This is a genomic window from Bradyrhizobium sp. B117 (assembly GCF_038969555.1).
Classification (GTDB): Bacteria; Pseudomonadota; Alphaproteobacteria; order Rhizobiales; family Xanthobacteraceae; genus Bradyrhizobium.
On the sequence record NZ_CP152414.1, the window covers coordinates 6020025 to 6250710 of the forward strand.

The following is a 230686-nucleotide window of genomic DNA, read 5'->3' on the forward strand; positions in this document are numbered from 1 at the left end:
CAGCTGCCATATGACAGCTATTTCGTCGCCATGCTCGATTGCTGCCATTCCGGCGGCATGACGCGCGACGGCGGCCCGCGCATCCGTGGCCTCACGCCGCCCGACGATATCCGTCACCGGGCGCTGCGATGGGAGGCGAGCGAAGGCATGTGGGTGCCGCGCGACTTCAAGCCGCTGAACGAGAGCCTGAGCAAGCGCAGGAACGGCGCCGACTATGTCGGCCGCAACGGGGCGACGCAGCGGCTCGGGCGCGGCATGGCGCTCCGCACCAAACCCGACAAGGACTACAACAAGATAAGAGCCGAGCTCGGACATCACGGCCCTTATCTGCCGATCCTGCTCGAGGCCTGCCAGGAGGAGCAGCTCTCCTACGAATATCGCGACGGCGTGACGTCGTACGGCGCCTATACGTTCTGCATGGCAAAGGTGTTGCGGGAGCAGCGCGATGGCGGCACCAATCCGTCGTTCCAGGAATTGAGCGATCTGGTTGCGGCCAAGCTCCGCCGCCTCAAATACAGCCAGACCCCCAACCTCGTCGGCGCCAGGGAACAGCTCAAGGCGAAAATTCCATGGAGCGTAGCCGAGGCAGGTCGAGGCGAGCGGCGCGCGCCGAGAAAGCGCGCCGTCAAGCGCGGCCGGAAGCGGCGCGGCTGATCGCCCCGCGCCAGCCAGTCGAGGCATTGTGCCAATCGGGATCGCGAGGTTCGTCGGGCAAAGCCTGCCCGACAGCCGCCTCAACCGGCCGCCTTGCGCTACGGCGAGTGCGCCTGAAGCAGCGTCGTGAAGCCGCCATAGATCATGCGCTTGCCGTCGAACGGCATGTCGCCGCCCTTCAGCCGCGCATCCGCCATCACCTTCTTGTTGACGGCATCGCGGGTCTCGCGATCGCGGTAGATGATCCAGGAGAACACGACCACCTCGTCCTCCTTCGCCATCACCGCGCGCGGAAACGAGGTCAGCTCGCCATAGGGCACGTCGTCGCCGATGCACTCGATATAATCGAGTGCGCCGTGCTCCATCCAGACCGCGCAGGCCGTTCGCGCCAGCGCCTTGTAGGCCTCGATCTTGTCCTTGGGCACGGCTAGCACGAAACCATCGACATAGCGCATTTCGGATCTCCTTGGGTTGTGTGTCCCAAGGACGATGGAGCCGGCGGCGATCCGACCGGGCTCAGATGAGGCAAACCGTCGCGAGCGGCGGTGCGCGGAGCGAATTTCGCAACCGGGGAGCGGGGTCAAACAGAAGCTGGGAATGCGCCCGGAACTGGCTGGGGAACCTGGATTCGAACCAAGACAAACAGAGTCAGAGTCTGTTGTGCTACCGTTACACCATTCCCCAACGGAATAGTCGAACAAATTCAATGTCTTACTGATTTGTCCGACTGTGGCCGGAAGCGCGTTTGGCGCAAATCACGGCTCAGGCGTGGAAGCGTTCTAACCGCTCGCCTCTAGACTGGCAAGCGCTACGGTGCACCGGTCTGTTGACCTTCGGGTGGACCGGAAACGCCCTAGTCCGGCGCGAGGGTGGCGAGGCCGGCCTCGATGATCGTGATCTCCTCGCTGACCTGCGCGATGGCCTGCTTCGGATCGACGCCGGTGACCGAGACCAGCTGCCGCAGGAGATCCTGCCGGTGCGCCAGGATGTCGTGAAGCGCATCGCGGTCGTTCAGCCGCACATAGCCTTCGACGATCAATTCAAGGGAACGGGACATCGTACTCTCAAGACGCGGGTTACTGTTTAGGCCCTGAAAATATAGCGATCGGGCGCCTGCGATGTGAGCGCGATGTCGCGTCAACCTTGACCGGTAAGGCTAATGGCCCAGGCGCGAGGCCGCAGCGCGCCCGGATGGAGGCCTAGTTCGGGCGTCCGATGTTGACGACGATCTCGCCCCTGCCGTGCGCGATCATAACCTGGCCGTATTCGTCCTGCGGCGGGCTTTCCTCGTAGCGCAGCGGGATCGTGGTGATCCCCTCCAGCGCTTCGCCGCTCGGCTGCTGCGCGCTCACGTCGAGGATCAGGATCTTCGGATTGATGCCCTGCGGCGAGCGCTTGGTCAGGCGGGCCTGCCAGCCGTTGGTCGGCACCCTGACGTCGCCGACCATGACCAGCTTGGGCGGTGCACCCGGCGCACGGTCGATCCAGGCCTTGAAGGTGTTTCTCAGCAGGACAGTCATGACGCGTCCCTCCTATGCCAAGTTGCGCGATCCTTCGGTCAAGGGCGCAACATAGGCGGGCGAGGCGAAGCGGAACGTGAACGGCCCGTGAATTGAATATGACCCCCTGATACCGCGACGGTGGAGCTGCCTGCCGACCGTGCTCGCACCTCCCCACGGCACATCCGACCGACGGATCGCGGCTCGTCGCTCCCGAACAGGATCAATTCACGCTGGAATCACGTTGAAGGGATTGGGATTTCCGCCCCGCCCGATCTCCCTCGCCCCTAGTCCATCTTGATGTTCGCGGCCTCGATCACCTTCTTCCAACGCTCGGTCTCGGAGGCGATGTAGGCCTTGAAGGGCTCGGAATCGACCGCGACGGCGGTCGCGCCGAGCTCGGCCATCTTCTGCACCGTCTCCGGCTGCTGCATGAAGGCGCGGATCTCGGCGGAGAGCTTTTCGACGATCGGCTTCGGCGTGCCGGCCGGAACGAAGAAGCCATGCCAGGCGACGGCCTCGAAGCCGGGCAGGAATTCGGCGACCGCCGGCACTTGCGGATCGAAATCGGCGCGCTTGGGCGTTGCGGTCGCCAGCATCGCGAGCTGCCCGGTCTTCACCTGCGGCAGCAGCAGCGGCACGTTATCGAAGGCAAGATCGATCTGGCCGCTGAGCAGGTCCGTCAGCATCTGGCTCGAGCCCTTGTAGGGCACGTGCACCATCTTGGTGCCGGTCATCTGCTGAAACAGCTCGGCGGCGAGATGCTGCGATGTACCGACGCCGGCCGAGCCGAACGAGACCTTGTCCGGATTCGCCTTGAGATAGGCAATCAGCTCCGGCACGGTGCGCGCCTTGATCTTGTTGGGATTGACCACGAGGACGTTGGGCACGACGCTGATCTGCGCGACCGGCGTCAGATCCTTGTCCGGCTGGTAGCTCAGCTTCGGCCCGTACAGCGAGGGATTGATCGCGAGCGCGGAGGTGCTGGCAAGGCCGAGCGTGATGCCGTCGGGCGCCGATTTCGCCAGCCGCGTCACGCCGAGGATCGAGCCGGCGCCGCCGATATTCTCGACCACGAACGGCTTGCCGAGCTTCACTTGCAGATGGTTGGACACCATGCGCGCGAAGATGTCGGCGGTGCCGCCGGCGGCGAAGGGGACGATCACCGTCACCTGCTTGGACGGATAGCCGTCCTGCGCCTTCGCCGGTGACGTCGCCAGCAGCACTGCCGACACAAGACCAAGCCACATCGATCGCATCGAAGTTTCCTCTACTTTCACTGTGTTGTTGATTGGGTGCCGCGCGCCGCGAGCGTGTTAGAACGCGGCCTCGTACATGTTCAGGATCGCGTCCCGGCTGAGATCACGCGGGTTGTTGTCGAGCAGGCGGCGGATGGCGTGCGCCTCGTCGGCCATCACGCCGAGATCGCTCTTGGGCACGCCGAGCGCGGACAGCCGCATCTCGATGCCGAGATTCTTGCAGAACTGGTAGGTCGCATCGAAGGCGTGCTTTGCATCCCGCTGCTGCGGCAAGCCAAGCGCGGCCAGCACCGCGACCGTCTTCTCTTCCACCGCGGGCATGTTGAAAGCCAGCGTGTGCGGGAAGATCACGGCGCAGGCGAGGCCATGCGCCACATGATGACGCGTGCCGAGCGGATAGGCCACGGCGTGGCCCGCTGTCGTGTTCACCGGCCCGAGGCAATAGCCGCCATAGAGCGAGGCCAGGGACAGGCCCGCGCGCGCCTCGCGATCGCCACCATCGGCCACCGCGCGCTCGAGATAGCGTCCGACCAGCCGCGCGCCTTCGAGCGCGTAAAGGTCGATCGTGGGATGCGCCTTGCGGCTGGTATAGGCCTCGACGCAATGCGCCAGCGCATCGACGCCGGTCGCCGCGGTCACCTCCTTCGGCACGGTCATCGTCAGGTCCGGATCGACGATGGCGATGTCGGCCAGCATGAAGCGGCTCTGCACCGCCTGCTTGTTCTGGCTGACGGGATCGGTGACGAGCGCGCGGGTGCCGGCTTCGCTGCCGGTGCCCGAGGTGGTCGGGATCTGCATCAGCGCGACGCTGCGGCCGGCCACCTTCTCCGGCCCGACGATGTCGGCGAAGGCCACGTCTGACGTGCACATCACCGCGACCAGCTTGGCGAGATCCATCGCGCTGCCGCCGCCGAAGCCGACGACGAGATCCGGCTTCGCCTCCTTCGCCATCGCCACCGCCTTCTCGAGATTGGGCAGATCGGGCTCGGGCTTGACGTCGCCGAACACTTTGACGGCGCCGGGCAGCGCCAGCGTGTCGACGCGGCGCGCATTGAACGGATCGGAGATCACCAGCGGGCGCTTGGCGCCAATCCGCTCGGCAAAGCGCGCGGCAGCGGTGATCGTGCCGTTGCCGAACTCCAGGGTGGTGGGACGCTGGATTTCGATGGGCGTGAAGGCGTTGGTCATCGTGGGCTCGATCTCGTTACTTGGAAGCGCCGGCGGCCAGCCGTTCGGCATAGTCGATGGCCTCGATCAGGCTGTGCTCGTTGGCGATGCCTTTGCCGGCGATGTCGAAGGCAGTGCCGTGATCGACGGAGGTGCGGATGATCGGCAGGCCGAGCGTGATGTTGACGCCGGAGAGCTCCTGCCAGCGGCCGGTGGCGGGATCGACCTGGAAGCCGAGCAGCTTGACCGGGATGTGCCCCTGGTCGTGATACATCGCGACCGCCGCGTCGAACTGGCCGGCGCGCAGCTTGACGAAGATGGTATCGCCGGGCACGGGGCCGACGACGTCGAGCCCGTCGGCGACGGCTTTAGCGATCGTTGGTGCCGACACGTCGATATCCTGCCGGCCGAACAGGCCGCCCTCGCCCGCATGCGGATTGAGCGCGGCAATCGCGATCTTCGGCCTGGCAAAGCCGAGCCGGCGCAGCGCATCGTTGGTGAGGTCGATGACCATGCGCAGCCGCTCCGGCGTCAGGCGCTTCGGCACGTCCTCCAGCGCCACATGGGTCGAGACGTGGCTGACGCGCATGTTGCCATGGGCGAGCAGCATCACCGAGCCGCGCACGCCGGTGAGATGCGCCAGCATCTCGGTATGGCCGGGGAAGTGATAGCCGGCCTTGTTGAGCGCTTCCTTGTTCAGAGGCGCCGTGACGATCGCAGCGGTGCGGCCCGCCTGGGTCAGGCGCACGCCCTGCTCGATCGCCTTGTAGGCGAAGCGGCCGCCATCGGCGCTGAGTACGCCCGGCTTGATCGGGTCGCCTTCGGCGTCAGCCTGGAGATAGCAAAGGTTCGGCCAATCGCGATCGTCGGCCGTCACTTCCGGGATCGCGACGTCGGCACCGAGCGCGGCCTTCGCACCATCAAGCGCGGCGCCGCTGCCTATGACGAGCAGGCGCAGATCACCCTTGGCGATGCGGTCCTTCAGCCCGACGCAGGCCTTGACGATGATCTCCGGTCCGATCCCGGCGGGATCGCCCATGGTGATGGCAAGATGGCGAGAGGTCATGTCGGACTCCCCATGTTCAGCAGATGATTATCCCGGAGCAGATCGCGCCACAGCTCGCTGGGGCCGAATGCACCGGATTTCGATATGATGTCGACGCCGGCCCAGCGTCCGCCTTGCAGCACCGAGCGCGGCAATCCCGGCACGATGCGCCCGGTCACCTCAAGCGCATGCGCGCCGAGGGCAAGGCATGCGGCCTTCAAGGTCTCTCCGCCGGCAACGATCAGCGTGCCCGGCGGCTCGAGCGCCGCGATCAGCGCCGTCATTTCGCGGGCGATCCGCCGCGCCGCCTCGCCACGCGTCAAACCTTCGGCGAGCGCGAACTTGACCAGCACAACGCCGTCTTCAGTCAGCTTGCGCTGAACGGGGGCCGCGCCCTCGCCCTCCGCAAGCGCGATCGTCGCCTCGCCGCAGGCCGCCAGCTGGGATGCGGTGGTGGGCTGATCGGAGCCGAACAGTCCCAGCACCGGCCGCTTCAACTGGCTCGGCGCATCGGCACGATGGCTGCGGGCGAGCGCGCCGGCCAATCCGCCGCTTCCGCACCACAGCACCGGCCCCGGCATGTGCCGCGCCATCTCGACGATACGATCGAGATCGAGGTCGCTTTCGGCATCGAACACCTGAACGCCGCCCAGCGACAGCGTCTCGGGACCGCCCTGCCGCGCCTCGATACCCTCGAGCTGGAGTTGGTTCAGCAGATTGTCACCGACGCGATGCCACTCGCCCTGCACCGTGCGCGCAAATTGCTGGCCCTCGACGGTGCGGCGCCCCTGATAATCGAAGGCGGGCGCGACCACGCAGGAGGCCCAATGGCCGCTGCGCAGGCAGGCGCCAAGCTCGGCGGCCCACACCCCGCGCAGGAGGCTGTCGACCTTCTTGTAGGCGATCGTGGCGCCCTGAAGCAGCGGCGCCAGGCGGGCGACGATCTCGACGCTCTCCGCCTTCGAGCGCTCGCGGGTGCCGCTGTCGATGGCGAGGCTCCGGGAGCCGTGTGTCGCAAGTGCTTCCGGCCAGGTGACGTCGAATGGTCCGCACAGGCCGACGAACTCCGCCGCGGTGTCGAGCGCACCGGTGAGATCGTCGGCAAGCAGGCGGACGCTGGTCATCCCTGTACGCCTCCCACGGCGAAAATCTTGCCCGGATTCATCAGGCCGTTCGGATCGAGCAGCTTCTTGATATCGCGCATCAGCGCGATATCAAGGGGATCGGTGACGCGGGCGAGCCGGCCGCGATTGGTGATGCCGATGCCGTGCTCAGCGCTGATCGCCCCGCCTTGCGCCGCGGTCTCGTCGTCGACGATCTCGTTGATCTCGGCCACCAGCGCGGCCGTGGCGGCCGGATCCTGGCAATGCGCGCGATCGATCAAGGCCACGACGTGGATGTTGCCGTCGCCGATATGGCCGTGCATCACGACGTTCGCGTGCGGCACCGCCGCCTTGATCCGGGCCTCGACATTGTTGACAAAGACGGCCTGCCGCTCCAGCGGTACCACACTGTCGTGCGAAACTACATAGCCGCTGCGCTTGTTGCCCTCGGACACGCTATGCCTGACAGCCCAGATCGCCTTCGCTTGGGCCAGATTGGAAGCCAATATGACGTCCTCTGCAAGCCCGGCGTCCATCGCGTCCGCCAGCACCGTAGCCAGCGGCTCATTGAGGTCGACGTCTGCGAGCGTGTCCGTCAGCTCGACGATCAGATACCACGGCGTCGTCAGCGCGAAAGGAACGGTCACGTGCGGCACCGTTGCGGCGATCGCCTCGATCTGCGAGCGTGACATGATCTCGAGGCTGCCGAGCCGGTCGCCGACGGCGCCGCGCAGGCGCTGCATGATCTCGAGCGCCTGCTCGACGCCCTGCAATTTCAACAGCGCCAAGGCCGAGCTGCGCGGCGGCGCGAACAGTTTCAGCACCGCCGCCGTGACGATGCCGAGCGTGCCCTCCGCGCCGATGAAGAGCTGCTTGAGCGCATAGCCCGTGTTGTCCTTGCGCAGCGCCCGCAGGCCGTTGAAGATTCGCCCGTCGGGCAGCACCACCTCGAGCCCGAGCACGAGATCGCGCGTCGGTCCGTAGCGCAGCACGGCCGTGCCGCCGGCATTGGTCGAGATGTTGCCGCCGATTTGGCAGGAGCCCTCCGCGCCGAGGCTCAGGGGGAAATAGCGATCGACGGCCTTCGCCGCGCTCTGCACCTCGGCGAGGATGCAGCCGGCCTCGACCGTGATCGTGTTGGCGAGCGGACTGACGTCGCGCACGGCTCGCATGCGGTCGAGCCGGATCACGACATTGCCGGCGCGATCATCGGGCGTCGCCGCCCCGCACATGCCGGTGTTGCCGCCCTGCGGCACGATCGCAAGCCGCCTGTCCGCACAGAACTTGACGACGGCGGCGACCTCGGCGGTCGAGCCGGGCTTCACCACCGCAACGGCGCGGCCGTGATAGCGCCCGCGCCAGTCCACGACGTAAGGCTCCTGGTCGACTCCGGACGCAATGACGTGCTTGCCGCCAACGAGTGCGGCAAGACCCGAAAGCGCATCCCGGAAAGAGTCCGACATTGGATCGCCTCGTTGCTCGTGCTCGTGTTAGCCGGCGGCGGCGAATGTCGCGGCATTCGCAAGCAGCTCTTTCTCCTGCTCCGGCGGCAGGGACTGCAGCGGCGGCCGCAAGCGCTTCCATCCGGCATGGCCGGTCCGGTCGGCAGCCAACGCCTTCAGCGAGGCCATCTGCGGGAAGCGCGAGACCAGCTCCCGCGCCTTCACGATGCGCGCCTGCGCCGCCTTGAGCGCGGGATCGTCCTCGCTGTCGCCAAAGTGCTTAAAGACATAGGCGAGACTGCGCGCGACGATGTTGGAGGTCGCCGTAATGCAGCCTCCACCGCCCTTGCGCAGCAGCGGCAGCATCAACGGATCGGCGCCACCCAGGACCGAGAACCCGGGGAAGCGCTCGACCATCGCGGTCATGTTGGCGAAGTCGCCGGACGAATCCTTGATCCCGGTGAACGTCGCCGGATAAGCCTTGCGCAACCGCTCGATCAGCGCATGCGAGATCGGTTGCGCCGACATCTGCGGGTAGTGATAGAGGACGACTTTCAGGCGAGCATCGCCGATACGCTGCACCACTTCGCTATAGGCGGCATAGACGCCGTCATCGCTCACGTTCTTGTAGTAGAACGGCGGCAGCATCACCACAGTGTCGACCCCGACCGAAAGCGCGTGACGCGTCAGGACGACGGTGTCGGTGAACGCGGCAACGCCGGTGCCGGGCAGCAACTGGCTCGGCCTGATGCCGCCGGCGATCGCGGCTTCGAGCAACGCCGTGCGCTCGGCGATGGAGAAGGAGTTCGCCTCCCCCGTGGTGCCGAGCAGCGCGATGCCGTCGCAGCCTTCATCGAGGAGATAGCGGCAATGCGCGACGAACCGCGCATGATCCGGCGCAAGCTCGGCGTCAAGCGGTGTCAGCGCGGCGGAGAACACGCCATGGGGGTGCAGCGATGATGTCGACAAAACTTCCTCCGATCGCCAAATCGATGTTGTTCGGAATGCGAACATTTGTTATTAGATTGACCTGTCGTAAAATCAGCTGATCCTCGCGTCAAGGGCGATGGCTGTCATGGCGGGCATTCAGGCATGGCCAAGGTCGACAAGAAGACCATCAAGCGCGCATCGGAAACGAGCGCGAAAAATCCCAAGAACAATCCCAAGAACTACGTCGCCTCCGTCGGCAAGGCGTTTGCCGTGCTCAAGAGTTTCACGAGCGAGGCGTTCGAGCTCACCCTGAGCGAGATTGCCGCACGCGCCGATCTCGATCGCGGAACCGCGTTCCGGCTGATCCAGACCCTGGTCGAGCTCGGCTATCTCCAGGCCGTACCTCAGAGCCGACGGTTCCGCCTCGGCGTCGCCTGTCTCGACCTCGGCTACACCGTGCTGTCGCACGGATCCTTGCGCACCATCGTCGAGCCGCTGCTGCGCGACCTCGTGCCTGAGGTTGGCGATGCCGCCTCGCTCGGCATCCTCGACGGCGGCGACGTGGTCTATCTCGCCCGCGTCGGCGCCGGCCTCGACCGCCACAAGATGGACCGGCGGCCGGGCACGCGCATTCCCGCCTACAGCGCCGCGCTCGGCCACGTCATGCTGGCCCATCTGGCCCGCGACGAGCAGATCGCCCGGCTGGAATCGCGCCCTCGCCTCAAGCTGTCGGAGCGAACGCTGACCGATCTCGATGCCCTGCTCGCCCGGCTCGATCAGGTGAAGAAGAAGGGCCATGCCGTCTCCGATGGCGAGAACGCCTATGGCTTGCGCACGCTGGCGACGCCGATCTTCGATGCACAGGGCTTCGTGATCGGCGGATTGAGCGTCACGGTCGATGCCATGCGCATGGACATGGCCGCGTTTCGCGACCAGGCCCTGCCGCGACTGATGCAGGCGACGATCAAGGTTCAGGATCTCGCGATCAAGTCAGGGCTGTCGAGCTGAGCGCGATCGTTAGATCACAATGTGATCGAAATCGGCGGCGATCCGGCTGCTCGGGAAGATCCTTGCCGCTTCGGCCAGGATCTCGTCGTCCTCGTAGCGTCCCGACATATGGGTCAGCATGAGCTGGCCGACCTTGTTCGCGGCCGCGAAGGAAGCTGCCTCCGCCGCGGTGAGATGGCCGTAGTCGCGCGCGGTCGATGCATCGCGATCGAGGAACGTCGCCTCGATCACCAGCATGTCGGCATCTGCAACGTATTGCGACAGCCCCTCGGTGGTCTCGGTGTCGCCGATCACGACGAGCTTTTTGCCGCCGCTTGGAGGCCCCAGCACGTCTTCCGGATTGATCGTGCGGTCGTCGATCACGACCGACCGTCCCGCGGCGAGCTCGCCGCGCATGGGACCGTCGGGAACACCAAACGCTGCGAGGCGGTCGGACAAGAGATGGCGGCGTGCGGGGCTCTGGAAGCAAAAACCAAAACTGTCGGTGTCGCGGTGGCGGACCGGAAAACAGCTGATCGTAAAGTCGCCAGCGTCGAGCACCTCTCCTTCGGTGAGCGGCGCGAATTTGACCGGGATCGGCGCCCTGCCCGCGCCCCATAGCCCTGCGAGCATGCGGATGACAAGGTCGAGCGTGCCTTCCCCGCCGTGGATGGTCATCAGGTCGGAGGTCTGCCGCAAGCCCAACGTCGAGAACAGGCCCGGGATGCCGAGCACGTGATCGAGGTGAGCGTGCGTCAGCAGGATGCGATCGAGCCGCCGAAAGCCGGCACCGCTGCGCAGCAGCTGGCGCTGCGTGCCCTCACCACAATCGACCAGGATGCGCTTGCCGGCGGCTTCCACGAGGAGCGCGGGATGGTTGCGTTCTGCGGAGGGAACGCTGGCGGAAGTGCCGAGGAACGTCAGGGCGAACATGGGCGTGAATTGTCCAGCGGTCTGGAAGCCGCCTTCAATCGACCGGCGGCCTCACCGTCCCCAATGCCACGCGAGCAGCAGCGCGTACAGGCCCATCGAGCCGGCATAGAGCGCGGCGAGCAGCGCATAGCCTGCGATCTGGCGACTGATCGCGGCCTTCGGCGTGATCCACCAGTCCAGTGCCTTGAAGGCGGCGGGCACCAACCACCAGCCGAGCAGCTGGGTGCTGACGAGGTTGCCAATGAAAAGCGACAGCCAGACCGGCACGCCGTGGCTGTCGATCAGAGGCCTGCTGATGAAGTAGCCCCAGAGATACACCACGGGATAGAGCACCAGCAGCACGATGAGATTGCTCTTCCAGATGAAGCCCGGTCCCTGCGCCGGCGCCTCAACCTTGCCGGACGGGAACCAGAAATTGAAGCCGTAGCTCGCCCGCTTCACGTTCATGCCGGCGTTGAAGCGCTCGCCGTCCTTCAGCAGCGTCTGCCGCAACGGCGAGTCGAGCCAGGCATTGAGGTTGGCATCGCTGTCGAACGACAGGATGATGATCCACTCATCATGCAGGCCCGGAATCGGCTGCTCGATCTTGTGGCGCAGGAACCCTTTGAACTCGGCTTCCGCGGCCTGGATGCGCTGCTGCCACTTGAGGAACGCATCCTCGAGCCCGTCAGGCACCTTGAAGGAGATCACGGCTGAGACCGCGCTATCGCGCTGGACGCCGGTGTCGGGCAGGATATGGACATCCTCCGAACCGACGAAGAAGCGCTGCACCTCTGCAATCAGCTTCGCCCGCACCTCGCTCTGAAGCCAGGCGCGCGCCGCGGCCGGGCTTGCGAAACGCAGGATCGTCACCCAGTCCACATGCGCGGGCGGCTGCGGCGGCACCACCTCCTGGCTGAGGAAGCCGGGCCAGGTCTTGAGCACCTCGCCGACCTCGCCGTTCCAGCGCACGAACGCGGCAAAGCCGTCGTCCGCGATGCGGCGCTGGATGACGAGAGCGACCGGCTGGCCGGCTGTATCAGAAGATGCGCTCATCGCGGCGGCTTCAGCTCTTCTTGTAGAGACGCTTGCCCATCACCCAGGTCTCGTCGACGCAGCGATCGTCGCCGACCATCATGACGGCGAACAGCATGTTCGCGGCTTCATCGACCGTGCGCGGACCGGCTCCGTCGGCAACCAGCGACTGGTGCCAGGGCTGCGCCAGCTGGCCGGCATTCGGATCGAGCGCGACGAAATCGGCCTCCTTGCCGGGCTCGAAATTGCCGAGCTTGTCGTCGACATAGAGGCCTTCGGCGCCGCCGAGCGTGACCGACCAGAAGCCGCGATAGGGCGAGAGCTTGTTGCGCTCGGCTTCCGCGAGATCCTTGCGCGCCGGATCGATGCTGCCGTCGAGCATCGTGTTGTTGCACATGCCGACCTTGTAGGCATCGTCGAGCACGGCGATCATCGAGAAGCGATTGCCGCCGCCGACGTCGGTGCCGAACGACATCCTGACGCGATGCTCCGGATCGGTGGCACGGCCGAGACGGAACAGGCCGCTGCCGAGGAACAGGTTCGAGCACGGGCAGAACACCACCGCCGCGCCCTTCTTCGACATGCGTCGGAACTCGTTGTTGGAGAGATAGACGCCATGACCGCCGGAGAATTTCGGTCCGACCAGATCGAACTTCTCGTAGACGCCGAGATAGTCCTGGCAGTCCGGATGCTCGACCAGCACGCCGGTGCATTCGGCCGGGTTCTCGGAGATGTGGGTGTTGACCCAGCAGTCCGGATGCTCGTGCTTGAGGCGCTGGCACGCCTTGAGCAGCTCAGGCGAAGCGCCGAAGGCAAAGCGCGGCGTGATGGCGTAGAGGTTGCGGCCCTTGTTGTGGTACTCCGCGATCAGCCGCTTGCTGTCGCGATAGAAATTCTCGGGCGTGTCGATGAAATCGGCCGGCGCGTTGCGGTCGATCCCTGTGAGGCCCGCGATCACGCGCATGTTGCGTCGTGCCGCTTCCTCGAACAGCTCTTCGGTCGAGACCGGCGAGGAGCTGGTGAAGGCTTGGCAGGTCGTGGTGCCGGCGGCGAGCAGTGCGTCGAGAAAACGCTTCACGCCCTCGCGCGCATAGTTGCGATCCTTGTACTTGATTTCCTCGGGATAGATCGACTTCTGCAGCCACGGCAGCAGCTGCTCGCCATAGGCCCCTAGCACGCGGGTCTGCGGCAGATGGATGTGGCCGTCGATGAAGCCCGGCAGAATGATGCGGTCCTTGATGTGGGTGACCTCGACGCTCCGATGCGCGGCGGCGATCTTGTCATAGGGACCGAACGCCTTGATGACGCCGTCCGTGACGATCATGAGGCCGTCCTGATGAAAGCGCGCGGCGGCCTGCTCGTTGCCGATGTGCTTCCAGGGATCATCGACGAAGTCGAAGAACGTGCCGCGAATACCGACGGTGGTCATGAGGAGGTTCCTTCCTTAAGTCTGTGTGGCGTTGCGCGCCGAGGGCAGCGAGATCGCAAGCAGCGCGCCCGCGATGGCGCAGAGGCCGAGATAGAGCCAGCCGATCGGCGCCTGCGTCGTTTCGGGCAGCACCGCTGCGATCGCCATGGCGCCGCTGACGGCGAGATAGCAGAGCGCGCTGATGAGGCCGCCGATCAGGCCGTGGTCGCGCTCGAACAGGCCGAGCGCCATGCCGTACATCATCGGGCACAGCACGCCGCAGCCGCCGAGCACCAGCGCACCACCGATCGTGATCGACGTAAAATCGAGGCCCACGGTCATGCCGGTCGCAGTGAGGACCGCGGCGCCGGCAAGGAACAGCGCGAAGGCGCCAAACCCCATGACTCGGGCCGGCATGAGCTGCGCGAAATGCGCGCAGCCGAGCTCGCCGGCGAGATTGACGCCGCCAAGGCCGAGCGCGACGAGGCCGTAGATGGCCGCCGAATAACCGAGGCCGGTCTGGTAGAAGAACGGCGCAACGACGCCGAAGGCGAGCTGCGCGCTCGCGGCAGCCGCAAACACCAGCACGAAGGCGAGGAAGCCCGGACGGACAAGCGCGTCGCGCAAGATGCCGGCAGTGCGGCGTGGATCGAACGGCGCGCGGCGATCTGCCGGCAGCGTTTCGGGCAGAAGAAACACGACGATGGTAGCGACGATGGCCGCGGCGATCGCGATGACGATGAAGACGCCGCGCCAGGAGGTCAGCTCGACGATGAAGCCGCCGGCGGCGGGCGCAAGCACGGGCGCAAGGCCCCAGGCCGCCCCGAGCAGGCCGGAGATCGCGGTGAGCTCACGGCCGCGAAAGCAATCGGCGGCGACCGCATAGGCGACGACGAGGCAGGTGCAGCCGCCGATGCCTTGCAGGAAGCGCAAGCCCAGCAGCAGCGAGGCGCTGGTGGCGAGCGCGCAGGCGATGCTCATCGCGATCAGCACCGACAGCCCTGCGAGCAGGACGTTGCGGCGACCGAGCGTATCGGAGGCGATGCCAACAGGCACCAGCGCCAGACTCATGCCGAGCATGTAGGCGGTGACGGTGTTCTGCATCGCGGCGGAATCGGTTGCGAGGTCCACCACCATCTGCGGCAGGCCGGGCGTATAGGCATCGAGCGGAATCTGACTGAACGGCACGACGCACAGCAGGATCGGCACGATCCCACTTCTCGCGCGACCGGCGTCCGAAGCAAGTGCAGTCATGGCTTACGCCCCCTCGATGCCCGCGGGCCCCGTCTTTTCGTGCGCGCAATGAGACGCGACGATGCAGGTTGCGGATATTGACGCGCGGGAAGCTGCCAGAACTGTGTGTAAAAACTCTTAGGAGGTCCGCTTCAATGCGGACGGCAGCGAGGGCTCAAACTGAAAACGCGAAAACAACCCCATGCACAGTACAAATCATTGAGGAATTTCGCCTCGAACGGCGCCAGCCGAGCCGGCGCCGACATTCGACACGTCGGGCAAAACAGGAGCGTCATGCAACGCTCCCGATTTCGAAGTCGCCGCCGGGCCGAACCATTAACCGTTCGGAAGGCATGGGCGTTTCGAGCACCGGCCGGCTTTCTGCGAGGCGCCGGTCAGACCAGGAAACCCTCGAGTGCTTCGAGAAACTGTCGCGGCGATTGAAGCTGCGGCACATGCGCGCAACCCGGAATGATCTTGAGCTCGGCGCGCGGCAATCCGGCGGCGAGCTCCCGCGACATTGGCGGCGGTGTCGCTTGGTCGTGCTCACCGACCATCACGAGCACCGGGACCTTCACCGCGGCAAGTTCTCCGCGGAGATCGAGGCTTGCCAATGCAGTGCATGCGGCGCGAAACACATCAGGGTCCGTGCGCAAGAAGGCTGCGCGACGATCCTGCATCAGCTCCGGATGCTGCGCCTGAAACTCGGGCGCGAACAGGCGCCGCATCGCGACGTCGGTGATGGCTTCCAACCCTTTTTCCCGCGACACCTTCGCCATGTTGCGAAACGCCTCGCGGCCGGGTTCCGAAAACGCCGCGCCGCTGTCGGCGAGAACGAGCCTGCTGGCGATCGCCGGATGCCGGATCGCCATCTGCAGCGCGACGAACCCGCCATAGCCGTTGCCGAGCACGATCGCCGGCGCGCCGCCGGCGGCATCGCGCACAGCTTCGGCCATCCGGTCGGCAACCGCAGCAAGTCCGCCTTCCACTGCGCGTGAGCGGCCGAAGCCCGGCAGCTCCGGCACGATGGTGCGAAACGATGTCTCGAGCTCAGGCACGATCGCGTCAAAGCTCGCGCGGTCCGACAACAGCGAGTGGAAGAGGAACAGCGGCGGTCCTTCGCCCGAATGCGCGGCATTGACGGTTGCGTTGGCAAGAAGCCTGTCCATATCCGGTCTTTCCTTCACTTCGTCGGCAGTTCGCGTGCCTTTTTCGCGCACTTGGAGGCTCCGACTGATAATTCAACTGACAGGGAATTCAAGTATTTGGGCCTTGACGTGAAATATCACGACTGAGATATTAACGCCAAGGAGATCATAAAAATCATGCTTTTGCGCGAAAATATCTACGATCGGCTTAGGTCTGATATTTTAGCTTGCCGCTTAGCGCCAGGCGATGAAATGCGCGAGCAGGATTTGGCCGAGCGCTATGACGTGAGCCGGCAACCGGTCCGGGATGCGCTGCTGCGGCTGCAGCGCGAGCACCTCGTGACGGTGCAGCCGCGCCAGGGCTATCGGGTCACGCCGATCTCGCTGTCCGATGCCCGCGACCTCCTGCGCTTCCGTCTTGCGCTGGAGCCAGCCTGCGTCGCCGAGGCGATCGAAAGCGCGCCCGACAGCGTCTTGAAGTCGCTCGACCAATTCCGCCGCTTCTCCGGCAATCACGAGGACTTCATCGCCTACAATCGCGGCTTCCACACCGCGCTGGCGCATGCCTCCGGCAATCGCCGCATGGCCACGGCGCTCTGCGACCTGATCGGCCAGGCCGACCGGCTGGTCCGTGTCAGCATCTCCAATCTGAAAGGCCACGACCCGGCGAAGCTCGTTGCCGAGCATGTCGCCCTCATCAACGCCATGCAACGGCGCGAGACGCGAACCGCCGCGCGCATCATCAAGGCCCATATCGGGGCCACCGAAAAACGCGTTCTGCCGGCGCTCAAGCGTAACGCCGTCATCGTCGAAGAGAGGTCGTCATGAACATCCCGTCAAAACCCGCGTCGATCGACGTTGAAATCCACGGCAATTTCATCGATGGGCGTGAAGTCGAGGCCGGCGCCGGCGCGATGCTGGACATCCGCAATCCCGCGACCGGCGACGTCATCGCCCGCATTCCCAACTCCACCGCCGAAGACATCGACCGCGCCATGAAAAGCGCGCGCGCCGCGTTCGAAGGCAAGGCCTGGGGCGGCATGGACACGCGCGCGCGGGCGAGGCTCGTCAACAAGCTCGCCGACGCGTTCGAAGCCAATCTCGATAGCCTGTACCGGCTGGAGACCCTCAACAACGGCCGCCCGGTCAACGAGACCCGCGCCCAGCTCTCCCGCCTGCCCGACTTCTTTCGCTACTTTGCAGGCCTTGCGCTGTCGCGCCGCGACTCCGTGATCCCCGTCGAAGGCGCGTATCTGAACTACACGCTCCGCACGCCCATCGGCATCGTCGCCAACTGCACGCCGTTCAATCATCCGCTGATGATCCTGTGCAAGTCGCTCGCCGTGGTGCTGGCGACCGGCTGCGTCACCGTGGTCAAGCCGTCGGAATACACGCCGCTGACGACCTTGAAGCTCGCGCAGATCTTCACCGAAGCGGGCCTGCCGCCCGGCGTCTTCAATATCGTTCTCGGCCTCGGCCAGAGCGCCGGCAAGATGCTGGCCGAACACGGCGACATCGACAAGCTTGTCCTGACCGGCGGCACCGAGGCCGGCCGCATCGCCGGCAGCGCAGCCGCAAAGGTGTTTGCGCATCAGACCATGGAGCTCGGCGGCAAGACGCCGGTGATGGTGTTCGACGATTTCGACGTCGACCGCGCCGTCAACTACGCCGCGTTCGGCGCGTTCATCGGTGCAGGCCAGACCTGCGTCTGCGCCTCGCGCCATATCGTCCAGGCCTCGATCTACGACGAGTTCGTCGAGAAGCTGCAGGCCAAGACCCGCACGATCCGCGTCGGCGATCCCTTCGATCCCAGCACCCAGATGGGTCCCGTGATCTCGGCCAGGCAGCGCGACCGCGTTCTCAGCTATGTGGGCTATGGTCACGCCGACGGCGCGCGTCTCGTCACCGGCGGCGTTGCCGCCAAGGTGCCGGGCCACGACAACGGCTATTTCGTCGAGCCGACCGTGTTCGCCGACGTCAAATCCGACATGCGGATCTTCCAGGAGGAAGTGTTCGGTCCATTCACCTCGGTGACGCCGTTCAAGGACGAGGCCGATGCGCTGCGGCTCGCCAACGACTCGCCGTTTGGCCTGGCCGCCGCGATCCGCACCCGCGACGTTGCCCGCGCTCACCGCGTTGCCGCCTCCGTCAAGGCCGGCATCGTCTGGATCAACGATCATCACCGCCTCGACCCGGCCTCGCCCTGGGGCGGCGTCGACGATTCCGGCATCGGCCGCGAGTGCGGCACCGAGAGCTTCAACGACCATTTCAACACCAAGAGCGTGATGGTCGCGACCCACGAGCAGCCGTTCGACTGGTACCGCGACACGGCCAACCAGAAGCGATTGAACTAGCAGAGACCAGAACCGGCAGACCGCCCACAGAAGGCGGGCCGCATCAACCAGAACAACAGTCAAGGGAGAGCGTAAATGTCGACATCGGTGAACGCAGGCAGCCGTCTTGATCGGCTGCCGATCGGGCCATTCCACCGTCGCATCATGCTGCTGATCGGCATCGGCATGTTTTTCGACGGTTTCGACATCTACATTGCCGGAACCGTGCTCAGCGTGACGCTGAAGACCGGCTTTTCGACGCTCGGCCAGAACGCGGCGTTCATCTCGGCGACCTTCGTCGGCATGATGCTGGGATCGTTCGGCACCGGCTTCCTCGGCGATCGCTACGGACGCCGCTTCACCTATCAGTTCAATTTGCTCCTCTTCGGCCTTGCCTCCCTCGCCGCGGCGTTCTCGCCGAACATGGCCTTCCTGATCGCCTGCCGCTTCGTGATGGGCGTTGGCCTAGGTGCGGAGAACGTCGTCGGCTATTCGACGATGACGGAATTCGTGCCCGCGCGCACCCGCGGCAAATGGCTCGGTTTCACCACCGTGTGCGTCGTCACCGGCCTGCCCGTGGCATTGCTCGTCGCGTCCGTGCTGGTCCCGCAATTCGGCTGGCGCTCGATGTTCGTGCTCGGCGGTGTCGGTGCGCTCGTCGTCTGGTACATGCGCAAGTCGTTGCCGGAATCGCCGCGCTGGCTGGAAGCCGTCGGGCGCACCACCGAGGCGGAAGCGCTGATGCAGGCCATCGAGAAGGAGGCGGCGCAAGGCCAGCCTCTGCCTGCTCCCGCGCCCGTCACGTCAGCCCCGGTTGCAGCCGATCTCGGCACGTTGTTCACCGCGCCCCTGCTGTCGCGGATGATCGTCGGCTCGGTGTGCCTGATCACGATCAACACCCTGCTCTACGGCTTCGTGACCTGGCTGCCCGTCTTCTTCGTCAAGCAGGGCCTCTCGATTGCGACCTCGTTCGGCTATTCGCTGCTGATGGCGCTCGGCGCGCCCATCGGCTCGGCCATCGGCGCATTGACCGCCGACCGCTGGGGCCGCAAGCCGACCATCATCGGGGCCTCGCTGGTCTCGGTGGCGCTCGGCATCCTCTACCCCATGATCTCGGATCCGATCCTGCTGCCGGCCGTGGGCTTCGCGCTGACCGTGCCGATCTACGTCCTGGTCGCCCTTCTGTTCGGCATCTACATCCCCGAACTGTTTCCGACCGAGGTCCGCCTGCGCGCCTCCGGCATCGTCAACACGCTGGGGCGCGGCGCCACCATCGTCACGCCGTTCCTCGTGGTCTCGCTGTTCGAGACGCGCGGCGTTGCCGGCGTGATGGCGCTGATGATCGGCCTCCTGGTGGTGCAGATCATCACGGTCTGGTCGCTCGGCATCGAGCCCCGGCATCGCAGCCTCGAGGAGCTGAAGGCGGAGGACACGGCTTCGCCGGTGCTGAAGGAAGCGTCCTGACTTCATGGCTCGGCGTCCTGGTGGCGCTGCGCCTTCCCACATGAGGTCGTCATGCCCGGGCTTGTCCCGGGCATCCACGTCCTCCATGCGCGCGTCGCAAGACGTGGATGGCCGGGACAAGCCCGGCCATGACGCTATGGAGGTCGCCGGTGCCCCTTCGCGGCCCCGACCGGCGGACAGATCTGGTTCCCATTGTGCCGCCTCCTCATCTCCCTGCCAACATTGCATGTTCGATTCCCGGATCGGTTCGCCGAGACGACGAGATACAAGGGAGCGCGCGATGACCGCAGATGCCGCTAACCTCAACTACGGCTCGATCGGCGCGCTCCTCGGCGCCCTGCACGCGCGCAAGATCTCCGCATCGGAGCTGCTCGAACACACGATCGCGCGCATCGAGGCGCTGGACGGGCCGATCAACGCGATCATCGTCCGCGATTTCGATCGCGCAAGGGAGGCCGCGCGCGCAGCCGATGCCGCACTTGGGCGCGGCGAGCGGCTGCCGCTGCTCGGCATACCCGTGACTCTCAAAGAACCGTTCAACGTCGCCGGCCTGCCGACGACATGGGGCTTTCCGCATTTCAGGGATTTTAAGCCGGCCGAGGACGCTCTCGTCGTCTCGCGATTGAAGGCGGCGGGCGCCATCATCATCGGCAAGACCAACATCCCGATCGGTCTGCGGGACTTCCAGAGCTACAATGAGATCTACGGCGCGACCAACAATCCGTGGGACCTCGGCCGGTCGCCCGGCGGCTCCTCGGGCGGATGCGGCGCCGCGCTGGCCGCAGGGTTCGGTCCGCTCTCGATCGGCTCGGATATCGGCGGCTCGATCCGGGTGCCCTCGCATTTCTGCGGCGTGTTCGGACACAAGCCGAGCCTCGGCCTGGTGCCGCTGCGCGGATACAGCCTGCCGCCGGCGCGGCCCGTCCCCGGCCAGGGCGATCTCGCCGTCGTCGGGCCTATGGCGCGCACCGCCGCGGATCTCGCATTGTCGCTCGACGTGATTGCCGGCCCTGACGAGACCCGCGACGGGGTCGGCTACCGCCTTGCGCTGCCCGCCCCGCGCCACACCCAGCTCAGGGATTTCAGGATCCTCGTGATCGACACCCATCCGCTGATGCCGACGGGCGATGCCGTGCGCTCGGCCATCGGACGATTGGCCGAGCGGCTCGAACGATCAGGCGCGCATGTCGCGCGTGCGGGCGCATCGCTGCCCGATCTCGCCGAGTCCGCACGGCTCTACATGAAGCTGCTCAACGGCGCCCGAAGCCCGCGCCTGACACCGGCCGCCCTCGCCGAGGCCCAAGAAGCTGCCGCAGCACTTGCGCCCGACGACCGCAGCCTTCAGGCCGAGCGCGCCCGCGGCTGGGGCATGATCCATCGCGATTGGCTGGCGATTGATGCGGCTCGCCTGCAGCTCCAGGAAAAGTGGTACCAGCTCTTCCGCGAGTTCGATGCGGTGATCTATCCCGTCGCCGCCGTGCCGGCCTTTCCGCACGATCATTCCGAGCCGTTCGACGCGCGAAAGCTCGACATCGATGGCAAGCTCTACAACTATTCCGATGCATGCTTCATCTGGGCCGATCCCGCCTCGACCTGCGGACTGCCGGCGACCGCCGTTCCGATCGAGCGTACGCCGTCGGGCCTGCCGGTCGGCGTGCAGATCATCGGGCCTTATCTGGAGGACCGCACGACGATTGCGCTGGCCGGGCTGATCGAGCGCGAGTTCGGCGGCTTCGTCCCGCCGCCGGCGTTGCCGAGCTGAATCAGGTTCGGTCGGCCGACTGCGCCTCGACCGCCTGCACCGCGACATCAGCGACTTGCCGCAGCGCCTCGCGATCCGCGCCTGATGACGCCATCACGCCCATGCCGACGGAGACGGCCGAAACGTAGCGCGCGAGCGCGGCGGGATCTGACGTGTCCTTGAGATCGCCCTCAGCCTTGGCGCGGACAAAACGCTCGCGGAGCTGGTCTTCGTTCTGGGCGCGGCGGGCGGCGAGCTCGAAGGGGACGCTCTCGGAGCCGGTGCCGCAGGCGATGCCGCCCTGGACGAGCAGGCAGCCGGGCGGATTGGCGGGATCGGTCTGCTTGTCGGCGATGCCCATCAGCATCCGCTCGGCGACCGCGCGGGCGGTGGGCGCTGCGACGACCTCGTCCATCCAGACGCCGCGCAGTTTTGTGTAGCGGTCGAGCGCGGCCTTCAGCAGGCCTTCCTTGTTGCCGAAGCAGGCATAGAGGCTGGGGGGATTGATGCCCATGGCCTCTGTGAGCTGGGCAATGGTCGCGCCCTCATAACCATGGCGCCAAAACACTTCCATCGCCCGGTCCAACGCCGTCTCGGCGTCGAATTCGCGGGGGCGTCCCATGCCCATGTGCCTGTCTCCTCGGATTTCACGTTCTGCCTGAGGCTTAACGCCAAGTCCTATCTATTTGTTCTAGCTGTCTTTTCTCAGCGTCTTCCAATTGTCGCGGTATGCGGCTACAATTTTCTTAGTGAATGGTACATAAGTATCTTGCACTGCGACATCCAGCTCCACATTTGTAGTGAACACTACATATCTGGAGCGCGCAAATGCATCCCCCGCAAAGTTCTCCCCGCACCGGCCGTTTCCGCCGCCTTCTTGGCGGCGTCGCCGTCGTGGGCGCCCTCGCCGTAGCCGGCTCGATCGCGACCGGCCACTACTTCCACGCTGCGCAAGCAACCGCAACCGCGGCCGCGGCTGAGCAGGCCGTTTCCGTCACCGTCGCGATGATCGAACCGAAGCAGACCGTGCTTTGGGACGATTTCTCCGGCCGGCTCGAGGCCATCCAGCGCGTCGAGCTTCGCCCGCGCGTGGCCGGCGCGATCCTGTCGACCAACTTCACCGAGGGCGCGCTGGTGAAGGCCGGCGACCTGCTGTTCAAGATCGATCCGGCGCCCTACGCCGCCGAGGTCGACAAGGCCGCCGCCCAGCTCGAGGCCGCCAAGGCCCGCGTGGTGTTCACCCAGAGCGAGCTCGAACGCGGCGCCCAGCTGGTTGGGAACGCTGTGGTCACCCGGCGCGACTACGACCAGCGCGACAACGCCCATCGCGAAGCCATCGCCAATGTGAAGGCGGCCGAGGCGACCCTCCAGACCGCAAAGCTCAATCTCGACTACACCGAGGTGCGCGCGCCGGTGGACGGCCGCGTCGGCAAGATCGAGGTCACCGTCGGCAATCTCGTCGCCGCCGGCACCGCCTCGCCGGTGCTGACCTCGCTGGTCTCGGTCAATCCGATCTACGCCTCGTTCGATGCGGATGAAGAAGTGGTGCTGCGCGCACTGAACTCGATCGCGGACGGCTCGGGCCAGCGCGGCAAGCTCGACCAGATCCCGGTGGAGATGGCGACGTCAGGCGACCTCTCGGCGAAAGGCCACATCCAGCTGATCGACAACCAGGTCAACGGCCAGAGCGGCACCATCCGCGTCCGTGCGGTGTTCCCCAACGACGACGGGCGTCTGATCCCCGGCCAGTTCGCCCGCGTGCGCATGGGCCAGCCCAAGCAGCAGACGCTGGTGATGATCGACGAGCGGGCGATCGGCACCGACCAGGACAAGAAGTTCGTGATGGCGGTCGGTGACGACAGCCGCGCGGTCTACCGGCCGGTTACGCTTGGCGGCGCCGTCGATGGACTTCGCATCGTCACCGGGGGCCTGAAGCCCGGCGACCGCATCGTCGTCAATGGCTTGCAGCGCGTGCGTCCCGGCGCCCTCCTCAAGACGGAGATCGCGGCGATGGGGGCGCGGGGGCAGCAGGCTTCCAACCACAGCAACCAGGACGTGGTGCAACGCTAATTATCTGAGTCGTTCCGGGGCGCGACGAAGTCGCGAACTACGGTGCGCAATTGCGCACCTGAGAATCTCGAAGTTACGAAATTCCGATCACTTCACCTCTGGATTCCGGGTTCGCGGGCTTCGCCCACGCCCCGGAATGACGGGGGGAGCTGTCGGAGAACCGCAGGATATTGCCCAGGGGCAAAGCCATGAATCTCTCAAAGTTCTTCATTGATCGTCCGATTTTCGCCGGCGTGCTGTCGGTCCTGATCTTCCTCGCAGGGCTGATCTCGCTGTTCGCGATGCCGATCTCGGAATACCCCGACGTGGTGCCGCCCTCGGTTGTGGTGCGCGCGACCTATCCCGGCGCCAATCCCAAGGTGATCGCGGAGACGGTGGCTACTCCCATCGAGGAGCAGATCAACGGCGTCGAGAACATGCTGTACATGTCGAGCCAGGCGACCACCGATGGCGCAATGACGCTGACGGTGACGTTCCGCCTCGGCACCGACCCCGACAAGGCCACGCAGCTGGTGCAGAACCGCGTGCAGCAGGCCGAGCCGCGCCTGCCTGCCGTGGTGCGCCAGCTCGGCATCATCACCAAGAAGTCGTCGCCCGACCTCACCATGGTGGTGCATCTGTTGTCGCCGAACGGCCGCTACGACATGACGTATCTGCGCAACTACGCCGTGCTCAACGTCAAGGACCGCCTGGCGCGCATCGACGGCGTCGGCGACGTCCAGCTCTACGGTGCCGGCGACTATTCGATGCGGGTCTGGGTCGATCCGCAGAAGGCGGCCGAGCACGGGCTGACTGCCAGCGATATCGTGAAAGCGATCCAGGCGCAGAACGTCGAGGCTGCCGCCGGCGTGGTCGGCTCGTCCCCCAACGTTAGGGGTATCGACCTGCAATTGTCGGTCAATGCGGAAGGACGTCTCGCCAACGAGGAGCAGTTCGGCGACATCGTGGTCAAGACCGGCTCGCGCGGCGAAGTGGTTCGTCTTCGTGATGTCGCGCGCATCGAGCTTGGCGCCTCCGAATACGGCCTGCGCTCGCTGCTCGACAACAAGCAGGCGGTCGCAATCCCGATCTTCCAGGCGCCGGGCTCCAACGCGCTGCAGATCTCCGACAACGTCCGCGCCACCATGGCCGAGATCAAGAAGAACATGCCGGAGGGCGTGTCGTACCAGATCGTCTACGATCCCACCCAGTTCGTACGCTCCTCGATCGAGGCCGTCATCCACACGCTGCTTGAAGCGATCGCGCTGGTGGTTCTGGTCGTGATCCTGTTCCTGCAGACCTGGCGTGCTTCCATCATCCCCCTGCTCGCCGTGCCGGTCTCGATCGTCGGCACGTTCGCGGTGATGCATGTGTTCGGCTTCTCGATCAACGCGCTCAGCCTGTTCGGCCTCGTGCTGGCGATCGGCATCGTCGTCGACGACGCCATCGTCGTGGTCGAGAACGTCGAGCGCAACATCGAGGCCGGGCTGTCGCCGCGCGATGCCACCTACCAGGCGATGCGCGAGGTGTCGGGTCCGATCATCGCCATCGCGATGGTGCTGATCGCGGTGTTCGTGCCGCTGGCCTTCATCTCCGGCCTCACCGGGCAGTTCTACAAGCAGTTCGCGCTGACGATCGCGATCTCGACCGTGATCTCCGCCGTCAACTCGCTGACGCTGTCTCCGGCGCTCTCGGCGCTGCTGCTCAAAGGGCACAACGAGCCGAAGGACAAGCTGACGATCATCATGGAGAAGAGCCTTGGCTGGTTCTTCCGCCGCTTCAATCGGGCGTTCACCTACTCGTCGGAGAGCTACAGCGGCACCGTCACCAAGGTCATCTCCGGCAAGGCCGCGGTGATGGGGCTCTATGTGGTGCTGGTTGGCCTCACCGCCCTGCTCTTCCAGCAGGTGCCGAGCGGCTTCGTGCCGGGCCAGGACAAGCAGTACCTCGTCGGCTTCGCCCGCCTGCCCGACGGCGCCACGCTCGACCGCAGCGAAGAGGTGATCCGCAAGATGAGCGACATCGCGCTGACCCAGCCCGGTGTCGAGAGCTCCGTGGCCTTCCCCGGCCTGTCGATCTCCGGCTTCACCAACTCCTCCAACGCCGGCATCGTGTTCTCGACGTTGAAACCGTTCGACGAGCGCAAGGATCCCTCGCTCAGCGGACCCGCGATCGCGGCCGAGCTGAACAAGAAATATGCGGGCATCCAGGAAGCCTTCATCGCCATGTTCCCGCCCCCGCCGGTCAACGGCCTCGGCACCATCGGCGGCTTCAAGCTGCAGATCGAGGACCGTGCTGGTTTGGGCTATGAGGCGCTGAACGAGGCGACCAAGGCGTTCATGGCGGCGATGCAGAAGGCGCCGGAGATCGCCGGCGTGTTCTCGAGCTTCCAGGTCAACGTGCCCCAGCTGTTCGCGGACATCGACCGCACCAAGGCGCTGCAGCTCGGCGTGCCCGTGACCGAGGTGTTCAACACGCTGCAGATCTACCTGGGGTCCTACTACGTCAACGACTTCAACAAGTTTGGCCGCACCTATTCGGTCCGGGTCCAGGCCGACGCGCCGTTCCGCGCCCGCGCCGACGACATCAGGCAGTTGAAGGTGCGCTCGTCCTCGGGCGACATGGTGCCGCTGTCGGCGCTGCTCAAGATCCGCCAAAGCGCGGGGCCGGAGCGCGCGATCCGCTACAACGGCTTCCTGTCGTCCGACATCAACGCGGCGGCCGCGCCCGGCTTCTCCTCGGGCCAGGCGCAGGAGGCGGCGACGCGGATCGCGGCAGAGACGCTGCCGCCGGGCTTTGCCTTCGAATGGACCGACCTGACCTATCAGGAGTTCATCGCCGGCAATTCCGGCATCTGGGTGTTCCCGCTGGCGATCCTGCTGGTTTTCCTGGTGCTGGCTGCGCTCTATGAGAGCCTGACCCTGCCGCTCTCGATCATCATGATCGTGCCGATGGGCCTCTTGGCGGCGATGTTCGGCGTCTGGATCTCCAAGGGCGACAACAACGTCTTCACCCAGATCGGCTTGATCGTGCTGGTCGGCCTGTCCGCCAAGAACGCGATCCTGATCGTCGAATTCGCGCGCGAGCTCGAATTCGCAGGACGCACGCCGATCCGGGCCGCGATCGAGGCGAGCCGCTTGCGGCTTCGTCCGATCCTGATGACGTCGATGGCGTTCATCATGGGCGTCTTGCCGCTGGTGCTCTCGACCGGCGCGGGCTCAGAGATGCGGCGGGCGATGGGCGTTGCGGTGTTCTCCGGCATGATCGGCGTCACCGTGTTCGGCCTGTTCCTGACGCCGGTGTTTTATGTGCTGCTCAGAACCATCACCGGCGACAAGCCGCTGGTGCATCACAGCAGCGACATCAGTGCGGCGCCTGTGCAGGGCATGAGCCACGAGGTCGGTCACTAGATCAGGGAAATCCCTGAGACGAGCAACAGAACGAGCACGGTCTTGCGAAAGACCGTCTCGTTGACCCGGTGGAAGGCGATCACGCCCAGCGCCGAGCCGGCGAACAGCGCCGGCAGGCTGATCGCGAGATCGACGAAGACCTTTGACGACAGATCCTGGTGCCCGACCAGCAGCGCGATCGCGAACAGCTGCATCGCCGCGATGAAGGGCTGCACCAGGCCCCGCTGCTCGCTCTTGGGCATGCCGCGCATGTCGCACCAGATCGTCGGGATCGCGCCGGGCATCGCGGTGAGCCCGCCGACCAGCCCTCCCCCAAATCCGATCAGCGCGACCCAGTGGCGGCCGACCGCCTCGCCGGCCGTGACCAGCGTCGGCCGCAGCAGCATGTAGGCGGCATAGAGCGCGACGATGATGCCGAAACCGCGCCGGAGAAGGTGCGTGTCCGCGGTCTGCAACAGCGACACCGCAATGGGAACGCCGATCAGCCCGCCGACGATCAGCAGCAGACTGCCCTCCCAGCGGATGCTGCGCCGGAGCGCCCACAGATTGGTGGCCTGCACGCCGATACTGCACGCCATCATCAGCGGCACGGCTTCGAGCGGCTGAAATACCCGAAGCAGGATCGCACCCGCCACCGCCGAGAACGCGAAGCCCGAGAGACCCGAGACGAAGGCGCCGGCGAAGACGGCAACGCTGAGCAGCATCAAGGTCGTGACGTCAGGCACAAGCCGTCCTCCGGTCAATCGTAGTGAATCTGCGAAATAGGAATCTCGGCGCTCTCGGAACAAACGGCCTGTTCACGAGGCAACGACACTTGCATCGCGTGAGCGTGGGACCGCTCCAGCATTGCGAGCCCGATCAGCTGCAGCGTGACGAGTGCCGCGGTCAGGGCGATCGCGACGATATTGGCGTTACGCGCGCTCGAACGCGGGGGCGCGGGCGGCGTGCTCGCACGCATCAGATCCGTTGGCATTATCTGAGATATCCTCTTGATTGCTGACTGGAATGAATTGGTTCAAAGGCAATGTTTCGTGCACCGGCTCCAAGAGGCGGCGATAGCGCCGCAACGCGCGCCGCGCCTCGATCTCGCGCTGCTCGCGGAATGCTGCGCCGATGCGGGCGACGATGTCGCGGAACCTGCCGACCGAAAGCGGTGACGCCGTTCGCATGACAATCCCTCTCGACCAGCGCGACGTGAGTTGCTTCACACCGAGATCGCAGTGTCGAACAACAGATCGCGTGACATCTCGTAAGAGAGCGCGCGGAAAATCGCGTCACCCGAACGAATGAGGCACGATAACTTTCTCATGATGGTTGGGCTTTGAACCTGATGCGAGCTGCAGCGACTCGCGTTACGCACGGCTCATGTTTTGCGCGTCAGCGCACGAGCGGATTGGAGAATCCCGCCGCGAGCTTGACGAGATCGGCCTGACGCGAAACGCCGGTCTTGGCAAAGACACGATGCAGATGCGTCTTCACGGTGGTCTCGGCGATACCGAGCGCGGCCGCCGTCTCCGGCACGCCGCCGACCTGGACGATCGACTGCAGCACCCTGAGTTCCGCCGGCGTCAGATCGAACGTGCGGTCGATCAGGCCGGCAGACGAGCGGCCGTCGAGTTCCGCCTTCCAGACGAACAAGGCACCGATCGCCGTCGTGCGCCCCGTCACGCCCTCGCGCAGCAGCGACGGCAGCGCGATCACGTGCGCGACGTAGTACGATCCGTCATCCGACGTCAGGGGAATCTTTCGATCGGCCGCCGCCGCGACGGCAACCTCCCCGGCGTCGCGGAAGATGTTGCACAGGGCCCGATTGGCCTCGGACGATCTGGTCACGAGCCGGCCCGAGACGGTACGCAGGACATCGTCGGCGGCCAGGATCGTCTCGGCGGCCGGATTGCAGTGGACGATATTGCAGGCCGCATCCAGCAGGATCACGCCGGCATTGAGGCGGTCGACGACGTCGGCGAGCGCGGTCGCGTGCTGCTGCTTGCGCTCGATCGCGCGGTTGATCAGCAGCGCCCGGCTCGTGTGAGGGACGAGGAACTGCATGCGCGCGCGCTGCGCGGCATCGAGCATGTCCCTGCCCGGGATCACGGTCAGCAACATCGGACACGGAGATTTCGACTGCTCCAGCACCACGTTGGCGACGTCAACGCAGCCCTGCGGGCGCAGCCATTCCTGATAGAATCGTCCGCGGCGATATTTGTCGAAATTCACGAGATCGGGGATGTTGCGCACTTCGCCGAATTGTGGGAGCCGCGCAAGCGGATCGTATTGGGCGTAGGTCTCGGCATAGAGCTGGATGTAGTGCGGATCGACCCCGCAGTAATAATGCGTCGCGCCGGATTTGCTGACCGGGTCCTTGGAGATCAGACCGCAGGCCTGGCTGCCGATATATCCATTGAGCATGACCACGACATCGTTCCACAACTCCGGGTTGAGGCCGGCGTCATAGATGCTCTCGATCAGCTCGGATTGTTTCGGAAGTCGGGACATCGGAACAGCCAATGGTCATGAACTGAGAGAGCGGAATGTTCGGGATGCCCGGCGGCTTCTGTGAGTCCTGCGCGAGAGCAAAAGGTTCAACGCCGAGCCGCGATTGACTGGTCGGCTGACGAGCGGATTGAGACTGCCGCGGCGAGCCTGACGAGACCGGCCGATCGCGGCACGCGTTCATGGGCTGAAATGGCCCGGGTGATCAATATCCCCAGGCATAGCACAACCACAACATGCGGCATCCACCGATCGTAGGAGGCGCCGGCCGGGCGGATGGAGCCCGGCCGGCAGGGCGCCGCGTTCAGACCGCCAGGGCTGATGCCGGCTCAGAACGCGACGCGAACGCCACCCTTCGCCGTGCCGGTGCGGCTCTGGTCGGACATCATCATGCCCTCGACGGCGCCGAACACGGAGACGTTGCGCGTGGTGCGGTAGTCGAAGCCGAAGCCCGCGACTGCACCGACCGTAGAGCGGCTGCCGGGCGTGACGAAAGAGAGGTTTTGCCCGAGCAGCACCGTGTTGATGTTGGTGTCGCCGACGCGCTGGAGCGCGATCACGCCGCCATGGACATTGGCCTTGAGCTCGCCGCCGGCAAAGTCCGTCACGCGCGACAAATCCACCTCGCCCCGCTCCTCAAAGTCCTGCAGCGTTCGGCTGCCGACCGACAGCCCCTGCGTCGAGCCGGTCTCGCTATAGCCGTCGAAGCGGCCGGCGACGTAACGCAGCCGCGCCGTCGGCGTCAGCAGATAGCCGTTGCCGATCTCGAGCTTATAGCCGTAGGCGACCTCTGGACTGACGTACCAACCGCTGTAGTTTGCAGTGGCCGTCTCCATGCCGCCCACTGTGGCATTGTTCAGGACCAGGCGGCGTGATTTGTTGTCGGCATTGCCGCCCTGGATGGTGAAGTCGAAGAACTGCGCAGCCCATTCGAACCGGCTGTAGACACCACCGAAGACGTAGTTGGTATCGACCGATTGCGAGTTGAGATCGACCGAGAGGCCGCCCTGCCCGCCGCCGAGGAAGCCGCCGACCAGCCAGTTCGGCTGCACCCTGCGGTCGATGCCGATCGCACCACCCCACGCCGTCGAGGTCGCGCGCAAGGTCGAGACCGTCTCGTCCTGGATGCGCTGGCCACCGAAGGAGTTGGCCCAGACCGTGATCGGCGCCGAATCGGTCCAGAGGCTGCGCGGCGCCTTGGTGAAGGGACTGGCCTGCGCCGTCTCGGGCGCATAAGCCATCGCCATCATGTTGCTGCCGGCCGGCCCCGTGCCACCGTTCAGGCGCCCTTGCACCAGCGAGGATACGCCGCCGGTGAAATCCATCAGCGTGCGGTCGGTCTGCGCCAGCGCGGTGGGATCGAGCGTTGCCAGCGTGGTGCCGGACACGACTGACGGACCGTTGAAGGCGCCTGCCGACGTGACGGTATTGATGGTGCCTTCGAAATTGATGAAGGTCGGCAGACTGATCGTCGTTAGCGACGACACTCTGCTGCTGATCGGCGACAGATTGATGTTGATCACATCGGCGCCAAAGCCGAAATCGACCACGCCGTTGATCTTCGAGCCCGGCAGCAGTGTCAGCGTGTCAGCCCTGTTGGAAAGCTGAATCGCCTTCCCGGCGGCACCGGTGATCGTGCCAGAGTTCGTGATATTCGATCCATCGCTCGACTGAATGCCGATCCTGCCGATGATGGTGCCGGAATTGTTGACAGTCGCCTGGGTCGTCAGGATCCCGATGCCGTTGGTGGCCGAGGCCTGAAGCAAACCGGTGTTGGTCACGTTGGCGATGTTGGCGTTGACCGCCGTCTCCCTCCCGGTAATCGTGCCGGAATTGTTGACGTTACCGACGATCGCATTGATGCCGCGGTCACCTCCGTTGAGGGTTCCGGCATTGTCGAGATTGACCCTGCTACCGGACAAGCCGAAACCATTCGCCGAGATCTGTCCCGTGTTCGTCACGTTGACGGTTTCGGCAAATACGGCCGACGATCCGCCGGAGATGGTGCCGCTGTTGATCACGGTTGCCGTCTTGGCTGCGTGGATGGCGAACCCTGTGCCGGTGATCGTTCCGCTGTTGCGAACGGTCGCGTCTGCGGTATTCGCGACGATGGCATTGCCGCTCGACTGGATCAGCCCCGCATTGCCGACCATCACGGACTGGTCCGCGATCACCGCGTTGGCGCCGGTGATGGTACCAGAGGCGAGATTCGACAGGTTGACGTCCTGGCCGGATACGCCGAACGCGTGACCGGCGATATTGCCTGCGTTCACCACCGTCGCCAGACCGGAGGCCTGGATGGCGCCTCCGGTTGCCGCGATCTGGGTGATGACGCCGGAGCTGTCGTTGGTCAGGTTCAGGGTAATGCCGGTGACCCCGGCCGCATCGCCGGAGATCATTCCGGTGTTCGAGATCAGGTTCACCGTGTCGCCGTTGATGCCGACCGTGTCGGGCCCGACGCCGGAAATCGTGCCGGAATTTCTGATATTGGCGACAAACGCTTCGACGCCGCTGCCGCGTCCGCCCGCCTCGCTCGCGATGGTGCCTGCGTTGGTGAGGTTGAGGGTTGAAGCGGTGATTGCGTGAAAGCCGATGATCGTGGCTCCGCTGAGGTTCGAGATGGTCATGTCGCCACCTGTAATACCAGCCGAGAACGTTCCCTCGATCTTCCCGGCGTTGACAATGACAGCGCCCTCACCGGTCTGGAGGCCAAAGAACCTTCCATGGACGGTCACCCCCGATCGGACGTCATAGATATTGTTGTTGTCGCCGCGCGCGCCATAGCCCGTGCCGCCGCCCTGCTGGGTGTCGGTGTCAGTTGCGCACACCACCGTCGCATTGCTGACCGGCGCGGTCGGCGTACAGGCCGCTCTCGCGGGCTCGCTGATGAACACCGGCGCAGCCGGCAGCAAAAGCAGCAGCGATCGCCGCGCCAAACGCCATCGCGCAACACCGTCCCCACCCGTCTCAATCATTTTCAGTCCCTCAGCTCACAGGCACGTTGCCAGCGACCTCCTCCGATCGGACGAGGCCGCTCTTGCGAATTTGGATTCGCTGAACGCCAACGTAGAAAGGGACGCCGGTTTCGACTTGGACGGTGACGACCGGGTTTCGGGCCAGGACGAACTGAGGGCGTTTCGCGCCCCACTGGTGCAGCGTTGCTACACCGTCGCCCGCCTGCTCACGCCTGGTCCCATCCCGCTTTCTCCGCACTCTCGGCCCAGACCGCGGCGCGATAGATCTCGCGGCCGCCTTTGTCTCTGACACGGATCCAGGCGTCGCGGCCACGCAAATCATCACGCCAGACGAAGAGATGGCTTGCCATCTCGTCGGCCACCACGAATGTCGCCTCGGCGCATTCGAACACCATGCCGCCCGGGTCGATCTTCACGATATTGCCGACCAGAAGGTCGAAGAAGAAACGGCGCATCGACTTACTCCAGCGGGTCGCGCGAGCGTTGCCAGGTCATGACCCAGTCGGCGCGCAGAGGGCGGTCACGGCACTTCGCCGCTCCTGACGTCACTCGGCGTCGCGCCATAAGTCCGCCGGAAGCAGCGGTTGAAATAAGAGAGATCGCCGAAGCCGACATCGTAGGCGATCGAGCTCACCGTGCGTTCGGCGTATTCGGGCTCGCGCAGCATGCGATGGGCGCGCTTGACGCGCTGCTCGGTCAGGAAGGAGGAGAACGTCTTGCCGTCGGCCTCGAACAGGCGCTGGAGATAACGCGGCGTCACGCCGAGCTCCTGCGCCACCGCCGTTACCGACAGGTCCTGCCGCCAGCAATTGTTGGCGATCGAGACCTTCGCCTTCTGGAGCCTGGCCGCCTTGACGCCGCGCCGTCCGGCGAGCTCGCGCGTCTCGCCGGTGGCTCCGAGGACGAGCGCGAGAAGATCGTGCAGATGCCCGACCGCGAGCTGCCGTAGCGCGGGCGTGTCGAACGCCTTCTCCCGCACCAAGGTCACCGCGTAATCGACCAGCAAACGAAGCCCGGTGGAGCTTTCCGGCATGACACGCATCACGGCGTCATCGACGTCCACGATCATCGGTGCCAGCACGCGTCGCGGCACACGCAACGAGAAGCAGCTCCCGAGCGACAACCGCTCGAACGTCGTGACGTCCTCCGCGCTGGTCAGGACGGCTTGTCCGGCGCGAAGCGCCAGATCGTGTCCGCGCTCGGATATCCCGAGAACGCCCGACCTGTTCACGATCAAAGCGAGGCTGTCGTCGCCATCGGCAACCAGCTGCCTGGTGCGAATGACCCGGGCTCCGCACAATCCGCCCATCAGCAACTGGGCTTCCGACAAGATGTGCGAGGTGAAGCTCGCCGCGGCCGGCTTGCCGTTCCTTGCCTCGACCTCCGCCTTCAACACCCCGCGGCAGTAGAAATCGCGAAGCAGCGGGATTCGCTCGCCTTCAGGAATTTCGATTGTTGAAACATTGAGAACCGAAAAATCAATCTTGCTGCTCACTGCAATCTCTCCAACGACGGGCAGGCCCGGCCGCATGCCGTCATTTCCTCACCCGCGTTCCATGCCGTCGCGGCACGTTCGCGACGCTCGCTGCCCTTCATTCACGAGCGCGATATACGAAAGGCTTAGATGATACGCGTCCTGCAATCGGAGGACCCGCGGGCTTTGCTCATCACAATGGATTGAGATTGCGCCACGTCGGGGCCAATGATGTGAAATGGCTCACACGTCACCGCCGTTGGTGCGCCGACCGAACGGCACGGCAAAGCCGGCGGCGATCTTCACGAGATCGGCCTGCCTGCCGGCGCCGGTCTTCTCGAACAGGCGGCCGAGATGCGTCTTCACCGTCGTCTCGGCGATGCCGAGCTTGGCCGCGATGTCGGGCACGCCTCCGATCTCGATGATGGCCATCAACACGCGCAATTCGGACGGCGTCAGCCTGAAGGCCGCCGCGATCGCCTCGGTTGCGAGCAAAGGCACCATCGAGGCCTTTTGCACGAAGAGCACGGTGGCCGCGATATCGCGCGGCTGGTTGCGCTCGCGCTTCAGCGGAAAGGCATGGATCAGGTGATGCTGGCCATCGGCCGAAGTCACGAGCTCGATCTGGCGACGTCCGCTCGGTTCAGTTCCGCCATTGGTTGCGACGTCGAACAGACCGCGGAATATTTTGTCGGTCTGGGTGTTACGCGCGACGATCCGGTCGCCGACAATCGCCAGCAGATTGCCATCGGCGACCAGCTGCCGGCACGCGGCGTTGGCGTGGACGACACGCGCGTCGGCGTCGAGCAGGCAGATGGCGGTGCCAAGGCCGTCGAGGACATCGGCGAGGTCGTCCACGGTATGCAAGCGGGCCCCGATCTGCCGGCCCATGAGCCTGGAACGGTGGAGGTGCGGCGCAAGCAGCCGCATGCGCTCGCGCATGGTGTCGTCGACGGGTCCGCGGGATCGATGGCGCAGCACCTGCAAGATCGTGGTGCGCGTGCCCGACGTGTCGAGCGCGACTGCCGCGAGATCGATCGCATCCTGAGGCTCGAGCCATTCCCGGTAGAAGCTGGTCGCCACGAAATCCGAATGAGGCATGATGTCGGTCACGCCGGCGGTCTGCCCGACAGCGAGACCGGGATGGCGATCGAGCAGCGGGTCGAGTTCCACGTAGCGGTCACGATAGAGCTCACGGAACCGAAACTCCGTGCCGAAATGCTGATGGATCTCGATCGAGAGCCCGGCCACATCGCGCGACAGGATCGTCGCCGCGAACCCTCCGACGAATTCAGCAACCTGCTCCAGCACAGCGCTTCGCAGCGCAGGATCAATTGCCGCATCGTAGATGTCGCCGACCAGCGACGAGAACCGGCTCGCATGGACGACGGTCATCTGCCGGACGATGCGATCAGGGCACAGCCCCGGTGACGAAGGGGGCTCGCAATTCGGGAACCGGAGGAGCGAACGGGACGGTCAAGCGCCGCTCTCGACGAGGAAAAAGGATTGCAGCGAAATGCTGGAATATCGAACATCGTCCTTGCGTAACGTCAACCGCAGGATGCGGCTTGGACGTTTTCGCCAAAGACTAGGATTAATGCGAACAGCGATCGGGCTGTGTGCGATGAGTCACGCGCACGCTGCGCGCAGGCTTTGTATGCGATCAGGCCTCGACGCAATTTGCGTCACCATCGGCTCTCTTAGGGTGGGCAAAGGCGCGTGGCGCCGTGCCCACGATCTCGTGCCGAATGCAAAAATTGGTGGGCACGCTCGCGCTTTGCCCACCCTACGAGAGCGGTGCCTGACGCAATCTACTTCCGGTTCTCCTCACAGAATTTCAGCGCGGCGAGCGCTTCGCCGGCGCGTGGGATCTGCATCTCGATGCTGTCGTCGTCATCGTCCTCGAAATCGAGCGTGAGGCGCTTGGCTTTCGAGAGCCGGTCCATGATCGACTGGTCGTATTCGAAGATGCCGCGCACGGTGGTCTTGTCCATGACCTCCCACTTCGCCTTCTTCATGATGTCGGCATCATCGGTGCCGACATCGGCCCGCAGGATCTCGCCGACCTTGTCCCATTCCCAGCCGTCGTAGATCATCACCATCACGATGGCCTTGTCGGAATAGGTGATGACGATGACGTAGTCGCGGTTATCGTCGTCCTTGTCCTTGTAGCCGCGGCTCGCATTGCAATGCGTGTCCTGCGTGCGCTTCTCGATGGTCCAGTCGCCGACCTTGGATTGTTGTGCGAGCGCCGGGCTTGTGTTCAAGGCGGCTGCGCTCAGAACCCCTGCGAGCATTCCGGCCGCGAAAAGTAATCGTTTCATGTCAGCCTCCCAGCGTGTTCCCCGCAGGGAGATGACCATCTCTCCCGGCGGCCCGCAAGGGTCTGACGAGGCCCAACGGCGTTGGGGGCGGCCCTTACGCCCGCCGCGGCACGATCGCGATCGGGGTGAAGGTGTAAACCTCCTCGCCGTCCTGGTTGAACATCGTCCATTTCACCAGTGCGATGCCCTGCGGCTTCGACTTCGACGGCGTCAGGCTCATGACCTCGCCGACCAGATGCAGGCGGTCGTTGGGCCGCACCGGCATGGTCCAGCGCAGGCCGTCGACCCCTGCGCCGATCAGCGGATGCGGGCCGAAAGGGCGGATCTGAACCGCGAGGTTCATGGCGATCGCGGCGGTGTGCCACCCTGATGCAGCGAGGCCCTTGAACAGGGTGGCCTTGGCGGCCTCGTGGTCGAGGTGCATCGGCTGCGGATCGAACTCCGCCGCAAAACGCTTGATGTCGGCCTCGGTGACCTGAACTTCCGGCGATTTGAACCGCATTCCGATGGTGAGATCGTCGAACCACTCGACCTGCGCCATGATTTTGCCTCGCAATATGATGTGCCCGCCCGCTGGAGGCGCGCGATTGAAGGGATTGACCAGAAACGGGAAATAGCGGCTCCGCGCCGCACAAGCCAGCCCCGAGGTTCCCCGCGAAACCCGTTTCCCAAAACGACGAAACACCCCTGAAACAGATGGCCGGTTAAGTGGTTGTCAAAATAAATACAGGGACGGCCACCATGCAGTTCATCCTCGACCTGATCTACGATTACGCCTGCTGCCAGCACCTCGTCGCCCAGCCGCTGCGGGAGGACGAGCTATGATCGAGCTGATCTCCGCCCTCCTCGCCCTTTGCAGCATCGGCGTCTTTACGGCACATGCGGTGGATGCCTATCGCACCACGCATTACTGACCGCCGCGCCCTCGCGGCGCTGGAGCCGACGTCACCTAGACAACAACCTCAAGCGCGATGACGATCTATCCTGATCTCATCGCGCTTTAGAACGGCCGCCGGTAGAAGTGCTCCGAATGGGTCGCCGGCGGAAACCGGTTGGCGAGCGCCAGCGCGCCCCTCTCGTCCGTTTCAAGCGCGATCTTCTGTGCCAGCATCACGTCGCCCGGCACCAGGAAGCCTGACGGGACGAAGCACCATCCCATCGTCGCGTGCCCGTCGCCGTCGATCTCATGGACATTGGCGGCGGTGCCGTAATGGATGCGATAGGTCTTGCCGGTATCGCCGCCGATCACATCGAAATACCGGTGCTCCTCGAACTGCGCACGCTGCTCCGGCGACAGCCATTCGGCCAGCAGCCGGCGGCCGCGCGCATCCGGCGTGTTCTCGCCGAAGAAGCGCCGATAGAGCTCGCGCAGCGCATGCAAACGCGCACGCGCCGGCGCGCGAAGCCAAACTGCCGCGAACATGAGCAGCTCAGATCAACCGCCGACCAGGCGGGGATAGAACAGCGTTTCCTGCGCGGTCGGGTCGAACGATCGGATCCGGGTGACTTCGCCCGGCCCGGTGCGGAGGGCGGCGGTGAAGCCGGCTCCGGTCAGCTCCCGAAAGCGCCGTTCGGCTCGCGCCAGCGCTTCGGCATTGCCAGGATCAAACTCGTGGCGCGTATCGCCAGTCTGGTCCATCACGATCTGGGTTGCCATCGTTGAGTCTCCTCATGCCCAGCCCCGAACCTGATCAAAGCAAACGTCGTGCCGTCAGTTCCTGATGGCAACAACTTTCTCGCGCCGACACATCACGCCTTGCTGAGCAAGAGCGTCTTCGCGCGAAGCTTGACGCCGGTTCGCGTCAAGAAAACGCGTCAAAACAAGAATCTAGAGCCCCGTTCGAAACGACGGCTCTGGTCAGCGGGAGGCGGCCGCCCCGCCCTCGTCGATCTGCCGGCCCATCAGCGCGATCGCCTTCTGATAGACGCCCGCCGCATTCCAGGCCTCGATGGCGGCGAAATTCGGCTCGCCCGGCTGGTAACCGGCTCCCGCCCGCCAGCCATGGGCCCGGAGGAAATTCGCCGTCGAGTTCAGCGCGTTGGCGGCAACGTCGAGATTGCCGGTGCCATAGGCCAGGATGTTCTTGGGCATGAACTGGGTCTGGCCGACCTCACCATGCATGGAGCCGCGGGTTGCCCCCGACAGCGTGCCGCGGTCGATCAGCTTCAGCGCGGCATAGAGCTGGTCGGTGAAGAATTCGGGACGGCGGCAGTCATAGGCCAGGGTCGCGATCGACGACAGCATGTTCTGGTTACCGCGCTGGCTGCCGAAGCCGGTCTCCATGCCCCAGATCGCGATCAAGGGTCCCGGCGGGACGCCATAGCGCTGCTGGATCGAGGCGAACAAGGCGGCCTGCGATTGCTTGAGCTGCCGCCCCCTGGCGACGATGGTGGTGGCGCCGCGCTTGGCGAGGAACTGGTCGAGCGACAGCGAGAAGCTGCGTTGGCCGCGGTCGGCCGCGATGGTGGCGCTGGCGTAATTGGCCTGCATCAGCGCCGAGATCGCGGTCTGGCCGATGCCCTTGCCTTGGGCCTCGGCGCTGAACTCGCGCTTCCAGGCCTCGAAGCCCGCGGCAGAGCTACCGCATTGCGCGGCCTCGGCCACAGGCAGAGAGAGCAGCAGCGCGGTCGCGCCAATCACCGCCGTCGCGACTGTCCTGCCCTTGATCATTGCGCGTTCCTCTTGCTGCTGCGCGACCGGCTCGCGCAAGCGCATGATCCTACGTCAGTTGCAATCGCTCAAGTCCCGATGGCTACAATCAATCCAGGCAAAGCCCTTGACACCAGCGGTCACGCCTCGTCCGTTCCCAGCAGGAAATCCACCATGATGCCCTGGTGCTGCTGGTACATGTCCGTGCCGGTCCCGGTCACGCAGCCGATCCGGCGGGCCGCCGCGATGAAGGGCGAGACCTCGGGCTTGGTGATGACGCAGCCGCAATAGGACGTCGGCGCTAGCCGCGCGACATCGACCGGCAGCGGATCGCCGTCGTTCATCCCCGCCGGTGTCGCATTGGCGACAAAATCGAAGCCCGCCGGATCGGTGCTGCCGACCCGCACCGGCGCCTTGCCGAGGGCATTGAGCCGGCCGATCAGCGCGTCGCGGCGTTCGGCCGCGCTGTCGTGAATGGCAAGCTCGCGCACGCCGGCCTCGACCAGCGCGAGCGCGATCGCCGATCCCGCGCCGCCGGCGCCGACGAGCAGCGCCCGCATGCCCGCAGGGTTGATCCCCTTCGCCCGCGCCGCACCGACGAAGCCGAGACCGTCCACCATGTCGCCATGCCACGCACCGTCGGCGCGCCGGCGCATCAGGTTGACGGTGCGCAGGAAATGCGCGCGCTCGGTCGCGCCGGCGCAGGCCTGGTAGCAGGCGAATTTGTGCGGGATGGTCACCACGATGCCGTCGAGATTCTTCAGCCGCGCTGCGACCGAAAGGAAGTCGGGCAGATCGCTCGGGGTGACCTGAATGGGCATCAGGATGCCGTCGTGGCCGCGTGCGGCGAAGGCGGCGCTCACGCCTTCGGGCGAGCGCACCTGCGCGATGGGATCGCCGACGATGACGTAGAGCCGCGTGGCGCCTGTCGGGGCCGGGATCGTGTTGCTCAAGCCGCAACCTCGGATGTCAATTCCAGCCCGTCCAGATTGCCCTCCTTGCGCCACTTGTCGAGCAGCCGCAGGAAGGCCACCGGCCCGCGCCAATATTGGCTGTTTCGCGCCGCGATCGGATCGAACACGCCCTCGTTGTTGTAATAGCCGGGCGTGCATTCGGCGAGATAAGTCTGGCGGCCGAGCGCGGCCTTGACGACCTCCTCGACCCAGGCGTTCTCGGCCGCCAGCGTCGGCTCCAGCGTGCGCGCCTTGCGCTTGCGCGCTTCGGCGATGACATAGGCGATATGCTGCGACTGCTCGTCGATGATGTGCGGGAAATTGGCGCTCTGGCCGGCCTGCACCGTGACGATCAGGAAACAGTTCGGGAAGCCGCGGCTGTAGAAGCCGTGCAGCGTCTTGACGCCGCCCTGCCAGCGCTCTGACAGGCTGGTGCCGTCGCGGCCGTAAACTTCAAAACCCATGCGGCGGGCGTAATCGGTGCCGACCTCAAAACCGCTGGCATAGATCAGGCAATCGAGCTCATAGGCCTTGCCGCCAGCCACGACGGCATTCTCGGTGATGCGCTCGACGCCCCGCCCTTTGGTGTCGACGAGATGCACATTGAGACGATTAAAAGTGTCGAGATATTCGTCATGAAAGCACGGCCGCTTGCAGAACGCCTTGTACCAGGGCTTTAGCGCCGCCGCGGCCGCCTCGTCCTTCACGATCGCATCGACGCGGGCGCGGATCTCCTCCATCTTGCGATAGTCGGCCTGCTCGATGACCTTCAGCGCCTCCTCCATCGAGGTCACCGGCTGCGGCTGGCGGCGCGGCGCCAGCAGGATCTCGCCGAGCAGGCCGGTCCAGCCGTCCTGCACCAGATCGCGCTCGACCGGCAGGCCTGAGATCACCGCGGTGAAATTGTCCATGCGCTCACGCTGCCAGCCGGGCTCGAGGCTCTCCGCCCAGTCCTGATCCGTCGGCCGGTCGTCGCGCACGCCGATCGCCGATGGCGTACGCTGGAAGACGTAGAGCGCCTTTGCCGCGCGGCCGAGATGCGGCACGCATTGCACGGCGGTAGCGCCGGTGCCGATGATGCCGACGCGCTTGTCGGCAAGGCCGGTCAGGTCACCTTCGGCGGTGCCGCCGGTATATCCATAATCCCAGCGGCTGGTGTGGAAGCTGTGGCCCCTGAAGCTTTCGATGCCGGGAATGCCCGGCAGCTTGGGGCGGCTCAGCGGGCCGCCGGCGAGGATGACGAAGCGGGCGCGGATACGGTCACCACGATCGGTCTCGACCAGCCAGCGCGCCTCCTGCTCCTGCCATTCCATCCGCGAGATCACGGTCTGAAACAATGCCCGCTCGTAGAGCGAGAAGTGACGGCCGATGCGGCGGGAGTGCTCGTAGATCTCGGGCGCCCGCGCATATTTGCGGACCGGCATGTAGCCGGTCTGCTCCAGCAGCGGCAGATAGATGTAGCTCTCGGTGTCGCAGGCAGCTCCAGGGTAGCGATTCCAGTACCAGGTACCGCCGAAATCGGCGGCCTTTTCCACGATGCGAAAATCGTCGATGCCGGCCGAGCGCAAACGCGCGCCGCACAAGAGACCGCCGAAGCCGCCGCCGACGATCAGAACTTCGGTTTGTTCGCTGACAGGCGCGCGCGCAAAGCCGGGATCGGCCCAGGGATCGTCGAGGTAACGGCCGAACTCGCCGGTCACCTCGACATATTGCGCCTTGCCCTCGCTGCGCAGACGGCGGTCGCGCTCGTCGCGATAGCGGGCACGAAGTGCGGAAATGTCGACCGTAGACTCGCCGGCTGTACCGGTCTTGTGTCTTTCCGCTGACATTCATTTCCTCCACGGCGAGCGCTGCTTCGCAGGCACTCACAGCAGGTTAGCCCTGAAAAAGTGACGCATGCAATCACATCAGCGGTTTTTTGCGTGAACGCCGCGTGACGTTCCGCTAACTTTGCAGCGCCAATCACAAGCCTATGCCGTGCAACGACATGGCGCTCCGGAGGGAAACGATGCAGGGATTGATGATGGACATGCCGCTGCTGATCAGCGGCCTGATCCAGTACGCCGCCGACTATCACGGCGAAGCGGAGATCGTCGCGCGCGAGATCGAGGGCGACATCCATCGCTACACTTATGCAGACGCCCATCCGCGCATCAAGCGCATGGCGCTGGCGCTCAAGCGGCTCGGCATGCAGCGTGGCGACCGCGTCGGGACGCTGGCCTGGAATACCCACCGGCATTTCGAGATGTTCTATGCCGCGCCGGGCATGGGCTATGTGCTGCACACCGTCAACCCGCGCCTGTTTCCCGAGCAGCTGATCTACATCATCAACCACGCCGAAGACCGGCTGCTGTTCATCGACCGCGCCACGCTGCCGATCGTCGAGGCGATCGCGCCGCAGCTGAAGACGATCGAGGCCTTTGTCGTGATGTCCTCGCGCGAGCGCATGCCGGAGACGAAGCTCGCCAACGTGCATTGCTACGAGGAGCTGCTGGACAAGGAGAGCGATGCCGGCTTCACCTGGCCGGAGTTCGACGAAAAATCCGCCTCCACCATCTGCTATACCTCGGGCACGACCGGCAACCCCAAGGGCGTGATCTACTCGCACCGCGCCGCGATCCTGCAGACCATGACCTGCTGCAATTTCGACTTCCTGCCCGGCCATGTCGAGGGCGTGCGCGAGGTGATGATGCCGATGGCGCCGCTGTTCCATGGCAACGGCTGGAACATGCCGTTCACTGCGCCCTATACCGGATCGAAGCTGGTGCTGCCCGGCCGCAATTACGAGCCCGACAAGCTCTATGAATTGCTCGAGGGCGAGAAGGTGACACTGTCGGCGGGCGTGCCGAGCTTCTGGCTGATCCTGCTCGACTGGCTTGGGCGCACCGGCAACAAGTTCTCCACCTTGCGCGCGACGCTGTCGTCCGGCTCGGCACCGCCGCGCGCGATGGTCGAGAAGCTCAAGCGCGACTACAACGTCGACTATATCCAGGCCTGGGGCATGACCGAGGCGCTGGGCTGCTCGATGCCGGGCTTGCGACCGGGCTCGGAGTATCTCGGCGACAAGGAGAAGTTCGATCGCCGTCAGGTCTCCGGCCGCGCCTGCTTCGGCACGCATTTGCGCATCGTCGACGATGCCGGCAATGAGCTGCCGCGCGACGGCAAGACCGTCGGCCATTTGCGCGCCCGCGGTCCCTGGGTCGCTTCCGGCTACATGAAGCTCGACGAAGGCCTCGACCGCGACGGCTGGCTGATCACCGGCGACATGGCAGTGATCGACAGCCAGGGTCACGTCACCCTCACCGACCGCTCCAAGGACGTGATCAAGTCCGGCGGTGAGTGGATCTCCTCGATCCAGCTCGAGGACATCGCGCTGTCGCACCCCGACGTTCTGCAAGCTGCCGTCGTCGCCATCGCGCACGAGAAATGGCAGGAGCGTCCCCTGCTCCTTGTCGTCCGCAAGAAAGGCGCCACCGTCGACGGCAAGGCGCTGCTCGATCACATGCGCCCGAAGATCGCGAGCTGGTGGCTGCCCGACGCCGTCGAATTCCTCGACGAATTCCCGATGACGGGCACCGGCAAGGTGCTGAAATCGGCGCTGCGCGAGAAGTTCAAAGAGTATCGCGTCGCCTGACGCGACGTACAATTGCGCCGCACGCTGCGCCGTTCATCGATCAAGGAGACCTAAAATGCTCTACCCGATGTCGCCCAAAGTCGTCGAGCTCAAGCGCAAGCTGGAAAGCTTCATGGACCGACACATCTATCCGAACGAGGAACGCTTCTATCGCGAGGCGGAAGAGCTCGGGCCGTGGAAGGTCTATCCCGTCGTCGAGGAGCTGAAGCCGCTCGCACGCGCCGAAGGGCTGTGGAATCTGTTCCTGCCGGAGTCGCGCCACGGCGCCGGCCTCACCAATCTCGAATATGCTCCGCTCTGCGAAGTCATGGGCCGCTCGCATCTCGCGCCCGAAGTGTTCAACTGCTCCGCGCCCGACACCGGCAACATGGAGGTTCTGGAGCGCTACGGCAGCGAGAAGGACAAGGAGCGCTGGTTGAAGCCGCTGCTATCAGGCGAGATCCGCTCCTGCTTCGCCATGACCGAGCCGGCGGTCGCCTCGTCCGATGCGACCAACATCGAGAGCTCGATCGTGCGCGACGGCGACCATTACGTCATCAACGGCCGCAAATGGTACACCACGAACGCGACCGACCCGCGCTGCAAGATCTGCATCTTCATGGGCAAGACCGATCCCGACAATCCGGACCGCCACAAGCAGCAATCGATGATCCTGGTGCCGATGGACACGCCCGGCATCGAGGTCAAGCGTCCCCTGCCCGTGTTCGGCTTCTACGGCGTGCCCGATCGGGCCTCCGAGGTCGTCTTCACCAACGTGCGCGTGCCCAAGGAAAACATGCTGCTCGGCGAAGGCCGCGGTTTTGAGATCGCGCAGGGCCGCCTCGGCCCGGGCCGCATCCACCACTGCATGCGGCTGATCGGCCTTGCCGAGCGCACGCTGGAGAAGATGTGCCGCCGCGTGCGCAGCCGTATCGCCTTCGGCAAGCCGGTCTCCGAGCAGACCGTGACGCAGGAGCGTATCGCCGAAGCCCGCATCATGATCGAGCAGGCCCGGCTGCTGACGCTCAACGCCGCCTACGCCATGGACACCGTCGGCAACAAGGTCGCGAAAAGCGAGATCGCGATGATCAAGGTCGCGGTGCCCAACATGGCCTGTCAGATCATCGACTGGGCGATCCAGGCCCATGGCGGCGGCGGCACGTCGAACGATTTCGGCCTGACGCAGGCTTACGCGACGGCGCGTCTGCTGCGGCTTGCGGATGGGCCGGACGAGGTGCACCGCAACCAGATCGCACGGTTCGAACTGAAGAAATATTCGAACGCGTAAGCCGACGCTGGCGCGTCGGTACCAGAGAGTGCGCTAGAGGATCGTCGTCTAGTCGACTCTTGGCGGCTCCTGGATGGGCGAAGATACATTCTGATTCGAAATCGCTTCGAGGATCGCTCCGAAAATGATGATCGGCAAATAGAACGCAAGCATGATTTTATTCCTCCTGCTGTGACAACTTGGCCTGTAAGGCCAGGTTCCTTAAATTGACGCTCGCCCGCCTCGGAACATTGTCGGTGCTTACCAAGCTACCGACGAACCCGTGTCGCAGGCCGGATCAAGAGCGCATCGCGTCAATCGCATGGGCGATCAGAACGACTGCGCTTGCGGCAATGAGAAACACAAACAACCAGCTCACGTCCGCCTCCGATCCCGGAAGTGAACGCGTTCATCCGTGCACAGTCAAAAACCATCGGTCTGGAACCGTTATTCTGCTGCTCGCTGATGCTTCGCCGCAACAATTGCATCTGCTATCGGCGCTATCGGCAGAACGCCAAAAGGAGCAACGTGCCGACGACGCAGGCCGCTAGGATTAAAAACCAAACGCCCATGCAGTCCCCCGACTCAACACGCGAGTCAGGATTAGCCTTACGACTTGGCATTGAAATGCTTGTTGCCGGTTTTCCCCAGGGCCAAGCGCGATCATCTGCTCGCGCCGTTAGTCCAATACCTCCACCGTCGCCGAGCGGCCGGCCACCAGTGACAGGGCTTCAGGCACCGGGTCCAGCGCGATGCGCACCGGCACGCGCTGGGCGAGGCGCACCCAGCTGAAGGTGGGGTTCACGTTCGCAAGCAGATTTGCGCCCTCGGCGCGGTCGCGGTCCTCGATGCCGGCGGCGATGCTCTCGACGTGGCCGGTCAGCGTGGCCTTCTCGCCCATCAGGCGGACCTGGACCTTGTCGCCGACGCGGATGCGCGCGAGCTTTGTCTCCTCGAAATAACCCTCGACATGCAGCGTGTCGGTATCGACCAGGGCCATCACGCCCTTCCCGGCCGTGACGTAAGCGCCGGGGCGCAGATCCATGTTGGTGATCACGCCGTTGACGGAGGCGCGGACCTCGCTGCGGTCGAGGTTGAGCTGGGCGACGGCACGATCGGCGACGGCCTGATCGAACGCCGCCTTGGCCTGGAGCTGGGTCGCCAGCACCTGCTCCTGCTTCTGCTGCGAGACGGCATCGGTCGTCAGCGTGCTGTAGCGCTTCAGATCGGCATTGGCCTGGTCGAGCGTCGCCTGATGACCAGCGACCGACGCATCGGCCTGCCGCAGCGCCAATGCGAAGCGCTCGCGGTCGATCCGGAACAGCACGTCGCCGCGACGGACCTTCTGGTTGTCCTTGACCAGCACCTCGGTCACGAAGCCTGAGACATCAGGGGCAACCTGCACCACGTCGGCGCGCACGCGGCCGTCGCGGGTCCAGGGCGACTCCATGTAATAGACCCAGAGTTCGCGGCCGACGGCGAGCGCGGCGACAACGACGATGATCGTCAGCGCGAGGCGACCAAGCCCGGCAAGATTTCCTTTCATGAGAGATACTCCGAGAGATAGACGACGCCGCCGAGAAGGCAGACGAAAATCGCGAAATCGAACAGCGCGCGGTGCCAGACCAGCCGGTAGAGGTCGAAGCGTTGCATGAAGCGGCGCTGCATCGCGCTCAGCGCATAGGCGATGATGATCCACAGCAGCAACGCCGGCACCAGCACGCCGTAGATGTCGATCACATACCTCATGCCGCAACACTCTCGCCTGCGCGCGGCCGATAGGCCGGCGCGTCCGGAAACAGGCCGCGGCGGATACCGACGAGGCCGATCAAGGCGTCTTCGCGCGCTTTCTCATTGGGATCTTTCACCGCCTGTGCGAGCGCCCGATCGACGCTCGCCAGAAGCTCGAGCGGCATCCCCCCGCCGGCATAGCTGCGGCAGGCGGCGGCAAGCTGGTCGAGCATGTCGTCGATGACGGAGATGGTCGATATCGCGAGGCCATAGCGCGCGCGGCGAAGGTCGATGATGTTCAGCCCGATGCGGAGCTGAACCAGGCTGTCGGTGTCGCGGCGATCGCTTTCGGAGAGGAAGGCGATGCGCTGCACCAGCAATCCAAGGCGGTGCAGCATCAGGCCGGCGAACTCGGCACGGTCGCGCTTGCCGCGGCGCTCGGCGGCAAGCGCGATCGTCTTCCAGCTCGACAACACCAGGCGGTTGGCGATCCACTCCGCGCCGACCCCGCGCGCAATCCGCGTCACGATCTCTGCGATGACGACGCCAATGAAAAAGGCGACGGCCGAGTTGGCGTAGGAGGCGAAATCGGCGCTGTAGGTCGACTGGATCGCAAGCAGGGTCGCGGTGTTGGCCGCGAGCGCCATGCCGGCCCCCGCGGTGGCGGGACGGCCGATCAGGAAGCCATAGAGCAGGAACGTCGGCGCCAGCGCGACGATCAGGACCTCGAGATGGGAGATCGCCGGCACGATCGCAAACAGATAGACCGCGACGACGACGATGGCGACCAGCGACCACAGACCGAAGCTGCGGATGAAGCGCGCCGGCTCGTCCTGTGCGGCAAAGAACGAGCAGGCGACCGCCGCCATCATCGGCGCCGATGCGCCGTCCGGCCAGCCGGTGCCGATCCAGAACGCGCAGCAGATCAGGATCGCCGTCGCAGCACCTGCCGCCGACCACAGCGCGAGGCCGCGGTCCCTGTGGCGCACGGGCGCTGCGCCCGCCTCCGAATGGAAGGCGAGATCGAGCGTCGAGACATTGCGGCCATCGGCAATCGCCTCGGTCAGCGCGCGGCAGTCGCGCGAGAGGTCGACCAGCTCGCGCAGCCGCAACAACAGGCTGGTGGTGATGATCCGCTCCCAGGAGGCGCTGCCATCGAGCGCCGCCTGCCGCTCCGCGATCATGGCGCGGATGCGTTCCGCCGGCTGGCGCGCGCCGACGTCGCTCGTGATCCATTGCGCGAGATCCTCCAGCAGGCGCTTCAGCTCGGGCTGCCGGCGCAACGCCTCCTCGCCCAGCGCCGCGAGCCGATCCTCCAGCGAGGCGATCACGGGCAGCAGCATCAGCATGCGCAGCCGGATTTCACCAAGGCCGGTCACGGCATTGCGATCGGTCAGCCGGTCATAGGCGAGATGCGTGGAGAGCGTGTCGATCTCGACGATGTCGGTCGCGAGCTTGAGGCGTCTGCCGCGACGCGTTTCGCTCGTTCCCTGACGCAACAGCACCGCCTCGCTCAGGCCCTGCGCATCCGACAGCCAGGTGTCGACCCGATGGGCGACGGCCGGCGCGACGCTGCGCGGGAAGACGATGGTGGAGACGAGGCTGGCGCAGATGATGCCGAGCGAAATCTCCTCGACCCGCGCCACGGCGATGTCGAAGATGGCACCGGGCTCGGAGACCGAGGGAAAGCCGATCAAGGCGACCGTATATCCGGCCAGCATGAAGACGTAGCTGCGCGGCGTGCCGTCGAGCAGAGACAAATAGAGGCAGAGTCCCACCCAGAGCGCGATCGCAAGGCTCAGCAGTTCCGGCGCGTCGATCAGGTGCGGCACCAGCGCCACCGTCATGGTCGCGCCGACCAGCGTGCCGATCACGCGGAAGAAGGCCTTCGAGCTGGTCGCGCCCGCGAGCGGCTGCGAGGTGATGTAGACGGTTGCCATCGCCCAATAGGGCCGCGGCAGGTCCATGGCCAGCGCGATGACGAGCGCCAGCATCGACGCGGCGAACGTCTTCAAAGCAAAAATCAGGTCCGCGTGGCGGACCAGGAACGGCTCATCGGCGCGCATGGCTACTTCGCCTCTGGGCCTGTCTTAACGTCCTGCAGACGGCTGGCCCGCTGTTCGATGCGCTGAAGAGTCTCGAAGGTTATCGCAAGTTCCTCGGGCTCGATATCCCTCAGCAGGCTCGCGCGCACCCGGCGCAGCACCCGGTTGGTCTCCTCGACCTTGGCCGCGCCCGCTTTCGTGAGGTGGAGCGTTTTGGCACGGCGGTCGGTCGGGTCCTCCCGGCGTTCGACCAGGCCCTCGGCCTGAAGCAGATCGATCAGGCGCACCAGCGACGGCCCTTCGATGCCGAGTTCGTCCGCGAGAACACCCTGGCGGACGTTCTCGCCCTGGCGCGACAGCAACAGCAGCGGGATAGCGGTCGCATAGGACAAGCCGTGCTCGGACAGCGCAGAATCCGACTCGCGCCGCCACATCCGCCCCAAGCGCGTGATCAGCCGGCCGATCTCGGCATAGATGAAGCCTTGCGAGGGTGCCATGCAAATTAGATAGGACGCGAACTATTAGTTTGCAACTATATACTCCCCATCGCGGCGGCGATCACGCAGAAGCGAACGAGGACAGACGCCATGGGACCGGGTTCCCCGGCACATGCAGCCGAGACGATGGCCGGTCACAGCGCGCTGACGCTGGTCCCGACCTTCATCGTCGTGGCCGTGGACGCCACCGGCATGGGCATCATCCTGCCATTGCTGCCGTTCTATTCGCAGCGGCTCGGCGCTACGCCCTTCGTGCTCGGCGCGCTGATCTCGGTCTATGCGGTGTGCCAGCTCATTGCAGGGCCCGCGGTCGGGATACTCTCGGACCGTTACGGCCGGCGGAAGGTGCTCGTGGTGAGCCAGATCGGGACACTGATCGGATTCGTCCTGCTCGCGCTCGCCGGCAATCTGACGCTGGTGTTCCTGGCCCGCATCATCGACGGCCTGACATCAGGCAACATCTCGGTCGCCCACGCCTATGCCGCCGAGCACAGCGCGCCGGCGACGCGCAAACAGGCGCTCGGCATGACCAGCGGTGCGATCGGCACCGGGCTGCTCCTCGGCCCGGCGCTGTCGAGCTTCCTCGTGCACTACGGCCAGACCGCGCCCGTGTGGGCCGCGGCTGCGCTCTCGCTGATCAGCATCTTTGCGACCATCGCCCTGCTCCCGCCTGACCATCCCGCCGTCGAACCACTCTACCAGCACCGCGTGCCCGAGCCCACGCTGACCCGCAGCCTGCTCGGCATGCGCTACGCCTGGCGCCTGCTCGGCCTCCTCATCGTGTTCTTCTTCGTCAACTCGATGTTCCTGTCGCAGATCGGCCTGTTCCTGTCGGCGCGGTTCTCCTGGGAGGGACATGCCTTCGGCGCGCGCGAACTTGGATGGATCTTTGCCTATGCCGGCTTCATCAACATGGTGGTCCAGGGCCTCTTGATCACCCGCGCCAACATCATCGCCTCCGATCGCTCGATCGTCATGGCGGCGTTCGCCTGCATGGGGCTTGGCTTTGCAGGCCTTGGGGCCGAGAACAATGTCGGCCTGCTCGCGGTCAACCTGACGCTGATCATCGTCGGCACGATGTTCGCGCGGAGCACGCTGACAGCGGAGCTGTCGCGCTCGACCGCGATCAACCGCCAGGGCATGATCATGGGCCTCAATCAGTCGCTGATGTCAGGCGCGAACATCAGCGCCCCGCTGGTCAGCGGCGCGCTGATCGGTCACCGGCTGTTCGTGGCGTGGGCGCTTGTCATGGCCGCGATCGCGGCGATTGGCGCAGCGCTGGCTGGTCAGCTGCTCGAGACGCCGCGGACGCGATAGGATAGATCAAGCTAAGCGCGCGATGCTCACCTCTCCCTTCGGGAGAGGTGAAAGCAGCGCTCACCTCACTTCACCACGTAGACGTCCGGATCGGCGCTCGAGCTCGGGTTCTTGAAGGCATTGCGCAGGGCCGACGACATCGGGACGTTGTAGTTGATGCCGTTCGGCGGCGTCGGCGATTCCAGCCAGCGCTTATAGAGCGCTTCGATCTCCGGGCTGGCGTAGAGCTCCGCCGTGGCGCGATCGGCGAGCGCCTTGAACGGTGCATCCTCCCTCCGCAGCATGATCCCGAAGGGCTCGGCCTTCGCAAACGTCTCCTCGCTGATCATGAACAGGGCCGGCTCCTTCGAGCGCGCGATCGCGACCGCGAGCTGGACGTCGTCGAGCGCATAAGCCTGGGCGCGATCGGTTTCCAGCAGCAGGAACGCCTCGGCCTGGTCCACGGCCGGCATGATCTTGATGCCGAGATTGCGCTCGGTGTTGACCTTGGCGAGCTGGTTCAGGTTGACCGAGCCCGCCACCGCCGTGACCGCCTTGCCCTTGAGATCGTCGATGGTGTTGATCTTGGCGGCCTTCTTGGCCGCGAACCGCGTCGCGCTGAGGAAGTGCGTGTTGGTGAAGGCGACCTGCTTCTGGCGGTCGGCGTTGTTGGTGGTCGCCGAGCAGTGCAGGTCGAGCGTGCCGTTGACCATCAGCGGAATGCGGTTCGACGACGTCACGGCGACATAGTCGACGGCGATGTCGGGCATGGCGAGCTGCTTCTTCACCGCGTCGACGATCTTGAGGCAGATATCCATGGCGAAGCCGACCGGCTTCTGGTTGCCGTCGAGATAGCTGAACGGGACCGAGGCCTCCTGATAGCCCAGCGCGATCTTCTTGGTCTCCTTGATCTTCTGGAGCGTGCCGGTGAGGTCCTCGGCTGAGGCTGCGCCTGCAAGGCATGTCAGGGCGAGGACAAGGGTAGGAAGACGCATCGGGGGCTCCTCAAGGGGGTCATCGGCCGCGTCGGCGCGCAGCCGCGCGTGTGATAGCCCAGAGCCAGACCGATCACCAGACGAGGTTCCGCCTATCAGCTATCGCGGTTTTGTATCGGCCCGGCCGCGCGGAGCGCCCCCGCCCTAGTCGCAGGTGAGCTGCTGCTCGAACCAGCCGGATAGGCGCTCCGACAGCGGCGGCCACATCCGCTGGAAATTCGTGTAGCGGCCGACATTGGCGCGATACATCGCCCGCAACTCGTGCTCGATCGCGGGCAAGTCTACACCCGTGCAGACGCCATCCCTCACGATCGTTTGGCCGCCGACGACGACCTCGTTGACCAGCGATGCATTGCCGCGTGCAAACAGCAGCGCCATGGGATCGACGGGCATGATCCGGTCGCGATCGAGCCGGTCGAGATCGATCACGACATAGTCGGCGGGGTGACCGGCGACGAGCTCGCCGCTTCCGGGCGCACCGGTGGCGCGGCGACCATTGCGGATGGCGAGCGCAAACATCTCGGCTGGCGTCCAGGTCTGTTTGAAACCGACGCCGCCATGGACCAGCTGCACCAGCCGCATCTCGCGCAGGATGTCGTCGTCCTCGTCCAGCGCCAGCCCGTCCACGCCAACGGCGATGGCGCAGCCGCATGTGTGCGCGGCGGCGATCGGAGCGAGCCCCGAGCGCAGATGCATGTTCGAGCTGAAATTGGTGACGATGCGCGCACCTGACGCCGCGATCATCTCGATCTCGTCCGGGCGGGCGTGGATGCAGTGCGCCAGCGTCAGCCGGTCGGAGAGGAAGCCGATGTCACGCAGCCACCGCACCATGTCCGGAAAATTCTGGTCGGCCCAGGCGCGCTGGTACACGGTCTCCAAGAGATGCATGTGAATGCGGCGGCCGGTCAGTGCCGAATTCTCCGCCACCGCCTCCAGCAGCGGCTTCGAGCACCATTGCACGCCGGCGGGACCGAGCTGCACGTCCACCATCGGGCCCGCGATGGCGGCGGCGATGGCGTCGGTCAACTCGATATAGGCCTTCGGCGACATCGGCGCGCGGACGAAGAGGTCTTCGATGGTCTTGCGGTCGTCGCCGGGAAGAGACGAGAGCACCGGCCCGGCATCACCGTACACGATCGGATTCTGGTCGCGCACTGCGATCGCAAAGGCCATGCGGATGCCGACGTCCGATGCCGCTCTCGCAACTGCCCTGGCTTCATCGAGCAAAGGCATCGTCCCGCTCGGTCTCGTATAATGCACCATCATGGCGGCGCAGCCGGCCTTGGCCGAACGCGCCAGCGCGGACGCCGCGGTCAGATACGGATCGACCGGCGTGCCGAGTACCGTCCGCAATATCCAGCTTTCGAGGGGCATGCCGACCGCACCGAAGGACGACGCGGTGGCACGAGCGTGGTCGTGCGCGTTGACGAAGGCCGGAATGACGAAGGATCGTGGGCCGCTGGCAGGCCCCGCTCCTTCCGAGATGCCGGTGATGACGCCGCCGTCGTGCCGCAGCACGACATTGTCGCTGATAGCTTGGTCGGGGCCACGAAACAGGCTGGTTGCCGAAATCTCCGTGGCCATGACCGTCCCTCCGAAATTCAGTTGGCAGTATACACCAACTCCCGCTCCGCGCGCGGCGGCAGGAATTCGCGCGAGAAGACTTCCGCCGGGGTCGGGGCACGGGCGAGCTGATAGCCCTCGACCACGATGCCGATGGCGCGCGTCATGCGGTCGTCCTTGATATCGCCGATGCCGATCTCCTTCATCTCCGGCGAGACGATCAGCTTGTCGAAGGAATATTGCAGCCGGCGCTTCTCGACGGCGACGTCGATCAGATTGTCGTAGTTCAGCGCCGCCTTCATGCCGGCATTCTGGTCCTTGGCGACCGCGATCGCGCCCTTGTTGATAGCGCGCACGAGGCCGGCCACCGCCTTCGGGTTCGACGCGATCAGCTTCTTGGAGACCATGACGCCGTTGGAGTAGAGATCGAGGCCATACTCACCGAACGAGAACCATTTGAAGTCCTTGTCCGGGTCCTGGCGGTTGAGCACGAGGTTGAAGTAGCTGGTGATGTTGAACACGAGGGCGGCATCGATGTCGCCCTTGATCAGCATCGGCTCCTGCAGGTTCGGGGCCATGTTGGAGATCTTGATCTTCTCGCCGTCGAGCCCGTTCTTGCGGGTGAACACGGGCAAGAGCCGCGTGGTCGGCGTGCCCTGCGCGCCGCCGAGGGTGTGGCCCTCGAAATCCTTGATGGTGTTGATGCCGCTGGTCTTCTTGGCGACGATCGCGAATGGCGGCTGGTTCCACATCATGTAGACCATGACGGGCGCCTCCTGCGGCTTGGTCGAGGCGTTCTGGATGATGGCGTTGACGTCGCCGAAGCCGGCGTCGTAGGCGCCCGACATCACGCGCGTGACGGTGGCGCCGGAGCCCTCGCCCTGGTCGATGATGACGTTGAGGCCTTCCTCCTTGAAGAAGCCGTTGTCCTTGGCGTAGAAGAACGCGGCGTCGCTGCCTTGCGTCTTCCAGCCCAGCGTGAACTTGATGGTGGTTTCCTCGGCCGTGGCGGCGCCTGCGGACAGGGCCAATCCCAGCAGCGCGACAGTTACTTTTCTCAACATCGAGACCTCCTCAGCTTCGTTGCGTGACGGTTCGGGATTTCAGGTGGCGATGACGTCGTTCTTGCGCGTGGCCCAGCCGGTGACCTGCCCCTCGATCAGCGAGAACACCACGTAGAGCGCGACGCCGAGACCGGCGAGCACGAACAGGCCGGCGAACACCAGCGGCACGTTGAAATTCGAGGACGCGGTCATCATGACGTTGCCGATGCCGCGGTTGGAGGCGACGGTCTCCGACAGCACCGCGCCGACGAAGGCATAGGAGATCGCGACCTTCAGCGAAGCGAAGAAGAACGGCATGGTTCTGGGCAGACCGACATTCCAGAGAATGTCGAACTTGCTGGCGCCGAGGGCCTTCAAGACGTCCTCGAGCTCGGGCTCGGTGGTCGCAAGGCCCGTGGCGATGTTGACCACGATCGGGAAGAAGCAGATCGACAGCGCGGTCAGCACCGCCGGCACGGTGCCGGAGCCGAACCACAGCACGAAGATCGGCACCACCGCGACCTTGGGGATCGAGGAGAAACCGATCAGCAGCGGATAGCAGGTGTCATAGGCCATCTTCGAGACGCCGATGATGGCGCCGAGGGCGACACCGAGAGCGACGCCAAGGACGAAGCCGAACATGGTGGTGGCGAGCGTCTGCACGATGTGCGGCCACAGCACCGGGAAGCGCTGCACCAGCGTCACGAACACCTGCGAGGGCCGTGGCAGTACCAGGTCCGACATACCCGTCATCAGGCAGAACAATTCCCAGGCGACGAAGAACAGCACGATCAGTCCCGCCGACCACGCCTTCTGCCTGACATCGATCCCGAACATCAGCCTGCCCCCTGCTCAGCCGCGCTGCGCGCATCCTCGATGAAGGCGCGCAGCTTCTGGTTCAGCGCGACGAAATCCGGCTCGAACGTCATGGCGACGGTGCGCGGCCGCGCGAACTCGACGCGGCTGTCGTCGAGAATGCGGCCGGGACGCGCGCTCATCACGCAGATGCGGCTGGCAAGGAAGCCGGCCTCGCGCAAATCGTGCGTCACCAGCAGCACGGTCGGCTTGTGCGTCATCCAGAGGTTCTGGAGGATCGCCCACAGCTCCTCGCGTGTGAACTGATCGAGCGCGCCGAAAGGCTCATCGAGCAGCAGCATACGCGGCTCGTGGATCAGCGCGCGGCAGAGATTGGCGCGCTGGAGCATGCCGCCGGAGAGCTGCCAGGGATAACGGTTGCCGAAGCCCTTGAGGCCGACCTGCTCCAGCAGTGCGTTGGCCTTGTCGCGAAACTCGGTCTTGCGCAGCTTGCGGAAGTTCGAGCGGAACGGCTCGACGATCTTCAGCGGCAGCATGATGTTCCGCTCGATCGTCATCCACGGCAGCATGGTCGGGTTCTGGAAGGCCATGCCGACCCGCATCGCCCGCGCCGCCACCTCGCGGCCGCCAACGATGACGACGCCGCTGGTCGGCTGCACCAGGCCGCTGACGAGACGCAAAATGGTCGATTTGCCGCATCCGGACGGGCCGACCAGTGCGACAAACTCGCCATCGGCGATCCGCAAGCTGGTCTTCGACAGAGCGGGCACGGCGCGATCGCCGCGCCCGAAGGTCACGGAGGCCTCGGACAGCTCGATCGCGGTGACGGCGGTGCCTTCGGGAACGGGCCGGCCGTCAAACTGGTCGTTAGGTTGCATGCGCATCACAGCCAAAGTGCATGCAAGCTGGATGCCAGCCGTCCATTCCACCAAAATCAATGATTTGACCAATCGACGCGCCGATCGGCCGGATTCGGTTTGGGCAATCCAGGCACCAAACTGCATGCAATTGGTGCGCTGGATTGGCGCAGGTCTATGCTAAAGAGAGCCTTCGACCCTTCCCCTCAAGGATTCGCCGATGGCGGCGCGCCCCACCAGCAAGACTTCTGAATCGTCCGACAAGGTCAGCATGATCTGCCGCGCGCTCCGGCGTGCGATCATCGAGCAGGCACTCGAGCCTGGCGCCAAGCTGCCGGAGGATTCGCTCGGCGAGCGTTTCGGCGTCAGCCGCACCATTGCCCGCCATGCACTGGGGCAGCTCGCCGCCGAAGGCCTGGTCGAGCTGCGCCGCAACCGCATCGCGGTGGTGGCAACGCCGAGCTGGCAGGAGGCCCGCGATGCCTTCGACATCCGCATCGAGCTCGAGCGCCTTGTCGTCCGCCAGCTCGCGGGCAAGCTGACCAAGCCCCAGATCGCCGAGCTGAACGCCCATGTCGATGCCGAGGACCGCGCGCGCGGCGGCACGGATGCGGTCTCGATCCGACTTGCCACCGAATTCCACATCCTGCTCGCGCAGATGACGAACAGCCCGATCCTGGTGCGCTATGTCAGCGAGGTCGCCTATCGCTGCTGCCTGACGCTGTCGCTCTACAGCCGGCCGCATTCGACCGAATGCGCCATCAACGAGCACCGCGCCATCATCGCGGCGCTCGCCAAGGGCGACGAGGCCAAGGTGATGGACTTGATGCATCATCACCTGGATTCCGTGGCCAATCGCGCGCTGGTCGCCCCCACTCCGCAGCGCGGCCGCGACCTGCTCGATATTCTCGCGCCCTATGCCGACGAGGTGACGAGCGACCGCGTCGTCAAGCTGCCGAAAGTCGCGCGAAGAGGTTAAGCTTCGATGCCGCGCTGGACGAGGATGCGCTCGGCGCTGTCGTTCCAGACATCCATCTTCACGATCTGCCCGCCCCTCACGACGAAGCGATCGACATAGCGATTGCCCTCGAACGGCGTGCCGTCCATCCACTCGCCATAGAGCGTGCCGACGCTGTAGACGACCGTTTCGTCGGCGCCGGGGCAGACGTCGAACCGGTCCATCTTCTTCTTGACCCAGCGATAGCGCTTCGCATTGAAGCCGGTCGGCCCGCGCGGATGATCGAACTCGCGCCCGCCGGTGAACGTGATCACCGTCCCCGGCTTCATATAGGCTGCCGCTGCGTCGGGATCGGGTATCATGGAGGCCGTCAGATAGGCCTCCACGATCTCGGCGTCGGTCATCGGGCGTTCGGCTTTGGCGGGGGTGGACATGACGGGTTCTCCGTGGTGCCGGTACTCTACAATTCAGACCTCAAAGTGCATGCATATTTTTTGGACAGTTTGATGCCTCCACTGCACACAATCTAGAGCTGCCCGCTCCTCCAGCTTCCGCTAGGCTATCACAGCTGAATCCGCCGCCATGACCACCCAAGCCGCCTTCGACCTGATCTTCCGCAACGCGCTGTTGCGCTCATCCGCCGCACCCGTCGATATCGGTGTGAAGAGCGGCCACATTGCCGCGATCGAGCCAAAGCTCGCCTGTGAGACCGTCGAAATCGATCTCGGCGGGCACCTGGCCCTGCCCGGCTTCGTCGACACCCACATTCATCTCGACAAGGCCTGCCTGCTCGGCCGCTGCGGGCACGATCACGGTAGCGTCTCGGAGGCGATCCGTGCCGTGGCCGGCATGAAGAAGGATTTTACCATCGAGGACGTCTACACGCGCGGGGCAAAAGTGCTCGAGCGAGCGATCGTGCACGGCACGACGCGGATGCGCACGCATGTCGAGATCGACCCGCGCATTGGCCTCCGCGGCTTTGAAGCGGTCAAGGCGCTGAAGCGCGACTATGCCTGGGCGATTGACCTGGAGCTCTGCGTCTTCCCGCAGGAAGGCCTGACCAACGATCCCGGGGCCGAGGAGCTGCTGGTCCAGGCGCTGCGCGATGGCGGCGAAGCGGTCGGCGGCTGCCCCTACATGGACACCGACCCGAACGCCCATCTCGCGCGCATCTTCGATCTTGCGCAGGAATTCGACGTCGACGTCGACCTCCATCTCGACTTCGACCTCGATCCCTCCTGGTGGCATCTCGACGAAGTCTGCCGACAAACCGAGCGGCGCAACTATGGCGGACGCGTCGCGATCGGCCATGCGACAAAGCTCTCGGCATTGCCGCCGGAGCGGCTGAAGGCCGCCACAGCGCAACTGGCGAAAGCGGGCGTTGCCGTCACCGTGTTGCCAGCGACCGATCTCTACCTCATGGGCCGCGAAGCCACCCACAACGCGCCGCGCGGGTTGACGCTGGCGCACAAGCTCGCCGGCGACGGCGTGCTGTGCTCGGTCGCGACCAACAACGTGCTCAATCCCTTCACGCCGTTCGGCGACGCCTCGCTGCTGCGCATGGCGAATTTCTACGCCAATGTCGCGCACGCCGCGGTCAGCGATTTCGACACCTGCCTCGATCTCGTGACCGAGCTGCCGGCCCGGCTGATGAATCTTGGCGACTACGGCATCAAGGTCGGCAACCCTGCCGATCTCGTCGTGCTCGACACCCAAGACAGCCGTTTTGCCATCGCCGAGCTGCCGGATCTCGTGATGGGGTTCAAGCGCGGCCGGCAGACGTTTGAACGGCAGCGCCCGGCACTGTTCCGGCCCGCGCACTGAACCACCGCCGCGCGGTTCCGACGGTAAGATGGTCGGGAGTCGCGCATCCTCATTGCGCTGCATCCATCCGCTTTCGGCTGCAATCGCTCACAAAATCCGAACCCGGTAGAATTCCGGACCGTAGCCGTGCGCATTGCACATTGGGCCTGCAGGATCATACTACAGGGCGCTCTGATCAGCGTTCTCTGAGGAAGTTATGGATTTGTTCAGCGCATTCGGCAGCATCGACTATCAGTCGATTCGGGCCAGCACGCCCGCCGAGACGGCCATCAAGCGATTGAACGGCATCGGCGAAGTACTGTCGGGCCTCGATGTCTCGGCGATCCGGACGGAGGGCGACATGGCTCACGCGCTCTTGGCGCTCGATACGGCCGACAAGTGCATTCGCGTGATCCTGACCGAGTTCCGCGCCGAGCACAGCACCGAGGTCGTCCGCAAGGCCAAGAGCCTGATCGGCTTGATCGAGCAAGCGCGCGACGAAATTTCCGGCTATGGCGACGGCGGCAACACCCTGAGCCGAACGCGCGCGGTCAGCGCCTGATCTTCGCGAGGATGCGGTCCGCCTCGGTGCGCCAATCGGCGCTGCGGGCGAACTCCTTCGTTCCCTTCGTGCCAAACAGCCCTTCATCGGCGAGATCGGCAACCCACGCCTGGCGCTCGGCCGTGCCCTGCGCCGACCACGGCGTCAGCCCCGCCTCGCGCACGGTCTCGGCGACCTCGCGCACCTCCTCGGCACGGCGGCGGCCGTGCTCGATCACGCGCTGGAAGAAATAGGCGCCCTGCTTCTCCCAATTGATGGCGGGAAACGTTTCCGCCAGCGAAGCCAGCACCGCATCCTCGACGCCATAGGCGCGTGCGGTCGTGAAGCTTTCGATGACCATGGCCTCGAGGCCCTTGATCATGATGCTGCGGCACATCTTGACGGCGGAGGACACGCCAAGCTTGTCGCTCGCGACCTTCGCCGCAAAGCCGATCGCATTCAGCAGCGGCTCCAGCTCCTTCGCGCCGGGACCGCCGAGCAGCAGCGGGACCTTGATGCGATAAGGCGGCACCGAGGTCATCACTGCGCCCTCGACATAGCGCCCGGCCGCGCCGTCGATCAGCGCAGCGGCGCGCTGCTTGGCGCCGGGCGAAGCCGAATTGAAATCGAGAAACCAGGTGCCCCGGTTGATCGCGGCCGCGCAAGCTTTTGCAACGGGTACGGCCTGGCTCGCCGTGACCGCAGAGATGATGAAATTGGACTTTGCGGTCAGCTCGGCGTGAGACGCCGCGAGCGTCACGCCGAACTTCGCCGCATGCTCCGTCAGCGGCGCGCCCTGCTCGCCTCCGAGCTTGATGTCATAGGCTGCGACCTTGATGTCCTGCTGGCGCAAATCCTCGGCCAAAATCCTGCCGACCTCGCCATAGCCGACCAGCCCGATCTGCCACCGTCTCGGATCCGCCATCAGTTCAATCCTCGTGTCGTCTCGTCGAACAGCTCCTCGACCGCATAGCGGCGCGGGATCAGCGCCTGCTGGAATGCGTAGTCGACGATCAGCTCCAACGGCTTTCGGTTCGCCTCGATCCCGAACGGTACGAGGTCGGGTGTCGTCGCAACGCCCATCTGCAGCTTGTTCCGCTTGAGCAGATCATAGACGCCCACGACCACATCGGGACGCGATTTCGCGAGGCTGGCGGTCACGACCACGAGATGATTGACCGGGACGACACCGCGCCGCGCGTACCATTTGGCGGCCTCCGCAGAGGGATCGGGGAAGAGCGGCTTCAGCTTGGGATTATCAGACGTCTCACCAAGGACGGCATCGAGCTCGCCGTCGATGAGCATCTGCAAGACCTTCTTGTCCTTTGACGCGCGCTCGGTGGTATCGACATATTCGGCGACGTGCGGATCCTCGAACGTCACCCATTTGATCTTGTCGAGGTTGACGCCGTAGTCGTTGGCGAGGATGCCCCTGATCCAAGCGCCGGTCGTCGTCGTGAAGGAGCGGATGCCGACGCGCTTGCCTTCGAGATCGGACGGCCCGAGCGGCCCCTTCGCGGGATTGTAGAGGGCGTAGGCATGCTGGAAGCGGCCGAGCATGGTCGCCGGCAGCAGCACCAGCGGCTTGCCGTGCGCCTTTGCCATCAGATAGGTGACGATCGCCATCTCGCAGACGTCGAAGGCCTGCTCGCGCACCATCGGCTTGAATGCCGTGTTGGTCGGCGTGTACTCGACAAAGTCGAGATCGAAAAGGTCGGAGCGGAGCGCGCCGCTCTTCACCGCCTGGACATGGGGGTGACTGCCGAGCACGGCCTTCAGCTTGAGACGATCCATCCGCCCGCTCCGCTTGCCTTACATGTCCTCGGGTTTGTCGACGTAGATCAGCCCGGCCTTCGCCAAGGCCTCGCGCATGCTGTACATGTCGAGCCCCAGCTCGCCCGAGGCGAGCCGCTTGCGCTTGCCGCCTTCGTCCGCGTTGCGCTTCCTGGCCTTCTCGGCGACCTCCGCGGCGTAACGCTTCGGCACGACGACGACGCCGTCGTCATCGGCGACAATGATGTCGCCGGGATCGACATTGACGCCGGCGCAAACCACGGGAACGTTGACCGAGCCGAGCGTCGCCTTGACCGTACCCTTGGCCGAAACCGCGCGCGACCACACCGGAAAGTTCATCTCGTGCAGCGCTTTGACGTCGCGGCAGCCGGCGTCGATGATCAATCCCTGCACGCCCCGCGCCTGGAGCGAGGTCGCCAGCAGCTCGCCGAACATGCCGTCGGTATTGTCGGTGGTGCAGCCGACGACGAGGATGTCGCCCTTTTTGCACTGCTCGACCGCGACATGGATCATCCAATTGTCGCCGGGCTGCGCCAGCACGGTGACCGCGGGGCCGGCAATCGACGCCCCCGCCCAGATCGGACGCAGATAGGGCTTCATCAGCCCGATACGGCCATAGGCCTCGTGCACAGTCGAGACGCCGTATTCCGCCATGCCGGCGGGATCGGCGCGCTCGATGTTGCGAACGACGACGGGCTTCATACGAGCTCCTCAGCAACGGTTGGGAACAGCCGCTGATAGGCTTCGCCATAGGTCATGGGCACGCCGGTATTGCGGCTGCCCTGGATGCCGCGGTTGAGCGCGACGCGCTCGTAATAGCCCCAGAGATGCTTCTGCGCCGCGAGGATCTGGAACGCCTCGTACTTCTGCGTCCAGACGTCGTCGATCTTGAGCAGCAGGTCCGGCTTGTAGTTGCACTGCTCGGGCTGGTGCGGCTCGAACAGGAACACGGGCGGCGCCGAATATTTGTACTGCGCGCCGGGCTTGTGGCCCATGGCCTGCGCGACCACGCGCGTCTCCTGGGCGAAATGCGCCGCGTTCGGATGGTCGAAATTATAGGGGTCTTCCAGTGCGTGAGTCAGCACGAAGCTCGGATTGAGCTCGCGGTAGATATCGACCATGCGGTCGAAATGCGCTTCGGTCAGCTTGAGCGGATAGTCGCCGCAATCGAAGAACTCGATCTCGGCACCTAACAGCTTGGCCGCCCGCTCCGCCTCGTCCTTGCGGCCGGCCTTGACCGATTCCAGCGTCGCACCCTTCTCCTTCCAGGCGAACTGGCTCTCGCCGCGCTCGCCGAAGGACATGCACACGATCTTCATGCGATAGCCCTTCTTCGCATGCAGCGCGATGGCGCCGCCGGCGCGCCAGACGAAATCGCCAGGATGGGCGGTGACGACAAGACCTGTTTTCATGGGACAAACTCCCCTCTTTCGTTCGTAGGCATTTCGGCTGCCTGCGTCATGCAGGAAGCCGGTTCATTCAAGTCGCGGCGGCAGGTTGCTCGCCGTCGAGCACGCGCTTCAACCGCTCGCCGTCGAGCGCGCCTTCCCATTTGGCAATCGCGATGGTCGCAACCGCGTTCCCGATCAGATTGGTCGGCGTCAGCCCCTGCGACATCAGGCGGTGAATGCCGAGCACCAGCGCGACGCTCGTCACCGGAATGGAGCCTGTCGCCGACAGCGTCGCCGCCAGCACGACGAAGGCGGCCCCTGCGATCCCGGCCGCACCCTTGGAGGTCACGAGCAGGATCAGCAAAAGCTCGATCTGCTCGGCGAGCCCGAACGGCGTGTTGGTCGCCTGCGCCAGGAACACCGAGGCGGCGGCAAGATAAAGACAGGTGCCGTCGAGATTGAAGGAATAGCCGGTCGGGATCACCAGCCCGACCACGCTCCGCTCGCAGCCGGCCTTCTCCAGCTTGGTCAGCATGCGCGGCAGCACCGTCTCGGACGACGTCGTGGCGATGCAGATCAGCAGCTCTTCCCAGATGTAGCGGATCAGCTTGAGCAGCGAGAAGCCGCAAAGCCGCGCGACGGGGCCGAGCGCCACGATGAAAAAGACCACGCAGGTGAGATAGAAGCCGCCGAGGAGCTTGCCGAGCGAGGCCAGCGAGCCAACGCCGAACTTGCCGACCGTAAAGGCGATGGCGCCGAACGCGCCGATCGGCGCCGCCCACATCACGAAGCCGACGACGGCGAACACCATTTTCGCCGCGATGTCGATCAAATGGACCAGCGGCGCGGCCCGCTCGCCGAGCTGCACCAGCGCGAAGCCGCACAGCACGGAGATGAACAGCACCTGGAGAATGTTTCCTTCCGCAAAGGCGCCCATGAAAGTCGCGGGCACGATGTTGAGGAGAAACGGCACGAAGCCGATCGCGCCGGTCTGCTTGACATAAGGCTCGATCGCGCTGGCATTGATGCTGGCGGGATCGATGTTCATGCCGACGCCGGGCCTCAGCAGATTCACCGCGACGAGACCGATGATCAGCGCAATCGTGGTCATGATCTCGAAATAGATGATCGCCTTCACCGCGACGCGCCCGACCCGCGCCATGTCGGCCATATGGGCAATGCCGTGCACGACGGTGCAGAAGATGATCGGCGCGATCAGCATCCGGATCGCTTTGATGAAGGCATCCCCCAGCGGCTGCATCTTCGCGCCCGCCTCGGGGCTGACGATCCCAAGCGCGATGCCGGCCGCCATGGCGATGAGCACCTGGATCCAGAGCTCCTTCCACCAGGCCCGGCCACGCGGCTTGTCGATCGCCATCGCGGTCATTGATCGAACTCGAACAGGCGCGCGGGATTGTCGACGAGGATTTTTTGCTGGAGCTCCGGCTCCGGCGCGAACAGCGGGATCAGATCGACGAGGTCGCCGTCATTCGGCATCACCTTGACGTTGGGATGCGGCCAGTCGGTGCCCCAGATGACGCGGTCCGGCGCGGTCTCGACGATTTTTCGCGCGAATCGCACCGCGTCGGTGAAGGGTGGACCGGCCGATGAGACCCGCTCCGAGCCGCAGATTTTGACCCAGCACTTCTCGTCGCGCTGCATCAGCTCGATCAAAATCCTGAACGGTAGTTGGTCGAGCCCTTCGGAAGCCTTCACCCGGCCCATATGGTCGATGGTGTAGCTCAGCGGCAGCCTGGTCAGCATGTCGGCATATTCAGGCAGATCGATCGCATCGAAGTGCAGGTCGATGTGCCAGCCGAGCGGCGCGACCATCGCGATGATGCGGTTGAACACGTTCTTGTCGGGAACGCCACCGAGATGGCGGACGAAATTGAAACGGCAACCGCGGAAGCCGCCCTCGTGCAGCACGCGAAGCCCGCGCTCGGTGAGCGTGTCGTCGATGTTGGCGACCGCCCGATAGGCGCCGTTGCTTTGCGCAATGGCATCGAGCGCCACCGTATTGTCGGTGCCGTGCACGCTGGCATTGACGATGACGGCCCGCTCGACACCGAGCTTGGCATGCAGTGCACGAAAATCCTCCAGCGGCGCATCCGGCGGCGTGTAGGACCGATCGGGCGCGTAAGGATATTTCGCGCCGGGCCCGAAGATGTGGCAATGCGCATCACAAGACAGCTTCGGCAGCTTGAACTTCGGCGTGCGCGTGTTTGGATCGGGCGGCGGAATGGTCGGCGTGTACATCATGGTCATCAGGTAAGCCGCCGAACGTGAGCGCTGCTTTCAAGTCTTGCTGCTGACGACCGCTCGCCGCCGTGCCGGCGCGGCCTGATCGAGCGCCGGCGCCTGGAACGCGGCAACGGTCGCCTGCACCAGTTGCTCGATCGCGCCCGCGGCATCGCTGCCGTCGGCCTCGCCGCGCGACAGGCGCGAGACGCGGTCCGGCGTCACCAGCGAATAATAGAGTGCGCCGAGCAGGAAGTGGCTGCGCCAGACGATGTCGGTGCGCGGAACGTGCGGCAGGCTCTCGTGGATCGCGTCGATGAAGGCATGGCTGGTGTCGTCGAAGGTCTGCGCGATGATTTTTCGCGCGACTTCGTTGCCCTCGGCGGACATCACGGCGCGCAGGCGCGTGAAGCGTGCGCCCCCGCCGGCGAGATCGCTGCCGGAGGTGAAGGCCGGCACAATATAGGCGCGAACGATCGCTTCCAGCCGGTCCTGGAGATCGCGCACGCGTTTTGCTGCGGCCAGCAGCTCGGAGCGGCGCAAATTCATCGGCCCGCAATGCCGCCGGTAGATCTCCAGCAACAGGCCGTCCTTGGTCTTGAAATGATAGGTGACGCTGCCCGGATTGGCTCCGGCGGCCTGCGCGATATCGCGCACCGAAACGGCGTTGAAGCCGTTGGTGGCGAACAGCTCTTCCGCCGCGGCGAGGATCGCCTCGCGCATGTTCGGCTTGCGGGCCGTTTCCTTGCTGGTGGGCTTGCGTACCATGTGATTTGTACTATCGTACAAAAGATCAGGTCTCGTCAACAAAAACCATGGGCGGCGTCCGGACGGCTCGGAGACCGCCGTTAGGCGCAAAGGCCCGTAAGGAGTGCTGGGAATGCTGGGTTTGAACAAGACAATCGGCGGTCTAATGCTGGGTGCCGGTCTGCTGCTGGCGGGCGCCGCCGCGCAGGGTGCCGACACTTATCCGAGCAAGCCCGTTCATATCCTGGTGCCATACGCCGCCGGCGGCGCGGTCGACGTCCTCGCCCGCACGTTGGGACAGGCGCTCGCAAAAACCTGGGGCCAGCAGCCCGTCATCGACAACCGTCCCGGCGCCGGCGGCATCGTCGCCTCGCAGGCGCTGACGCAGGCCGCGCCGGACGGCTACACGCTGATCCTGGTGGCCAGCGGCCATCCGCTCAACCAGTTCATCTATCCGAGCGTGCCCTACGACACGTTCAAGGATTTTACCGCGATCACCGAAGTCGCCTCCTCGCCGCTCGCGATCGTGGTGGCCAAGGACAGCCCCTACAAGACGCTCGGCGATCTCCTCACTGCTGCGAAGAAGGAGCCGGACAAGCTTTCCTACGGCATGTCCGGCAACGGCACTTCGGCGCATCTCGCCGGCGAGCTGCTCAAATACATGTCCGGCACCAGGATCGTCGCGATCCCCTACAAGGGCGGCGCGCCGGCGCTGACGGCCGTGATCGCCGGCGAGATCCCGCTCAGCATCAATCCTCTCGCGGAGGCGATCGGCCAGCTCGAAGGCGGCCCGGTGCGCGCGCTGGCGGTGACCTCGGCCGAGCGCTCCAAGGCGCTGCCGAACGTCCCGACCGTCGCGGAATCCGGCGTCCCCGGCTACGACGTCTCGGTTTGGTGGGGCGTGCTCGGCCCGGCCAAGATGCCGCCGGAGATCGTCGCAAAGCTCGAGACCGATCTGAAGGCAGCGCTGCAGGATGCGAACGTACTGTCGACGCTCGGCAAAATCGGTGCGGCCCCGGTCGGCTCCTCCGCCAAGGATTTTGACGCCTACATGCATGCCGAAGCGACCAAGTGGGAGCCGGTGCTGAAGGCCGCCGACATTCGCGCACAGTGAGGCACTTCCCATGAGGGCCTCTTCCGCTCACGTTGCGCGTATCGCTCTCCTAGCGGCGGCGATCATCGGCTTCATCGGCGCGCCCGCGCGCGCCGATGGCGAGGCAAAGCTGCTGGCGCCGAGCGGCACCTTGCGCGTCGGCATCTATCCGGGCAGCCCGACCTCGATGGTGACGGATGCCACCGGCAAGCCGCACGGCCTCGCCTACGATCTCGGCGGCGAGCTGGCCAAACGGCTCGGAGTTGGCGTCGACTATGTCCGCTTCCAGCGTGTCGCCGACATCGTCACTGCGATCCATGACGGCAAGGTCGATTTCACCGTGACCAACGCCACGCCGGCCCGCGCCAATGAGGTCAGCTTCAGCCAGCCGGTGCTCTCGATCGAGCTCGGCTATCTCGTTCCCGCGAATTCGCCGATCGGCAGCATCGAGGACATCGACAAGCCAGGCGTGAAGGTCGGCGTCACCAAGGGCTCGACCTCCGAGCGCACCCTGCCCGCCAGGTTCAGGAACGCCACCATCGTCCCCGCCGAAAGCGTCAAGGTCGCCATCGGCATGTTCGGTAGCGGTGAGATCGATCTCTACGCCACCAACAAGCCGACGCTGTTCGAGATGTCCGACCAGATGCCGGGCGCAAAGATCCTCGAGGGCAATTGGGGCGCCGAGCATATGGCGATCGCGATCCCCAAGGGGCGCGAAGATGCCCTCCCCCTGCTCAACCGCTTCGTGGCCGAAAAGCAGTCATCCGGCGCGCTCGACACGATCCAGCAACTGGCCGGCCTCCGCGGCGCGACCAAGGCTCAATAAGGAAGCCGCGCCAATCAATTGTGGGCGCTCGCCCGCATCTTTTCCGGCGCGGTGGGGTGCTTGACCAGTTCGATGTCGTCGCCACCGCTCTGCGGGATCAGGATCGCGCGTTCGCGCGGCAGGGCTTCCGGCATCTCGTCGCGGATGAAGGCGATCAGCTTCTCCCGCATCTCGCAGCGCAGGTCCCAGGATTGCGGCGCATTCCGCGCGCTGACCAGCGCGCGCAGCTCGATGGTGCGCGAATCCGCGTCGATCACCTGGAGATTGACCACCGCGCCATCCCACAGCTTGGATTCCTTTACCGCGCCCTCCAGCCAGCGCCGGATCCGCGGCACGTCGGCGCGATAGTCGACATGGAGCGCGATCACGCCGATCAGGGAGGCGGTGTCGCGGGTCCAGTTCTGGAACGGCTTTTCGATGAAATAGGACAGCGGCACCACCATGCGGCGCCAGTCCCACAGCCGGATCACCACATAGGTCGCGGCGATGTCCTCGACCCAGCCCCACTCGTTCTCGATGATGACGGCATCCTCGATGCGGATCGGCTGGGTGATGGCGATCTGAAGGCCCGCGATCAGATTGCTGAGCAGCGGCCGTGCGGCAAGGCCGACGATGATACCGGCGGCACCGGCGGAGGCGAACAGGCTGACGCCATATTGCCTGACCGAGTCGAACGTCATCAGCGCGGTCGAGACCGTGATGATGACGATGATGATGTCGGTGACGCGTTTGAAGACGCGCACCTGGGTGACGTGCTTGCGTGCGACGAAGTTTTCGGTGACGTCGCGATAGTTCTGCAAGTAGCGCGCCGCGCTCATGTCGACGATCCGGATCGAGATCCAGCCGATCAGCGCGATGAAGGCGACCACGAACAGCCGGGTCAACGGCGTGCGGAACGCGTCGTCGAGCGGCGCGAGCGGCAGGACCAATGCGACTGCGGCAAGGCAAAGGGCCAGTTGGGCGGGACCCGACGTGCGCTCGATGAAGACGCTGATGAGAGGCAGGCGAGTTCCGAAAGCGCGGTTGAGCAGCCAGGCCGCGAATCGATGGAGCGACAGCGCAAGCAGGATTGCCCCGGCAACCAGCCCGAGACCGACGATCCACGAGGGAATCCACCCGAACATCTTGTCGATGTCGGCCATGAGGGCCTGCCAATTCATTCGCGTCCCCGGATTTGCATTCGCTGCTCGGCAACGCGTTCCGCCGGGCTTCGCTCCCCTGCCTCACGCAACGCAGCATTCTCCTGGTGCAACCGTGCCGAATTGCGCTAATTTGAAGCGTACATGACCAGACGCACCGGCAGCGCCGATCTTCCTCTCCACACCGGGCGGGTTCCGCCTTGGCTTGCGAGTCGCATGGCCTCGCTCGGCGCGATCGTCACGCAGGCGATCGTGCTTCATTACGGACGCGATGCATTCCTCCAGCGGCTGTCGCACCCGTTCTGGTTCCAGTCGTTCGGCGCCGTGATGGGGATGGACTGGCACTCCTCCGGCATCACCACCTCGGTGATCGGTGCGCTGAAGCGCGGGCTCGGACCGCTCCAGGACGAGCTTGGCATCTATGTCTGCGGCGGCCGCGGCCAGCATTCGCGCAAGACGCCGGACGAGCTGTTGCAGCTCGGCGACCGCGTCGGCTTCGACGGCGCCAAGCTGACGCGCGCCAGCCGTCTGGTGGCGAAAGTCGACAGTGCCGCCGTCCAGGACGGCTTCGATCTCTATCTCCACGGCTTCTTCGTCACAGCCGACGGCAAGTGGACCGTCGTGCAGCAGGGCATGAACGGCGACAAGCGGCAGGCCCGCCGCTATCACTGGCATTCCGAGGCGCTGAAGAGTTTTGTCGATGCGCCACACAGCGCGATCGACGGCCCACAGCAGGGCGAGATCGTCAACCTGACCGACCATCGCGCCGATGTCTCGCGCACCGCTCAGCTCGAGCTGCTCTCCGATCTCGGCCCGGATCGCATCCTCACCGAATTCGAGCGGCTCAGCGGAACGGCGGCAGAACCTGCGCAGGCCATGCTGCCGCACCTCATCATGCCAGCGCATCACGATGTCCGGCCGAAGGACGTGTTCGCGCGACGCCTGCACGGCACCCTCGCCGCAGCCGCCGAGCGCGGCCCGGTCGATTTCCCGGAACTGTTGCTGACGCCCGGCGTCGGCGCGCGCACGGTGCGCTCGCTGGCGATGGTCGCCGAGGTCGTGCATGGCGCGCCCTATCGGTTCATCGATCCCGCGCGCTTCTCGCTCGCCCATGGCGGCAAGGACCGGCATCCCTATCCCGTCCCGATCAAGGTCTATGACGAGACCATCCGTGTGTTGAAGGGTGCGATCCAGAACGCAAAGCTCGGACGCGAGGAAGAGATGCAGGCGATCAAGCGCCTCGACGACCAGGCGCGGCGGCTCGAGCGCACCGCGCGCGGGCCGTCGGTCGAATCGTTCATCGCAGGTGAACGGGCCGCGTCGCCGGAACTCGACGGCCGCTCCGTGTTCGGATGGGAACGCGATCTCGTCGCGTCGCGTAAATCGACGGGATCCTGAGCGCGCCTAGTCTTCGGCCTCCTCGTCGTCGGTGAGCCGGTTGGCCGAATGATCCTGATATTGTTCGGTCTGGATGAATTTGCTGTCCATACCTCTGATGTCGGAGTGCTGCGCCTTGTCGCGGTTCGACAGGATCATGTTGTCGCCGATCTTGTCCTTGGGGATGTCCGTCAGCGCGCCGTTGCCCGCGCCCTTGCCATGCGCGCCTGAACCGATATGCGTCTTGCCGCCGTGGGGCATGGATTGCTCCATCATTGTTTCCACACCTGGCCAACGCCGACGCCGCGGAGTTTGTTTCGCGGTTGCATGCGGGAACGACGGTTCCCTCAGCTTGCGAGCAATGACTCGGCCTTGGCCGGGTCCGGATTGGCGCGGTGGCTCGCTCCGGCATCGGCGACGACGGGCAATTTTGCAATCGCGCGGATGCCCGGCCGCTTGCGCCAGTGAATCTGCGAAGCATCGACCGCGAGGCCGAGCCGCGGCCAGCGGGTGAACAGCGCCTGGAGCGCGCACGCGCCCTCGATCCGCGCGAGCTGATGTCCCAGGCAGAAATGGATTCCCGTGCCAAAGGAGATGTGCCGGTTTGGCTTGCGTTCGAGATCGAGCCGTTCGGGCTGCTCGTGTACCGCCGGATCCATGTTCGCCGCCGCGAGCATGACCATGACGCGATCGCCTTTCCTCAGCCGCACGCCTTCGAGCTCGACATCCCGCCGCACATAGCGCGGTTTTGAAAACTGCACCGGCGAGACGAAACGCAAGAACTCCTCGACCGCGAGCCCAGCGCGGCTCCAGTCCTGTTCCAGCCAGTCACGCAGGCGCGGATTTCTGAGCAGCTCGTAAACCGAGCCGCTAATCAGATGCGTGGTGGTCTCGGAGCCCGCCGCGAGCAGCAGGAACACCATCGAGACCATTTCGTCCGGCGTGATCTCGCCGCCTTCGCGTTCGACCTGAACCAACTCGGCAATCAGGCCCTCACCGCCCCGCTCGCGCGCGATCTGCAATTGCTGTTCGAGATAGAAGCGCATCTTGCGGAATGCGAACATGAGCCGAAAGAAGCTGAACACGTTCGTCAGCGAGGACATCGCATTGGCCCAGGCGATGAAGCGCGGGCGATCGGCCATGGGCAGGCCGAGTAGCTCCGAGATCACCGAGAGCGGCAGGATGCGCGCATAGCTCTGGACGAGATCAGCCGGGCTCCCCTTCGCAAACAGCTCATCGGCCAGGCCGTCCGCGATGGCGCGGATGCGCGGCTCCATCGCGACGATAGCGCGGCGGCGGAAGGCTTCGTCGACGATGCTGCGCAGCCTGGTGTGATCCGGCTCGTCCATCGTCAGCATGTTGTTGGCGATGGTCCTGACCAGCGCAGGCATCCACCAGCGCAGGCCCGCAACGTCGCCGTCTTCCTTGCGCAGCGTGAAGATCGTGCTGTCCTTCAGCACCTGCGCGGTCGCATCGTGGGTCGTGGTGATCCAGACGTCGCCGACAAGAGGGAAACGTGTTGCGATGACGGGGCCGGCCGTCCGCAGAGCCGCGATGGCCTTGGCCGGATCGCGAAAGAAGGTCTCGCTGGTGAAATCGAGGCGCGGTGCCATAGGATCACCGGAGTGGTTGGTGGCGCCTCAACCAGATGGTGAGTGGGGTCGCCGGCGCAAGGGCCGGAACCAGCGCTTCGCTATCCCCGCCCCGACGAGCGCTGGCCGGTCTTGCGCTGCTGCTGGTTGGTGTAGGAGTCCCAATGGCTCCAGCTGCCACTGCTCAGGCTTTGGAGGTCGGTGCCGAGCGGACGGCGCGTGCGCTTGTCGTGATCGGCGATGGCGCGCTCGGACTGCGCGATCTTGCGCTTGAGTTCCGCGATCGCCTTCTGGGTCTGCCCGTTCCGCTTCGAGGACGCGATCTCGCCCATCGTGAAGCGCGCGGTCTCGAGCGCCTTCAACTCGGCGCGGTTCTTCTTCAACTGAACCCGGTGCCAGGCGATGTTGCTGTCGCTGTCCGCAACCATGTGGGAACTCCGCTGATTCGTTCCCACAGTGTATCAAGCGCCGAATCGGCGGGGCAACGGGCGCCCCGCGGCAAAAATGCGGTGTTATTGTGCGGGAATTCCGGGCCCATAGCATTTTCAAGCGAAGTGGATACCGGTTCGCGTGAGGAAAACGCGCCAAATAAGACTCTAGAGCCTGTTCCGCTTCAGCGGAATTGGCTCTAGCGCTCGGCAAAGGCCTTTTCGACGACGAACTGGGCCGGCTCGCCGTGATTGCCCTCGACGAAGCCGCGCTCGCCGAGCAGCACGCGGGTGTCCGCCACCAGCGCCGGGCTGCCGCAGATCATGACGCGGTCATGCGCGGCTTCCAGCACCGGCAGGCCGATATCGCTGAACAGCTTGCCCGACGTGATGAGGTCGGTGATGCGGCCGCGGTTGCGGAAGGGGTCGCGCGTCACGGTCGGGTAGTAGATCAGCTGCTCGCGGATGTATTCGCCGAGCAGCTCGTCCTGCGGCAGGTGCTCGGTGATCATCTCGCCATAGGCGAGCTCCTTCACGTGCCGGCAGCCGTGCAGGAGCACCACCTTCTCGAACCGCTCGTAGGTCTCGGGGTCCTTGATCACGCTCAGGAACGGCGCGAGGCCGGTGCCGGTGCCGATGAGGTAGAGGTTGCGGCCCTCTTCCAGGTTATCGATCACAAGCGTGCCGGTGGCCTTGCGGCTGACGATGATCTCGTCGCCTTCCTTGAGGTGCTGAAGGCGCGAGGTCAGCGGACCGTCCGGCACCTTGATCGAGAAGAACTCCAGCGTGTCCTCGTAATTGGCGCTGGCGACGCTGTAGGCCCGCAGCAACGGCTTCTCGCCGACCTTGAGCCCGATCATGGTGAACTCGCCGTTGCGGAAACGGAAGGTCGGGCTGCGGGTGGTCTTGAAGGAGAACAGCGTGTCGGTCCAGTGGTGGACGCTCAAAACGCTTTCCTGATTGAAATTGCTCATCTCACCTTCCCTGTCGCGTCAATTGCGGTTCTCGAGGCGGGCAGCTATGCGTCGTTTGTACACGATCATTCGTATACTAATGAATAATCCTGCTTGATCCCGCGGTCAAGCCTGCCCAAGATCGAAAGCGTTGCAGTTAGGAATAAGGAGCCCTTCCATGGCGCATGACGCACCCCAGGCCACCGGACCCTCGAAGCTCGTGATCCGCAATATCGGCCTGATCCTGTCCGGCGCCCTGGAAAAGCCGATCCTGGACGGCGACACCATCGTCGCCGAGAACGGCAAGATCACCGCGATCGGCCGCTTCAAGGACTGCAACGTCGAGGGCGCGACCACCATCGTCGACGCCCAGGGCACCACGGTCGCGCCCGGCCTGATCGACAGCCATGTCCACCCCGTCGCGGGCGACTGGACGCCGCGGCAGAACCAGATCAACTGGATCGACAGCTACCTCCATGGCGGCGTCACCACCATGATCTCCGCCGGCGAAGTGCACATGCCCGGCCGGCCCCGCGACGTCGTCGGCCTCAAGGCCATGGCCGTGTTCGCCCAGCGCGCGTTCTGGACCCTGCGGCCGGGCGGAGTGAAGGTTCACGCCGGCGCGCCGGTAATCGAATGCGAGATGGTCGAGGAAGACTTCAAGGAAATGGCCGCCAACGGCGTCAAGCTGCTCGGCGAAGTGGGCCTCGGCGGCGTCAAGGACGGCCCGACCGCGCGCAAGATGGTCGGCTGGGCCCGCAAATACGGCATCCAGAGCACGATCCATACCGGCGGCCCCTCGATCCCCGGCTCCGGCCTGATCGACAAGGACGTGGTGCTGGAGGCCGACACCGACGTGGTCGGCCACATCAATGGCGGCCACACCGCCCTTCCCGACGACCAGATCCGTTGCATCTGCGAGGGCTGCAAGCGCGGCCTCGAGCTCGTTCACAACGGCAATGAGCGCTCGGCCCTGTTCACCCTGCGCACCGCGCGCGAGATGGGCGATCTGCACCGGGTGATCCTCGGCACCGACGCGCCCGCCGGCTCCGGCGTGCAGCCGCTCGGCATTTTGCGCATGGTCTCGATGCTGTCCTCGCTCGGCGAGTTGCCGGCCGAGATCGCGTTCTGCCTTGCCACGGGCAACACCGCGCGGATGCGACAGCTCGATTGCGGCCTCATTGAAGTGGGCCGCTCCGCCGATTTCGTCATCATGGACAAGGCGCAGCACTCGCCCGGCAAGAACATCCTGGAGAGCGTCCAACTCGGCGACCTCCCCGGCATCGGCATGACCATCATCGACGGCATCGTGCGCACCCAGCGCAGCCGTAATACGCCGCCGGCCGGCAAGGTGCCGGAGGTGGTGGCGAAGTAGCCAAGGAAATAGTGCCGTAGGGTGGGCAAAGCGACAGCGTGCCCACCAATACGTCGGCAAAGCAGTGAGAGATCGTGGGCACGGCGCAAGCGCGCCTTTGCCCACCCTACGAGACCTTCACCGCAGCTTGTTCAACAGCGCCATCAGCGTCTCACGCTCCTTGGCATCGAGCGGCGCCAGCGTCTCGCGCGTGATCGCGAGCGCGTTCGGCGCGAGCTTTTCCGCGAGCTGCTGGCCGGCGCGCGTGAGACTCACCAGCAGCCGCCGGCCGTCCTCGGGGTCCTGACTGGTCTCGGTCAGGCCGCGCGCGGTCAGGCGGTCGATCACGCCCTTGATGGTCGCGACGTCCATCGCCGTGAGCCGTCCAAGCTGGTTCTGCGAGCACGCGCCGGTCTCGGCGAGCTTCGACAACGCCGCCCATTGCGTCGGCGTCAGGTTGGTGCCGATGTCGCGGGAGAAGATCGCGCTGTGGCGCTGCCAGACCTGGCGCAGGATGAAGCCGACCTGCTCGTCGAGCACGTAAGGCGACCTGAAAGGCGATTTGGCCGGCTTGACGCCCTTCTTCACCGCGACGCTTCTCGCCATGCCTTCCCCACCCCTCACAACGACAGATGCGCGTCGCGGATATCCGGACGCGCATCGAGCTCGGCCATGGTGCCGCCGAAGCAGATGCGGCCGCGCTCGATGATGTAGGCGCGATCGGAGATCAACCGCGCGAAATGCAAATTCTGCTCGGAGACGACGATGCTGACGCCCTCCTTCTTCATGGTCAGGATGGCATCGACCATCTGCTCCACGATCTTCGGCGACAGGCCTTCCGAGGGCTCGTCCAGCAGCACCAGCGACGGATTGCCCATCAATGTGCGCGCAATCGTCAACATCTGCTGCTCGCCACCGCTCATGCGGCCGCCCGGGCGGTTCTTCATCTCGCCGAGATTGGGAAACAGCGCGAACAGCTTTTCGCGCGTCCAGTGCGGCGCATTCGGCCGCTTCGGCTGCCGGCCGACTTCGAGATTTTCCTCCACCGTCAAATCAGTGAAGATGCGCCGCTCCTCCGGCACATAGCCGAGGCCCTCGCGCACGATCTCGTGGGTCGGCTTCGCCGAAACGTCCTTGCCCTCGAACGTGATGCGGCCCGTTCGCTGCGCCACGAGCCCGACGATCGAGCGGAACGTCGTCGACTTGCCGGCGCCGTTGCGACCGAGCAGCGCGACGACTTCGCCCTCGCCGACCTCGAACCCGATGTCGAACAGGATATGCGCGGGGCCGTAATGGCTGTTGAGGTCCTGCACCGAGAGCTTCATGCCGAGGTCCCCTCGCGATGGCGGGCATCGTAGACGAGGCCTTCGCCGAGATAGACCGCCTGCACCTGCGGATTGCCGCGCACTTCGGCCGGCGAGCCCTCGGCGATCAGCGTGCCGCGGTTGAGCACGATGATGCGGTCGGCGTGCTCGAACACCACGTCCATGTCGTGCTCGGTGAAGAGCACACCGATCGATTTCTCCCTCGCGATTTGCGCGGTGAGCCGCATGAGGTCGACGCGCTCGCGCGGCGCCATGCCGGCGGTCGGCTCGTCCATCAACAAGAGCTTCGGCTGGTTGGCGAGCGCCACTGCAAGCTCGAGCCGCTTGAGGTCGCCATAGGCGAGCTCGCCGCAGGGCCGATCGGCATAGCCGCCCATGCCGACCAGCTCCAGCAGCCGGCCGGCCTCGCCGCGATCGAAATTCGGCGCCGAGCCGAACAGATTGAACAGTTGCTTGCCATGCGAGATCAGCGCGACCTGCACGTTCTCGCGCACGGTCATGGTGGCGAAGGTCGCCGTGATCTGGAAAGTGCGCCCGACGCCCATACGCCAGATATCGCGCGGCTTCTTGCCGGTGGTCTCCTCGCCGAGCAGCCGGACATGGCCGCTATCCGGCCTGTTCTGGCCGTTGAGCATGTCGAAGCAGGTGCTCTTGCCCGCGCCGTTCGGGCCGATCAGCGCAAGTATCTCACCGGCGCGCAGCGAGAACGAGACGCCGCGTACGGCGTGGATGCCGCCGTAGGATTTGGTCAGGCCTTCGACCGCGAGAAGTGGGGGTGCGACGCTCATTCGGCGGACTCGATCGGCTTGGCAAGCAAGGAGGATCCCGGCGGGGATGACTTCCGGCGGCGCTGCGCCAGCATCTCCAGCATGCCGACGATGCCCTTGGGGAAGACGACCACGATCAGCACGATGAAGCCGCCGAGCACGAGTTTTGACAGATCGGTCTGGCTCACCAGCCAGATGTTCAACGCCTTGTAGACGATCGCGCCGATCACCGCGCCCGACACGGTCTCGACGCCGCCGAGCAGCACCATGACCAGCGCATCGACCGACAGCGAGATGCCGAGATTGTCAGGGAAGACGCTGCCCTTCAGGTACGCGAACAGCGCGCCGCCAATGCCGGCGGTGGTGCCCGCGATCACGAAGGCGGTCCACTGGATGCGCTTGGCGTTGATGCCGACGGCTTCGCTGCGCAGCAGCGAGTCGCGGGTTGCACGTAGCGCGTAGCCGAACGGCGAGAACACCATGATCCGCAGCGCGATGGTGACGAGCGCGGCGACGCCGAGCGCCAGCCAGTAGAAATGCGACGGGCTCGCCGCCCACTTCTCGGGCCAGACGCCCAGAATGCCGTTGTCACCGCCCGTGACGCTCACCCATTGGAACGCGATCGACCAGACGATCTGGGCGAAGGCGAGCGTCAGCATGGCAAAATAGACGCCGGAGAGCTGCACGGCGAAGAAGCCGAACACGGCGGCACCCATGCAGCCGAGCAGCGGCCCGAGCAAGAGGCACACGATCATCGGCAGCCCCGCCATCTTGGCGAGGAAGGCGATGCCGTAGGCGCCGAGGCCAAAATAGGCGGCGTGGCCGAACGATGCGAGCCCGCCGACCGACATCAGGAAGTGCAAGGAGACGGCGAAGATCACGAAGATCGCGATCTCCGAGCCGACGGTGAGGAGATAATTGCCGGCAAACAGCGGCAGCATCGCCGCGAACACGACCGCGGCCAGCGCGGCCAGCCGCTCGTTCGAGGTCAGCGGCCGCCAGGGATTGACGGTGAGGCCCGGCGTCTTGCGCGCGGCCGCCTCCGGCTTGCCGAACAGGCCCCAGGGCCGGACGATCAGCACCACCGCCATCACCAGGAAGACAAGGATGATGGAGATTTTCGGAAAGATCAGGATGCCGAAGGCATTGAGCTCCGACACCAGCACGGCGGCGACGAACGCACCGACGATGCTGCCGAGGCCGCCAATCACGACCACCACGAAGACCTCGACGATGATGCGCAGGTCCATGGCGTGATGCACGGCATCGCGCGGGATCTGGAGCGCGCCGCCGAGGGCGGCGAGAAAGACGCCGACCGCGAACACTGACGTGAACAGCCATTTTTGGTTCACGCCAAGCGCGGCCACCATGTCGCGGTCCTGCGTCGCGGCGCGTACCAGCACACCCCAGCGCGTGCGCTGGAACAACAGCCAGAGAATGCCGAGCACGACCGGGCCGAGCACGATCAGGAACAGGTCATAGCTCGGGATGTTCTGGCCGAAGAAATCGATCGCACCCTTGAAGCCCGGCGCGCGGCGGCCGACGAGGTCGTCGGGGCCCCAGATCAGCACGACGAGATCCTCGACCATCAGGGTCAGGCCAAAGGTCGCGAGCAGCTGGAACAGTTCGGGCGCATGATAGATGCGGCGGAGCAAGACCATCTCGACCAGCACACCGATTAGCGCAACGGCCATCGCCGCCAGCACGATGCTGCCCCAGAAGCCGAACGCGCCCGACAGCCGCTCGGTCAGCGTGAAGGCGATATAGGCGCCGATCATGTAGAAGGCGCCATGCGCGAAATTCACGATCCGCGTCACGCCAAAGATGATCGACAGGCCCGAGGCCACCAGGAACAGCGACGCTGCGCTGGCAAGACCTGTCAGAAACTGTACGACGTAAAAGGCCATCGGCGGTCCGGGTTAGTTAAGTCTGAGAAGTCGTAGGGTGGGTTAGCGCAGCGTAACCCACCACTTTTTCTCGTATGGTACCGAAAGCGGTGGGTTACGCCTTCGGCTAACCCACCCTACGGCAGTGGAGATCAATCCTTCGGCCGCAGCTTCTCGACTTCGGCATCACCAGGCAGATAGTCCGAGCCCTTCTTGTAGGACGAATCCACCATCACGCCCTTGCCATCCTTCAGCGCGGTCTTGCCGACATAGGCGCCGAGCGTCGACTGATGGTCGATCTTGCGGAACGTGATCTCGCCGAACGGCGACGGCATCGACAGCCCTTCCGCCGCGGCAATCAGCTTCTCCGGATCGGTCGAGCCGGCCTTGGCCAGGATCGCCGCCGCCGCCTTGATGGTCTGGTAGCCGACGATCGAGCCGAGGCGCGGATAGTCGTTGTACTTGGCCTGGTACGCCTTCAGGAACGCGTCGTGCTCGGGCGTCTTGATCGAGTACCAGGGATAGCCGGTGACGATCCAGCCCTCGGGCGTCTCGTCCTTGAGCGGGTCGAGATATTCGGGCTCGCCGGTCAGGAACGACACGACCTCGCGGCCCTTGAACAGACCGCGGGTGTTGCCTTCACGCACGAGCTTGACGAGGTCGGCGCCGAAGGTGACGTTGAGGATGGCTTCGGGGTTGGCGGCGGCAACTGCCTGCACCACCGGGCCCGCGTCGATCTTGCCCTGCGGCGGCCACTGCTCGTCGACCCATTGGATGTCAGGGCGCTTCTCCGACATCAGCTTCTTGAACACCGATACCGCCGACTGGCCGTATTCATAGTTCGGTGCGATCGTCGCCCAGCGCTTGGCCGGCAGCTTGGCTGCGGCTTCCACCAGCATCGCGGCCTGCATGTAGTTGGAGGGGCGCAGGCGGAAGGTGTACTTGTTGCCCTTCGCCCAGGTCACGGCGTCCGTCAGCGGCTCGGCGGCGAGGAAGAACACCTTCTTCTGGTTGGCGAAGTCGCTGACCGCGAGGCCAATGTTCGACAGGAACGTACCCGTCAGCATCGCCACGCCTTCGCTGGAGACGAGCTCGTTGGCCGCGGTCTGCGCGTCGGCCGGCTTGCCGCCGTCGTCCTTGGAGATGACGACGAGCTTCTTGCCGTTGATGCCGCCGGCCGCGTTGATCTCCTCGACCGCGAGCTGCCAGCCCTTGCGATAGGGCTCGGTGAACGCCGGCAGCAGCGAATAGCTGTTGATCTCGCCGATCTTGATGTCCTGCGCCATGGCCGAATGGGCCATGCCGCCGGCCAGAAGCGCGAAGGCCGCGCCGACGAAGTAATTTCTTGCTCGCATCCCAACCTCCAGTTTTGAACTTTTTCGCCTCGAACATGTCCCGAGAGCTGTGCCCGCCCCCCGGATCATGCCTCATCTCAAACCGTCTTCGCCCTTCACTTCCGCAACCGTCAGCCCGCCGACGCGCGGCAGCGGACGGCCGCTGTCTGTGACGGCGACCGCGACCATGATCTCGTTGGCGCGCGGGGCGTCGTTGATCTGCACTTCCATGCCATCGAAATGACTGCGGACGAAGGCCGCGTCCTTGTGCCCGAGCGGGATGTCCAGCGTCGTGCCGGGACCGCTGCGCTTTTTCGACGACGGGATCAGCGCCGCGCCCTTGCTCAAAACTTTCCGCACCGGCGCGCCCATCTTCGGATGAAGGATCGCGGCGGCGTGCTCCAGCTCACCATTCTCGCCGACGGCCGCGGCCTTGCCGTAGCTCTGCGCCTTCGCGCCATCGATACCCAGCGCGGCCACCGCGCGCTTCGACAAGAGCTCACCGAGCTCCTCGCCGATCGCGATCAAGGGCGAGAGATCCTCGACATATTTTCCGGCAAAGGGATTTTCGATCACGGCGATCGCGGCGGCGCGCCGCGTCGGCGGCGAGACCTGGCGGCCCATCTCCATCTGCGTCTCTTCGACGACGGTGACGATCTTGCGAATGATCGCGCTCATGTCTCACTTCCCTGTTCAGGCACTGACCGCGTTCTCCAGCACAAGCGGGCGCGGCCGTTGCTCTTCTATATCCTTGGTTCCGATGACAAGCATATCACCACAAAGCCTGAGCATGGCACCTTCAATCAGTCCACGATCGAATAATTGCCGTGCACATTCCGCGCCAGATTCCAGCGCAGCCGTGATCTCGTCTTGCGACAATTCACCGACGTCGCGGGTGACGAGATGTGGGCCGAGATCGCTGTCGGGCTGAAGCTCGTTCGCAGGCGTGCGCGTGATGGCGGGATGCCCGGGCAGATCGACAGCATTGGCGATGATCGTCGCCGCCGCATCGGCCTGCGACGCCGTCGCCGCCAGCACCGTCACCGCATCGGCAATGCCGAGCGAGAAGCTGCGGCCGTGGCGTCCGCTGGTCGCAATGCCCCGCACGGGATCATCCGAATCGATCCGCATCGCCCGCATCACGCCGTTCCGGTCAGGCCGGTCCATCAGGCCGACCGAGAAATGTTCGCCCGCGCCGAGGTGCAGCGCGATGTCGCCACCATTGTTGACATAGGCCTGGTCGAGCGTCGCGACGTGAAGCATCGCGCCCAGAATTTCCTCGGCCACGCTGCCCGCCACCGCGGCCATCGGCGTGATGAAGCGATCCCAGGCGTAGGGAGTGACGGCAGCAAACATGCGCCGAGCCACCGTGCCTTCCAGCGAACACGCCGCCGGCAGCGCCGCCCGCCGTAATTCCGGCAGCTCCGCGCAGAGTTCGTCGAGAAGGCCCGTGAACCTTCGCGCCGCAGCTTCATAAGCTGCGCGCACCTCGTCCGCGCGCCCCCTCGCCTCGACGATCAGATCAATCGGTCCATCCTGCAAATGCAGCCGCCGGCCATCAGACAGCAATGCGATTTGCGGGAGCCGTGTCATGCCCGCGGTCCTGGAATCGGGTTCTGCCAGGGCAACTGACGGACGTCGTCACCGTTCTGCACCTCGGCGAGCGGCTTGACGTAATCCATGTGCCCGCCGAGCGCGGCATAGTCGGTCAGCTTCATCGTGAACTCGATCGGCGCGACCAGCGCCGGCGTCGGCACATAGCCGAACGCCCCCGCCGGCATCTGCGTGACGTCGACCATGTAGGTGATACCGCCGCCGGGCCAGACATAAACCGGTGCACCGCCGCTGGTGACACGCGTGAGTGCATCCTTCACCGAGCGCGTCAGCCGCACCGGATTGTCGGTGACACCGGCGCGCAACGAGCCGCCGGCCCCCGCCATGAACAGCACCGTGCACAGCGCCGGCTCGCAATTCTCCTGGATCCGCTCGACCGAGAATTTCAGGTCGGCCGGCATCTCGCTCTCGACCGGGTTCAAGGTCTCGTCGAGCACGTAATAGGACGAATGCTCGCCGGTCGTGGAGACCATCAGCATGGTCAACCCGGCCTTCGCCTCCTTCTTGTCGAACGGCCCGAGAATCGCCAGGGGATCGGAGATGTTGGTACCGCCCCAGCCCGTGCCGGGATCGGCGACCTGGAAATAGCGGCCGGGTGTCGAGCGGCGGCCCTTCATCTTGATGCCGGTGTCGGCGATGTCGAGCAGTTTGCCGGCCTGGTGCTCGCTGAGCACGCCGGTGATGTGGTCGTCGACCACGACGACCTCGTCAACTTTGCCATGCCACTGCTTGGCGAACATGCCGATCGTCGCCGAACCGCAGCCGACGCGCATGCGCTCTTCCCTGACGCCATTGACGATCGGCGGCTGGCCGGCCTGCACCACGACCGTGGCGCCGCCGTCGATGGTGAGCTCGACCGCCTTGCAATTGGCGAGGTCCATCAACGTGTCGCAGGTGACGCGGCCCTCCTTCTTGGAGCCGCCGGTGAGATGATGCACGCCGCCGAGCGACAGCATCTGCGAGCCGTATTCACTGGTGGTGACATGGCCGACCGCCTCGCCCTGTGCGCGCACGGTCGCGGTTTCAGGGCCTAAATAGCGGTCGGTGTCGATCTTCACCTTGATGCCGCAATAGGAGAAGATGCCCTCGGTGACGACGGTCACCATGTCGACGCCGTCGACCTCCGCGGAGACGATGAACGGCGCCGGCTTGTAGTCGGGATAGGTCGTGCCCGCGCCGATCGCGGTGACGAAAGTCGAGGGCTCGTGGACGATCTTGCCGTCCCAGTCTTCGGTGCGGCTGAACGGCACCAGCTTGCCGCCGTGCTCGACGGTGCGCTCCAGGATCACATGCGGATCGACGCGGACGAGCTTGCCATCATGGTTGGCATAGCGGTCGCAGGCGCCCGCCGCGCCCGGCTTGATATAGCACATCACCGGACAGGCATCGCAGCGGATCTTGTCGGTGGCAGCGCTCGTTGTTTCCATCACCATATGGGGCCAGGAGACGTTATCATTCGTATACGAACGATGTTGCGCGCGGTCCCCCGGCGCTGTCAAGCACCGGTGCAGCGCAAAAGATGCCGCTGCCGCATAAAACCTCATTTGCCTAGCCGCGCTGTCCACAAACAAGGCAACCGCGCTGCAGTGCGGCATGCACGGCTTGCACGTTTGTGTACAAACGGTATCGTCGCGACATAGATTTGGCAGCACTTCGCCGAGCGCTTGGAAACGAGGATGACGCAGACACCGATCCGCCTCACCGTGAACGGAGGGATCCACGAGGTCACTACGGCGCGGGACACGCCGCTGCTCTATGTGCTGCGCAACGATCTCGCGCTCAACGGTCCGAAGTACGGTTGCGGCCTCGGTGAATGCGGCACCTGTACTGTCCTGATCGACGGCGCCGCCGCGCGCTCCTGCGTGATTCCGGTCGGCGGCTGCACCGGGCGCGACATCGTGACGCTCGAAGGTCTCGGCACCCGCGACAAGCCTGACGTGGTGCAGCAGGCCTTCCTCGACGAGCAGGCCGCGCAATGCGGTTACTGCCTCAACGGCATGATCATGACCACCAAGGCGCTGCTCGCGATCAATCCGCGGCCGACCGAGCAGGAGGCGCTTGCCGCGCTGCGCTACAATCTCTGCCGTTGCGGCACCCATGTCGAAATTCTGCGCGCCGTGATGCGCGCCTCGGGCCAGCTCACCGAGGCCGCAGATTGATGGCCTTCCCTGCCTCGAACGGAGCTGAGCGGCCATCGGGTTCGCTCGTCGTCGTCCGCACCGTGGACGAGATCACATCCGAGACGTTCGTCCGGATCACCGCGGACGGCTCGGTCAGCGCCTATAACGGCCATGTCGATCTCGGCACCGGCATTCGCACCGCGCTCGGCCAGATCGTCGCCGAAGAGTTAGATGTGTCCTTTGCGCGCGTCGTCGTCGTGCTCGGCGACACCGCCGTGGTGCCGAACCAGGGCGCGACGATTGCCAGCGAAACCATCCAGATCACCGCCGTGCCTCTGCGCAAGGCCGCAGCCCAGGCGCGGCAGTTCCTGATCGCGCGCGCGGCCGAGCGGCTGGAACTGCCGGCGGCTGAGCTGAAGATCGAGGACGGTCTCGTCCGCGGGCATAATCGCAGCGTCAGCTACGGGGAGTTGATCGGCGGCGAAGAGATCCGGCTCGAGCTTGCCGACGACGTTGAGGTCAAGCCTGTCGGTGATTACGCCATCGTCGGCCAATCCGTCCCGCGCGTCGACCTGCCCGCCAAGGCCACGGGCGAATTGACCTTCGTGCACGACATCCGCGTGCCCGGCATGCTGCACGGCCGTGTGGTGCGCCCGCCCTATGCCGGCGTCGATGCCGGCCCGTTCGTCGGCACCAGCCTGATCGCCGTCGATGAATCGTCCGTCCGAGATACTCCCGGCATCGTGGCCGTGGTGCACATCGGAGATTTCGTCGGCGTCGTTGCCGAGCGCGAGGAAAATGCGATCCGCGCAGCCGAGCAGCTCAAGGTGAGCTGGAGGCCGACGCCTGCCCTCACCGACCTTGCCGACGTCGAGACCGCGCTGCGGGCCAATCCGTCGACGCCCCGGACGCTGATCGACAAGGGCGACGTCGACAAGGCGCTATCAGGCGCGGCGAAGCCGATGCAGCGCACCTACGTCTGGCCGTATCAGATGCACGCCTCGATCGGCCCGTCCTGCGCGGTCGCCGATGTCCAGGACGGCAATATCCGGGTCTGGTCGGGCACGCAGAACCCGCACCTCCTCCGCGCCGATCTCGCGCTGCTGATCGAGCGTCCCGAGAGCGAGATCGAGGTCATCCGCCTCGAGGCCGCGGGCTGCTACGGCCGCAACTGCGCCGACGATGTCACCGCCGACGCGCTGCTGCTCTCGCGCGCGGTCGGCCGTCCCGTCCGTGTCCAGCTGACACGCGAGCAGGAGCACACCTGGGAGCCCAAGGGCACCGCGCAACTCATCGACGTCAATGGCGGCCTCGATGCCGGCGGCGGCATTGCCGGTTACGATCTCGCCACGCGCTATCCGTCGAATGCCGCACCGACGCTCGCACTCCTGCTGACCGGTCGCATTCCATCCGAGCCCGCCGTGCTCCAGATGGGCGACCGCACCGCGATCCCGCCTTACGACTACGACAATATGCGCGTCGTCGCCCACGACATGCCGCCGATCGTGCGCGCCTCGTGGTTTCGTGGAGTCTCGGCGCTGCCGAACACCTTTGCGCATGAATCCTATATCGACGAGGCCGCGACCGAGGCCGGCGTCGATCCCATCGAATACCGCCTGCGCTATCTGAAGGACCCGCGCGCGGTCGATCTCGTCAATGCGGTCGCCGAACGCGCGGGCTGGACGCCGCGCCCAATGCGCGAGGAGAAGGACGGCGAGATCGTGCACGGGCGCGGTTTTGCTTACGCGCTCTACGTCCACAGCAAGTTTCCCGGCTATGGCGCGGCGTGGTCGGCCTGGATCGCCGACGTCGCGGTGAACAAGACCACCGGCGATGTCAGCGTGACGCGCGTCGTCGCGGGACAGGACTCCGGACTGATGATCAATCCGGACGGCGTGCGCCACCAGATCCACGGCAACGTCATCCAGTCCACCAGCCGCGCGCTGATGGAGGAGGTCTCGTTCGAGCGCGGCGCGGTGGCGGCGCGCGAATGGGGCGCCTATCCGATCATCCCCTTCCCCGATGTTCCCAAGATCGACGTGTTGATGCTGCCGCGGCCGGACCAGCCGCCACTCGGCGTCGGCGAGTCCGCATCGGTGCCCAGCGCAGCCGCGATTGCGAACGCCATCTTCGATGCCACCGGCGTTCGCTTTCGCGAGCCGCCATTCACGCCGGAGCGCATCCTGAAGGGCTTGCACGGCGAGACATCGCCCGTGCCGCAGGCCCTGCCCGCGCCCGCTGCGCCGAAGCCGTCGCGCATCTGGGAAAATCCCTTCGCCAAAAGTGCCGGCATTGTCGCAACGATTGCGGCCGTCTGCACCGCCGCGATCGGCATCGGCGCGGCGCTGCTACCCGGCCGCGCCATCGCGCCGATCGCGCGGCCCGATGCATCGGTTTACTCCGCCGCGACCATCGCGCGCGGCCAGCAGCTTGCCGCGCTCGGCAATTGCGCGGAGTGCCACACCAGCCTCAATGGCGTGCTCAACGCCGGTGGCCGCGCGCTGGAAACGCCGTTCGGCACGATCTATTCGACCAACATCACACCCGACGTCGAGACCGGCATCGGCGCCTGGTCCTATCCCGCCTTCGAGCGCGCGATGCGCGACGGACTGCATCGCGACGGACGGCAGCTCTACCCCGCCTTCCCCTACACGCATTTTGCCAGGACCAACGATGCCGACATGCAGGCGCTCTACGCCTATCTGATGGCCCAGCCCGCAGTGCGCGCGACGCGGCCTGCGAACACGCTCGCCTTCCCATTCAATCTCCGCCCGCTGCTGGCCGGATGGAACGCGCTGTTCCATCAAGCAAATGAGTTCAAGCCTGATCCCGCCAAATCGGAGGCATGGAATCGCGGCGCCTATCTCGTCGAGAGCCTCGGCCATTGCAGCGGCTGCCATTCACCGCGCAATGCGCTCGGCGCCGAGCAGCGTGGTGCCTATCTCGCCGGCGGTTTTGCCGAGGGCTGGGAGGCGCCGCCGCTGACCTCGCTCTCGCACGCGCCGATCCCCTGGAGCGAGGACGAGCTGTTCGCTTATTTGCGCACCGGCCATTCGCGCTATCACGGCGTCGCGGCCGGCCCGATGGCGCCGATCGTGAAGGACCTCAAGGCCCTGCCCGACCAGGATATCCGCGCGATGGCGGTCTATCTCAACTCGTTCAACGACACCGCGGACGAAGTGCCCGCACTGGCGGCGAAGCTCGAGAGCGCGACACAAGTCACCGTCACCTCGTCCCCCGGCGCACGGCTTTACCAGGGCGCCTGCGCCGTCTGCCACGAGGTCGGCGGCCTGCCGCTGTTCGGCAGCCGGCCCTCGCTCGCGCTCAACAGCAACCTTCACAGTGCGAAGCCGGACAATCTCGTGCAGGTGATCCTGCACGGCATCATTGATCCCGTGTCGAGCGATCTCGGCTACATGCCCGCGTTCAGAAACAGCATGAGCGACACGCAGGTCGAGGAGCTCGTCAGCTTCCTGCGCGGGCAGTTTGCACCGGACAAACCGGCGTGGACGGGCGTGCGCGAGACGATCGCGCGGGTGCGGGCGTCGGTGCACTAGCGCCTGACTGGGATCAGCCCCGATGCCGCCTCAGCGGAGGTGTGTTCCCTCCCCCCCTTGTGTAGGGCAATCGCATGTGAATCTCACGAGGATTGTCTGCGGGCTTGCTCCGCCTCTCCCGCTTGCGGGAGAGGCCGACGCGCTCGCAGAGCGCGGCGGGTGAGGGCTCTTTCCTCTTGGGGATTATCCCGTTGCGGAGGCACCCTCTCCCCAACCCTCTCCCGCAAGCGGGAGAGGGAGCCCAGTGCCGATGCCGCCGCATCGTGCAACTCATATGCGATTGCCCTCCCCCCTTGTGGGGGAGGGCTAGGGAGAGGGGTGGCCCAGGAAAAGGCGCCAGTTGTTGACGATGCACCAAGTGCGGGTGCGCGACGGATAGAGTCCCCGTATGGTACCCCCCTCCCTGCCCCTCCCCCACAAGGGGGGAGGGAACGGATAGAGCGCCGCTGTCGGTCCGACTGAATTCGACATCAATCCGGTACGCTCAAATGCTCACCTGTGCTTCTTCATCTCCACCGGCGGGGTGCCGTGGGTGTGGAAGGACTCGATCGTCTTCAAGCCCCAGGCCTGGCCCTTCTTGCGCTCCTCTTCCGTCCACACGATCGGCTTCCAGTCGGGCGCAAGGATGAGGCGGGCGCCGGCGTTGGCGACCTCGACGCGGTTGCCGCCGGGCTCGTAGACATAGAGGAAGAAGGTCTGCTGGATCGCGTGCTTGTGCGGTCCGGTCTCGATATGCACGCCATTCTCCAGGAAGATGTCGGCGGCGCGAAGTATCTCCTCGCGGCTGTCGAGCGCGTAGGTGACGTGGTGAAAGCGGCCGGGCGTGCCGGAATGGTCGAGCGAATAGGCGAAGTCGTAGCTTTTGTTCGACATCGTCAGCCACATCGCGGCCTCGCGGCCATCATTGAGCACGATCTGCTCGGTCAGGCGGCAGCCGAGATAATTCTCGAAGAACTCGCGGTTGGCCTTGATGTCGACGGCGAGGCAGTTGAGATGATCGAGCCGGCGGACATTGACGCCGCGCGCGGGAAAACGTTGCGCCTGGTTCTTCAGCGCAGGCTTCAGCTCGGGCGGCGCCTGATACCATTCGGTCTCGTAATAGAGCTCGACGATGTGGCCGTCGGGGTCGCGGCAGCGGAAGGTCGGCCCCTGCCCCATGTCGCCGTCGATCCAGCCGATGTCGAAGCCAGAGCCCTTCAGCGCGGCGACGCGGCGCTCCAGCGCCTGCTGGCTGCGCGCGCGCAGCGCCATATGCTCCATGCCTGAGGTCTTCGATGCCGTGAGCTTGAGCGAGTAGCGCTCGTAATCGTCCCAGCCGCGCAAGTACACCGACTCGCCCTTTTGCCCGCTCACCGTCATGCCCATGACGTCGACGAAGAACTTCAGGCTCTCGTCGGGCTTCGGCGTCAGCAGTTCCATGTGGCCGAGATGGGCGAGATCGAGGATCGGTTCGGGCTGCATCTTGTCCTCCAGGTCAGCTGCGATCAGGTCAGCTGCGATCAGGTCAGCTGCGATCCGCGGCACCGGATCGCGCCATCGGGCGCGGCGCTGCAAGCGGCTCGCGCCGGGGCGGCACCGAGGCCGCGGGCTCATTTGTACTAATGTACAAATGATTAGGTCCCGTCAACAAATCAAACCGCGGAGCTTTTGATCGAGGGCCGCCCGTCCCCGATGACAACAATCCGTCAAACGACGGACCGACTGGCCGAATGGTAAAATCTTCCTTAAGCGTTTTCGGCCGCGCCGGCCCAGAAAAGCAGCATTTTCCAGCCGATTCCGCCGGCAAGTATGCATTGGGAACAAAGCGACGGGCCGAATTGTCGCGGATTTAACGAAGCGGGCGCGCCTGCCGTTTAACCGTTTGTCCAGCGACAGCCACGCATAGTTCGGACCAACCCCCTTGCTCTTGCCAGGTTCATTCATCGTGACATCCTTTGGACGCGTGATTTCGGTTCGCGGATCGCTCGCCCGGGTCGGGCTTCTGGCGGAAAGCCGGATGCCGATCTCGGAAGTTCGGGCGACAGTCGGCCGCTTCGTCAGCATTCGTTGCGCCAGCTCGGTCATCGTCGCCATGATCACCGAGGTCTCCTGCGAGAATTTGTCGAGCGCCGACAATTACATCGCCATCGCCTCGGTCGACCTGCTCGGCGAGATCCTCAACGCCGCCGACAAGGCCAAATTCCAGCGCGGCGTCACCAATTATCCGACCATCGGCGATGCCGTCGACCTGATCACCAGCCAGGAGCTGCGCACGATCTACGCGCCGACCGGCTCGGACCAGATCAATGTCGGCTTCCTCCAGCAGGACCGCTCCGTCGTCGCCTATGTCGACGTCGAGGAAATGCTGTCCAAGCATTTTGCCGTGCTGGGATCAACCGGCGTCGGTAAGTCCACCGGCGTGTCGCTGCTGCTCAACGAGATCCTCAAGGCGCGCCCGAACCTGCGCATCTTCCTGCTCGACGTCCACAACGAATATGGCCGCTGCTTCGGCGATCGCGCGCTGGTGCTGAACCCGCGGAACCTGAAGCTGCCGTTCTGGCTGTTCAATTTCGAGGAGATCGTCGACGTGCTGTTCGGCGGCCGCGCCGGCGTGCCCGACGAGCTCGACATCCTCGCCGAGGTGATCCCGCTCGCCAAAGGCGTCTACACTCAGTACCAGAACGCCGATCGCATCGGCCTCAAGCGCATCGATCCCAAGCAGATCGGCTACACCGTCGACACGCCGGTGCCGTACCGTCTCGTCGACCTGCTGTCGCTGATCGACGAGCGCATGGGCAAGCTGGAGAACCGCTCCTCGCGCATCATCTATCACAAGCTGATCTCGCGCATCGAAGCCGTACGCAATGATCCGCGCTACGCCTTCATGTTCGACAACGCCAATGTCGGCGGCGACACCATGGCCGAAGTGATCAGCCATCTGTTCCGCCTGCCGGCCAACGGCAAGCCGATGACGGTGATGCAGCTCGCCGGCTTCCCGGCCGAGGTCATCGATTCCGTCGTGTCCGTGCTCTGCCGCATGGCCTTCGACTTCGGCCTGTGGAGCGACGGCGTCTCGCCGCTGCTGTTCGTCTGCGAGGAGGCGCACCGCTACGCCTCCGCCGACCGCAACGTCGGCTTCGGCCCGACTCGCAAGGCGGTGTCGCGCATCGCCAAGGAAGGCCGCAAATACGGCGTCTATCTCGGCCTCATCACCCAGCGTCCGGCCGAGCTCGACGCCACCATCATCTCCCAGTGCAACACGCTGTTCACGATGCGTCTTGCCAACGACCGCGACCAGGCGCTGCTGCGCGCCGCGGTGTCGGATGCGGCCGCGAACCTGCTGTCCTTCGTGCCCTCGCTCGGCACCCGTGAGGTGCTGGCGTTCGGCGAAGGTGTCGCGCTGCCGACCCGCCTGCGTTTCAAGGAGGTGCCGCCGCACCAGCTGCCGCGCGGCGAAGCCACCATCTCGAGCGTGCCGTCGATGACCTCCGGTCACGACATGCATTTCGTCAGCGCCGTGCTCGAGCGCTGGCGCGGCGCCACCTCACAGCGCGACGTGCCGAACGACCCGGTGTTCTCGGCCCCGCCGGCCAAGACGATGTCGAGCCTCGAAGCGCCGATGCTGCAACCGTCGATGGGCCTCGACCCCGATCGCTTCTCGCTGCTGAAGAAGCCACTGCGGTAAGGACGCGCTTTTCCCACACCGTCATTGCGAGCGCAGCGAAGCAATCCAGAGTCTTTCCGCGGAGGGATTCTGGATTGCTTCGCTGCGCTCGCAATGACGGCGGACGGAGCGTGGCTCATAACTCGCACGTTCGTCGCGGCCAGTTCGGAAGGCCAGATTGAGCCCGCCGCCCGCATCGACTATGGTTGCCGGCCCCAAGCCGGAACCATGCCAATGACAAAGCCCGCCGCGCAACGCTTCCCCGCACCCGCGCTCGACACGCTGCCCGAGGACATCCGCACGCGCCTCCTCGCCGTGCAGGAGAAGAGCGGCTTCGTGCCGAACGTGTTCCTGACGCTGGCCTACCGTCCGGACGAGTTCCGCGCCTTCTTCGCCTATCACGACGCGCTGATGGAGAAGGACAGCGGGCTGACCAAGGCCGAGCGCGAGATGATCGTGGTCGCGACCTCCGCGGCCAACCAGTGCCAGTATTGCGTGATCGCGCATGGCGCGATCCTGCGCATCCGCGCCAAGAATCCGCTGATTGCCGACCAGGTCGCGGTGAACTACCGCAAGGCCGACATCACGCCCCGCCAGAAGGCGATGCTCGATTTTGCGATGAAGGTGTCTGCCGACGCACAGCGCGTCTCCGAGGATGATTTTGCCGCGCTTCAACCCCACGGCTTCAGCGACGACGACATCTGGGACATCGCCGCGATCTCCGCCTTCTTCGCGCTCTCGAACCGCCTCGCGAACTTCACCGGCATGCGTCCGAACGAGGAGTTCTACCTGATGGGACGGCTGCCGAAGACGTGACCGACAAGACATGACCGAGCTGGACTGGCCCGAAATCCTGCTGCGCCTCGGCACGGCGACGCTCGCCGCCGGCGCGATCGGCCTCGACCGCGACCTGCACGACAAGCCGATCGGGCTGAAGACGCTCGGCATCGTCGGGCTCTCCACCGCCACTGTCGTGCTGCTCGCCGTGCAGTTCGCCGAGCCCGGCAAGATCACCGATGCGGCCAGCCGCGTGATCCAGGGCATCCTCACCGGCATCGGCTTTCTCGGCGCCGGCGTCATCGTGCGCGAGGGCCATCGCTTCCGCGTCCATGGCTTGACCAGCGCAGCCTGCGCCTTCCTCGCCGCCTGCCTCGGCATCGCCTGCGGCGCCGGCGAATGGAAGATCGTCCTGGTCGCGGTGGTGATCGCAATTGTACTGCTCACGGTCGGCCGGCCCGTCGAACGCTGGCTGCACCGCCTGCTTGGCGGCAATGACAGTCACACCTAGGCCGGAAGCGACGCCATAAGTCTGATGCGTGCGCGCAGATGCAGATCGAGATTGCAGGGTTCCATTCGTCGTTCACGTCCAGGCACGATTATGTTCGAAATCGCCATCATCGCGCTTTAGACCGTTGTTCGCGCGTGGTCTTTTCGACAAGCGATTGCGTCATCGTCCGCGTCATGCGCGGACGCTCGCGCGCCGACATCCTGTTGGCGTAATCGCTTCGACGTGCACGTGTCACATGCGCGTCGTCGGCCGCACTCGATAATCGCTCCCCGTTGCAGACAACATCCGCGCAGATCGCGCAGTCAGCCTGGGGGCGATCACATGAACAAGAAGATTCTTCTTTCCCTGATTGCGGCGATGTCGCTCGCCACATCGCTGGCCGGTGTTGCGACGCCTGTGCGTGCGGGCGATGACGACCAGGACCGCGACTTCGGCAATTTCCGCAATCGCGATCACGGTGGCGGCCATCATGGCCACAAGTCGAAGCAGGTCGTGCTGATCTCGCTCGACGGCGCCAAGCCCAATTTCATCCAGCAATTCATCGAGGAAGGCGTGTTGCCGCGTGACGGCGGCCTGGCGCGGCTGAGCCGCCACGGCGCAGTGGCGCTGCAGAACGTGACGGCCTCGCCATCGCTCACGGCAGTGTCGCATATCGAGATCGCCACCGGCTCGAACGCGGTTCACAACGACATCCCCTCGAACACGTTCCAGGCCGCCGTCGCGCCGATCTCCTCGAGCATCAGCGGCTTCGCGGCCCCGATTGGCGGTTATCAGGAGAGCCCGCTCGGGCCTTCGCCGCACCCGACGGCCGAACCGCTGTGGGTGCAGCTCCGCCAGCAGGGCAAGAAAGTCGCCACCGCGACCTGGCCCGGCGGCGACGGCGCCGACATCTCCATTAACGGCACCGTGGTGCAACCGGCGCAGCCGACCCGTGTGACCAACTACACCGTGCCGTTCGGTGCGTTCGGCGGCCTCTCCGCCCAGGGCTTCTCGCTGACCCAATCCGACTTCGCGCCCGATGCCGGCGTCGTCGCAGGACTCCAGGCAGCCGGCCATTTCTCCTTCAGCCCGGTGCTGGTGACGACCAACCCGATCGAGTCGTTCTCGTGCTCCTCGGCGCAGACCTCGACCTGCTCCAGCAACGCGGCGACGTTCGACGTCAAATATTCGATCCGCGTCGCGGCGATCGACACCACCAACGACAACAAGGTGAACTACGACACGCTGGTGTTCTTCGATACCACGCAGGGCATCAAGCGAGGACCGTTCCACGCTCCCTCGACCGGACCTGCCTATGCCAAGTTCGGCGACGAGAACGCGCCGTTCTTCTTCGAGGGCAGCGGCGCCAAGGTCGGTGCCGCCTATTACGTCTCGCAGCTGTCGCCCGATCTCTCCGTGGTGCGCTTCGCCCGCTACGGTGCCAACTACATCCCGCGCAACACGCCGGTGCTGGCCGATGTCGACGACATCAACAACAACATCGGCTTCTGGCGTCCGCAGGCCGATTTCCGCATTCCGGAGCGGCTGAGCCCCGGCTTCACCAATTTCCCCGACATCGAGATCGAGGCGATGTTCGAGGACATGGTCAAGACCTTCGTGCGCTACCAGGCCGAGATCGGTGAGCGCGCGATCCAGAATCATCCCGACGCCGACCTCGTCATGGTCTATATCGAGCAGCCGGACGGCTCCGAGCATCAGTTCCTGCTCACCGATCCGCGCCAGGGCACCAACCCGAAGGATCCGAACTCGATCGGCGCCGGCCAGGATCCTGCCAAGGTCAAGCGCTACGCCTCCTACATCCGCTTCGCCTATCAGGTCGCCGACAAGGCGGTGAAGAAGATCGCCGATGCGGCGGGCTCCGACAGCAACGTCATCGTGGTCTCCGACCACGGCTTCGCCCCGTTCCACACCTCGGTCAGCATGACCAACATCCTGAAGAACGCCGGCATCGACACCACGAAGCTCGCGATCCGCACCTCGGGTCCGGCGGTCAACATCTACGTCAACCTCCAGAACCGCGAACAGGGCGGCACCGTCGATCTTTCGACCTATAAGGCGCTGGTCGCGCAGATCGCTGACGCAGTGAAGAACGCGGTCGATCCCAATCCGAAGTTGAACTACTCGCTCGACAGTGGACGCATCTTCAACGTAGTGGAGACCCGGCCGCTGCAATGCAACGCCGGAACCGGGCTGTGCACCAGCAAGACCATCGGCCAGGATTTCGGCGATGTGTTCGCGCTGATGGCGCCGGGTTACAATTTCGACGGCATCCAGAACCCCGGCGTCGCGCGCCTCGGCGACCCCGCGTTCAACGCGGCAACGACCATGCTGTCGATGCCGAACTTCTACGGCGCGCACGGCCATGATCCCGAGCTGCCGGTGATGAGCGCGACCTTCATCGCCGCAGGTCCCGATATCCGCAAGACCACGATCCGGCGCATGCGCAACCTCGACGTCGCGCCGACGATCATGCAGATCCTCGGCGTCAGGCCGCACCAGGTCGACGGCGAGGTGCTGCGCGAGATCCTGCGCTGAAGCAGGCCGCAGTGAAGACTCAGCCGATGGACGCCCAGCAGCGCCCATCGGCTTCTTGCGGCCGCGGGTTCCACTCCTGGATGCCGTCCTGTCTCGAATGGTCTTATCCGATCAACTAGAACCGAAGCCGGCGCGCCCAGAGCGGCTTCAGAAATTCCAGCGCTGTCAGCACCAGCAGTCCCGCACCAAGCGGGACCATCAGATCGTTCAGATGCAACGGTCCGAATCGAAACAGCGCGGTGACCGGAGGCCAGAACAGCGTGGTGGCGAGGATGAGGGCGATCGACAGGAATATCCAGAGCAGTGCGCGATTGGGACGGAAGAATGCCGACAGGAATGATGCGCTGAAAGACCGGTTGACCAGAACCAGTGCGACGACACAGACGACCAGCGCAACGAAGGCGAGCGCCCGCGCCTCGTCCGGGGGCACCCCGGAGCGAAGCGCGACGACGAAGATGACGGCAATCAGCGCAAGGGACAGCGCACCCTGCAGAACGCTCCAGCCGACCAATGGCCACGAGAACAGCTCGGAATCGGCCCGCCGCGGCGGACGCGACATCACATCGCGCTCTTCGCGCTCGGCCTCGAACACGAGTGAGCAGACCGGATCGATGATCAATTCCAGAAACGCGATGTGAACGGGCCCAAGAATCAGGGGAAGCCCTAGCACCAGTGGGAGCAGCGCAAGCCCCGCTATCGGGACGTGAACGGCGAAGATGAAGGCCATCGCCTTGCGCAGATTGTCGTAGATTCTGCGGCCCAGGCGAATGGCCGACACGATCGAGTCGAAATCGTCGTCGAGCAGGACGATCGAAGACGCCTCCCGCGCAACGTCAGTCCCGCGCCCTCCCATCGCGATGCCGATGTGGGCCGCTTTCAGCGAGGGAGCGTCGTTGACGCCGTCACCGGTCATCGCCACGATCTCGCCGTTGCGCTTCATGGCTTCGACGATGCGCAACTTCTGTTCCGGCAGCACCCGCGCGAACACGTTCACATGCCGGACGCGCTCCGCAAGCTCCAGATCGTCCGCCAGCTTGATCTGATCGCCAGTCATGACGTCCCGGACGTCGATCCCTGCCTGGCTCGCGATGGCAACAGCCGTCGCCGGATAGTCGCCCGTGATCATGACGACGCGAATCCCCGCCGCACGGCATTCACGAACCGCCTCGGGCACATGGGGGCGCAGCGGATCGGCAAGCCCGACCAGGCCGACAAAGCGAAACGCGAAAGCCTCCTGGGACGGCGGGAGTTCCGCGTCATCGCAGATGGCAATGGCCATTCCGAGCACGCGAAGTCCGTCCTTTGCCATTGCGCCGACGGCATCTCTCACCGTCTCTTGATCCGCGTCGCTGAGCCTGCACAGGCGCGCAATCGCCTCAGGCGCGCCTTTGGCGCAGACGAGGAGGTCCGCCCGGCCGGACGTCCGCCAGACCTGCGTCATGGCGAGCAGTTCAGGGCGCAGACCATAGGTGCGCACGAGCGCCCTCTCGCGATCCGGCGCCTCGTCGTGCCGCAACGCGTCGCGCGCAAACAGGTGCAGCGCCTTCTCCATCGGATCGAACGGGTCCAGCGAACTCGCCAGGGCGCCGCAGCGCGCCAACTCGACAAATTCGGGCCTGACGCGATCTGGTCGGGCTGCCGCCGGGCGCATGCGTGCTCCATCGAGCAGTCGTAGTTCTGCGACAGACATCCGATTTTGCGTCAGTGTTCCGGTCTTGTCGGTGCAGAGGACGCTCGCAGAACCGAGGACCTCGATGGCTGCGCCTCGCCGCGTCAGAACGCGGGCTTGCGAAATCCGCCATGCTCCCATCGCCATGAAGACCGTGAGCACGACGCCAAACTCTTCCGGAAGCATCGACATGCCGATGGCGACGCCCGCAAGCAATGCTTGCAGCCAATCCCCCCGCAAGACGCCGTAGAGCGCAATGGCGGCCAGACTGACCGCAAGCCCGCCGAGGAAGCAAAGCCGCACCAGTCTTGCGGTCTGCTGCTGAAGCCGGGGCGGCTCGGCCTGTAAGCCACGCAGCGACAGACCGATCTTCCCAATCTCGCTGCGCGGTCCGGTGGCCTCGACCAACGCCCGTCCCTCGCCGCGCACGACAAGCGAGCCGGAATACGCGAAGGGCTGATCCTCCCCGCCTGGCCGGTGCTCGACCACAGCGCCCTTGTCGAAGACCAGCTTGCTGACCGGCACCGACTCGCCCGTCAGCAGGGACTCGTCGATTTGCAAATCGCGCGCGTCAACAAGGACAGCGTCGGCTGGAATCCGGTCGCCTTCACCAAGGACGAGGAGGTCGCCGCGTACGACCTCACGGCCCGGGATTCGCTGAGCCGTGCCGTCCCGCACCACGAGCGCGCGCGGGCTGGTCAGGTCACGCAAGGCGTCGAGCACGCGCTCGGTCCGGGTCTCCTGCACCACCGTGATCACGATGGACATCGCACCGAATGCGAGGAGGATCAGCGCCTCCTTGAGGTCGCCGAGCACGAGGTAGATCAGCCCGCCGCAAAGGAGCAGCAAGAGCATCGGCTCGCGGAGCACTTCCACGACGATGCGCAAGGGGTTGCGTCGTTCGGGCCGAGGCAGCTCGTTGTAGCCGTCCTTTTCCAGCCGCGCCTGGGCCTCGGCCTGGCTCAGCCCGGATGGTCGCGTGCTCGCCGTGCCGCTCACGTCTTCCGCCGCAGGCTCCAAAGCGTTCCGGCGCCCAGAGCGGCGGTCACGAGCAGGATGGCGACGAAGGTCTGGATGATGGTGAAGTTGAGCGCGTCGCGCGCGACGAACAGCGCGGTAATGGCGCCGGCCGCGACAAAGAGAATGCGAAAGATCAGACTCATGGCCACGCCTCCAGGTTGGCATGACCTGGAGCCCGCGCCCTCGATATCGGGGCGCAGCGCGCCGTAGCCGATCGTGCGGGGCGTACCTTAACTGGACGCCACGGCCCGGATTTTGCGGCAGATCAAGCCTGCCCTGAAGCGGATACCGCTACTGCTTCGCCATCAGATCGAGCGCCGGAGCAAAGCGCTCGGCAAACGTCAAGGTCTTGGCGTGGTGTACCGCGGCGAACGACGCCGATATTCCTGCCGAGGCAACTGCGAGCAAGGCAACGGCGAAAACCAGACGGCGCATTACGGCCTCCTGTGTGAGCTCGACTACCCCCAACACATGGGGCGGCTCTGTTTCAGGACGGTTTCGTCGCTGCGGAAAATGATGTCGCTCAAGCGGCTGTGATGAGAGCCACCTTATCGGGCCGCGCGCCGTGACCAACTAACAAAGTATCGCGATTGTCTTGCGCGGACGCGGGCCGCATCGGGAATTTCGCACGCGCGATGACGATCGCGATTAGCAGGACCGCCGCGACAGGCGGCGTTTGCTGGAGTGCGGAGGTATCGAGGAATTACGCAGATGAAAATCGTCATCCGGAAGCTCAATGGCCTGTGGCACCTCTTCGTCGGATCGAGCCAGATCCGAACGCCCTTCCTGGACACCCAGGACCGCGCGCTGGTCGTCACTTACGCCCGTCGCGCCTATCCCGGCGCCAAGATCTTCCAACGCGATTGATATGGGCGCTGACGCCTAATCATCGTCCGCCGGCCCGCACCAGCCGGGCAGATAGATTGCATCCTTGCTCTTGGCCGATGACAATGCCTTTTCCAGCGCCTTGTCGAAATTGGCGTCCACCGCCTTGCGCGTCAGCTTCCGGCGCAGAAAGTCGGCCCACAGGAATTCCGAGAACGGCGTGGTGTCCTTGGCAAAGCCGCCCATGCGGCGGAGCTCGCCGGCAAGGCTGCGGAACGGGTCGTCCTTGAGATCGGCGACCGATTTCGGCAGATCGCGGAACGGACGCCGCTCGCCCTTGGCGTCGTAGGGATAGACCCAGCGCTTGTTGTCCATCACGCCCCAGAACGCCTCGCGCTCGACCATCCGGAGGTCGCCGACGACGGTCACCAGCACCTCCTTGATGCCCTCGTCATGCAGCGCGCGGCCGAGATGATGATGGTCGATCACGTAGTAGCGCAGGTCCGGCCCGTAGACGACGGGGATCATGTGCGTGCCGAGCAGATCGGACTGCTTCTTCTTGCCATGCTCGCGCCAGCGCTTGCGCTTCTCCTTGACCTCCCGCATGCCGACCGTCATCTGCGTCGGCCGCAACGACAGGATCGGCACCGGATGCACTCTCGGCTCGCGCGCGTTGGTGGTGGTCATGGTCGAAGATCCCTCGCATCGTTTCGCAACCGGTGGTCCCGGTTCCCGGATTATGACACGGGCCCGTTAGCGGGAAAATGCATTCGGTTCCGGCAGCGGGGTCACAAGCCGATGTATACGCGATAACGCCGTGGCCGTTGCTGCAGCGCAAACCGCACCTTCCTGACTCAGAGATGACAACCGGCTCCGCGCTCGTCCACAGGGTCCCGCCGAAATAGTGCGAACGCATAATGCACGCGTGCATTGAGAAGATTTTCTGCAACGCCTTCACCACGTGTGCTATCTAAAAATCGCTGCTTCGGAGTTGATCCTCACACATGAAGACCCAGCGGCCCATAAGCTCTGATGACGAGCACCGGGTGCTCCAGTTCAGGCCGCGCAATTCGCCCTCCCCGACGGTCCACCGGGGCAGCGGTACCGTGCAGCCGCTGCGCGTTACGCCCGAGCAGCTCGACCTGTCGCGCTACGAGCAGCCCCGCACCGAGCCGGACGATTTCCGCCACCGTATGCTCGCCAACATCGCCGCCCTCGCCTTCACCGTCGCGCTGACCGCGATCGGTATCTGGCTCGCGGTGAGCATCGCCGACCTCAGGCGGACCCAGGATTGCGTGCTGATGGGCCGCCGCGACTGCGTCAAGATCACGACGCCGCACATCTAGGCCCATCCCCCCGCCGGTCCCGGCCCGAAACGGCTCCGGCAAGCATCCCCAGCCCTGTCCGAGGGGCCCGTCCGGCTCCATTGAACTCGGGGCGGCGCTCCGATATACGGGCTTTCGACCCGGCCAGAGGGGGGTTTGAGGGCGTCATCTGGGGCGCGATGCCCGCCCACCGTGCCACTCTGGAAATCTGACAAATATCCGCAATATATCAAAGGCTTAGTGATGTCTTCCACATTCGATCAGGTCGCCACGATCATCGCTGAAACCTGCGACATCCCGCGCGACACGATCACGCCGGATAGCCATGCCATCGACGATCTCGGCATCGACAGCCTCGATTTTCTCGACATCGCGTTTGCGATCGACAAGCAGTTCGGCATCAAGCTGCCGCTGGAAAAGTGGACCCAGGAGGTCAACGACGGCAAGGCGACCACCGAGCAGTATTTCGTGCTGAAGAATCTGTGCGCCCGCATCGACGAACTGGTTGCGGCCAAGGGCGCGAGCGCCTAAGGGCGCAGTCATGCAACTCGAATACTTCCACATGATCGATCGCATCGTCGACCTCAAGGTCGACGAGAAGACGATCGTCGTCGAGGCCCAGGTTCCGAAGGAGAGCACCATCTTCGAGGGGCACTTCCCGGGCTATCCCCTGATGCCCGGCGTGCTCCTGATCGAATCGATGGCGCAGGCCTCGGGCTGGCTTCAACTCGGCGTGTTCAAGTTCGAGCGCATGCCGATCCTGGCCGCCGTCAAGGAGGCCAAGGTCCGCGGCTCGGTGTTCCCAGGCGACCTCATGAGCATCGAGGCCACGCTGGCCCATGAGGGTTCCGGCTACGCCATGACCGAGGCCAAGATCAGGGTTGGCGGCAAGCTGCGCGCGAATTCGACGCTCACTTTTACGCTGATCCCCTTCCCCAATGCGGATATGCGCGGATACATGGCGCAGGTCGCCCAGCGCGTCGGATTTCCGCAACAGGCCGTATCGCCATGACTGAGACTGCTTCGAAGCCCGGCCAGACGGAAGTCTGGATCACCGGCATTGGGCTTGCCACCTCGCTCGGCGAGGGCCTGGACGCCAACTGGGCCGCGCTTGAAGAGAAGCGCGTCAATGTCGACGAGAAGGGCTTTGCGCCAAACGTCGTGCATCCCTTGATGCCCGTCTCCTTCGACAGCCAGATCCCGAAGAAGGGCGACCAGCGCCAGATGGAAGCCTGGCAGCGCATCGGCACCTACGCTGCCGGCCTGGCGCTCGACTCCGCGGGAATCAAGGGCAACAAGGACATCCTGGCGAAGATCGACATGGTGGTCGCCGCCGGCGGCGGCGAGCGCGATCTCAACGTCGACAGCGGCGTGCTCTCGGCCGAGGCCAAGGGGGCGAACGCGCCCGGTTTCCTCAATGAGCGGCTGATGAGCGACCTCAGGCCGACGCTGTTCCTGGCGCAGCTCTCCAATTTGCTCGCCGGCAACATCGCCATCGTGCACGGCTTGGGCGGCACCTCGCGCACCTTCATGGGCGAAGAGGTCGCGGGCGCAGATGCGGCCCGCATTGCGCTTGCGCGCATCGCCTCGGGCGAGAGCGACATTGCGCTGGTCGGCGGCTCGCATAATGGCGAGCGCAAGGACCTGATGGTCCTCTACGAATTCGGCGACTTCAATTTGAAGGACAAGTTCGCCCCCGTCTGGGCGCGCAAGGACCACGCCGGCTTCGCGCTCGGCTCGGCCGGCGCCTTCCTGGTGCTGGAATCGAAGGCGCATGCACAAGCGCGCGGCGCAAAGCCGTTCGCAAAGCTGACGAGCGTCGTTGCCGACCTCGCCCGGCGCAAGCAGCCGGGCGACATGGCCGCGACCTTGGAGAAGCTTTGGGAAAAGCTGCCGAAGCGCGAGGGCAAGGGCGCGATCATCTCGGGCGCGACCGGCACCGAGCCAGCGACCAGCGAGGAGCGCAGCTTCCTGAAGAACCATACCGACTTCCCGGTCCGCGCGACCGGCACGATGTTCGGCCACACCATGGAAACGCAGTTCCCGCTCGGCATCGCGCTCGCCGCGCTGTCGATCTCGCGCGGCGCGCTGTTCCCGCCGAACGATTCGACCGGGACCGAGATTGAAATGCTGGGGGCGCCCACCCAGATTGTTGTCGTGGGAGCCGGACACTGGCGCGGTGAAGGCATGGCGCTGGTCGAGGCGGTGAGCTGAAGCGCGTTCGCGCTTTGGCTGGATGACGCTGTAGCTCTATCGGGGGAACGACATGACTGCACCACGCGACAAACTCGGGCGTCCCGTCGTCGTCGTCACCGGCATGGGCATCATGACCTCGCTCGGCGCCGGCAAGGCCGACAATTGGGCCAAGCTCGTGGCCGGCGAATCCGGCATCCGCACCATCACGCGCTTTCCGATCGAGGGCCTGAAGACCACGATGGCCGGTACCGTCGATTTTGTCAGCGTCGATCCGTTCTCCTCCACCGCCCTGTCCGAACGGATGGCCGAGATCGTGACGGAGGAAGCGCTCGAGCAGGCCGGCATCGGCGCCAAGGCCGATTTCCCGGGCCCCCTCTTCCTGGCGGTTGCGCCTGTCGAAGTCGAATGGCCGCAGCGCCGCGAGCTCGGCCGCGCCGTCGGCGCGCTCGACATCAACTATGACGATTTGCTGCGCATCTCCGGCGGCGGCAAGTACACAGCCTATCACCACCGCTTCATGTTCGGCTCGGTCGCAGCCCACCTCGCCGAGACCTTCGGCACCAAGGGCTCGCCGATCTCGCTGTCGACGGCGTGTGCGTCCGGAGCCACCTCGATCCAGCTCGGCGTCGAGGCGATTCGCCGCGGCGAGACCGATGCTGCACTGTGCGTTGCGACCGACGGCACCGTGAATCCGGAAGCGCTGGTGCGCTTCTCGCTGCTCTCGGCGCTGTCGACCCAGAACGATCCGCCGCAGGCGGCCTCCCGTCCCTTCTCCAAGAACCGCGACGGCTTCGTCATGGCCGAAGGCGCCGGCGCGCTCGTGCTGGAAAGCTATGAGGCGGCCACCGCGCGTGGCGCGAAGATCCTCGGCGTGATCGCCGGCTGCGGCGAGCTCACCGATTCCTTCCATCGCACCCGCTCCTCGCCCGACGGCAAGCCGATCATCGGCTGCATGAACAAGACGCTGGCCGATGCCGGCATGACGCCGGACCAGATCGACCACATCAACGCGCACGGCACCGCGACGCCCGAAAACGACAAGATGGAGTTCAACACGACATCGGCCGTGTTCGGCGATCTCGCGCAGAAGATTCCGGTCACCTCCAACAAGTCGATGGTCGGCCACACCATCTCGGCCGCAGGTGCAGTGGAGGCGATCTTCTCGCTGCTCACGCTCGAGCATCAGCGTATCCCGCCGACGATCAACTACGACAATCCGGATCCCACGATCCTGTTCGACGTCGTCGGCAACAAGGCGCGCGATGCCCGCGTCACCGCGGTGATGTCGAACTCGTTCGGCTTCGGCGGCCAGAACGCCTCGCTGATCCTCACGCGCGAACCGGCCTGAACCGGACGCATGGCGCTGATTTCTCTCGGCACGAAGATCCGCGCACGCAATGCTGCCAAATCGATCAGCGGAAGCCTGATCGGCGCTGCCACCGTCGGCATGCTGCGCACCACGCGCTATTTCGATCCGGTCAAGACCTCGAACTTTTTCGCGCGGATGACCAAGCTGATCGGCCCGCGTCTGCGCGAGCACCGCATCGGCCGCGCCAACCTCACCGCGGCCTTTCCGGAGAAGTCGCCCGAAGAGATCGAAAACATCCTGATGGGCGTGTGGGACAATCTCGGCCGCGTCGGCGCCGAATTCGCCCATATGGACCACGTCTGGGACTACGACCGCGACCATCCGGAGAAAAGCCGGATCGAAATCCCGGCGCGCAGCATCGAGCTGTTCAACCAGATCCGCGACGACGGCAAGCCAGCGCTGATCTTCGCCGCGCATCTGGCCAATTGGGAATTGCCGGCGCTCGCCGGCGTCGCGCACGGGCTGGACGCCGCGATCCTCTATCGCCGCCCGAACATCGCCTCCGCCGACCGCATCATCCAGGAGATGCGCCAGGTCAACATGGGCACGCTGATCCCGGCGGGCCGCGACGCCCCGTTCCGGCTCGGTCAGGCGCTGAAAGAGGGCAAGCACGTCGCGATGCTGATCGACCAGTATCTGACTGGCGGCGTCGAGGTCACCTTCTTCGGCCGCAAGACCCGCGCCAACCCGACGCTGGCCCGCCTGCTCCGCCAGGTCGAATGCCCCATCCACGGCGTCCGCATCATCCGCCTGCCCGACGGCCGCTTCACCGGCGAGCTGACCGAGGAAATTCCGCCGGTGCGCGATGCCGACGGCAAGATCGACATCCAGGGCACGATGCAGGCCGTGACAAGCGTGGTGGAGAGCTGGGTGCGCGAGCATCCCGAACAGTGGCTGTGGCTGCACAGAAGGTGGCGGTAGCCAGCACTGCTTTCTCCGTCATGGCCGGGCTTGTCCCGGCCATCCACGCGCTTCCAGAGGCGAGATCAAGGACGTGGATGCCCGGGACAAGCCCGAGCATGACGACTGAACGCGCCGCCTGCGCCGACCCTCACTGTTCCGGCAATCCTGCATCCACCTCGGCCTGCACGACACGCTCCCAGGCCGCGATACAAACCGGACTTGCGTTCTTCATCGGCGGCCAGACGCTTTGCCGCGTCGTGCCGGGCCGCAAGCGCAATCCCTCCGCAATCGCGGCCTTCGCCTCCTCGGCCCGGCCCGTTCTCTGATAGGCAGCAGCGAGCAGGAAATGCGAGCGGCCGGTTCCCGGCGTGATGGCGATCGAGCGCTGCAGCCACGGCAGCGCCTCCTCGTAGCGGCCCATCAAGGCATGCGCCGTGCCTGCGCCGAGCAACCAGGTCCAGCGCGAGGCCGGTGGCGTGTCGTAACGATCGGCTTGCTGGAATGTCGCGAGCGCATCGTCGAAGCGGCCGAGATAGATCTGGCCCAACCCGATCAGATAGAGCGCAGACCCGTTCCACGGATCGAAGCTCAAGGCCCTGGCGCAGGTGACGAGGCTTTCGACGAAATGGTTGGTCGCGCTGAGGAAGCGGCAATAGGCCTCGAGCACCGGAATCGAATTCGGCTTCGACCGCAATGCCTGTTCGAGCGTCGCATTGGCCCTCCCCTCGACCGCAGCAGCCTCCTCCGGGCCGAACCAGACCATCTGGATGCCGCGCATCTGCAGCGAGGCGAGCGCGACCGCGATGTCGAGATTGTCAGGATCGTCAGCGAGCGCCTTTTGCAGCATGGCCTGCGCCGCGCCAAAACGCTCGCGCGTGGTCTGGTTGATCGAGGCGAGCGCCTGCTCGACCGCCACCTTGTCGCCGCCGACCGAGGATTTGCGGCTCGCAGATGACGATACGCGCGGCTCCAGAATCTCGTTGAGACGGCGCGCGAGCACATGACCGACGCCGGCGACGAGCCGTGACTGCGCGAGTTGCGCGTCCGCATCGTCCGCGGCGACCGAAGCTGCAACGACCGACTGAACCTCGCCAGTCGCAGCCTTGATGATACGCGCGCGCAGCGTCCAGGATCGATCGCCATGCTGCAACTCACCATGCAGCTCGTAATCGGATGATCCGGCGGAGGAAGCTTTGCTCTCGCCGCCGGCGACCGTCAATCGTGGCGCAACCACGCTGATGTTCTGGATCTTGGCGAAACCATCCGTGAGGCGGGCGGTGACGTCTGCCGCCATCGCCGCGCCACGCGGGTCGTTGCTGTCATCAGCGATCGGCATCACGGCGAGCCGCGGCGGCGCTCGCCTGAACAGAAGGTCCGGCTTCAGCACGGGCGCGGCAACCGCAAGCCCCATGACGATCACGCAGAGCCCGGCCACGGCGGCGACCGTGGCCTGCCGGCTCAAGCCGAACATCGCGCGCCGCGGCCTCACGGGCGGCACAGCAACCTCGGCCGGCGGCAGGGGCGCGACCTCGTCGCCGGGGTCCGGCCGGGTCTCCTCGGCCTGCACCGGGCCGGATTCGGGCGCAGCCTCAACCTCCGCCGCCAGCAGATAGCCGCCGCCGGAGGCGAGCTTGATCAGCTGCCGCCGGTCGTCGCCGAGCGCGTTCCGAAGCTCTCGGATGCATTGAAACAGGCTGTCCTCGCCGACATGGACGTTCGGCCAGACCGCCTCCATCAGCTCCTGCTTGCTCAGCACGCGGCCGCCGCTGGTGGCAAAGAGCCGGAGCATCTCGAACGTCTTGGGCCGGAGCTTGATCGGAGCGCCATCGGCCCCGCGCAGCTCCGCGCGCTGCAGGTCCAGCTCGAAGCCGGCGAAACGAAGCAAGCTATCCCCCAACACGTCTCTCAAGGTGGCCCATATAGCGGAAGTCTGCCGAAAATGCCCGGAAATCGGGTCTGAAACTGAAATATCAGAAACTTTCAGAAACTAGCCAACCCCTTATCAGGACACCACTCCCGCCCGGTGCGAAGAATCCTGTCGAGGACTCGGGACGTGCGTGTTGGGGGAAGTGGTGAGGACGGGGAAACATTATTTCAAAGCGACGCGCCACCTGCGGGCCGCCCTGCTGACGTCGTCGGCGCTGGCCCTGGCCTGGACGCTGCCGGCCGGGCCGGCGCGCGCCGCGTTGAATGGCACCTGGCTCGCCTCGCCCGGCAGCAACGACTATGGCACCGGATCCAATTGGGACGGCCGCTTCGTGCCGGTCGGCACGGCCTCCTTCGGCACCTCCTTTACCACCAGCCTGGTGATCTCGAGCGCCAGCGTCGGCGGCTGGACGTTCAACGCCGGCGCCTCGAACTACACGTTTGACGTCAGCGGTCCATTGAATTTCACCGGCACCGGCATCACGGTCAACGGCGGCCGCGTTACGATCAACTACGCCAACAGCGGGGCCCTCAACACGTTCAGTGGTTCAAGCACCGCCGGCAGCGCCACCATCACCAACAACGGCACTCTGGAATTCCACGACACGAGCACGGCGGGCAGCGCCGCCATCACCAACAACGGCGGCGGCGCGCTGAATTTCTACCTGACCAGCACGGCTGGCAATGCCAGCATCACCAACAACGGCAGCGTGACTTTCTTCGAGGCCAGCACGGCTGGCAATGCCGCCATCACCAACAACAGCAACGGCACCCTGCAATTCTACGGCAGCAGCACGGCGGGTAGCGCCACCATCACCAACAACCACGTCGTGGATTTCCTTGGCACCAGCACGGCGGGCAACGCCACCATCACCAACAACAGCAACGGCACCCTGATTTTCTACAACTCCAGCACGGCGGGCAATGCCGCCCTCATCAACAATGCCGGAGGAGTGGTAGACTTCACCTATACTGCCGGGTTGAACAACGACAGCAAGGTGAGCGCGGGATCGATCGCGGGCGCCGGCTCCTACAACCTCGGCGCCAACGAACTGACGGTCGGCAGCAACAATTCCACGACCGAGGTCAGCGGCGTCATCTCCGGCAGCGGCTCGCTGGTCAAGACCGGCATGGGCATCTTGTACCTGACCGGCGCCAACACCTATACCGGCGGCACCACCGTCAATGGCCCCGGTAGCGAACTATGGCTTGGCAATAACACCGGTGGGGTTGGCTCCATTCTGGGGGCGGTCACCGTCGGTGGTGGAGGCATGTTCAGGATCCTCAACGCCGACACAAGCGGCATCACGACGATCACGAACAATGCCACCACGGCTTTCTACAAGACCAGCACGGCGGGCAGCGCCACCATCACCAACAACGGCGAGCTGCTTTTCCTTGGCACCAGCACGGCGGGCAGCGCCACCATCACCAACACCAACACCATGGAGTTCGTTGACACCAGCACGGCGGGCCACGCCGCCATCACCAACAACGGCACGCTGTATTTCTACGCCTCCAGCACGGCAGGCAGCGCGAGCATCACCAACAACAGCGGCCTGCAATTCTTAAACACCAGTACTGCCGGCAGCGCAAACATCACCAACACCAGTGGCGGCTCCACGACGTTCTACGGCACCAGCACCGCCGGCAACGCGACGATCAACAACGATGGCACAATCAATTTCAGCCAAACAAGCACGGCGGGAAGCGCCGGCATCACCAACAACGACACCTTGAACTTCAATGCTTCGAGCACGGCCGCAAGCGCAACCATCACCAACAACTTTTCGATGGCGTTCGTCGGCGTCAGCACGGCTGGCAGCGCGACCATCACCAACACCTATAATCTACTCTTCATGGGCTGGAGCACGGCCGGCAACGCGGTCATCACCAACAATGGCGGCGGTCCCTTCCACAATTCCATCGGAACGACCTATTTCCGGAACAACGCGACCGCGGGGAATGCGCAGCTGATCAACAACGACCCGGGCGCCGGCTTCGATTTTTCCGGCAGCACCGGCCCGAACGGCGACAACAAGCTCAGCGCCGGCTCGATCGCCGGCAACGGCACCTTCTCACTCGGCGCCAACGAGCTGACGGTCGGCGGCAACAATCTGTCGACCACCGTCAGCGGCGTGATCGCCGATGGCGGCTACTTCGGCGGCACCGGCGGTTCGCTGGTGAAGACGGGCACCGGCACGCTGACGCTTTCGGGCACCAACACCTATATCGGCGGCACCACCTTCGCCGGCGGAACGGTCAGCGTCTCCTCGGACGCCAATCTCGGCGACCTCGCGGGCAGCCTGACCTTCAACGGCGGCACCCTGCAGATAGCAGGCACCGCTTTCAACGCCACCACGCGCAGCATCTCCTTCGGTGCCGGCGGCGGCACGCTGGAGATTGCAGCGGCAGCCAACAATTTCGTCATCAGCCAGAATCTCGGTGGCGGCGCGCTGACCAAGTCCGGCGCCGGCACGCTGACCTTGACCGGCGCGGACAATTTGTCCGCCCTGACGATTTCTGCCGGCACGCTGGTGTTCAGCGGCAATGCCACGGCCGGCGGCACTCAAATCACCAACAACGCGCAGCTGACCTTCGATACCAACGCCACGGCCGGGAGCGCCACCATCACCAACAACGGCAACGTACTGTTCGACGGCAACGCCACGGCCGGCAGCGCGCAGCTCATCAACGGCACGCCCAGCGCCGTCTTCGACTTCTCGATGAGCACCGGCCCGAACAGCGACAACAAGCTCAGCGCCGGCTCGCTCGCCGGTGGCGGCACCTTCGACCTCGGCGGCAAGGAGCTGACGGTCGGCAGCAACAACCTGTCGACCAATGTCACCGGCGTGCTTGCCGATGGCGGATCCGGCGGCGGCAGCGGCGCCTCGCTGGTGAAGGTCGGCACCGGCAGGCTGACCCTGTCGGGCGTCAACACCTACACCGGCGCGACCCAGATCGACGGCGGCACGCTGGCGGTGAACGGCTCGATCGCGTCCTCCAGCAGCGTCACCGTGAACAGCGGCGGCACGCTCGGTGGCACCGGCACCGTCGGCAACACGACGATCGCGAGCGGCGGCACGCTGGCGCCGGGCAATTCCGTCGGCACCCTCACCGTCAGCGGCAACCTGACCTTCAACGCCGGCAGCTTCTACACCGTCGAGGTCTCGCCGAGCGCCGCCGACCGCACCAATGTCACCGGCATTGCGACGCTCACCGGCGCCACCGTGCAGGCGGTCGCCCTGCCCGGCAGCTTTCGGCAGCAGACCTACACCATCCTGAACGCCAGCGGCGGCTTCGGTGGAACACATTTCGCCAGCCTCACCGGCAGCAGCTTCGCGCCCGGCGCCCGCAATCCGCATCTCACCTACGACCTCAACAACGTCTACCTCGTGCTCGATCCCGGCGCGATCGTGCTGCCGGCGGGCACCGGCGCCAACCAGAGCAACGTGGCCGGCGCCATCAACGGAGCCGTCGCGAGCGGCGGGACGCCGCCGGCCGGCTTCGATGCGTTGCTCAACATGGGCCAGCCGCAGCTCAACCGCGGGCTCAGCCAGGTCTCCGGCCAGCCCGGCGCCGCCGGCACGCAGGCCGCGTTCAATGCCACGCAGCAGTTCGTGGACATGCTTGATCCGTTCGGCGGCGGCTCGGACGGCGAGCGCGGCGGCACGGCCAGCGACGGCGGGACGCTGGGCTATGCTTCCACCGCACCAAACGACGCAAAAGTGCGCGAGGCCTACGCCGCCGTGACGCCGCGCGATGCAAGCGACGATGTCGTCGACCGCCGCTGGGGCGTGTGGGCCTCTGCCTATGGCGGCGCCAGCACGTTGAACGGCAACACTGCGGCCGGCTCGAGCACCACCACCAGCCGCATCTACGGCACCGTCGTCGGCGCCGACTACCGCGTCTCGCCGAACACGCTGGTCGGCTTCGCGCTCGGCGGCGCCGGCTACAACTTTGCGCTGTCCGACAGCCTCGGCAGCGGCCGCGCCGATCTGTTCCAGGCCGGCTTCTACGGCCGCCACAATTTCGGACCGGCCTATCTCTCGGCAGCGCTGGCCTATGGCTGGCAGGACGTCACCACCGACCGCACCGTGACGGTGTCAGGCACCGACAAGCTCACTGCCAACTTCAAGGCCAGCACCTTCTCGGGCCGCTTTGAGGCCGGCTGGCGCTTCGCACCGATCCCCGCCTCCAGCTTCGGCGTCACGCCCTACGCGGCCGTGCAGGCGACCACCTTCCATTTGCCCGGCTACGGCGAGACCGCGATCGTCGGCAGCAACCAGTTCGCGCTGTCCTACACCGCGCAGGACACGACGAATGTGCGCACCGAGCTCGGCGCCCGCACCGACCAGTGCTTCCTCGTCAACGACGGCGTGCTCACGCTGCGCGGCCGGCTCGCCTGGGCGCACGATTCCAACACCAACCGCCTCGTCAGCGCCGCCTTCCAGACGCTCCCCGGCGCGGCCTTCACGGTCAACGGCGCGCAACCGGCGGCCGACTCCGCGCTGGTCGGCGGCCGCGCCGAGATGAAATGGAGGAATGGCTTCTCGCTCGCTGGAACAGTCGAGGGCGAGTTCTCGCAGAGCACGCAGACGTACACGGGCAAGGGCACGGTGCGTTATGAGTGGTAAGCGGAAAGATCGTCTCGCAGCGACCCGCCACCTGCGGGCCGCGCTGCTGACGTCGTCGGCGCTGGCCCTGGCCTGGGCGCTGCCGGTCGGGCCGGCGCGCGCCGCGTCGGATGGCACCTGGCTCGCCTCCCCCGGCAGCAACGACTATGGCACCGGCTCCAACTGGGACGGCGTTTTCGTGCCGGTCGGCACGGCCTCCTTCGGCACCTCTGATACCACCAGCCTGGTGATCTCCAGCGCCAGCGTCGGCGGCTGGACCTTCAATGCCGGCGCCTCGAGCTACACGTTTGACGTCGGCACGCTGAACTTCACGGGTGCCGGCATCACGGTCAACGGCGGTAGTGTCACGATCAACTACAACTTCGCCATGTCGTCATCGTTCACCGGTTCAAGCACCGCCGGCGACGCTACCCTCAACATCAACTACCTCGCCGACCTTGTGTTCTCCGGCAACAGCACGGCCGGCAATGCCGCCATCAACAACTACGGTCAAATCGAGTTTGCCACGACCGGTCCCGTCACGGCCGGCTCGATCTCGGGCAGCGGGTACTTCGACCTCGCCGGCAACCAACTGACGGTCGGCTCCAACAATCTGTCGACCGCCGTGACCGGCGATATTCTAAACGGCTCGCTGGTCAAGATCGGCAGCGGCACGCTGACCTTGTTGGGCGCCAAGACCTATGCCGGCGGCACCACGATCAACGGCGGCACGTTACAGCTCGGCAGTGCCGCCGGCGGCGGCGCCATTCTGGGGCCCGTCACCGTTGGCGTCAGCGGCACGTTCAGCGTCTTCAACGGCGACACCAGCGGCATCACCAGCATCACCAACAGCGGAACCACGATCTTCCACAACGGAAGCGGCGCCAGCTCCGCCAATATCTCAAACAGCGGCGGCCTCTCGTTCTACGACGACAGCACGGCCGGGAGCGCAACCATCACCAACACGGCCGCCGGCACCGTCAACTTCTACGACCGCAGCACGGGCGGAAGCGCAACAATCGCCAACATCGGCACATTGACCTTCAACGGCTCAAGTACCGCCGGCAACGCGGCCATCACCAACAGCGGCTCCTTTGCCATGACGATTTTCGGCGAAAGCAGCACGGCTGGCAGCGCGACCATCACCAACAATATGTTGCTGAGTTTCGTCGACAACAGCACGGCTGGCAGCGCCACCATCGTCAATAACTACAATATGTATTTCGGCGGCTCGAGCACGGCCGGAAGCGCCAGCATCACCAACACCGGCACCATCACCTTCAACCAATCGAGCACGGCCGGTAGTTCGACGATCACCAACCACGCCATCATCCATTTCTTGGACAACAGCACGGCGGGCACCGCCACGATCGTCAGCGACGGCACTCTGTCGTTCAATGCGAACTCCACGGCTGGCAACGCCACGATCGCCAATAACCACCTCCTCATTTTCGACGACAATAGCACCGCTGGCAGCGCCAACATCAGCAACCGCGACCGTGTGGAATTCCACGGCAGCAGCTCGGCCGGCAACGCGGCCCTCACCAACGGTCAGTACTTGCGATTCTTTGATGGGAGCACGGCTGGTGCCGCGACCATCACCACTGTCGGCAGCGGCACTCTGGAATTCCGCGACACCAGCACGGCCGGTAACGCCACAATCGTGAGCACCGGCAGCGCCACGCTGACTTTCTTCAACACCAGCAGCGCCGGCAGCGCAACCATCACGAACGAATATTTCGGGCTCTTCAGGGACAACAGCACGGCGGGCAGCGCCACGATCTCCAACGTCGGCTCTGGCACCATGAATTTCCTCGACGCCAGCAGCGCCGGCGGCGCAACGATCACGAACGCGAATGCTCTGTACTTCCGGGACAGCAGCACGGCGGCGAGCGCTAATATCACCAACAATGGCGGCATCGCATTCTACGGCTCCGCCACTGGCGGCAACGCAACCATCACCAACAACGGCAGCATAACGTTCTTCGCCAACAGCACAGCCGGCAACGCGGTCATCATCAGTAATGCCAGCAGCTTGGTCGATTTCAGTCCCGCCGCGGGCCCCAACGGCGACAACAAAATCAGCGCCGGTTCCATCGCGGGCGCTGGCCTCTACCTGCTCGGTGCCAATGAGCTAACCGTCGGCTCGAACAATCTCTCGACCGAGGTGAGCGGCGATATCAACGGCGCCGGCGGCTCGCTGGTGAAGATCGGCTCCGGCACGCTGACCCTGTCGGGGACCAATGCGTATACCGGCGGCACCACAATCAATGCGGGCACGCTGAAGATCGCGGGCGCCGGCACGCTTGGCGCCAGCAGCGCCGGCACAACTGTTGCGGGTGGCACGCTCGATCTTGGCGGCACGGCCCAGACCCAGGACGGCGGCGTGACGGTGACGGGCGGTCGCATAACCAACGGCACGCTGTCATCGTCCGGCTTGTTCGACGTACGAGCCGGCATTATCGACGCCAGTCTCGCGGGCAACGGCGCGCTGACCAAGGGCGGCAGCGGCACGTTGACGCTGTCGGGCGCAAATACCTACACCGGTGCGACGATCGTGAACGACGGCACGCTGGCGGTGAACGGCTCGATCGCGTCCTCCAGCAGCGTCACCGTGAACAGCGGCGGCACGCTCGGTGGCACAGGCATCGTCGGCAATACGACGATCGCGAGCGGCGGCACGCTGTCGCCGGGCAATTCCGTCGGCACCCTCACCGTCAGCGGCAGCCTCGCCTTCGGTGCAGGCAGCTTCTACCGGGTCGAGGTCTCCACGACCGCCGCGGACCGGACCAACGTCTCGGGCACGGCGACGCTCACCGGCGCCACCGTGCAGGCGGTGGCGCTGCCCGGCAGCTTCCGCAGCCAGACCTACACCATCCTCAATGCGACCGGCGGCTTCGGCGGAACGAAGTTCGCCGGACTGAGCGTGAGCGGCAGCTTCAGCCCCACCCGCAACCCGCACCTCACCTACGATCCGAACAACGTCTACCTCGTGCTCGATCCCAGCGCGATCGTGCTACCGGCCGGCACCGGCGCCAACCAGAGCAACGTTGCCGGCGCCATCAACAAAGCGGTCGAAGGTGGTGCGACGCCTCCGGCCGGTTTCGATGCGCTGCTCAACATGGGCCAGCCGCAGCTCAACCACGGGCTCAGCCAAGTCTCCGGCCAGCCCGGCGCCGCCGGCACGCAAGCCGCGTTCAATGCCACGCAGCAGTTCGTGGGCATGCTCGATCCACTCGGTGGTGGCGGCACAGATGGCGAGCGTGGCGCGACCGCCGGCGATGGCGGAGCAATGGGCTACGCGTCCACCGGCAATGCCGACGCTAGGGTGCGCGAGGCCTACGCCGCGGTGACGCCGCGCGACGCGAGCGGCGATGTCGTCGACCGGCGCTGGGGCGTGTGGGCCTCTGCTTACGGCGGCGCCAGCACCTTGAACGGCAACACTGCGGCCGGTTCGAGCACCACCACCAGCCACATCTACGGCACCGTGGTCGGCGCCGACTATCGCGTCTCGCCGAACACGCTGCTCGGCTTCGCGCTCGGCGGCGCCGGCTACAATTTCGCGTTGTCTGACAGCCTCGGCGGCGGCCGCGCCGATCTGTTCCAGGCCGGCTTCTATGCCCGCCACAATTTTGGGCCGGCCTACCTCTCTGCCGCTCTCGCCTATGGTTGGCAGGACGTCACCACCGATCGCACCGTGACGGTGTCGGGCACCGACAAGCTGACCGCGAATTTCAAGGCCAGCACCTTCTCGGGCCGCCTCGAAGCCGGCTGGCGCTTCGCACCCATCCCCGCCTCCAGCTTCGGCGTCGCGCCCTACGCCGCCGTGCAGGCCACGACCTTCCATTTGCCCGGCTACGGCGAGACCGCGATCGTCGGCAGCAACCAGTTCGCGCTGTCCTACACCGCGCAGGACACGACGAATGTCCGCACCGAACTCGGCGCCCGCACTGACCAGCGATTCCTCGTCAATGACGGCGTGCTCACGCTGCGCGGCCGGCTCGCCTGGGCGCACGACACCAACACCAGCCGCCTCGTGAACGCCGCCTTCCAGACGCTCCCCGGCGCAGCGTTCACAGTCAACGGCGCGCAACCGGCAGCAGACTCCGCGCTGGTCGGCGGCCGCGCCGAGATGAAATGGCGGAACGGCCTGTCGCTCGCAGGCACCGTCGAGGGTGAGTTCTCCCAGAGCACGCAGACCTACACGGGCAAGGGCACGGTGCGTTATGAGTGGTAAGCGGAAAGATCGTCTCGCAGCGACCCGCCACCTGCGGGCCGCGCTGCTGACGTCGTCGGCGCTGGCCCTGGCCTGGGCGCTGCCGGCTGCACCCTCGCGCGCGGACGACGCCACCTGGCTCCCCTCTCCCCCCAGCAACGACTATAGCGCCGGCGCCAACTGGAGCACGCACTCGGTGCCGACAGGCACTGCGTATTTCGACGTGTCGAACACCACCAATCTGTTGAACACGTCCGACCAGACGATTGGCGGCTGGACATTCAACCTCGGCGCATCGGATTATACATTCACCAACAGTAATGCGATTTTCGGGTTCAACGGCGCCGGCATTGTCGTCAATGGCGGCAGCATCGCCATCACCAACAACTACAACCAGCTGAATTTCTACAACAGCAGCACGGCCGGCAGCGCCTCCATCACCAACGCCGGCGTCCCGGGCTTCAACGGCGTCCTGGGCTTCAACGACCACAGCACGGCCGGCAATGCGACGATCACCAACAATGGCAGCATCACCTTCCAAAACTTCAGTACGGCCGGCAGCGCAACCATCACCAACAACAGCAGTGCCCAGCTCAATTTCTACAACGCCAGCACCGCCGGCACAGCGACCATCACCAACCACAACATCATCAATTTCCGGGACACCAGCGCGGCTGGCAACGCGGCCATTTCCAATGACCATGGCCTGATGTTCTTCGACGCCAGCACCGCCGGCAGCGCCACCTTCACCAACAATGCCGGCGGCGAGATCATTTTCATGAACACCAGCGCCGCCGGCAGTTCGGTCATCACCAACAACGGCTACGGCGTCTCGTTCCTCGACACCACCACGGCCGGCAACGCCACCATCATCAACAACTCCATCCTGCAGTTTGCCGACAGCAGCACGGCCGGCAACGCCGCAATCACCAATAACGGCGTCCTCGGATTCTTCATCAACGGCACGGGCGGCAACGCCAGCATCCTCAACAACGCCGGCGGCAAGGTTGATGTCTCGCACAGCACCGGCCCTGCCGATGACGGCAAGCTCAGCATCGGCTCGATCGCGGGAGCCGGTGCTGTCTATCTGGGCGCACGGCAGCTCACCGTCGGCGGCAACAACCTGAGCACAACGGTCAGCGGCGTGATCAGCGACTGCGGCGCGAGCGGCACGGCGTGCTACGCGAGCCTGTTCGGCCTGAGCGCCACCGGTGGTTCGCTGGTGAAGGTCGGCACCGGCACGCTGACCCTGTCGGGCGTCAACACCTATACCGGCGCCACGACGATTGATGGCGGCACCCTGGCGGTGAACGGCTCGATCGCGTCCTCCAGCAGCCTCACCGTGAACAGCGGCGGCACGCTCGGCGGCACCGGCATCGTCGGCAACACGACGATTGCGAGCGGCGGCACGCTGGCGCCGGGCAATTCCGTGGGCACCCTCACCGTCAGCGGCAACCTCGCCTTCGGTGCCGGCAGCTTCTACAGGGTGGAAGTCTCCACGACCGCCGCCGACCGCACCAATGTCACGGGCACGGCGACGCTCACCGGCGCCACCGTGCAGGCGGTGGCGCTGCCCGGCAGCTTCCGCAGCCAGACCTACACCATCCTCAATGCGACCGGCGGCCTTGGCGGAACGAAGTTCGCCGGCTTGAGCGTCAGCGGCAGCTTCAGCCCCACGCGCAATCCGCACCTCACTTACGACGTCAACAACGTCTATCTCGTGCTCGATCCCGGCACGATCGTGCTGCCGGCGAGCACAGGCGCCAACCAGATCAGCGTGGCCGGCGGCATCAACAAGGCGGTCGAGGGCGGTGCGACGCCGCCTTCCGGCTTCGATGCACTGCTCAACATGAGCGGCGCGCCGCTCAACCACGGGCTCAGCCAGGTCTCCGGCCAGCCCGGCGCCGCCGGCACGCAGGCCTCCTTCAGCGCCACGCAGCAATTCGTCAACATGCTCGATCCGCTCGGTGGCGGCACGGACGGCGAGCGCGGCGGCACGGCCGGCGACAGCGGGACGCTGGGCTACGCTTCCACCGCACCAAACGACGCCCGTGTGCGCGAAGCCTACGCCGCGGTGACGCCGCGCGACGCCAGCGCCGAAATCATCGACCGGCGCTGGGGCGTCTGGGCCTCCGGCTATGGCGGCGCCAGCACGTTGAACGGCAACGCCGCATCAGGTTCGAGCACCACCACCAGCCACATCTACGGCACCGTGGTCGGCGCCGACTATCGCGTCTCGCCGAACACGCTGGTCGGCTTTGCGCTCGGCGGCGCCGGCTATAATTTCGCGTTGTCTGACAGCCTCGGCGGCGGCCGCGCCGATCTGTTCCAGGCCGGCTTCTACGGCCGCCACAATTTTGGGCCCGCCTATCTCTCGGCAGCGCTCGCCTATGGCTGGCAGGACGTCACCACCGATCGCACCGTGACGGTGTCGGGCACCGACAAGCTGACCGCGAATTTCAAGGCCAGCACCTTCTCGGGCCGCCTCGAAGCCGGCTGGCGCTTCGCACCCATCCCCGCCTCCAGCTTCGGCGTCGCGCCCTACGCCGCCGTGCAGGCCACGACCTTCCATTTGCCCGGCTACGGCGAGACCGCGATCGTCGGCAGCAACCAGTTCGCGCTGTCCTACACCGCGCAGGACACGACGAATGTCCGCACCGAACTCGGCGCCCGCACTGACCAGCGATTCCTCGTCAATGACGGCGTGCTCACGCTGCGCGGCCGGCTCGCCTGGGCGCACGACACCAACACCAGCCGCCTCGTGAACGCCGCCTTCCAGACGCTCCCCGGCGCAGCGTTCACAGTCAACGGCGCGCAACCGGCAGCAGACTCCGCGCTGGTCGGCGGCCGCGCCGAGATGAAATGGCGGAACGGCCTGTCGCTCGCAGGCACCATCGAGGGTGAGTTCTCCCAGAGCACGCAGACCTACACGGGCAAGGGCACGGTGCGTTATGAGTGGTAAGCAGGCATTTTTCGGAGCCTCTGACAGTTGGGACTCTCGGAAAGGTCCGGCAGCGTCGGTGTGTCGGGATCGTGGTTGGGATCGTACCTGACTTGCCAGAAGCGCTCGGGTATCTTGTCTGCTGCGATGCTCTTCATCTTCCACCGATCCGGAGAGCGTAATAGCGTGAGTGGGCCTCGCCGCCCGGGTCCCGTGAGGCCGTGAGCTGGAAGCCCATCCTTTCGTAAAGCCGATGCGAGGCCGTCAGCGCGTTGTTGCTGGACAAGCGTATACGATCGTATCCCGCATTCCCGGCAAAGCTGATGAGGCCATCGGCGATCGTCCGCGCGATGCCGCGGCCTCGGTAGATTGGGGCGACGAACATGCGAACCATTTCGCACTCCCGATCGTTGAAACCCTTGATTGCGCCGGTGCCGATGATTGCGCCTTCGGCAATCGCGCACAAAAAGAGAGCTCGATCGGCGTAGACCGTGTCCGCGTTGTCGACGTCCGACAGGCGCGAATAAATGAAGTCCCGAACGAAGGCGTCCGGGTGTTCGTGAAAATGCTCGCGCCAGACGGATTCGATGAGCCGCCGGACCGCTAGCGCGTCACCAGGCCGGAACGGCCGAATTGTCCAATTTGGCTCCATATGTGTTGGCGCCGCCATGCGCATCCCTCCCGAGATCATGAGCCCAGAAGTCATTTCCAAGACATTGGAGGGTGTCAGGCGCCGGCGATCTCGCCCTGGCATAATGCGAGGTCGGCGCGTCGAAGGCTGACCTGGACGCCGACCTGGTCTATCGCATGAGCAATCGGCGGACTGGATTTCGCAACGGCGACTGTCACGCTATCCATCCTGATGAAGCGCCGCAGCAGACCTGCAGCGATCGTCTCGCCCAGAGCCTCCAGAGTCTGGAACTTGCCTGACCCAGCAATTTGCACGGCTTCATCGACGACGGCGTCGTATCTCACTGAAGAATCCAGATCGTCACTGAGGTGCGTCCGGACCTCTTGCAGATCGGCGGAAATATCGAAACTGAATTTCTGTCCGAGCGTTCGCTCTTCCTCGAACAGGCCGTGATAGCCGTAAGTCTGAAGTCCGGTGATTTTGATCGACGTCAGCATGGGCAGCTCCGGATGAAGCATTTTGATTCGGGGTTTCCCCAAATCGCCCAGGCGCGCGGCAATTGCCCCGCGCTTCCCGATGGTGCTCCATCCGACGTCGCCAGTCACGCGAGGTCTAAACGATATCAGCTTTCCGCAATGCCCACAATGAACATCGTTCCTGCTCGGGAGGCGGCAGGATACTCTTCTGCTCCTGTTTTGCCCGACGAGTCAAACGACCGGAGCCTGATGACGTCAGGCGCGTCCAGCTGTTGATTCCTCGCCGCTCGGAAGCTGCCTCACGTCCTTGCGCCCGCGCATCGATTAGACCAGATCGCACCGCAACTTAAGCACGGCCACCGCCGGCAACGCCGCCGGTCGCAGTTCTACTGTGCATGGGGTTGTTTTGCAGGATTTGGTTTTGAGAGTGATCCCGGAGCGCCTACCGCCCGGTCTTCACCTTGGTCCAGAGCCGGTTGATGATGCGCTGGGTCGCCGGCTCGCGCGCCGTGATGACGAACAGCTTTGCGAGCGTCGCCTCGTCCGGATAGATGTTCTTGTCGTTCAGGATCTTCGGATCGACCAGCTTCTGGCTGGCGAGGTTGCCGCTCGCGTAGGACAGGAAGTCCGAGTTCTTGGCGGCGACATCCGGGCGGTAGAGATAGTTGATCAGCTCGTAGGCCTCCTTGACGTTCTTGGCATCCGCGGGAATCGCGAGATTGTCGAAGAACATCTGCGCGCCCTCCTTCGGAATGGTGTAGCCGATCTCGATGCCGCTCTTGGCCTCCGCCGCGCGGGCGCGGGCCTGCATGATGTCGCCGGACCAGCCGACCACGAAGCAGATCTCGCCGGTGGCAAGCGCGCTCAAATATTCCGACGAGTGAAACTTGCGCACCGACGGGCGGACCTTGGCGACGACGTCTGCGGCCTTCTCGAGGTCGGCCTGCTTGGTCGAGTTCGGATCGAGCCCGAGATAGTTCAGCGCCGCCGGAAAGATGTCGTCGGCGGAGTCGAGCATGTGCACGCCGCAATCCCTGAACTTGGCGAGGTTCTCCGGCTTGAAGACGATGTCCCAGCTGTCGATCTTGGCGTCGGGGCCGAGGATCTGCTTCACCTTGGCGACGTTGTAGCCGATGCCCGTCGTGCCCCACATGTAGTTCGCGGCAAAATCATTGCCGGGATCGTAGGTCGCAAGATGCCTGGTCACCATCGGCCAGGCATTGCCGAGGTTCGGCAGCTTCGACTTGTCGAGCTTCTGGAAGATGTTGGCCTTGATCTGGCGCTGCAGGAAATAGGCCGTGGGCACCACGACGTCATAGCCGGACTTGCCGGCCATCAGGCGCGTCTCCAGCGTCTCGTTGGCGTCAAAGGTGTCGTAGACCACCTTGATGCCCGTCTCCCTGGTGAAAGCCTCAAGGACGTCGGGCGCCATGTAGTTCGACCAGTTGTAGAAGTTGACGACGCGCTCCTCCGCCCTAACAGGGGCGGAGAGCAACGTCAGCACTGCGGCGATCGCAAGACCGAGGCGAAACCCGGAGCGGCTGACGTTCGTCATCTCTATCTACCTCTTGCGTCCACGCACCGCGTCCGACAGCCGCTCCAGCGCGGTGTCGAGGGTCTCGTCCTTCTTGGCAAAGCAGAAGCGCACCACCGAGGTCACCGGGTCCTGCTCGTAGAACGCCGAAACCGGGATCGCGGCGACCTTGTAGTCCTTCACGATACGCCAGCAGAACTCGGTGTCGCTCTCGTTCAGCCCGAGCGGCGACAGGTCGACGGTGAGGAAGTAGGTGCCTTGCGACTTCAGCACGGGGAAGCCGAGGCTTTCGAGGCCCTTGGTCAGACGGTCCCTGCTCCGCGTCAAATCCTTACGCATCGACAGGAAGTAGTCGTCGGACTTGCCGAGGCCGTAGGCGACGGCGGCCTGCAGGTTCGGGGCGGTGGTGAAGGTCAGGAACTGGTGCACCTTGGCGGCGACGCGCAACAGCTGTGGCGCGGCGCAGACGAAGCCGATCTTCCAGCCCGTCAGCGAGAAGATCTTGCCGGCCGAGCCGACCTTGATGGTGCGCTCGCGCATGCCGGGAATGGTGATCAGCGGGATGTGCTTGTGCTCGTCGAAGGTGACGTGCTCCCAGACCTCGTCGCAGATCGCGATGACGTCGAACTCCTGGCAGTAGCGCGCGAGCAGCTCGAGGTCTTCGCGCGGATAGACCACTGCGGAGGGATTCAAGGGGTTGTTGAACAACACCGCCTTGGTCTTTGAATTGAACACGCTTTTCAGCATGTCCTCATTCAGCCGCCAGTGCGGCGGCTCGAGCCGGACGAGGCGCGGAATGCCGCCAGCCTGGCGGATGATCGGCAGATAGGAATCATAGACCGGCTGGAAGCAGACCACCTCGTCGCCGGGCTGGACCACCGCGAGGATCGCCGAGGTCAAAGCCTCCGTGCCGCCGGAGGTCACCATCACCTCGCTCATCGGATCGAGCTTGAGCCCGTGCCAGTGGCCGTAATGGGTCGCGATCGCCTGGCGCAGCTCAGGCAAGCCCATCATCGACGGATACTGGTTGTAGCCGTTCAGCGACGCCTCGGCCGCGGCGCGGCGGATATCCTCCGGGCCGGGATCGTCAGGAAAGCCCTGGCCGAGATTGATGGCGGCATTGTCGCGCGCGGCCTGCGACATCGCCTCGAAGATGGTGACAGGAAGGTCGGCGAAGACCTTGTTCAGGGACGAGCTTTTCGACATCGGGCCGATCAGCCACCGACCTTGCTGGGAAGACCCGCCGCCTTCCAGCCGAGCATGCCGCCGGCCAGGTGCTTGTCGTAAGGCAGGCCCGCGGCCTGCGCCGCAAGCGAGGCCGTCACCGAGCGCTTGCCCGAACGGCAGGCGAACACGACCTCTTTGCCTTGCGGATCGGGGATCGCTTTGGGATCGAAGGTCGAGAGCGGCACGACGACGCCATAGGGATAGGCCTCGGCCTCGACCTCGTTCGGCTCGCGCACGTCGACGAGGAGATAGCGGCCTTCCGCGACACCCTTGGAGACCTCGTCCGGGGTCAGATCCTGTACTTGATTTGCCACATCATCCTCCAACGTCGCGGGGCCCTCGCCGGGGCGATCCCGGCGGGCGGCAACCTCGCCTCTCGGCAGACGAAAATCAAGCGCTACAAAGGCTTGAGCTGCCTTGCGCAAGTTAAGGCTAAATCGCAGCGACTTGAAGTGTGCTTTGAATCCTAGGCCGGGATGGCCGGCCTAGATCGTGACCTGCGTTCCGACCTCGACCACGCGGCCGCTCGGGATCTGGAAATAGTCGGTGGCGTCGTTGGCGGAGCGGCTCAGCGAGATGAACAGCCGGTCCTGCCAGCGCGGCATGCCGGAATGGGCGGCGGGCTTCAGCGCCCTACGCGACAGGAAGAACGAGGTCGACATGATGTCGAACTGCCAGCCCAGCTTGCGGGCGATGGCGAGGGCCTTCGGCACGTTGGGCGATTCCATGAAACCGAACTTCAGCGTCACCTTGGAGAAGGTCGGCGAGATCTGCTCCAGCCTGACGCGCTCGGCCGGATCGATGCGCGGGGTCTGGGCGGTCTCGATGGTGAGAATGACGTTCTTCTCGTGCAGCACCTTGTAGTGCTTCAGACTGTGCATCAGCGCGGTCGGCGCGCTGAGCGGATCCGAGGTCAGGAACACGGCGGTGCCTGACACACGCTGCGGCGGGCGCTTTTCGAGCATCGCAACGAGGTCGGCGAGCGGGAACTCGAGCTTGCGCGACTTCTCGAACAGCAGCCGGCTGCCGCGCCGCCAGGTGTACATCAGCAGGATCATGAGCGAGCCGAGCGCCAGCGGCACCCAGCCGCCCTCGAACACCTTGAGCAGATTGGCGGCAAGGAAGGTGAAGTCGAGGAACAGGAACGGGATGATCAGCGCCGCGGCGGCGACCGGCGACCAGCGCCAGGCCTTCCAGACCACGACGAAGCCCATCATCCCCGTAACCACCATCGTGCCGGTCACGGCGATGCCGTAGGCGGACGCCAGCGCGCTGGAGGAGCGGAACAGCAGCACCATCAGGATCACGGCGACCAGCAGCAGCTGGTTGATGCGCGGGATGAAGATCTGGCCGGAATGGGCCTCGGACGTATGGCGAATTTCGAATCGCGGCAGCAGACCGAGCTGGATCGCCTGGCGCGTCAGCGAATAGGCGCCGGTGATGACGGCCTGGCTTGCGATCACGGTCGCCATGGTGGCCAGCACGACCATGCTGCCGCGCAGCCAGCCTTGCGGAAACAGCTGGAAGAACGGGCTCACGATCGCGCCGGGATCGTCGAGGACGAGCGCGCCCTGCCCCAGATAGTTGAGCGCCAGCGACGGCAGCACGATGAACAGCCAGGCGGTCTGGATCGGCCGCTTGCCGAAATGGCCGAGGTCGGCATAGAGCGCCTCGGCGCCGGTCACCGCCAGAAACACCGCGCCCAGCGTGACGAAGCCGATGATACCGTGGTGGAGCATGAAGGACACCGCATAGAGCGGGTTCAGAGCGAACAGGATCTGCGGCTGCCGGATGATCGGGCCGATCGCCGCGATCGCAATCACGGCAAACCAGACGCACATCACCGGGCCGAAGAACGCCGCAACGCGCGCGGTGCCGCGCGACTGCACGGCGAACAGGCAGACCAGAATCACCACCGTCAGCGGAACGATATAGGGCTCGAAGGTCAGCGTGACGTCCTTCATGCCTTCGATCGCCGACAGCACCGAGACCGCCGGGGTGATCACGGCATCGCCGTAGAACAGCGCGCCGGAGATGATGCCGAGCAGGACGATGGTGGCCCCGCCGGTGCCGACCGCACGCTGGGCCAGCGCCATCAGGGCGAGCGTGCCGCCCTCGCCGTTGTTGTCGGCGCGCAGCAGGATCACGACGTATTTGAGCGTCACCACGACGATCAGCGCCCACAGGATGAGGGAGACCACGCCGAGCACGGCCGCCGTCGTCGGCGACCCTTCCGCGCCCGCGGCCACCGTCACCGCCTCGCGGAACGCGTAGAGCGGGCTGGTGCCGATGTCGCCATAGACGACGCCGATGCTGCCGAGCGTCAGCGCGCCGAAACCGGCGGTGGTGTGGGCGTCGCCATGCCCATTGGCCGCCGCCGTTTCCGGGGCGGGAACTGCTACGTCGCTTGTCATGGGAGAGCCCGATGGCCTCTAAAAATGCTTCACTGCACAACGGCGGAAGAGCGCGCGGCTTATAGTCCTGCGCTACCGGCATAGCCTAGCCCGATTTTGGGCCCTCGCCATGCGAATTTCGCATGGGTTCAGCAGTTGCGTTTTCAAATAGTCACTTGGGTTCCGACTTCAACCACCCGCCCGGTGGGAATCTGGAAATAGTCGGTGGCGTCGTTCGCGGACCGGCTCAAGGCGATGAACAGATGGTCCTGCCACAGCGGCATGCCCGACTGTGCCGACGCCTTCAGCGACCTCCGCGACACGAAGAACGACGTCGACATGATGTCGAACTGCCATCCCTGCTTGCGCGCGATCGCCAGCGCCTTCGGCACGTTCGGCTGCTCCATGAAGCCGAAGCGCAGGCGGACCTTCGAGAACTTGTCGCTGATCTTCTCCATCCGGAATCGCTCGGAGAGATCGACCCGCGGCGTATGCGCGGTCTCGATGGTCAGGATCACGTTGTGCTCGTGCAGCACCTTATTGTGCTTGAGATTGTGCAGCAGCGCGGTCGGCACGAAAGCGGGATCGCTGGTCAGGAACACCGCGGTGCCCTTGACGATGTGCGGAGGCCGCTTCTCCAGGCTGCGGATCAGGTCGTCGAGCGGCACCTCGATCCGGCGCGTCTTCTGGATCAGGATTCCCGAGCCCTTCCGCCAGGTCCAGATCGTGCCGGCCATGGCCGCACCGAACAGCAGCGGCACCCAGGCGCCTTCGAGCAGCTTGAGCAGGTTGGCGCTGAAGAAGGTCATGTCCACCATGACGAAGGGCAGGATCACGGCCGCGGCGGTCGCGGCGCGCCAATTCCACAGCTTCCAGATCACGACGAAGCCCATGATGCCGTCGGCCACCATGGTGGTGGAGACCGCGATGCCATAGGCCGAAGCCAGATTGCTCGGCGTGTGGAACAGCAGGACCAGCAGCATCACGCCGATCAGCAGCAGCCGGTTCACCCGCGGCAGATAGATCTGGCCGGCGTGTGTTTCGGAGGTGTAGCGCACCTCGAAGCGCGGCAGTAGGCCGAGCTGCACCGCCTGATAGACCAGCGAATAGGCGCCGGTGATCACCGCCTGGCTCGCGATCACCGTGGCCGCGGTCGCAAGGCCAACCAGCGGCAGCACGAGGTTCTCGGGCACCATGCGATAGAAGGAGTGCTCGATCGCGCTGGGATCGGACAGCACCAGGGCGCCTTGTCCAAAATAGTTGATCAGCAGCGAGGGCAGCACGAAGAACATCCAGGCCGACTGGATCGGCTTGCGGCCGAAATGGCCGAGGTCGGCGTAGAGCGCCTCGCCGCCGGTGACCGCCAGGAACACGGCGCCCAGCGTCACCAGGCCGATCGTGCCGTGCGACAACAGGAATTGCAGCGCGTAATAGGGATTGATCGCCGCCAGCACCGACGGATCGTCGGCGATGTGGACGGCGCCCATCACCGCAAGGCAGGTGAACCAGATCACCATCACCGGTCCGAACGCCGAGGCCACCAGCGCGGTGCCCTTGCTCTGGACGGCGAACAGCAGCGCCAGGATCAGAACCGTGAGCGGCACGACATAATGCTCGAACGCAGGCGTTGCGAGCTTCAGTCCGTCGACCGCCGACAGCACCGAGATCGCCGGCGTGATCATGGAATCGCCGATGAACATGGAGGCACCGACGACGCCCAGCGCAAGCAGGAACCAGCTCCGACGTCCGAGCGCGCGCTGGCCGAGCGCCATCAGCGAGAGCGTGCCGCCCTCCCCGTTGTTGTCGGCGCGCAAGAGCAGCAGGACGTATTTGGCGGTGACGACGATGAACAGCGCCCACAGGATCAGCGAGAGCACACCGAGCACGATGACCCGCGAGACCGGCTCGCCGCCGGCGGCGCCCCTGACAGCCTCGTGGAATGCGTAGAGCGGCGACGTGCCGATATCGCCGAAGACGACGCCGATGCTCCCGAGCGTGAGCGCCCAAAAGCCTGTTTTGACCGGCCCTTCCTGGGCCTCGGTCGATGTAATGCTCGCCGCCATGGAGGTGGAAAACGCTTCTTCCCTTGAATTGATCCGGCGCCTTTTGACGCTTCCTGCGCGCCTGTCAATTGGCACAACATAGCAGGCGCAGCCGCGGATGCTGTGACGGCGCGGCCACGCCATCGCCTGCGCGACGAGATGCCTCAGGTAGGATGGTAGCGCAAGGGGGTTACGGCTTCAGATTCGGCGGCAGCGGCGGATCTTCGCGCATCAGGGTGATGGTCACCCGTCGGTTGGCCGCGAGCGAGGGATCGTCCGGAAACAGCGGCTGGGTGTCCGCCTTGCCGGAGACGGCGAAGATGTGGGACGGCGGCAGGCCCTCGCGTTCGAGGATCTGACGCACCGCGTTGGCGCGATCGGCCGAGAGGTCGAACGCGCCGTAGTCGCTGCGGGTCGGCACGAACCCGGCCGCGGTGTGGCCGGCAATGGAGACACGGAGCGGCGTCGCCTTCAGCGGGACCGCGAGCTTCTCGATCAGGCGGCGGGTGCGGTCGTACGGCACCTTGGAGCCATCGGCGAACATCGAGCGGCCGTCCTGGTCGACGATCTCGAGGTTAAGACCCTGCTTGGTCTCCTCGAACATGATGTGCTTGGACATCTCGGTCAGTTCCGGCATGTCCTGCAAAGCCTGACGCAGCGAGGCCGCGGCGAGCGCAAAATTGCGGTCGACCTTGATCTTGGCACCGGAGGTCTTGTCGCGGTCCTCCTGATCAGGCGTCGGCGTGTTGGAGGCATCCTCGGGCTGGATGTGATCGACGTTCTTCAGGCGCGGACGCGTCGGCAGGCCATCGGATTCGACGATGCCGGCGTAGCGCGCTTCGCTCTGCACGCCGAAGGCATCGCGCATGGAGCCGGCGACGATCTTCAGCTTGTTGGCGTCCTGCGTCGAGAACGCGACGAGCATCACGAAGAAGCTCATCATCAGGCCCATCAGGTCGGCGAAGGTCACGAACCAGCCGTGACCGCCGCCGTGAGCATCGCCGCGCTTCTTCTTGGCCATCTCGCAAAATCCCGGCGGGCGTTACGCCGGCACCGGCTCGCCTTCGGCGTGACGATGCTTCTCCGGCAGATAGGCAAGCAGCATTTCGCGCACGAGCGTCGGGCTCTTGGAATCACGGATCATCAGGATGCCGTCGATGATCAGCGTGCGGTTGGTCTCTTCATCCAGCAGCTTGCCGTGCAGCTTGTCGGCGATCGGCAGACAGAACAGGTTGGCGACCAGCGCGCCGTAGAGCGTGGCAAGCAGCGCGGTCGCCATGAACGGGCCGAGCTTGGAAGGGTCGGTCATGTTGGCGAACATCTGCACCATGCCGATCAGGGTGCCGATCATGCCGAAGGCCGGGGCGCAGTCGCCGATGGCGCGGTAGATCTTGCTGCCCTCGTCGAGGTGCATCAGGAAGTTGTCGCGGTCGCGCTCGAGATTGTCGCGGATGAAGTCGAGGTCGTAGCCGTCGGCGACGTAGCGGATGCCCTTGGCCAGGAACGGCTCGTCGGTCTCGACCTTTTCGAGGCCGACCGGGCCCTGCTTGCGGGCGATCTCGGCGATGCGGGCGAGCTCGTCGACGAGGTCGTGGGCCGACAGCCGGCTCATGGTGAAGGCGAACTTGGCGCCGAGCGGAAGGCCATGCAGCAGCGCTGAGAGCGGAAAGCGGATCATGGTGGCGGAGATCGAGCCGCCGAAGATGATGATCATCGCATGTTCGGAGATGAACATGTGGAGGTCGCCGCCCATGAAGATCATCGCAGTGATGACGATGATGCCGGCCGTGAGCCCAACGCCCGTCATGATATCCATGGGAGACTCCAACGCGTCCGCAACAACGGCCGTCCTGGCCGATGGCGGCCCAACCCCGAACCGCATCGGAAACCCTAGAGCGCCGCCCTTAAAGCCACGTAAAGGTTAAGTTGAGCCGGCCCGCCCGACCGCTACAGCGTGCTGATAGACGCCCGCTTTGCCTGCAGCCGACATGAATCTCAACGCTTCGCTAACCATGATTGCGCGGCAGATGATAATGTCGCCGGCGTCGAGGCATGGGCTTGATAACGCGCCGTGACCGATTGCCTGATACAAAGCGCCGAGGTGAATCTGATGGGTTTCTGGATAGCGGGTGCGATTGGATTGGCGATCGCCTACCTCTTCGGTTCTCTGCCTACGGGCTACCTGGCGGGGAAGCTGCTTAGAGGCATAGACATTCGCGAGCACGGCTCCAGATCCACCGGCGCGACAAACGTGTTGCGCACCCTCGGGAAATGGCCTGCCCTGGTCGTGCTTTTTGTCGATGTGCTGAAGGGCGCCGCGGCGATCGTCTTCGCTCGCTGGTTTTATCGTTGGCTCTCCACATTGCCGTCTGTCACGCCGCCGACCGCGCTCGATCTGGAAACCTGGATCGCCTGGGCCGTGTGCCTCGCTGGACTTGCCGCGCTGTTGGGGCACAGCCTTTCGATCTGGCTGAACTTCACGGGCGGCAAATCCGCTGCGACCGGGCTCGGTGTCCTGCTGGCGATGTCCTGGCTAGTCGGTTTGGGGGCTGCAATCGCCTTTGGCATTGTGTTGGCTGCTTCTCGCATTGTGTCACTGAGCTCGATCGTGGCCGCGCTGACTGCGATCGCCCTCGTCTGCAGCCTGGAGCAGCCTTTGCCCTATCGGTTGCTCGTGATTGCAGGCGGCATCTACGTGATCGTCCGCCACCGCGCCAACATTCAACGGCTGCTCGCAGGGACAGAGCCGCGGTTCGGACAATTCAGTCCAGAACCCAGGTCGGGATCGTAAGGAACTGCCGAGACTTCAGTCGCTTCTATCGCGAAGCTGAATCCGAACTTCATGAGCCCGGGTGGTCTTCGTAGCGCGCCGGCCGGCGACTGCGGCCCCGCGCCACATCCGCGGCGAGAGACCATGCAGTATTCTGCAGCCGGGCGGCCTGCTCCATCACGGGAGCGATTTGCAATGCTGACGGTGTTCAGTCTTCTCACCGCGCTTCCCGCGGTGCTGGCGTTTCATCTGCTCGCGCCGGAGCTCGTTCTTCCGGCGTTCAGCGCGCTGCTCTTCGTCGAGGCCGCCTTCGCCGTGGTCGCGGCGCGCTTGCTCCACAGTCCCGACAGCACGGATGAGATCACGCTGTGGGATCTGGCGGGCGGCTTCACTTTGGTCGGATGCGCCGCCGCCGTGTTCGGCGAGCCGGATCAGGCCGCCCTGTTCCTGACGGAGCAAGGCAGCCCGCGGCCGGCGTCGCGGCCATAGGCTGCTCCGGCGCCCGCTCAGTGAATCTCCGCCGAGCGCTTCAGCGCGGCCTTGAGCTTCTCCAGCGAGAAGTCGGGGCTGCGCGCGATCTCCAGGATCGGCGTCTCGCGGCGGCCGCAGAGCTCGGCGGCCTCCGGCAGCTTTGCGGCGACGTCGAGCGGGATCACGATCGCGCCATGCTGGTCGGCGTGGATGAGGTCATCCGACTTCACCGTCATTCCAGCGACACGCACTTCGCCGCCAAAGCTTTCGGCATGCACCCAGGCATGCGACGGGCCGATCGAGCCGGCCAGCGCCTGGAAACCGGGGGCCCATTGCGGGATGTCGCGGATCGAGCCGTCGGTGATGACGCCGAGACAGCCGAGCGCCTTGTGCACGTTGCTCTGCACCTCGCCCCAGAAAGCGCCGTAGCCGACGTCGGGGCCGTCGATGTCCTGGATCACGGAGATGCGCGGACCGTGGCCGGTGCCGACATATTCGTAATATTCGATGCGGCGCTTCGACTGCTCTTCCGGAGGCAACGACGACTTCAGCACCGAGCGGATCGCGACCGTGCGGGCGTAGCCGACGATCGGCGGCAGGTCGGGGAACGGGCAGACCAGTTGCTTGGTGGTGTAGCCGATCAGGCGGCGCTCGGGCGCCACGATCTCCATGGCATTGCAGATCGTCGGCGTGTCATAGCGGCCCAGCGCTTCGAGGACGGAAGCGGGCAGCGGCCCGGTCGCGGTATCAGTCACGGCGTTCTCTCCCAGATTGGCGGCCGCTGTTGCCGCGGTGCCGCCGGCACTGGGCGATATAGCCGAGATCGGGCGTCAACCCAATCGGGACGTCCTCATGGCAGATATCCGCGCCTGATCGCTCAGTGCAGCCGGCCGGGCCGGTCGTCGTCGTGCGGCGGTTCCGACAGATTTGCCAGCGTCGGCGCCGACGGCGGCGACGGCACCTCGCCGCCCGCGGGCGCAGCGGCTTCCGTTGCCCGCGCCTGGTCGCGGTAGGATTTGTAGCCGAGCGGCAGGCAGAGCAGGTACAGCACCGTCCCGATCGAGAGCACGTGCCAGGGATAGGCGATCAGGATCGCGATGAAGACGATCACCGCGACGAAGGCCGGCAGCACCAGTTCGGGCGGCACGCGCATCCGCTTGGTCTTGCCGGAGAATACCGGCAGGCGCGACACCATCAGGAAGGCGATCAGCAGCGTGTAGGCCGCCGTCACCGCCGCTGGGATGCGGCCGAGATCGAGGAACGCGACATAGATCGGCAGCAATACCGTGATCGCGCCGGCCGGCGCCGGCACGCCGGTGAAGAAATTGGCGGCGAAGGCCGGCTTGTTCGGATCGTCCATGGTGGCGTTGAAGCGCGCAAGCCGCAGGCCGCCGGAGATCGCGAACACCATCGCGGCGATCCAGCCGGCATTGCCGAGCTCGTGGAGCTGCCAGAAATACAGCATCAGGCCCGGCGCGACGCCGAAATTGACGAAGTCGGCGAGGCTGTCGAGCTCGGCGCCGAATTTCGACTGGCCCTTGAGAATGCGCGCAACGCGGCCGTCGATGCCGTCGAGCGCGGCCGCGAACACGATGGCGTAGACCGCGAGCGACATCCGTCCTTCGATCGACAGACGAATCGAGGTCAGGCCGGCGCAGATCGCCAGCAGCGTGATGACGTTGGGCACCAGCATGCGCACCGGGATCGGGCGGAACCGCCGGCGGCGTACATCGGGATCTCTCAAATCATAGGGCGTCATGGCTGTCCTCACCTCAAGGCGAGATATAGCAAGCCGCATCCCCCTCCGCCATCGCGGCGAAAGGCCCCTTTTGGACTGGTTATTGGTTAATTGGCGCGGAAAGCGCGGCTCGGGTCGTCGCCGGTAAGGTCGGCCAAAATGGTCTCGCCCGCGATCGCGGTCTGGCCTTCCGACACCAGTGCCTTGGTGCCAACAGGCAGATAGACGTCGAGCCGCGAGCCGAAGCGGATCAGGCCAAAACGCTCGCCGGCGCCGATCGCCTGACCTTCCTTGACGAAGCAGACGATGCGCTTGGCGACGAGGCCTGCGATCTGGATCACGCCGATCCGCGCCGTCGGCGTCGAGATGACGAGCGAATTGCGCTCGTTGTCCTCGCTCGCCTTGTCGAGCTCGGCATTGATGAACAGGCCGGGCCGGTAGGCAATGCGGTCCACCCTGCCCGCGATCGGGCTGCGGTTCACGTGGCAGTTGAACACGCTCATGAACACCGAGATGCGCGGCAGCGGCCGGTCGCCGAGCCCGAGCTCGGCCGGCGGCAGCGCCATGGTGATCATCGAGACGCGGCCGTCGGCCGGCGACACCACGAGCCCCTCGCGCACCGGCGTCACGCGGACGGGGTCGCGGAAGAACAGCGCGCACCACACGGTCAGGATCGTGCCGATCCAGCCCAGCGGCGACCACAGCCAGAACAGGATCAGGCTTGCCAGCGCAAAGCCGCCGATGAAGGGATAGCCCTCCTTATGGATCGGCGGGATCTGACGCTGGATCGAATCGAGAATGGACATCGCTATTTGCCGCTCGAGGTTAATGGCACGGGTCGTTGCGCGGGCTTGTTTAGGCCAGAGTTGGGACCGGAGACAAGGTCACTCCGCGGCCGCCGGCGCCGCGAGGGCGTCCTCGACCGGCGGCGGCTCCCGGTTGGGCGCCTCGCTAGAGTCGGCCATCTGGGCCAGTTTCTCACGTGCGGCCTCGGCCTCGCGCTGCCTGTTCCACATGCTGGCATAGAGCCCGCCCTGCGCCAGCAGCTTGGCGTGGGTGCCGCGTTCGGCGATGCGGCCCTGGTCCAGCACGATGATCTCGTCGGCACCGACGATGGTCGAGAGCCGGTGCGCGATCACCAGCGAGGTACGGTTCTTGGCGACACGGTCGAGCGCGCCCTGAATCTCGTGCTCGGTATGGGTGTCGAGGGCCGAGGTCGCTTCGTCCAGCACCAGGATCGGCGGCGCCTTCAAGACGGTGCGCGCGATCGCGACACGCTGCTTCTCGCCGCCGGACAGTTTCAGGCCACGCTCGCCGACCTGGGTCTCGTAGCCCAGCGGCGCCATGCGGATGAAATGGTCGATCTGCGCGAGGCGTGCCGCCTCCTCGACGTCGGCGTCGCTGGCGTCCCAGCGGCCGTAGCGGATGTTGTAGCGGATGGTGTCGTTGAACAGCACGGTGTCCTGCGGCACCATGCCGATCGAGGCGCGCAAGCTGGCCTGCGTGACCTCGCGGATGTCCTGGCCGTCGATCATGATCTTGCCGCCCGAGACGTCGTACAGGCGGAACAAGAGGCGCGAGATCGTCGACTTGCCCGCGCCGGAGGGACCGACGATCGCAACCGTCTTGCCGGCCGGCACCTCGAAGCTGATGCCTTTGAGGATCGGCCGCGTCGGCTCATAGGCAAAGCGCACGTCCTCGAAGCGGACCGTGCCGGCGGACACGTTTAGCGGCGCCGCGCCCGGCACGTCCTTGATCTCGGCTTCGCGGCCGAGCACGCCGAACATCTTCTCGATGTCGATGATCGCCTGCTTGATCTCGCGATAGACCATGCCCATGAAATTCAGCGGCTGGTAAAGCTGGATCATCATGGCATTGACCAGCACGAAATCGCCGACCGTGTTGGTGCCGTTGCGCACGCCGATCGCGCACATCAGCATGGTCGCGGTCAATCCCAGCGTGAAGATCACGGCCTGGCCGGTGTTGAGCACGGCGAGCGAAGTATAGGTGTGGACGCTCGCCTCCTCGTAGCGCGCGACCGACTTGTCGTAGCGCTGCGCCTCGCGCATCTCGGCGCTGAAATACTTCACGGTCTCGTAGTTGAGCAGCGAGTCGATTGCCTTGGTGTTCGCCTCGGTGTCGGAATCGTTCATCTTGCGGCGGATGCCGATCCGCCACTCGGTCGCGATGTAAGTATAGTACATGTAGACCGTGACCGTGATCAGGGTTGCGACCACGTAGCGCCAGTCGAACTGCCAGAGCAGCACCGCCATCAGCAGCGAGACCTCGACGATGGTCGGGATCAGCTGCAGGATCACCATGCGCACGATCACCTCGATGCCCTCGCGGCCGCGCTCGAGCACGCGCGTCAGGCCGCCGGTCTTGCGCTCCAGGTGAAAGCGCAGCGACAATTCGTGCATGTGGACGAAGGTCATGGTGGCGAGCTTGCGCACCGCATGCATGGCGACGCGGGCGAAGATGCCGTCGCGCCACTGTGTCAGCACCGCCATCAGGATGCGCATGGCGCCGTAGCTCGCGGTGAGCAGCAGCGGCGAGGCGATCACCCAGAGATGCCAATTGTCGGCCGCGACCGGCGCGGTGTTGGCGCCGGTCAGCGCGTCGGTCGCCCATTTGAAGCTGAACGGCACCGCCAGCGTGATCAGCTTGGCCGCGAGCAGCAGCACCATCGACCAGACCACGCGCATCTTCAGGTCGAAGCGGTCGCCCGGCCAGATATAGGGCCACAGATGCGCCAGCGTGCCCATCAAGGTGGCCCCGGCCGGCGCTCCGCCGGCAGGTTCAGGAACGTCGGCGCCGTCGAACGATTGAGGTTGGTCCATCAAGAAGCCTGAAAGCCCGCCGGATGCGGACGTCGCTGCGATTAACGGTTTTCGCCCGTCATATAGAGCCTTCCAGATGCCAGCGCACCCCGCCAGATGGCGAATCTTCGATTGTTTGTCGCCATTTACCGGTAGATTCCCGGTCAGGTCGAATCACCGATTGGGCTTGACGCCCCTTCGCTGCAATGCATCATGACACCAATGAGCACCATTCAAACCGTCTGTGTCTATTGCGGCTCCGGCCCCGGAACCAATCCCCGCTTCACCGAAGGCGCCAAGGCGTTCGGCAAGGCCCTCGCCGAGAACAACATCCGCCTCGTCTATGGCGGCGGATCGCTCGGCCTGATGGGCTCGGTCGCGACCTCCGTGCTCGACCACGGCGGCACGGTCACTGGCATCATTCCCGAATTCCTCCGCAAGCGCGAGAACGCGCTGACGCGCGTGCAGGAGATGATCGTCACCCCCGACATGCACGAGCGCAAGCGGCTGATGTTCGAGCGCTCGGACGCCTTCGTGGCGCTGCCGGGCGGCGTCGGCACGCTGGAAGAGCTGGTCGAGCAACTGACCTGGAAGCAGCTCGGCCGTCACGCCAAGCCGGTGCTGCTCGCCAATATCGACAATTTCTGGGAGCCGCTGTTCTCGCTGCTGTCGCATATGCGCCAGACCGAGTTCATCCGCGCCGGCCTTTCGGTCGACATCCTCAAGGCCGATCGCGTCGAAGAGATCCTGCCGAAGCTGAAGGCGGCGGCAGCCCAGATCGCCGAGGCGGAAAAGCAGCTCGCCCCGGAAGTCGCGCGCAGGCTGTAAGAGCTACTCGCTCGGAAACGTCACCGCCTCGATCCGGTTACCATCGGGATCGAGGACAAAGGCTGCGTAATAGCGCACACGATCGTGTGGCCGCAGGCCTGGCGCGCCGTCGGAGACACCACCGGCGGACACCGCGGCGGCATGAAACGCATCGATCTCGGCCGTGGTCTTCGCCCGCAGGGAGATGTGCACACCGCTCTCGGCCGGTACGCGCGGCATGCCCTCGCGCAAATTGATCCAGAACTCCGGATAGGCCTTGCCGAAGCCGACCGTCCGCGGCCGCGTCACGAGACGCGCGAGGCCGAGGGCGCCGAGTGCCGCCTCGTAGAATGTCGCGGAGCGATCGAGATCGCTGACGCCGACGGAGATGTGGTCGATCATGCCCCTGCCCTCTCCTCCTCGTCATTGCGAGGAGCGAAGCGACGAAGCAATCCAGACTGCTTCGGCGGAAAGACTCTGGATTGCTTCGCTTCGCTCGCAATGACGGTGCTTGTGGCGCCGCCTTAGCCCTACGCCGGCGCGCCCGATTTCACGAGCTTGTAGATCACCGAATCCATCAGCGCCTGGAACGAGGCGTCGATGATGTTCGGGGACACCCCGACCGTGGTCCAGCGGTCGCCGTTCTCGTCCTCGCTCTCGATCAGCACGCGCGTGACCGCGCCGGTGCCGCCATTGAGGATACGCACGCGGTAGTCGATCAGCTTCAGGCCCTCGATGTATCTCTGGTACTTGCCGAGATCCTTGCGCAGCGCGACGTCGAGCGCGTTGACGGGGCCGTTGCCTTCGGCCGCCGAGATCAGGCGCTCACCGGCGACGTCGACCTTCACCACCGCGAGTGCCACGGTGACGCGCTCGCCATGCGAATTGTAGCGCTGCTCGACATTGACGTCGAACTGCTCGACCTCGAAATAATGCGGCACCTTGCCGAGCGTGCGGCGGGCCAGGAGATCGAACGAGGCGTTGGCGGATTCATAGGCGTAGCCCTGTGCCTCCCGCTCTTTCAACTCCTCGACCAGCCGCGTCAGCTTCGGATCGCTCTTCTCGTAAGCGATGCCGGCACGGTCGAGCTCGGCGATGACGTTGGAGCGGCCGGCCTGGTCCGACACCAGCACCTTGCGGTGGTTGCCGACCGTTTCGGGCAAGACGTGCTCGTAGGTCTGCGGATCCTTCAGCACCGCGGAGGCATGGATGCCGGTCTTGGTGACGAAGGCGCTCTCGCCGACGTAAGGAGCATGCCGATTCGGCACGCGGTTGAGCATGTCGTCGAGCGTGCGCGAGACTTTGACGAGCGTCGCAAGCTTCTCTGCGGTGACGCCGATCTCGAAGGCGTCGGAAAACTCCTTCTTCAATTTCAGCGTCGGGATCAGCGAGCAGAGATTGGCGTTGCCGCAGCGCTCGCCGAGGCCGTTGAGGGTGCCCTGGATCTGCCGCGCGCCGGCGCGCACCGCGGCGAGCGAATTCGCCACCGCCTGCTCGGTGTCGTTATGGGCGTGGATGCCGACATGGTCGCCGGGGATGTGCTTCGTCACCTCGGTGACGATGGCCTCGACCTCGTTCGGCATGGTGCCGCCATTGGTGTCGCACAGCACCACCCAGCGCGCACCGGCCTCATAAGCGGCCTTGGCGCAGGCGAGCGCGAAAGTGGCGTCTTCCTTGTAGCCGTCGAAGAAATGCTCGCAGTCGAGCATGACCTCGCGGCCCGCGGCCTTCGCCGCCGCGACGCTGTCGCGGATCGAGGCGAGGTTTTCCTCCTTCGTCGTCTCCAGCGCGACGCGCACCTGGTAGGCCGACGACTTTGCCACGAAGCAGATCGCATCGGCTTTCGCCTCGAGCAGCCCGGCAACGCCGGGATCGTTGGAGACCGAGCGCCCTGCCCGCCGCGTCATGCCGAAGGCGGTGAAGCGCGCATGATTAAGCTTGGGCCTCGTCGCGAAGAATTCGCTGTCGAGCGGATTGGCGCCGGGATAACCGCCCTCGACATAGTCGATGCCGAGATCATCGAGCATGGCCGCAATGATCTGCTTGTCGGTCAGCGTGAAATCGACGCCGTTGGTCTGCGCGCCGTCGCGCAGCGTGGTGTCGAAGAGATAGAGGCGCTCCCTGCTCATTGCGGTGCTCCGAGCGTCTTCTTCATGGTGGTGTTGGCCAGCCACTCGTCATTGACGGTGACGCTGTTGCGCCGCTGGGCAGTATAGCCGCGCTTGGCGAAGAAGTTCTGGGCGGTGTCGCTGGCATCGACGGTCAGCGCCGTTGCGCCGCGGCCGCCGGCGAGCTTCTCCAGCGCGTCGACCAGCATGGTCGCGATGCCCTGCCCGCTAACTGCCGGATGCACATAGAGCATGCGGATGTGATCGGTGCCGCGCAACGAGGCAAACCCGACGGGCGAGCCTTCCAGCGTCGCGATCAGCGTCAGGTCGGAGGCGAGCTGCTTGCCGAACTCCTCGTCCTCCGCGGCCTCCATCCAGGCCTGCTGCTGCGCCTCGCTATAGTCGTCGCCGGTCAGCTCCTCGATGCTGGCGGTGAAGATCGCGGCGAGCACCGGCACGTCATCCGGCAGGAACGGCCGCAGGCCGGGCTTTGGCAAACTCTGTCCCATCGTCGTCACCACATCCCATAGAGTTTCAGCGCGATCGCCACGGCGGCGCCGAGCAGCAGGATTTTTAGCGCGATGTAATAGAGCCAGTGCCGCGGGAACGGCGTGTCGGGCCGTTTCATCGCGCGATCTCCCAGGTCGTGCCGTCCTTGGAGTCCTTGATCGCAACGCCCATCGCCGCAAGCAGATCGCGGATGCGGTCGGACTCTTTGAAGTCCTTCCGACCACGCGCCGCCGTCCGCTCCGCGATCAGGCGCTCGACCTCCGCGGCATCGACGCCGCTCGCCTGCTGCTTGCGCCCTTCCCATTGCGCAGCGCTCTCGGAAAGGAAGCCAAGCAAGCGCAACGAACCCGACAACGCAGCCGCATCGCCGCGCAAGCCGTGCAGCGCCGCAATCGCGAGCGGCGTGTTGAGGTCGTCGAGCAGCGGCTCGACGACGGATGCCGCCGGCCTGCCGGGCGCAACGTCGGCCGCGACCCGATACCAGTCGTCGAGCGTCCTGGCGCTCTCCTCCAGCGACTTCATGGTCCAGTCGATCGGCGAGCGGTAATGCGTCTTCAGCATGTTCAGGCGCAGCACCTCGCCCGGCCAGTCCTGGAGCAGCTCGTGGATGGTGATGAAGTTGCCGAGGCTCTTCGACATCTTCTCGCTCTCGACCTGAAGGAAGCCGTTGTGCATCCAGTAGTTCGCCATGCGCTCCTGGTGGAAGGCGCAGCAGGTCTGCGCGACCTCGTTCTCGTGATGCGGAAACACGAGATCGATGCCGCCGCCGTGGATGTCGAAGTGCTCGCCGAGATGCTTCCAGGCCATCGCCGAGCACTCGATGTGCCAGCCAGGACGGCCCTCGGCCTTGATGCCGGCCGGCGACGGCCATGACGGCTCGCCCGGCTTGGACGGCTTCCACAGCACGAAGTCGGTATTGCCCTTCTTGTAGGGCGCAACGTCGACACGGGCGCCGGCAACCATCTCGTCCAGCGAGCGGTTGGACAATGCGCCGTAGCGCGGCAGGCCCGCATTGGCCGCGTTCATCGCCTGCGGCGAGAACAGCACGTGGTCCTCTGCGGCATAGGCGAAGCCGCCCTTGATCAGCCGTTCGATGATCTCGCGCATCTCGACGATGTGCTCGGTCGCGCGCGGCTCGACGCTCGGCCTGAGCGCACCCAGTGCATCGACGTCGGCGTGAAACTGCTCGCCGGTCTGCTCGGTGACCTTGCGGATCGCCTCGTTCAGCGGCAGGCCGGGAAAGTCGCGCGCGGCGCGGTCGTTGATCTTGTCGTCGACGTCGGTGATGTTGCGGACATATTTGACGTGCGCCTCGCCGTAGATGTGGCGCAGCAGCCGAAACAGCACGTCGAACACGATCACTGGCCGCGCATTGCCGATATGGGCGAAGTCATAGACGGTCGGTCCGCAGACATACATGCGGACGTTGTTCGCATCGAGCGGCACGAACGGCCGCTTTTCCTTCGTCAGCGTATCGTAAAGGCGCAATTCCATATGGATACCCGTCGGCTGTTGGCCGGGCGTCCAAGGCTCTCAATGTGTTTGAGAAAAGACGGCTCCAGCCAGCGAATCGCTAGCTCGTAATCTCGCGGCAAATGACGCAAATGGCGAGGAGACCGTTCATGCGGAACATATGGGCCATGAGGCGGCCCTGCGTCAAGAGAGCCGCGAAAATGCCGCTTTATTTCCGCAAAGCGCGGCCTCGCCGCCTTGATGGTTCGTCATCCTTAACCTTTTGAGACTATTCAGAAGCTGGCGGTTCCCAAAAGCCCCGGTATTTTCATGCGATCGATATTTGCGCTCATTTCCTTTGCCTCCATCCTTGCGGCATCCGGCGCTTTCGCCGAGACCCGCGTCTTCATCATCGCCAACCAGGCGGACGGCTACGGCATCGACCAGTGCCTGGCCAAGGGCGACAAATGCGGCGCACAGGTCGCGCGGACCTATTGCCAGTCACGGGATTTTGCCCAGGCATCGAGCTATCGCCGGGTCGATCCCGATGAAATTACCGGCTCTGTCCCCAAAACCGGCGCAAAATGCTCCCATGGGCATTGCGACGAATACGTCGCAATCACCTGCCAGCGCTGAATTCGCTCGGAGCTGGCGTACCTTAGGTCCGATCTTTGGCCCTTGAAACGACGTGACGATGCCGCAGGAAGCGGCTATGGGAGGGCGCGCTTCGGCCCCCAAACTCACTTGGAATGTCACATTGGGCCGTGACCTCGCTAGAATGGCGGATATGCCTGAATTTCTCTCTCTCTTCCGTGCCCGCTCCCTCCTTGCCTGCACCGTGCTCCTCGGCGCCGTCGTGCTTGCCAACGGCGCTCTCGCGCAGGCCGGCCCGCCCGGACCGCCGCCGCAGCCTGGCCAGAACGGGCTCGGGCCGAACCCGATGTGCTCGCGGCTGGAAGGCCAGCTCGCCGCACTCGATCGGGGCGGCGGCGGTGGCGACCCCGCGCGCGAAGACCAGATCCGCCGCTATCAGGAGTCCCAGAGCCGCCAGCAGGCCGAGCTCGACCGCGTCACCATGCAGGCCAAGCGCATGGGCTGCGATTCCTCCGGCTTCTTCTCGATGTTCAACGGCCAGTCAGCGCAATGCGGCCCGGTCAACACCCAGATCCAGCAGATGCGCGCCAATCTGGACCAGATCACCAGCAGTCTCGAACGCCTGCGCGGCGGCGGCCCCGGCGGCTTCAGCCCGGAGCGCGACAATCAACGCCGCTCGGTGCTGGCGGCGCTGGCGCAGAACAATTGCGGCCCGCAATATGCCAACGCCGCGCAGTCGCAAGGCGGCGGCAACTTCCTGAGCAATCTATTCGGCGGCGGCAACAACCCCAACAATCCGCAAGGCGTGCCGCCGGCCGATCTCGGCCCGCAGTCAGGCACCTATCGCACCGTGTGCGTGCGCACCTGCGACGGCGCTTATTTCCCGATCTCGTTTGCGACCGTGCCGGCGCGCTTTCCCGACGACGAGAAGACCTGCAAGGCGCTGTGCCCGGCCGCGGAAGCCGTGCTCTACACCCATCGCAATCCCGGCGAGGACATGAACTCGGCGGTCTCCACCGCCGGCCAGCCCTACACGGCGCTGCCGACCGCGTTCAAATTCCGCAGCGAGTTCAACCCGTCCTGCTCCTGCAAGGCCGCGGGCCAGACCTGGGCCGACGCGCTGAAATCGGCCGACGACAAGGCCGCCGCCGAGCAGCAGGGTGACATCATCGTCACCGAGGAGAGCGCCAAGAAGATGCAGCAGCAGCGGCTCAGCAAGGGCGCGCCGCAGCCTGCCAATGGCAAGAAGGGCGCAGCGCCCGCGCCGACGACGGCCACTGCACCTGCGGCAACGCCGCCGGCGGACACCGGCGCGGCGTCGACGTCCTCAGAGAACAAGCCGATCCGCTCGGTCGGCCCGACCTTCCTGCCGCAGCAGCAGAAGTAGGTCCTAATCCGTCATGCCCTGCGAAGGCGGTCACCAGGCGCGGCCGCTTCGCGATTACTGCTCACCCTCGCGACTCCACGGGAAGAGATTGGCCGGAAAGTCCGCTGCGTAGCGCTTTCCCTTCGGGGGCGGCGGCGGCTCATCCGGTGGATTTGGATTCGGCTCGACCACCCGCCGATAGAGGTGCCAGGTGGCGTGACCGAGCACCGGCAGGACGACAGCGAGACCGACGAAGAACGGCAGCGAGCCGATCACGAGCAGTGCCGCGACGATGAGGCCCCATCCGGCCATCGCAACCGGATTCGCCGCCACCGCTCGCAGCGACGTGCGGATCGCGTCGATCGCAGTCGCATGCCGGTCGAGCATCAACGGAAACGACACGACGCTGACGCACAAGGCCACAACCGCAAACAGGAAGCCGACACCGCAACCGACGATGATGAGCGACCAGCCTTCCGGCGTCGTCAGCACGCGCGTTGCGAAGTCGGGAATGCTTGCGGCCGCCGCGTGACCGAAGATCGTGACATAGATTGCGTTCGCGACACCGATCCAGGCCCCGAACAGGACCAGCAGGAGCACGCCGAGTTCGACCATTGCGCCGAACGACGGTGCGCGCAGCACCTTGATCGCATCCCATGCATCGACCTCCTCGCCGCGCTCGCGACGCCGGCTGAGTTCGTAGAGACCGATCGCGGCAAAGGGGCCGATCAAGGCAAAGCCGGCAGCCAGCGGAAACAGGAGCGGCAGCACCGAATAGCCGAGAACCATCCTGAACAGGACGAGACCGAGAACGGGATAAATCACGCACACGACGATTGCGTGGCTCGGCATCGCCTGGAAGTCCTCCCAACCCAGGCGTAAGGCCTCGGTCAGGTCAGACAAGCTGATCTTGCGAATGGGATAGGAGGCCGCTTCGCCGAAGACGTGCCGCCTGATGATGTCGTGGGAGTACAGAGTGGCCATGAACGGACCCTCCCGTGCTGAAAATCGCGGTTTCGATCACACGCGCTTTTCAACCACGCGTGTCCGCCTGACGAGCGAGAGACGCGATGGGCCGAGTACGGCAACCCAGGTTCAACGGAAACGAGCCTGGCCGGACGGAACCCGTCGCGACCTACTTCGCAAGCTTAGCCCGCACGGAGCACGGCTGCACTCACGGTTCGGTGAATATGCATCTGCACCGATTTGTGCGTTGCGTCGTCTGAGACGCTGCCACCTATGATCCACGCGCCGGGCGGCGGCAACGCCCACGCTACGTCAGCACTCTTACATGCTCTATTGACGCCGGATTAGGCTGGGACCATCTTAGAGCCAGACGCCTTAGTTCCGATGAAATTGATGGTCGCGAGCGTTCTCTTGATTTCGCGACCAGAGGAATGGGCGAGGCAACAGGCCGGCGATGGCATAGATGCCAGCTAAGAAAGGCCAGCCATCGCGACAGACATGAGCTCCGCCCTGGATTCGTATCCGTAGCCTTCGATGGCAAGGATGGATCAGGATGGCTGTCGCACTGATACTGCTTCTGGTCGCGATCGGCTCGGTGCTGTTTCACCTCTACAGCCCGTGGTGGTGGACGCCGATCGCCACGAACTGGGCCTATATCGACCAAACCATCAACATCACGTTCTGGATCACCGGCTTCGTTTTCGTCGCGGTCATCGCCTTCATGGCCTATTGCATCTTTCGCTTTCACCACAAAGAGGGAAGACGGGCCGACTACAATCCGGAAAACAAAAGGCTCGAATGGTGGCTGAGCGTCGGGACCGGCGTCGGAGTCGCGGCCATGCTGGCGCCTGGCCTCGTGGTCTGGCACCAGTTCGTGACGGTGCCTGCGGATGCCACCGAGGTCGAGGTCATGGGCCAGCAATGGCAGTGGAGCTTCCGCCTTCCGGGCAAGGATGGGCGGTTGGGCACATCCGATGTCCGCAACATCGCTGCCGACAATCCGATGGGCCTCAATCGGGACGACCCACACGCGCAGGACGACGTCGTGATCGAGAACGGCGACCTGCACCTTCAAATGGGAAAGCCGGTCAAGGTTCTCCTCCGCTCGGTTGATGTCCTGCACGATTTCTACGTGCCCGAATTCCGCGCCAAGATGGACATGGTTCCTGGCATGGTGACCTTTTTCTGGATAACGCCGATCCGAACCGGAACGTTCGATGTTCTGTGTGCGGAGCTTTGTGGCGCTGCCCATTATCAGATGCGGGCCAAGGTCATCGTCGACGAAGAGCGCGAATATCACGCTTGGCTGGAGCAACAAAAGACGTTTGCCGAATTGTCGCCGGCAAAAGCTGTCGTGAAGGCGACGTACCAATCCGGCGGCAAGTAGCAAGCTGCCGCTGCAAAGATGGATCGGGTGCACGAGGCCAGCGCCTCACCCCCGATGGAAACGACCGAGGAGGTTTCTATGGTCGATATTCCATATGAAGGGATCGCAGGCATCCCGCCTGCCGAAGTACCCGATGTCGAGCTCTATCATCCAAGGAGCTGGTGGACACGGTATGTCTTCTCGCAGGACGCCAAGGTGATCGCCATTCAGTATTCGCTGACGGCCACGGCCATCGGGCTGGTGGCCCTGGTGCTGTCGTGGCTGATGCGACTGCAACTGGGCTTCCCCGGCACCTTCTCTTTCATCGACGCCAACCAGTACCTGCAGTTCATCACCATGCACGGCATGATCATGGTGATCTATCTGCTCACCGCATTGTTCCTGGGCGGCTTCGGCAACTACCTGATCCCGCTGATGGTCGGCGCCCGGGACATGGTCTTCCCTTATGTGAACATGCTGAGCTACTGGGTCTACCTGCTCGCAGTCCTGGTGCTGGCCTCGACATTCTTCGTGCCCGGCGGCCCCACCGGCGCCGGCTGGACGCTATACCCGCCGCAAGCGATCCTCTCCGGAACGCCCGGGCAGGATTGGGGCATCATTCTCATGATGTCGTCCCTGATCCTGTTCATCATCGGCTTCACCATGGGCGGGCTGAATTACGTGGTCACGGTGCTCCAGGCGCGCACCCGCGGCATGACGCTGATGCGCCTGCCCCTGACGGTGTGGGGAATTTTCACGGCGACTGTGATGGCGCTCCTGGCATTCCCTGCGCTCTTCGTTGCCTCGGTCATGCTGCTGCTCGACCGTCTCCTGGGAACCAGCTTCTTCATGCCCTCCCTCGTCGAGATGGGACAGCTGTCGAAATATGGCGGCGGCAGCCCGCTGCTCTTCCAGCACCTGTTCTGGTTCTTCGGCCACCCCGAGGTCTACATCGTCGCCCTGCCCGCCTTCGGCATCGTCTCCGATCTGATCAGCACGCATGCGCGCAAGAACATCTTTGGTTACCGCATGATGGTCTGGGCGATCGTGGCCATCGGCGCGCTCAGCTTCATCGTATGGGCGCACCACATGTATGTGAGCGGCATGTTCCCGCAATTCGGGTACTTCTTCGCCACCACGACGCTCATCATCGCCATCCCCACCGCGATCAAGGTCTACAACTGGGTGCTGACCTTGTGGCGCGGCGACATTCATCTCAGGGTGCCGATGCTGTTCGCCCTCGGCTTCATCATCACCTTCGTGAATGGCGGCCTCACCGGCCTCTTCCTCGGCAACGTCGTCGTGGACGTGCCCCTCTCGGATACCATGTTCGTGGTCGCGCATTTCCACATGGTGATGGGCGTGGCGCCAATCATGGTCGTGCTCGGCGCGATCTATCATTGGTACCCCAAGGTCACGGGGCGGATGCTGAACGACGTCCTGGGCAAGTTTCACTTCTGGGTCACCTTCCTCGGCGCCTACCTGATCTTCTTCCCCATGCACTATCTTGGGCTGCTCGGAGTTCCGCGCCGGTATTTCGAACTCGGCGACACGGCGTTCATCCCGTCCTCGGCCCATTCACTGAATGCCTTCATCTCCGTGGTGGCCTTGACCGTCGGCTTCAGCCAGATGGTGTTCCTGTTCAATCTTGCCTGGAGCCTGTTCAAAGGTGAGGCCTCAGGCGGCAATCCGTGGCGGGCGACGACGCTGGAGTGGCAGACGCCGGAGACGCCCCCCGGACACGGCAACTGGGGCAAGGAGCTCCCGGTCGTGTACCGCTGGGCCTATGACTACAGTGTGCCCGGCGCCGCGGAGGACTTCATTCCGCAGAACCAGCCGCCACGCGCGACGCAGCTCGTTCAGGGAGCAGCTTCGTGAGCGCCATCATCCTGTTCCTGACTGTGCTTGCGATGATCGCCGGATGGTGGCTGTCGCAGCAGCGGCTCACGGCCAAGCCCTGGCTGGAGGAAGGCTCGGTCGGTGACTTCCCCGGCGGCGATAGCATGTCCTGGCCGGCAGCGAAGGTCGGACTTGGCGTGTTTCTCGCCGTCGCCAGCGCATTATTCGTCCTCTTCATCAGCGCCTACTCGATGCGCATGAGCGTGGTGGACTGGCGGCCGCTGCCGGTACCGCGGCTGCTGTGGGTCAACACGGGCGTCCTGGTCCTGAGCAGTATCGCGCTGCAATGGTCGTACGTGGCTGCCGGGCGACACGATATCGAGAACGTCAAGATCGGTCTGCTCGCCGGCGGAGCATCCGCCGTGATCTTCCTCGCCGGACAGCTCCTGGCTTGGCAACGGCTCGGGGCTGCCGGATACTTCGTGGCGTCCAATCCGGCGAATTCCTTCTTCTACCTGTTGACCGCGGTGCACGGGTTGCATCTGACGGGTGGCCTGGTGGCCCTCGGGCGAACCTCGGCCAAGGTGTGGCGTGGTGCCGAGATCGCCGAGATGCGATTGAGCGTGGAACTGTGCACCATCTACTGGCATTTCCTGCTGCTGGTCTGGCTTGTCCTGCTCGGGCTTCTCACGGGCTGGACCGACGATTTCGTCAACATCTGTCGCCAATTGCTGAGCTAGGGAGGCGAGACCAGATGGCCGAGACCGTACTGACACATTCGGGCCAATCGCCTGCGCGGCTTGAAGGCTGGCGCGGCATCGCCGCCGACTGGGCGTCCGATCAGCGCGCCTTCAAGAACGTGTCCTGGGGCAAGGCCATGATGTGGATCTTCCTCCTCAGCGACACCTTCATCTTCAGTTGCTTCCTGCTCTCCTACATGACGGCGCGCATGTCGACGACCGTGCCGTGGCCCAACCCGAGCGAAGTCTTCGCCCTCAACTTCGCCGGCAAGCAGATTCCGCTGATCCTGATCGCCATCATGACTTTTATCCTGATCAGCAGCAGCGGCACGATGGCGATGGCCGTCAATTTCGGCTACCGCCGCGATCGCGTCAGAACCGCGGCCTTGATGCTGGTCACGGCGGCCTTCGGCGCAACCTTCGTCGGAATGCAGGCCTTCGAATGGACCAAGCTGATCGTGGAGGGCGTCCGGCCCTGGGGCAATCCATGGGGTGCACCGCAGTTTGGTGCAAGCTTCTTCATGATCACCGGCTTCCACGGCACCCACGTGACGATCGGCGTGATCTTCCTGATCGCGATCGCGCGGAAGGTCTTGCGCGGCGACTTTGACGTCGAGAGGCGCGGCTTCTTCACGAGCCGCAAGGGCTATTACGAAATCGTCGAGATCATGGGCCTGTACTGGCACTTCGTCGATCTCGTGTGGGTGTTCATCTTTGCATTGTTCTATCTTTGGTGAGGTCGGCGCATGACAAACGCGGCGGTACACATGGAAGGCCAGCTCCACGCTCCGGCGCACGGCGCAGTCGCAACGGCAGCCGTTCACGCCAAGGGTCAACAGCACCCGATCAAGCTCTACCTCGTGGTCTGGGGCTGGCTGTTCGTCCTCAGCACGTGCTCCTACCTCGTCGACTACTTTGGCCTGCAGGGCTACCTCAGGTGGTCGCTGATCCTGCTGTTCATGGTGTTGAAGGCCGGCCTGATCGTCGCCGTCTTCATGCACATGGCCTGGGAGCGGCTGGCCCTCGCCTATGCCATCCTGCTGCCACCGATCGCGGTGCTGGTGTTCGTGACCATCATGGTCCTCGAATCCGAATACACCCATTTGCTTCGGGTGCTGTTCTTCGCAACCCCGTCATAGCAGCAAGCGAGCTGGCACCTCGCTCCACTGTCATGCCCCGCGAAGGCGGGGCATCCAGTACTCTGCGGCAGGAGTCAGTTTCTACAACGTCCGCCGCGGAGTACTGGATCATCCACCTTCGCGGATGATGACACTTGAGTACGTGGAAAGACCGCCCGCCTCTCGTGCTACCCCTCGAACGCGTCGATCGACGCCCGGCTGCCGCGCGACACCAGCGTCTCGTCCGGCGCGGGCAGCTTCTCGCCCTTGTCGCGAAAGCGGTTGGTGATGGGATAGCGGCGATCGCGGCCGAAATTCCTCGCCGTCACCTTCACGCCGGGCGCGGCCTGGCGGCGCTTGTATTCGGCGACGTTGAGGAGATGGTCGATGCGGGTGACCGTATCGCGGTCGAAGCCGGCGGCGATGATCGCCTCGAGCGGCTCCTCGCGCTCGATGAGGCGCTCCAGGATCGCATCGAGCGCGTCGTAAGGCGGCAATGAATCCTGGTCGGTCTGGTTCTCGCGCAGCTCTGCGGTCGGCGGACGCGTGATGATATCAGGCGGGATCACCTCGCCCGCCGGCCCGAGCGCGCCCTCAGGCTTCCAGCCGTTGCGCAAGCTCGCCAGGCGAAACACCTGCGTCTTGTAGATGTCCTTGATCGGATTGAAGCCGCCGTTCATGTCGCCATAGAGCGTGGCGTAGCCGACCGACATTTCCGACTTGTTGCCTGTCGTCACGACCATCAGCCCGGTCTTGTTGGAGATCGCCATCAGAAGGGTACCGCGGGCGCGGGCCTGGAGGTTCTCCTCAGTGATATCCGGCGGCAGGTTCTTGAAGATGCCGGACAGGATGGTCTCGAACCCGGTCACCGCTTCCGCGATCGGAAGCACCTCGTAGCGGATGCCGAGATGGCCGGCGAGCTCGCCGGCGTCGGCAATCGAATGTGCGGCCGTGTAGCGATAAGGCAGCATCACGCCATGCACCTGATCGGCGCCGAGGGCGTCGACAGCGATCGCCGCGCAAAGCGCAGAATCGATGCCGCCGGAGATCCCGAGCAGCACGCCGGGAAAGCCATTCTTGGTGACATAGTCGCGCAGGCCAAGCACGCAGGCGGCGTAGTCGGCCTTATCACCCTCGACCTGCTCCGCGATCAGACCGGTGCAGCGCCAGTCTTCGCCGTTACGCGTGAAGCGCAGCGTGGTGATGCTCTCGTCGAACGCCGGCAGTTGCGCGGCGAGCGAGAGATCGCCGTTGAGCGCGAAGGACGCGCCGTCGAACACCAGTTCGTCCTGGCCGCCAACCTGGTTGAGATAGACCAGCGGCAGGCCGCTTTCGGTCACCCGCGCCACCGCGACCGACAGGCGCACGTCGCTCTTGTCGCGGGCGTAAGGCGAGCCGTTCGGCACCAGGATGATCTCGGCGCCGGTCTCGGCCAACGTCTCGACCACGTTCTCGTAATCCTCGGATTCCTCCAGCCAGATGTCCTCGCAGATCGGCACGCCGATGCGCACGCCGCGCACGGTCACGGGGCCTGCGGCAGGCCCGCGCGAAAACAGCCGCTTCTCATCGAACACGCCGTAATTCGGCAGATTGCATTTGAAGCGAAGCGCGGCGATGCGGCCGCCGTCGAGCAGCGCGCAGGCATTATGAAGCCTGTCGTCCTCGACCCAGGGCGTGCCGACCAGCATCGCCGGACCGCCATCAGCGGTCTCGCGCGCCAGCGCTTCGATCGCGGCGCGGCAGGCGGCCTGGAAGGCGGGCTTCTGCACCAGATCTTCCGGCGGATAGCCGGCGATGAACAATTCCGGAAACAGCACGAGATCGGCACCGTCCGCGGCTGCCTGCGCGCGCGCGGCCCGTGCCTTGGCGGCGTTGCCCTCGATATCGCCCATGGCCGGATTGAGCTGGGCGAGCGTGACCGCGAATGCGTTGAGACGTTCGGTCATGGCGCGCTCTCCGTCACCTCTCCCGAAGGGAGAGGTCGGAGCGCATCGGGGATGCGATCCGGGTGAGGGGTTACGGTCTCTCTTGGGAGCCAAGCCCCCTCACCCGCTTTGCGCTCGACGATGCTCCGCATCGCGAGACGCAAACCGACCTCTCCCCGTTGGGGAGAGGTGAAGGGACCTCGGGCGCCTATGCGCAATGGATATTCTCCTCGCTAGAGGAACCCCAATCGCTCGACGATGGCAATGATCCAGAACGCGCCGGCCATCAGCAGCGCGACGCCGACCGCGGCCGAGCCCATGTCCTTGACCCGCCCGATCTGCTTGTCGTGATCCATGGTGAGGCGGTCGGCGAGCTTCTCGATCGCGGTGTTGAGCAGCTCAACCACCAGCACGAACGCGACCGAGCAGACCAGCTCGACCGCGCGCATCGCGGTCGCGGCGACGAGCCAGGCCAGCGGCAGCGACAACAGGAGCGCAAAGATCTCCTCGCGGACGGCCTGCTCCGAGCGGAACGCAAAGGCCAGACCGTTGCGCGAATTGATCGTGGCCTTCCAGATCCGCAGCAAGCTCTTAGAGCCCCGCTGCGGCCGGCATCGGCTTGACCTTGCCGGCGCGTTCCTGCTTGAGCAGCTCGGCGACCAGGAAAGCCATGTCGATGGATTGCTCGGCATTGAGGCGGGGATCGCAGACCGTGTGATAGCGGTCGTTGAGATCCTCGTCCGTGATCGCGCGGGCGCCGCCGAGGCATTCGGTGACGTCCTTGCCGGTCATCTCCAGATGCACGCCGCCGGCATGGGTGCCTTCGGCGGCGTGGATCGCGAAGAACGACTTCACCTCGGACAGGATGCGGTCGAACGGCCGCGTCTTGTAGCCGGTGGTGGAGGTGATGGTGTTGCCGTGCATGGGATCGCACGACCAGACCACCACCCTGCCCTCGCGCTGGACGGCGCGGATCTGGTTCGGCAGGTGCTCGCCGATCTTGTCGGAGCCGAAGCGGCCGATCAGCGTCAGCCGGCCCGGCTCGTTGTCGGGGTTGAGCACGTCGATCAGCTTCAACAGCTCGTCGGGCTTGAGCGAGGGGCCGCATTTCAGGCCGATCGGGTTCTTGATGCCGCGGAAATATTCGACATGGCCGTGGTCGAGCTGGCGGGTGCGGTCGCCGATCCAGATCATGTGGCCCGAGGTCGCGTACCAGTCGCCGGTGGTGGAATCGACCCGGGTCATGGCCTGCTCGTAGCCGAGCAGAAGCGCCTCGTGGCTGGTGTAGAAATCGGTGGCCCGCAGCTCGGGGTGGCTTTCGAGATCGAGGCCGCAGGCGCGCATGAAGTTGAGCGCATCCGAGATGCGGTCGGCCAATTCCTTGTAGCGACGTGACTGCGGCGAGTCCTTCAGGAAGCCGAGCATCCATTCATGCACGCTGCCGAGATTGGCGTAGCCGCCGGTCGCGAAGGCGCGCAGCAGGTTCAGCGTCGCGGCCGACTGGCGATAGGCCATCAGCTGGCGCTGCGGATCCGGAACGCGCGCTTCCTTGGTGAAGGCGATGTCGTTGACGATGTCGCCGCGATAGCTCGGCAGCTCGATGCCGTTCAGCTTCTCGGTCGGCGACGAGCGGGGCTTTGCGAACTGGCCGGCGATGCGGCCGACCTTCACCACGGGGACGGCGCCGGCATAGGTCAGCACGACCGCCATCTGCAGGAGCACGCGGAAGAAGTCGCGGATGTTGTTGGCGCCGTGCTCGGCAAAGCTCTCGGCGCAGTCGCCGCCCTGGAGCAGGAAGGCCTCGCCGGCCGCCACGCGGCCCAAGGCCTTCTTCAGATTGCGCGCCTCGCCGGCGAACACCAGCGGCGGAAAGGTCGCAAGCTGCGCCTCGACGTCGGCCAGGGCCTTGGCGTCGGGATAATCGGGCACCTGTAGCACCGGCTTGCTGCGCCAGGACTCGGGCGTCCACCGCTCGGACATCGCAATCTCTCCGTGAAGCAAAAAAGTGCAACCTGATCTATGGGTTGCGAGGGCCGCCTTATACACAGGCTGGCACAACATCGCCAGTTGTAAATCCGTTTCGCATTGCAAACCCTTGCGGCCAAAGCCGAATTCGCATTTGCTAGGGATTGCAGAGGAAACCGGCAAGACACCTTCCGCCCATGGATGCGGCACTGGACGATGTTTTCATCGACGAGATCAGCTTCCCGGCGGCCGACGGGTATGGGCTGGCCGGCACCCTGTTTCTGCCGCGCGGCGCCAAGCGCCATGCCGTCCTGATCAATTCGGCCACCGCCGTGCCGCGCAAGATCTATCGCGGCCTTGCCTCCTATCTCGCCCATCGCGGCTGCGCGGTGCTCACTTACGACTACCGCGGCATCGGCGGCTCCCGCCTGCCGGCGATGGTCGGCTACAACCAGCCGAAATCGCTGGTCGGCTTCAAGGCCTCGATGTCGGACTGGGCCGCGCTCGACGTCACCGCCGCGGTGCGCTGGATGCGCGAGCGCTATCACACCCTGCCGCTCGCCTATGTCGGCCACTCCTTCGGCGGCCAGGCACTGGGGCTGCTCGCGAACAACAGCGAGATCTCCCGCGCCGCCCTCGTGGCCTCGCAGGCCGCGACGTGGCGGCTGATGACCTCGCCGGAGAAATACCGCGTGTTCGCCTTCATGAATTTCGTCGGCGTGCCGCTGGCGCATGCGCTCGGTTATGCGCCGGGCTGGGTGGGCATCGGCGAGGACCTGCCCAAGGGCGTCTTCCTGCAATGGGCCGAGTGGGTCTCGAGCCCGCGCTATCTCTTCGATTCAAAGCTGCCGGCGCTGGAGAATTTTGCGAAATTCAAGGGCGAGCTGCGCGCGCTGTGCTTCTCCGACGACCCCTGGGCGACGCGGTCCGCGGTCGAGCTGCTCACCAGCGGATTCACCGCGATCAAGCCGGAAGTGTTGACCGTAAAACCGTCAGACGTCGGCGCCAAGGCCATCGGCCATTTCGGCTTCTTCCGCCCTGACCACCGCGACACGCTGTGGCGCGGGGTGGCCGAATGGATCCAGGGCGAGTGAGGCGTCAGCGGATGATCGTCGTCAGCGCCGAGTAACGCCTGGTCGGCTTGGCTTCGCTCGGCGCAAACTGCGCGAACGCTTCGCTCACGCGCACCGCCGGCGGCGTGTCGCTTGCGAACCGAAACTCCTTCGGCTTCGGCGCGTAGAAGCTGGCGCTGTAATAGTCGTCGTCGAAACGCGTCTCGCCGACGCCGAACAATGCGTCGCAGGCGAACAGGAGCGCGTAGACTCCCGCAACCGCCACGACGGTCTCCTTGAGAATAGTCATGCTGATGCCCTGCCCTTTGCGGGCAGGATGCAGGCCGGTTCCAAACCTCTGGTTTAAGGCGCCGCGCTTCTTGTCGGGAGGGTTTGCGGCCGCTGAGCCGAATACGGACAATCTTATCGATCTCGAAAAAAGAGCCCGCCTGACCGGATCAGGCGGGCTCAGGATTTGCCGATCGGGAGGTGATCAGACGGCCAGATTCATCCAGACAGCCTTCGGCTCGGTGAAATTGTCGAGCGCGGCGGTGCCGTGCTCGCGGCCGAGGCCGGAGTCGCGCTCGCCGCCCCAGGGCAGGCGCACGTCGGTATAACCATAGGTGTTCATCCAGACCGTGCCGGCCCGCGCCCGCTTGGCGAAACGCTGGAGCCTGCCGATGTCGCGGCTCCAGACGCCGGCGGCGAGGCTATAGGCCGTGCCGTTGGCGATCCGCAAAGCATCGGCCTCGTCGGCGAACTTGATGACGCTGACGACGGGGCCAAAGATCTCCTCCTGCGAGATCCGCATCTCGTGCGCGACATCGGCGAACACGGTCGGGCTGATGAAATAGCCGCGCTCGCCGACCTTCTCGCCGCCGGTGACGAGACTTGCGCCTTCCTTCCGGCCGATGTCGACATAGTCGAGGATCGACTTCATCTGCTTCTCGGAGATGACAGGACCGAGCGCCGTCTTGCGGTCGAGCGGATCGCCGATCTTGATCGACTTCGCGCGCGCCGCGAGGCGCTCGACGACCTCGTCATAGGCCTTCTCCTGCACCAGCACGCGGGAGCCGGCCGAGCACACCTGACCGGCATTGAAGAAAATGCCGGAGGCTGCCGCCTTGCTGGCCGCTTCGAGATCGGCATCGTCGAAGATGACATTGGCCGACTTGCCGCCGAGCTCGAGCGAGACGCGCTTGAAGTTGCTCGCCGCGCCTTTCATGATTCCGCGGCCCACGCCGGGCGAGCCGGTGAAGGTGACCTTGTCGACATCAGGGTGATTGACCAGCGCGTCGCCGACGATGCGGCCCGGCCCGGTCACGACATTGAAGACGCCCGCCGGAAGACCCGCTTCGAGCGCGAGCTCGGCGATGCGCAGCGCCGACAGCGAAGTCAGCTCGGCCGGCTTCATCACGATCGTGCAACCGCAGGCCAGCGCCGGGGCGAGCTTCCACATGCCGATCATCAGCGGGAAATTCCACGGCACGATCGCCGCGACCACGCCGACCGGCTCGCGCATGGTGTAGGTCAGGGCATCGTCGCGCACCGGCACGACGTCGCCGCTGATCTTGTCGGCCCAGCCGGCGTAATAGGTCAGCGTGTCGACGGCAGCCGGAAAGTCCTGGCGCATCGTCGCGGAGATCGGCTTGCCGGCGTCGATCGACTCGAGCTCGATGATCTCTTCGGCGTTGCGCTTGAGCAGGTCGGCCCAGCGCAGCAGGATTTGGCCGCGCTCGGACGCCCGCATCGTGCGCCACGGGCCCTCGAACGCCCGGCGCGCGGCCGCGACCGCATGCTCGACATCGGCCTCGCCGCCCTCGGCGATGGTGGCGATGACCTGCCCGGTGGCGGGATTGAGGGATTTGAAGGTACGGCCGGAGCTCGCGGGGACGCGGCGGCCGTCGATGAGCAGATGCTGCGGCCGGGCCATGAACTCGATGGCCGGCGAATGCGCAAAGTCATATGCAACAGACATCATATTTCCTCCTGATCTGGTATGCCAGACTAGGCTCCTATTGACTGCAGTAAATATGATATCTTCTGCAAATGGACGCACTACATATGAAGCGCAGTTCATAAGGATATCAGATGCTTCAGATCGAGATCGAGGCCGTGTGGCGGTTTCGCCGCGAGGGCAGCCCGCGCACCGCCGTCGTCATGCTCGGCGTGCTCAACGAGATCCGGAAGACTGGGAAGATCACCAGCGCCGCCAGCGATGCGCACCTCTCCTACCGACATGTCTGGAATCTGATCGAGCAATGGTCGGAGTTCTTCGGCACGCCGCTGGTCGAGACCCAGCGCGGCAAGGGCTCGAAACTCACGCCATTCGGCGAGCGGCTGGTGTGGGCCGGCGAGCGCATGCAGGCGCGGCTCGGCCCTCAGCTCGAGAACCTCGCGCAGGAGCTCGCAAGCGAGATCAAGCCGTTCCTCGAGCAGCGCCCCTCCGTGATCCGCGTGCATGCCAGCCACGGCTTTGCGGTGGCCAAGCTGCGCGAATTCCTCGACCGCGAGCCCGGCATCGGCGTCGATCTGCGCTATGTCAGCAACCAGCATTCGCTGGTCTCGCTGGCACAGGGCGCGTGCGATCTCTCCGGCCTGCACCTGCCACACGGCGCGCTGCGCGCCCAGGGCATCAAGGCGGCACGCGAATGGCTCGATCCGCGCGAGGACCGCATCATCAGTTTCGTCACGCGCGAGATGGGCCTGATGGTCGCGCGCGGCAATCCGTTGCGGATCGCTTCGCTTCATGACCTGACCAAGCCAAATGTCCGCTTCGTCAATCGCGACCATGATTCCGGCACGCGCCTGTTGTTCGACCAGCTGCTCGCAGCGAACGGCATCGACGAGAGCCGCATCAACGGCGCGCAGCAGATCGAGTTCACCCACGCCGCGGTCGCCGCCTATGTCGCGAGCGGCATGGCGGATGCGAGCTTCGGCGTCGAAGCCGCCGCGCGCCACTTCGGCCTCGATTTCATCCGCATCCTCACCGAGGATTATTTCTTCGTCTGCAAGCGCGCCTTCCTCGATACCGCGCCGATGCAGCGCATTCTCGAAATCATCCGCAGCGCCGATTTTCGCGCCGCCGTCGCCACCCTGCCCGGCTACGTGCCGTCGGATACGGGCACTGTCACCGGCGTGAAGGCGTTTCTGGAGATGCATGCCGTGCGGTGATGTGGCCTGCCGCGCTCGCCTTGTCCGCGGCGAGCAAGAGTGGCAATCTGCGCTGCAATCATCAGAGACCCCGTCATGTCGCGCGTGAGCGCCAAATCGCTTCCCCAACTCAGCCTCCGCATCGACCTCGACAGCGAGGATCGGATCGGGCCCGGCAAGATCGAGCTGCTGGAGCAGATCCGCGAGCAGGGTTCGATCTCGGCGGCTGGCCGGGCCATGGACATGTCCTACAAGCGCGCCTGGGACCTCGTCGACGAGATCAATCGTATCTGCCGACATCCCGCGGTCGAGCCGCAGGCCGGCGGCAAGAACGGCGGCGGCGCCATGCTCACGCCGTTCGGCGAAAAGCTTGTCGCACGCTACCGGAAGATCGAGCGCGACGCTGCACGCGCGGTCCACAAGGACCTGGAAGCGCTCAAGAGCGACATCGCCCGTTCCCGCAAATCGTGAACGGATGGGCCGAGTTGACGGATCAGATAAAAATTATAGCCCTTCGTCGGATCGGCCGCACAGATCCGCAGAAGCTGGAGCGGCACTCATTTGATTTCGTCGTCAACGGTCTCTCTCTCTTCGAGGCCACCCGGGCCGTCGAATTCGATATGTGTGGCTCTCTCTCGAACCCGCAGTTCGAACGAGAGATAGCTCGGCGGGTCAACAAGAGGACCTCGGCTATGTTGACTTCAGATGTCCCTGCCGGCGGTCACCGTGTGGCTCTGTTTGTCTGCCCAGAATGCGGCGGCTTCGCTTGTGGCGCCATTACTGCTCATGTTTCGCGAACCGCACGCGGCGTGCAGTGGTCCGCTTTCGCGTATGAAAATGGATCTGATGCTGCTTCTCAGCTCGACCTCGGGCCCTTTGAATTTGAGTGGGCCGCTTATTTGAGTGAAATCGAGCGCTCGAAGGTCGATTAAGCCCTAGTTCGGCCGCACCGACATCTCCGGCATCGGCTGGGTCAGCGCTTCGCCAAGCAGGCTTTGCTCCGCCTTCGGGATCGAGAAGCGGACCTTGAAACCGTCCTCGGTCTGGAGCGTGATGATGCGCTGGGTCGTGTCGGTCGACTGTTCGAGCGCCCAGGACGCCAGCGGATAGGCGTAGCGCAGGCTCTGGTCGCCGTAGCGGGCCTTGAGCGCCGTCTCGAGCAGTCCGGGCAGTGTCATGATGAGGGCGCCGACCTGGTTGAGCGAGACGCTGACGGCGGCCGAATTGCCCGCCACATCCTCGAAGCCCAGCGAGATCGCGCCGCCGTCGGCCGCCACCGCGCAGGTCGTGAGCTGCCTCACCTTGATTTCCATCGTCAGTCCCGAAAGCACACCTCGCTATATCCGTTACGATATATCGATAAGTCCACCCGCGTCCAGCCCGCTTTTTCTGGAATTGATCGAGCCCGCCGCCATGGCCGGTCAGACGGATGCGTGATATATAGTTCGATATAACGAGGCCCCGAACGGCCCGTTTCTGCAAGGGAGCGCAAAGCCAATGAGTGACTTCAATCTTCTCATCGACGGCAAGATGGTGCCCGGCGACATGACCATGCCGGTTCTCAATCCCGCGACCGAAGAGGTGCTGGCGCAGTGCCCGCGCGCCTCCAAGTCCCAGTTAGATGCGGCCGTGGCCGCCGCGAAGGCCGCCTACCCCGCCTGGGCCGCAACGCCGATGGAAGACCGCCGCAAGGTCGTGATCAAGATGGCCGATGTGATCGAGGCCAATTCCGCCGAGCTCGCGCGCCTGCTCACCTCCGAGCAGGGCAAGCCGCTGGCGGATGCCACCGGCGAAGTGCTCGGCATGGCCGCCTTCTTCCGCTATCTCGGCTCGCTCGAACTGCCGATGAAGGTGATCGAGAATTCCGGCGACCGCAAGGTCGAGGCCTATCGCCGTCCGCTCGGCGTCGTCGGCGCCATCATCCCCTGGAACTATCCGCTCCTGATCCTCGCCTTCAAGCTCCCTTCCGCGCTGCTCGCCGGCAACACGCTGGTGGTCAAGCCGGCGCCGACCACGCCGCTGGCGACGCTGCGCTTCGCCGAGCTGATCAAGGACGTCGTGCCGAAGGGCGTGCTCAACTTCATCACCGACGCCAACGATCTCGGCGGCGAGATGACCAAGCACCCCGATATCCGCAAGATCTCCTTCACCGGCTCCACGGCCACGGGACAGAAGGTGATGGCGAGCGCGGCGCAGACGCTCAAGCGCATCACGCTCGAGCTCGGCGGCAACGATGCCGGCATCGTGCTCGACGACGTCGACCCGAAGAAGGTCGCGCCCGGCATTTTCGAAGGCGCGTTCCAGAATTCCGGGCAAGTCTGCCTTGCCATCAAGCGGCTGTATGTGCACGAATCCGTCTATGACGAGCTTTGCGACGAGCTGGTCGCCATCGCGAAGAATACCGTCGTGGACGATGGCTCCAAGCAAGGAACAAAACTCGGTCCTCTTCAGAACAAGATGCAGTACGAGAAGGTGAAGGCGTTCCTCGAGGACGCGCACAGGAACGGCAAGGTGGTGGCCGGGGGCGCTGCGATGGACCGCCCGGGCTATTTCATCGAGCCGACCATCGTGCGCGACATCCAGGAAGGCTCGAAGCTGGTCGACGAGGAGCAGTTCGGCCCGGTGCTGCCGCTGATCAAATATTCCGACAAGGACGACGTGATCCGCCGCGCCAATGCCACCACCTACGGCCTCGGCGCCTCGGTCTGGTCGTCCGACATCAAGCGCGCGCACGAGGTCGCGACCCAGCTCGAGTCCGGCACGGTCTGGATCAACAAGCATCTCGACATGGCCCCGCACATCCCGTTCGGCGGCGCCAAGCAGTCGGGCATCGGCACCGAATTCGCCGAGGAAGGCCTCGCCGAATTCACCCAGCTCCAGATCATCAACGGCCCGCCGGCGGCCTGAACCGACAACAGGGCCGCGGCGGAACCGCCGCGGCTCCCATTCATTGGCTGTGAAGCGAGATGCACCATGTTCGATGCGCAATGCGACCTCGGCGCCCTCGTCTACGAGCCGCATCAGGATCCCGACGCCGTCCTGCGCGACTTCGCCGCGGATTTGAGAGCACGCGGCCACCGCGTCGTCGGCATGGTGCAGGCCGGCCAATGCGCTGACTCCAGCCTTTCGGCGGTGCTGCTACACAGCGGCGAGAAGCTGCTGCTTGCCCAGGCTTTCGATCCGGCCGCGCAAGGTTGCCGCCTTGATCTTACGCGCCTTCAGAACACCGCCGAGCGTATCGCCGATGCCCTCACCCACGGCGCCGACCTCGTCATCATCAATCGCTTCGGCAAGCGCGAGCGCGACGGCAAGGGCCTCGCCTATCTGATCGAGCGCGCACTCAATGCCGACATTCCCGTCGTCATCGCCGTCGGCAAGGGCCATTTCGCCGACTGGATCAAGTTCGCCGGCGGCATGAGCGTCAGGCTCGGCTGCGACCGCGATGCGCTGGAGGCGTGGTGGCGGGGCGTCACGGCCGCAGGCGCGCAGTCGGACAGCGGATCACATCCGACCGTCTGCGAGATTCTCAAATAGCCGGTCAGACGAGCGGCTCGTCCTTCAGCGCCGACACCACCTGCGCGCCACGCTCGGTCAGGCGATAGGTCACGAGCGGGCGGCTCGACGGCGGCTTGCGCTCGATCTCGACGATGTAGCCGCGCACCATCAGCGCTTCAAAACTACCGTAGTAGCCGAACATGCTGATCTGGCTCTGCTTGAGCAGCTTGAACTCGCGAAGAAGCCGGATCTCGTTGCCCGAGAGCAGCGATCGGCGCACGCGCTGCACGAACCGTGCGCGCTGCTCGAACCAGGCCTGATCCGGCAATTCGTGCGAGGGCGCAGGATCGCGCTCGCAGGGACCCGCCTCCGGCGTGGCGTCGGCCGTGACGGGCGGCAGGCACGGCATGCTGCTGACGACCGCTTCCCTCGCGACGTCGAGCAAGGCGATCGGCCAGCGCCGCTTGCTGTCCACCATGACCGGCGGCGGCACGACATTGTCGCGCACCAATTGCTCGAAGCGCCCGGCAGTCACGCCGACATAAGCGGCCGCCCGTCGGCGATCGACCAGACGCGTATCCGGCCCGTGCTGCCGCTCGCAAGCAATGTTCTCGCCCACCCCAAGATCCCCTGACGCGTCGTTGCGCAAGGCCCGCGTCCCGCTTGGGGCCTGATCGAGCCGGCGGCGAACCTAGAGACGAGCAGCGCTCTCGAAAAGCAGAGAATGTCGTACATATTGATGCCGTTTCGGCAACGGCTATAGTCGACTGGGGATCCCATGCGCTTTCACTCACCGTCCATCCAGTATTTCCACGCCGTCCGCCGCACCGGCTCGATCCGCGCTGCGGCACGCGTCCTGAACGTTGCCTCCTCGGCCGTCAGCCGCCAGATTCTCAAGCTGGAGCAAGAGGTTGGATCGCCCTTGTTCGAGCGCAATGCGCGCGGGCTGACGCTGACGACGGTCGGCGAGATGCTGGCCCGGCACGTCATGAACGTACTCCAGGACCTCGACCGCTTCCGCTCGGACGTCGCCTCCCTGTCCGGCACCTGGCACGGCACCGTCAGCATCGCCTGCATCGAGTCGCTGACGGAATCGGTGCTGCCGGATCTGATCGCCGCGCATCGCGGCCGCGCCCGCCGCGTCAGCTTCACCCTTGAGGTGAAGGGATCGTCGGACGTGCTGGAGGCGCTCAGCCGCGGCGAAGCCGACATCGGCATCGCCATCGCGCTGAAACATCCGCCCGATCTGCGCCAGGTCGCCTTGAAGCGGTTTCGCCTTGGCGCCCTCGTCGGCCGCGAGCATCCGCTGGCGCGCCGCAAGACGGTGACGCTGGCGCAGTGCCTCGCCTTTCCCGTCATCCACGCGCTGCCGGAGCTGTCGATCTATCATCTGCTCCAGCCGCTGATCGCCCAGCTTCCGGAGACGCCGGAGCCGGCGATCCAGGCCAACTCGATCGACCTGATGCGCGAGCTCGCCGCGCGCGGCGTCGGCGTCGCGTTCCAGACCCAGCTCGGCATCAACAGGCTATCGCGCGACAGCCAGCTCGTGTTCCTGCCGCTCGACAATGCCGGCAGCCCGCTGTGGTCCGACCTCGGCATCTATGTCCGCGCCGAGCGTACCCTGCCCGACTACACCGAGTCCTTCCTCCAGGAGCTGGTGCGTGAGCTCGGCGAGCGCGAGCGGCGCGAGAACGCGGCCTATCCGCAGACCGCCTGACTCGCACGGGCTCAGCGGTGACGCGCCTCCTTGCGGTGCCCGTTCTCGCTGAGACGGTCGACCCAGGCTATGCCGATCGCGGAGATGATGAAGGTCAGGTGGATCAAGACCTGCCACATCACGCCGCCCTCGGTGAAATTGCTGCGCGTGGTGCCGAGATTGCCGGCCTCGATGAAGGTCCGCAGCAGCGAGATCGAGGAGATGCCGATGATCGCCATCGCAAGCTTGATCTTGAGCACGCTGGCATTGACGTGGCTGAGCCATTCCGGCTCGTCGGGATGGCCGTTCAGGTTCAGGCGCGAGACGAAGGTCTCATAACCGCCCACGATCACCATCACCAGGAGGTTCGAGATCATGACGACGTCGATCAGTCCGAGCACGACGAGCATGATCTGCTGCTCGCTGGCGTCGAACGAATGCACGACGAGGTGCCAGAGCTCCTTCAGGAACAGCAGCACGTAGACGCCCTGCGCGATGATGAGGCCGACATAGAGCGGCACCTGCAGCCAGCGCGAGCCGAAGATCAACTGGGCGAACGGGCCGATCTGCGGCCGCGGCGAAGGCATGGCCGAATGTGCTTTGGGTTCGGACGTCATTGATCACTCCGGATTGCAGGCAGGACGCGTCGGCTTAGAGACTCGCGATCACAGGCGCAAGCTCGAGCGAGCCGCGATAGATCATCTCGAAGGCGACGTAAACGATGATGGCGAGGCCGACATAGGCGATCCAGCGCTGCTTCTGAAGCACGCGGCCGAGCAAATCGGCCGCAACGCCCATCATCGCGACCGAGAGCAGCAGGCCGAAGGCGAGGATGTAGGGATGCTCGCGCGCGGCGCCGGCAACGGCGAGCACGTTATCGAGTGACATCGAGACGTCGGCTGCCACGATCTGCAACGCCGCCTGCCCGAAGGTTTTGCGCGGCACATCTGCGGTGCCGGCGTTACCGCCGCGACTGAACGCGAGCTGGCTCGCATGCGCGGACTGCTCGCGCAGCTCGCGCCACATCTTCCAGCACACCCACAAGAGCAGCACGCCGCCGGCGAGCAGGAGGCCGATCACCTGCAAGAGCTGGGTCGCGACGCCGGCAAAGACGATGCGCAAGGCGGTGGCGGCGACGATGCCGACGACGATGGCGCGCCGGCGCTGCTCGGCCGGCAGGCCGGCGGCGGCAAGGCCAATGACGACGGCATTGTCGCCGGCGAGCACGAGGTCGATCAGGACGACCTGAAGCAGAGCGGTCAGCGCGTCTGCGGTGATGAACTCAATCATGATTGATCATTTTTCGATGCGGACGGATCGAGCCATTGCGGCTTCTTCCGCTCGACCCAATCCAGGACCTTTGCGCGCGAGGAGCGCAGCGCGGGCACGTCTTCGGCGAGCAGTGCAAGGCCGAGCGGCAGCATCCAGACGCCGAGCACCGGCAGGAACGACAGCACGCCGCCGACGACGAGCAGCGCGCCGGAGGGAATCCTGACCCAGCGGCTGGACGGCTTGAGCAGATAGGTGACGGTGTCGCTCATGCGCGGCGGCAGGCGATGGACGAGCTTGTCGGACGCGGGTCACCGCCGGCCATCTGGCCGGTGGTGCCCTCGTTTACAGTCGTCGACTCGTCCGAAGCTGCGCTCATGCTCACTCCTGTTTGGCGGCGCTCGCCGCGCCCGGGCCGACCGGTTTTGCACGCGGCAACACCAGGGTCAGCAGGCGCAACAGCTTGATCGCCTGCACCTCATGCGGATGCACGTCCTCGTCGGCAGCCGCGACGCGCTCCGACAATTCCATCAGATGGGACGAGAGCGGCATGTTCGAAACCGGCCGCAACGTGTCGATCACCACATTGGCAAAGTCCGGCTCCTCCAATCGTTCCGCCAGCTCGTCGAACATCGACAACAGCCGCTCGTCGCTGATGTGCGGCGCCAAGCCGCGGTCCCGGATGAAACGGATCACCTCGTCGCGCTCGACCGGCGAGACCCGCCGGTCAGCCACGGCGACCAGCGCGCCGGCGATGACCAGCGCCACCGCCGCCTGCTCGTTCAGGCTGGACGGCTCGGTGATCTCGATTTCGATGGGTTTTGAAGTGGCGTCAGACATCGTTGCTCCTCAATCTTGCCAAATGGCCGCACGGAGCTGCGATGGGGACGATGGGTCGGAAGGAACTCGAGAAGGCCCGACGATCGGCCGATCCATCGCATTCGCGCGGGACAGGTCATCCGACATCGCGAGGTTTGCCGACATTCGTCGGCGTCCTCGCCAGAGGGGCCCGGATTCTTGTTCGCATCAGACATAAAGATGGGTCGGACGGAATCAAGGCGAGAGACATGCGACCAGCCGCCGCATCGGGTTCCGTCTTGCCGTACTTGGTTAAGCGGTCGTGCACAGCTCTCGTGTCCCGGACGCGCTGCAGCGTGCCAAGAGCGCGTTCACGCGCGTCTTCGACGCGCTATGGCTGCTGCGCAGAGCCGGGACCCAGAAGGCTCCGCGCTCCGCTGCCGCATGGGCCCCGGCTCTGCAGCGCACCGCTAAGGGGCGCTGCGCTGCGTCAGGGGCACGAGAGCATTGTTGAGTGCGCAACGGCATCAACATCGTCATTGCGAGCGCAGCGAAGCAATCCAGAGTGTCGCCGCGGAGGGATTCTGGATTGCTTCGCTGCGCTCGCAATGACGGGGTGAGCGGCTCGCAGCCTACCCCACAATCTCGAGATGCGCACGCGACGGTGACGGATCGAACCGGTCGCCGAAATACTGCGTCTCGTGCGCCACCAATCCCTCGCGGAATTCCATGATGCTGACGACGTAGGACGGCACGCCGTCATAGCTCAGGACGAACTCGCTCACCCAGAGATCGCCGCCACCGACGATCCGCCGGACCGTGAAGCGCTTCTTGTTCGGCTGCACGAAACGGCTTTCCTGGATCTTCCTGCGACCATGGATGCGCTCGCCGGATTGCGGATAGTCGAGCACGGCGTCCTCGCGATAGATGTCGTGCTCGGCCTCGAAATCGTTCGCGTCGGACGCAGCCCAATGACGCTGCAGCGCCGCCAGCTTCGCCTGATCATCCATCGCGACCTCCCGTCCTTGCGGTTTCCAGCCCTCAGATTGGCGCACAGTCGGGCGGGGGCAAGGCTCCCCTCGCAACGTCTAACAACGACTAACGCGCCAAAAATCCGACTTGGATGCAGATTGACAATGCCGCGATCTGGAACCCGCCGGGAAAACGCCCATGGCACGTTTGCTGTCCGTCAATGTCGGCTTGCCGCGCGACGTCGCCTGGCAAGGCAGGACCGTTCATACCGGCATCTGGAAAGCGCCCGTCACCGGCCCGCGCAGGGTGCGCCGGCTCAACATCGACGGCGACGGCCAGGGCGACACGGCCGGTCATGGCGGCGAGCAGCGTGCCGTGTTCGTCTACCAGGACGACTCCTATCGCTACTGGCAGAAACATCTGGGCCGATCGAACCTCGTTTATGGTCAGTTCGGCGAGAATTTTACCGTCGAGGGCCTCGCCGACACCGAGGTCTGCATCGGAGACCGCTACAAGATCGGCTCTGCCCTGTTCGAGGTGACGCAGCCGCGCGTCACTTGCTACCGGCTCGGCATTCGCATGGAGGAGCCGGACATGGCCGCGCTGCTCGTCAGGCACGGCCGCCCGGGTTTCTATTTCCGTGTGATCGAGGAAGGCGACGTCGAGGCCGGCGACGAGATCACGCAAGTCGCTGATGGCCCCGAGCGCATGAGCGTGTTCGAGATCAATGCGCTGCTTTACCTGCCCCCGCACCCGCGCGAACGTCTCGAACGCGCGTTGAAAATTCCGGCGCTGAGCCGCGGCTGGCGTCATTCATTCGGAGCGCTGCTCGACCAGCAGCACGCCGGCCATGCGGCAGGGGGAAACGCCGGACTTGGCCCGGCCGCAAGTCCGCCTCCGGCCTGGCGCGGCTTCCGGCCGTTTCGCGTCTCGCGCAAGATCGCCGAGAGCGGCAACGTGACGTCGCTGGTCCTCGATCCCCAGGACGGGCATGCCGTGGCGGCCGCCCTGCCCGGCCAATTCGTGATCGTGCGGCTCGGTCCTTCCGCCACGGCCGCGATGACGCGCAGCTATTCGCTGTCGCGCCGCGCCGATGCCGCATCCTATCGCATCAGCATCAAGCGGGAGGCACACGGAGCGGCCAGCCAATATATCGCCGATGAGCTCCGGATCGGCGACGTCGTGCAGCTCGGCGCGCCGCGTGGCAGCTTCACGCTGCGGCAGGATGCACGGCCCATTGCGTTGCTGAGTGCCGGGATCGGCGTGACGCCCGTGCTCGCAATGCTTCACGCGCTCGCCGCAGAAGGATCGACGCGAGAGGTCTGGTGGCTGCACGGCACCCGCAACGGCCGCGAGCATGCATTCGCCGCCGAGGTGCGCGGACTGCTGGCCGGACTGCCGCATCATCACAGCCATGTCTGCTACAGCGCGCCCGATCCTGACGATCGCGCCGAGGTGGATTACGACACGGCCGGGCGTCTGGATGCGCCTCTGCTGGAGCGGCTCGACGTGCCGCGCGACGGCGACTTCTATCTGTGCGGCCCGGCCGCTTTCATGAGCGATCTGACGACCGGCCTCGCCGCATTGGGCGTCACGCCCGATCGCATCCACACCGAGTTGTTCGGCTCCCAACCGTCGCTGACGCCCGGCATCGCGGCGGCGCCGAAAATGCCCGCGCATCTCCCGGCCGGGGCACCGGGCCCGGGGCCGATGGTGTCGTTCGCGCGCAGCGGCCTCAATGTCTGCTGGGGTCCAACCTATGCCAGCCTGCTCGAGCTCGCCGAGGCCTGCGACGTCCCCGTGCGCTGGTCGTGCCGGACCGGCGTGTGCCACAATTGCGAGAGCGGGCTCGTGGCGGGCACGGTGAGCTATGCGCCCAATCCGCTCGACGCACCGGCCGAGGGCAATGTCCTGATCTGCTGCGCGCAGCCGCAGGGCGACGTCGTGATCGATCTCTAGACATGGGAGAGTTTGATGCGGACTGACATGGTGCCGGGAGCAACCTTCCCGGATTACGAGCTCAGCGATCACACCGGCAAGCACCGCAAGCTCTCCGAGCTGCAGGGAGGCGATCCCATGATTGTCGTTCTCGGCCGCGGCGGCTTCTGTCCGAAAGATCGCCGCCAGACCGAAGGCCTGTTGCAGCTTCATCGCGAAATGGAGGTCGGCTATTGCCGGCTGGTCACAATCACCACCGACAACATCACCGAGACCAACGAATACCGCGGCGGCGCGGGCGCGCACTGGCCCTTTCTCTCCGATCCCAGGCGGATCGTTCAGAAGGACCTCGACATCGCCGAATACACCGATCCCGTCCACAATCCGATGATTCCGCATGTCATCGTGCTGGAGCCCCGCTTGCGCATTCACAAGATCTACAACGGCTACTGGTTCTTCGGACGTCCGACCGTCGAAGAGCTTCGCCAGGACCTGCGCGCAGTCACCATGACGTGCCGTCCGGATTGGGACATCACCGCGCCCGGGTTCAGGGCGCTCTGGGACCAGGGCCGCAAGGAACATTTTTACCCCTACGGCAAGCCTTTCGTCGCAACTCTCGGCGACCAGGGTTAGAAACACATTCCGACCTTGTCCATTCGGCCCGGAATGTGAATGACCCGGATGCAAACCAATCCCGGCGCGCGCGCCGGCCACATCGGCGCGCGCCAGATCTATGAGGCACTGCGCGATCAGATCATGGCGCGGGTGTATGGCACCGACGGCCAGCTGCCGTCCTCGCGCGCGCTCGCCGGCGAGATGGGCGTAGCGCGCTCGACCGTCACCGTCGCCTACGAGCAGCTTGCGGCCGAAGGCTTCATCGAGACACGCCATGGCGCCCGGCCGCGCGTCGCCCGCGCCGTCGTCGAGCGCGGACGCACGCGCCTCGCCTCGCATGCGCCGGCGCGCAAGGTGCACCTGTCGCGCTTCGGCGAGGGGCTGCGGCAGGACCCGCCGCGCTGGATCGAGCCGCCGCACGGGCTCGTTGCCAACTTCCGCTATGGCGAGCTCTCGCCATCGGACTTCCCGGTGCTGGCCTGGAAGAAGGCCGTGACCGCGGCGATGGCGCGCAGGCCCGCGCGGCTCGCCTATGATGACCCCTGCGGATCGCTCCGGCTGCGCACCGCGCTGCAGGGTTATCTGTGGCGATCACGCAGCGTCCGCTGCGAGGTCGAGCAGATCGTCGTCGTCAACGGCTCGCAGCAGGGCCTCGACATCTGCGCCCGTCTGCTGCTCGATGCCGGCGACCGCTTCGTGATGGAGGATCCCGGCTACCAGATGGCGCGCCACACCTTTGCGGCGACGGGCGCCGAGACGATGCCGATCCCCGTCGACGCGGATGGCCTCGAGACCGAGCGGCTCGACGCCGTCGCAGCCCGCCTCGCCTATGTGACGCCGTCGCATCAATATCCGCTCGGCGGCGTTATGCCGATCGGCCGCCGGCACCAATTGCTCGCCTGGGCGCGCAAGAATGATGCCTACGTGATCGAGGACGATTACGACAGCGAATATCGCTACGACACCAAGCCGATCCCGCCGCTGCATGTGCTCGAAGGCAGTGGCAACGTGATCTATCTCGGCACCGTCTCCAAGACGCTCTCGCCGACCTTGCGGATCGGCTATCTCGTGGTGCCCTCGGGGCTGCGATCCCTGTTCGCCGCCGCCAAGCAGGTCATGGACCGGCACACGCCGCTGATCGAGCAGGAGGCGCTTGCCGCGATGCTGGAGAGCGGCGCCTATGACAGCCATGTCAGGCGCGTGCGCCGGCGCAATGCCGAACGCCAGCAGGCGCTGGTCGGCGCACTGCGCCGCCGGTTCGGCGATCGTGTCCGTATCGACGGCGCGGCGGCCGGCCTGCACGTGGTGGCCTGGTTCGATGATCTGCCGCAGAAGCGCGAGGACGCGCTGATCGAGGCGGCCCGCGCCAGGGGCGTCGGCATCTATCCCGTCTCTGCGCTGCGCGTCGGCCCCCGCCGGTCGAAGACGGTCGGCCTCGTCATGGGCTATTCGGCGCTGGAGGTCGCGCAGATCGAGCGCGGCTGCAAGCTGCTGGCGCAGGCCGTCGCCGAACTGGACTGACGAAATCGTTCGAAACTGGCGTTTATCACAGGCCAGATTGCCGCTATCTCCGTGACCAGAACGGAGACACGCCATGTACATTCCCCCCGCCTTTCGCGACGACGACATCGAGAGCATTCGGGCGACCATTCGCCAAGCCCGCCTTGCGAGCCTCGTGACGGCCACCAGCGAGGGCCCGGTCGCAACGCCGCTGCCGCTGTTCCTCGACGAGACCGAGGGCGAGCACGGCGTTCTATACGGGCATGTTGCGAAGGCCAACCCGCAATGGCAGCTCGCCCCGATCGGCCACGCGCTCGCGATCTTCAATGGACCCGAAGCCTATGTGACGCCGTCCTGGTACGCGACCAAGCAGGAGACCGGCAAGGTCGTGCCGACCTGGAATTACGTCGCCGTGCACGCCTACGGGCCGGTGGAATTTTTCCAGGAGCCGGAGCGACTACTCGAGGTCGTGACGCGGCTGACTAGCAAGCACGAAGGCGCGCGCGCCAAGCCGTGGGCGGTGAGCGATGCGCCGGCCGATTTCATCGCCGCGCAATTGCGCGGGATCGTCGGCGTGCGCATTCCCGTCGTGCGGTTCGAGGGCAAGCGCAAGATGAGCCAGAACCGGCCGGAGGCCGATCGCATCGGTGTCGTGCAGGGGCTTTCGGCGAGCGACAACCCCCACGACCGCGAGGTCGCGGCCCTGATCCCGCTCCCGACCTAGTCTTCGATCTCGTTGCGTTGGCGCTGGGCAAACTCCGCCCCGAAACCGAGGCCGAGCGTCACGGAGATGAGCGACCCCAGCAGCACGCCGAGCTTCGCGGCGTCCAGCAGGTTGGCGTCGGCGAAGGCAAGCATGGCGATGAAGATCGACATGGTGAAGCCGATACCCGCCAAAAGCCCGATGAGGCAAATGCCGCCCCATGAGACGCCCGGCGCCAGGCGGCACCAGCCCGAGCGCACCGCAAGCCACGTCACCCCGATCACGCCGACGGGCTTGCCCGCACATAAGGCGAGTGCAACGCCGAGTGTCACGAACTGAGTGCCGCTTGATAACTCCATGCCCTTGAAGCTGACGCCCGCATTCGCCAGCGCGAAGACGGGCATGATGGCGTAGGCGACCCAGGGATACAGCGCCGTCTCCACACGGATGACAGGCGGCGCGATCTCGGGACTGGGTGAGCGCACCGGCGTGATCAGACCAAGCACGACGCCCGCTAGCGTCGGATGAACCCCGGCCACGAGGAAACCCGTCCAGACGACGAACGCCGGCACGATATAGGCATAGGCTGAGCCGAAACCGAGGCGCTGAAAGCCAAGCGCCATGACAACGCCGAGCGCCGCGACGGCGAAGCCGCTTGGATCGAGCCCGCTGGTGTAGAATAGCGCGATGATGAGCACCGCAATGGTGTCGTCGATGATGGCGAGCGCCAGCAGAAAGACTCTGACGTTGCCGTGAATGGATTTTCCGAGCAGTGCCAGTACGCCGACCGCGAACGCGATGTCGGTCGCCGTCGGGATCGCCCAGCCCTGATCGCGTCCCGCACCGACATTGAGGCTCAGATAGATCAGCGCGGGAACAACGACACCGCCTAACGCCGCGAGCACCGGCAGAATCGCCTGATCGAATTTGCTGAGCGCGCCCTCGTGGATCTCGCGCCGGATCTCCATGCCGACGACGAGAAAGAACACCGTCATCAACGCGTCGTTGATCCAGAAATGCAGCGATCTCTCGAAGGCGAATGCGCCGAGGCGAAGCGGAATCAGCTGGCTCCAGACGTCGCGATAGGAATGGGCTAAGGGCGAGTTGGCCCACAGCAATGCGGCTGCCGCTGCCACGAGCAGCACGATGCCGCTGATAGCCTCGACATGCAGGAACTGCTGGAAGGTCGCGAGCGCTCGCTCGGCAAAAGATTGGGATTTGGGCAGGTGCCTGCCGGGCAGCTGGTCGTTCATGGGTGCACACATCCTGCGTGGCGGCCCGACCATCGCTTGACCTGTCGCTGCACCAATGCAGCAAGCACCCGGACGCTGTTCTACACAACGGAGGCACTAACGCAACCCCACACGGCCGTGCTTCGCCGGGAACCATCGTCCCGTCAGCTGTGTTGATGCATCTCAGCACGCATCTTCTGCCTGACGGGAACACCCATGTGCCGCTGGATCGCATACCGGGGCGAGACCACCTCGTTCGAGCCTTACGTGACCGAGCCCGAGCATTCGCTGGTGGCGCAAAGCATCCGCTCGCTCCAGTCGACGGCGGGATCGAACGGCGACGGCTTTGGTCTCGGCTGGTACGGCGAGCATCCCGAGCCCGGCCTCTATCGCGAGACGCGGCCGGCCTGGTCCGATGAAAACCTGCGCTATCTCTGCCGCCACCTGCGCTCGCATCTGTTCTTCGCCCATGTGCGCGCCGCCACCGGCACGGCGGTGACGCGGCAGAATTGCCATCCCTTTGCCTGCGGCCACTGGATGTTCATGCACAACGGCTTCGTCGGCAGCTGGAACAGGCTGCGGCGCAAGGTCGAGGCGCTGATCCCCGACGCCTATTATCCGTCGCGCCTCGGCACGACCGATTCGGAAGCCGTGTTCCTCGCCATGATGGGCGCGGGTCTCGAGAACGATCCGCTTCGAGCGACGAAGGCCGTGCTGCAAGCGCTCGTCGGCCTCGTCAATGAAGGAACACTGCGCGAGCGACTGCGCTTCACCAGCGCCATCGCCAACGGCCGGGATCTCTATGCCTTCCGGATCGCGGTCAACGATGTCGCCAACACGCTCTACTTCCGCGAGGACGGCAGCCAGGTCATCGTCGTGTCCGAGCCGTTCGACAAGGAGACGGACTGGACGGAGGTGCCGCCGAACCACGCCCTCATCGCGCGCGCATCCGAAAGCGCGAGAATTGTTCCATTCGACCTTGCAATTTCCAGTGGGTCCGCGGAACCGGCTCCGGCCAGGCGGATTATAGCCCGCAGATAGAACTGCTGCCGGGCGGCATATGACAATTGCTTCGGACGTCTTGAAACTGCTGCGGCTGGATCCCTCCGACGGCGGGCAGCACCTCGTCATTCGCTCGGCCGGCGCGCGCGGCAAGGCGGCGGACTATTCGTTCGGCATCGAGGAGGAATATTTCCTCGCCGACCGCCGCACCCTCGAGGTCGCAATCCAGACTCCCAACGAGCTGTTCGAATCCGCGAACTGGTCGACCGGCGGCCAGGCCATGCGGGAGATGCTGCAATCCCAACTCGAGGTCGCCACCAACGTTCACGTCGACGTCAACGACGCGCGGGAAGAGCTCCGCTTCCTCCGCCGCGAGGTCGCGACCGTCGCCGCGCAGTATGGTTTCGTGATCATGGCCTGCGGCACGCATCCGACCGCGGTCTGGCGGATGTCGCAGCCGACCCCCAAGCCTCGCTACGAGGAGATGATCGAGGATCTGCGCAGCATCGGCCACCGCAACATGATGTGCGGCATGCATGTGCACGTGCAGCTGCCGGATCCCGAGAAGCGCATGGCGGTGATGCGGGCGATGCTGCCGCATCTGCCGCTGTTCATCGCGCTCTCCGCCTCCTCCCCCTTCTGGAATTCGCACAAGACGGGCCTGAAGGGCTACCGGCTCGCCGCCTATTCCGAGCTGCCGCGCACCGGCCTGCCCGAATTGTTCGAGAGCCGGCAGGACTATGACGAATACGTCGGCGCGCTGCGGCGCTCCGGCGTGATTCCCGACGAGAGCCACATCTGGTGGGCGATGCGCCCCTCGATGCGACATCCGACCCTCGAGCTTCGCGCGCCCGATACCTGCACCCTCATCGACGACGCCGTTGCCATCGCTTCGCTCTATCGCGGTTTGACGCGCCACCTCTATTTGCGGCCCGATCTGTCGAAACAGGTCACCGTGGTCGAACGCGCGATTGCGGTCGAGAACAAATGGCGCGCCCAGCGCTACGGCACCGACTGCATCTTCGCCTCCAGGGACGGGCCGGTCACGATCTCGGAGCAGCTCTCGCGCGTGATCGACGACACGGCCGAGGACGCAGCCGCGCTGAATTGCGCCGCCGAGGTCGAGCACTGCCGGACCATTGTCGAACGCGGCAGCTCGGCGGAGTTCCAGCTTCGCGCCTACCGCGATAGCGGCGACGACATCGCAGCCGTGTCACGTTGGATCGCTACATCTACGATCTCTGGAACGAGCGCGCCGATGGATCGCAGTCCCGCGCCGTCATAGCGCCCGCGCAAGCTTCGGCAGCCAAGGTGCCGCCCTCGAATTCGACGATCGTGGAGGACGACATGAATCGCATCACATCGTGCACCGGCTGCGGCCATGCACTTGTCCCGATGCTGACGGCGAAGGGCCGCGCGGAGCTAAGCTGTCTCTGGTGCGAAGGCATCGACGCGCGTACGCTGGAGATGGCGAAGTGGGCGGACAGCCCCTCCGGCAAGCCCGAGCGGTCCGCCCGTCCCTCGTTCGAATGAGCCATTTCCGCCGCCGGGCCGCCGGCGGTCGATGATCGCGGTGGCTTTGGCGGCTGCATGCCTTTGCAGGGCATGCCGACAAATTAGACAAGGTGCATCTCTTCACCGGGCTTGCGAGTCCCGTGAACAGAGCGAGGTAAGCCGGTGAAGCGGCTCATCTAACCTCAGGTGCAGCCTCGGCTTTTCTTGCCGCCGCGAGGGGCCGGAGAGCCCACGCGCGGGTAGCGCGCGCCGACTGGCCCAGAATTCGCAAGACAGCATCAGGCCTCAGTCCCTGCTCCTTTCACCGAGTGGAGCAGCAAGATGCGCGCGCCAGCTCCGGGATCGATGGCCCAGAATCGGAGAATGCCATGAACGTGCATGCCGCGGCCGATCTCAAATTCACCGGCCTCACCCGCCCGGATGGCTCACCCCTTCGCTTGAACGATCAGGATTTCGTCGCGATCGATCGCGACAAGAATGCGAAATTCGAGGCGACCTACCGGCCGCAAGCACTCTACAACCGCGCCAACGAGGGATTTCACGCCAACAACGAGACCTTCCTCCTGCACGAGGTCGCGACGAATCTGCCGATCTATCGCCCCGACACCGGCCCCACCGATTTCCATCTGCATCTGCCGCCGGGCGGCTTCCAGCTCGTGCTGGTCACATCGGGCGCGTTCACCTTCGACTATGATGGGCGCTTCTACAATGTCGGCCCCGGCGCGGTGATGCTGCAAAGCGCGATCGTGCACCGCCAGCTGTTCTACACCTGGTCCGGACTGTCGACCGAAGAAAACCTGAAGACGCCGCAGACGGTCGTGCCCGATCCGATCTCGATGGGCTACTCCGGCAAATTCCTCGAAGCCTTCGTGACCGACCCGACGACCTTCCCGAACCCGACCATCGTCGGTCCTGACCAGATCAACGAGGCCGAGACGCCGCGCGTGGCCTGGAGCCACCCTCTGCACAACCGTCCGGCCGGTGCAGGCTTCTGGCTTCAAGACCCGTTGGCGCTCGATGCGCTGTTCCGGCCGCTCACCGGCAGCTCCGTCAAATCCGCCATGCCGGTTTACGTCCGCGATATCGGCATCGAGATTCCGAGCGGCCACCTCGTCACCGGCCACATCATCGCGACCGACCCGCGCGGCCAGTCGCTGCTGCCGAAGAGTACAGCGGCCGCGGATGCAACCTGCTTTGCCAAGGGCGAGGTCGCGATCTACCGTGTCATCCGCGGCACCGCCGAGTTCAAGAAGAAGTCCGGCGAGAGCTTCGAGCTCTCTGCCGGCGATGTGGTGACGGCCGGCAAGGAGTCGATCAGCCTCGTTGGCCTCAGTGAAAACACCCAGGTCCTCCGCCTCGGTCTGCTCAAAGGCATGAACGAGCTTCGCAGCTGGACGCCGACCCAGCGCGACGAGATCGATGGCCTCGCCGGTCAGATCATTACGCAGAAGGACATCCGTCCCCTGCGCACGGAAGGAAAACCAGTCGGGTATTTGTACGGGTAGGCGCGTCGCAGCTAAGCGCTCGAGGTTCTTCCTTCTCCCCTTGTGGGAGAAGGTGGCGCGAAGCGCCGGATGAGGGGTTCTCTCCGCTCGCACGACCGCTTGTGAGGAGCGAGACCCCTCACCCGTCTCGCCGCTACGCGGCGAGCCACCCTCTCCCACAAGGGGAGAGGGTAAAGAAGAGCCGCTCGTGCCCCTACTCCGCCGCCTGCCTTACATGCCGCGCGGTCGGCGTGCGCATCGTCACCAGCTCTTCGGCCGCGGTCGGATGCAGCGCGATGGTCGCGTCGAAATCGGCTTTTGTCGCCTTCATCTTCACCGCGATCGCCACCACCTGGGTCACCTCGGCGGCGCAATCGCCGACGATGTGGCAGCCGAGCACGCGATCGGTCGAGCCGTCTACCACGAGCTTCATCAGCACGCGGGTGTCGCGGCCGGACATCGTCGCCTTGATCGGGCGGAACGTCGTCTTGTAGATGTCGACGTGGCTGAACTGCGCGCGCGCCTCGGTTTCCGTGAGGCCGACCGTGCCGACCTCCGGCTGCGAGAACACCGCGGTCGGGATATAGGAATGATCGACCTGCACCTCGCGCTTGCCGAACACGGTGTCGGCGAAGGCATGGCCCTCGCGGATCGCGACCGGCGTCAGGTTGAAGCGATGGGTGACGTCGCCGATCGCATAGATGCTGTCGACCGAGCTCTTCGAGAAATGGTCCACCGCGATGCCGCCATTCCGAGGGTTGATGGCGACGCCAGCGTTCTCGAGCCCGAGATTGGCAACGTTGGGGTGGCGGCCGATCGCGAACATCACCTGGTCGGAGGCAAGGCTCGACCCGTTCGACAGATGCGTGGTGAACTCCTCGCCGTGGCGATCGACCTTGGTCACCGTGCAGCCGGTGAGGATGGTGATGCCCTGTTTCTCCATCTCGCTGCGGACATGGGTGCGGACATCCTCGTCGAAGCCGCGCAAGATATTGTCGCCGCGATAGATCACGGTGACATCGGAGCCGTAGCCGGCGAAGATCCCGGCGAATTCCAGCGCGATATAGCCGCCGCCCTGGATCACGATCCGCCGCGGCAGCTTCTTCAAATGAAACGCCTCGTTGGAGGAGATCACGTGCTCGATGCCGGGGATCGCTGTACCATGGTTCGGCGCGCCGCCGGTGGCGATCAGGATGTACTTCGCGGTGATCTTCTTGTCGTCGGTGAGCAGGCGGACCGTGTGCTTGTCCTCGATCACCGCACGGCTCTTGACGACCTCTGCGCCCGACTTCTCGACATTGGTCGTGTAGGCCGCCTCCAGACGCGCGATCTCCTTGTCCTTGTTGGCGATCAGCGTCGGCCAGTCGAAGGTCGCGGGCGGAACGGTCCAGCCGAAGCCGGCGGCGTCCTCGAGCTCGTGTCGGACATGCGAGCCGATCACGAACAGCTTCTTCGGCACGCAGCCGCGGATCACGCAAGTGCCGCCCATGCGGTACTCTTCCGCGATCATCACGCGGGCACCATGGCCGGCCGCGATGCGGGCGGCACGCACACCACCCGAGCCGCCACCGATGACAAAGAGGTCGACGTCGAATTCAGCCATTGTCCACTCCGACCTCTTCTTTCAGCGCATGATCCGGAGAAGTGTGCAGCCGTTCTCCGACAGGATCATGCGCAAATACCGGGCCTAAAGCGCGATGACGCGCTTTAGGCCTTTCTGACTAGATAGGTGCTGTCAGATTTCCTTGCCACGCTTGCGCATCTCGGCGCGGAAGGCGCCCATCACGGTCTCGGAGAAGTTCTGGGCCCAGGAGTTCATGAAGGCCATGCTGAGACCGATGGCGCGCGGCTCGGCGTCGATCAGCTTCTTGCCCAGCGGCGACTTGTAGAAGGTGACGAGATCCTTCAGCTCCTGCTCGGTGAACTCGCTGGCGTAGATCTGCGCCATGCCCTCACCGATCTCGTTCTGGCGGCCCTGGAGCTGCTGGGCCACGATCGGAGCGACCTCGGCGAGGTCCTTCTGGTAGTTGAGGTTCTGCTGGGTCAGCGCGATCTTGGTCTTCTCGACGAGGCCGGGCACGGCGCCCTGATACATCGCCGTGGCGTTCTTGATCTGCAAGATCTCCTTGGCCGCCGCGATCGCCGCCGGCGAGGCCTTGGGCGGCGTGGCCTGCTGCGCGAGGGCCGGGGCAGCCGAAAGCGCCAGCCCCACAGCGAGGGTCGCGGCCGGCAAGAATTTCAAAACACTCTTCATTCCTAGTCTCCTTTCGGCTTACGCCGTTCAATCACGCGAATTCCCTCGCCACCCGCCAGAACGGCCGAGCTGGCCAAGCCGATGAACAACCCGTGCTCGACCACGCCGGGGATCGCGCTCAACGCCTTGGCGAGGCTGGGCGGATCCACAATACGTCCGAGCTGGGCATCGACGATCCAGTGGCCGCCATCGGTGATGAAAACGTGGCCATCTTTGGCCTTGCGGACCGCCATTTGCCCGGAAACGCCGCACGCCGCAAATGCCTTCTCGATCGCCCGGCGCGTCGCGCCAAGGCCGAACGGGATGACCTCGATCGGCAGCGGAAACTTGCCGAGCGTCGGCACCCATTTGCTGTCGTCGGCAATCACGATCATGCGATCCGAGGCGGCCGCCACGATCTTCTCGCGCAGCAGCGCGCCGCCGCCGCCCTTGATCAGGTTGAAGTCGGGATCGATCTCGTCGGCGCCGTCGACGGTCATGTCGAGATGGTCGATCTCGTCGAGCGTGGTCAGCTTCACGCCGCAGCGGATCGCATCGAGGCGCGTCGCCTCGGAGGTCGGCACGCCGATCACCTTGAGCCCGGCGGCGACGCGCTCGCCGAGCAGCTCGACGAAATGCTTCGCGGTCGAGCCGGTCCCGAGCCCGAGCTGCATGCCGTCACGCACCTCCTCGAGCGCACGCGCCGCAGCCTGCCGCTTCAACTGGTCCATGTCCAAAATGCGCCCGCCTCTCGATAAGGGTGTTTGCGGCGGCCTATGTAGCCTCGTTTTTCCCGCCAGAACAGGCCTCTGGGCCGATCTTATAAGGTGAACTTATGGCGTCGGCCCTTGCGCCGATCCGGCCGGCCCGATAGCGCTTGGACCATGGCCTCCCCTTACACCCTCGTCTTCGATCTCGACGGCACGCTTGTGGATACGGCGCCCGACCTGATCACCGCGCTCAATTACGTGCTCGACCGCGAAGGCCTGCCGCCGGTGCCGATGGCCTCGGCCCGCAACATGATCGGCGCCGGCGCCCGCAAGCTGATCGAGCGGGGGGTGGAGGCCGAGGGCCGCACCGTCACGCCCGCGGACATGGACCGGATGACGGCGGATTTCATCGCCTATTACGCCGACCATATCGCCGTCGAATCCCGGCCCTTCGAGGGGCTCGAGACCGCGCTCGACCAGTTTGCCGCCCAGGGCCATCGCCTCGCGGTCTGCACCAACAAGCTGGAATGGCTGTCCAAGCGCCTGCTGGACCAGCTCGACCTGACCCGCCGCTTCGCCGCGATCTGCGGCGCGGACACTTTTGGCGTCCAGAAGCCCGACCCGGCCATTTTCCGCGAGACCGTGGCCCGCGCCGGCGGAGAGGTGAAGGCGTCCATCATGGTCGGCGATGCCGGAACCGATGTCGGGGTGGCGCGCCGCGCCGGGGTGCCCGTGATCGGGGTCAGCTTCGGCTATACGGACGTGCCGATTGCCGAGCTGAAGCCGGACCGGCTGATCCATCACATGCGCGACCTGCCGGCCGCCGCGCACAGCCTGATGACGGCCTAGCGCCCGCAATTGCCTGATATCATTTGGCTATTCCGCGGAACTCTGCATTAACCATCTATTAACTATGCGTGGACCGCCGGTTGCTCGCCCAAAGCGACGCACCTAAGGTCCGGCCGGGGTATGTGGCGGTTCGTCGCACTGGAAGTGAATGGTCATGCGTCGTGTCATCGCGATTGCGCTAGCGGGAGCGAGCCTTGGCGGCTGTTCCTCGATGTCTTGGGACATGTTCAAATCGGCCCCGCCGACCGCCCAGGTCCGGCTTGAGTCCAATCCGCCGGGCGCCGACGCGAGCACGTCGCTCGGCCCGGGCTGCAAGACCCCCTGCTCCGTCTCGGTTCCCGCGCCCGACGCGCCGTTCACCGTCGCCTTCGCGCTGCCCAAATACCAGCCGGCCAGCGTGCCGGTGAACGTGATCAAGAATCCCGGCGATTTCACCACGCCCGCCACGGTCACGACCGATCCGAATCCGGTGTTCGCGGAGCTTCAACCCGCGGTGCCGCCCAAGCCGGTGAAGAAGAAGCCGCACCGGCCGAGGGCCAAACCGGCCGCAGCCGCGCCTGCTGCGGCACCGGCCGAGGCCACGCCGGCCGCGGCCTCGCCGTTCCCCGATCCGGGCACAGGCAAGCGCTGATCCAAGCGGTGATCACGTATACCACCCGATTGTCCTAGCCGCGTCCGATGCTTAGATTGCGTCCAAGGCACCGCCGAAGCAAAGGTGCCGCCCGTCGCCGTAAGTGACAAGGCATTGGTATGAACGGACCTTCCGCGAACCCCCGCGCTGCGCTGTCGAGCGCAATGACCGATCCGTTTGGGCGGACCATCTCGTATTTGCGCGTCTCCGTCACCGACCGCTGCGACCTGCGCTGCTTCTACTGCATGTCGGAAGACATGACGTTCCTGCCCAAGGCCGATCTGTTGACGCTGGAGGAACTCGACCGGCTCTGCTCGGCCTTCATCGCCAAGGGCGTGAAGAAGCTCCGGCTCACCGGCGGCGAGCCGCTGGTCCGCCGTAACGTGATGACGCTGGTCCGCTCGCTGTCGCGGCACCTGAAGAACGGCGCCCTGAACGAGCTGACGCTGACCACCAACGGCACCCAGCTTGCGAAACATGCGCAGGAGCTGGCCGATTGCGGCGTCCGCCGCATCAACGTCTCGCTCGACACGCTCGATCCCAAGAAGTTTCGCGAGATCACCCGCTGGGGCGAGATCGACAAGGTGATGGAAGGCATCGAGGCCGCGCGCGCCGCAGGCCTCGCCGTGAAGATCAACGCGGTGGCCCTGAAGAATCTCAACGAGGACGAGCTGCCCGAGCTGATGCGCTGGGCCCACGGCAAGGGCATGGGCCTGACGCTGATCGAGGTCATGCCGATGGGCGAGATCGGTTCGGGCCGGATCGACCAATATCTGCCGCTGTCCCTGGTGCGTGGCCGCCTCGCCCAGCAATTCACGCTGACGGATTTAGCCGAGAGCACCGGCGGCCCGGCGCGCTATGTCAGCGTCGCCGAGACCGGCGGCAAGCTCGGCTTCATCACGCCGATGACCCATAATTTCTGCGAATCCTGCAATCGGGTCCGCATCACCTGCACCGGCACGCTGCACACCTGCCTCGGCCACGAGGACGCCTCCGATTTGCGCAAACCTCTGCGTGCATCGGACGACGACATGCTGCTTGCGGATGCGATCGATCGCGCCATCGGGCTGAAGCCCAAGGGCCACGATTTCATCATCGATCGCCGCCACGACCGCCCCAGCGTCTCCCGGCACATGAGCGTCACCGGCGGCTAGGACTCAAGCCCGACCGCGTTAAGCTTTTGAGCGCGCGTCAATTTGTCCATTTTCCGATTGACGGCGCCTGAAGCCGCTGGTTTGGTGCGACCGCCTTTGCTTGCCCGGCAACAATAAGCCGGCCCGCCCGTTGGCGGTCGCGGTCAAGACGGCAAGGCACGAGGGGATGACTGACGCCGCAACGCTTTCGGAAAATCATCCGTGCGGTCGCGTGCTTTTTGCACGCCGGCCCAGCGATGCGTGCTGAAGCCTCCCGTGAAGTGTTAGGCCGCGACGGAGAAACAATAAGATGCGTCCATTGCTGGCGGTGAGCAACGCCATCGACCTTCTCAACGAGAAGATCGGCTACGTCTGTAACCTCCTGGTGCTTCTGTCATGCCTGGTCAGTGCGGCCAACGCCATGATCCGCTACGCCTTCAGCTACTCGTCGAACGGGTGGCTCGAGCTGCAATGGTACATGTTCGCGATCCTGGTGATGTTCGGCGCGTCCTACACCTTCAAGCGCAATGAGCATGTCCGGGTCGAGATTTTCTATCTGCTGCTCTCCGAGCGCGGCCAGCTCCTGCTCGATCTGATCGGCACGTTGTTCTTCCTGATTCCCGCCTGCCTCCTGCTCGCGTATCTGTCCTGGCCGTTCTTCATGCAGGCCTATGACGTCGGCGAGATGTCCGGCAATGCCGGCGGCCTGATCCGCTGGCCGATCAAGTTCGTGATTCCTGCCGGCTTCGTCCTGCTGGCGCTGCAGGGTGTTTCCGAGGTCATCAAGCGTATCGCGGCTCTCCAGGGCTATGTGACGATCGACGCCAAGTACGAGAGGCCGACCCAATGATTACGCTGGAAATGATGCCGCCGCTGATGTTCGGCGGCCTGGTTCTGGCGATGCTGATCGGCTTCCCGGTTGCGTTCACGCTCGCGGCGGTCGGCCTCTCCTTCGGCTTCCTCGCCATCCATCTCGGCTTCTTCGACCTCAACTTCCTCCAGGCGATTCCCGGCCGCGTGTTCGGCAGCGTGCTCTCCAACGAGCTCCTGCTCGCGATCCCGTTCTTCACCTTCATGGGCGCCATATTGGAAAGATGTGGCCTCGCCGAGGACATGCTGGATTCGATGGGCCAGCTGTTCGGCCCGGTCCGCGGCGGCCTCGGCTATTCCGTCATCATCGTCGGCTTCATCCTCGGCGCCATCACCGGCACGGTGGCGGCGCAGGTCATCGCCATGGCGCTGATCTCGATGCCGGTGATGATCCGCTACGGCTACAACATGCGCTACATCACCGGCGTGCTGGCGGCCTCGGGCACCATCACGCAGCTGGTGCCGCCCTCGCTGGTCCTGATCGTGCTCGCCGACCAGCTCGGCAAGTCGGTCGGCGACATGTATCTCGGCGCCTGGGGCCCCTCGGTGTTCCAGATCATGCTGTTCGCCGGCTACACCTTCGTCCTCGGCCTGATCAAGCCGGGCCACGTGCCGCCGGTGCCGCTGGAAGCGCGCACGTTGACCGGCTGGGCGCTGTGGAAGAAATGCCTGATGGGCATCATCCCCTCCGCCGTGCTGATCTTCGTCGTGCTCGGCACCATGATGATGGGCCTTGCAACCCCGACGGAGGCCGGCGCCATGGGCGCGGTCGGCGCCATCGTGCTCGCCGCGATCCACCACAAGGACTTCACCTCGACCGATCGCAAGGTGCTCGTCGTCGGCATCATCGCCGCCGGCATCGGCACCATCGTCGCGATGCTGTTCACCGAGAACCTGATCTTCAAGCTCGCCTTTGCCGTGACTTATCTCGCGGTGGCCTGGATCTGCCTCTCGGCCGCGCGCATCCCGGACCTGCGCGACCTCATCAAGCAGGGCTACGAGTCCACCATGCGCCTCACCTGCATGGTCACCTTCATCCTGATCGGCTCGACCTGCTTCTCGGTGGTGTTCCTCGGCGTCTCCGGCGGCGTCTGGCTCGAGCATCTCTTGACCTCGCTGCCCGGCGGCGTTTGGGGCTTCCTGATCTTCATCAACCTCTTCATCTTCTTCCTGGCGTTCTTCCTCGACTTCTTCGAGATCGCCTTCATCATCCTGCCGATGATCGCGCCGATCGCGCAGAAGATTTTGGGCCCCGTCGTCGGCGACGGCCCGGCGCTGATCTGGTTCGGCGTCATGCTGTGTGTGAACATGCAGACCTCGTTCTTGCATCCGCCGTTCGGCTTCGCCCTGTTCTATCTGCGCGGTGTCGCGCCGAAGGAAGTGAAGAGCTCCGACATCTATTGGGGAGCGATGCCCTGGATCGGGCTGCAGATGATCATGGTGCTGATCGTGATCGCCTTCCCGATCACGGTGACGGGCCTCCTGGACAAGCCGCTCAACGTCGATCTCGACAAGGTCAAGATCGAGGTTCCGCAGATCGACCTGCCCCCGCTGGATCTCGGCCCGCCGCAGAAGTAGCCGAGGCCAACGTAGCTGCGCTTTTCCTTCTCCCCTTGTGGGAGAAGGTGGCATAGGCGGCCTATGGCCGCCGTTCTTAAGAGACGCCGAAGCGAAGCTTCGGCTACAGCGCCGGATGAGGGGTTCTATCGGCAAACTCATAGCGAGATGAACCCGCGGAGAGAGACCCCTCACCCGTCTCGCCGCTCCGCGGCGAGCCACCCTCTCCCACAAGGGGAGAGGGTCAACAGACCGACGCGCGTGACACGTGCGGGAAACACGGGCATACCGGGCTATCCTCCAACTCATGGACAGCCGCTTATGCTCCGATCGCACCCTGCTCCATCGTTCATCGTTTCCTTGTTTGCTTCGCTCTGGCTGGCCTCTGCGGCGACCGTCGCGCACGCCGAGCCGGCGGCCGATGTTCAGGCGCTGGCGCAGAAGGAGCAGCAGCCGCTGCTCGACACGCTGCGCGATCTCGTCAACATCGAAACCGGCAGCAGGGACATCGAGGGCCTGAACGTGATCGCAGGCCGCGTCGCCGACCAGCTCAAGCAGCTCGGCGGCACGGTGGAGATCCTGCAACCGACCGACATCTATCGCCTCGACGACACGCCCGAAAAGATCGGCCCGGCCGTGCATGCCGTCTTCAAGGGGACCGGCACCAGGAAGATCATGCTGATCGCCCACATGGACACGGTGTACCTGAGGGGCATGCTGAAGGACCAGCCGTTCCGCATCGACGGCGACAAGGCTTACGGCCTCGGCATTGCCGACGACAAGCAGGGCGTCGCGCTCATTCTCCACACCGTGGCGATGCTGCAGAAGCTGAATTTCAAGGACTACGGCACGCTCACGGTGCTCACCAATGGCGATGAGGAAATCTCCTCGCCCGGCTGGCGCAGCACCATCACCAAGTTCGCTTCCGACCAGGACGTGGTGTTCTCGTTCGAAGGCGGCGGCACCGACGGCACGCTGCGGCTCGCCACCAGCGGCATCGGGTCGGCCTATCTCACGGTGACCGGACGATCGTCGCATGCGGGCGCAAGGCCCGAGGGCGGCATCAACGCGCTCTACGAGCTCTCGCACCAGGTGCTGCAGATGAAGGACCTGTCCAAACCCGAGCAGGGCCTGAAGCTGAACTGGACCGTTTCCAAGGCCGGCACCAACCGCAACGTGATCCCTGCGGAGGCCACCGCGCAAGCCGATGCACGCGCGCTGAAGGTGTCGGATTTCGACGAGCTGGAGAAGGCGCTCCAAGAGAAGATCAAAAATCACCTGCTGCCGGATTCCAAGGTCGAGCTGAAATTCGAGGTGCGCCGTCCGCCGCTCGAGGCCAACGACGCCTCGCGCCGGGTGGCGGCCTACGGCAAGACCATCTATGAGGAGATCGGATTGCCGCTGAAGGTCGACGAGAAGGCAACCGGCGGCGGGACGGATGCGGCCTTTGCCGCGCTCAAGACCAAGGGCGCCGTGGTCGAAGGCATGGGCCTGTCGGGCTTCGGCGCGCATTCCAACGACGCCGAATATGTGATGATCGGCAGCATCGTGCCGCGTCTTTACCTGACCACGCGCATGATCATGGATCTGTCCAACGGCAAGGTGAAGTAGCCGTCACTCCTTCTCCCCTTCCCTACCAGGAATAGTGCACGCCGAGGTTTCCCCTCACGCCGTCGCGCCTGCCGCCGTCGGTGCCGCTTACAGCGAACTGGTAGCCGGCCTGGGCGTAGAGGCTGAGGCCGGGAAGAAGCTTCGCGCTGAGGCCGCCGGCGAACTCCAGCCGCGTCGCCCGCTCGACCAGGGGCACCGCGTCGGGGCCGAACATCGTGATCGCCTTGGCGCCCCAGTCGCGCCAGACATTGGCTAGCACGTAAGGTTGCCACACCCGTCCGTCGAGGTCGTTGATGGTCCACTTGCCGCGCAAACCGAGCCGCCCGCTGGCGCCCGAAGTGGTGCCGAGTCCGACCGGGCCCAAGCCGTCGTTGGCGTCGTCGAAGGAAACCCGCTGCCAGATGATCTGGCCCTCGGGCTCCAACACGAGGCGCGGCCCGAACCACGACAGCGGGATCGGATAGCCCGCCTCCAGCGATGAGGTGAAGCCCGTGCCACCGATGGGCAAGTTGGCAAACTGGGTCGCTGCGTTACCTTTGTAGAACGAGCCCTGCAACACCGCGTCGATGTACCAGCCGGTGGGGCCATAATGGGTCCAGTAGCCCCCGAATGAATAGGCATTGAGATTCACCGAGCCGGTGTGTTGCAGCACATAGGCGGTCGCGGCCGCGTTGGTGACGACACCGTCCACGCTCACATTGCCGTTGCCATAGGCAAAGTAGAGGCCGACGGTGTCGCTGTGGCCCGGGATCAGGCTGCCGCGCCAGACATCGATGCCGGTCTGGATGCCTGCCACCTGGCCGGTCGCGCGTGGATCGGCGAAGGCCTGGTAGTGGTTGTCGATCTGCTGACCGAACAAGCGGCCCCAGACCGCCGACCGGCAGTTGTATGGAACAGGTGGGGCCTTGGTGATGGCGCCGCCGTCGGGCGTGGCATTCAGGCACGCCGCGTCCGCCGCCGCATCGCCGACGCGTTCATGCAGGGTGCCAAGTGTACTGAGCCCCATCTGCCGGGCGACAGGCTGCACCACGCCATAGGTCGCAAGCTCCGGTCCAATGGTCGGCCAGACGCCCGGCGGTGGTGGCTGTCCGTCGTCGGGTGCAGGATCAGTGGGCAGCACGCCCGGCGGCGTGACCGGCCCGTTGCCGCTGTCGCCATTGCCGTTACCTCCGTTAAAGGTCGAGCGCAGAAACCAGTCGTCCGGATTGGTGCCGTTAAAGCCGCCTCTGTAGAGACGGTAATCTATAAACCCGGCACGCGCCTCGCCGGCGAGCGTAAAAGCGTTCTCCGCCGTCGCGCCACTATTCGCCGCCTCCACCACAAGGATGCCGTTTGCACTCGTGTAGGCGCCGGGGCCGCTGGCGTTGGTAATGCGTACAAACGAGTTGCCGGTCGCGCTGCCGCCGTTGATCACTAGCCTGTCCGATGGCGACCCGTCGGTGCCGAGGAACGTGTTGAGCCCGATCGCGCCGCCCGCACCAACGTAGTTGACCACGGTCAGCGTCTTGTAGCTGGCAAGAAGCGTCGGATCGCCGGTCGGCGATGTGAACAGGATCAGACTAGGATCGTTGGTCAGAATGGTGACGTTCGAACTGCCGGTCATCGTCCATAGCGAGCCGTTCTGCAGCGTAACGTTGGAGGCGCTGAGGGCGTCGGTAAGCGCAACGCCCTGAACGGTTGAGGCCTTCAAAACCACGTTGCTCGTGGAGCCGCCGCTGACATTCAGCCATTGGCCATTGTTCACGGTCGCGATCGCGTTGCTGAGATAAATGTTGGCAGTAGCGCCCTGCACCGAGAAAGAGGCGTCGCTCGCCACAATCGTCGCATTGCTGTATTGCAACGTATTGGCGGCGCCAGCGTTGTTGAAAAGAAAGCCGAAGCCGCCATTCCCCGAAGCCGTCACGTTGGTGCCGGCCATTGTTACGTTCCCGCCGTTCTGCAGCAGAGCTCCCGCACCGTTGACGACGGAAACCCAGCCGCCAGTCGTCTCGATGCTGGCGGACCCGGTTGCGCGAAGTCCGCTCTCCCCGCCAGTGCCCACGACGGAAACGTCGCTCCTTGTCAGCTTTACGTGGCCACCCGAATCGGCGCTCACGCCGACATCACCGCCCGTGCCAGTGACGCTAATCGGCACATTGGTCGCCGTGATAGTGCTGCCAAGGCTTTGCGCCAGGACTCCCGTCTCACCGCCAGCGTTAAGGCCGGTCACGGTGATGGAGCCGCCGGTGAGCGAGATCGTGCTTGCCGAGAGCGCCTTGACCGCGGCATCGCCGCCGGTTCCGCTGACACTGATGGTCACCCTGTTAGCAGTAATCGTGCTGCCTGTTTCCGCCTCCACAGGCGTCTTGCCGCCGCTCGTGCCAGTAATGTTGATGGTGCTATTGCTAAGATCGATTTGCGCGGCCAACAGGGTATGCGCGGCAAAATCCCCGCCACCGAGCGGCCCTTGCACCGTGATGCTGTCTGCAATGATCTGGCTACCCGCGCCCGTCGCCAATAGACCCGTATTGCCGCCGCTGTTCAGGATGTTGAGGAGCGTGTTGTTGTCCAGCGTGATGACGCCGCCGTTTTCAGCCTTGACCAGGGTATTGCCGCCGCCACTCAGAATCACATTCAGGCCGCTGGCCAAGATATGGCTTTGCGCGCCGCTGGCGAGCAGGCCGATGATCCCACCGCCACCGGTCGGGTTGGCGATGCTCGATCCGCCCGCCGGCGCAGGCGCAATGCCGAAGGTAATGGTGGCTCCGCTCTGAGCCGTCACGGCGGTGCCGAATGGCACATTGATGCTGACACCATCCGCCGCGATCGCCGCGCTGTTTGCCGCGGTTACCCGAACAACCGTACTGGCTGGAGGGATGGTGCAGGAAGCCGCCGCACCGCTGACGCTGACCTCCTGCGAGCCGTTGACCGGGCAGTTCGCCGCCTGCGCGGTGGAGATGCTGCCGTGTACCATGGCGAAAAGCGGCACCGCGGACACGACGCACACCATGTCCTTCCCGATGGGGAGGGCCGGCAGCAACGCTCTGAACAACAAGCGCCTCATCATCGAGGGGCAATTGCCTTTTGCGCTCACGGCGAGGTTTTCCGTCGTGATTCACCCCAATCGGCACCACACTTAAAATTGCAAAACTCGCCACAACTGCGGCGTGAGACCGGGCGGCTCGGATTTCTCGATGGTTGTGGCTAACAAGTTACGTAGTGGACAGAGTTGCTGACCAATTCGGGAGTTCAACCGCGTCTTGCTCCGCGTCACACGCGCGAGCGTACCGTTGCTGGTCACGCTCCTGACGATAGAGCAGGATCAATCCGCTTGCGAGGTGGACCACCACATGGGGGATGAGGGGTCTCTCTCCGCGCATTCAGCTCGCAGTCGAACTCGCGGTGAGAACCCCTCACCCGTCTCGCCGCTATCGCGGCGAGCCACCCTCTCCCACAAGGGGAGAGGGTAAAGCGCCCTTCTCCGCCAGCCTGAACCGCAGCGTGAACTCGGCACCGCCGCCGGGAAGATTGTCCACCGCAACCGTGGCGTCGTGATCGTCGGCCACGCCGCGCACGATCGAAAGGCCGAGGCCCGCGCCGTCGCTGCGCTGGCGATCCCTCCGCCAGAAGCGCTGGAAGATCAGCTCACGCTCGCCATCGGCAACGCCTGGGCCGCAATCGCGCACGCGCACCGAGCCGTCGTCGCCGACCTCGACGTCCACGGCGGTATCCTTGGCCGTGAACTTGATGGCGTTTTCGGCGAGGTTGAAGATCGCGCGCTGGAGCATCTCGGCATTGCCGTGGATCAAAACCGGGCCCTCGCTGCCCTTGAGCGCGATCTCCTTGTGCTGGGCGATCGCAAGCGGCGCGATCGCGCCCACCACCTCGGCGCAGACGGCGCGCAGGTCCGCGGTCTCGCCGGGATCGAGCACCAAGGTGTCGAGCTCGGCGATCTCCAGCAGCTGGGCGACGATCCGGCTCATGCCCTCGATGTCGTCATGCAGCGCCTGCCGTGCAGCCTTGTCGCCGAGCGTCTCGATCCGCGTCCGCAGGATCGTCAGCGGCGTGCGCAATTGATGTGCGGCATCGGCGGTGAACTGCCGCTGCACCCGAAAGCCGTCCTCGAGGCGGTCGAGCGCCTGGTTGACGGCGGTGACCAGCGGCAGGATCTCGCGCGGGATCTGCTCCGTCGGCAGGCGGATGTCGGTGCGCGCCGGGCCGATATTGCTGGCCTCCTCCGACGCCTTCCACAGCGGTGCGATGGCGCGGCGGAAGATCACGATGTCGATGCCGAGCAGGATCAGCAGCACCGGAATGGTGATCCAGCCCACCCGCCGGAAGAAGTTCGAGATGATGTCGTCGATGATGACGTCGCGGTGCGCAAGGTCCTCGGCGACGCGGATGCGCACGACCTTGCCGTCGACGATGCGCGTGACGCTGGCGCCGGAGATCGTCTCCGATGGCGGCGGCGCCGACACTGCTGCGCCGGTCTTGCGGCGGGACGAGAACAGCAGGTGGCCGTCGGCATCGCGGATGTCGTAGAGATAGCGGCCGTAGGCTTCCGAATAGAGGCCCCTCAGGCTGTCTGGCAGATTGAACGTCAGGAGGCCGTCCGGCTGCGCGACGATGCGCTCGGCGAGTACTTCGGCCTGGGCGCGCATGGCATCGCGGTGCAGCTGGTCGACCTCGGAATTGAGCAGCCAGAACAGCACCAGCGGCAGGAAGATCGCGACCACCGCGACCGCGACGATGTGCATGAACACGATGCGCCAGATCAGCGATTTGAAGGTCGGCGATCGGCCGTAGGCCGGCGCGGCGGCCACGTTATTTCTCCTCAGCCATGAGGTAGCCGACGCCGCGGATGGTGTGGATCACGACCCGGGCGCCGTGCTCGGCGAGCTGCTTGCGCAGCCGCGAGACGTAGACCTCGACCGCATTGGAAGCGACCTCGCCTTCGAGGCCGAAGATGTGGTCCTCGACGTTCTTCTTCGGCACCACCCGCCCCTGCCGGCGCAGCAGGATCTCCAGCACCGAGGTCTCGCGCGCGGAGATGATCCGCGGCTGGTCGTCGACGAAGATCTGGCGGCTCTCGGTGTCGTAAACGAGGTTGGCGAGACTGAGCGAACGACCAAGCAGCTGACCCGGCCGGCGCAAGATCGCCTCCAGCCGCGCCACCAGCTCCTCCATCGCGAACGGCTTTGCCAAATAATCGTCGGCGCCGCTGCGCAGGCCGCTGACACGGTCCTGTAGGCCGCCGCGCGCGGTCAGCACCAGAACCGGCAGCGGCTCCATCTGGCGGCGCAGCTCGCGCAGCACCGACAGGCCGTCGCCGTCGGGCAGGCCGAGGTCGAGGATCATCGCGGCATAGCTGACGCTGCTGACCGCCTCGCGCGCCTCGGCGGCGCTGCCCACGATATCGCTCTCATAGCCGGCCGCCGCCAGCCCGCTGGCCACGAGCCGCGACAGCTCGGCATTGTCCTCGACGATCAGAAGGCGCATCGCAGTCCCGGCATCATCACACGGCTCGCGCCGTATCCCTGCTCTCTTCCACCATTCCCAACGCCTCGGCCAGCGAAAAGTGCCGCCTGGTCGGCCGTCCCGCCCCGTCAGGTTGGTGTAAGCCGATCTGGGCGCGCACCGGCGGATGACAGCTCCAGAGCAATGGCTCTGTCCGCCCATACGCCCCCGTCCGCGACGTGCAGTTTACTCGATCACCTCGTCTGCGCCGGCAACGATTGCGGATGAGAACGCATAACCGAGCAGTTTGGCCGCCTTCAAGTTGATGACGAGCTCTACTTTTGTGACGAGCTGGACAGGAAGATCAGAAGGCTTCTCGCCCAACAGGACCCGTCCGGCATAGATACCCGCGCGCCGGTGCGATTGCATGAAATCTCCTCCATAGCTCATCAAACCTCCGGCGGTGGGAAAGTCCCGGGTCTGTGTGATTGCGGGCACGCGATATTTCATCGCCAGAGCAGCGAGCCGCGAACTGCGAAATGCAAAATAAGGGTCGGAGGTAAACACAAGTCCACTTGCCCCGTCCTCGGCCGCCGCAGCGAACACAGATTCAAATTCATCCTCCTTGCTGGCGTTCAATGTCTCCAGTTGAACACGCATTGTATCCGCAGCAGCGCGAAGCTTCTGCAATTGCGATTCTGCGGTCGGACTTGTCGGGTTGGCGACGACCATCAATTTGGTCGCCGTGGGCAACAGGTCGCGCATCAACTCGAGCCGTTTTGGCGACACGTCGACGCTCAGGCTCGAAACTCCCGTGATGTTTCCGCCCGGCCGCGGCAAGCTATCCACCACGTGGAGCTGAACGGGATCGCCGCCCATCTCAAAAACGATTGTCTGGGTCGGGCTCGCAGCTTTCGCAGCAAGTGCCACGGGAGCGCCCCCGGGCGCCACGAGGATATCCACATTTCGGGCGACCAGTTCGGCGGCCAACGCAGGCAATCGGGAATATTGTCCGTTGGCCCACCGAAAGTCGATCTTCACGTTGCGGCCCTCGACAAAGCCCGCTTCTGCCAGTCCCTGGCGGAAAGCCTCAAGTCGACTGGCAAAGAGCTCGGGCGACTCCGGGCAAAGATAGCCAATGACGGGCATGGAGGACTTCTGCCCATACGCGTCGGCCGTCCACGTCGCGGCGCCCGCCATCAAAAGCAGAAAATCCCGCCGCCCGGCGCATCTTCGTAACGTTACTGCTCCCGAGTTGGCGCACCTCATGGCTACGAACCCGTTGCCGTCAGCCGATTGTCGAAGCATAGCCCCGGATGCTCCAACAGTCTTCAACTGGATTGTGCCGGGCATCCGGCGACCGGTCCCGGCTAGGGAGCGTTGAAGGCTATTCCGAAGACCGGAATAGCTTCGTCAAATCCCTTGATATTGCGATCCCCAAGGTCCTCGACGGGCCGCCGACCCTTGACGTCAGCGGCGACTTTCGCGTCGACCAGAATTTCCTTGTCTGCGGCAGATGCGCACAATCGGGCCGCGAGATTCACAACGCTGCCAATGGCGGTGTAGTCGAGCCGGTCCTTGTAGCCGATCCGGCCGACAGTCGCCGGCCCGCTGGCAAGGCCGATTCCGAAACCAACATGGTAGCCGCGCGATCGCCAGCCCGCGATAAGGACCTGCACGGTCCTCTGCATGTCGACGGCGAGATCGATGGCTCTCAACGCAGGCTCTTCGACCGGGACAGGTGCGTTCACCAGCACCATCAGCCCGTCTCCGGAGAAATTGATCAGCGTTGCCTCGAATTTCGCGATGACCCTGCCAAGGTCTTCATAGTACTCCGACAATACGCTCATGACGTCCTCAGGCGCAGCTCCCGCCGAAAAAGCGGTGAAACCCCTGAGATCGCAGAAGACAACGACGACTTCCGTGCGGCGACCATCCAGCATGCTGTCATCGCCGGCCCGATCGACGAGATCGGCGACCTGGGGAGCGAGGAATCGCTTGAGCCTCGCTATGCGCTCCTGGTGCTCCTGCGCCAGCGCCAGCTCGGAAGCCATCTTGTTGAAACTGTTTGCAAGGCGCTGGAACTCGTCCCCGGTGTGGATCAGGATTCGGTGGTCAAAGGACCCGGCACCAATCCTCTCCGTGCCCTCCTCGAGCAGTTTGATCGGCTCTGTCATCCGGTCAGCCAATGCGTAGGCAAAAATGCCTGCGAGCATAGTGCTGACTGCGAGGAGCATTGCCGTCCGCCATAGGGCGGCGTAGATCGGCGCGTAAGCCTCGGATAGTGGCTGCGCGACCACGACTGTCCAATCGGTGCCCTGTACGGGAGCCGCGCTGGCGGCGACAAATTGTCCTTGCGCATCCCGGCTCGTTGCGAAGCCCGCTTTCGGCCCTATCGCGTCCCGCACAGCCCGAAATGGCTTGGAGGTTGCTTCTTCCGCCCCGCGGAGGACCAGGCTGATGTCGGGATGGGCGATCAGGCGACCCGATCGGTCCAGGACGAAAGCAAAGCCGGTCCTTCCGACCTTGATCGCCGAGATCACGTCCCAGATCAGCTTGAGGTTGACCTCGGCTACGACTGCACCGAGGGCTGGTCGACTGCCGACAATCCCAACCGTCAGGTACGGTTCGGAGCCGCGATTGTAGTTGACGTCGCTGAACCAGATCTGAGTTGCCCGGGCCCCGACCAGGGCAGGATCAGCTGATCGGTCCGTACGGCTCTCAATTCGATTGAGTCCGATCCGTGAGACGTAGAGACGCTCCAGACCGCTGCCGTCGAGGAGTGTGAGACTGGCGATGGCGGGCGCTTGTCGAAGGAGGCGCAACGCGTCGGTCCGTCGGCGTTCGTCGGGCTCCTCGGTCCACGGAAGCTGTACCAGCCAGCCGAGCTGCGTTGTGATGCCGTGGATGAAATCGTGTATTTCGGCGGCCGCGGACGCTGACTGGAGGCCGAGCCACTGGTCCAGCCTCGCACGCTGATCGCGATAGCCGAACCACGCTTCAATAACGCCGTTGAATGCGAGTGGGACTGCGACCGCCACGAAAAGCGCGAGCAAATATTTATGAAAGAGGCCGCGAAACCGATCTTGAGGAATCATGATCCGGTCACCCGTACAATCGCACAGATACTACGGGCCCAGAATAACATGTCGCTTTGCCGTCAAGCGAAGTTCATTTGACGCGGGCGTTGCCCCTTCGCGCCTGCACGGCGGACCAGTCACGCGGTCCGGCGACAAGCTACCGGCCAGGAGCAGCCCGGCGTCATCGCCACTATTGATCTAGGTCAAACATCATCCATCCGCTGGCTTCACCCTTCCGGGGTCCTCCTCTTCCTTCCGATCCTGCAGAAGGCCTACTGAAGGTTCGACGACGAAAGTGAGGTTCGCTCATGATCACGATTCCAGAACTGACGTCCCAGGCGCTCGGTGCGTTCCTGATCTCGGAGACGAGCGGTCGCTTCGGCTCGTCTCGCGCCAGCTTGCCGGAATTGCTCCCCTACGCAGCAAAGCTGGCTCTGGAATGTATCGGTAATAGCGACGCACTCTACCACAACGTCGAGCACACCTTGTTGGTCACGCTGGTGGGGCACGACATTCTGATTGGGCGCTCGCTTCTGAGGCCGACGACGGCCAGCGATTATGCTCACTTCATTCTGGCGTGCCTGATCCACGACATCGGCTACGTCAGGGGGATAGTGCACGGAGACCAGGACGGAGCCTATGTTGTTGATGGGACCGGACGAACGATTGAGTTACCGATCGGCTCCTCCGATGCGGCGCTTGCGCCCTATCATGTCGACCGCTCAAAATTGTTCGCCGTGGAGCGTCTCGACGCAGTCGACCAGATCGACGCCACTCGCGTTGCCCAGGCCATCGAATACACTCGTTTTCCCTATGCAGACGCACCAGCGAACGAACTCAAGGACGATCTGGACGAAGAGGAAGGCATGTTGCTCCGCGCCGCCGATCTGATCGGTCAGCTCGGCGATCCGAACTACATGAAGAAATCAAACGCGCTCTTCTACGAATTCGAGGAGATCGGGCTCAACAAATCGCTCGGATACGCCACGCCTGCCGATGTGGTATACAAATATCCTCAATTCTACTGGACCAAGGTCTCACCGCAGATCCAAACTGCCATCCGCTATTTGAACGTGACCTCGAGCGGAAGACAGTGGATCAGCAGTCTGTATGGCAATGTCCTGCGCGCTGAGCGCGAGGTCCGACTATCTGGTCCGCAGCTGTAGACTGGCGTTTCCGAACTGTGATTTTCGCTTCTCTGGATCAAGTCAGGCGAAACGCCGCGTCCGTACCGGCAGCTTGATGATTGCTTTGTCCCGCCGAATTGCCTCGACCGGCGACACGCCGCCTGAATGACGCCGGCGCGACAACGGCTAACGAGCTCTCACAAACCATAACAGGCGCTCCCCGCGCTTTCGCGGGATGATCCGGGACGAAACACCAAGGCGAAATCACCCAAGGCAAAGGACAGGTTCCATGACAATGCTCATCAAACCGCCGGTCGCTGCTGCGGAGGCAATTTCGACCAGCGAGGCCGTCGATCACGACAGGCGCAGATTCCTGACCACCGTCGCCACAGGCATCGTGGCCGCCGGTACAGCGGCGCTGTTTCCCCTCCGCCCAGCGCCCGCCGCGACGAGCGAGGCGATCCGCCCCTTCAGGATCAACATCCCCGACAAGGCGCTCACCGATCTGCGTCGTCGCCTCGCCGCGACGCGCTGGCCCGACAAGGAGACCGTCGACGACGATTCGCAAGGCGTGCCGCTGGCGACGCAGCAGCAGCTCGTCCGCTATTGGCAGACCGACCACGACTGGCGAAAGATCGAGTCCCGGCTCAACGCGTTGCCGCAATATATGACCGGGATCGACGGCCTCGATATCCATTTCCTGCACGTTCGTTCGAAGCATGCCAACGCGCTGCCGATGATCGTGACGCACGGCTGGCCCGGCTCCGTGATCGAGCAGCTCAAGATCATCGATCCCCTGACCAATCCGACCGCACATGGCGGCAGCGCCGATGATGCTTTCCACCTCGTGATCCCGTCGATGCCCGGCTACGGATTCTCGGGCAAGCCGACCGCCACCGGCTGGGATCCGCAGCGCATCGCGCGGGCCTGGGTCGTGCTGATGAAGCGCCTCGGTTACACCAGGTTTGTCGCCCAGGGCGGCGATTGGGGCTCGCCGGTCTCGAATGAAATGGCCAAGCTCGGGGCCCCGGAATTGATCGGCATTCACGTCAACCTGCCCGGCGTCGTTCCGCCGGAGATTTTCAAGGCCGTGGCTTCGGGCGAACCCGCACCCACCGACCTGTCCGACGAGGAGAAGCGCGTCTTCGCCCAGCTCAAGCTCCAGTTCACAAAGCGGCGCGCCTATGCCCAGATCATGGGGACGCGTCCGCAGACGATGTCGGCACTTGCGGATTCTCCGGCCGGCCTCGCCGCCTGGCTGCTCGATCACGGCGACGGCTACGCCCAGCCGGCCGCGGCGATGGCTTCGGCAGTCGCTGGGCATGCGGTCAACGGGCACTCCGCGGGCGCCCTGACGCGCGACGACGTGCTCGACAACATCACGCTGTACTGGCTGACCAACACCGCCGTCTCCTCGGCGCGGCTGTATTGGGAGAACAAGACCAATCTCTATCTGCCTGCCAACGTCACGATCCCGGCCGCCGTCACGGCATTCCCCGGTGAAAGTTTTGTAGCGCCACGGAGCTGGGCCGAGCGGGCCTATCACAAGCTGATCTATTTCCATCAGGCCGAGGCCGGCGGTCACTTCGCGGCGTGGGAGCAACCCGCGATCTTCAGCAGAGAGGTTCGCGACGCCTTCCGCTCGCTGCGCCGCTCGACCTGAACATTTTGGCGGCGCACGCCGCTTTCAAAACCGTCGCGAAGGCGACGCAACGGCAACGCCCCGGAGCCTTCGCTTCGGGGCGTTGCATTCGACGAGAGACTGCGATCAGCTCTGCGAGCGCCGCGCCATGAAGATGTCGTAGCCGACCTCGGCGACCTGGAACCAGGCGTAGCCGTCGCTGGAGAATTTTGCCAGGGAGTCATGCACTTTCTTGAAGTTGGCGTTGGTCGCGCCGACCTCGGCATGCAGCTCCTTGGCCGCCTTGTAGCAGGCATCCATGATCGCCGGCGAGAAGGCGTGCAGCTTGGTGCCGCTCGCGAGCAGCTTCTTCATGGCGAGCGGATTGGCGGTGTCGTAGCGCGCCATCATGTAGTTGTTGGCGGTGTGGCCGGCCTGCTCCAGTACGCTCTGGTAATATTTCGGCAGCGCGTTCCATTTGTCGAGATTGACGAAAGCGAGCAGCATCGGCCCGCCTTCCCACCAGCCGGGATAGTAGTAATGCGGCGCGATCTTGTAGAAGCCGAGCTTCTCGTCGTCATAGGGGCCGACCCATTCGGCGGCGTCGATCGTGCCCTTCTCCAGCGCCGGATAGATGTCGCCGCCGGCGAGCTGCTGCGGCACCACGCCGAGCTTCTGGAGCACCCGGCCGGCAAAACCGCCGATGCGGAATTTCATGCCGCTGAGATCCTGGGGCGTGTTGACCTCTTTCCTGAACCAGCCGCCCATCTGGCAGCCGGTGTTGCCCGCGAGCAGCGAGATGACGTTGTAGCTCTTGTAGAACTCGTTGAGCACCTCGCGCCCGCCGCCCTGCATGTACCAGGCCTGGTTGATGCGCATGTTGGGGCCGAACGGCACCGACGAGCCGAAGGTGAAGGTCGGGTCCTTGCCGAAATAATAGTAGGAGGCGGTGTGGCCGATCTCGCAGGTGGCGTTCTGCACGGCGTCGAGCACCTGGAGGCCCGGCACGATCTCGCCGGCCGCGAAGATCTGGATCTGGAATTTGTTATCGGTTGCCTCGGCAACCATCTTGCACATCATCTCGGCGCCGCCATAGAGCGTATCGAGCGATTTCGGCCAGCTCGTCGGCATGCGCCATTTGATTTCCGGCATCGACTGCGCGATCGCGGGCGCCGCGAGCGTGGCGGCACCCGCCGCACCAAGTCCTGTGACCTTGATGAAGTCTCTTCTCTTCATGATTTCCTGCCCTGATGGATCTGATTGTTGAGCCTTCTTGCCGAGGCTTGGAGACCAGCATGACGTAACGGCCAACGGAATTCCATCGTGATCGCACTGCGGCAAAGAAAAAGCCCGGCCGCCGCGGGGGCCGGGCTGCTCTGGCAGCCGTGATCGGTCTGCTATGACCGAAAGCGGCCTCATCCTGCATCAAGCCAACCAGGAGCAACGTCCCGACGTTCCGGCTTCAAAAGTGCCGCAAGCAACAGCGGCAAGCCAAAGAAGAAAGCCCAACCTCAGCGCCGCAAAGCCCAACTTGTAGGATGGGTAGAGCGCAGCGAAACCCATCGACAGCACCCGGCGTGAACGTGATGGGTTTCGCTGCGCTCTACCCATCCTACCCGCTGCGCCCCGGCGCGCTGCGGTTGACCCTGGAAAACCTCACCGATGCGCGCGTGCCGCCGGCGGTGTGGGTGGCGAACCAACAGCTCGAGGATCTCCTAACCCGGCGCAAGCCGAGCCTGACCGCACAAAGCGCCTCCTCACGAACCAGACTTTCCGCGATCTCTACCGCACCGCCCCATCGCGCCATTGCCGCTGCGATCCGCATGCGCGAGGCCATGAGCGAGCTAGGGCCCCAGCGCCAGCAGCAGGGCCTGTTGCTGAAGATGGGCATCCACGAGGGATCGTGCCTCGCGGTCACGCTCAACGGCCAGCAGGACTATTTTGGGCAGACCGGAACATCGCCTCGCGCGTTCAGGGCCTGGCTGCCTCGCGCTCGATCGTCGTGACGGAACCGGTGGTGGACCACGCCAGGACCCGCGACCTGCTGGAAGCCAGCGGCCTCAACCCGACCCGCCGCAGCGTCGCGCTCGACGGGATCGCGGAGAGAGTGTCGGTCTACGAGATACCGTGAGGCGGCGCGGCCCGGCGAAGTGCAGCCGTCAATTGCGCCTGCTACGCCTTCTTCACGAATTCCGATTTCAGGTTCATCGCGCCGATGCCGTCGATCTTGCAGGCGATGTTGTGGCCGTCGGTGGCGTCCTGGAGGCGGATGTTCCTGACCTTGGTGCCGCCCTTGACGACCGATGACGATCCCTTGACCTTGAGGTCCTTCATCACGACGACGCTGTCGCCATCAGTGAGGATGTTGCCATGGGCATCGCGCACCCCAGCCTCCTGCGGGACCGGCGCGGCCGCATCGCCCGCAGCGCTCCATTCATGGGCGCACTCCGGACAGACCCAGAGATCGCGGTCCTGATAGGCGTGCTCCGACTGGCAGTTCGGGCATTTTGTTGCGTCGTTCATGGCAGGTGTCGATCTCCGGAAAAAGCTGCGCGCTGTGTAGGCTGGAGGCGCGCAGGTTGGCAAGTAGCCGGGCTACATCTCGTCACCGAAACAGTGCGACAAAGATCACGTAGAGCCAGCCCAGGATCCCGTGGATGATCGCCCACAGGATCGAATGGTTGTTGGTGTAGGATATCGCGATGGCGAGCGCCGAGCCAAAGCCGACGCCGTATTTGGCGCCTTCGACGCGGACGCCGTAGTATCGATTGCCGTTCATGGTGATCCCTCTCGAGAGATTGCGCTGCATCCTTCCTACGGGCCTCGCGCCGATCTCTTGACGCAGATCAATTTTGCTCTGCGCGCGGCGCTTTGATGGGTGTCAGACAAAAATGTCGAAAACAATCCCATGCAAAGTAGAAACGGCCGCCCTGGACCGCATTTCTGAGATACCGAATAACGGTTGACGCGTCGAGGCTGGGCAAGAACGGTGCATTCCGGGAGTTGATGTAGTCCGTAGGATGGGTAGAGCGCAGCGAAACCCATCGGCGGCCTCGCCGAGGCGACGGTGATAACGATCACCCTGGGGCGGTATGATGGGTTTCGCTTCGCTCTACCCATCCTACGATCCGAGCTCGCACAATGAGGTTCGCTTCTGCGCTACCTATAGTTCTCTCTCAAAAGCGGCCCTGAGTTCAGCGAGTTGCTCGCCGGTTGCTCCCAACTCCGCATCGGCGCGATCCGTCGGAACGTCCATGTAAGCGATCGGCGCATCGAACTGGCTCGCCGTGAAGTCGTACCTCTTGCCTCCGATCCGGTTGTAGAAATGGTCGCCGGCGGGCAGCGGCGTCTTCAGCAGGTCACCGCCGAAGAGCTCGTGGATCAGCAGCGAAGTGACGTTGCATTGCCCCGCCGCCGGATTGTCCGCCGTCCATTTGCTGGCCGTCGACAGCGACCATGCCTTGAGCAGCGCGCGCTTGATGTCATCGGGATCGAAGTTCATCGTCGCTCCCCCGGCGATCGGGCGGCAGCCGAATTTCGGATTATACGATTATCGCTTTATGCCACTGTTTTGCCCGACGTGTCAAACCGCCTCGCCGGTCGGCTGGGGCCCCCACGCCCACCGCCGGTCATTGCGGTCACGGTCGCAAAAATCGGCGCGTCGGCACCGGCTGCTCCGTGATCGCAGTGTCCCGGTGAATTGCCCCGCCCCGTCAAGCTGTTGGCAGCATCGACGAGGCTACCCGCCCTCACCTCGTTTCTACTGTGCATGGGGTTGTTTTCGACATTTTTGTTTTGGCACCCATCCTCGAGCAAAGAAAAAGCCCGGCCTCGTCGGAGGCCGGGCTTTCCGATTGCGACGTGCTGGAACGATCAGCCGCGGGTGCGCGAGCGGATCATGAAGCTGTCGTAGGTGTATTCGGCGACCTGCCACCACAGATATTCGTCGGAGCGGTAGGCCTGCATGGCGTCGATCGACTTCTTGAAATCGGCGTTCTTGGCCGAGATCTCCGCCCACAGCTCGTTGGTCGACTTGAGGCAGGCCTCGAGCACCTCGTTGGTGAAGGGACGAAGCTGGGTGCCGCCGGCGACCAGACGCTTCAGCGCCGCCGGGTTCTGCATGTCGTAGCGCGCGGCCATCCAGCTGTTGGCATTGGCCGCCGCGTTGGAGAGGATCGCCTGGTAGTTCTTCGGAAGCGAATTCCACTTGTCCAGATTGGTGAAGGCATGGACCATCGGACCGCCTTCCCAGAAACCCGGATAATAATAGTACTTGGCGACCTTGGCGAAGCCGAGCTTCTCGTCATCGTAGGGACCGACCCACTCGGCGGCGTCGATGGTGCCCTTTTCCAGGGCCGGATAGATGTCGCCGCCGGCGAGCTGCTGCGGCACCACGCCCACCTTCTGAAGCACCTGGCCGGCGATGCCGCCGATGCGCATCTTGAGGCCGGAGAGATCGGCAACGGTCTTGATCTCCTTGCGGAACCAGCCGCCCATCTGGGTGCCGGTGTTGCCGCAGGGAAAACCGATCACGTTCGACTTCTTGAAGAACTCGTTGCCGAGCTGCTCGCCGCCGCCCTGGTACCACCAGGAGTTCTGCTGGCGCGCGTTGAGGCCGAACGGCACCGAGGCGTAGATCGCCCAGGTCGGGTCCTTGCCGACGTAGTAGTACGAGACCGTGTGGCACATCTCGACCGTGCCGTTCGAGGTCGCGTCGAGGGCCTGGAGACCCGGGACGACTTCGCCGGCGGCGAACACCTGGATCTGGAATTTGTTGTCAGTCATTTCGGCGACGTACTTCGCCAGCTGCTCGCCGCCGCCATAGATGGTGTCGAGCGACTTCGGGAAGCTCGACGTCAGGCGCCACTTGATCTCAGGCGAGGATTGCGCGATCGCCGGCGAGGCCACCGCGACGGTCGCCGCCGCGCCTGCTGCCGACACTTTCAGGAAATCACGACGCTTCATCTTCAGGTCTCTCCTTGCTGGGGCGTTTCCCCTCAACTTCTCTTTGTGCCGCCGCTCATTCCGGCGACGCGTTCAGGCCGCGTCGAACCGAAGGGGCTTGACTGCCGTGGGCGTTTAACACGGACGGGGCGCTTTCGGAACGCGACAATGGCATGATGGGGGTCTACGAAAGTCGCATCTCCCCGACGGATTGGCCTGACAGCCTCAGGCTGCGGCGATGACGCCCTTGAGCTGGTCCCGGACCTGTCCCGCAATGGCGCGGTAGATCGCCGCATGGGGGCCGTCCGGCTCGCTGTCGACGACGGGTTTGCCGGCGTCCGAGGTGGCGCGAATCGCCATGTGCAAGGGGATCTCGCCCAGGAACGGTACTCCGAGCTTCTCGGCCTCGTGACGGGCGCCGCCATGGCCGAAGATGTCGGATTTGGTGCCGCAATGCGGACACTGGAAATAGCTCATGTTCTCGACGATGCCGAGCACGGGCACGTTGACCTTCTTGAACATCGCAAGCCCCCGCCTTGCGTCGATCAGGGAGAGGTCCTGCGGGGTCGAGACGATCACCGCCCCCTTCAGCGGCACGTTCTGCGCCAGCGTGAGCTGGGCATCGCCGGTGCCCGGCGGCATGTCGACGACCAGCACGTCGAGCTGGCCCCATGCGACGTCGCGCAGCATCTGCGTCACCGCCGACATCACCATCGGGCCGCGCCAGATCATCGCGGTTTCTTCCTCCACCAGGAAGCCGATCGACATGATGGCGAGGCCGAAGCGGCGGAGCGGAATCATCTTGCGCTCGCCGTCCAGCTCCGGCTTGTCGCGCAGGCCCGTCAGGCGCGGCACCGAGGGGCCGTAGATGTCGGCGTCGAGCAGCCCGACCTTGAGGCCGAGGTCGCGCAGGCCGAGCGCGAGGTTGAGCGCGGTGGTCGACTTGCCGACACCGCCCTTGCCCGAGGCGACCGCGATCACCGCGGCAACGCCGGGAATCTCGGACTGCCGCGCCATCGGCGATTGGGCGCCGCCCTGTGGCGGCGGCTTGTGGGCATGGACCGGCTGCACGCCCGGCGTGCCGCGGCTCGGCTGCGGGGGTGGCGGCGCGGAGCCCGGCTTGCGCTCGGCGGTCAGCGCCACCATCACGGTGGTGACGCCGGGAATGGCGCGCACGGCGGCCTCGGCCTCGGCCCGGATGGATTCCCAGGCCCGCGCCTCGGCGGCATCGACATTGATCGAGAAGAACACCTTGCCATCCGAGGCGCTGATCGCGCTCAGCACATTGGCATTGGTGAGCGCGACCCCGCGCGGCGACTTGATCCGGGCGAGGCTGTCGAGAACCTGTTGCTGCGTCACGCTCAAAGCGCATCTCCTGAAGTTCAAGATGCCCCATTAGAGCGGAAACGCCCAAAAGGCTACTGCCTGCCGATATCGTCAGCCATCTCGGCGGGCGCGGCTCCCTGCTCGCTGGCCGCCTCGTAATTGAGCTCGATCATGACCCCGTTGGGGTCGTGGACGAAGATCTGCCAGAGCTCGCCGCCGGGCACCTGGCGGGAGTCGAATTTCATGCCTTTCGAGGCCAGCCGCTGCTTCATGCCGTCGAACCCGCGGCTGACGAAGGCGACATGGTGGACAACGCCGGAATCCGGCTTTTGTGGCTCGGCGGTCGGAGAAATATCGACGAGGTGCACCACCGCCTTGCCCTCGCTGTACATCCAGGCGCCGGGAAAGGCGAAATCCGGCCGCGGGCCTTTTTCCAGGCCCAGCACGTCCTCGTAGAAGCGGACCGTCTCGGCCAGATGCCGGGTCCGGATGTTGAAATGATCGAGCATGCCCACGCTCACGCCGCCCATCCCTCTGCTCCTTTTTTGAAGTCCTTGTTGAAGATCCCAGATCAGCCATCCTAGCACAGGGGGGCGTCAAACGAAGCCGTTGCCCTCTGCCATCAAGGGTTTATGGTGCGCCCGTTCCCCTTCATGTGGAACCTTAGGATCCCCCGGCTGGCGTCCCTCACCCGGCTGCAACCGTAAAACTCAAGCTGCGGACACACACATGGCTAAAGTCGCTTTCCTCGGTCTCGGCGTGATGGGCTTCCCCATGGCCGGACACCTCGTGAAAAAAGGGGGCCATGAGGTCACCGTCTACAACCGCACCGCGGCCAAGGCGAAGGAATGGGCGGACAAGTTCGGCGGCAAGACCGCGGCGACCCCGAAGGCCGCCGCCGAGGGCCAGGATTTCGTGATGTGCTGCGTCGGCAACGACAACGACCTGCGCGCGGTCACGATCGGCGCTGACGGCGCATTCGCCGGCATGAAGAAGGGCGCGACCTTCGTCGACCACACCACCGCCTCCGCCGAAGTCGCGCGCGAGCTGGACGCGGCCGCGACCAAGGCCGGCTTCAAGTTCGTCGACGCTCCCGTGTCCGGCGGCCAGGCCGGCGCCGAGAACGGCGTGCTGACGGTGATGTGCGGCGGTGCGCAGGATGCCTATGCCGGCGCCGAGCCGATCATCACGGGCGCCTATGCGCGGATGTGCAAGCTGCTCGGGCCCGCCGGAAGCGGCCAGCTGACCAAGATGGTCAACCAGATCTGCATTGCCGGCCTCGTGCAGGGCCTCTCCGAGGGCATCCACTTCGCCAAGAAGAGCGGCCTCGACGTCGCCGCGGTGATCGAGACCATCTCCAAGGGCGCGGCGCAGTCCTGGCAGATGGAGAACCGCTACAAGACCATGAACGACGACAAATACGATTTCGGCTTCGCGGTCGAATGGATGCGCAAGGACCTCTCGATCTCGCTGGCCGAAGCCCGCCGCAACGGCGCCACCCTGCCGGTGACCGCGCTGGTCGACCAGTTCTACGCCGAGGTCGAGAAGATGGGCGGCAAGCGCTGGGATACGTCGAGCCTGCTTGCGCGCCTGCAACGCTGACGTCTGAGGGACCGTTCCCGCTTTGCTGACCGCGATCGCCGTCATCTTCGTCGTCGCCTATGCGGCGATCGCGCTCGAGCATCCGCTCGGGATCAACAAGAGTGCCACGGCGCTGATCGGCGCCGCATTGCTCTGGACGGTCTACGCGGTCACCACGGGCGACCATGCGCTGGTCAACCATGCGCTCAACGAGTCCGTCGCCTCCACCGCACAGATCGTGTTCTTCCTCATCGGCGCGATGACCATCGTCGAGGTCATCGACGCCCATGACGGCTTCGAGGTCATCACCTCCCGCATCAGCACGACGAGCCAGGTCCGGCTGATGTGGCTGGTCGGCTTCGTGGCGTTCTTCCTCAGCGCGATCCTGGACAACCTGACGACCACCATCGTGATGGTCTCGCTGATCCAGCGGCTGATCGCCAAGCGCGAGGACCGGCTGCTGTTCGCCTCCCTCATCGTCATCGCCGCGAACGCCGGCGGCGCATGGACCGTGATCGGCGACGTCACCACGACCATGCTGTGGATCGGCGGGCAGATCACACCGCTCAACATCATGGGCGCGGTGTTCCTGCCCTCGCTGGTCAATCTGCTCGTCCCGCTCGCCTTCCTCAGCTTCCTGGTGAGGGGGAAGACCATTGCACCGCCGCCGAAGGAGGACGGCTTGCAGGTCATTGAGGCATTCGAGCGCAACCTGATGTTCTATCTCGGGCTCGGCACGCTGATCGCCGTGCCCGCCTTCAAGGCGGTCACGCATCTGCCGCCCTTCATGGGCGTGCTGCTCGGGCTCGGCATCGTCTGGCTGGTCGGCGAGGTCGTTCACCGCGGCAAGGACGAGCATGTCCGCCATCCCCTCACGCTGGCGCATGCGCTGACGCGGATCGACATGGGCTCGATCGTGTTCTTCGTGGGCATCCTGCTCGCGGTCGCCTGCCTCGAACATGCGGGCCTGCTCACGATGCTGGCGCGATGGCTGGAAGCGACCATCGGCCGCCAGGACATCATCGTCGTCGTGCTCGGCCTGCTCAGCGCCGTCATCGACAACGTCCCACTGGTCGCAGCGACCATGGGCATGTACGACCTCGGCCACTACCCGCCAGACAGCTTCATCTGGGAGTTCATCGCCTATTGCGCCGGCACCGGCGGCTCGATCCTGATCATCGGCTCGGCCGCAGGCGTCGCCGCCATGGGGCTCGAGCGGATCGAGTTCCTCTGGTACGCCCGCCGCATCGCCGGCCCCGCGCTCGCGGGCTATCTCGCAGGCGCCGTCGTCTACGTCGCGCAGCATGCTGCGCTGCACTGAACGGCCGCGCGGGCTGAAAATTAACGCGCGGTTAACGTAATTCTTTAGCTCCTTAAGTCACCTCTTAAGGATTTCTTGCCACAGATAGACAATGCAGAAGGCCCGCCTCGCGCGGGCCAGGAATCGTTGTTGTTGCGATGAGTAACCCCGCTGAAAAGCCAGAGGTAGTTCAGCTTCCGGCCGAGCCAGTCAGCGCTCCGTCGGCGAGCAGCCGAAGGGCCGCGGCGCAGCGGGTGCGCGAGGCCCGCGACAAGTTAACGTCGACCAGCGGAACCCGGCCGGCCTTCGACGCCGAGATGCTGCGCCAATATGCGCAGACCCGGTTGTCCGCCTCCTATGTCGTGCTGCTGTTGGTGGTTGCCACCGGTGTGTTGTTCGGGCTGTGGATGCAGCCGATCCCGGCCGCGGCCTGGACCTGCGGCATGATCTGCATTCACGCCGCGATGATCCGCAGCTGCCGGCGCTTTCTGGCGGAGCCCTCCTCGCCGACGTCAACGCGCGCCTGGCGGACACGCTTCGTCCTGCTCGACCTGCTCTACGGCCTGTGCTGGATGGCGATCCTGATCCATCCCGTGCTCGACATGGTCACGGAAACGCTGATGATGTTCCTGATGCTGCTGGTGATCGCAGTGTCGAGCATGCTCGCCGCCAATTTGCCGATCGCAGCCCTCGCCGCCACCGCGCCGGTCGCGGTCGCGATGGCCTTGAGCTTCGTGATGACCGGCTCGCTGGACAATTACATCCTGGCGGCGCTCGCGCTCGCGGCCGAAGGCTATTTCGTGCTGCTGGCGCACCGCCTGCATTCCTCGACCTTCGCAACCCTCGAGGCGCGCGCCGAGAAGGACGCGCTGATCGGCGAGCTGGAACAGGCGAAAGCAATCTCGGACGAGGCGCGTCACCGCGCCGAATCCGCCAATGTCGCCAAGTCGCGCTTCCTCGCGCAGATGAGCCACGAGCTGCGCACGCCGCTGAATGCGATCCTCGGCTTCTCCGAGGTGATGAAGAGCGAAATTTTCGGCGCGCATGCGGTGAGCGTGTACAAGGAATATTCCGCCGACATCCATAATTCCGGCGTGCACCTGCTCAACCTCATCAACGAGATCCTCGACCTGTCGCGGATCGAGGCGGGCCGCTACGAGCTGAACGAGGAAGCGGTGTCGCTGGTCGGCATCGTCGCCGACTGCCATCATCTGATGAAGCTGCGCGCGTCCAGCCGCGGCATCACGATCCACGAAGTGTTCGAGCAGGCGATGCCGCGGCTGTGGGCCGACGAGCGCGCGGTCCGCCAGGTCGTGCTCAATCTGCTCTCCAACTCGATCAAGTTCACCCCGCAAGGCGGCGAGATCTGGCTCAAGGCCGGCTGGACCGCCTCGGGCGGACAATATCTCTCGGTGAAGGATTCCGGCTCCGGCATTCCCGAGAACGAGATTCCCGTCGTGCTTGCCTCGTTCGGCCAGGGTTCCAACTCGATCAAGTCGGCCGAACAGGGCGCCGGGCTCGGCCTGCCGATCGCGAAAAATCTGATCGACCTTCACGGCGGCACGTTCACGCTGAAATCGAAGCTGCGCATCGGCACCGAGGTGATCGTCACCTTCCCGCCGGAGCGCGTGATGAGCGCGCTGGCACCGATGTCGGATGAGGCTCCGCCGCTCCAGCCGGAGAGTTCCGCAATTGCAGACGAGAAGCGGCGGCCGCGTCACAAGCCGATCATGAGCGCAGGCACGGGCTCCTAAACGAGATGCTTGCAGAAATGCCCGACCATCCCCCACTATGTCCGAATGAGCAAAGAAACGCCGTGCGTCGCCGTCTGCATGATCGATCCCAGGACCAAGCTGTGCTTCGGCTGCGGCCGCACCTTGCCGGAGATCGCACGCTGGCACGCCATGGAGAGCGCGGAGCGGCTCGCGGTCATGGCGCTGCTGCCGACGCGGATGACGGACGCCGGGCTGACGCCGATCGCGGGAACGCCGAAGCGCGCCTGATCGCCTCGCGTGCCCTCGGAGGCGCGCCATGATGCGCTTCCTGCTTGTCCTAGTCATGCTCGCCGGCACGGCCGGCGCCGTCGTCGCCTATGGCGATCCCAGCAAGATCGCCCGCGCCAGCAACAAGGTCTCGCATATTTTCCGCGCGCAGACCGCCTCCCCGCCGCCTGCCGTACAGATCCAGCGCGGCCAGGGCGGCGAATTCGCGCTGCGCGCCAAGATCAACGGCGTCGCCGCTCCGATGGTGATCGACACCGGCGCGACCTCGGTGGTGCTGACCTGGGAAACAGCAAAAGCGATCGGACTGCCGCTCGAGATGCTCGAATATGACGTCGATCTCGAAACCGCGGGCGGCCACACCAAGGCGGCCCGGCTCACGCTCGACCGCCTCGCCGTCGGCCACCTCGTCGAGAAATCGGTGCCGGCCCTCGTCGTGCAGCGCGGGCAGATGAAGACCAACCTGCTCGGCATGAGCTTCCTCGACCGCCTGGAGAGCTGGGGCGTTCGCGCCGACACGCTGATGCTCACCGGCTATCCGGAGCTGCAGAGCAGCCATCGCCGCACGCGCACGGCGGCCGATTAGGCAGACTTACGCCGCCGCTTCCGCCGGCGCGCGCGCACCGACGCGGGCGATCGCATCGCGCAGCACATCAAGGCCGGCGCCCGGCTTCACGCCCTGCTCGGCGAGATGCCGGCGGAACGCCCGCGCGCCGGGTACGGCGTGGAACGCGCCGACGAAATGCCGGGTGATGGCGTGCAGCCGCGTGCCGCGGGCGAGCTGCTGCTCGATATAGGGCATCATCGCCTCGAACGCGTCCTGCATGGTCGCATGCGGCGGCGCCTCGCCGAAGATGTCGCGATCGACGCTGAGCAGCCGCCACGGCTCCTGATAGGCGGCACGGCCGAGCATCACGCCATCGACGTGATCGAGATGTGCCTTCGCCTCGTCGATGCCAGGGACGCCGCCATTGATGATGATGGGCATATCAGGCATCGCGCGCTTGAGGCGATAAACGCGATCATAGTCGAGCGGCGGGATGTCGCGGTTCTCCTTCGGCGACAGACCATTGAGCCAGGCTTTGCGGGCGTGCACGATCAGCGCGTCGCAGCCGGAGGCGACCACCGCGCGCGCAAGCGTATCGAGCGCGACTTCCGGATCCTGCTCGTCGATGCCGATGCGGCACTTGACGGTGACGGGAACGCCGACCGCGCGCTTCATCGCCTCGACGCATCGCGCCACCAGCTCCGGCTCCGCCATCAGGCAGGCGCCGAAGCGGCCGTCCTTCACGCGGTCGGACGGACAGCCGACATTGAGATTGATCTCGTCATAGCCGAACTCCTCGCCGATCCGCGCAGCGAGCGCGAGCTCGCGCGGATCCGACCCGCCAAGCTGCAGCGCCACCGGATGCTCGCACGCGTCGAAGCCGAGCAGCCGCCCCCGATCGCCATGAACCACGGCGCCAGTGGTCAGCATCTCCGTATAGAGCAGCGCGCGCCGGGTCAGCTGACGGTGGAACACCCGACAGTGCCGGTCGGTCCAGTCCATCATGGGTGCCACGGAGAAGCGATAGTCTTGATATTTCAACAGTTTATCTTACTCTTCAATGGGATGAACCGCGAACGTGTGCACTCCAAACTAGACGAAATTGCACACGTTTGTACCCGTTTTGACCTCTCAGTGCACACATAGTGCACACGAAAGCTGGAGTGCACACGCGTGGCGACCTTCACACAAATGGCATCCGGAAACTGGCGCGTCCAGGGTCCGCCGCAAGACCCGCTATGTGGCCGAGACATTCCGACGACGCAAGGACGGCGAAGAATGGGCGCTCGAGATGGAGCGCAACATCGACCGCGACGGATCGTCCAAGCCACGCGCAGCGCGGAACGTCCGCACGTTTGGTGATCTGATCGACCTGCACGATGAAGACATGCACGAAGTTGGAAAGCCCCCTCGCCGATCAAAAGCAGCTGTAATGGCGTCGCTCAAGACTGCGCTCGGCAGCGTGAAGCTTTCCGCGCTCAATCGAGAACGGCTGATCGAGTTCGGAAGGAAGCGCGCCAAGGAAGGCGCTGGTCCCGCAACGTTGGCCATCGATTTGTCTTTCATTCGGACGATCATAACGCAGGCGGCCGCGGTGCACGGTATCGAGGTTTCGGCCGAGGAAGCTCGTTTGGCACGGGTCGCTCTAAGTCACCTCAATCTGATTGGAAAAAGCAATGAGCGTGACCGACGGCCCACGCAGGACGAGCTTGACGAACTGATCGAATATTTTGAGACGAACCCTCGGCAATTCATACCGATGGGACGAATCGTCAGGTACGCCGTCGCAACCACATTGCGCCAGGAAGAGATTTGCAAACCCGAGTGGCCGCTGGTTGATATGAAGAAACGACTGGTGGTCATTCAAGACAGAAAGGATCCGAGGAATAAAGACGGAAATGACCAGAAGGTACCCCTGCTCAATCTAACGGGCTATGACGCGTGGGAGGTCGTGCTTCAGCAGCGGATTGTGACTCGAGGCTATGGACGCATCTTTCAAAGCCGCCGTTTGTGCGCGACCGGCCGCCGCCCGAGACGATCTCGATGCAGTTTTCGAGTCCGGGAGGCGATGCAGTTGAATCGACCTGCGACGATGGGATTTTGCAGTGCTTTCCAAGCGTGTTCCTGGACCTGTACTTACGGGAATAATCCGCGAAGTTGCTTGCCGCCCCGTACACGTTCAACACCGATCGCGAGTGCAGCCATGCGCATGGAGATGCGATCCTTCGTTGCTCGGGTAATCACCTGCGCGAAGATACTGTCCAGCAGACGGCGCAGCTTTTCATTCACTTCGGATTCCGACCAGAACAACCGTTGCAGCCCCTGCACCCACTCGAAATACGAGACGATGACTCCCCCTGCATTGCAGAGAATGTCCGGAATGACGAAGACGTCGCCGCGCTGGGCGAGGATCGCGTCAGCCTCGGGAGTCGTCGGGCCGTTGGCGCCTTCGGCGAGGATAGCGCATTGCAGATGTCCCGCATTGGCGCCGGTGATGACCCGCTCAACCGCACAGGGGGCAAGGATGTCTGCCTTCTGCATGAGCAGCTCGGCGGGATCGATCCGCGCGGCTTCGGTGTAGCCAGCGAGCACACGGTTCTTTGCGGCATAGGCCGAAACCCGGGTTACATCGATGCCATGCGGATCGAAGAAGGCGGCCGTGTGGTCCGAGACGCCGACAATCTTCACGCCGTGCTCGGCCACCAGGCACTGGGCCGTGACGCTTCCGACATTGCCGAAGCCCTGCACGATGGCAGTGGCCCCGCTCGCCTTGATCGCGAGGCGTTCGCAGGCACGACCTACCAGGTGAGCCACACCGCGCCCTGTCGCCTCCCGCCGTCCTTCCGTACCGCCGAGGGCAACGGGCTTACCGGTGACGATCTCGTTCACCGAATGGCCCTGATGCATCGAGTAGGTGTCCATGAACCAGCCCATCACTTGCTCGTTCGTCCCCATATCGGGCGCCATGACGTCTGTGTGCGGCGAGACAAAGGGAATCATCTCCTGCATGTAACGCCGGCTGATGGCTTCGAGTTCTCGACGTGACAGCGCGCCCGGGTCGCAGGCGACGCCTCCCTTGGCACCGCCATAGGGCAAGCCGGCCAGGGCGCATTTCCAGCTCATCCAGATCGCCAACGCCGCCGTCTCGCCGACATCCAGCGAGGGCGCGAACCGCGTTCCGCCCTTGGTGGGACCGAGGGTGAGATGGTGCTGTACGCGATAGCCGGGAAACACCTCGGTGCGTCCATCGTCCATATGCACCGGGATCGATACAGCAAGCGCCCGCTTGGGATAGAGCAGCCGTGCCCGCTCGTCCTGCGGGATGCCGATGTGATCGGCAATTGCCGCAAACTGCGTCGCTGCCATATCGAAAACAGGTCCTGTATAGACGCTCATGCTGCGATCCCCTTATCCTGGGCCGATGATTGGACAGCGCCAAATCCGCCGCCACCCGGTGTTTCGATCACGATCATGTCGCCAGCATTGAGCTGAATGCTCGCCCGGCGCGGCAATTCCTCGACGCAGCCGCTAGCCCGCTCCACTCGCTGAGCCCCAAGCTGTCCCGGCGCGCCACCGGCCTGACCGAACGGCGCCTCATCGCGCCGGGAGGTCAACACCACTGCGGTCATCGGCGCCAGGAAGCGCAACGCACGGATCGCGCCGTCACCGCCACGCCAACGCCCGTCACCGCCGGAGCCGCGTCGGATCGCGAACTGATCGAGACGAACGGGGTAGCGCAGTTCAAGGACTTCAGGATCGGTGATGCGGGTGTTCGTCATGTGCGTATGCACGGCGGAACAGCCGTCGAAACCATCCCCGGCACCTGCGCCTCCGCAAATCGTCTCGTAACACTGGTGCTCGGCATCACCAAAGGTGAGATTGTTCATCGTCGCCTGCGAACAGGCGAGCGTCCCGACTGCACCGAGCACCGCATTGCATACGGCCTGGCTCACCTCGGTGTTGCCGGCCACCACTGCAGAGCCTGCCGGCGGATCGAGGAACGAGCCGGGCGGGATGATGACCTTGAGCGGACGTAAACAGCCCTCGTTGAGCGGAATGTCGTCTTGCACCAGACAGCGGAAGACATAGAGCACGCAGGCAAGCGTCACCGCGCGCGGCGCATTCAGGTTGCCGGGGCGGCACGGACCGGTGCCGGTGAAATCGATCTCCGCCGTGCGACCCGCCGCATCAACGCGGATGGCAACCTGCAGCGAAGTGCCATCGTCCATGCGGTAATTGAAGCTGCCACTCGGCAATCGAGCAATCAGCCGCCGGACGCTTTCCTCAGCGTTGTCCATCACGTGACGCATATAGGCTGCGACGACGTCCCAGCCGTATTCCGCAACGAGAGCCTCCAACTCCTCCACGCCGCGTGCATTGGCTGCAAGCTGGGCCTTGATATCGGCAACGTTCACATCGGGGCTGCGGGCCGGATAGGGACCAGAGGCGAGGACCGCGCGGAACGCCATCTCTCGAAACTGCCCTTGTTCGACCAGGAGAAAATCGTCGATGACGACCCCCTCTTCCGCGAGCGTTCTGGAATCGGGCGGCGTGGAGCCTGGCGTGATCCCGCCGATATCCGCATGATGCCCGCGCGAGGCGACGAAGAAGCGAATCGTCTTCCCACTCTCGTCGAATACCGGGGTAACCACGGTGATGTCAGGCAGATGTGTACCGCCGTTGGACGGATTGTTCAGCGCGACCGCATCGCCGGGACGCAGCGTCGCGCCCCGGTCGCGCAACACCGCGCGCACGCTTTCGCCCATCGCGCCCAGGTGAACTGGCACATGCGGCGCGTTGGCAACGAGACGACCCTCGGCGTCAAAGATGGCACACGAAAAGTCGAGCCGCTCTTTGATATTCACGCTCATCGCCGTGTTCTGCAGGACGATGCCGGCCTGCTCGGCGACGTGCATGAACAAGTTGTTGAACATCTCCAAGAGCACGGGATCGGGCCGCGTCAGATCTGTTGCGACCGGTACGGTGTTGGCCGCTGTCCGACGCAGCACCAGTCCACCCTGGGGGTCGACCTCGCCCAGCCAGCCCGGCTCCACCACCGTCGTCGCGTTCGGCTCGCGCAGCAGGGCGGGGCCTGTGATGCGCGCGCCTGGCTTCAGGCTCGGTCGGTCGAACACCGGCGCGAGATACGCCGCCCCCTTTGTCCAGATTTCCGCCGTGCCGAGAGGGACTGCCTCATGCGGCGTTGCCGTCTCGGCGGGACTCTGCAGTGCTGCGCCAGGCGCGATGGCTTCCACTGCAAGCGTCTCCGCCACCAGCGTGCGCCCAGGGAAGGCAAAGCCGAAGCGGGTGCGGTGGGTTTCGTGAAATTCGGCTAGCATCTCCTGCAACCCCGCCAACCGCACCGGCAGCGCTGCTTCAGTGCCGGCGTAGCGCAGATGCACGGAAGCGACGCAGCCGATACCATCTTCCGGATTTCCTTGCGCAATCAACTCGCGCCTCGCTGCCTCACCCATCGACTCCGCCAATGCCATGATGTCGCGCAGGCTATCGGCTGACAGCTCGCGCTCTAGCGCCTGCTCCCGCAGCACTCCCTGATCGGCCAATCCCATCCCGTAAGCGGAAAGAACGCCCGCGAGCGGATGAATGAAGACCGTTTCCATTCCAAGTGCTTCCGCGACCAGGCAGGCATGTTGTCCACCGGCGCCACCGAAGCACTGCAGCACGAAGCGCCGTGCTTCGTGGCCTTTGGCTACGGAGACCTGCTTGATTGCATTCGCCATGTTGGCAACCGCGATCCGCAGGAAGCCCTCGGCAACTTCGCGAGGGTCGCGCTCCTCACCTGTTGCCGCCGCGATCTCCTGCGCCAATCCGACAAAGCCGCTCCGTACCGCATCGACATCGAGCGGAAGATTGCCTTGCGGGCCGAAGATCGCGGGAAAATGTTCGGGGTGCAGCTTGCCGAGGCAGACATTGGCATCCGTGACTGTCAGTGGCCCGCCGCGACGGTAGCTCGCAGGGCCGGGATCGGCGCCCGCGCTTGCCGGTCCAACGCGCATGCGCGAACCGTCGAACCGCAAGATCGAACCGCCGCCCGCGGCCACCGTGCCAATCGCCATCATGGGCGTGCGCACCCGCACGCCTGCGATCTCGGTCTCGAAGCTGCGCTCATAAGCACCGGCATAGACAGCCACATCAGTCGAGGTGCCGCCCATGTCGAAGGTAATGATCTGGTCGAAGCCAGCCTGTTCGGCGGTGCGCGCGGCGCCGACGATACCCCCGGCTGGACCTGACAGGATGGCGTCCTTGCCGCGGAATTGCCGCGCCCCGGTCAACCCCCCGTTCGATTGCATGAACGACAGCCGCGTGTCGCCGAGATGACCAGTGACCTGAGCGACATAGCGGCGCAGGATCGGCGAGAGATAGGCATCGACGACAGTCGTATCGGCGCGAGGGACCAGGCGCAGCAGCGGGCTAACCTCGTGGCTCGCCGAGACCTGCGTGAAGCCGGCCTCGCGTGCCAGCTCGGCGAGGCGTCGCTCCATCGCCGGATATCGCCACGCATGGATCAGCGCGATGGCGCAGGCCGTTATGCCCTCGCGCCTCGCCTCCTGGAAAGCTTCTCGCGCACCCGCCTCGTCCAGCGGCTCTACCTCGGATCCATCTGCCCCGACGCGGCCGGCGATCTCCACGGCACGTTCGTGCAGCAATGCCGGCAGACGGATATCAAGGTCGAACAACCGTGGCCGGGCCTGGTTGCCGATGCGCAACAGATCGGCGAAGCCGCGATTGACGATCAGGAGGCAACGTTCGCCCTTTCGCTCGAGCAATGCATTGGTGGCCACCGTGGTGCCCATCTTCACTTGGTCGATGACGCCCTCGGGAAGCGCGTCATCGAGCTCGATCCCCATCAGCGTCTTGATGCCGGCAATCGCTGCATCGTCATGGCGTTGCGGGTTCTCGCTCAGCATCTTCTGTGTCACGAGGCGCCCATCCGGCGCACGGCCCACCAGATCCGTGAAGGTACCGCCGCGATCGATCCAAAACTCCCAACCCATGGCTCAGCCCTCCGCTTCGGCGAGACTGAACAGGCTTTGCCCCTGTGTCTCAGGCAGGAGCAGGGCCGCCACGATGACGAGACCGTAGGCGGCGGCGGCAAACATGCCGATCGCGATTCCCAGCGACATCGATGCGGAGGCAACGCCCACCAATGTCGGGAAGAACGCGGCGAGACCGCGGCCAACATTGTAGCAGAAGCCCTGCCCGGTACCGCGCACCTCGGTCGGAAACAGCTCGGTCATGACCGGGCCCATGCCGGAGAAAATTCCGGATGCAAAGAAGCCGAGCGGGAAGCCGAGCACGAGCATCAGTTCATTGGAGACGGAGATCTGCGTGTAGATGAGCACGATCGCCGCCGACCCGATGGCGAACAGCATGAAGTTCGTGCGACGCCCGATCGCGTCACCGAGATACGCTGAGGTCACGTAGCCGGTGAATGAGCCGGCGATCACCACAGAGATGTAGCCGAGGCTGTCGAGGATCGTGATGTGACGTTCGGCGGAAAGAAAACGCGGCAGCCAGGTCGTGATGGCGTAGTAGCCGCCCTGTGCACCGAGCGCCAGCAGCGATGCGCGAATTGTGGTCCAAAGCAAGGCAGGGCGAAAGATCTCGACCAGCGATGGCTTGGGCGCGCCGCTCGCCTTCGCGGTAGCGAACACCTCCGGTTCGGGAACCACGCGACGGATCCAGAACGTCACAAACGCAGGCGCAATGCCGATGAAGAACAGGATGCGCCAGCCCAGCGAGTTATCGAGCGTCGTGAACAGCAAGGTTGCGACCAGCGCCGCTGCGGCCCATCCAACGGACCAGCTGCCCTGTACGAAGCCGACCGCCTTGCCGCGATGGCGCGCGGCGATGACCTCACCGATCAGAACCGAGCCAGCCGCCCATTCACCGCCGAAGCCGAGACCCATCAGGCCGCGCGTCACCATCAACTGCTCGAAGTTCTGAGCGAAGCCCGAGAGAAAAGTGAAGAATGCAAACCAGATCACGGTGATCTGCAAGGTGCGCACCCTGCCGACCCGGTCAGACAGCATGCCGGCAAACCAACCACCGAAAGCGGACAGCACCAGCGTCGTGGTGGCCAGCAGTCCGGCCTCAGTCGCGTCGATGAACTTCAGTCCGATCAGGATCGGCAAAATAAAGCTGTAGATCTGCACGTCGAACGCATCCAGCGCATAGCCGCCAAAGCACGCCCAGAACGTCCGGCGCCCCGCAGGCGCCAGTTCTCGATACCACTCGAACATCGCATCGTTTCCTTGAGCTAGGTCCGGCGAAACCGGATCGTTGGATGAGGTCGAGGCCAGCCCGAAGAGACGGCCCCGTCGTAGGTTCGGTGCGGAAGATCCGTCACCAGCATGCAACCCGGCGCGTGCGCCAGGAACAGGGGTAGCCGAGCGTGCTGAAGCGCGGCCTGGCTTGTGACGCCGCAGGCCCAGAACAGCGGCACTTCGCCCTGTTCGATCGGCACGGCATCGCCGTAGTCGGGATTGCCGAGATCGGCGACGCCAATCGCTTCCGGCTCGCCGACGTGGACTGGCGCGCCGTGCATCTGCCCAAAACGGCTGGAGATCGCGATAGCACACGCGACATCGGCTTCCGCGAACGGCCGCATCGAGACGACCATCGGTCCACCAAACGGGCCGACGGGCGCAGTCTGGATCGACGTGCGATACATCGCCACGTTACGGCCCAACCGCACGTGGCGAAGGCTCAGACCTGCTTCAGACAGTGCGTGCTCGAAAGTGAAGGAACAACCGAGCGCGAATGTCACGAGATCGTCGCGCCACAGCGCATCGACATCATTCGCCTCACCGGCTAGCTCGCCATCGCGATAGATGCGGTAACACGGCAGGTCGTGGCGGATATCGATATCGCTCCCCAGCTCCGGAAGCGATGGGTCCCCTGGCTCGCTGATCGCCAACACTGGGCATGCCTTGGCGTTGAGCGCGCAATACTCGGCGAAGAGCTCTGCCTGTGCGGCAGGTACGATGGCGATATTGGCCTGGACGAAGCCGGGCGAGACGCCGCTGGTCTGGCCGCGATACTCCCCCCGGCGCGCTGCCTGGCGCACAATTGCGGCTGCCGTCTGGCTTTGTCCCCCGGACATCGTCGTTCTCCAACCCGTCCAATGACAGGATTGAGACACAGCGACGACGAGAACACCAAATTGTCATTGCGAATGCGAAGTCATAACGCCGCATTATGACCCGCGCAGTCCTGCGCGATGGAAGCCACCGCGGCGAGGTGCGCCGAATTGGGTGCTTCGACATAGGCGGCAACATAGTCCAGTGGCGGGACCGCGAGCGGCAATGAAACCTCTCGCAGATCGCCCCGCAACAGCTCGTCCGCAATCACCACGCGAGGCACGATGCACACGCCAATGCCGGCCAGAGCCATGCGCACCGTAGCGGCGAGCGAGCTGTTCGGATAAAGCCGTGGCGCCGGCAGACCGGCTTTTGCGAAGGCGTCGGCAATCACCCGGGTCGGCCGGGTAGCACGGGGGAAGGTGAGGATCGGTGAGGCGCCCAGGCCCGCAAGATCGGCAGCGACGATCAGATCCGGTTTTGCCGCCCACACGAGTTCGTACGAGCAGAGCGGGACTTCGCGCACGCGCGGCAGGTCGACGGGGCCGAGGAGGATTGCGAGATCGATCTCGCCCGCCAGCAATCCATCGCGGAGCACAGTGGAAATGTCGACGCTCACGTCGGGTGAGAGGTCGGGATGGTGTCGGTGCAACTCGCGCAGAAGATCGGCGAGCCAGGTCCGCGCTACCGTTTCCGAAACGCCGATGCGGATCGGGCCGCGCAGATTGAAGCGGCTGGTCAGTACGGCCTCAATGTCGCGGTCGAGTTCGAGCATCCGTTCGGCTAGCGCGTAGAGATCCTGTCCGCGTGGCGTTAGCTGTGGACGCTGGCCGACCGCTCGCTGAAATAGCTGGATGTCATATCGCTCTTCCAGCTGCCTGATCCGCACCGACACCGCAGGCTGCGTGGTGTGCAGCTTTTCCGCGGCCCTGCCGAAGCCACCAAGGCGAGCAACCCAGTAAAAGATCTCAAGAGTTCTTAGGTCGATCATGCATGCCCGTACAAACGAAAAGCCATTACCGCCTTCCCTCACTCTAGCCCAGTTTGCTCCCCAATCTCCCACTAATGAATGGGCTGACCGCGCTGGACCGCCTTCCAGCCCCAGCCCGGGAAGCAGGCGGCCCTACCGCGCCTACGGCCAGGCGGGGTCGCTGCAATGTGGAAACCTCAAATCACCACCATTCTCGGTTCTTCGATGGCTCCTTCCATTCCAACCTCCCGTATCTGTCTTTGTCGCGGGCATCGGGACGTTGCGTGCGCACAGGCCCCCGTGACGCTGCTCCGCACAAGAGGCTCACGAAGAAGGCCAGCGGGGGAGCGACTCGCCCCCCCGGCATCAATCTTCTTCACCGTTGCGCTAAACAACAGCCCTAACCCACCGACGAAATGACGGCAGCTCCGTCCGCCGTGCGACAAACGGGATCAGCTTCTCGCCCAACTCTAGTCAATTCGATCACGTTCAGCCCAATGCCCGCGTCACGCCTCGGGCTGCCTGCTCAGACTTGCCGTCGGTAGATTTTTCTGGATCCCCCCGGTGCACACGTCGTGCACACGAGCCCCTCTAACCGATTGAATAAATTGAGCTCTCGCTCCAATCCATCATGAGGACGTTTGAGCTAGCTCCAGCCAAATTGCGGCAAAGCGGGCAAGCTCAAAAATCGACTAGTGGTTCGCGTCTCGGGCCACTCACGAATCGGATAGTCAATCGAGGCCTTCGCAGTTCAGCTCGCGCAGCGCCCTGTCCACCCACGCCGCATCGTGCGTGCCCGTCGTTATGTTCGCGATCTGCTTCTGCTCGGCCTCGTACTTCATCGTGGCAGCTTTTAGCACCTCATCCACATCGTCAAATGGTACGCAGAGCATTCCGTCATCGTCTCCGATGATGAGATCGCCGGGCTCGATCACCATGCCATCAATCGCGATCGGAACATTGATCTCGCCGGGTCCATTCTTGTATGGCCCGCGATGGGTGACGCCGGCAGCGAAAACAGGAAATTCCTGGCCTCGGATAAAGCCGGCGTCCCGAACCGCACCATCGATGACGATGCCCGCAAGGCCACTCTTGATGATCCGCGTGAGCATCATTTCGCCGATCAGCGCATTGGTGAGATCACCCCCTGCATCGACAACGATGACATCGCCGGGTTCGGCGATTGCCATCGCCTTGTGGATCATCAGATTGTCGCCTGGCCGCGTCTTGACGGTGAGCGCCACGCCCGCCATCCCGCCGGTCCGATGCATAGGCCGAACCCGCGCTCCTGCAGCCGTCATCCGGGACATGCTGTCGCTGACGTTTGCGACCGGCAAGCGGGCAAAGCGTTCGGCGATTTCGCGAGCCACTTTTCTTTGCCGCTTCTGAATTCTGAACCCTACCGACATGCGTTACCCTTTTCGATGCTCTAAGAATGAAACCGTTGCGTTCTCGCTGTTTCCCCGAGGATCGAAGCCCTAGAAGCCGAACAGTTCGGTGGGATTTTCGACCAGGATGAGCCGGCGCGTCTTTTCGTCCGGCGCCCAGTCTGCAAGGAGATCGAGCAACAGGGCATCGTCCGGCTTGGTGCCGCGCTGGGTGGGATGCGGCCAGTCGGTGCCCCACAAGATGCGTTGCGGCGCAGCCTGCACATAGGCGCGCGCCACTTCGCTGGAATCTGCGTAAGGCGAACCGAGCTTGCTGTCCTCATAGGGCTCGGTGACTTTCACCCAAGTGCGTCCCTCGTCCAGCATGCGGCGGACCGCTGCGAACGCCGGATGCTTGAGACCGTCCGGCTGCGGGATGCGCCCGAGATGATCGATCACCACCTTGGTGGGGAGCGACCGGATGAGGCTCTCATGGGTGGCGATCTGATCACCCGTCATCAAGATCTGTACGTGCCAGCCGAGCGGACTCACACGTTTTGCGAGCGTGGTCAGCATTTCTGGTGTGGTCGTTCCCCATGTCTGGGGAGACACGAAATTGACGCGGATGGCGCGAACGCCAGCCTCGGCAAGCGTCCGCAATTCCGCATCCTTGACCTCGGTATCGATGACGGCAACGCCGCGCGACGCGGCGCCCAGTTGTCCAAGCGCATCCACGAGACATCGGTTGTCGATGCCATAGGTCGATGGCTGCACCACCACACTCCTGCTGGTTCCGAGCCGGCGCTGCAGCGATCGATAATCCGCAACGGTTGCACCGGGCGGAAAGCCCTGACGCCAATGCGGCGAGACGGGAAATCGTTCGTCGTAGATGTGATGGTGGCAGTCGCACGCGCCGGCGGGCGCATCTAGGCGCGGCGGCGCGGATCCGGTGCTGTTGGGGACCGCCTGGTCAACGCCGGCCGCCCACGCGCCCGTGCTCGCAGCCAGCATGCCGGCGAGAACCCCGCGTCGGGTGATGGTGTGCTTTGGCTTCTTGCGACGCGTGCTCATGACTTCACCGCCACCATGTCTGTTGCGCGTGCGGCGCTTCGCCCAAGCACGAGAACACAGACGGCGGCCACAGCGCAGAGCAGCGCGAGCGGCAGCATTCCGAGCACGAAGCTGCCCGTCCACTCCTTGGCGACGCCGACCACATTCACCATCAGGCCACCGCCGATCAAATTGGCGATCGCGTTGATGCCGGCGAGACCCGCCGCGAGCGTACTCGCCGATAGCCAGCTTGCCGAGAGCGCCCAGAACGGCCCCTTGAAGGCATACGCGCCCACCAGACAGCACGTGACCATGATGATCGTCGGCACGACCGCGGTTCCTGTCATCCCCAATGCCGTGAAACCGCCGGCAGCAAGCAAGAGGGGAACGGCCGTGTGCCAGCGGCGCTCACCCGTCTTGTCCGAATGGCGGCCCCACAAGACCATCAGCACGGTCGCGATGCCGTAGGGGATCGCGTTGACGAAGCCGGTCTGCAGGTTCGTGAGGCCGAACGACTTGAGCAGTTGCGGTTGCCAGACCGACAACACGCTGCCGGTAGCCGAGGCGCCGGAACAGACCAGGGCCATGACCAGGAAATACTTGTTGGTGGCGAGTTGCCAGAGCGAGAGATGCCCGACCGGCTTGCGCGCGGCCGCTTCCGCCTCCATCCGACCCGTCAGCCATTCCCGCTGCTCGACGGTGAGCCAGGACGCCTCCGCGGGCTTGTCAGTCAGGACGAACAGGCATGCAAAGCCCAGCAGAACGGTCGGCAGACCTTCAAGGATGAACAGCCACTGCCAGCCGCGCAGGCCAAGCGCGCCGTCGAGTTCGAGCAGTCCGACCGAGAGCGGTGAACCCAGGAAGGTCGCGAGCGGGATCGACACGGTGAACGTCGCCAGGATGCGCGCCCGATACTGCGACGGCAGCCAATAGGTCAAATAGAGGATTGCACCGGGAAAGAAACCGGCCTCCGCCGCGCCGAGGAGGAAGCGCATGGCATAGAGCGAGTACGGACCAACCACAAAGGCCATGCATGCGGTGATCAGTCCCCAGGTGATCATGATACGCGCGATCCAGCGCCGCGCGCCGACCTTTTGCAGCGCCAGATTGCTCGGCACTTCCACGAGGAAATAGGAGACGAAGAACAGGCTCGCAGCAAAGCCGAACATCGCCGGCGTGAGCCCGAGATCCTTGTTCATCTGCAGCGCAGCGAAGCCGACATTGACGCGGTCGAGTAGTGCGAAGAAGTAGCAGATCATCAGGAAAGGCACGAGGCGCAGGATCACCCTGCGCATCGTCGCCTTCTCGATGTCATCGATGTCGGTTCGAGCGGCCGTCACGTTTCTCTCCCTGTTCTGTTCTTCGCTGCCGTCTCTGTTGTCGTGGCTCTATTCCGCCGCTTTGGCTCCGGCCTGCATCTTGGCCACGATCGCGTCGATGGCGATCTTGTAGTTTTCGGGAACGACGCCCTTGAAGTGATCCTTCAGGCCGAGGCTGTCCTTCCAACGCAGGCGCGCGGCCGTCGCGCGCGCCATCAGCGGTTCGATCCCGGCATCCGCGACCGCCTCGGCGGCCATCTCGACCTCCTCGGTGCGCCGCTTGGCATGGATGACGCCGGAAGGCGTCAGGCTCTCGACCGTGTCCATGAAGGGACGGGTGAGCGTCTTCGACGACGATGCCAATACTGTTTCGTCCAAACCATAGGACCGGGCCGCCAGCAGCGTCTCGTCGATCAGGGCCTCGATCCCTTTGATCAGGACGGAGCGAAGGATCTTGATGCCCGACGCAGTGCCAAGCTTTTCGCCGGCGAATTCGATGCTCATGCCCCAGGGCACCAGCAGATCGACGACACGTTGTCCCGCGGGACCGCTCGACATCATGTGCATCGAATAGCCGTTCTTCGGCGTGCCCATGATAGAGCCGTCGCCGAGCGTCGCGCCCGTCCTGGCGAGCCGCTCAGCGACGCCGTACTTCACCTTCGGCGTAGCCGAGGCGAAGTCGAGGAAGGTGTGGCGGCCATCGAGCACCGGTGCAAACGCCGCTGCGCTTTCGAGCGAGGCGGAGCCGGGCGTGACGCTGAAGATCAGTTCGGCTGCATCAGCCAATTCCTGATTGGACTTGACCAACGTAACGCCTGCCGCCTTGGCGCGGCTTTGGATCAGATCCGCATAGGGACCATCGAAGGCGTATTTGTCGTAGCAGAAAATCTGCTGCAGGCCGGCTCCACGGAGCCCCTTGCCCAGCGTGCTGCCGATCTCGCCATAGCCGACCAGGCCGAGACGAAACTGCTGTTTGTTACTCATCTTCAAATTCCTTTCGAGAGGGATGCGATCGGACGTGTGCGGCCGTCAACCGCTCCGGCCTGTCGCTGCAGGCTGACTCCAACCAACCGGATCAGGATGGCAGCCAGGGTGAGAAATGCGGCCACCGAGATCAGGGCCCAGGAGAAGCTGTCGGTCGATTGCCGGATCACGCCGATGAGATAGGGACCGACGAAACCGCCGAGATTGCCGATCGACACGATCATCGCGAGGCCGCCGGCGGCCGCACTGCCGGTGAGGAAGCTCGACGGGATCGGCCAGAAGGTCGACTGGTAGCACATGATCCCGATCACCGCGCCGCACAGTGCCAGGATGGAGATCAGCGCCGACGATGTCGCGTAGCCGCAGACGATCAGCGACGCCGCGCCGACGAGCAGCCCTGATGCCACGAACCAGCTCCGTTCACCGCCCTTGTCCGACAGACGAGCCCACAGCATCATTGTGATGGCGCCGCAGATGTACGGCACGGCGGCGATGAAGCCGACGGCAACGACGCCGAAGCCGAGGCCCTTGATGATCTGCGGCATCCATAGGCCGAGGCCGACGGAGCCGATGATGGCGCAGAAGTTCACGGTCGCACAGACAAGGACCCGCCAATTGGTGAAGGCATCCCTGAGCGTAGAGGAGTGCTTGGCGGCTATCGCTTCGCGCTCCGCTGCCAGCACCTCGGCGAGCCAGCGCCGCTCGTCAGGGCTCAGCCACTTGGCCTGCTCCGGCTTGTCAGTGAGCGTGAAGAAGCAGACGAAGCCCAGCAAAGTTGCCGGCAGCCCCTCAAGGATCAGCAACCACTGCCAGCCGTGCAGGCCACCCAATCCATCGAGAGTCAGCAGCGAACTCGAGATCGGCGCTCCGATGATGTTCGCGATCGGGATGCCGAGCAGGAAGGCTGCGGTCGCCGTGCCGCGGATGCGCGCCGGGAACCAGTAGGTGAAATAGAGGAACACGCCGGGGGTGAAGCCGGCTTCGCCAAGCCCGAGCAGGAAGCGCATCACGCCAAAACTCACGGGGCCGACCACAAACGCCGTGGCGGCCGAGATCAGGCCCCAGGTGATCAGGATACGGGCGATCCATTTGCGGGCACCGATTGCCTGCAAGGCGAGATTGCTCGGCACTTCTGCAAGGAAGTAGCCGAAGAAGAAAAGCCCGGCACTCCAGCCGAATGCCGATGGTGAGAGGCCGAGATCGCCGTTCATCGTCAGGCTAGCGATGCCGACATTTACGCGGTCAAGATAAGCGACGATGTAGCAGAGCAGCAGGAACGGCACGATCCGCCACAGCACTTTGCTGAGGATCTTCTCCTGCTCGGGCGTGAAGCCCGCGCCGGCTGACGCGGCGGTCACATTGGCCATCGGTTCCCTCCAGAGCCGGTGTTTTCCCCGGCCAATGACGCCCTTAACAAAAATAGAACGCCGTTGCAATTTATTTTGAAACGGTGTTTCATTTTTCGAGGACGGACACCGGGGCGCTTGCGTCGCCCGCTCAGAGGCGCTCCCATGGAAAAATGGAGTGCCGGTCGCCGGTTACGGCGTCCGCAAGCCACGAGGAACCGAATGCTGCCACGCATTTGCGATATGCGGGTCCCTGCTCCGCTGCATGGCGAACTGGCGGCGGAACTCCGGCTGCGCGGGTTCGAAGGCGATTTGGCGCCGGCCTACGCTGACCGGATCGTCTCGGCAACCGACAACTCGATCTATCAGCTGCTGCCCCAGTTCGTGGTGTTTCCGCGCGGCGTCGACGACCTGGTTCGCCTCGCGCGTGTCGCGGCCGAACCCCGCTTCAAGGACGTCGTGTTCGCGCCTCGCGGCGGCGGCACCGGCACCAACGGTCAGTCGCTGACGGAAGGCCTCGTGGTGGACGTCTCGCGCCACATGAACCGAGTTCTGGAGATCAATCCGGCCGAACGCTGGGTGCGGGTGCAGGCCGGCGTGGTGAAGGACCAGCTCAATGCCGCGCTGGTCGAGCACGGCCTGTTCTTCCCGCCGGAACTCTCCACCTCCAATCGCGCCACGATCGGCGGGATGATCAGCACCGACGCCAGCGGCCAGGGCTCCTGCCTCTACGGCAAGACGCGCGATCATGTGCTGGAGCTGACGACCGTGCTACTGGACGGCACGGTGTGGACGTCCAGGCCGCTGGAGAACGCCGAGCTGCAGCAAGTCCAGCAGCGAACCGATCTCGTCGGCGCCGTTCACCGGCTGGTCGATGCGATCCAGCGCGAGCAGGCAGACTTGATCGCGGCGCATTTCCCGAAGCTGAACCGCTGCCTCACCGGCTACGACCTCGCTCACATCCGCGATGATCGCGGTCGCTTCAACCTGAACTCGATCCTGTGCGGCAGTGAAGGCACGCTGGCGCTGATCGCCGAAGCCAAGCTGAACGTGGTGCCGATCCCGAAGCACAGCACTCTGGTCAATGTACGCTATGGCAGCTTCGATGCCGCGTTGCGCGATGCGCAGGAGCTGATCCGGTTCGGCGCGGCGTCGATCGAGACTGTCGATTCCAGAGTGCTGAGCCTCGCGCAAGACGACGTGGTCTGGGACCAGGTCCGGGATTACTTCCCCGCCGACGACGGACAACCCGCGATGGGCGTGAATCTCGTCGAGTTCGTCGGCGACACCGAGAGGGAAGTCGAGGAGCCGGTCAGTCGCATGTCCGAGGCGCTCGCCTCGGCGGAAGCGACACGCGGCCGCCGCGGCTTCACGGTGGCGCGTGGCGAGGCCGAGGTGAATGCGATCTGGACAATGCGGAAGAAGTCGGTCGGCCTGCTGGGCAACATGCAGGGCGACAAGCGACCGATCCCCTTCGTGGAGGACACCGCCGTCCCATCGGAGCACCTGGCCGATTACATCGCGGAGTTCCGAGCGCTGCTCGACGCCCGCAAACTGACTTACGGCATGTTCGGCCATGTCGATGCCGGCGTGCTGCACGTCCGCCCGGCCATCGACATGAAGGACCCCGCGCAGGAGCGGCTGATCAGGGAGATCACCGAGGAAGTCGTTGGGATCACCAGGAAATATGGCGGGCTGCTGTGGGGTGAGCACGGCAAGGGCGTGCGCTCGGAATTCTCGCCACGCTTCTTCGGACCGCTCTACCCGATCCTGCAATCGATCAAGGCGGCATTCGATCCTCGAAATCAGCTCAATCCCGGAAAGATCGCCGCGCCCGAGGGCGGGCATTTGCTGACGATCGACGGGCTGGCCACACGCGGTCAGCTCGACCGGACGATTCCCCCTGCCGTCCGCGCCGGGTATGACGAAGCGCTCCACTGCAACGGCAATGGCGCATGCTTCTCCTGGGATTTTGATGAAGCGATGTGCCCGTCCTACAAGGCAACCCGCGATCGCCGTCATTCGCCGAAAGGCCGTGCCTCGCTCATCCGGGAATGGTTGCGGCAGCTGGCTGCACTTGGCGTCGACCCGGAGCGCGAAGCTGCCTCGCTTCGACAAGGTGCGCGCTGGCGCGATTTTCCTGCGAGACTTCGCAACACCTGGGCGCGCGAGCCGGATTTCTCGCATGCCGTGAAAGACGCGATGGACGGATGCCTGGCCTGCAAGTCCTGCAGCGGGCAGTGCCCGATCAAGGTCGACGTGCCAAGCTTCCGCGCGAAGTTTCTCGAGGTCTATCACGGCCGCTATCTGCGGCCGTTGCGCGACCACTTGGTCGGTTCGCTGGAGTCGATGCTGCCGGCGCTCGGCAAGATCGGCTGGCTGTACAATCTCTTGATCGACAGCCCGCCGGGCCGCTTGGCGATGCGGGCGGTCGGACTGGTGCACACGCCGAAATTTTCGCAGGTTTCGATGCGGCGGGAATTGGCGGCGCGCGGGATTGCGATCGCAACACCTGAACTGCTATCGGCGCTTTCGGTTGGGGAGCGCGCGCGCAGCGTGGTGCTGGTCCAGGACGCCTTCACGAGCTTCTACGAGTCGCATGTCGTGCTTGCCGTGCTCGAACTGATGCAGGCGATCGGCTTCCGGCCGTGCGTCGCGCCGTTCCGCCCCAACGGAAAGCCGCTGCATGTGCACGGCTTCCTGGGTGCCTTCACCCGCGCCGCGTCCCGCAACGCCGCCATGCTGCGTGAACTTGCCGCCACCGGCGTCGAACTGGTTGGCGTGGACGCGTCGATGACGCTGACCTATCGCTCCGAATACGACATGCTGCCGGACGCGGACCGGCCGCCGCCCGTGCTGTTGCCCGGCGAATGGCTGGCGCGTCACTGCGAAGCCATTCCAAAGACGTCAGGCGCCGACAGTGAATATTTGCTGCTGCCGCACTGCTCGGAGCGTTCGCTCGCGCTGTCGAGTCTCCGGGACTGGCAGGCGGCATTCGCGGCCGCGGGCGCGAGTTTGCGCGTGCTGCCGTCGGGATGCTGCGGGATGGCCGGCACCTACGGCCATGAGGCTGAACATCGCGCCACATCGGAGCAGATCTATGGAATGAGCTGGGCGCGCCACGTTGCCGAGTCGGCGCAGGGCGGACGCTTGCTCGCCACAGGCTATTCCTGCCGGTCGCAGGTCAAGATCATCGACGGGCAATCCCTGCTCCACCCGGCGCAGGCGTTGCTCGCCCGTTTGCGTGGCCGCTGAGCTAGTCCGTGTGCGAGAACATTGGCAGGCCCGGCGTTTCGAGCTCGGCGCAGCAGCGTTCCGGTGCGGCTTTCGGTGATGAAGAGGCTCTTTCGCTCCGGTCCGCCGAAGGCAAGGTTGGTGGTGCCGACGCCGGCGCAGGAGACGATGCGGTCGAGCGGTTCGGCCAGCGGCGACAGCCGCCAGATCGAGCCGAAGCCGGTGTGACAGACCAGCAGATTGCCGCCCTCGTCCAGCGCCAGGCCATCAGGACCGCCTGGGCCGCCATGCAGATGCGAAAAGATCCCGACCTTGGTGGTGAGGCCGCTCGCCGGCAGCGGCACGCGCCAGATCTGGTTGGCGCGCGTCACTGCGACGAGCAGAAAGCTCTCCTCGGCATCGACCACGATCCCGTTTGGACTTGGGATCGTGTTGATCAGGCAGGTGAGCCGGCCGTCAGGCGTCAGCTTCCAGACCCGGCCCGTGGGATCGTGCATCCCCGTCTGCCCCTGGTCGGTGAAATAAAGATTGCCTGACGGCGCGAAGACGAGGTCGTTCACGCCCTTGAAGCTCTCGCTCGCCGCCGTTTCCAGGAACGGCGTGACGGTGCCGCTGGCCGGATCAAGCAGCATGATGCCGCGCTTATAGTCAGTGATGAAGACGCGGCCATCGCGATGAATCTTCAGTCCGTTCGGCCATCCATCATATTCCGACACGAGCTCCCACTTTCCCTCTGGGCTGACCCGGAAGATACGCCCGTAGGGAATGTCAGTGATGTAGAGCTGGCCCTGCCGATCGAAGGATGGCCCTTCGAGGAACGAGTCGATCTCACGTCCGCCCTGATTGGCATCCGCCCAGGCAGTGCGGCGCGGCTTGCGGAACTGATCCGGAAGCCGCGTGAAGATGCTGGTCTCGATCCGCCGCGGCGGGCTGAAGAACGTCATGGGGCGACTTTCGGAAAGCCGTAGAGCTCTGCAGGGTTGTCGACGAGGATGCGCTTGAACGCGAGGTCGCTTCCTGCACATTGGGCGAAGAGATCGAACAGGCGCGCATCATCCGGCTTGCTGTCGCGCTCCGAAGGATGCGGCCAGTCACTGCCCCACACCATCCGCTCCGGTGCAGCCTTCACGTAGGCTGCCGCAACGGCCCCTGCGTCGGCGTAGTCCGGCGCGCCCTGCTTGCTGGACACGTAGGGACCCGACAGTTTCACCCAGGTCTTGCCGCGGTCGAGCAAGCCACGAATGATCTTGAAGGGAGCGCTCTCGACGCCACCCGGTTGCGGCACCTGCGCCAGATGATCAAACACGAGACGCCCCGGCAGGGAAGCCAGCAGGTCCGCATGGTCCTCGATCTGTTTGGGGCGCATGTTGATCTGGCAATGCCAGCCGAGATCGGCCAGCCGCGGCGCGAGCGGCTTGAGCGACTCCACCGTCAGCACGCCGGGAAATCCGAGGTTGAAGCGAACGCCGCGAACACCTTGCTCGTCGAGCCGTCGCAGGTCGGCATCCGATATATCCTCCGGCACGACCGCGACAACGCGAAAGTTCTCCGCGCCCAGCGCCTGACGTGAGGCGATCTGCAGCCGGTTGTCGGTACCGTAGGTGGAAGGCTGGACGATGACGCCCCGCGTCACGCCGATCCGGCGCTGCAGGGCGCGATAATCGTCAGGCAAGGCGTCCTCCGGCAGCAGGGTTGCACCCTTCACGGCCGGATAGGTCTTGTCATAAGTGTGAAAGTGGCAATCGGTGGCGCCGGCGGGCGGAACGATGCGCGGCTTTTCCGAGCCGCTCGACCAGCGCACGTTCTGCGCCTGCACCATTGCAACCCCTGGAAGAAAGGATGCGGCCAGCCCGGCCACGACCGTCCTCCGTGTGAGCGATGCTGCTGCCACGACGTTCGTCCTCCCCATCGATTGTTATGGGGAGGCATATAAGCCCGGCGCAGTGGCCGCCGCAAGAGAAAACGAAACGTCGTTTCGTTTTAGACGATTGCGTTGCCGCGCTTGCGGGAGCGTTTCACGGCGCCGGAGGTCAAGGTTCCCCCACATGCCGCGGTCAGCTTGTTCGCGGCCTCGACCAATGCATCCCTGACCTGCCCGACGCGCGCGGTCGTGAGCCGGCTGACGGGCCCGGAGATCGCGAGCGCCCCAATCAGGGAGTCGCCAATGCCGAACACCGGCATCGCAAGGGCTGCTGCGTGCGGATCTGTCACGCCGGACGTGAAGAGCGGCAACTCGTCGTCCGGCTCGGGCAGTCCGGACTCATAGCGCCGCAGCGTTTGAGCGATCGCAGACTTGTCCATCGGTCGGCTGTCGCCCGGCTGCACGGTCATGCGGACCCGATTCGAGCTCTCCACCCGGAACAAACAGAGCCGTTCCTCGCCATTGCGAACGTAGAACGATGTCGTCTCACCGGTGCTCGCAGCGAGTTGCTCGAGGACGGGCATGACGTGATCGGACAGGCGAAACGCCTGCTGATACGCAGTGCCGAGGCGCAAGGTCTCCGCATCAAGCCGGTAAGAGCCGTCCGGCAGACGCGCGAGCAACCGGAATTGCTGCAGCGACAACGCGAGCCGAAGGATCGTGCTCTTGACCAGACCGGTCCGCTCGGCCAATTCCGCCAAGGTTAATGCACCATCGCCCCGACGAAATGCTGTCAATACGGCCAACGCCCGTTCGGCAGCCGAGACCCCCTTGAGCGCCGGTGGCTTCTTTGTCTGCTTTGCCATCTCAAATCCTCTTCCCGGCCACTTCCTACGTCATTCTTGCTGCAGGTAGAAGGACCACGGTGCCCCCAAACGGATCGAGATGGCAAACTTATTGGAAGCGAGCCGCGGAGGAAGCAGTGTACTTTAGATGACCTTTTTCTGAATTTCCAAATCAGATGTTTCTAGGCGCAAGTGCCTCGTCTATCGCGAAGGTCGAGAGCTCCGGGCATTCGGTCTGCGCCGTTCAACCTGTCTTGTTGACGCTTTGTCTCGCATATCGCCGGCCCTCGCGCTCCCGAATTCAGATGGCCGCCCATTTTGGCCGTAACGGGACTTTTCTTGATCTCTCGGTGCACAAGTCGTGCACACGCAACCTTCTAAGCAATTGCAAATCTTAAACTCTCGCTCCAATCCATGATGAGCCAACTTGAGCTAGCTTCAGCGAAATAACGGCCTTACCAGCGAACTTTAGGAAGCTTCAGCGCGTGCCCTCGACACGGCATTGGGATCTTTGAATTGCTGCGGAGCAGCCGACGCGAGTTAGCGCCAGTGTTTTGGGCTGTGCCACTATGAGTGATCCGTCGGAGGTTCCAGTCACTGGTCCGCGACATCGCGAAACCCACTATTTTGGCAGCTCTGTTTTCTTATCGGCGAGCCGCCGTAACTGGCCAGCGACGCTTTGATCGTCAGCCAAGACCCGCCTTTCTGCGCGCCTGAGTGGCCTGGACGGTCATCCTGCCAGCAGTTAACTTCCATTCGGAATGACCGCGGTTGCTTCAATCTCGACCCGGGCCGACGGTTCGACGAGCCGGACGACCTGAACCAATGCCATGCAGGGATAGTGCTGGCCGATCACCTCGCGATAGGTAGGACCGAGCGCTTTCAAGCTCGAAAGATATTCGTCCATGTCGACGACGTACCAGGTCAAGCGAACCAGATGTTCGGGACCTGCTCCGCCCTCCGTCAAGATTTCGACGATGTTCTCCAGGGCGAGCCGCACCTGTCCGACGAAGTCCGAGGGAAATTCACCGGCCGTGTCCCAACCAACCACGCCACCCGTCACGACAAGCCGTCCCTCGGCCATCATGCCATTGGCATAGCCCTTCGGCCGTGGCCACCCGCTCGGCTGCAATTGCTGGGGACGGTTGGCATGACGCTGATCGCCGGCATCCAACATCGCGGGACCTTTCTCTTTGAGCGCAGTCATAGTGGCAATTCTCCTTTGGGGGGGTCCGCGGCAATTCAGCCGTTTGCAACCGGCCTGCGGCCGGCGGCTCGAACGTTAGCGTCAGCGCCAATGTCGTGCAGCATGAAGCGCTTCAGCTTACCGCTCGCAGTCTTCGGCAATTCGGAGACGAATTCGATCGCGCGCGGATATTTGTAAGGCGCGATCTCGCGCTTCACATGCTCTTGCAATGCGTTCACCAGGCTATCGGTGCCCGCGATCCCCTGGCGCAGCACGACGAAGGCCTTAACGATCATTCCGCGCGCCTCGTCCGGCACGCCGATGACGCCGCATTCGGCGACCGCATCGTGGCTCTGCAACGCGTCTTCCACGTCGGTGGCGGTGATGTTGTAGCCGGCCGACACGATCATGTCGTCCGACCGCGACTGGTACCAGAAGTACCCGTCCTCATCCATGACGTAAGTATCGCCCGTCAGATTCCATCCGTTGAGCACGTATTTGCGCTGCCGTTCGTCGGCGAGGTATCTGCACCCGGTGGGGCCGCGCACCGCAAGCCGTCCGATCGTTCCCGGTGGCACGTCGTTGCCGAGCTCATCGACGACCTTGGCCTCATATCCCGGCACAGGCCGGCCGGTCGAGCCGGGGCGGATCTCGTCTTCGGTCGCGCTGATGAAGATGTGCAGCAACTCGGTCGAACCGATGCCATCGATCAGCTTGAGGCCGGTCGCTTTCAGCCAGGCTTCGAACGTTGCCTTCGACAGTGCTTCGCCTGCCGAGACGCACTTCCGGAGCGACGTCATATCGCGCTTAGGGATCAGCGGCAGCATCGCGCGATAGGCAGTGGGCGCCGTGAAGCAGATCGTCACCTTGAATTGCTCGATGGCTGCCGCAAGATTGTCCGGCGTCGTCTTCTCGAACAGGACGAACGAGGCCCCGATGTGCAGCGGAAACAGAACGCCGCCGAAACCGAAGGTGAAGGCCAGCGGCGCCGTGCTGATGAATCGATCGGCAGCGCTCGCGCGCAGGATGTTGCGGGAGAAGCCATCGCACACCGCCAGCATGTCGCGGTGGAAATGCATGGTCCCCTTGGGATTACCCGTCGTTCCCGACGTGAATGCGATCAGGCAGACATCATCGGCCGCAGTATCCACCGCAGTGAAGTCAGGGCTCGCCTTGGCCATCATGGCATCTAGGGAGTCGGGACCCTGTGTTCCCCAGTAGAGCACACGCTTCAGGTCCGGCGATACGGCCTTCGCCTTCTCCATCTCGTCGGCCAATCCGTGCTCGCATAACGCAAGCGATATCTTGGCCTTCCCGATCGGATACGAGATCTCCTTGGCGCGCAGCAAGGGCATGGTCGCGACCGCAACGCCTCCCGCCTTCATCACAGCCAGATAAGCCGCAACCATCATCGGGCTGTTGGCGGATCGCAACAGGACGCGTACGCCAGGGACGAGGCCGAGCTCGTGAACCAGCACATTGGCGATGCGGTTCACCATGTCGTGCAGCTCGCGATAGCTGTAGTTCCTGTCCGCCGTGATGATGCAAGGCGCTTCCCCCTGCCCCTCCGCGGTCCAGCGATCCAAAAAGCTGGACACGCAGTTCAGCCGCTCGGGGTACTGATACTCCGGCCGCGCAAAGATCATGTCCGGCCAGAACTCTTTCGGCGGCAGATGATCGCGTGCAAACGTATCGACGTGAGCTGTCCTGGCCATCGGGCGTCCTTTCAAACTCGCTCGCACCGCTGCTGTCTCGTTTTCAAATGTCATCCGCCTTGAACGGCGCTTTTCAATTCGCGAAGGCTGCAATGCCAGTGACGCCCCGGCCGACGATCAGCGCATGGATGTCGTGGGTTCCCTCGTAGGTGTTGACCACCTCCAGATTGACGAGATGGCGCGCAACGGAGAATTCATCCGAGATGCCGTTGCCGCCCAGCATGTCGCGCGCGACGCGGGCGATCTCGAGCGCCTTGCCGCAGGAATTGCGCTTGAGCACCGAGGTCAGCTCGACCGGCGGATTGCCCTCTTCCTTCAGTCGCCCGAGCCGGAGACAGCCCTGCAAGCCGAGCGCGATCTCCGTCAGCATGTCCGTGAGCTTCTTCTGGATCAGCTGATTGGCGCCGAGCGGGCGACCGAACTGCTTGCGCTCCAGAACGTAGGTGCGGGCGACCGCATAACAATCCTCCGCGGCACCCAGTGCGCCCCAGGCGATGCCGAAGCGCGCCGAGTTGAGGCAGGTGAACGGCCCCTTCAGCCCACTCACTTCAGGCAGCATGTTCTCCTCGGGGACGAAGACATCATCGAGCACGATCTGGCCCGTGATCGAGGCGCGCAGGCCGACCTTGCCGTGAAGCGCCGGAGCATCCAGCCCTTTGGCTCCCTTCTCGATCAGGAAGCCGCGGATCAGACCGTCTTCCGTCTTCGCCCAGACCAGGAAGAGATCGGCGATTGGCGCATTGGTGATCCAGGTCTTGCTTCCGAACAGTCGATAGCCGCCCGCAGTCTTCCTTGCGCGCGTGACCATCGAGCCGGGATCGGACCCATGGTCGGGCTCTGTCAGCCCGAAGCAGCCGATATATTCGCCGCTGGCCAGCTTCGGCAGATATTTCTGCTTTTGCGCGATCGAGCCGAAGGCTTCGATCGGGACCATCACCAACGACGATTGCACGCTCATCATGGAGCGATAGCCGGAATCGACCCGTTCGACTTCGCGCGCGATCAGACCATAGGCCACGTAGCCGAGCCCCGCTCCGCCGAAATCCGACGAGACGGTGCAACCGAGCAAGCCCAGCTCGCCCATCTCGCGAAATATTTCGGGATGCGTCTTCTCCTCGCGGAAAGCCTGACGCACGCGCGGGGCG

At 64.7% G+C, this 230686-nt stretch carries 199 protein-coding genes, 1 tRNA gene, 3 pseudogenes and 1 riboswitch (2 of these 204 only partly in view); of the genes and pseudogenes, 74 read left to right on the forward strand and 129 right to left on the reverse strand.

What is annotated here, in order from left to right:
• Positions 1 to 654, forward strand: the end of a protein-coding gene (locus AAFG16_RS29535) for a caspase family protein (protein WP_342730929.1). It extends 1170 nt beyond the left edge of the window; 654 of the gene's 1824 nt are visible here — the last part of the coding sequence; its start codon lies off the left edge, out of view; it ends in the stop codon at positions 652 to 654.
• A 98-nt stretch (positions 655 to 752) separates the two neighbouring features.
• Here the strand turns inward: AAFG16_RS29535 and AAFG16_RS29540 are convergent, their stop codons facing one another.
• The 10 genes from AAFG16_RS29540 to AAFG16_RS29585 all read right to left on the reverse strand — a co-directional run bounded on the left by AAFG16_RS29540 (position 753) and on the right by AAFG16_RS29585 (position 9138).
• Positions 753 to 1109 (reverse strand): DUF1428 family protein, encoded by a 357-nt coding sequence (locus tag AAFG16_RS29540; RefSeq protein WP_283079996.1) that lies wholly within the window; start codon positions 1107 to 1109, stop codon positions 753 to 755.
• A 155-nt stretch (positions 1110 to 1264) separates the two neighbouring features.
• Positions 1265 to 1338, reverse strand: a tRNA-Gln gene (locus AAFG16_RS29545).
• A gap of 169 nt (positions 1339 to 1507) precedes the next feature.
• Positions 1508 to 1711: a hypothetical protein gene (locus AAFG16_RS29550; RefSeq protein ID WP_027557371.1), complete on the reverse strand. Its 204-nt coding sequence runs from the start codon at positions 1709 to 1711 to the stop codon at positions 1508 to 1510.
• A 142-nt stretch (positions 1712 to 1853) separates the two neighbouring features.
• Complete coding sequence (locus AAFG16_RS29555) at positions 1854 to 2174, reverse strand: hypothetical protein (protein WP_092216497.1); 321 nt, start codon at positions 2172 to 2174, stop codon at positions 1854 to 1856.
• 266 nt (positions 2175 to 2440) lie between these two features.
• Positions 2441 to 3412 carry a tripartite tricarboxylate transporter substrate binding protein gene (locus AAFG16_RS29560; protein WP_342730933.1) on the reverse strand — a complete coding sequence of 324 codons (972 nt, stop codon included), beginning with the start codon at positions 3410 to 3412 and terminating at the stop codon, positions 2441 to 2443.
• 57 nt (positions 3413 to 3469) lie between these two features.
• Positions 3470 to 4600 carry an iron-containing alcohol dehydrogenase gene (locus AAFG16_RS29565; protein ID WP_342730935.1) on the reverse strand — a complete coding sequence of 377 codons (1131 nt, stop codon included), beginning with the start codon at positions 4598 to 4600 and terminating at the stop codon, positions 3470 to 3472.
• A gap of 16 nt (positions 4601 to 4616) precedes the next feature.
• Positions 4617 to 5645, reverse strand: coding sequence for a 4-hydroxythreonine-4-phosphate dehydrogenase PdxA (gene pdxA / locus AAFG16_RS29570; protein ID WP_342730937.1), 1029 nt, complete (start codon positions 5643 to 5645; stop codon positions 4617 to 4619).
• Positions 5642 to 6748, reverse strand: a complete 1107-nt coding sequence (locus AAFG16_RS29575; protein WP_342730939.1) for a four-carbon acid sugar kinase family protein — start codon at positions 6746 to 6748, stop codon at positions 5642 to 5644. Before AAFG16_RS29575 ends, pdxA begins: the two co-directional genes overlap by 4 nt.
• A complete protein-coding gene (locus tag AAFG16_RS29580) occupies positions 6745 to 8190 on the reverse strand; it encodes an FAD-binding oxidoreductase (protein ID WP_342730941.1) in 1446 nt (481 codons plus the stop codon). The genes AAFG16_RS29575 and AAFG16_RS29580 overlap by 4 nt, the downstream gene beginning before the upstream one ends.
• 27 nt (positions 8191 to 8217) lie before the next feature.
• Complete coding sequence (locus AAFG16_RS29585; RefSeq protein ID WP_342730943.1) at positions 8218 to 9138, reverse strand: dihydrodipicolinate synthase family protein; 921 nt, start codon at positions 9136 to 9138, stop codon at positions 8218 to 8220.
• Positions 9139 to 9261: 123 nt separating this feature from the next.
• Between AAFG16_RS29585 and AAFG16_RS29590 the strand changes: the two genes are divergently transcribed.
• The gene (locus tag AAFG16_RS29590) at positions 9262 to 10107 is read left to right on the forward strand and encodes an IclR family transcriptional regulator (protein ID WP_342730945.1); all 846 of its coding nucleotides are present in this window, start codon (positions 9262 to 9264) and stop codon (positions 10105 to 10107) included.
• A gap of 9 nt (positions 10108 to 10116) precedes the next feature.
• Here the strand turns inward: AAFG16_RS29590 and rnz are convergent, their stop codons facing one another.
• From rnz to AAFG16_RS29615, 5 genes are all read right to left on the reverse strand, one after another.
• Positions 10117 to 11019, reverse strand: coding sequence for a ribonuclease Z (rnz, locus tag AAFG16_RS29595; RefSeq protein ID WP_342730947.1), 903 nt, complete (start codon positions 11017 to 11019; stop codon positions 10117 to 10119).
• A gap of 51 nt (positions 11020 to 11070) precedes the next feature.
• Complete coding sequence (locus AAFG16_RS29600) at positions 11071 to 12054, reverse strand: antibiotic biosynthesis monooxygenase (protein WP_342730949.1); 984 nt, start codon at positions 12052 to 12054, stop codon at positions 11071 to 11073.
• A gap of 10 nt (positions 12055 to 12064) precedes the next feature.
• A complete protein-coding gene (guaD, locus tag AAFG16_RS29605) occupies positions 12065 to 13462 on the reverse strand; it encodes a guanine deaminase (RefSeq protein WP_342730951.1) in 1398 nt (465 codons plus the stop codon).
• Between the two features lie 15 nt (positions 13463 to 13477).
• Entirely contained in the window at positions 13478 to 14695 is a 1218-nt protein-coding gene (locus AAFG16_RS29610; protein WP_342730953.1) for a multidrug effflux MFS transporter, read from the reverse strand.
• A gap of 374 nt (positions 14696 to 15069) precedes the next feature.
• A complete protein-coding gene (locus tag AAFG16_RS29615; protein WP_342730955.1) occupies positions 15070 to 15843 on the reverse strand; it encodes an alpha/beta fold hydrolase in 774 nt (257 codons plus the stop codon).
• A 156-nt stretch (positions 15844 to 15999) separates the two neighbouring features.
• Between AAFG16_RS29615 and AAFG16_RS29620 the strand changes: the two genes are divergently transcribed.
• The 4 genes from AAFG16_RS29620 to AAFG16_RS29635 all read left to right on the forward strand — a co-directional run bounded on the left by AAFG16_RS29620 (position 16000) and on the right by AAFG16_RS29635 (position 21381).
• Positions 16000 to 16650, forward strand: coding sequence for a GntR family transcriptional regulator (locus tag AAFG16_RS29620; protein WP_283080034.1), 651 nt, complete (start codon positions 16000 to 16002; stop codon positions 16648 to 16650).
• On the forward strand, positions 16647 to 18176 hold the full coding sequence (locus AAFG16_RS29625; protein WP_342730956.1) for an aldehyde dehydrogenase: 1530 nt from the start codon (positions 16647 to 16649) through the stop codon (positions 18174 to 18176). The genes AAFG16_RS29620 and AAFG16_RS29625 overlap by 4 nt, the downstream gene beginning before the upstream one ends.
• Before the next feature lie 75 nt (positions 18177 to 18251).
• A complete protein-coding gene (locus AAFG16_RS29630; RefSeq protein ID WP_342730958.1) occupies positions 18252 to 19619 on the forward strand; it encodes an MFS transporter in 1368 nt (455 codons plus the stop codon).
• Positions 19620 to 19899: 280 nt separating this feature from the next.
• The gene (locus AAFG16_RS29635; RefSeq protein ID WP_342730960.1) at positions 19900 to 21381 is read left to right on the forward strand and encodes an amidase; all 1482 of its coding nucleotides are present in this window, start codon (positions 19900 to 19902) and stop codon (positions 21379 to 21381) included.
• A 1-nt stretch (position 21382) separates the two neighbouring features.
• Here AAFG16_RS29635 and AAFG16_RS29640 read toward each other — a convergent pair whose 3' ends face one another.
• Positions 21383 to 21988 (reverse strand): TetR/AcrR family transcriptional regulator, encoded by a 606-nt coding sequence (locus tag AAFG16_RS29640; protein ID WP_283080038.1) that lies wholly within the window; start codon positions 21986 to 21988, stop codon positions 21383 to 21385.
• A gap of 200 nt (positions 21989 to 22188) precedes the next feature.
• Here AAFG16_RS29640 and AAFG16_RS29645 point away from each other — a divergent pair, with 200 nt between their 5' ends.
• Together AAFG16_RS29645 and AAFG16_RS29650 are read left to right on the forward strand one after the other, a co-directional pair.
• Entirely contained in the window at positions 22189 to 23430 is a 1242-nt protein-coding gene (locus AAFG16_RS29645; RefSeq protein ID WP_342730962.1) for an efflux RND transporter periplasmic adaptor subunit, read from the forward strand.
• A 188-nt stretch (positions 23431 to 23618) separates the two neighbouring features.
• Entirely contained in the window at positions 23619 to 26819 is a 3201-nt protein-coding gene (locus AAFG16_RS29650) for a multidrug efflux RND transporter permease subunit (RefSeq protein ID WP_342730964.1), read from the forward strand.
• On the opposite strand, the gene AAFG16_RS29655 is transcribed toward AAFG16_RS29650, so the two are convergent.
• The 14 genes from AAFG16_RS29655 to AAFG16_RS29720 all read right to left on the reverse strand — a co-directional run bounded on the left by AAFG16_RS29655 (position 26816) and on the right by AAFG16_RS29720 (position 41517).
• Complete coding sequence (locus tag AAFG16_RS29655) at positions 26816 to 27544, reverse strand: sulfite exporter TauE/SafE family protein (RefSeq protein WP_342730966.1); 729 nt, start codon at positions 27542 to 27544, stop codon at positions 26816 to 26818. The genes AAFG16_RS29650 and AAFG16_RS29655 overlap by 4 nt on opposite strands.
• A gap of 186 nt (positions 27545 to 27730) precedes the next feature.
• Positions 27731 to 28027 carry a hypothetical protein gene (locus tag AAFG16_RS29660; protein WP_342730968.1) on the reverse strand — a complete coding sequence of 99 codons (297 nt, stop codon included), beginning with the start codon at positions 28025 to 28027 and terminating at the stop codon, positions 27731 to 27733.
• 169 nt (positions 28028 to 28196) lie between these two features.
• Positions 28197 to 29315: a LuxR C-terminal-related transcriptional regulator gene (locus AAFG16_RS29665; protein WP_342730970.1), complete on the reverse strand. Its 1119-nt coding sequence runs from the start codon at positions 29313 to 29315 to the stop codon at positions 28197 to 28199.
• Positions 29316 to 29641: 326 nt separating this feature from the next.
• The gene (locus AAFG16_RS29670; protein WP_342730972.1) at positions 29642 to 32287 is read right to left on the reverse strand and encodes an autotransporter domain-containing protein; all 2646 of its coding nucleotides are present in this window, start codon (positions 32285 to 32287) and stop codon (positions 29642 to 29644) included.
• A gap of 206 nt (positions 32288 to 32493) precedes the next feature.
• The gene (locus tag AAFG16_RS29675) at positions 32494 to 32742 is read right to left on the reverse strand and encodes a hypothetical protein (RefSeq protein ID WP_342730974.1); all 249 of its coding nucleotides are present in this window, start codon (positions 32740 to 32742) and stop codon (positions 32494 to 32496) included.
• 65 nt (positions 32743 to 32807) lie between these two features.
• Complete coding sequence (locus tag AAFG16_RS29680; RefSeq protein ID WP_342730976.1) at positions 32808 to 33782, reverse strand: AraC family transcriptional regulator; 975 nt, start codon at positions 33780 to 33782, stop codon at positions 32808 to 32810.
• Between the two features lie 222 nt (positions 33783 to 34004).
• Positions 34005 to 35156 (reverse strand): LuxR C-terminal-related transcriptional regulator, encoded by a 1152-nt coding sequence (locus AAFG16_RS29685; RefSeq protein WP_342730978.1) that lies wholly within the window; start codon positions 35154 to 35156, stop codon positions 34005 to 34007.
• 416 nt (positions 35157 to 35572) lie between these two features.
• Positions 35573 to 36085 carry a hypothetical protein gene (locus AAFG16_RS29690; protein ID WP_342730980.1) on the reverse strand — a complete coding sequence of 171 codons (513 nt, stop codon included), beginning with the start codon at positions 36083 to 36085 and terminating at the stop codon, positions 35573 to 35575.
• 94 nt (positions 36086 to 36179) lie between these two features.
• The gene (locus tag AAFG16_RS29695) at positions 36180 to 36626 is read right to left on the reverse strand and encodes a MaoC family dehydratase (protein ID WP_283080049.1); all 447 of its coding nucleotides are present in this window, start codon (positions 36624 to 36626) and stop codon (positions 36180 to 36182) included.
• Between the two features lie 459 nt (positions 36627 to 37085).
• A complete protein-coding gene (locus AAFG16_RS29700) occupies positions 37086 to 37508 on the reverse strand; it encodes a hypothetical protein (RefSeq protein ID WP_283080050.1) in 423 nt (140 codons plus the stop codon).
• A gap of 12 nt (positions 37509 to 37520) precedes the next feature.
• Positions 37521 to 37742, reverse strand: coding sequence for a hypothetical protein (locus tag AAFG16_RS29705; RefSeq protein WP_007592399.1), 222 nt, complete (start codon positions 37740 to 37742; stop codon positions 37521 to 37523).
• Between the two features lie 201 nt (positions 37743 to 37943).
• Positions 37944 to 38756 (reverse strand): lytic murein transglycosylase, encoded by an 813-nt coding sequence (locus tag AAFG16_RS29710; protein WP_283080051.1) that lies wholly within the window; start codon positions 38754 to 38756, stop codon positions 37944 to 37946.
• 119 nt (positions 38757 to 38875) lie between these two features.
• Positions 38876 to 39688, reverse strand: a complete 813-nt coding sequence (locus AAFG16_RS29715; protein ID WP_342730991.1) for a shikimate dehydrogenase — start codon at positions 39686 to 39688, stop codon at positions 38876 to 38878.
• On the reverse strand, positions 39685 to 41517 hold the full coding sequence (locus AAFG16_RS29720) for an NAD(P)/FAD-dependent oxidoreductase (RefSeq protein ID WP_342730993.1): 1833 nt from the start codon (positions 41515 to 41517) through the stop codon (positions 39685 to 39687). The genes AAFG16_RS29715 and AAFG16_RS29720 overlap by 4 nt, the downstream gene beginning before the upstream one ends.
• A gap of 179 nt (positions 41518 to 41696) precedes the next feature.
• Here AAFG16_RS29720 and AAFG16_RS29725 point away from each other — a divergent pair, with 179 nt between their 5' ends.
• On the forward strand, positions 41697 to 43322 hold the full coding sequence (locus tag AAFG16_RS29725) for a long-chain fatty acid--CoA ligase (protein WP_342730995.1): 1626 nt from the start codon (positions 41697 to 41699) through the stop codon (positions 43320 to 43322).
• Between the two features lie 55 nt (positions 43323 to 43377).
• The gene (locus AAFG16_RS29730; protein WP_342730996.1) at positions 43378 to 44589 is read left to right on the forward strand and encodes an acyl-CoA dehydrogenase family protein; all 1212 of its coding nucleotides are present in this window, start codon (positions 43378 to 43380) and stop codon (positions 44587 to 44589) included.
• A 658-nt stretch (positions 44590 to 45247) separates the two neighbouring features.
• Here AAFG16_RS29730 and AAFG16_RS29735 read toward each other — a convergent pair.
• Genes AAFG16_RS29735 through AAFG16_RS29750 form a run of 4 tightly spaced genes read right to left on the reverse strand, consistent with a single transcriptional unit; the run spans position 45248 to position 48841 of the window.
• Positions 45248 to 46114, reverse strand: a complete 867-nt coding sequence (locus AAFG16_RS29735; protein ID WP_283080056.1) for an HlyD family secretion protein — start codon at positions 46112 to 46114, stop codon at positions 45248 to 45250.
• Positions 46111 to 46317 carry a DUF1656 domain-containing protein gene (locus tag AAFG16_RS29740; RefSeq protein ID WP_342730997.1) on the reverse strand — a complete coding sequence of 69 codons (207 nt, stop codon included), beginning with the start codon at positions 46315 to 46317 and terminating at the stop codon, positions 46111 to 46113. Before AAFG16_RS29740 ends, AAFG16_RS29735 begins: the two co-directional genes overlap by 4 nt.
• Positions 46314 to 48365, reverse strand: a complete 2052-nt coding sequence (locus tag AAFG16_RS29745; RefSeq protein WP_342730998.1) for an FUSC family protein — start codon at positions 48363 to 48365, stop codon at positions 46314 to 46316. The genes AAFG16_RS29740 and AAFG16_RS29745 overlap by 4 nt, the downstream gene beginning before the upstream one ends.
• Before the next feature lie 2 nt (positions 48366 to 48367).
• Positions 48368 to 48841 (reverse strand): MarR family transcriptional regulator, encoded by a 474-nt coding sequence (locus tag AAFG16_RS29750; protein WP_283080059.1) that lies wholly within the window; start codon positions 48839 to 48841, stop codon positions 48368 to 48370.
• Between the two features lie 90 nt (positions 48842 to 48931).
• On the opposite strand from AAFG16_RS29750, the gene AAFG16_RS29755 reads away from it, so the two are divergent.
• Complete coding sequence (locus AAFG16_RS29755; protein ID WP_342731001.1) at positions 48932 to 50158, forward strand: MFS transporter; 1227 nt, start codon at positions 48932 to 48934, stop codon at positions 50156 to 50158.
• A gap of 65 nt (positions 50159 to 50223) precedes the next feature.
• On the opposite strand, the gene AAFG16_RS29760 is transcribed toward AAFG16_RS29755, so the two are convergent.
• The 5 genes from AAFG16_RS29760 to AAFG16_RS29780 all read right to left on the reverse strand — a co-directional run bounded on the left by AAFG16_RS29760 (position 50224) and on the right by AAFG16_RS29780 (position 55432).
• Positions 50224 to 51132 carry an amino acid ABC transporter substrate-binding protein gene (locus tag AAFG16_RS29760; RefSeq protein WP_342731003.1) on the reverse strand — a complete coding sequence of 303 codons (909 nt, stop codon included), beginning with the start codon at positions 51130 to 51132 and terminating at the stop codon, positions 50224 to 50226.
• A gap of 144 nt (positions 51133 to 51276) precedes the next feature.
• Positions 51277 to 52716 (reverse strand): amidohydrolase family protein, encoded by a 1440-nt coding sequence (locus tag AAFG16_RS29765; RefSeq protein ID WP_342731005.1) that lies wholly within the window; start codon positions 52714 to 52716, stop codon positions 51277 to 51279.
• A 17-nt stretch (positions 52717 to 52733) separates the two neighbouring features.
• Positions 52734 to 53759 carry an ABC transporter substrate-binding protein gene (locus tag AAFG16_RS29770; RefSeq protein ID WP_342731007.1) on the reverse strand — a complete coding sequence of 342 codons (1026 nt, stop codon included), beginning with the start codon at positions 53757 to 53759 and terminating at the stop codon, positions 52734 to 52736.
• A gap of 39 nt (positions 53760 to 53798) precedes the next feature.
• The gene (locus AAFG16_RS29775) at positions 53799 to 54575 is read right to left on the reverse strand and encodes an ABC transporter permease (RefSeq protein WP_342731009.1); all 777 of its coding nucleotides are present in this window, start codon (positions 54573 to 54575) and stop codon (positions 53799 to 53801) included.
• The gene (locus AAFG16_RS29780) at positions 54575 to 55432 is read right to left on the reverse strand and encodes an ABC transporter ATP-binding protein (RefSeq protein WP_342731011.1); all 858 of its coding nucleotides are present in this window, start codon (positions 55430 to 55432) and stop codon (positions 54575 to 54577) included. The genes AAFG16_RS29775 and AAFG16_RS29780 overlap by 1 nt, the downstream gene beginning before the upstream one ends.
• A 199-nt stretch (positions 55433 to 55631) precedes the next feature.
• On the opposite strand from AAFG16_RS29780, the gene AAFG16_RS29785 reads away from it, so the two are divergent.
• Entirely contained in the window at positions 55632 to 56390 is a 759-nt protein-coding gene (locus AAFG16_RS29785; RefSeq protein ID WP_342731013.1) for a GntR family transcriptional regulator, read from the forward strand.
• Here the strand turns inward: AAFG16_RS29785 and AAFG16_RS29790 are convergent.
• A complete protein-coding gene (locus AAFG16_RS29790) occupies positions 56387 to 56803 on the reverse strand; it encodes a nuclear transport factor 2 family protein (protein ID WP_271572600.1) in 417 nt (138 codons plus the stop codon). The genes AAFG16_RS29785 and AAFG16_RS29790 overlap by 4 nt on opposite strands.
• Positions 56804 to 56951: 148 nt before the next feature.
• Here AAFG16_RS29790 and AAFG16_RS29795 point away from each other — a divergent pair, with 148 nt between their 5' ends.
• A complete protein-coding gene (locus tag AAFG16_RS29795; RefSeq protein ID WP_342731019.1) occupies positions 56952 to 58193 on the forward strand; it encodes an amidohydrolase family protein in 1242 nt (413 codons plus the stop codon).
• Positions 58194 to 58395: 202 nt separating this feature from the next.
• Positions 58396 to 58734 carry a hypothetical protein gene (locus AAFG16_RS29800; protein WP_342740995.1) on the forward strand — a complete coding sequence of 113 codons (339 nt, stop codon included), beginning with the start codon at positions 58396 to 58398 and terminating at the stop codon, positions 58732 to 58734.
• On the opposite strand, the gene AAFG16_RS29805 is transcribed toward AAFG16_RS29800, so the two are convergent.
• From AAFG16_RS29805 to AAFG16_RS29835, 7 genes are all read right to left on the reverse strand, one after another.
• Positions 58724 to 59641 carry a DUF1932 domain-containing protein gene (locus AAFG16_RS29805; protein WP_342740996.1) on the reverse strand — a complete coding sequence of 306 codons (918 nt, stop codon included), beginning with the start codon at positions 59639 to 59641 and terminating at the stop codon, positions 58724 to 58726. The genes AAFG16_RS29800 and AAFG16_RS29805 overlap by 11 nt on opposite strands.
• Positions 59638 to 60507 carry a hypothetical protein gene (locus AAFG16_RS29810; RefSeq protein ID WP_342731021.1) on the reverse strand — a complete coding sequence of 290 codons (870 nt, stop codon included), beginning with the start codon at positions 60505 to 60507 and terminating at the stop codon, positions 59638 to 59640. Before AAFG16_RS29810 ends, AAFG16_RS29805 begins: the two co-directional genes overlap by 4 nt.
• 18 nt (positions 60508 to 60525) lie before the next feature.
• Positions 60526 to 61209: a 4-carboxy-4-hydroxy-2-oxoadipate aldolase/oxaloacetate decarboxylase gene (locus AAFG16_RS29815; RefSeq protein ID WP_342731023.1), complete on the reverse strand. Its 684-nt coding sequence runs from the start codon at positions 61207 to 61209 to the stop codon at positions 60526 to 60528.
• Positions 61206 to 61919 carry a PIG-L deacetylase family protein gene (locus tag AAFG16_RS29820; protein WP_342731025.1) on the reverse strand — a complete coding sequence of 238 codons (714 nt, stop codon included), beginning with the start codon at positions 61917 to 61919 and terminating at the stop codon, positions 61206 to 61208. The genes AAFG16_RS29815 and AAFG16_RS29820 overlap by 4 nt, the downstream gene beginning before the upstream one ends.
• A gap of 67 nt (positions 61920 to 61986) precedes the next feature.
• On the reverse strand, positions 61987 to 63285 hold the full coding sequence (gene dctA, locus AAFG16_RS29825) for a C4-dicarboxylate transporter DctA (protein ID WP_342731027.1): 1299 nt from the start codon (positions 63283 to 63285) through the stop codon (positions 61987 to 61989).
• The gene (locus AAFG16_RS29830; protein ID WP_342731029.1) at positions 63282 to 64166 is read right to left on the reverse strand and encodes an amidohydrolase family protein; all 885 of its coding nucleotides are present in this window, start codon (positions 64164 to 64166) and stop codon (positions 63282 to 63284) included. Before AAFG16_RS29830 ends, dctA begins: the two co-directional genes overlap by 4 nt.
• Before the next feature lie 30 nt (positions 64167 to 64196).
• A complete protein-coding gene (locus tag AAFG16_RS29835) occupies positions 64197 to 64907 on the reverse strand; it encodes a TetR family transcriptional regulator (RefSeq protein WP_342731031.1) in 711 nt (236 codons plus the stop codon).
• A gap of 112 nt (positions 64908 to 65019) precedes the next feature.
• Here AAFG16_RS29835 and AAFG16_RS29840 point away from each other — a divergent pair, with 112 nt between their 5' ends.
• Positions 65020 to 66000 carry a tripartite tricarboxylate transporter substrate binding protein gene (locus tag AAFG16_RS29840; protein WP_342731033.1) on the forward strand — a complete coding sequence of 327 codons (981 nt, stop codon included), beginning with the start codon at positions 65020 to 65022 and terminating at the stop codon, positions 65998 to 66000.
• Positions 66001 to 66010: 10 nt separating this feature from the next.
• The gene (locus AAFG16_RS29845; RefSeq protein ID WP_342731036.1) at positions 66011 to 66805 is read left to right on the forward strand and encodes an ABC transporter substrate-binding protein; all 795 of its coding nucleotides are present in this window, start codon (positions 66011 to 66013) and stop codon (positions 66803 to 66805) included.
• 14 nt (positions 66806 to 66819) lie between these two features.
• On the opposite strand, the gene AAFG16_RS29850 is transcribed toward AAFG16_RS29845, so the two are convergent.
• Complete coding sequence (locus AAFG16_RS29850; RefSeq protein ID WP_342731038.1) at positions 66820 to 67965, reverse strand: mechanosensitive ion channel domain-containing protein; 1146 nt, start codon at positions 67963 to 67965, stop codon at positions 66820 to 66822.
• Positions 67966 to 68088: 123 nt separating this feature from the next.
• Between AAFG16_RS29850 and AAFG16_RS29855 the strand changes: the two genes are divergently transcribed.
• Positions 68089 to 69342, forward strand: a complete 1254-nt coding sequence (locus AAFG16_RS29855; protein WP_342731040.1) for a DUF763 domain-containing protein — start codon at positions 68089 to 68091, stop codon at positions 69340 to 69342.
• 6 nt (positions 69343 to 69348) lie between these two features.
• Here the strand turns inward: AAFG16_RS29855 and AAFG16_RS29860 are convergent, their stop codons facing one another.
• The 4 genes from AAFG16_RS29860 to AAFG16_RS29875 all read right to left on the reverse strand — a co-directional run bounded on the left by AAFG16_RS29860 (position 69349) and on the right by AAFG16_RS29875 (position 72315).
• The gene (locus AAFG16_RS29860; protein ID WP_254124285.1) at positions 69349 to 69582 is read right to left on the reverse strand and encodes a hypothetical protein; all 234 of its coding nucleotides are present in this window, start codon (positions 69580 to 69582) and stop codon (positions 69349 to 69351) included.
• Positions 69583 to 69668: 86 nt separating this feature from the next.
• Positions 69669 to 70934 carry a cytochrome P450 gene (locus AAFG16_RS29865; protein ID WP_342731042.1) on the reverse strand — a complete coding sequence of 422 codons (1266 nt, stop codon included), beginning with the start codon at positions 70932 to 70934 and terminating at the stop codon, positions 69669 to 69671.
• Positions 70935 to 71014: 80 nt separating this feature from the next.
• Entirely contained in the window at positions 71015 to 71341 is a 327-nt protein-coding gene (locus AAFG16_RS29870; RefSeq protein ID WP_283080078.1) for a hypothetical protein, read from the reverse strand.
• 200 nt (positions 71342 to 71541) lie between these two features.
• Positions 71542 to 72315, reverse strand: a complete 774-nt coding sequence (locus AAFG16_RS29875) for a ferredoxin--NADP reductase (protein WP_342731045.1) — start codon at positions 72313 to 72315, stop codon at positions 71542 to 71544.
• 157 nt (positions 72316 to 72472) lie between these two features.
• Between AAFG16_RS29875 and AAFG16_RS29880 the strand changes: the two genes are divergently transcribed.
• Positions 72473 to 73669 (forward strand): amidohydrolase family protein, encoded by a 1197-nt coding sequence (locus tag AAFG16_RS29880; protein ID WP_342731047.1) that lies wholly within the window; start codon positions 72473 to 72475, stop codon positions 73667 to 73669.
• A 117-nt stretch (positions 73670 to 73786) separates the two neighbouring features.
• Here AAFG16_RS29880 and AAFG16_RS29885 read toward each other — a convergent pair whose 3' ends face one another.
• From AAFG16_RS29885 to AAFG16_RS29920, 8 genes are all read right to left on the reverse strand, one after another.
• Positions 73787 to 74254 carry a MarR family transcriptional regulator gene (locus AAFG16_RS29885; RefSeq protein WP_283080081.1) on the reverse strand — a complete coding sequence of 156 codons (468 nt, stop codon included), beginning with the start codon at positions 74252 to 74254 and terminating at the stop codon, positions 73787 to 73789.
• A gap of 14 nt (positions 74255 to 74268) precedes the next feature.
• Complete coding sequence (locus AAFG16_RS29890; protein WP_342731049.1) at positions 74269 to 74973, reverse strand: ABC transporter ATP-binding protein; 705 nt, start codon at positions 74971 to 74973, stop codon at positions 74269 to 74271.
• Complete coding sequence (locus tag AAFG16_RS29895; RefSeq protein WP_283080083.1) at positions 74970 to 75761, reverse strand: ABC transporter ATP-binding protein; 792 nt, start codon at positions 75759 to 75761, stop codon at positions 74970 to 74972. Before AAFG16_RS29895 ends, AAFG16_RS29890 begins: the two co-directional genes overlap by 4 nt.
• A complete protein-coding gene (locus AAFG16_RS29900) occupies positions 75758 to 77647 on the reverse strand; it encodes an ABC transporter permease (protein WP_342731051.1) in 1890 nt (629 codons plus the stop codon). Before AAFG16_RS29900 ends, AAFG16_RS29895 begins: the two co-directional genes overlap by 4 nt.
• A 131-nt stretch (positions 77648 to 77778) precedes the next feature.
• Positions 77779 to 78981 (reverse strand): ABC transporter substrate-binding protein, encoded by a 1203-nt coding sequence (locus tag AAFG16_RS29905; protein ID WP_283080085.1) that lies wholly within the window; start codon positions 78979 to 78981, stop codon positions 77779 to 77781.
• Positions 78982 to 79053: 72 nt separating this feature from the next.
• Positions 79054 to 79638, reverse strand: a complete 585-nt coding sequence (locus AAFG16_RS29910) for an amino acid synthesis family protein (protein ID WP_027557295.1) — start codon at positions 79636 to 79638, stop codon at positions 79054 to 79056.
• Positions 79639 to 79653: 15 nt separating this feature from the next.
• On the reverse strand, positions 79654 to 80553 hold the full coding sequence (locus tag AAFG16_RS29915; RefSeq protein WP_342731056.1) for a UPF0280 family protein: 900 nt from the start codon (positions 80551 to 80553) through the stop codon (positions 79654 to 79656).
• Positions 80550 to 82007, reverse strand: a complete 1458-nt coding sequence (locus tag AAFG16_RS29920; RefSeq protein WP_342731058.1) for a 6-hydroxynicotinate reductase — start codon at positions 82005 to 82007, stop codon at positions 80550 to 80552. Before AAFG16_RS29920 ends, AAFG16_RS29915 begins: the two co-directional genes overlap by 4 nt.
• A gap of 243 nt (positions 82008 to 82250) precedes the next feature.
• On the opposite strand from AAFG16_RS29920, the gene AAFG16_RS29925 reads away from it, so the two are divergent.
• Together AAFG16_RS29925 and AAFG16_RS29930 are read left to right on the forward strand one after the other, a co-directional pair.
• Positions 82251 to 82733 carry a (2Fe-2S)-binding protein gene (locus tag AAFG16_RS29925; protein ID WP_342731060.1) on the forward strand — a complete coding sequence of 161 codons (483 nt, stop codon included), beginning with the start codon at positions 82251 to 82253 and terminating at the stop codon, positions 82731 to 82733.
• Positions 82733 to 86251 carry a molybdopterin cofactor-binding domain-containing protein gene (locus AAFG16_RS29930; RefSeq protein WP_342731062.1) on the forward strand — a complete coding sequence of 1173 codons (3519 nt, stop codon included), beginning with the start codon at positions 82733 to 82735 and terminating at the stop codon, positions 86249 to 86251. Before AAFG16_RS29925 ends, AAFG16_RS29930 begins: the two co-directional genes overlap by 1 nt.
• 492 nt (positions 86252 to 86743) lie before the next feature.
• Here AAFG16_RS29930 and AAFG16_RS29935 read toward each other — a convergent pair whose 3' ends face one another.
• Positions 86744 to 87712: a catechol 2,3-dioxygenase gene (locus tag AAFG16_RS29935; protein WP_283080090.1), complete on the reverse strand. Its 969-nt coding sequence runs from the start codon at positions 87710 to 87712 to the stop codon at positions 86744 to 86746.
• A 463-nt stretch (positions 87713 to 88175) separates the two neighbouring features.
• Here AAFG16_RS29935 and AAFG16_RS29940 point away from each other — a divergent pair, with 463 nt between their 5' ends.
• The 4 genes from AAFG16_RS29940 (at position 88176) to AAFG16_RS29955 (ending at position 93717) form a co-directional block, all read left to right on the forward strand.
• Positions 88176 to 89915: a DUF87 domain-containing protein gene (locus AAFG16_RS29940; RefSeq protein WP_283080091.1), complete on the forward strand. Its 1740-nt coding sequence runs from the start codon at positions 88176 to 88178 to the stop codon at positions 89913 to 89915.
• A gap of 213 nt (positions 89916 to 90128) precedes the next feature.
• Positions 90129 to 90710, forward strand: a complete 582-nt coding sequence (locus AAFG16_RS29945; protein ID WP_342731065.1) for a peroxidase-related enzyme — start codon at positions 90129 to 90131, stop codon at positions 90708 to 90710.
• Between the two features lie 10 nt (positions 90711 to 90720).
• On the forward strand, positions 90721 to 91182 hold the full coding sequence (locus tag AAFG16_RS29950) for an MgtC/SapB family protein (protein WP_283080093.1): 462 nt from the start codon (positions 90721 to 90723) through the stop codon (positions 91180 to 91182).
• Between the two features lie 321 nt (positions 91183 to 91503).
• A complete protein-coding gene (locus AAFG16_RS29955) occupies positions 91504 to 93717 on the forward strand; it encodes an alkaline phosphatase family protein (RefSeq protein WP_342731068.1) in 2214 nt (737 codons plus the stop codon).
• Between the two features lie 115 nt (positions 93718 to 93832).
• Here AAFG16_RS29955 and AAFG16_RS29960 read toward each other — a convergent pair whose 3' ends face one another.
• The 3 genes from AAFG16_RS29960 to AAFG16_RS29970 form a co-directional block, all read right to left on the reverse strand.
• Positions 93833 to 96385 (reverse strand): cation-translocating P-type ATPase, encoded by a 2553-nt coding sequence (locus tag AAFG16_RS29960; RefSeq protein ID WP_342731070.1) that lies wholly within the window; start codon positions 96383 to 96385, stop codon positions 93833 to 93835.
• Positions 96382 to 96549: a hypothetical protein gene (locus AAFG16_RS29965; RefSeq protein ID WP_342731072.1), complete on the reverse strand. Its 168-nt coding sequence runs from the start codon at positions 96547 to 96549 to the stop codon at positions 96382 to 96384. Before AAFG16_RS29965 ends, AAFG16_RS29960 begins: the two co-directional genes overlap by 4 nt.
• 148 nt (positions 96550 to 96697) lie before the next feature.
• Complete coding sequence (locus tag AAFG16_RS29970) at positions 96698 to 96841, reverse strand: hypothetical protein (RefSeq protein ID WP_283080097.1); 144 nt, start codon at positions 96839 to 96841, stop codon at positions 96698 to 96700.
• Positions 96842 to 97117: 276 nt separating this feature from the next.
• On the opposite strand from AAFG16_RS29970, the gene AAFG16_RS29975 reads away from it, so the two are divergent.
• Positions 97118 to 97273, forward strand: coding sequence for a hypothetical protein (locus AAFG16_RS29975; protein WP_283080098.1), 156 nt, complete (start codon positions 97118 to 97120; stop codon positions 97271 to 97273).
• Positions 97274 to 97288: 15 nt separating this feature from the next.
• On the opposite strand, the gene AAFG16_RS29980 is transcribed toward AAFG16_RS29975, so the two are convergent.
• Positions 97289 to 97918 (reverse strand): ParB-like protein, encoded by a 630-nt coding sequence (locus tag AAFG16_RS29980; protein WP_283080099.1) that lies wholly within the window; start codon positions 97916 to 97918, stop codon positions 97289 to 97291.
• Between the two features lie 317 nt (positions 97919 to 98235).
• Between AAFG16_RS29980 and AAFG16_RS29985 the strand changes: the two genes are divergently transcribed.
• From AAFG16_RS29985 to AAFG16_RS30010, 6 genes are all read left to right on the forward strand, one after another.
• Entirely contained in the window at positions 98236 to 98577 is a 342-nt protein-coding gene (locus AAFG16_RS29985) for a hypothetical protein (RefSeq protein WP_283080100.1), read from the forward strand.
• A gap of 222 nt (positions 98578 to 98799) precedes the next feature.
• A complete protein-coding gene (locus AAFG16_RS29990; RefSeq protein ID WP_007592476.1) occupies positions 98800 to 99087 on the forward strand; it encodes an acyl carrier protein in 288 nt (95 codons plus the stop codon).
• A gap of 10 nt (positions 99088 to 99097) precedes the next feature.
• A complete protein-coding gene (locus AAFG16_RS29995; protein WP_283080101.1) occupies positions 99098 to 99568 on the forward strand; it encodes a 3-hydroxyacyl-ACP dehydratase FabZ family protein in 471 nt (156 codons plus the stop codon).
• Positions 99565 to 100770, forward strand: coding sequence for a beta-ketoacyl-ACP synthase (locus tag AAFG16_RS30000; RefSeq protein ID WP_342731077.1), 1206 nt, complete (start codon positions 99565 to 99567; stop codon positions 100768 to 100770). The genes AAFG16_RS29995 and AAFG16_RS30000 overlap by 4 nt, the downstream gene beginning before the upstream one ends.
• 52 nt (positions 100771 to 100822) lie before the next feature.
• The gene (locus AAFG16_RS30005) at positions 100823 to 102100 is read left to right on the forward strand and encodes a beta-ketoacyl-ACP synthase (RefSeq protein WP_283080103.1); all 1278 of its coding nucleotides are present in this window, start codon (positions 100823 to 100825) and stop codon (positions 102098 to 102100) included.
• 9 nt (positions 102101 to 102109) lie between these two features.
• Complete coding sequence (locus AAFG16_RS30010) at positions 102110 to 103042, forward strand: lipid A biosynthesis lauroyl acyltransferase (protein WP_342731079.1); 933 nt, start codon at positions 102110 to 102112, stop codon at positions 103040 to 103042.
• A gap of 130 nt (positions 103043 to 103172) precedes the next feature.
• On the opposite strand, the gene AAFG16_RS30015 is transcribed toward AAFG16_RS30010, so the two are convergent.
• Positions 103173 to 104909 (reverse strand): tetratricopeptide repeat protein, encoded by a 1737-nt coding sequence (locus tag AAFG16_RS30015; protein ID WP_342731081.1) that lies wholly within the window; start codon positions 104907 to 104909, stop codon positions 103173 to 103175.
• Positions 104910 to 105096: 187 nt separating this feature from the next.
• On the opposite strand from AAFG16_RS30015, the gene AAFG16_RS30020 reads away from it, so the two are divergent.
• The 3 genes from AAFG16_RS30020 to AAFG16_RS30030 are packed head-to-tail and all read left to right on the forward strand — an operon-like array spanning position 105097 to position 116744.
• Positions 105097 to 109587, forward strand: coding sequence for an autotransporter domain-containing protein (locus AAFG16_RS30020; protein WP_342731083.1), 4491 nt, complete (start codon positions 105097 to 105099; stop codon positions 109585 to 109587).
• Positions 109577 to 113803 (forward strand): autotransporter domain-containing protein, encoded by a 4227-nt coding sequence (locus AAFG16_RS30025; RefSeq protein ID WP_342731085.1) that lies wholly within the window; start codon positions 109577 to 109579, stop codon positions 113801 to 113803. Before AAFG16_RS30020 ends, AAFG16_RS30025 begins: the two co-directional genes overlap by 11 nt.
• A complete protein-coding gene (locus tag AAFG16_RS30030; protein WP_342731086.1) occupies positions 113793 to 116744 on the forward strand; it encodes an autotransporter domain-containing protein in 2952 nt (983 codons plus the stop codon). The genes AAFG16_RS30025 and AAFG16_RS30030 overlap by 11 nt, the downstream gene beginning before the upstream one ends.
• 133 nt (positions 116745 to 116877) lie before the next feature.
• Here AAFG16_RS30030 and AAFG16_RS30035 read toward each other — a convergent pair whose 3' ends face one another.
• The 9 genes from AAFG16_RS30035 to AAFG16_RS30075 all read right to left on the reverse strand — a co-directional run bounded on the left by AAFG16_RS30035 (position 116878) and on the right by AAFG16_RS30075 (position 126842).
• Positions 116878 to 117393 carry a GNAT family N-acetyltransferase gene (locus AAFG16_RS30035; protein WP_342731087.1) on the reverse strand — a complete coding sequence of 172 codons (516 nt, stop codon included), beginning with the start codon at positions 117391 to 117393 and terminating at the stop codon, positions 116878 to 116880.
• 56 nt (positions 117394 to 117449) lie between these two features.
• The gene (gene folB, locus AAFG16_RS30040; protein ID WP_283080109.1) at positions 117450 to 117851 is read right to left on the reverse strand and encodes a dihydroneopterin aldolase; all 402 of its coding nucleotides are present in this window, start codon (positions 117849 to 117851) and stop codon (positions 117450 to 117452) included.
• Between the two features lie 38 nt (positions 117852 to 117889).
• A riboswitch (ZMP/ZTP riboswitch) is annotated at positions 117890 to 117969 on the reverse strand.
• Between the two features lie 303 nt (positions 117970 to 118272).
• On the reverse strand, positions 118273 to 119385 hold the full coding sequence (locus tag AAFG16_RS30045) for a polyamine ABC transporter substrate-binding protein (protein ID WP_342731089.1): 1113 nt from the start codon (positions 119383 to 119385) through the stop codon (positions 118273 to 118275).
• Positions 119386 to 119391: 6 nt separating this feature from the next.
• Entirely contained in the window at positions 119392 to 120570 is a 1179-nt protein-coding gene (locus tag AAFG16_RS30050) for an aminotransferase (RefSeq protein ID WP_271580715.1), read from the reverse strand.
• Positions 120571 to 120578: 8 nt separating this feature from the next.
• Positions 120579 to 120905, reverse strand: a complete 327-nt coding sequence (locus AAFG16_RS30055; RefSeq protein ID WP_008139644.1) for a rhodanese-like domain-containing protein — start codon at positions 120903 to 120905, stop codon at positions 120579 to 120581.
• A gap of 171 nt (positions 120906 to 121076) precedes the next feature.
• Positions 121077 to 123005 carry a potassium transporter Kup gene (locus tag AAFG16_RS30060; RefSeq protein WP_283080112.1) on the reverse strand — a complete coding sequence of 643 codons (1929 nt, stop codon included), beginning with the start codon at positions 123003 to 123005 and terminating at the stop codon, positions 121077 to 121079.
• Between the two features lie 143 nt (positions 123006 to 123148).
• Positions 123149 to 125047, reverse strand: coding sequence for a potassium transporter Kup (locus tag AAFG16_RS30065; RefSeq protein ID WP_283080113.1), 1899 nt, complete (start codon positions 125045 to 125047; stop codon positions 123149 to 123151).
• 169 nt (positions 125048 to 125216) lie between these two features.
• The gene (locus tag AAFG16_RS30070) at positions 125217 to 126047 is read right to left on the reverse strand and encodes a flagellar motor protein MotB (RefSeq protein WP_283080114.1); all 831 of its coding nucleotides are present in this window, start codon (positions 126045 to 126047) and stop codon (positions 125217 to 125219) included.
• A 21-nt stretch (positions 126048 to 126068) separates the two neighbouring features.
• Positions 126069 to 126842 carry a MotA/TolQ/ExbB proton channel family protein gene (locus AAFG16_RS30075; RefSeq protein ID WP_018645542.1) on the reverse strand — a complete coding sequence of 258 codons (774 nt, stop codon included), beginning with the start codon at positions 126840 to 126842 and terminating at the stop codon, positions 126069 to 126071.
• 294 nt (positions 126843 to 127136) lie between these two features.
• Here AAFG16_RS30075 and plsY point away from each other — a divergent pair, with 294 nt between their 5' ends.
• Entirely contained in the window at positions 127137 to 127817 is a 681-nt protein-coding gene (gene plsY / locus AAFG16_RS30080; protein WP_342740997.1) for a glycerol-3-phosphate 1-O-acyltransferase PlsY, read from the forward strand.
• Between the two features lie 174 nt (positions 127818 to 127991).
• Positions 127992 to 128285, forward strand: a complete 294-nt coding sequence (locus tag AAFG16_RS30085; protein ID WP_283080115.1) for a hypothetical protein — start codon at positions 127992 to 127994, stop codon at positions 128283 to 128285.
• Between the two features lie 17 nt (positions 128286 to 128302).
• On the opposite strand, the gene AAFG16_RS30090 is transcribed toward AAFG16_RS30085, so the two are convergent.
• From AAFG16_RS30090 to AAFG16_RS30105, 4 genes are all read right to left on the reverse strand, one after another.
• Complete coding sequence (locus AAFG16_RS30090) at positions 128303 to 129022, reverse strand: RraA family protein (protein ID WP_283080116.1); 720 nt, start codon at positions 129020 to 129022, stop codon at positions 128303 to 128305.
• A 122-nt stretch (positions 129023 to 129144) separates the two neighbouring features.
• Entirely contained in the window at positions 129145 to 130026 is an 882-nt protein-coding gene (locus AAFG16_RS30095; RefSeq protein WP_283080117.1) for a phosphatidylcholine/phosphatidylserine synthase, read from the reverse strand.
• An 86-nt stretch (positions 130027 to 130112) separates the two neighbouring features.
• Positions 130113 to 130811, reverse strand: a complete 699-nt coding sequence (locus AAFG16_RS30100; RefSeq protein WP_283080118.1) for a phosphatidylserine decarboxylase — start codon at positions 130809 to 130811, stop codon at positions 130113 to 130115.
• Between the two features lie 78 nt (positions 130812 to 130889).
• Positions 130890 to 132845 (reverse strand): ABC transporter ATP-binding protein/permease, encoded by a 1956-nt coding sequence (locus AAFG16_RS30105; RefSeq protein WP_342731098.1) that lies wholly within the window; start codon positions 132843 to 132845, stop codon positions 130890 to 130892.
• A gap of 201 nt (positions 132846 to 133046) precedes the next feature.
• Between AAFG16_RS30105 and AAFG16_RS30110 the strand changes: the two genes are divergently transcribed.
• Positions 133047 to 133652 (forward strand): TIGR00730 family Rossman fold protein, encoded by a 606-nt coding sequence (locus AAFG16_RS30110; RefSeq protein WP_342731100.1) that lies wholly within the window; start codon positions 133047 to 133049, stop codon positions 133650 to 133652.
• Positions 133653 to 133655: 3 nt separating this feature from the next.
• Here the strand turns inward: AAFG16_RS30110 and AAFG16_RS30115 are convergent, their stop codons facing one another.
• From AAFG16_RS30115 to cysS, 4 genes are all read right to left on the reverse strand, one after another.
• Complete coding sequence (locus AAFG16_RS30115) at positions 133656 to 134033, reverse strand: VOC family protein (protein WP_342731102.1); 378 nt, start codon at positions 134031 to 134033, stop codon at positions 133656 to 133658.
• A 128-nt stretch (positions 134034 to 134161) separates the two neighbouring features.
• Positions 134162 to 135760, reverse strand: a complete 1599-nt coding sequence (cimA, locus tag AAFG16_RS30120; protein ID WP_342731104.1) for a citramalate synthase — start codon at positions 135758 to 135760, stop codon at positions 134162 to 134164.
• Positions 135757 to 136248 (reverse strand): GNAT family N-acetyltransferase, encoded by a 492-nt coding sequence (locus AAFG16_RS30125; RefSeq protein ID WP_342731106.1) that lies wholly within the window; start codon positions 136246 to 136248, stop codon positions 135757 to 135759. Before AAFG16_RS30125 ends, cimA begins: the two co-directional genes overlap by 4 nt.
• A 115-nt stretch (positions 136249 to 136363) precedes the next feature.
• A complete protein-coding gene (gene cysS / locus AAFG16_RS30130) occupies positions 136364 to 137743 on the reverse strand; it encodes a cysteine--tRNA ligase (protein ID WP_342731108.1) in 1380 nt (459 codons plus the stop codon).
• Positions 137744 to 138031: 288 nt separating this feature from the next.
• On the opposite strand from cysS, the gene AAFG16_RS30135 reads away from it, so the two are divergent.
• Together AAFG16_RS30135 and AAFG16_RS30140 are read left to right on the forward strand one after the other, a co-directional pair.
• Complete coding sequence (locus AAFG16_RS30135; protein ID WP_342731110.1) at positions 138032 to 138337, forward strand: hypothetical protein; 306 nt, start codon at positions 138032 to 138034, stop codon at positions 138335 to 138337.
• A 142-nt stretch (positions 138338 to 138479) separates the two neighbouring features.
• Positions 138480 to 139682, forward strand: coding sequence for a DUF2865 domain-containing protein (locus AAFG16_RS30140; protein WP_342731112.1), 1203 nt, complete (start codon positions 138480 to 138482; stop codon positions 139680 to 139682).
• A 54-nt stretch (positions 139683 to 139736) separates the two neighbouring features.
• Here AAFG16_RS30140 and AAFG16_RS30145 read toward each other — a convergent pair whose 3' ends face one another.
• Positions 139737 to 140645 carry a DUF2189 domain-containing protein gene (locus AAFG16_RS30145; protein ID WP_283080127.1) on the reverse strand — a complete coding sequence of 303 codons (909 nt, stop codon included), beginning with the start codon at positions 140643 to 140645 and terminating at the stop codon, positions 139737 to 139739.
• Between the two features lie 535 nt (positions 140646 to 141180).
• Here AAFG16_RS30145 and AAFG16_RS30150 point away from each other — a divergent pair.
• The 5 genes from AAFG16_RS30150 (at position 141181) to AAFG16_RS30170 (ending at position 145711) form a co-directional block, all read left to right on the forward strand.
• On the forward strand, positions 141181 to 142014 hold the full coding sequence (locus AAFG16_RS30150) for a cytochrome c oxidase subunit II (RefSeq protein WP_342731115.1): 834 nt from the start codon (positions 141181 to 141183) through the stop codon (positions 142012 to 142014).
• Between the two features lie 78 nt (positions 142015 to 142092).
• Positions 142093 to 143871, forward strand: coding sequence for a cbb3-type cytochrome c oxidase subunit I (locus tag AAFG16_RS30155; RefSeq protein WP_027557259.1), 1779 nt, complete (start codon positions 142093 to 142095; stop codon positions 143869 to 143871).
• Positions 143868 to 144572, forward strand: coding sequence for a cytochrome c oxidase subunit 3 (locus AAFG16_RS30160; protein ID WP_342731118.1), 705 nt, complete (start codon positions 143868 to 143870; stop codon positions 144570 to 144572). The genes AAFG16_RS30155 and AAFG16_RS30160 overlap by 4 nt, the downstream gene beginning before the upstream one ends.
• A 14-nt stretch (positions 144573 to 144586) precedes the next feature.
• Positions 144587 to 145309 carry a heme-copper oxidase subunit III family protein gene (locus AAFG16_RS30165; RefSeq protein WP_342731120.1) on the forward strand — a complete coding sequence of 241 codons (723 nt, stop codon included), beginning with the start codon at positions 144587 to 144589 and terminating at the stop codon, positions 145307 to 145309.
• A gap of 9 nt (positions 145310 to 145318) precedes the next feature.
• The gene (locus AAFG16_RS30170; RefSeq protein WP_235547117.1) at positions 145319 to 145711 is read left to right on the forward strand and encodes a cytochrome C oxidase subunit IV family protein; all 393 of its coding nucleotides are present in this window, start codon (positions 145319 to 145321) and stop codon (positions 145709 to 145711) included.
• A gap of 167 nt (positions 145712 to 145878) precedes the next feature.
• Here the strand turns inward: AAFG16_RS30170 and AAFG16_RS30175 are convergent, their stop codons facing one another.
• The 3 genes from AAFG16_RS30175 to AAFG16_RS30185 form a co-directional block, all read right to left on the reverse strand.
• Positions 145879 to 147636, reverse strand: coding sequence for an NAD+ synthase (locus tag AAFG16_RS30175; protein WP_342731123.1), 1758 nt, complete (start codon positions 147634 to 147636; stop codon positions 145879 to 145881).
• Positions 147637 to 147848: 212 nt separating this feature from the next.
• Positions 147849 to 148202: a diacylglycerol kinase gene (locus tag AAFG16_RS30180; RefSeq protein WP_027557254.1), complete on the reverse strand. Its 354-nt coding sequence runs from the start codon at positions 148200 to 148202 to the stop codon at positions 147849 to 147851.
• A 4-nt stretch (positions 148203 to 148206) separates the two neighbouring features.
• Complete coding sequence (locus tag AAFG16_RS30185; protein ID WP_342731125.1) at positions 148207 to 149595, reverse strand: 3-deoxy-7-phosphoheptulonate synthase class II; 1389 nt, start codon at positions 149593 to 149595, stop codon at positions 148207 to 148209.
• Between the two features lie 182 nt (positions 149596 to 149777).
• Between AAFG16_RS30185 and AAFG16_RS30190 the strand changes: the two genes are divergently transcribed.
• Positions 149778 to 150674, forward strand: coding sequence for an alpha/beta fold hydrolase (locus AAFG16_RS30190; protein ID WP_342731127.1), 897 nt, complete (start codon positions 149778 to 149780; stop codon positions 150672 to 150674).
• A 4-nt stretch (positions 150675 to 150678) separates the two neighbouring features.
• On the opposite strand, the gene AAFG16_RS30195 is transcribed toward AAFG16_RS30190, so the two are convergent.
• Both AAFG16_RS30195 and AAFG16_RS30200 read right to left on the reverse strand, forming a co-directional pair.
• Positions 150679 to 150942: a hypothetical protein gene (locus tag AAFG16_RS30195; RefSeq protein WP_283080135.1), complete on the reverse strand. Its 264-nt coding sequence runs from the start codon at positions 150940 to 150942 to the stop codon at positions 150679 to 150681.
• A gap of 183 nt (positions 150943 to 151125) precedes the next feature.
• Positions 151126 to 152610 carry an aldehyde dehydrogenase family protein gene (locus tag AAFG16_RS30200; RefSeq protein ID WP_342731129.1) on the reverse strand — a complete coding sequence of 495 codons (1485 nt, stop codon included), beginning with the start codon at positions 152608 to 152610 and terminating at the stop codon, positions 151126 to 151128.
• 113 nt (positions 152611 to 152723) lie between these two features.
• On the opposite strand from AAFG16_RS30200, the gene AAFG16_RS30205 reads away from it, so the two are divergent.
• The 3 genes from AAFG16_RS30205 (at position 152724) to AAFG16_RS30215 (ending at position 154717) form a co-directional block, all read left to right on the forward strand.
• Positions 152724 to 153806 (forward strand): substrate-binding domain-containing protein, encoded by a 1083-nt coding sequence (locus AAFG16_RS30205; RefSeq protein WP_342731131.1) that lies wholly within the window; start codon positions 152724 to 152726, stop codon positions 153804 to 153806.
• A gap of 75 nt (positions 153807 to 153881) precedes the next feature.
• Complete coding sequence (locus tag AAFG16_RS30210) at positions 153882 to 154256, forward strand: winged helix-turn-helix domain-containing protein (RefSeq protein ID WP_342731133.1); 375 nt, start codon at positions 153882 to 153884, stop codon at positions 154254 to 154256.
• A 14-nt stretch (positions 154257 to 154270) separates the two neighbouring features.
• Complete coding sequence (locus AAFG16_RS30215; protein ID WP_342731135.1) at positions 154271 to 154717, forward strand: hypothetical protein; 447 nt, start codon at positions 154271 to 154273, stop codon at positions 154715 to 154717.
• A gap of 3 nt (positions 154718 to 154720) precedes the next feature.
• On the opposite strand, the gene AAFG16_RS30220 is transcribed toward AAFG16_RS30215, so the two are convergent.
• The gene (locus tag AAFG16_RS30220; RefSeq protein ID WP_342731137.1) at positions 154721 to 155098 is read right to left on the reverse strand and encodes a hypothetical protein; all 378 of its coding nucleotides are present in this window, start codon (positions 155096 to 155098) and stop codon (positions 154721 to 154723) included.
• Positions 155099 to 155282: 184 nt separating this feature from the next.
• On the opposite strand from AAFG16_RS30220, the gene AAFG16_RS30225 reads away from it, so the two are divergent.
• Both AAFG16_RS30225 and AAFG16_RS30230 read left to right on the forward strand, forming a co-directional pair.
• Positions 155283 to 156692, forward strand: a complete 1410-nt coding sequence (locus AAFG16_RS30225; RefSeq protein WP_342731139.1) for an aldehyde dehydrogenase family protein — start codon at positions 155283 to 155285, stop codon at positions 156690 to 156692.
• A 66-nt stretch (positions 156693 to 156758) separates the two neighbouring features.
• Positions 156759 to 157319 carry a DUF2478 domain-containing protein gene (locus AAFG16_RS30230; protein ID WP_342731141.1) on the forward strand — a complete coding sequence of 187 codons (561 nt, stop codon included), beginning with the start codon at positions 156759 to 156761 and terminating at the stop codon, positions 157317 to 157319.
• 4 nt (positions 157320 to 157323) lie between these two features.
• Here AAFG16_RS30230 and AAFG16_RS30235 read toward each other — a convergent pair whose 3' ends face one another.
• Positions 157324 to 157899 (reverse strand): hypothetical protein, encoded by a 576-nt coding sequence (locus AAFG16_RS30235; RefSeq protein ID WP_342731143.1) that lies wholly within the window; start codon positions 157897 to 157899, stop codon positions 157324 to 157326.
• A 159-nt stretch (positions 157900 to 158058) separates the two neighbouring features.
• On the opposite strand from AAFG16_RS30235, the gene AAFG16_RS30240 reads away from it, so the two are divergent.
• Positions 158059 to 158997, forward strand: coding sequence for a LysR family transcriptional regulator (locus AAFG16_RS30240; protein ID WP_342731145.1), 939 nt, complete (start codon positions 158059 to 158061; stop codon positions 158995 to 158997).
• An 11-nt stretch (positions 158998 to 159008) separates the two neighbouring features.
• Here the strand turns inward: AAFG16_RS30240 and AAFG16_RS30245 are convergent, their stop codons facing one another.
• The 5 genes and pseudogenes from AAFG16_RS30245 to AAFG16_RS30265 all read right to left on the reverse strand — a co-directional run bounded on the left by AAFG16_RS30245 (position 159009) and on the right by AAFG16_RS30265 (position 162053).
• Positions 159009 to 159593: a TIGR00645 family protein gene (locus AAFG16_RS30245; protein ID WP_342731147.1), complete on the reverse strand. Its 585-nt coding sequence runs from the start codon at positions 159591 to 159593 to the stop codon at positions 159009 to 159011.
• Positions 159594 to 159627: 34 nt separating this feature from the next.
• A complete protein-coding gene (locus AAFG16_RS30250; RefSeq protein ID WP_342731149.1) occupies positions 159628 to 160266 on the reverse strand; it encodes a TerC family protein in 639 nt (212 codons plus the stop codon).
• Positions 160263 to 160624, reverse strand: a pseudogene (locus AAFG16_RS30255) (hypothetical protein). Before AAFG16_RS30255 ends, AAFG16_RS30250 begins: the two are co-directional and overlap by 4 nt.
• A gap of 2 nt (positions 160625 to 160626) precedes the next feature.
• Positions 160627 to 161085 (reverse strand): TerB family tellurite resistance protein, encoded by a 459-nt coding sequence (locus AAFG16_RS30260; protein ID WP_283080147.1) that lies wholly within the window; start codon positions 161083 to 161085, stop codon positions 160627 to 160629.
• 590 nt (positions 161086 to 161675) lie between these two features.
• Positions 161676 to 162053, reverse strand: coding sequence for a nuclear transport factor 2 family protein (locus AAFG16_RS30265; RefSeq protein WP_342731152.1), 378 nt, complete (start codon positions 162051 to 162053; stop codon positions 161676 to 161678).
• Positions 162054 to 162213: 160 nt separating this feature from the next.
• Between AAFG16_RS30265 and AAFG16_RS30270 the strand changes: the two genes are divergently transcribed.
• The 4 genes from AAFG16_RS30270 to AAFG16_RS30285 all read left to right on the forward strand — a co-directional run bounded on the left by AAFG16_RS30270 (position 162214) and on the right by AAFG16_RS30285 (position 166792).
• On the forward strand, positions 162214 to 163974 hold the full coding sequence (locus tag AAFG16_RS30270; RefSeq protein ID WP_342731154.1) for an MOSC and FAD-binding oxidoreductase domain-containing protein: 1761 nt from the start codon (positions 162214 to 162216) through the stop codon (positions 163972 to 163974).
• 15 nt (positions 163975 to 163989) lie between these two features.
• Entirely contained in the window at positions 163990 to 164586 is a 597-nt protein-coding gene (locus tag AAFG16_RS30275) for a redoxin domain-containing protein (RefSeq protein ID WP_342731156.1), read from the forward strand.
• A gap of 39 nt (positions 164587 to 164625) precedes the next feature.
• Positions 164626 to 166089 carry a PLP-dependent aminotransferase family protein gene (locus tag AAFG16_RS30280; protein ID WP_342731158.1) on the forward strand — a complete coding sequence of 488 codons (1464 nt, stop codon included), beginning with the start codon at positions 164626 to 164628 and terminating at the stop codon, positions 166087 to 166089.
• Between the two features lie 73 nt (positions 166090 to 166162).
• Positions 166163 to 166792 carry an FMN-binding negative transcriptional regulator gene (locus tag AAFG16_RS30285; protein ID WP_342731160.1) on the forward strand — a complete coding sequence of 210 codons (630 nt, stop codon included), beginning with the start codon at positions 166163 to 166165 and terminating at the stop codon, positions 166790 to 166792.
• On the opposite strand, the gene nhaA is transcribed toward AAFG16_RS30285, so the two are convergent.
• The gene (nhaA, locus tag AAFG16_RS30290) at positions 166789 to 168024 is read right to left on the reverse strand and encodes a Na+/H+ antiporter NhaA (protein ID WP_342731162.1); all 1236 of its coding nucleotides are present in this window, start codon (positions 168022 to 168024) and stop codon (positions 166789 to 166791) included. The two genes, AAFG16_RS30285 and nhaA, sit on opposite strands and share 4 nt — an antisense overlap.
• A 195-nt stretch (positions 168025 to 168219) precedes the next feature.
• Between nhaA and AAFG16_RS30295 the strand changes: the two genes are divergently transcribed.
• From AAFG16_RS30295 to AAFG16_RS30310, 4 genes are all read left to right on the forward strand, one after another.
• Positions 168220 to 169044 (forward strand): class II glutamine amidotransferase, encoded by an 825-nt coding sequence (locus AAFG16_RS30295; RefSeq protein WP_342731164.1) that lies wholly within the window; start codon positions 168220 to 168222, stop codon positions 169042 to 169044.
• 19 nt (positions 169045 to 169063) lie between these two features.
• Positions 169064 to 170290, forward strand: coding sequence for a carboxylate-amine ligase (locus AAFG16_RS30300; protein ID WP_283080155.1), 1227 nt, complete (start codon positions 169064 to 169066; stop codon positions 170288 to 170290).
• Positions 170291 to 170352: 62 nt separating this feature from the next.
• A complete protein-coding gene (locus AAFG16_RS30305; protein ID WP_283080156.1) occupies positions 170353 to 170538 on the forward strand; it encodes a hypothetical protein in 186 nt (61 codons plus the stop codon).
• Positions 170539 to 170888: 350 nt separating this feature from the next.
• Positions 170889 to 172025, forward strand: coding sequence for a hypothetical protein (locus AAFG16_RS30310; protein ID WP_342731167.1), 1137 nt, complete (start codon positions 170889 to 170891; stop codon positions 172023 to 172025).
• Between the two features lie 193 nt (positions 172026 to 172218).
• On the opposite strand, the gene gor is transcribed toward AAFG16_RS30310, so the two are convergent.
• From gor to rpiA, 3 genes are all read right to left on the reverse strand, one after another.
• Positions 172219 to 173607 (reverse strand): glutathione-disulfide reductase, encoded by a 1389-nt coding sequence (gene gor / locus AAFG16_RS30315; protein WP_342731169.1) that lies wholly within the window; start codon positions 173605 to 173607, stop codon positions 172219 to 172221.
• Positions 173608 to 173739: 132 nt separating this feature from the next.
• Positions 173740 to 174258: a DUF2059 domain-containing protein gene (locus tag AAFG16_RS30320; protein ID WP_283080159.1), complete on the reverse strand. Its 519-nt coding sequence runs from the start codon at positions 174256 to 174258 to the stop codon at positions 173740 to 173742.
• 2 nt (positions 174259 to 174260) lie between these two features.
• A complete protein-coding gene (gene rpiA, locus AAFG16_RS30325; RefSeq protein WP_342731171.1) occupies positions 174261 to 174974 on the reverse strand; it encodes a ribose-5-phosphate isomerase RpiA in 714 nt (237 codons plus the stop codon).
• A gap of 147 nt (positions 174975 to 175121) precedes the next feature.
• Here rpiA and AAFG16_RS30330 point away from each other — a divergent pair, with 147 nt between their 5' ends.
• From AAFG16_RS30330 to AAFG16_RS30355, 6 genes are all read left to right on the forward strand, one after another.
• Complete coding sequence (locus tag AAFG16_RS30330; protein ID WP_283080161.1) at positions 175122 to 175796, forward strand: HAD family hydrolase; 675 nt, start codon at positions 175122 to 175124, stop codon at positions 175794 to 175796.
• A 154-nt stretch (positions 175797 to 175950) separates the two neighbouring features.
• Positions 175951 to 176427, forward strand: a complete 477-nt coding sequence (locus AAFG16_RS30335; protein WP_283080162.1) for a hypothetical protein — start codon at positions 175951 to 175953, stop codon at positions 176425 to 176427.
• A 119-nt stretch (positions 176428 to 176546) separates the two neighbouring features.
• Positions 176547 to 177581 carry a GTP 3',8-cyclase MoaA gene (gene moaA, locus AAFG16_RS30340; RefSeq protein ID WP_342731174.1) on the forward strand — a complete coding sequence of 345 codons (1035 nt, stop codon included), beginning with the start codon at positions 176547 to 176549 and terminating at the stop codon, positions 177579 to 177581.
• A gap of 289 nt (positions 177582 to 177870) precedes the next feature.
• Entirely contained in the window at positions 177871 to 178410 is a 540-nt protein-coding gene (locus AAFG16_RS30345; RefSeq protein WP_283080164.1) for a TRAP transporter small permease subunit, read from the forward strand.
• Positions 178407 to 180008, forward strand: a complete 1602-nt coding sequence (locus AAFG16_RS30350; protein ID WP_283080165.1) for a TRAP transporter large permease subunit — start codon at positions 178407 to 178409, stop codon at positions 180006 to 180008. The genes AAFG16_RS30345 and AAFG16_RS30350 overlap by 4 nt, the downstream gene beginning before the upstream one ends.
• Before the next feature lie 300 nt (positions 180009 to 180308).
• The gene (locus tag AAFG16_RS30355) at positions 180309 to 181598 is read left to right on the forward strand and encodes a M20/M25/M40 family metallo-hydrolase (RefSeq protein ID WP_342731176.1); all 1290 of its coding nucleotides are present in this window, start codon (positions 180309 to 180311) and stop codon (positions 181596 to 181598) included.
• A 22-nt stretch (positions 181599 to 181620) separates the two neighbouring features.
• Here AAFG16_RS30355 and AAFG16_RS30360 read toward each other — a convergent pair whose 3' ends face one another.
• The 5 genes from AAFG16_RS30360 to AAFG16_RS30380 form a co-directional block, all read right to left on the reverse strand.
• Complete coding sequence (locus AAFG16_RS30360; protein ID WP_342731178.1) at positions 181621 to 184671, reverse strand: autotransporter outer membrane beta-barrel domain-containing protein; 3051 nt, start codon at positions 184669 to 184671, stop codon at positions 181621 to 181623.
• Between the two features lie 334 nt (positions 184672 to 185005).
• Positions 185006 to 186400 carry an ATP-binding protein gene (locus tag AAFG16_RS30365; protein WP_342731180.1) on the reverse strand — a complete coding sequence of 465 codons (1395 nt, stop codon included), beginning with the start codon at positions 186398 to 186400 and terminating at the stop codon, positions 185006 to 185008.
• Position 186401: 1 nt separating this feature from the next.
• Entirely contained in the window at positions 186402 to 187076 is a 675-nt protein-coding gene (locus AAFG16_RS30370) for a response regulator transcription factor (protein WP_283080169.1), read from the reverse strand.
• A gap of 204 nt (positions 187077 to 187280) precedes the next feature.
• On the reverse strand, positions 187281 to 188183 hold the full coding sequence (locus AAFG16_RS30375) for an ABC transporter substrate-binding protein (RefSeq protein ID WP_342731183.1): 903 nt from the start codon (positions 188181 to 188183) through the stop codon (positions 187281 to 187283).
• Positions 188184 to 188404: 221 nt separating this feature from the next.
• The gene (locus AAFG16_RS30380) at positions 188405 to 190132 is read right to left on the reverse strand and encodes an adenylate/guanylate cyclase domain-containing protein (RefSeq protein ID WP_342731185.1); all 1728 of its coding nucleotides are present in this window, start codon (positions 190130 to 190132) and stop codon (positions 188405 to 188407) included.
• 290 nt (positions 190133 to 190422) lie between these two features.
• Here AAFG16_RS30380 and AAFG16_RS30385 point away from each other — a divergent pair, with 290 nt between their 5' ends.
• Positions 190423 to 191280, forward strand: a complete 858-nt coding sequence (locus tag AAFG16_RS30385; protein ID WP_342731187.1) for a metal-dependent phosphohydrolase — start codon at positions 190423 to 190425, stop codon at positions 191278 to 191280.
• Between the two features lie 250 nt (positions 191281 to 191530).
• On the forward strand, positions 191531 to 192904 hold the full coding sequence (locus AAFG16_RS30390) for an epoxide hydrolase family protein (RefSeq protein WP_342731189.1): 1374 nt from the start codon (positions 191531 to 191533) through the stop codon (positions 192902 to 192904).
• A 105-nt stretch (positions 192905 to 193009) separates the two neighbouring features.
• Here AAFG16_RS30390 and AAFG16_RS30395 read toward each other — a convergent pair whose 3' ends face one another.
• Positions 193010 to 194098: a TRAP transporter substrate-binding protein gene (locus AAFG16_RS30395; protein ID WP_283080174.1), complete on the reverse strand. Its 1089-nt coding sequence runs from the start codon at positions 194096 to 194098 to the stop codon at positions 193010 to 193012.
• A gap of 383 nt (positions 194099 to 194481) precedes the next feature.
• Here AAFG16_RS30395 and AAFG16_RS30400 point away from each other — a divergent pair.
• A pseudogene (locus AAFG16_RS30400) lies at positions 194482 to 194993 on the forward strand (DUF5939 domain-containing protein); the annotation flags it as partial.
• A gap of 41 nt (positions 194994 to 195034) precedes the next feature.
• Here AAFG16_RS30400 and AAFG16_RS30405 read toward each other — a convergent pair.
• The 6 genes from AAFG16_RS30405 to AAFG16_RS30430 form a co-directional block, all read right to left on the reverse strand.
• Entirely contained in the window at positions 195035 to 195385 is a 351-nt protein-coding gene (locus tag AAFG16_RS30405; RefSeq protein ID WP_283080175.1) for a zinc ribbon domain-containing protein YjdM, read from the reverse strand.
• Between the two features lie 82 nt (positions 195386 to 195467).
• Positions 195468 to 195641, reverse strand: a complete 174-nt coding sequence (locus AAFG16_RS30410; RefSeq protein WP_018644642.1) for a hypothetical protein — start codon at positions 195639 to 195641, stop codon at positions 195468 to 195470.
• Positions 195642 to 196025: 384 nt separating this feature from the next.
• Positions 196026 to 196364, reverse strand: a complete 339-nt coding sequence (locus tag AAFG16_RS30415) for a hypothetical protein (protein ID WP_342731191.1) — start codon at positions 196362 to 196364, stop codon at positions 196026 to 196028.
• Positions 196365 to 196735: 371 nt separating this feature from the next.
• On the reverse strand, positions 196736 to 197827 hold the full coding sequence (locus AAFG16_RS30420) for a TRAP transporter substrate-binding protein (protein ID WP_342731193.1): 1092 nt from the start codon (positions 197825 to 197827) through the stop codon (positions 196736 to 196738).
• Between the two features lie 204 nt (positions 197828 to 198031).
• A complete protein-coding gene (locus AAFG16_RS30425; protein WP_342731195.1) occupies positions 198032 to 199171 on the reverse strand; it encodes an Mrp/NBP35 family ATP-binding protein in 1140 nt (379 codons plus the stop codon).
• Positions 199172 to 199224: 53 nt separating this feature from the next.
• Positions 199225 to 199662, reverse strand: a complete 438-nt coding sequence (locus AAFG16_RS30430) for a VOC family protein (RefSeq protein ID WP_342731197.1) — start codon at positions 199660 to 199662, stop codon at positions 199225 to 199227.
• Positions 199663 to 199861: 199 nt separating this feature from the next.
• Between AAFG16_RS30430 and AAFG16_RS30435 the strand changes: the two genes are divergently transcribed.
• From AAFG16_RS30435 to AAFG16_RS30455, 5 genes are all read left to right on the forward strand, one after another.
• Positions 199862 to 200734: an NAD(P)-dependent oxidoreductase gene (locus AAFG16_RS30435; protein ID WP_342731199.1), complete on the forward strand. Its 873-nt coding sequence runs from the start codon at positions 199862 to 199864 to the stop codon at positions 200732 to 200734.
• 22 nt (positions 200735 to 200756) lie between these two features.
• On the forward strand, positions 200757 to 202034 hold the full coding sequence (gene nhaD, locus AAFG16_RS30440) for a sodium:proton antiporter NhaD (protein ID WP_342731201.1): 1278 nt from the start codon (positions 200757 to 200759) through the stop codon (positions 202032 to 202034).
• Between the two features lie 137 nt (positions 202035 to 202171).
• A complete protein-coding gene (locus AAFG16_RS30445) occupies positions 202172 to 203767 on the forward strand; it encodes a HAMP domain-containing sensor histidine kinase (protein ID WP_283080182.1) in 1596 nt (531 codons plus the stop codon).
• A gap of 45 nt (positions 203768 to 203812) precedes the next feature.
• Positions 203813 to 204016, forward strand: a complete 204-nt coding sequence (locus AAFG16_RS30450; RefSeq protein WP_342731203.1) for a DUF1289 domain-containing protein — start codon at positions 203813 to 203815, stop codon at positions 204014 to 204016.
• A 28-nt stretch (positions 204017 to 204044) separates the two neighbouring features.
• On the forward strand, positions 204045 to 204599 hold the full coding sequence (locus AAFG16_RS30455; protein WP_283080184.1) for a TIGR02281 family clan AA aspartic protease: 555 nt from the start codon (positions 204045 to 204047) through the stop codon (positions 204597 to 204599).
• Positions 204600 to 204605: 6 nt separating this feature from the next.
• On the opposite strand, the gene dusA is transcribed toward AAFG16_RS30455, so the two are convergent.
• The 11 genes from dusA to AAFG16_RS30510 form a co-directional block, all read right to left on the reverse strand.
• Entirely contained in the window at positions 204606 to 205565 is a 960-nt protein-coding gene (gene dusA / locus AAFG16_RS30460; RefSeq protein WP_342740998.1) for a tRNA dihydrouridine(20/20a) synthase DusA, read from the reverse strand.
• 1131 nt (positions 205566 to 206696) lie between these two features.
• Positions 206697 to 207956 (reverse strand): Glu/Leu/Phe/Val dehydrogenase, encoded by a 1260-nt coding sequence (locus tag AAFG16_RS30465; RefSeq protein ID WP_342731205.1) that lies wholly within the window; start codon positions 207954 to 207956, stop codon positions 206697 to 206699.
• Complete coding sequence (locus AAFG16_RS30470; protein ID WP_342731207.1) at positions 207953 to 211576, reverse strand: hydantoinase B/oxoprolinase family protein; 3624 nt, start codon at positions 211574 to 211576, stop codon at positions 207953 to 207955. Before AAFG16_RS30470 ends, AAFG16_RS30465 begins: the two co-directional genes overlap by 4 nt.
• Positions 211577 to 211579: 3 nt before the next feature.
• The gene (locus AAFG16_RS30475; RefSeq protein ID WP_342731209.1) at positions 211580 to 212824 is read right to left on the reverse strand and encodes an MFS transporter; all 1245 of its coding nucleotides are present in this window, start codon (positions 212822 to 212824) and stop codon (positions 211580 to 211582) included.
• A gap of 17 nt (positions 212825 to 212841) precedes the next feature.
• Positions 212842 to 213687 (reverse strand): putative hydro-lyase, encoded by an 846-nt coding sequence (locus tag AAFG16_RS30480; protein ID WP_342731211.1) that lies wholly within the window; start codon positions 213685 to 213687, stop codon positions 212842 to 212844.
• An 80-nt stretch (positions 213688 to 213767) separates the two neighbouring features.
• Entirely contained in the window at positions 213768 to 214655 is an 888-nt protein-coding gene (locus tag AAFG16_RS30485) for a LysR family transcriptional regulator (protein WP_342731213.1), read from the reverse strand.
• Between the two features lie 710 nt (positions 214656 to 215365).
• Entirely contained in the window at positions 215366 to 216043 is a 678-nt protein-coding gene (locus AAFG16_RS30490) for an RraA family protein (protein ID WP_342731215.1), read from the reverse strand.
• 69 nt (positions 216044 to 216112) lie between these two features.
• A complete protein-coding gene (locus tag AAFG16_RS30495; protein ID WP_342731217.1) occupies positions 216113 to 217012 on the reverse strand; it encodes an amidohydrolase family protein in 900 nt (299 codons plus the stop codon).
• 56 nt (positions 217013 to 217068) lie between these two features.
• Entirely contained in the window at positions 217069 to 218391 is a 1323-nt protein-coding gene (locus AAFG16_RS30500) for an MFS transporter (RefSeq protein WP_342731219.1), read from the reverse strand.
• A 48-nt stretch (positions 218392 to 218439) separates the two neighbouring features.
• A complete protein-coding gene (locus AAFG16_RS30505) occupies positions 218440 to 219354 on the reverse strand; it encodes a DUF1932 domain-containing protein (RefSeq protein ID WP_342731221.1) in 915 nt (304 codons plus the stop codon).
• A gap of 2 nt (positions 219355 to 219356) precedes the next feature.
• Positions 219357 to 220721: an MFS transporter gene (locus tag AAFG16_RS30510; protein WP_342731223.1), complete on the reverse strand. Its 1365-nt coding sequence runs from the start codon at positions 220719 to 220721 to the stop codon at positions 219357 to 219359.
• Between the two features lie 201 nt (positions 220722 to 220922).
• Here AAFG16_RS30510 and AAFG16_RS30515 point away from each other — a divergent pair, with 201 nt between their 5' ends.
• Positions 220923 to 223955 (forward strand): FAD-binding and (Fe-S)-binding domain-containing protein, encoded by a 3033-nt coding sequence (locus AAFG16_RS30515; RefSeq protein WP_342731225.1) that lies wholly within the window; start codon positions 220923 to 220925, stop codon positions 223953 to 223955.
• A 1-nt stretch (position 223956) separates the two neighbouring features.
• On the opposite strand, the pseudogene AAFG16_RS30520 reads toward AAFG16_RS30515, so the two are convergent.
• The 6 genes and pseudogenes from AAFG16_RS30520 to AAFG16_RS30545 all read right to left on the reverse strand — a co-directional run.
• Positions 223957 to 224878: pseudogene (locus tag AAFG16_RS30520) on the reverse strand (SMP-30/gluconolactonase/LRE family protein).
• Positions 224875 to 225792 carry an amidohydrolase family protein gene (locus tag AAFG16_RS30525; RefSeq protein WP_342731227.1) on the reverse strand — a complete coding sequence of 306 codons (918 nt, stop codon included), beginning with the start codon at positions 225790 to 225792 and terminating at the stop codon, positions 224875 to 224877. Before AAFG16_RS30525 ends, AAFG16_RS30520 begins: the two are co-directional and overlap by 4 nt.
• A gap of 122 nt (positions 225793 to 225914) precedes the next feature.
• Positions 225915 to 226661 (reverse strand): IclR family transcriptional regulator, encoded by a 747-nt coding sequence (locus AAFG16_RS30530; RefSeq protein WP_342731229.1) that lies wholly within the window; start codon positions 226659 to 226661, stop codon positions 225915 to 225917.
• 724 nt (positions 226662 to 227385) lie between these two features.
• Positions 227386 to 227817, reverse strand: a complete 432-nt coding sequence (locus AAFG16_RS30535; protein ID WP_342740999.1) for a RidA family protein — start codon at positions 227815 to 227817, stop codon at positions 227386 to 227388.
• Positions 227818 to 227882: 65 nt separating this feature from the next.
• The gene (locus AAFG16_RS30540; RefSeq protein ID WP_342731231.1) at positions 227883 to 229541 is read right to left on the reverse strand and encodes a benzoate-CoA ligase family protein; all 1659 of its coding nucleotides are present in this window, start codon (positions 229539 to 229541) and stop codon (positions 227883 to 227885) included.
• Positions 229542 to 229614: 73 nt separating this feature from the next.
• Positions 229615 to 230686: the 3' portion of an acyl-CoA dehydrogenase gene (locus AAFG16_RS30545; RefSeq protein ID WP_342731233.1), read on the reverse strand. 104 nt of this gene lie beyond the right edge of the window; 1072 of the gene's 1176 nt are visible here — the last part of the coding sequence; the start codon falls outside the window, past its right edge; the stop codon is at positions 229615 to 229617.

Excerpts from the sequence above, each read along its gene's own strand:
- AAFG16_RS30125 (WP_342731106.1), bottom strand. The coding sequence starts at position 136,248 with ATGGGACAGAGTTTGCCAAAGCCCGGCCTGCGGCCGTTCCTGCCGGAT.
- AAFG16_RS29880 (WP_342731047.1), top strand. The coding sequence starts at position 72,473 with ATGGCGCATGACGCACCCCAGGCCACCGGACCCTCGAAGCTCGTGATC.
- AAFG16_RS30370 (WP_283080169.1), bottom strand. The coding sequence starts at position 187,076 with ATGCGCCTTCTGATCGTCGAGGACAATGCCGAGCTGTCGCGGCTCGTG.
- AAFG16_RS30085 (WP_283080115.1), top strand. The coding sequence starts at position 127,992 with ATGCTGACGGTGTTCAGTCTTCTCACCGCGCTTCCCGCGGTGCTGGCG.
- AAFG16_RS29600 (WP_342730949.1), bottom strand. The coding sequence starts at position 12,054 with ATGAGCGCATCTTCTGATACAGCCGGCCAGCCGGTCGCTCTCGTCATC.
- AAFG16_RS29785 (WP_342731013.1), top strand. The coding sequence starts at position 55,632 with ATGGCGGCGCGCCCCACCAGCAAGACTTCTGAATCGTCCGACAAGGTC.
- AAFG16_RS29580 (WP_342730941.1), bottom strand. The coding sequence starts at position 8,190 with ATGTCGGACTCTTTCCGGGATGCGCTTTCGGGTCTTGCCGCACTCGTT.
- AAFG16_RS29700 (WP_283080050.1), bottom strand. The coding sequence starts at position 37,508 with ATGTTCGCGGCAGTTTGGCTTCGCGCGCCGGCGCGTGCGCGTTTGCAT.
- AAFG16_RS29540 (WP_283079996.1), bottom strand. The coding sequence starts at position 1,109 with ATGCGCTATGTCGATGGTTTCGTGCTAGCCGTGCCCAAGGACAAGATC.
- folB (WP_283080109.1), bottom strand. The coding sequence starts at position 117,851 with ATGCTGACGTCGATCAAAATCACCGGACTTCAGACTTACGGCTATCAC.
- AAFG16_RS29870 (WP_283080078.1), bottom strand. The coding sequence starts at position 71,341 with ATGGTTGCGGACAGCGACAGCAACATCGCCTGGCACCGGGTTCAGTTG.
- AAFG16_RS30210 (WP_342731133.1), top strand. The coding sequence starts at position 153,882 with ATGTCGCGCGTGAGCGCCAAATCGCTTCCCCAACTCAGCCTCCGCATC.
- AAFG16_RS29945 (WP_342731065.1), top strand. The coding sequence starts at position 90,129 with ATGACAAAGCCCGCCGCGCAACGCTTCCCCGCACCCGCGCTCGACACG.
- AAFG16_RS30250 (WP_342731149.1), bottom strand. The coding sequence starts at position 160,266 with ATGATTGAGTTCATCACCGCAGACGCGCTGACCGCTCTGCTTCAGGTC.
- AAFG16_RS29995 (WP_283080101.1), top strand. The coding sequence starts at position 99,098 with ATGCAACTCGAATACTTCCACATGATCGATCGCATCGTCGACCTCAAG.
- AAFG16_RS29695 (WP_283080049.1), bottom strand. The coding sequence starts at position 36,626 with ATGGCGCAGGTCGAGTGGTTCGACGATCTCACCATCGGAATGCGGTTC.
- AAFG16_RS30310 (WP_342731167.1), top strand. The coding sequence starts at position 170,889 with ATGAACGTGCATGCCGCGGCCGATCTCAAATTCACCGGCCTCACCCGC.
- AAFG16_RS29985 (WP_283080100.1), top strand. The coding sequence starts at position 98,236 with ATGAAGACCCAGCGGCCCATAAGCTCTGATGACGAGCACCGGGTGCTC.
- AAFG16_RS29735 (WP_283080056.1), bottom strand. The coding sequence starts at position 46,114 with ATGAAAGGAAATCTTGCCGGGCTTGGTCGCCTCGCGCTGACGATCATC.
- AAFG16_RS30270 (WP_342731154.1), top strand. The coding sequence starts at position 162,214 with ATGGCACGTTTGCTGTCCGTCAATGTCGGCTTGCCGCGCGACGTCGCC.
- AAFG16_RS29615 (WP_342730955.1), bottom strand. The coding sequence starts at position 15,843 with ATGGACAGGCTTCTTGCCAACGCAACCGTCAATGCCGCGCATTCGGGC.
- AAFG16_RS30435 (WP_342731199.1), top strand. The coding sequence starts at position 199,862 with ATGGCTAAAGTCGCTTTCCTCGGTCTCGGCGTGATGGGCTTCCCCATG.
- nhaA (WP_342731162.1), bottom strand. The coding sequence starts at position 168,024 with ATGAACGACCAGCTGCCCGGCAGGCACCTGCCCAAATCCCAATCTTTT.
- AAFG16_RS29645 (WP_342730962.1), top strand. The coding sequence starts at position 22,189 with ATGCATCCCCCGCAAAGTTCTCCCCGCACCGGCCGTTTCCGCCGCCTT.
- AAFG16_RS30415 (WP_342731191.1), bottom strand. The coding sequence starts at position 196,364 with ATGAACTTCGATCCCGATGACATCAAGCGCGCGCTGCTCAAGGCATGG.
- AAFG16_RS29955 (WP_342731068.1), top strand. The coding sequence starts at position 91,504 with ATGAACAAGAAGATTCTTCTTTCCCTGATTGCGGCGATGTCGCTCGCC.
- AAFG16_RS30345 (WP_283080164.1), top strand. The coding sequence starts at position 177,871 with ATGCGTCCATTGCTGGCGGTGAGCAACGCCATCGACCTTCTCAACGAG.
- AAFG16_RS29575 (WP_342730939.1), bottom strand. The coding sequence starts at position 6,748 with ATGACCAGCGTCCGCCTGCTTGCCGACGATCTCACCGGTGCGCTCGAC.
- AAFG16_RS30265 (WP_342731152.1), bottom strand. The coding sequence starts at position 162,053 with ATGGATGATCAGGCGAAGCTGGCGGCGCTGCAGCGTCATTGGGCTGCG.
- AAFG16_RS30280 (WP_342731158.1), top strand. The coding sequence starts at position 164,626 with ATGACCCGGATGCAAACCAATCCCGGCGCGCGCGCCGGCCACATCGGC.
- AAFG16_RS29885 (WP_283080081.1), bottom strand. The coding sequence starts at position 74,254 with ATGGCGAGAAGCGTCGCGGTGAAGAAGGGCGTCAAGCCGGCCAAATCG.
- AAFG16_RS30035 (WP_342731087.1), bottom strand. The coding sequence starts at position 117,393 with ATGGCGGCGCCAACACATATGGAGCCAAATTGGACAATTCGGCCGTTC.
- AAFG16_RS29975 (WP_283080098.1), top strand. The coding sequence starts at position 97,118 with ATGAAAATCGTCATCCGGAAGCTCAATGGCCTGTGGCACCTCTTCGTC.
- AAFG16_RS30155 (WP_027557259.1), top strand. The coding sequence starts at position 142,093 with ATGGTCGATATTCCATATGAAGGGATCGCAGGCATCCCGCCTGCCGAA.
- AAFG16_RS29990 (WP_007592476.1), top strand. The coding sequence starts at position 98,800 with ATGTCTTCCACATTCGATCAGGTCGCCACGATCATCGCTGAAACCTGC.
- AAFG16_RS30465 (WP_342731205.1), bottom strand. The coding sequence starts at position 207,956 with ATGAGCGTCTATACAGGACCTGTTTTCGATATGGCAGCGACGCAGTTT.
- AAFG16_RS30185 (WP_342731125.1), bottom strand. The coding sequence starts at position 149,595 with ATGTCCGAGCGGTGGACGCCCGAGTCCTGGCGCAGCAAGCCGGTGCTA.
- AAFG16_RS30540 (WP_342731231.1), bottom strand. The coding sequence starts at position 229,541 with ATGGCCAGGACAGCTCACGTCGATACGTTTGCACGCGATCATCTGCCG.
- AAFG16_RS29925 (WP_342731060.1), top strand. The coding sequence starts at position 82,251 with ATGACGCAGACACCGATCCGCCTCACCGTGAACGGAGGGATCCACGAG.
- AAFG16_RS29620 (WP_283080034.1), top strand. The coding sequence starts at position 16,000 with ATGCTTTTGCGCGAAAATATCTACGATCGGCTTAGGTCTGATATTTTA.
- AAFG16_RS29725 (WP_342730995.1), top strand. The coding sequence starts at position 41,697 with ATGCAGGGATTGATGATGGACATGCCGCTGCTGATCAGCGGCCTGATC.
- AAFG16_RS30505 (WP_342731221.1), bottom strand. The coding sequence starts at position 219,354 with ATGAGTAACAAACAGCAGTTTCGTCTCGGCCTGGTCGGCTATGGCGAG.
- AAFG16_RS30535 (WP_342740999.1), bottom strand. The coding sequence starts at position 227,817 with ATGTTGGATGCCGGCGATCAGCGTCATGCCAACCGTCCCCAGCAATTG.
- AAFG16_RS29710 (WP_283080051.1), bottom strand. The coding sequence starts at position 38,756 with ATGATCAAGGGCAGGACAGTCGCGACGGCGGTGATTGGCGCGACCGCG.
- AAFG16_RS29745 (WP_342730998.1), bottom strand. The coding sequence starts at position 48,365 with ATGCGCGCCGATGAGCCGTTCCTGGTCCGCCACGCGGACCTGATTTTT.
- AAFG16_RS29865 (WP_342731042.1), bottom strand. The coding sequence starts at position 70,934 with ATGGCACCGCGCCTCGATTTCACCAGCGAGACCTTCTTTCGCGATCCG.
- AAFG16_RS29965 (WP_342731072.1), bottom strand. The coding sequence starts at position 96,549 with ATGAGTCTGATCTTTCGCATTCTCTTTGTCGCGGCCGGCGCCATTACC.
- AAFG16_RS30050 (WP_271580715.1), bottom strand. The coding sequence starts at position 120,570 with ATGTCGAAAAGCTCGTCCCTGAACAAGGTCTTCGCCGACCTTCCTGTC.
- AAFG16_RS30110 (WP_342731100.1), top strand. The coding sequence starts at position 133,047 with ATGAGCACCATTCAAACCGTCTGTGTCTATTGCGGCTCCGGCCCCGGA.
- gor (WP_342731169.1), bottom strand. The coding sequence starts at position 173,607 with ATGGCTGAATTCGACGTCGACCTCTTTGTCATCGGTGGCGGCTCGGGT.
- AAFG16_RS30395 (WP_283080174.1), bottom strand. The coding sequence starts at position 194,098 with ATGAAGAGAAGAGACTTCATCAAGGTCACAGGACTTGGTGCGGCGGGT.
- AAFG16_RS30410 (WP_018644642.1), bottom strand. The coding sequence starts at position 195,641 with ATGAACGGCAATCGATACTACGGCGTCCGCGTCGAAGGCGCCAAATAC.
- AAFG16_RS30170 (WP_235547117.1), top strand. The coding sequence starts at position 145,319 with ATGACAAACGCGGCGGTACACATGGAAGGCCAGCTCCACGCTCCGGCG.
- AAFG16_RS30100 (WP_283080118.1), bottom strand. The coding sequence starts at position 130,811 with ATGTCCATTCTCGATTCGATCCAGCGTCAGATCCCGCCGATCCATAAG.
- AAFG16_RS29970 (WP_283080097.1), bottom strand. The coding sequence starts at position 96,841 with ATGCGCCGTCTGGTTTTCGCCGTTGCCTTGCTCGCAGTTGCCTCGGCA.
- AAFG16_RS30405 (WP_283080175.1), bottom strand. The coding sequence starts at position 195,385 with ATGAACGACGCAACAAAATGCCCGAACTGCCAGTCGGAGCACGCCTAT.
- AAFG16_RS29920 (WP_342731058.1), bottom strand. The coding sequence starts at position 82,007 with ATGGTGATGGAAACAACGAGCGCTGCCACCGACAAGATCCGCTGCGAT.
- dctA (WP_342731027.1), bottom strand. The coding sequence starts at position 63,285 with ATGACCGCGATGGCGATCGACAAGCCGCGTGGCCGGGCCTGGTGGAAG.
- AAFG16_RS30300 (WP_283080155.1), top strand. The coding sequence starts at position 169,064 with ATGACAATTGCTTCGGACGTCTTGAAACTGCTGCGGCTGGATCCCTCC.
- rnz (WP_342730947.1), bottom strand. The coding sequence starts at position 11,019 with ATGTTCGCCCTGACGTTCCTCGGCACTTCCGCCAGCGTTCCCTCCGCA.
- AAFG16_RS29640 (WP_283080038.1), bottom strand. The coding sequence starts at position 21,988 with ATGGGCATGGGACGCCCCCGCGAATTCGACGCCGAGACGGCGTTGGAC.
- pdxA (WP_342730937.1), bottom strand. The coding sequence starts at position 5,645 with ATGACCTCTCGCCATCTTGCCATCACCATGGGCGATCCCGCCGGGATC.
- AAFG16_RS29850 (WP_342731038.1), bottom strand. The coding sequence starts at position 67,965 with ATGAATTGGCAGGCCCTCATGGCCGACATCGACAAGATGTTCGGGTGG.
- AAFG16_RS30010 (WP_342731079.1), top strand. The coding sequence starts at position 102,110 with ATGGCGCTGATTTCTCTCGGCACGAAGATCCGCGCACGCAATGCTGCC.
- AAFG16_RS29685 (WP_342730978.1), bottom strand. The coding sequence starts at position 35,156 with ATGACCGTCGTCCATGCGAGCCGGTTCTCGTCGCTGGTCGGCGACATC.
- AAFG16_RS29665 (WP_342730970.1), bottom strand. The coding sequence starts at position 29,315 with ATGTCCCGACTTCCGAAACAATCCGAGCTGATCGAGAGCATCTATGAC.
- AAFG16_RS29950 (WP_283080093.1), top strand. The coding sequence starts at position 90,721 with ATGACCGAGCTGGACTGGCCCGAAATCCTGCTGCGCCTCGGCACGGCG.
- AAFG16_RS30355 (WP_342731176.1), top strand. The coding sequence starts at position 180,309 with ATGCTCCGATCGCACCCTGCTCCATCGTTCATCGTTTCCTTGTTTGCT.
- AAFG16_RS29775 (WP_342731009.1), bottom strand. The coding sequence starts at position 54,575 with ATGTTCGGGATCGATGTCAGGCAGAAGGCGTGGTCGGCGGGACTGATC.
- moaA (WP_342731174.1), top strand. The coding sequence starts at position 176,547 with ATGAACGGACCTTCCGCGAACCCCCGCGCTGCGCTGTCGAGCGCAATG.
- AAFG16_RS30385 (WP_342731187.1), top strand. The coding sequence starts at position 190,423 with ATGATCACGATTCCAGAACTGACGTCCCAGGCGCTCGGTGCGTTCCTG.
- AAFG16_RS30205 (WP_342731131.1), top strand. The coding sequence starts at position 152,724 with ATGCTTCAGATCGAGATCGAGGCCGTGTGGCGGTTTCGCCGCGAGGGC.
- AAFG16_RS29890 (WP_342731049.1), bottom strand. The coding sequence starts at position 74,973 with ATGAAGCTCTCGGTGCAGGACCTCAACAGCCATTACGGCCCCGCGCAT.
- AAFG16_RS30530 (WP_342731229.1), bottom strand. The coding sequence starts at position 226,661 with ATGGCAAAGCAGACAAAGAAGCCACCGGCGCTCAAGGGGGTCTCGGCT.
- AAFG16_RS30515 (WP_342731225.1), top strand. The coding sequence starts at position 220,923 with ATGCTGCCACGCATTTGCGATATGCGGGTCCCTGCTCCGCTGCATGGC.
- AAFG16_RS30150 (WP_342731115.1), top strand. The coding sequence starts at position 141,181 with ATGGCTGTCGCACTGATACTGCTTCTGGTCGCGATCGGCTCGGTGCTG.
- AAFG16_RS29915 (WP_342731056.1), bottom strand. The coding sequence starts at position 80,553 with ATGACACGGCTCCCGCAAATCGCATTGCTGTCTGATGGCCGGCGGCTG.
- AAFG16_RS29650 (WP_342730964.1), top strand. The coding sequence starts at position 23,619 with ATGAATCTCTCAAAGTTCTTCATTGATCGTCCGATTTTCGCCGGCGTG.
- plsY (WP_342740997.1), top strand. The coding sequence starts at position 127,137 with ATGGGTTTCTGGATAGCGGGTGCGATTGGATTGGCGATCGCCTACCTC.
- AAFG16_RS30000 (WP_342731077.1), top strand. The coding sequence starts at position 99,565 with ATGACTGAGACTGCTTCGAAGCCCGGCCAGACGGAAGTCTGGATCACC.
- AAFG16_RS29910 (WP_027557295.1), bottom strand. The coding sequence starts at position 79,638 with ATGAGCGCGATCATTCGCAAGATCGTCACCGTCGTCGAAGAGACGCAG.
- AAFG16_RS29835 (WP_342731031.1), bottom strand. The coding sequence starts at position 64,907 with ATGGTACGCAAGCCCACCAGCAAGGAAACGGCCCGCAAGCCGAACATG.
- AAFG16_RS30195 (WP_283080135.1), bottom strand. The coding sequence starts at position 150,942 with ATGACTATTCTCAAGGAGACCGTCGTGGCGGTTGCGGGAGTCTACGCG.
- AAFG16_RS30175 (WP_342731123.1), bottom strand. The coding sequence starts at position 147,636 with ATGACCGAACGTCTCAACGCATTCGCGGTCACGCTCGCCCAGCTCAAT.
- AAFG16_RS30220 (WP_342731137.1), bottom strand. The coding sequence starts at position 155,098 with ATGGAAATCAAGGTGAGGCAGCTCACGACCTGCGCGGTGGCGGCCGAC.
- AAFG16_RS30225 (WP_342731139.1), top strand. The coding sequence starts at position 155,283 with ATGAGTGACTTCAATCTTCTCATCGACGGCAAGATGGTGCCCGGCGAC.
- AAFG16_RS29740 (WP_342730997.1), bottom strand. The coding sequence starts at position 46,317 with ATGAGGTATGTGATCGACATCTACGGCGTGCTGGTGCCGGCGTTGCTG.
- AAFG16_RS30380 (WP_342731185.1), bottom strand. The coding sequence starts at position 190,132 with ATGATTCCTCAAGATCGGTTTCGCGGCCTCTTTCATAAATATTTGCTC.
- AAFG16_RS30200 (WP_342731129.1), bottom strand. The coding sequence starts at position 152,610 with ATGTCTGTTGCATATGACTTTGCGCATTCGCCGGCCATCGAGTTCATG.
- AAFG16_RS30445 (WP_283080182.1), top strand. The coding sequence starts at position 202,172 with ATGAGTAACCCCGCTGAAAAGCCAGAGGTAGTTCAGCTTCCGGCCGAG.
- AAFG16_RS29815 (WP_342731023.1), bottom strand. The coding sequence starts at position 61,209 with ATGAAGCCCGTCGTCGTTCGCAACATCGAGCGCGCCGATCCCGCCGGC.
- AAFG16_RS30115 (WP_342731102.1), bottom strand. The coding sequence starts at position 134,033 with ATGATCGACCACATCTCCGTCGGCGTCAGCGATCTCGATCGCTCCGCG.
- AAFG16_RS29810 (WP_342731021.1), bottom strand. The coding sequence starts at position 60,507 with ATGGATCGTCTCAAGCTGAAGGCCGTGCTCGGCAGTCACCCCCATGTC.
- AAFG16_RS30480 (WP_342731211.1), bottom strand. The coding sequence starts at position 213,687 with ATGTCCGGGGGACAAAGCCAGACGGCAGCCGCAATTGTGCGCCAGGCA.
- AAFG16_RS30060 (WP_283080112.1), bottom strand. The coding sequence starts at position 123,005 with ATGACAAGCGACGTAGCAGTTCCCGCCCCGGAAACGGCGGCGGCCAAT.
- AAFG16_RS30475 (WP_342731209.1), bottom strand. The coding sequence starts at position 212,824 with ATGTTCGAGTGGTATCGAGAACTGGCGCCTGCGGGGCGCCGGACGTTC.
- AAFG16_RS29860 (WP_254124285.1), bottom strand. The coding sequence starts at position 69,582 with ATGCCCCACGGCGGCAAGACGCATATCGGTTCAGGCGCGCATGGCAAG.
- AAFG16_RS30260 (WP_283080147.1), bottom strand. The coding sequence starts at position 161,085 with ATGTCTGACGCCACTTCAAAACCCATCGAAATCGAGATCACCGAGCCG.
- AAFG16_RS30005 (WP_283080103.1), top strand. The coding sequence starts at position 100,823 with ATGACTGCACCACGCGACAAACTCGGGCGTCCCGTCGTCGTCGTCACC.
- guaD (WP_342730951.1), bottom strand. The coding sequence starts at position 13,462 with ATGACCACCGTCGGTATTCGCGGCACGTTCTTCGACTTCGTCGATGAT.
- AAFG16_RS29555 (WP_092216497.1), bottom strand. The coding sequence starts at position 2,174 with ATGACTGTCCTGCTGAGAAACACCTTCAAGGCCTGGATCGACCGTGCG.
- AAFG16_RS30450 (WP_342731203.1), top strand. The coding sequence starts at position 203,813 with ATGAGCAAAGAAACGCCGTGCGTCGCCGTCTGCATGATCGATCCCAGG.
- AAFG16_RS29610 (WP_342730953.1), bottom strand. The coding sequence starts at position 14,695 with ATGACTGCACTTGCTTCGGACGCCGGTCGCGCGAGAAGTGGGATCGTG.
- AAFG16_RS30245 (WP_342731147.1), bottom strand. The coding sequence starts at position 159,593 with ATGACGTCCGAACCCAAAGCACATTCGGCCATGCCTTCGCCGCGGCCG.
- AAFG16_RS29630 (WP_342730958.1), top strand. The coding sequence starts at position 18,252 with ATGTCGACATCGGTGAACGCAGGCAGCCGTCTTGATCGGCTGCCGATC.
- dusA (WP_342740998.1), bottom strand. The coding sequence starts at position 205,565 with ATGATGGACTGGACCGACCGGCACTGTCGGGTGTTCCACCGTCAGCTG.
- AAFG16_RS30230 (WP_342731141.1), top strand. The coding sequence starts at position 156,759 with ATGTTCGATGCGCAATGCGACCTCGGCGCCCTCGTCTACGAGCCGCAT.
- AAFG16_RS30065 (WP_283080113.1), bottom strand. The coding sequence starts at position 125,047 with ATGGCGGCGAGCATTACATCGACCGAGGCCCAGGAAGGGCCGGTCAAA.
- AAFG16_RS29720 (WP_342730993.1), bottom strand. The coding sequence starts at position 41,517 with ATGTCAGCGGAAAGACACAAGACCGGTACAGCCGGCGAGTCTACGGTC.
- AAFG16_RS30105 (WP_342731098.1), bottom strand. The coding sequence starts at position 132,845 with ATGGACCAACCTCAATCGTTCGACGGCGCCGACGTTCCTGAACCTGCC.
- AAFG16_RS30140 (WP_342731112.1), top strand. The coding sequence starts at position 138,480 with ATGGCGGATATGCCTGAATTTCTCTCTCTCTTCCGTGCCCGCTCCCTC.
- AAFG16_RS30285 (WP_342731160.1), top strand. The coding sequence starts at position 166,163 with ATGTACATTCCCCCCGCCTTTCGCGACGACGACATCGAGAGCATTCGG.
- AAFG16_RS30305 (WP_283080156.1), top strand. The coding sequence starts at position 170,353 with ATGAATCGCATCACATCGTGCACCGGCTGCGGCCATGCACTTGTCCCG.
- AAFG16_RS30295 (WP_342731164.1), top strand. The coding sequence starts at position 168,220 with ATGTGCCGCTGGATCGCATACCGGGGCGAGACCACCTCGTTCGAGCCT.
- AAFG16_RS29905 (WP_283080085.1), bottom strand. The coding sequence starts at position 78,981 with ATGCGAGCAAGAAATTACTTCGTCGGCGCGGCCTTCGCGCTTCTGGCC.
- AAFG16_RS30145 (WP_283080127.1), bottom strand. The coding sequence starts at position 140,645 with ATGGCCACTCTGTACTCCCACGACATCATCAGGCGGCACGTCTTCGGC.
- AAFG16_RS29675 (WP_342730974.1), bottom strand. The coding sequence starts at position 32,742 with ATGCGCCGTTTCTTCTTCGACCTTCTGGTCGGCAATATCGTGAAGATC.
- AAFG16_RS29900 (WP_342731051.1), bottom strand. The coding sequence starts at position 77,647 with ATGGCCTTTTACGTCGTACAGTTTCTGACAGGTCTTGCCAGCGCAGCG.
- AAFG16_RS30240 (WP_342731145.1), top strand. The coding sequence starts at position 158,059 with ATGCGCTTTCACTCACCGTCCATCCAGTATTTCCACGCCGTCCGCCGC.
- cysS (WP_342731108.1), bottom strand. The coding sequence starts at position 137,743 with ATGGAATTGCGCCTTTACGATACGCTGACGAAGGAAAAGCGGCCGTTC.
- AAFG16_RS29705 (WP_007592399.1), bottom strand. The coding sequence starts at position 37,742 with ATGGCAACCCAGATCGTGATGGACCAGACTGGCGATACGCGCCACGAG.
- AAFG16_RS30470 (WP_342731207.1), bottom strand. The coding sequence starts at position 211,576 with ATGGGTTGGGAGTTTTGGATCGATCGCGGCGGTACCTTCACGGATCTG.
- AAFG16_RS29855 (WP_342731040.1), top strand. The coding sequence starts at position 68,089 with ATGACCAGACGCACCGGCAGCGCCGATCTTCCTCTCCACACCGGGCGG.
- AAFG16_RS29930 (WP_342731062.1), top strand. The coding sequence starts at position 82,733 with ATGGCCTTCCCTGCCTCGAACGGAGCTGAGCGGCCATCGGGTTCGCTC.
- AAFG16_RS29760 (WP_342731003.1), bottom strand. The coding sequence starts at position 51,132 with ATGCGTCTTCCTACCCTTGTCCTCGCCCTGACATGCCTTGCAGGCGCA.
- AAFG16_RS29830 (WP_342731029.1), bottom strand. The coding sequence starts at position 64,166 with ATGACCATGATGTACACGCCGACCATTCCGCCGCCCGATCCAAACACG.
- AAFG16_RS30455 (WP_283080184.1), top strand. The coding sequence starts at position 204,045 with ATGATGCGCTTCCTGCTTGTCCTAGTCATGCTCGCCGGCACGGCCGGC.
- AAFG16_RS30025 (WP_342731085.1), top strand. The coding sequence starts at position 109,577 with ATGAGTGGTAAGCGGAAAGATCGTCTCGCAGCGACCCGCCACCTGCGG.
- AAFG16_RS29560 (WP_342730933.1), bottom strand. The coding sequence starts at position 3,412 with ATGCGATCGATGTGGCTTGGTCTTGTGTCGGCAGTGCTGCTGGCGACG.
- AAFG16_RS30275 (WP_342731156.1), top strand. The coding sequence starts at position 163,990 with ATGCGGACTGACATGGTGCCGGGAGCAACCTTCCCGGATTACGAGCTC.
- AAFG16_RS29895 (WP_283080083.1), bottom strand. The coding sequence starts at position 75,761 with ATGAGCGTCGCACCCCCACTTCTCGCGGTCGAAGGCCTGACCAAATCC.
- AAFG16_RS29845 (WP_342731036.1), top strand. The coding sequence starts at position 66,011 with ATGAGGGCCTCTTCCGCTCACGTTGCGCGTATCGCTCTCCTAGCGGCG.
- AAFG16_RS29625 (WP_342730956.1), top strand. The coding sequence starts at position 16,647 with ATGAACATCCCGTCAAAACCCGCGTCGATCGACGTTGAAATCCACGGC.
- AAFG16_RS30390 (WP_342731189.1), top strand. The coding sequence starts at position 191,531 with ATGACAATGCTCATCAAACCGCCGGTCGCTGCTGCGGAGGCAATTTCG.
- AAFG16_RS29755 (WP_342731001.1), top strand. The coding sequence starts at position 48,932 with ATGGGACCGGGTTCCCCGGCACATGCAGCCGAGACGATGGCCGGTCAC.
- AAFG16_RS30190 (WP_342731127.1), top strand. The coding sequence starts at position 149,778 with ATGGATGCGGCACTGGACGATGTTTTCATCGACGAGATCAGCTTCCCG.
- AAFG16_RS29840 (WP_342731033.1), top strand. The coding sequence starts at position 65,020 with ATGCTGGGTTTGAACAAGACAATCGGCGGTCTAATGCTGGGTGCCGGT.
- AAFG16_RS30075 (WP_018645542.1), bottom strand. The coding sequence starts at position 126,842 with ATGGATATCATGACGGGCGTTGGGCTCACGGCCGGCATCATCGTCATC.
- AAFG16_RS29550 (WP_027557371.1), bottom strand. The coding sequence starts at position 1,711 with ATGTCCCGTTCCCTTGAATTGATCGTCGAAGGCTATGTGCGGCTGAAC.
- AAFG16_RS30045 (WP_342731089.1), bottom strand. The coding sequence starts at position 119,385 with ATGACGAACGTCAGCCGCTCCGGGTTTCGCCTCGGTCTTGCGATCGCC.
- AAFG16_RS30430 (WP_342731197.1), bottom strand. The coding sequence starts at position 199,662 with ATGGGCGGCGTGAGCGTGGGCATGCTCGATCATTTCAACATCCGGACC.
- AAFG16_RS29690 (WP_342730980.1), bottom strand. The coding sequence starts at position 36,085 with ATGAAACGATTACTTTTCGCGGCCGGAATGCTCGCAGGGGTTCTGAGC.
- AAFG16_RS29780 (WP_342731011.1), bottom strand. The coding sequence starts at position 55,432 with ATGCAACCTAACGACCAGTTTGACGGCCGGCCCGTTCCCGAAGGCACC.
- AAFG16_RS30350 (WP_283080165.1), top strand. The coding sequence starts at position 178,407 with ATGATTACGCTGGAAATGATGCCGCCGCTGATGTTCGGCGGCCTGGTT.
- AAFG16_RS29935 (WP_283080090.1), bottom strand. The coding sequence starts at position 87,712 with ATGCAGCCCGAACCGATCCTCGATCTCGCCCATCTCGGCCACATGGAA.
- AAFG16_RS29790 (WP_271572600.1), bottom strand. The coding sequence starts at position 56,803 with ATGTCCACCCCCGCCAAAGCCGAACGCCCGATGACCGACGCCGAGATC.
- AAFG16_RS30375 (WP_342731183.1), bottom strand. The coding sequence starts at position 188,183 with ATGCCCGTCATTGGCTATCTTTGCCCGGAGTCGCCCGAGCTCTTTGCC.
- AAFG16_RS29820 (WP_342731025.1), bottom strand. The coding sequence starts at position 61,919 with ATGAAAACAGGTCTTGTCGTCACCGCCCATCCTGGCGATTTCGTCTGG.
- AAFG16_RS30030 (WP_342731086.1), top strand. The coding sequence starts at position 113,793 with ATGAGTGGTAAGCGGAAAGATCGTCTCGCAGCGACCCGCCACCTGCGG.
- AAFG16_RS30070 (WP_283080114.1), bottom strand. The coding sequence starts at position 126,047 with ATGGCCAAGAAGAAGCGCGGCGATGCTCACGGCGGCGGTCACGGCTGG.
- AAFG16_RS30510 (WP_342731223.1), bottom strand. The coding sequence starts at position 220,721 with ATGGCCAATGTGACCGCCGCGTCAGCCGGCGCGGGCTTCACGCCCGAG.
- AAFG16_RS30335 (WP_283080162.1), top strand. The coding sequence starts at position 175,951 with ATGCGTCGTGTCATCGCGATTGCGCTAGCGGGAGCGAGCCTTGGCGGC.
- AAFG16_RS30135 (WP_342731110.1), top strand. The coding sequence starts at position 138,032 with ATGCGATCGATATTTGCGCTCATTTCCTTTGCCTCCATCCTTGCGGCA.
- AAFG16_RS29730 (WP_342730996.1), top strand. The coding sequence starts at position 43,378 with ATGCTCTACCCGATGTCGCCCAAAGTCGTCGAGCTCAAGCGCAAGCTG.
- AAFG16_RS29795 (WP_342731019.1), top strand. The coding sequence starts at position 56,952 with ATGACCACCCAAGCCGCCTTCGACCTGATCTTCCGCAACGCGCTGTTG.
- AAFG16_RS29565 (WP_342730935.1), bottom strand. The coding sequence starts at position 4,600 with ATGACCAACGCCTTCACGCCCATCGAAATCCAGCGTCCCACCACCCTG.
- AAFG16_RS30330 (WP_283080161.1), top strand. The coding sequence starts at position 175,122 with ATGGCCTCCCCTTACACCCTCGTCTTCGATCTCGACGGCACGCTTGTG.
- AAFG16_RS29770 (WP_342731007.1), bottom strand. The coding sequence starts at position 53,759 with ATGTTGAGAAAAGTAACTGTCGCGCTGCTGGGATTGGCCCTGTCCGCA.
- AAFG16_RS30420 (WP_342731193.1), bottom strand. The coding sequence starts at position 197,827 with ATGAAGCGTCGTGATTTCCTGAAAGTGTCGGCAGCAGGCGCGGCGGCG.
- AAFG16_RS30095 (WP_283080117.1), bottom strand. The coding sequence starts at position 130,026 with ATGACGCCCTATGATTTGAGAGATCCCGATGTACGCCGCCGGCGGTTC.
- AAFG16_RS29590 (WP_342730945.1), top strand. The coding sequence starts at position 9,262 with ATGGCCAAGGTCGACAAGAAGACCATCAAGCGCGCATCGGAAACGAGC.
- AAFG16_RS29670 (WP_342730972.1), bottom strand. The coding sequence starts at position 32,287 with ATGATTGAGACGGGTGGGGACGGTGTTGCGCGATGGCGTTTGGCGCGG.
- cimA (WP_342731104.1), bottom strand. The coding sequence starts at position 135,760 with ATGAGCAGGGAGCGCCTCTATCTCTTCGACACCACGCTGCGCGACGGC.
- AAFG16_RS30490 (WP_342731215.1), bottom strand. The coding sequence starts at position 216,043 with ATGTCGGTAGGGTTCAGAATTCAGAAGCGGCAAAGAAAAGTGGCTCGC.
- AAFG16_RS30320 (WP_283080159.1), bottom strand. The coding sequence starts at position 174,258 with ATGAAGAGTGTTTTGAAATTCTTGCCGGCCGCGACCCTCGCTGTGGGG.
- AAFG16_RS30485 (WP_342731213.1), bottom strand. The coding sequence starts at position 214,655 with ATGATCGACCTAAGAACTCTTGAGATCTTTTACTGGGTTGCTCGCCTT.
- AAFG16_RS29765 (WP_342731005.1), bottom strand. The coding sequence starts at position 52,716 with ATGGCCACGGAGATTTCGGCAACCAGCCTGTTTCGTGGCCCCGACCAA.
- AAFG16_RS29875 (WP_342731045.1), bottom strand. The coding sequence starts at position 72,315 with ATGAGCAATTTCAATCAGGAAAGCGTTTTGAGCGTCCACCACTGGACC.
- AAFG16_RS29635 (WP_342730960.1), top strand. The coding sequence starts at position 19,900 with ATGACCGCAGATGCCGCTAACCTCAACTACGGCTCGATCGGCGCGCTC.
- AAFG16_RS30495 (WP_342731217.1), bottom strand. The coding sequence starts at position 217,012 with ATGCTGGCTGCGAGCACGGGCGCGTGGGCGGCCGGCGTTGACCAGGCG.
- AAFG16_RS29750 (WP_283080059.1), bottom strand. The coding sequence starts at position 48,841 with ATGGCACCCTCGCAAGGCTTCATCTATGCCGAGATCGGCCGGCTGATC.
- AAFG16_RS30165 (WP_342731120.1), top strand. The coding sequence starts at position 144,587 with ATGGCCGAGACCGTACTGACACATTCGGGCCAATCGCCTGCGCGGCTT.
- AAFG16_RS29980 (WP_283080099.1), bottom strand. The coding sequence starts at position 97,918 with ATGACCACCACCAACGCGCGCGAGCCGAGAGTGCATCCGGTGCCGATC.